Source organism: Streptomyces chumphonensis, from assembly GCF_014779715.1.
Taxonomy (GTDB): domain Bacteria; phylum Actinomycetota; class Actinomycetes; order Streptomycetales; family Streptomycetaceae; genus Streptomyces; species Streptomyces chumphonensis.
This window is the reverse complement of sequence record NZ_JACXYU010000002.1, coordinates 398,470-566,031: the sequence shown is the minus strand read 5'-3', so window position 1 is coordinate 566,031 and position 167,562 is coordinate 398,470. Positions and strand designations below refer to the sequence as shown.

Sequence of the window (167,562 nt, the reverse complement as noted above, 5' to 3'; positions counted from 1 at the left end):
GCCATCTTCATCACGCCCGCGACCCCGGCCGCCGCCTGGGCGTGCCCGATGTTGGACTTCAACGAGCCCAGCCACAGCGGACGTTCGGTGGGACGCTCCTGCCCGTAGGTGGCCAGCAGCGCCTGCGCCTCGATCGGGTCGCCCAGTCGGGTGCCCGTGCCGTGCGCCTCCACCGCGTCCACGCCGTCGGGGGTGAGGTCCGCGTCGGCCAACGCCGCCCTGACGACCTTCTGCTGGGCGAGCCCGTTCGGTGCGGTGAGCCCGTTGCTCGCCCCGTCCTGATTGACGGCCGAGCCGCGTACGACCGCCAGGACCCGTCGTCCGGCCCGCCGGGCGTCGGACAACCGCTCCAGCACCAGGACGCCCACGCCCTCGGCCCAGGCCGTCCCGTCGGCGGCTGCGGCGAACGCCTTGCACCGACCGTCGGGGGCCAGCCCGCGCTGTCGGCTGAACTCCACGAACATGCCGGGTTCGGCCATGACCGTGGCCCCGCCCGCCAACGCCATCGTGCACTCTCCGGCGCGCAGCGAACGCACGGCCTGGTGCAGGGCGACCAGGGAGGACGAGCAGGCGGTGTCCACGGTGAGCGCAGGGCCCTCCAGCCCGAGGACGTACGCCAGACGCCCGGACAGGACGCCGGCCGTCGTCCCTGTCAGGACGTGCCCCTGCACCGATGCGTCGGCCTCGTGCAACCGGGCGCCGTATTCCTGGCTCATCGCACCGACGAAGACGCCGCCGGTGCTGCCGTGCAGCGCCGTGGGATCGATGCCCGCGTGCTCCAGCGCCTCCCAGGACGTCTCCAGCAGCATGCGCTGCTGGGGGTCCATGGCCAGCGCCTCGCGCGGGCTGATGCCGAAGAACGCCGCGTCGAACAGCCCCGCGTCGTGCAGGAAACCTCCTTGCCGCACGTAGGTCGTGCCGGGACGGTCGGGGTCGGCGTCGTAGAGCCCGTCGAGGTCCCAGCCGCGGTTCTCGGGGAAGTCGGTGACGGCGTCAGTGCCTTCGGTGATCAGCCGCCACAGCGCGGCGGGTGTGTCCACGCCGCCGGGGAGACGGCAGGCCATGCCCACGATGGCGACGGGGTCGTCCGCGCCGGGGGACGGGGAGGGCGCGGCCGCCCGGGACGGTGCGGCTCCGGGGCCTGTGGCCTCGGCCCCGTGCACGTCCCGGCCCAGCCGCGCGCAGAGATGGTCGACCAGCGCGCCGACGGTGGGACGTTCGAACAGCAGGGTGACGGGCAGCGACAGCCCGGTGGCCTCGACGAGCCTGTTGCGCAGGGCGATCCCGGTGACCGAGTCGAAGCCGAGGTCGCGGAAGGAGACGCGGGCGCGACCGAGTTCGCCGTGGTCCGCGCCGCCGCGCAGCGTGACGATCAGCGAGCGCACCAACTGCTCGACCCAGGGGCGCTGCTGAGCTTCGGGCAGCGCGGTGAACCGGGTCCGGAAGTCCGTCTCCCCGGTGGCTCCGTTCTCTCGTTCCCCACCGTCTCCGCCGTCGCCTCCGGCCTCACGTGCCGGGTCGAGGGCCGCGGGATCGGGCAGGAACGCCAGGTCGGGCGGCGCTGCGTCGTCGTGCTCCGGGAAGAGCGCGGCCCAGCGGGCGTCACACCCGGCGACGTACAGTTCCGCGAGCCCGGTCAGCAGGTTGACGGCTCCGTCCTGTCCACGCCGCAGGGTCGGGACGACCCGTCCGAGGGCGCCCTTCGGGGAGTCCGCCGCGAGGGCGTCGAGGGTCTGCTGCACTCCGTCGAGGACCACCGGATGCGGGCTGACCTCCAGGAACACGCGGTGCTCCGCGCCCGGCAGGGCCCGCACCGCGTCCGTGAGGCGGATCTCGGAGACGATGTTGCGGTGCCAGTGGGCGCCGTCGAGTCCGGCGGTGTCGAAGGGGCCCCCGACCAGGGAGGAGTGGAACGGGACGGTTGTCGTGCGTGCGGTGACCGAGGCGGTTCGGCGCAGCAGGGGGCCCGGGTCCACCGCGAGGTCGGGGGCGTGCGCCGCCAGGCCGTTGCCGAGTGTGCGGGCTCGCACGCCCGCCGCCCCGAGTGCCCCGACGAGTTCCGCCACGGCCGCGCGTTCCCCGCTGAACAGCACGGACGCCGGCCCGTTGGCCCCTGCGAAGTGCACCCGCCCGCGTCGGTGGGCCGCGCGCAGCCACGGCTCCAACTCGGACCGCGACAGGAGGGCCGAGGCGAGGTCCCCCTCGCCCGGGGCGTCGGCCTGCATCCGGCTCCACGCGGTCACGACGGACGCGGCGTCCTCCAGGCTCAGCGCCCCCGCGACCTGCGCGGCGGTGATCTCACCGAGGCTGGCCCCGATGACGGCCGCGGGTTCCACGCCGCACGCGCGCCAGAGTGCGGACAGGGCCACCGTGACGGCGAACAGCACGGGTTGCACGACGTCGACCGACTCCAGCGGCGGCGCCCCCGGGGCCCCGCGCAGCACGTCGAACAACGACCACGTGACGTGCGGCTCCAGGGCCTCGGCGCACTCGGTCAGACGCGCCCGGAACACCTCGGAGGCGGCCAGCAGGTCCAGCGTCATCCCGGCCCACTGGGAGCCCTGACCGGGGAAGACGTGGACCGCACGGCGGTGGTGCACGGCCTTCCCGACCCGGGCGGCGCCGGTGGGGGAGCGGAACAGCAGCGGGGCGAACCCGCCCTCGGCGAGGGCCCGCAGCCCCTGGATCGCCTCCGTACGGTCGGCCACCAGCAGCACGGCACGATGCGGGTCGCTCGTCGCGCCGGGCGCGACGGCGAGTGCCCGCCCCACCTCGGCGGGCCGGACGTCGGGGTCGGCCTCGAAGTGGACGAGGAGGGCCCGGGCCCGGGCGATCAGGGCGGGCTCGGTGCGCGCCGACACCACCAGCGGCACGAGCGGCGCGTCGAGGACGGGCGGTGCGACGGTGCGGGCGGGCTGGTCGATGGCGGTGTCCGGGCCCGGTGCGGGGCGCGGCGTTGTCTGCGACACGGCTACTCGGCTTTCTCGTCGACCGGTTGACCGGGTGCGTCGTCCGGTTCCCGTCGATCCGGGCGCGGTGGACACGGGTGTGGGTGGACACGGGTGTTCTCGCGGAGGTGCGGCAACGGGCTTCTCGCGGCACGGCCCGGTGACGTCCGTCGACCTGCTGGGCCGCTCACCGGAGGGCCTGGGGCCCGTTCGGTCGGCCGGGTCGGTCGGTCACCGGCGTCCGCCTTCGTGGTCCACACGGCGGGTGGTGCGCGGACCGGGCACGTTGGCGTGTGCCGCGCTCTCAGCGGTGTGGACTTGCGGTGCCGTTCATGATCGTTTCCCCCGGATGACGTGTGGTCTCGTCGGCAGTGCGAGGCCGTGCGAGGGGCCTCGCGTCAAGCGCGACGGGGCGCCGCGGCGCACCAGCGGCGGCCGACGTGCGTGCTGCGCGTCCGCTCGGGTGTGCGACCCCCGTCTTCTTGATCCGTACCCTGCCACGGACCTCTTGGCGGCACCATGGGCCCATCTTGAATGCCTGGTGGGAGCCCCGTGGCGGGGCTGACGCCGACGGGCGGGCGATGACGGGGGGACGTCGCGGGGCTGCTGGTTTCGGCCACGCAGCCACCCGCGACCCACCCGCCGCCCGTCCGTCTCCCGGCGCGCGGCGAGTGGCGGGTGGCGCGGGCGGTCGGGCTCAGCCGGCGGCCGGCTCTCCGCAGAGGATGCGGCCGAACAGTCCCTGGAGTTCCCCACCGGGGTCGATGCCGTAGTCCTCGGCGAGGGTTCGGCGTGTGCGGTGGTAGGCGTCGATGGCTTCGGCCCGGCGGCCCGAACGGTAGAGCGCCTTCATCAGGAGCAGGCTGAACCGCTCATGGGTGGGAAAGCGGGCGCTGAGCTCCGCCAGGTCGGCCGTCGGCACCGAGACGTCGCTCTCCGAGGCCAGTTCGGCCTCCCACAGGCTCTCCAGGGCGACCAGCCGCAACTCCTCGTAGCGGGCGGCGGCGTGGGCACCGGGCGTGTAGTCGCTCACCTCCGGGTGCGCACCGCCGCGCCACAGGGCCAGGGCCTCCCGTAAGGTCCGGCTCGCCTCCTGGTGACGTCCTGCCGTCGACAGCGCGCGGCCCTCGTGCAGGAGTCGCTCGAAGCGGACGGCGTCCAGGCTCTCGGGGTCCCCGGCGAGCACGTAGCCGCCCTGCTCCCGGCGCAACAGGTGGTGCCGCTGCCGGGGCGGGCCGTGCGGTTCCAGGACACGGCGGAGATGGGAGACGTAGCTGTGCAGATTCGCCGCCGTACGGGCGGGGGCCTTTCCCGGCCATACGGCTTCGGTGAGCTGTTCCGTGGTGACGGGTTGCCCCGGAGTAAGAAGGAGTGTCGAGAGGACGGCTCTCTGCCGCGCCGACCCCAGAGGGACCGGACGGTCGTTCAGATACACATCCAGAGGGCCGAGAACATGGAAAGTCACTGCGTTGCCGACGATGACGGTCACACCTCCGGAGCTGCGGCGAAGGACGGTTGCGCGAGTGTTCAGGGGTACCCGGACGGGCACGTGTTCCATGAATTGCGATGGCCCAAGAAAGCCTCGCCACAGCGTACTTGGGCCTTCCTTGAAGACAAGCCCCATTGATCTAGGGATACTGCGGCAATACGTCACCCCGGTATCCTTCGTGTGACATTCCCCGGTGGCCGACATGCCTGTCCCGCATTACACATACACGCCACGTGGGCTTCATCACAGATCGGTTACTGCGGCGGCCACGCCGCGCTTGTCGGCGTGCTGTCCTCGGCGTCAGTCCGGTTGCGGCGGGGCATTCGCTGTTGTCGCGGCCGGCACCTCCGAGGCGGCTCGGTCGACGTGGGCCCGGTCGCGGGCCCCCGCTCACCGGACGACGGCGTATGCCTGGCCCCCGCGCGGACTGGCCGCGGCGACCACGCCGCCACCACCGTCCACGCCCGTCGCGCACACCTTGCCGAGGGTCTGCGCCGGGACCTCGCGAAGCTCGTGGCCGCGACGACCCAGCTCCTCCAGCACCGCCGGATCGAAGCCCCGCTCGGCCACCAGAGTGAGCGGCCGTGACTGACGTGGCGTGAACGAGGTGGGGACGTGGTCGGTGTGGAACGTGGTCGCCTCCGTGGCCTGCTGCGGCGGCATGCCGAAGTCGACGTGGTTGAGGAAGAAGTGCAGCGTCCACTGGTCCTGCTGGTCCCCGCCCGGGGTGCCGAAGGCGAGGTGGGGGCGCCCCTCCTTGAGGACGAGGGTGGGGCTCAGCGTGGTGCGCGGGCGTTTGCCGGGCGCGAGGGAGTTGGGATGTCCCTCGACCAGCCAGGCCATCTGTCCGCGCGTGCCGAGGGGGAACCCGAGGCCCGGCACCACGGGGGAGCTCTTGAGCCAGCCGCCGCTGGGCGTCGAGACGACCATGTTGCCCTCCCGGTCGGTGGCGGTGACACAGGTGGTGTCCCCCTTGGCCGCGGTCCGCAGCAGCACGGTGGGTATGCCGTTGCCCAGTTGGGCGAGCCAGTCCGGATCGGTGGGTGCTCCTGAGGGGGTGTCGAGGCACGTCGGGACGTGCGGGGTGCGGCCGTCGGGTGAGCCCGGACGCAGCACTCCGGACGCGGCGGGGGCGATGAGCTCGCGGCGCTTCGCCGCGTAGTCGCGGTCGAGCAGGGCGGCCAGCGGCACGTCGGCGTGGACCGGGTCGCCGTACCAGGCCTCCCGGTCGGCGTAGGCGAGCTTCGCCGACTCGACGACGGTGTGCAGGTGGTCGGCACTGCCGTGCGCCATGGCCGTCAGGTCGAAGCCCTCCAGGAGCGCCAGTTGCTGGAGGAAGACCGGGCCCTGCGACCATGGTCCGGGCTTGTGGACCAGGTGGCCGCGGTAGTCGAACGAGGCGGGCGTTTCCACGGGTGGCCGCCACGAGGCCAGATCCTCTCCGGTGAGCAGGCCGCCGTGCCTTCGGCCCGTGGCGTCGACGGCTGAGCCGGTGGCCATGTACCGGTCCACGGCCTCGGCGACGAATCCCTGGTAGAAGGCCGCCCGTGCGGCCTCGGCCTGGGCCTCGCGGTCGGCCCCGGCCGCTCGGGCCTCGGCCAGGATGCGTCGGAACGTTCGTGCCAGGGCGGGGTTGCGCATCCGGGACCCGGCCGCCGGTGCGGTGCCGTGGTCGAGGTAGGTGCGGCCGGACTCGGTCCACTCGTCCCGGAACAGCGGAGCCATCACGCTGATCATCTCGGCGGCCTTGGGCAGCAGCGGATACCCGTCCTCGGCGTACCCGATGGCGGGCAGCAGCACGTCCTCGACCCGCAGGCGCCCACGGTCACGCAGGAGCCGCATCCACGCGCCGAACGCGCCCGGCACGCACGCCGCCAACAGGCCCGAGCCGGGGACGGCGTCCAGCCCTCGTTGCCGGAAGGCGTGGGCGGTGGCCGCCGCGGGCATCGGACCCTGCCCGCAGACGACCTCCACCCTGCCGCTCGCCGCGTGGTGGATCAGGATCGGGGCGTCCCCGCCGGGGCCGTTGAGGTGGGGTTCCACGACCTGGATGACGAGGGCGGCGGCCGTCGCGGCGTCGAAGGCGTTGCCGCCGCGGTCGAGCATCGCCATTCCCGTCGCCGAGGCGAGCCAGTGGGTGGAGGAGACGGCGCCGTGGGTGCCGTGCAGTTCGGGGCGGAGCGGCACAGGGGTTCCTTCCCTGGAGAGTCACCGGACGGTGTGCGGGGCGGTGATCCGGCCGTGGGCGACCGCCGTCACACGGCCTGTCACGGCGGCTTGCGCAGGGGAGCCGTTCGACACCGTGAGCGTGCACGTCAGCAGGGCCGGCCGGCCGGCTTCGGCGCCCTGGCGGAGCGTGTAGGTGTGGCTGCCCTCCGCATTGGGCAGTCGGTCGGTCCCGGCCAGCCACAGTCCGAGGGCGGCGGCCACCGGTGCGCACGCCGGGTCCTCGGCGATGCCGAAGCCGGGTGCGAAGAGCCGGGTGCGGGCGGTGCGCCGGGAGCCGTCCCAGTGCAGGAGGCACAGCGCGGGGAGTGCGGCGGCGGCCATCCGGGCCGGGTCCGGCTCCGCCCGGAGGAGAGCCGCCTCCCGTACCGGCAGGAAGGCGAAGGGGGTTCCGAAGCCTTCGGCGCGGGGTTTCCCACCGGACGCGTCCCCAGCGGCGAGACCGACCGCCGCGAGCAGCGGTGCCGGGTCGAGGTCGGCACCCGGAGCCGGCCCGGTGAGGGTGAGCGTCGCACGGTCGGCCTGTGCGGTCAGTACGTGCCGGGCCGGCCCGCATTCCTGGACCACCCGCCCGGCCGGGACGGCACCGACCCGTACCAGCGTCGCCGCCGTGCCGACACAGGAGTGGCCTCCCCCGGAGGATTCCGCGGTGGGGGTGAACACCCGGACCCGGTAGGTGGCGTCCGGTGCCGTGGCCGGCAGCACGAACGCCGTCTCCACGGCGCCCAGCTCCGCGGCGATCGCGCCCATGGACGCGGTGGACAGGCCGTCGGCATCCGGGACGACCGCCAGGGTGCTGCCGGCGAAGGGGCGGTCGGTGAACATGTCGACCACCTCGTAGGGGATCACGCGGCACCTCCGGGTGCGAGCACGGTGTGGGCGATGTCCTCCAGCACCTCGATGCGGCCCTGGTAGGGGAAGCCGTCGCGTGGCCAGTGGAGGACGACGTCGGTGAAGCCGGCGGCCTCGAACAGTCCGCAGGCGTCCCGGTAGGCGGAGACGGAGTCGGAGACGTCGCGGATCATCGCCCCGGTCACCACCAGGCGACGCACCGTGGAGGGGTCGCGTCCGACGGCGGCGCACGCCTCCTCCATCGCGCGCACCTGGCCCGCCAGGTGGGGGAGGGCCCTGTCGTAGCGCTCGGGTTCACCCCAGCCGGGCCGCCCGGCCGTCACCCAGATGTCGGCGTACCGGGCCGCCAGGCGCATGCCGCGTGGGCCGGTGGCGGCGACGGCGAACGGCACCCGCGGCCGCTGCACGCTGCCGGGGACGGTACGCGCGTCGACGGCCGTGAAGTACCTGCCCGCGTAGTCCGTCACCGGCGACCGCAGCAGCCGGTCGGTCAGCTCGACGAACTCCTCGAATCGCTCGGCCCGCCGGGCGGGCGAGAGCGGCTTCGAGCCCAGCACCTCCTCGTCGTGGCCGCCCGATCCGGCGCCCAGCCCGCAGACGAGCCGGCCGCCCGAGATGTCGTCGAGCGCCGTCAGCTCCTTGGCGAACGTCACCGGATGCCGGAAGGCCGGGCTGGCCACCAGGGTGCCCAGCCGGATGCGCGACGTGGCCGTCGCCGCCGCCGTGAGCGTGGGCACCGTGCCGAACCACGGCTTGTCGCGCAGGGTGCGCCACATGAGGTGGTCGTAGGTCCACGCGTGGTCGAATCCGAAGGTCTCCGCCCGCGCCCACAGTTCCCGGGCCCGCGCCCATCGGTGCTCGGGCAGCAGGACCACGCCGTGTCGCAGCCCGCTCACCGGGCCGACGCCCGTGCGCGGTCGAGGGGCAGCCCGGCGGACAGGCGGGCGATCCGGAAGAGGGACTCGGTCAGGTCCTCCTCACACGCGAGGACGTCCGGTTGCCGCAGTTCCTTCGGGACCTCGTCGTTGCCCGCGGCGGGGTAGAGGCCGTTCGCGATCAGGTCCAGCACGACGGCCTTCTGCCTGCGCAGGAGCTGTGAGGCGACCTCGGACGACGAGACCGGGGCGCGCAGGGTCAGGAAGTAGCAGTCGAAGACGGCGCCCCACATCCGCGGCTGGACGGTGTCCCGGTCGGCGATGGACCGCTGGAGGAGGGAGCGCCCTCCGGTGACGAGCTTGGAGGCCACGCCGAGGTGGATGCGGCTGCTGAGGCGCACCTCCCGCACCAGCGCGTCGACCTGCGAAGCCGCGACGGGCGGCACCTTCCGCCCGCGGAAGAGGCTGCGCACGGCCGGGTAGTCGGGGGCCCACGTGCCGCTGAAGGTGCTGTGCAGGCGGTACATGCTCGGCCGGATGGTGCCGTTGTAGACGGCGCGATCACAGGAGCCGGTGTAGAGCAGCATTCCGCAGTACCCGCGGACGTGCTGGGTGATCTCCGCCGACAGCTCCTCCCGGTCGCCCTCTCCCGCGGAGAGCCGGGCCAGCGCGTCGGCGAGCAGCCGCCAGATGACGAAGGAGATCTGGTGCCCGGTGATCCAGCGGAACCAGAACAACCGCTCCAGTGTGAACCCGGCGGCGGGCCGGGGGCCGTCGAGTCCCTCCTGGGCGCGGGCGCGCAGGTCCCGGCACACCTGCCGCACGTCGGCGTGCCGAACGCATCCGTTCGGGGCGTACGGCTCCCCGGGGTGCGGGAGGGTCAGCGGCTCCAGGCCGTAGGGGTAGTCGCTGAAGTCCCAGCCTCCGGTGCCGGGCAGGGCGAGGGCCGCCGCGGAACCGGGGGTCACGAGGCGCCCACCGGGAGGTGGGTGAACTCGAACTCCAGGCCGTTGACGTCGAGGCAGTAGAAGCTCTCCACTCCGTCGTCGTCCATGACGATTTCGGTGGGCGGGTCCGGCACGGAGAACGCGTACCTGCCGGAACGAGCCAGTTCCCACCAGTGCTCGCGCTGACGGCGCAGGGCCTTCGGAGAATCGACGGCCATGCAGACGTGCTGGAACTGCGTCTCGTGCGGGCGGGGCCGGCCTTTACCCGAGGCCGTGCTTTCGAAAAGATGGAAGCGGGTTTCTCCGCAGGCCAGTTCGGCCATGCGCACGATGCCCGGCAGGCGGCTCACCGTCAGGTCGGAGAAACGGTCCGTCGCCCAGGTGCGCCGGCAGCCGAGGAAGTCGCGGTACCAGGTGGTGCAGTTGTCGAGGTCGGTCGTCTGCACCGCGATGTGGTGAAGGTACGTGTGGGGGAGAGGAGGAACCGGCGGAACCGGCTGGGCCTTCATGATTCTCCTTCGGCGGTCCGGTGGGTGCGGCCGTGGTGAGGACCGTTCCGGTCAGAGCTGTTCCAGTTCGAAGATCACCTCTCCGACCGCGAGATCGATCGTGTGCTTGCGGCGCAGGAGCCAGCCGCCTTCCTCGAAGACGGACTCCCAGTCCGCGACCGTGGGAATAAAGGTGCCCATGAGGTCGTGCGCGACCTCGAATCCCAGAGTGAACACCGGCAGTTCGTCGTCCGGAATGCCCACCGTGCGGGTGGCGTCACCGAGGAGGAAACGTCGGGTCTCCGGAAACAGCTCGCGCAGCCGTTGCAGCGTGGCCACGCAGCTCTGCCGCGGCCAGAAGTCGTGGCCCATCATGAAGGAGGTGAGGAGTTCCACGCCCAGGAACTCCTCACGGGCTTCCATCGCGAGCACGTCCGCTTCCACGAAGAGGACACGGTCCGCCAGTTCGGCCGCGGCGGCCGCGTCGGCGGCCGACGTCAGGGCGGGGCGGGCGATGTCGACGCCCACTCCCCGCGCCGTGGGAAAGCGGCGAAGAAGTTGCAGCACGCGTTCGCCGCTACCGCACCCCAGGTCCGCGACGGCGGTGACCTCGAAGTCCAGACCGTCGACCGCCTTGCGGAACCAGGGGTCGTAGCAGAAGGTGCTGATCTCCCGGCAGGCGTACGCGATGGCCGCGCTGTCCCGTCGTCGGAAGTCCCCCACCCTGTTCTCGGCGACCAGGACCTCCGGCATCCGGCGGAACAGGTCGGCGCTCCCCCGGGAGAGCCAGTGGAAGAAGGAACGGGCTCGGTAGACCTCGGCGAAATGGGCGGCAGGAACGATCTTCACGTCGTCACGTTCCACTATGCCGACGGCGGCCAACGCCCGGAAGAGAGCGAGTGCCGCCGTGGGGTCGAGATGTCTTTCGGATGCGAACTTGTTGACGTCGAGAACGCCGTGGCCGGATAACTCGTCCAACGCGCCGATCTCCCACGCCGCACTCACCGCCGAGGCGGCCACTGACGCATTGAAGATACGGGCCACCGCCGATTCGGCGTCACCGGTAGTCATACCGATTTCCCCCAGAGTTTTGAGTCGCGCAGGTCCACGATCCAACAGGATCTTGAGAGCCGTTGATCGTTTCTCGGTGTTGCCCGGCCAGTACGCGGTCCTCTCGTGAACCGGGCCGGTTGCGCATGATCTTCGAGCGGGGGCTCGGGCCCGTTTGTCCCGGGGCGCGGGAAGCCCGCCACGGTGCAATGCTCCCCCATCCCGGGTCGCCACGACAAGCGTTGCTCGCGACAACGACCGCGGGGTTGACGAAGATGCCAGGAGCAATGCATCGTAGTCAACTGTCACGCGTAGGAGTTTAGACGGGGGACTGTGAACGGACAGGGCCTGACCAGCCCCTTCCGGCAGTGACTCAGCCGACGTTCCCGCCTCCCGCCAGGTTTCCGCTTCAGGCCGATGAATTCCGTGCACCTCTTGGGCGAGGAACATCAAGTGGAATGGGATGATCCTGTACCGGAGAAATCCGGGTTGGGCACACAGCATCAGCGAACACGGCATGTGCAGCGCGACGCGGGCCCGGTCCGCTCCCACACGGAGTGGGACCCGCTTGAGGAAGTCATCGTCGGCATCGTCGATGGTGCGAGTTTCCCGACCTGGCACTTCTCCATGGAACCCGTTCTTCCGGTCGGACGGCGCGAGGCGTTCCGTCGGCACGCCGGCCGCCCGTTCCCGCGGGAACTGATCCGGGCCGCCCGAGCGGAACTGGAGGAGTTCGCCCGGATACTCGAAAGGGAGGGCGTCACCGTGCGCCGTCCGGAGCGGATGCCCCAGCGCCGCCCCTACTCCACCGGTGAGTGGGCCAGCACCGGCATGTACGCGGCCATGCCGCGGGACGCGCTGCTCGTGGTGGGCGACGAGATCATCGAGTGCCCCATGGCCTGGCGGTCCAGGTACCAGGAGTCACTCGCCTACCGCCCTCTGCTCAAGGAGTACTTCCACGGCGGCGCGAGGTGGAGCGCCGGGCCCAAGCCCGAGCTGCGCGACGAGCTCTACGACCACGAGTGGACCGAGCCGGGCGACGACGAGCCGACGCGCCTGGTCGTCACCGAGTTCGAACCCACCTTCGACGCGGCGGACTTCATCCGCTGCGGCCGGGACATCATCGCGCAGCGGAGCAACGTCACCAACACCTTCGGCATCGAGTGGCTGCGCCGCCACCTCGGCGACCGCTACCGCGTCCACGTCATGGAGTTCGACGACGCGCACCCCATGCACATCGACGCGACCCTGATGCCGCTGGCCCCCGGCAAGCTGCTCGTCCACCCGGAGCGAGTGCGGCGCGTACCGGACCTCTTCCGGGGCTGGGACGTCCTGCGCGCGCCGGCCCCGGTGATCCCCGACAGCCACCCGCTCTATCTGACGAGCAAGTGGATCAACATGAACCTCCTCATGCTGGACGAGCAGCGCGTGGTGGTGGAACGTCAGGACGAGCCGATGATCACCGCGCTCAAGAACTGGGGCTTCACGCCCATCCCCTGCGACTTCCGCCACTTCAACAGCTTCGGGGGCTCCTTCCACTGCGCCACGCTGGACGTCCGTCGCCGGGGCGGCCTCCACTCCTACCTGGGGTGAGGCGCGTCGTGCCGACCCGGAGGAACCCGAGCAGCCGCCGCGGAACACCGGGCCGTCAGCCTCGGCGCCGAGCGGCCGACCACACTCCGGCAGGAGAACACTCCGACGCCTGATCCGAAGGAGTTTCCGTGACCAATCCGTTCGACGACCCCGAGGGGCGGTTCCTCGTACTGCGCAACGAGGAGGGCCAGCACTCCCTGTGGCCGGCCTTCGCCACCGTGCCGACGGGGTGGCTGGTGGTGCACGGTGAGGACGACCGGGACACGTGCCTGCGCTACGTGGAGGAGCACTGGACCGACATGCGGCCCGCCCGGCTGATCGCCGCCGAGTCCTGAACCACCCGTGACCGGGGCGGACCGAACGCCCGCCCCGGCGGCCCACGGCCCGTACAGCGGTGACCGCCGCCGTGCGGAAGCCGCACCGGCCCCCGCACCGTCGCGGCCGTCGACCATGGCCGCCGACGCCGCCTGATTTGGGGTGTGAGATGTCAGAACGCCGTCCCGAGCCCGTCGGCCTGATGCCCGGCCAGCGGGGCCTGTGGTACGCCCACCGGTTCGATCCGGACAGCCCGATCCTCAACGTGGGCGAGTACCTGGACATCGCAGGCCCGCTCGACATCGCGCTGTTCGACGAGGCGCTGCGGCGGACCGTCCAGGAGGCGCAGGCGCTACGGCTGCGCTTCTCGGAGGACGACGGAGCGCTGACCGCGGCCGTCGATCCGTCTCTCCGGCACACCCCGCACCACATCGACCTCCGGGACCGGGAGGATCCGGGGGGCGCGGCCCTGGAGTGGATGCGGGCCGACCTCCGCAGACCGCGCGACCCGCTGACCGACCCGCTCGCCCGCTACGCCCTCTTCCGGGTGGACGACGACCGCTACCACTGGTACCAGGGGGGCCATCACCTCGTCAGCGACGGCTTCAGCCTCTTCCTCGTCGCGGGCCGCGTCGCGGACCTCTACACGCGGCTCGTCGAGGGCGTCGACGACCTCGGCAGCCCGTTCGAGCCGATCCAGGTCCTCCTGGACGCCGACGCCGCCTACCGCGGTTCGGCCGCGCTCCGAGCGGACCGCGAGCACTGGCGGAGCGTGCTCGCCGACCGTCCCGCGGGGGTCAGCCTCAGTGGACGGCCGCCGCGCGGGCCGGCCCGGGACGTCCGTCGGCACCTGCGGAATCTGCCGCCCGGTCACGCCGACCGGCTCCGTACGGCCGCGACCGCCCTGGGCTCCAGGCTGGCCGGGCTCGTCGTGGCGGCGACGGCACTGGGCGTGAGCCGCGCCACCGGGGAGACGGACGTGCTGCTCGGGATCGCCGTACCGGGGCGTGCGCCCGGCGCGGAGCGGCGGGTGCCCGGCATGACGGCCAACGTCGTGCCGCTGCGCGTCGCCGTGGACCCGGGCAGGTCGGTGGGGAGCCTGGTGGAGCAGTGCGCGCTGCGCGTCCAGGAGGCCGTGCGCCACCAGCGCTACCGGTACGAGGACCTGCTGCACGACGCCGGGCTGCGGCCCGGCGAGTCCCCGTGGTCGGTCTCCGTCAACGTCATGCCGTTCGACTACCGCATCAGCTTCGCCGGGGCGTCCGCCACCGCCCGCAACCTGTCGGCCGGCCCGTTCCAGGACCTGTCCGTCGCCGTGTGGGACATCTCCCACGACCGCAGCATCCAGTTCGCGGTCGACGCGGACCCCGAACTGTACGACGAGCAGCTGCACGCGTCCTGCGCGTCGCTGCTGCACGAGGCGATGGAATGGGTCACCGGCGCGTCGCCCGACACCCCCGTCGGGCGCGCCGACCTGCTGACCGGCGGCGTCCGGGCCCGCGTTCCGCGCACCCGGAACGAGCCGGCGTCACCCGTTGCGGAGACCACGCTGCCCCCGCTGCCCGCAGTCGGCGCGGCGTGCGATCCGGATGCCCCCGCGGTGGTCGTTCGCGACGCCCAGCTGTCCTACGGCGAGGTGGCGGCGCGGGTGAACCGGCTGGCCCGGTCCCTGATCAGCCGAGGCGCCGGGCCGGGCGGACGCGTGGCCCTGCTGCTCCCCCGGTCCGCACCGACCGTGGTGGCCGTCCTCGCGGTGCTCAAGTCCGGAGCCGCCTACCTGCCGATCGACCCGGCGCACCCCGACGACGGCGTCACCTACCTGCTGCGCGACACCCGGCCCGTGCTGGCCGTCACCACGGCCGAGTTCGCCGGGCGGCTGGCGGCCGCCTGGCCCGAGGGGTCCCTGCTCACCCTGGACGACCCGGCGGTCGCGGCCGAGGCGGCCGAGCGATCGGACGCGGAGGTGACCGACGCGGACCGGCTGTCGCCCCTGCTGCCCACCCACCCGGCGTACGTCCTGCACACGTCGGGGTCGACGGGACGCCCCAAGGGCGTCGTCGTCGAACACCGCGCCGTCGCCGCCTTCGTGCGTCACACCGTCCCCGCCTACGGCCTGGTCCCGCACGACCGGGTGCTGGCCGCCGCCTCGCTCACCTTCGACGCCTCCGTGCTCGAACTGCTCGTCACCCTGGCCGCCGGGGCGGCGGTGGTGCTGGCGGACGACGACGAACGCATCGACACGGAGGCGCTCCAGCGCCTCCTGGCGCGTCACCGGGTGACGGTGGCGCACCTGGCCCCCACGACCCTGCGCGCCCTGCGGCCCGAGGAACTGCCGGACCTGCGCCTGGTGACGGCCGGCGGTGACACGCTCGCGGGTGACCTCGTCCACCGCTGCGCCGCCGCGGGCATCCCGCTGCACAACGCCTACGGCCCGACCGAGACCACGGTCGAGGTGACCCGGAAGGTGTGCCTGCCCGGGCAGGCGGGAGAAGCACCACCGATCGGCCGCCCGGTGCCGGGCACCAGGACGTACGTGCTGGACCGCGCGCTGCGGCTGCTGCCCGTCGGAGCGGTCGGTGAACTCTACGTCGCCGGCGCCGCGCTGGCGCGCGGCTACCTCGGTCGCCCCGGTCAGACGGCCGCACGGTTCGTCGCGGACCCCTTCGGCCCACCGGGGGCGCGGATGTACCGGACGGGAGACCTGGCCCGCTGGACACCGGAAGGCGACCTGCTGTTCGTCGGACGGGCGGACAGCCAGGTCAAGGTGCGCGGCGTCCGCATCGAACCGGGCGAGGTGCAGGCGGCGCTGGCGCGCTGCGACGGCGTCGGGCAGGCTCTGGTGCGCGTGTGTGACGACGACCGTGGTGAGCGCCACCTGGCCGCGTACGTCGTTCCCCCGCCCGGCGCGACCGTCGACCCGGCGGCGGTACGCCGGCAGGCTGCGGAGTTCCTGCCGGCGCACCTCGTGCCCGCCGCCGTGGTCCCCCTGGAGTCGCTGCCCGTCACGGCGGAGGGCAAGGTCGACGTACGGGCCGAGCTGCCGAAGCCGTCGTTCGCTCCGGCCGGCGGGGGGAGGTCACCCGCCACCCCCGTCGAGGAGAGGCTGTGCGCCGTCTTCGCGGACGTGCTCGGCCTGTCCCACGTGGGCGTGGACGACAGCTTCTTCGCCCTGGGCGGTCACTCCCTGGCGGCCACCCGGCTGCTCAACCGCATCCGTGCCGTGCTCGGCCGGGAACTCGGCATCCGCGCGGTCTACGAAGCGCCGACCGTCGCCGAACTGGCGAAGTCGCTCGACGGGACGGGGCGGGCCCGCGTCGAACCGGCCACCCCGGCGGTGCGGCCCGACCGGATTCCGCTGTCGTACGCCCAGACGCGGCTGTGGTTCCTGCGGCAGCTCCAGGGCCCGGGCGCCACCTACAACCACCCGGTCGCCCTGCACCTGACGGGACGTCTGGACATCGCGGCGCTGCGGGCGGCGCTCACGGACGTGCTCGACCGGCACGAGGCGCTACGCACGGTCTTCCCCACCGTCGACGGGGAGCCGTACCAGCAGGTGCTCCCCGTCGACTCCGTGGCGCCGGCGCTGCGGGCACGACCCGTCGCGGCCGGGGAACTGGCCGACGTGCTGGCGCGCGCGGCCGTCGAGCCCTTCGACCTGGTGTCGGACATCCCGCTGCGCGCCCGCTTGTTCACGACCGGGGCGGACGAGCACGTGCTGCTGCTGGTGCTCCACCACATCGCGGGCGACGCCTGGTCCGAACAGCTGCTGCTGCGCGACCTGTCCACCGCGTACGCCGCACGGCATGCCGGCAAGGCTCCGCGGTGGGAGCCGTTGCCGCTGCAGTACGCCGACTTCACCCTGTGGCAGCGAGCCACGCTGGGCCGACGGGACGACCCGGACAGCCCCCTGGCGACCCAGCTCGACCGCTGGCGGAACGTCCTCGACGGCCTGCCGCAGGCCACCCCGTTGCCGACGGACCGGCCACGCCCGGGCACACCCTCCTACCGGGGCGGGACGGTGCCCCTGTACGTGCCGGAAGAACTGCGCCAGGCGCTGAACAAGCTCGCCCACGCACACGGCGCGAGTACCTTCATGGTGCTCCAGGCGGCTCTGGCCGTGCTGCTCTCCCGGCTCGGCGCGGGGGACGACGTACCCGTCGGCGCGCCGGTGGCCGGACGCACCGACGACGCGCTGGAGGATCTGGTCGGCTTCTTCGCCAACACCCTCGTCCTGCGTACCGACCTCTCCGGCGACCCCCCGTTCACCGAACTCCTCGGCCGGGTGCGGGAGAACTGCCTGCACGCCTACGCGCACCAGGACGTGCCGTTCGAGCTGCTGGTGGACGAACTCGCACCCGGCCGTTCCCTGGCCTGGCACCCGCTCTTCCAGGTGGTGCTGGCGCTGCGGAACACCCGCGCGGGTGAGCTGACCCTGCCGGACGTCGAGGTCCGCGCGGAGTTGGTGGAGACGCACACCTCCCCGTTCGACCTGGCCTTCGAGTTCGACGACCGGGACCGGGCCGACCGCGGTGCCGCGGGGCTCAGCGGGACGGTGCAGTACAACGCCGACCTGTTCGACCACGCCACCGTCGAGCGCCTGGCGGGTCGTCTGCTGCGGCTGCTGGACGGCGTGGCGCACGACCCCGCCCTGCCGGTGAGCCGGTACGAGCTGTGGGCCGCCGGCGAACGCGACCGTGTCGTCCGGCACTGGAACGACACCCGCCGCCCCGTCCCCGACGCGTCGCTGCCCGACCTGTTCGAGGCCCGTGCGGCGGAGACGCCGCAGCACCCCGCCGTGACCGCCCCCGACGGCACGCTGTCCTACGCCGAGCTGAACCGCAGGGCGAACCGGTTGGCCCGGCTGCTGACGGCGCGTGGTGTCGGCCCGGAGTCGGTGGTGGCCCTGGCGGTCCCGCGCTCGGTCGACCTGCCCGTCGCGCTGTGGGCGACGCTCAAGGCCGGCGCCGCCTACCTGCCACTGGACCCGCGGTACCCGGCCGAGCGGATCACCTTCCTCCTCGACGACGTGCGCCCGGCCGTCGTGGTGAGCACCGTCGCGACGGCTGCGGGGCTGCCGCCGGGAGGCCCCGAGCGCCTCCTCCTGGACGAGCCGGCCGTGGCCGCCGCGCTGGCCGCGCAGCCGGAGGGGAACCTGTCCGACGAGGAGCGCACCGCGCCGCTGGTCCGGGACAGCCCGGTGTACGTGATCCACACCTCGGGCTCCACCGGCACGCCCAAAGGCGTGGTGATGACGGCCGGGCCGCTGGTCAACCTGGTGCTGTGGCACGCCGAGTGGCTCGCCGCCGGAGACACCGGGCCCCGACGCGGCGCCGTCGCCCAGTTCTCCGCGATCAGCTTCGACGTCTCCGCCTGGGAGATCATCGAGACCCTGACCTCCGGCAAGACCCTGGCGGTGCCCGATGACGCGGTACGGCGGGACGCGGCGGCGTTCGTCCGCTGGCTCGACGAGCACCGGGTGGAGGAGGTGTGCGCGCCGAACGTGATGGTGGAGGCGATCTGCGAGGCAGCCCTGGAGCAGCGGCTGGACCTGCCCGCGCTCCGGGACCTCAGCCAGGGCGGTGAGGTGCTGCGGCTGACGCCCCGGGTGCGGGAGTTCGTCGCGGCCCGGCCGGGTCGGCGCCTGCACAACCTCTACGGCCCCACCGAGACCCACCTCGTCACCACGTTCACCCTTCCCGCGGCGCTGGAGCGGTGGCGGTCCGTCACCGCGCCGGTCGGCGGACCCATCGCCAACGCCCGGATGTACGTCCTGGACCGGCGGCTGCGACCCGTACCGCCCGGGGTGACCGGGGAGTTGTACATCGCCGGGGACGTCCTGGCCCGCGGCTACTGGGACCGGCCGGGACTGACCGCCCAGCGATTCGTCGCCGACCCGTTCGACGGGGCGGGAGCGCGCATGTACCGCACCGGCGACCTGGTGACGTGGACCCGTGACGGTCAGCTCTCCTACGTGGGCCGTACCGATGCCCAGGTCAAGGTGCGTGGCTTCCGGATCGAGCCGGCCGAGGTCGAGTCGGTGCTCGGCCGGCTCGACGACGTGGCCCAGGTGGCCGTCGCGGTACGGGAGGACGCCACCGGCGGGAAGCGGCTGGCCGCCTACGTCGTCCCGGCACGTGGCGCCCGTACCGACGGGGCCGCGCTGCGGGCCCACGCCGCCCGGGTACTGCCGGACTTCATGGTGCCGTCCGCCGTGGTGCTCGTGGACGCCCTGCCGCTGACCGTGAGCGGCAAGGTGCACCACAGTCGGCTCCCGGCGCCCGACTTCTCCCGGTCGGCCTCCGGGCGAGAACCCCGGACGGAACGTGAGAAGGCCCTCTGCGGGCTCTTCGCCGAGGTGCTGGGTCTCGACCGGGTCGGCACCGACGACTCCTTCTTCGACCTCGGCGGCCATTCCCTGCTGGCGACCCGCTTGGCGGGCCGCGTCCGGGCGGTCCTGGCCGTGGAGATGGAGGTGCGCACCCTGTTCGAGGCCCCGACGGTCGCGGGACTGGCGGAGCGACTGGAGAAGGCGCCGCGCTCGCGGCGGGCCGCGCTGCACCGCATGCCCCGACCGGACGGTCCCCGGTGACCGGCCCACCGAGCCCGCCCGCACCTCCACACGCCCTGACCACTCCAGGGAGAACCCGTGATCCCCTTGTCGTTCGCACAGTCCCGCGTCTGGTTCCTCAACCAGCTGGACGGCGGCGCCGGATACCGCATCCCGCTGGCGTACCGGCTGCACGGGGAACTGGACCACCGCGCGCTCCGCGAGGCGATCGCCGACGTGGTGGAGCGCCACGAGAGCCTCCGTACCGTCTTTCCCGAGGCCGACGGCCGACCCCACCAGGTCGTGCTCGACGCGGACTCCGCCCGGCCGCCGCTGCCGGTCGTCGTGTGCGGCGAGGCGGAGCTCGGCGGGGTGCTGCGTACGGCGGCCGGCCACGTCTTCGACCTCACCACGGAGATCCCCCTGCGCGCGCACCTCTTCCGGCTGGGCGAACGGGAGCACGTGCTGCTCGTCGTGTTGCACCACATCGCGGCGGACGGCTGGTCGCTCACCCCCCTGCTGGACGGGCTGGCTGCCGCCTACACGGCCCGCCGAGCGGGCCGCGCGCCGCACTGGGACCCGTTGCCGGTGCAGTACGCCGACTACACGCTGTGGCAGAACGAGCTCCTGGCGGCGGAGGACGACCCGAGAAGTCTGGTCGGCGAACAACTCGCCTACTGGCGGCGTCAGCTGGACGGACTTCCGGACTGCCTGGCCCTTCCCGCCGACCGGCCCCGGCCCCCGGTGGCCTCCCATCGGGGCGGCACGGCACCGGTCTCGCTCGGTCCGGACACCCACCGCCGCCTGCTGACTCTGGCGCGGCAGGAGAAGGCGAGCCTGTTCATGGCCCTCCAGACCGGTGTGGTCGCCCTGCTCACCCGGCTGGGCGCGGGCACCGACATCCCCGTCGGCTCGGCGATCGCCGGACGGACCGACGAGGCGCTGGACGGCCTCATCGGCATGTTCGTCAACACGTTGGTGCTCCGCACCGACGCCGGTGGCGATCCGACCTTCCGCGAACTCCTCGGGCGCGTCCGCGAAGTGGACCTGGACGCCTACGCCCACCAGGACCTGCCGTTCGAGCGGCTCGTGGACGTGCTGCGTCCCGAGCGGTCCGCCGCCCGGAACCCGCTGTTCCAGGTGATGCTCGTACTGGAGGACGCGACCGAGCGGACCCCGCGGCTGCCCGGTCTGACCGCCGTCGAGGAACCGGTGGACGGCGGCAGTGCCAAGTTCGACCTGGCCCTGCACCTGAGGGGGCGGGCGCCGAACGCGGGAACCGCCCCCGCCGGCCTGGACGGCAACCTGGACTACGCCCTCGACCTGTTCGACCCGCCGACCGCCGTCGCCCTCGTCACGTGGTGGACCCGGCTGCTGGAGGCGGCGGCAGCCGACCCCGACGTGCGGATCAGCCGCCTTCCCCTCCTCACGTCCGGCGAGCGGGCGCGGCTGCTCGCGAGCGGTACCGGCGCCCCGGTGCCCTCGGGCGAGGGCGCCGCCACGTTGCCCGGCCTCTTCGAGGAGCAGGCCGCCCGCACTCCCGACGCGCCCGCCGTGGTGGAGGGCGGTACGGCTGTCGGCTACCGGGAGCTGAACCGGCGGACGAATCGCCTGGCCCGTGCGCTGGCCGGGCGGGGCGTCGGGCCGGAGGACCTGGTCGCCATCGTGTTGCCGCGGTCGACGGACGCCCTCGCCGCGATGCTCGGGGTGCTCAAGGCCGGCGCCGCCTACGTCCCGGTGGACACCGAGCTGCCGCCCGCACGGATCGCCCTGATGCTGGAGGAGGCCGCGCCCCGCCTGCTGATAGGGGACGCCGGACTCGCCGGACGGATCGGCGTGGCGGACGTGCCCCTGCTCACCGTGGCCGATCTCCACCGGCTCAGCGCCCCGGGCCCGACCGCCCCGGACGCGGCCGAGGACGACCCGGCCGCCGTGGACCTGACCGACGCCGACCGCGTCCGGCCGCTGCTCCCCGACCACCCCGCCTACGTGATCCACACCTCCGGCTCCACCGGGCGCCCCAAGGGAGTCGTCGTGGAGCACGCTGCGCTCGGCGCCTACCTGCGCCGGGGCCGAGCCGTCTACCCGGGCGTGTCGGGCCTCAGTCTCGTCCACTCGTCGATCTCCTTCGACCTGACCGTCTCCGCCGTGTACCTCCCGCTCGTCAGCGGTGGCTGCCTGCACCTCACCGACCTGACCGCGACGGACCACAGCGGGACGCCCCGGCCCGCGCTGCTGCAGATCACTCCCAGCCACCTGGAACTGCTGGAGTCGCTGCCGCACGACCTTTCCCCCACCGAGGGCCTGCTCGTCGGCGGGGAGCCTCTGCGGGGCCGGACCGTGGAGCGCTGGCGCCTGCGGCATCCGGACGCGGTGATCCGCAACATCTACGGACCGACCGAGACGACCGTCAGCTGCGCGGAGTTCGCGCTCCCCCTCGGGGCACCGGTCCCCGACGGCCCGGTACCGATCGGCGGGCCGTGTCCCGGCGCCCGGTTGTACGTGCTGGACGGGGTGCTCGGCCTCGTTCCGCAGGGTGTGGTGGGCGAGCTGTACGTCGCGGGTACCGGTGTCGCCCGCGGATACCTGCGGCAGCCGGGCCTGACCGCGGAACGCTTCCTGGCGGACCCGTACGGGCCGCCCGGGTCCCGCATGTACCGGACGGGGGACCTGGTGCGCCGGCTGCCGAGGGGAGGGCTGGAGTTCGTCGGGCGGGCGGACGGGCAGGTCAAGATCAGGGGGCACCGGATCGAACTCGGCGAGGTGGAGTCCGCGTTGCTGGGCCACCGGCAGGTCGCGGCGAGTGCGGCGGTGGTGCACGAGCCCGCCCCCGGCGACCGCCGGATCGTCGGCTACGTCGTCCCCGGGGAGGGCTTGCCCGAGGAGCTGGACCTGGCCGACGTGCGCACGTCCGTCGCCCGACGTCTGCCGGCGGCGATGGTGCCGTCGGCCGTCCTGGCGGTCGGCAGACTGCCGCTCACCACGAACGGCAAACTCGACCGGGCCGCACTGCCGCTGCCGGAGTCCAGCGCCCGGCCTCCTGGGCGACGGGCTCCGCGCACTCCCGCCGAGACGGCGCTGTGCGGCGTCTTCGCCGAGGTGCTGGGGGTGCGGGAGGTCGGCGCCGAGGACAACTTCTTCGAACTGGGCGGCCACTCCCTCCTGGTGCCCCGCCTGATCCGCTCGGCCCGGCAGGCGGTCGGCATCGACGTCTCGACGCAGCAGGTCTTCCTGGAGCCGACGGTGGCCGGACTGCTCCGGGAACAGCCCAGTGCGCGCGGCCCACTCGACCCGCTGGTGCGGCTGCGCGCCGGCGGCGACGGCAGCCCTCTGTGGTGCCTCCACCCCGGGAGCGGGCTGGGGTGGAGCTACACCGGACTGCTCCCGCACGTGCCGGCGGAGCATCCGGTGTACGCCGTCCAGGCCCGCGGTCTCGACGGCCGGGGCCGGCTCGCGACGAGCTTCGGCGCGCTGGTGTCCGACTACTGCTCCCTCATCACCGCCGAACAACCCCAGGGGCCGTACCTGCTGACCGGCTGGTCCTTCGGCGGCACCGCCGCACACGCCGTCGCCGCACGGCTGCGCGACTCGGGCCACCGCGTCGCCCTGCTGGCAGCCATCGACGCGTGGCCGGCCGGCGGTCCGCAGGAGGCCACCTCCGGACCACCGGACGTCCGCGCCGTGGCCTTCGACGGCGGGGACGCACCCGCCGGGCTGGAGGGGGAGCTGATCGACGTGCTCCTGGCCGTCACGGAGAACACCGTGCGTCTGCTCGACGAACCCGACGTGGACACACCGGTGTTCGACGGTTCGCTGCTGCTCTTCGAGGCCACGCCCGACGGCCGGGGCGCCGGAGCGGCGAAGCTGTGGCGTCCCTACGTCACCGGCGGGATCCGGACCGTCCCGGTGGCCGGTGAGCACCTGCGCCTGATGCGACCCGAGGGGCTCGCCGTGATCGGCCCCGCCCTGCGGGACGCCCTGAGCTCCCCGACCCGCGAGCCCGCCGGGTGAGGACCGAGGACTCCGGCGACCCGGCCTCGGCGGAGCGCCGCCGCGGGTGAGCGCGGGGGGCGTGCCGCTGCCACGGTCCCGAAGACGCCGCCGCACCCCTGCCCGACCGGACAGGGCGCAGGTCGAGCGAGGCGCGGCGGCGTGCCTGGCGGGGGTCAGATGTCGCGGAAGATCTCGATCTGGGCGCCGACGGAGTTGAGGCGGGTGGCGAGGTCCTCGTAGCCGCGGTTGATGACGTAGACGTTGCGCAGCACGGACGTGCCCTCGGCGGCCATCATGGCGAGCAGGACGACCACGGCGGGGCGCAGGGCGGGCGGGCACATCATCTCGGAGGCGCGCCAGCGGGTGGGGCCCTCGACGAGGACCCGGTGCGGGTCGAGGAGTTGGAGGCGCCCGCCGAGGCGGTTGAGGTCGGTGAGGTAGATGGCCCGGTTGTCGTAGACCCAGTCGTGGATGAGGGTCGAGCCGTGCGCGCTGGCCGCGATGGCGGCGAAGAACGGCACGTTGTCGATGTTGAGGCCGGGGAACGGCATGGGGTGGATCTTGTCGATGGGCGCCTCCAGTTTCGAGGGCCGCACGGTGAGGTCGACCAGGCGGGTGCGGCCGTTGTCGGCGGCGTACTCCGCGCTGCGATCGTGGTCCAGGCCCATCTCCTCCAGGACGGCCAGTTCGATGTCCAGGAACTCGGCGGGCACCCGGCGCACCGTCAGCTCCGAGCCGGTGACGACGGCGGCCGTCAGCAGGCTCATGGCCTCGACCGGGTCCTCGGAGGGGGAGTAGTCGACGTCGACGTCGATGTGCGGGACACCGTGGACGGTCAGCGTGGTCGTGCCGACGCCCTCGACGGTGACGCCGAGCAGTTCCAGGAAGAAGCACAGGTCCTGGACCATGTAGTTGGACGAGGCGTTGCGGATGACGGTGGTCCCGTCGTGCCGGGCCGCCGCGAGCAGGGCGTTCTCCGTGACGGTGTCGCCGCGTTCGGTCAGGGTGATGGGACGTCCCGGGGTGACGGAGCGGTCCACGACGGCGTGGTAGACGCCGTCGGTGGCCGTCACGGAGAGGCCGAAGCGGCGCAGCGCCTGCATGTGGGGTTCCACGGACCGGGTGCCGAGGTCGCAGCCGCCCGCGTAGGGGATGCGGAAGCGGTCCATGCGGTGCAGCAGCGGGCCGAGGAACATGATGATCGACCGGGTGCGGCGGCCGGCCTCCTGGTCCATGGCGTCCAGGTCCAGCTCGGCCGGGGGGACGATCTCCAGGTCGAGGCCGTCGTTGATCCAGCGGGTGCGGACGCCGACGGAGTTCAGCACCTCCAGGAGGCGGAAGACCTCCTCGATGCGGGCGACGCGGCGCAGCACCGTGCGGCCGGAGTTCAGCAGGGAGGCGCACAGCAGCGCCACGCAGGCGTTCTTGCTGGTCTTGACGTCGATCGCGCCGGAGAGCCGGCGTCCGCCGACGACGCGCAGGTGCATCGGACCCGAGTAGCCCAACGATACGATCTCGCTGTCCAGGGCCTCACCGATGCGGGCGATCATATCAAGGCTGATGTTCTGGTGTCCGCGTTCGATGCGGTTGACCGCGCTCTGGCTGGTGCCGAGCGCCTGCCCCAGGTTCGCCTGTGACCAGCCGCGATGCTGACGTGCGTCCCTGATGAGCTGTCCGATCCGGACGAGGTAGTCATCGGTCATGTGACCGAGGCTAACTCATATATGAGATACCCGCGCGTCGGGGAGGGAGGGCGGAGAGGGGGTACCCGGCGGGGACCGGTTCAACCGGACGCCCGGGGGTGCCGGAGTCGGGCCGGGTCGGGCATGACCCGGCGACCGGCGATGTACTAGAGTTATCTCGACATCGAGATATCTGACCGGGGACGCGCCGCCGTCCGTCCACCGCCAATAACTTAGGCAACCCTAACTTAGGGGAGCCTCAGCGATCGGGCAAGCACCCGGGGGCGGGAGCATGGCGGTGATACCACGCGAATTCATGCACTGAAGGAGACTGTCGTGTCGGCGAACACCTTCGACGCTCGCAGCACGCTGCAGGTGGGCGACGAGTCGTACGAGATCTTCCGGCTGGACAAGGTCGAGGGCGCGGCACGCCTCCCTTACAGCCTGAAGGTGCTGCTGGAGAACCTGCTCCGCACCGAGGACGGCGCCAACATCACCGCCGACCACATCCGGGCGGTGGGCGGCTGGGACTCCCAGGCGCAGCCGAGCCAGGAGATCCAGTTCACCCCGGCCCGCGTCATCATGCAGGACTTCACCGGCGTGCCCTGCGTGGTCGACCTCGCCACCATGCGCGAGGCCGTGCGGGAGCTGGGCGGCGACCCGGCGCGCATCAACCCGCTGGCGCCGGCCGAGCTGGTCATCGACCACTCCGTCATCGCCGACAAGTTCGGCACCCCCGACTCCTTCGTGCAGAACGTGGAGCTGGAGTACGGCCGCAACAAGGAGCGCTACCAGTTCCTGCGCTGGGGCCAGACCGCCTTCGACGAGTTCAAGGTCGTCCCGCCCGGCACCGGCATCGTCCACCAGGTGAACATCGAGCACCTGGCCCGCACGGTCATGGTGCGGAACGGCCAGGCCTACCCCGACACCCTCGTCGGCACCGACTCCCACACCACCATGGTCAACGGCCTCGGCGTGCTCGGCTGGGGCGTCGGCGGCATCGAGGCCGAGGCCGCGATGCTCGGCCAGCCGGTGTCGATGCTCATCCCGCGCGTCGTCGGCTTCAAGCTCACCGGCGAGCTGCCCACCGGCACCACCGCCACCGACCTGGTGCTGACGATCACCGAGATGCTGCGTGAGCACGGCGTCGTCGGCAAGTTCGTCGAGTTCTACGGCGAGGGCGTCAGCTCCATCCCGCTCGCCAACCGCGCCACCATCGGCAACATGTCGCCCGAGTTCGGCTCGACGGCCGCGATGTTCCCGATCGACGCCGAGACGATCAACTACCTGCGCCTGACCGGCCGCGACGACCAGCAGCTCGCGCTGGTCGAGGCGTACGCCAAGGAGCAGGGCCTGTGGCTGGACCCGGCCGCCGAGCCGGACTTCTCCGAGAAGCTGGAGCTCAACCTCGCCACCGTCGTGCCGTCCATCGCGGGCCCCAAGCGTCCGCAGGACCGCATCGCGCTGTCCAACGCCAAGGAGCAGTTCCGCGCCGACCTCCCGAAGTACGCGGGTGAGGGCGCCGGCACCGCCTCCGCGCCGAAGTCGCCGGTGGACGAGGCCAGCGACGAGTCGTTCCCGGCCAGCGACGCCCCGGCGTACGCCAGCGGGGAGAACGGCAACGGCAAGCCGCAGCACACCGCCGCCGGAGGCGCCCAGGGCCGTCTCAGCAACCCGGTGCAGGTCACCGGCGAGGACGGCGTCGTCTACGAGCTGGACCACGGCGCCGTCACCGTCGCGGCCATCACCTCCTGCACCAACACCTCCAACCCGTCCGTCATGGTCGGCGCGGCGCTGCTGGCGAAGAAGGCCGTCGAACGCGGCCTGACCCGCAAGCCGTGGGTAAAGACGACGCTGGCGCCCGGCTCCAAGGTCGTCATGGACTACTACGACCGCGCGGGCCTGACCCCGTACCTCGACAAGATGGGCTTCAACCTCGTCGGGTACGGCTGCACGACCTGCATCGGCAACTCGGGCCCGCTGCCCGACGAGGTCTCGCAGGCGGTCAACGACAACGACCTCGCCGTCGTGTCCGTCCTCTCCGGCAACCGGAACTTCGAGGGCCGCATCAACCCCGACGTCAAGATGAACTACCTGGCCTCGCCCCCGCTGGTCGTGGCCTACGCCATCGCCGGCTCGATGGACATCGACATCACCACCGAGCCGCTGACCACGGACGCCGAGGGCAAGCCGGTCTTCCTCAAGGACATCTGGCCCACCGAGGCCGAGGTCGAGGAGGTCGTCGCCTCCGCGATCGGCCAGGAGATGTTCGGCCGCAGCTACGCCGACGTCTTCGCCGGTGACGCCCAGTGGCAGTCGCTGCCCATTCCCACGGGCAACACCTTCGAGTGGGACGCCGAGTCCACCTACGTCCGCAAGCCCCCGTACTTCGAGGGCATGGGGATGGACCCGGAGCCCGTCACCGACATCTCCGGCGCGCGGGTGCTCGCCAAGCTGGGCGACTCGGTCACCACCGACCACATCTCGCCGGCCGGCGCCATCAAGGCCGACACCCCGGCGGGCCAGTACCTCACCGAGCACGGTGTGCAGCGCCGTGACTTCAACAGCTACGGCTCGCGCCGGGGCAACCACGAGGTCATGATCCGCGGCACGTTCGCCAACATCCGGCTGCGCAACCAGATCGCGCCGGGCACCGAGGGCGGCTACACCCGCGACTTCACCCAGGGCGGTTCCGCGTCCGAGGCCCCGGTGTCGTTCATCTACGACGCCAGCCAGAACTACCAGTCGGCCGGCATCCCGCTCGTCGTGCTGGCGGGCAAGGAGTACGGTTCCGGCTCCTCCCGGGACTGGGCGGCCAAGGGCACCGCGCTGCTCGGCGTCCGCGCCGTGATCGCCGAGTCCTACGAGCGCATCCACCGCTCGAACCTCATCGGCATGGGCGTCCTCCCGCTCCAGTTCCCGGAGGGGAGCAGCGCCGAATCCCTCGGGCTGACCGGTGAGGAGACGTTCGCGATCTCCGGTATCACCGCCCTCAACGACGGCGGCATCCCCGAGACGGTGAAGGTGGCCACCGACGCCGGTGTCGAGTTCGACGCGAAGGTCCGCATCGACACCCCGGGCGAGGCCGACTACTACCGCAACGGCGGCATCATGCAGTACGTGCTGCGCGAACTCGTTCGGTAGTTGCGCTGAGGTGAACGAGCGCCCCGCCCCGGCACCTCGCGCAGCGGGCGGGGCGCTCGCGCGCGACGGGCGGAAGACGTGCCCGCGAGCATGACCCCACGCGATCTGTTCGCAGAGCGGAGCTGCGCATCCTACGACGAAGAACCCCGCACCTGGTACAGGTGCGGGGTTCTTCCGTCCTTGAGGCCCATCCCCACGTACGGGGAACGTCTTCGCTCAGCGCGCGATGCAGTGAGAACCCGACAGTTTCCATGGGACGGGACAACACGAGCTGTGGGTGCGCATCTTGCCGCGCCCGTTTCCGGACATACAACGCTGTGAACGCGTCACGTTTCGTCCTGTAGCCATGAAGGTGAGGGGACGAACGGAGTAGTTGGGCCTCGTTGCTGCAGAGCCGCAGAGATGAGGGTGATCTTGGACGTTCTTCAGCCTGCACGACGAGCACATGCCCAGCCGCGTACCCAGCCTCCACTTCACTGTCTCCATCAACGGCACGTGGAACGTGGACGACAGCTCCCCGATCCACAGTACGTGCTTCGCCGGATGCGGTTCAGCGGCCTTGACGGGCTCGGCCTCGGTCACATTGACGCCGGTCATCAACGCATCTTCTTTGATCAGAAGTTACACCGATCGTTCTCCAGTCCCGACAGTGGGTGAGGGAGGTCTGCTCGGGCACTTCGGCTGTTGTCCGGTTCTTCCGGGCGCTGATGCCCCGTCGCCTTCACGAGGGTTCCTGTGCGGGTGGCGGTGTGCTGTCGAGCAGGGAGAGGTCTTGCGGTGTCAGGGTCAGCTTCGCCGCCGAGATGTTGGACCGCATGTAGACCAGGCGTGTGGTGCCGGGGATGGGGATGACGTGATCGCCCTGGGCGAGCAGCCAGGCGAGGGCGACCTGGGACTCGGTGGCGTCGTGCCGCTTGGCGACCTCGCGTAACGGGGTGAGTATCCGATGGTTCCCGGCGCGGGCGGCGGAGGTGAACCAGGGGTGACGGGTACGGAGGTCTCCGGGTGCGAAAGAGGTGTCCGGGGTGATCGTGCCGGTGAGGAATCCTCGCCCCAAGGGTGAGAAGGGTACGAACAGGGCGCCGTTGCGAGCGCACCAGTCCACGACGTCCTCTCCGTGCCGCCGGCCGCCGAGGGGTGCTCGGGACCAGAGCGAGAGTTCGGACTGGATGGCAGCGACGGGGTGGATGCGATGCGCGCGCTCGGCATCCCGGACGTGCACGTCGGAGAGGCCGAGGTGACGGATCATTCCGTCCTTCACCATCGAGGCGAGCGCACCCCAGCTCTCCTCCAGCGGGACGGCAGGGTCGACGCGGTGCAGATAGCAGAGATCCACGCTGCCGCTCCGCAGCCGGCGCAGGCTTGCCTCCACCGCCGCACGGAGGTGCGTCGGCCTGCCATCGCAGTGCCACGTCAAAGTGGCCAGGTCGTCCACCACCATGCCGACCTTGGTCGCGATGAGGACCTCGGAGCGACGGTGGCCGAGGGCCTGCCCGATCAGCTGCTCGTTGTGGCCTTGTCCGTAGACGTCGGCGGTGTCCAGGAGGCCGACGCCGAGGTCCACGGCCGCGTTCAGCAGGGAGGCCCAGGCTTGGTCGTCGAGGTCCGGCCGGGCGTACATCCAGGGGCTGAGCCCGGCACAGCCCAGACCCACGGCTCCGATCCTTCGCCCGTCCGGCCGGAAGAGCCTGGTCTCCAGGGTATGACTGCTTCGTGCCTGCTCCGCCAAGGTGATAAAGCCCCCCATGTCGTTCCGAAGCGAACTGGATCACTCTACGGACCGGAGGGGAACGCCCGAAAGCTCTTCCCCGCCAATTCACAGATCCTGGGGAGCCGTCGCGGAGCGTTACCCAGATGTTCGATTGCGAGGGACTGAGCGACTCTGTCGGGGATCTTGAGTGTGACCTCATGTGCCTTGTCGCCACGAGCATTCCCAGCTCAGGCCGTGGGTGTTGAGGTATTGCTGGAAGGTCGTCGGGGAGCGGGAGCGGGAGCGGGAGCGGTGGGGGTGTCGCGTTGTGTGTGAGGCGAGGCGTTCGATGTTGATGGCGATGCCGGTCAGGATGTGCTGTACGTGTGTGTTGCGGTGGCCGTGGTAGCGGCTGCGTCGGGCCTGGTGTCCGCCGGTGAACTCGCAGATGGTGCCTTCGACGCCGGATCGGGTGGCGTAGAGCCGTTTCCGCTGGGTGTCTTGCTGGTCTGTGCGGTTCCGTGCCTGGAGCTCGTGGAGGGTCGGGGGAGGAAGTTCACGGTGCGGGCGGCGGTGCCGCGGGTGCAGGCAGACCGGTCGGAACACGGGTTGCACTGGTGTGGGCGGAACCGGGCGACGGTGTAGGGAGCCATGGCCGGTGGTTCGATCCAGATGTGGCTGGTTTTGCCGTTGGGGCAGGTGACCTGGCGCTGGTCGAAGTCGATGGTGACGTCGTCCCGGGTGAAGCCGGACTGTTCCTTGCTCTGCCATGCTCCGCCGGCCTTGACCGGGCCGACGAGTTCGATCTCGTGGTCGCGGAGGGAGCGGTGCGGCAGCGCGACGGAGAGGTAGCCGCCGTCGAGCAGGTGCTGCCGGGGCAGCAGCCGGCGGTGGCGGGTGTGGATGCGGGGCAGGGCCTCGGTCTCCCGGGTCGGCTTGGTGGTGGCGATGTCCGTGATCGGGAGGTTCAGTAGGAACTGAAGGACGCAGACTGTGGCGAGTTGCGCCGGCGAGAGTCCGGGGCGGCCGTCGCGCGGGTACCAGGAGGCGAAGTCCCCCTCGTCCCAGAGCCCGTCGAGGTGATCACGTACCCACATCGCCGTGGTGCCACGGGGGTTGCCGGCCCGCGCCATCCGGGCCGTGAGCTCGGGAACTGCCGCACCGGACCGGGGACGAACAGACACTGATCACCTCAGGAGGAGGGAACCACGCAGGACCGTCCGGAGGGTTCCAACCGCAGACAACCCCTGTCCCGAGAACTCCAACATCCCTGGCAGAGTCGTCGACGTTCAGCCGACCGCGTAGCGGAAGCATGTCTCAGTACGTGCTGTCGCGCGGAGGTCTCGACCGGACAAAGAAGTCGCCGAACCTTGTTCCCGATCTTGCCCTCGCGACGGCGAGTGGACTATACCTGTCGGCACCCGGACCGCCGAGGTGCTCCTCGCGGCCCGGCCCGGTAGCACGACCCGAGCTTCAACCGATCTGCGGTGTAGGGCATTTCGCCGGTAGCGCCTCGAACGTCCGGTACACCGCCTGAGTCCTGGAGAAGGCGAGGACTTGAGCATGGGACCTGCCGACGTCGACCGCAGAAACCTCATCAAACGCGCCACCGCCCTCGGTCTGCTCGCCGCCCCCGCGATGGGCGCGCTCACGTCCTGCGCCTCCGGCGGCGGTGGGGGCAACGAGAAGATATCGGGGGGCGAGAAGACGGACCAGAACCCGCTCGGCGTGAACGAGAAGGCCGGGCTGGAGGTCGTGATCTTCAACGGCGGCTACGGCGAGCAGTACGCCAAGGACGCGCACAAGATCTACGAGGGCCGCTACGGCTCCGTCAAGCACGACGCCACGCAGAAGATCCGCACCACGCTGCAGCCCCGCATCATCAAGGGCAACCCGCCGGACGTCATCAACAACTCCGGTGCCGAGGCGATGGACATCGCCTCGCTCATCGCGGAGGAGCAGGCCGAACCGCTCGACGCCCTGCTCGACGCACCCACCCTGGACGACCCGGACACCAAGATCCGGGACGTGCTGGTGCCGGGCACGATCACCAAGGGCCAGTTCGGCGGTGAGGAGATGTACCAGCTCAACTACTCCTTCACGGTCTACGGCACCTGGTACTCCCAGACCGCCCTGGACCGGCTGGAGGTGGAGTACCCGAAGACCTGGGACCAGATGCTCGCCGTCTGCGCCAAGGCGAAGAAGGAGGGCATCGCCGGCTGGACGTACGCGGGCAAGCACCCCTACTACTTCGCCTTCACGATGTACCCGTTCATCGCCAAGATCGGCGGTCCGGACGTCCTGAAGGCCATCGACAACCTCGAACCGGGCGCCTGGAAGCACGACGCCGTCCGCAAGGCGTTCGACGCCTACTACGAGCTGTACGCCAAGGGCTACATCCTCGAGGGCACACCCGGCATCGACCACACCCAGTCCCAGACGCAGTGGAACAAGGGGAAGGCCCTGTTCATACCCAACGGTTCGTGGGTGGAGAACGAGGCCAAGAAGACGACCCCGGCGGACTTCGAGATGAGGGTCGCCCCGCCCACCTCCCTGGACTCCTCCGACGCCATGCCGTTCGAGACGGTGTGGGCGGAGGCCAGCGAGCCGTTCATGGTGCCGTCCCGGGCCAAGAACGTGCCGGGCGGGATGGAGTGGCTGCGCATCATGCTCGGCAAGGAGTCCACCGCCAACTTCACCCAGCTCGTCTCCGCCCTCACCTGTGTGAAGGGCGCCGCCGACGGTCTGGACCTCCAGTCCGGCCTGGCCTCGGCGAGCGAGGTGCTGAAGGCGGCGGGGGAGAACGTCGTGGCGCCCCGTATCCACGACTGGTACCTGGAACTGCACAAGGACAAGATCGGCGGCACGATCGCCGCCATGATGGCCGGGGACATCAAGCCCGCCGAGGCCGTCACGCGCTGTCAGCGCTTCGCCGACGAGACGGCGAAGGACGACAGCGTCCGCAAGTACGAGCGCTGAGCGGCGGTGCCGCCCGCCCGCGGGCGGGCGGCACCGCCCGCCCAGCCGTTGGCAGTAGTCGCGACACGCCGGTCACCGGCGCGGTGAGGAAAGCGGGAGGCCCATGGCGACCGGCGCGCAGGTTACGGCGGGCCCGGCCGGGTCCGGGACTCCGGACGGGCCGGAGCCCCCGGAGCGGACGTCCGCCGCGCGGCGGCTGCGTCCCGCCGAGATTCCGCTCTTCGTCCTGGCGTTCCTGCTACCGCCCCGGCTCACCCCGTCCCGGGTGAAGCACGACCGGCGGTACCGCACGCTCGACAAGTACCGGTTCGTCTGCGGCTTCCTCGCGCTGCCCCTGGCGATCTACGCCGTCTTCGTGGTGTCGCCGTTCGTCCAGGCGTTCTACTACTCGCTGACGGACTGGACGGGCTACAGCGCGGACTTCACGTTCGTGGGCCTGGAGAACTACGAGCGGCTGCTGGACGACTCCGACTTCTGGGCCTCGCTGACCAACAGCCTGACCTTCCTCGTCCTCGCGCCCGCGCTGACGCTCGGCCTCGGCCTGTTCTTCGCCTTCATGCTGCGGGCGGGCGGGCGACGGGCCCGTGGCGAGGCGATCTCGGGCGTGCGGGGCGCGAAGTTCTACACGATCGTGTACTTCTTCCCGCAGGTCATCTCGGTGGCGATCATCGGGGTCGTCTGGGCCGCGGTCTACGACCCGATCACCGGACCACTGAACGAGGCCTTCCGCGCGGTGGGGCTCGACGGGCTGGCGCAGAACTGGCTGGCGGACCCCGACCTCGCCCTGTGGTCGGTGCTCTTCGTCCTGTGCTGGAGCTTCATCGGCTTCTACGTGGTGCTCTTCTCGGCCGCGATGGGCTCGGTGCCCAAGGACATCTACGAGGCGGCCCTGCTGGACGGTGCCGGGCGCACGGTCACCTTCTTCCGCGTGACGCTCCCCCTGATCGGGGACAGCGTGCGGACGGGCTGGATCTACATGGGCATCCAGGCCCTGGACGCCTTCGCCATCGTGCACATCATGACGATCAACAAGGGCGGGCCCGGCAACTCCACGCTGGTCACGCCGGTGTACCTGTACAAGAAGGCGTTCGAGTCCGCGCAGGCGGGCTACGCCACCGCCATCGGTGTCGTCCTCCTGCTGGTCACCATGGCCTTCGCGGCGATCATGATGCTGGTCGGCCGGCGTGAGCGCATCGAGTACTGAGACGAGCGGGGAGACGGACCGATGAGCGCCATCCGCACCGACCAGCCCACCGGGGACGCCGGGGCCGACCTCGACGAACGCCCGACGCACGGCCCCGACCGACCGGCCGGGGGCGGCGCGAAGGACGGCGCGGCCCTGAACGTCTTCTCCGGCGCCTTCCTCGTGCTGTGGTCGGTCATGGCCGCCGGCCCGCTGCTGTGGGTCATGGTCAACTCGCTGCGCGAGTCGGGGAAGATCCAGGGGCAGCCCTTCGGCTGGCCCACGGACCTCAGCTTCGAGAACTTCGCGAACGCCTGGTCGGACGCCAACATCGGGCAGTACGCCCTGAACTCGGTGATCGTGCTGGCCGGTTCGCTGCCCGGCACCATGCTGCTCGGTTCCATGGCCGCCTACGTCATCGCGCGCTTCGGCTTCTTCGGCAGCCGGGCGGTGTACCTGCTGTTCGCGGGCGGCATGATGTTCCCGATCATCCTCGCCGTCGTGCCGCTGTTCTTCGTGATGGACACCATGGGCCTGCTGGACACCAAGCTGGGTCTGGTGCTCGTCTACATCGCCTACTCGCTGCCGTTCACGACGTTCTTCATGACCGCCTTCTTCCGGACGCTGCCGGGCAGTGTCGCCGAGGCGGCCACGATCGACGGTGCCTCGCACAGCCGCACGTTCTTCCAGATCATGCTGCCCATGGCCCGCCCGGGCCTCATCAGCATCGGGATCTTCAACTTCCTGGGGCAGTGGAACCAGTTCTTCCTGCCGCTGGCACTGAACTCCGAGAGCCGGGACGAGGCGCTGCTCACCCAGGGGCTGGCCGAGCTCTCCGTGAGCCAGGGCTACGAGGGGGACTGGGGTGCCCTCTTCGCCGGGCTGACCATCGCGATGCTGCCCATTTTGGTCGTGTACATGGTCTTCCAGCGGCAGGTCCAGGAAGGGCTGACGGCGGGAGCCGTCAAGTAGGCCCGGCCCTACCCCGGGGTCCGCACCCGGAGGGGGTGCGTCCGTACATCGACCCGTCTGCCCCTTCGGTCCCCGGAGAACCACGGCTCCCGGTCCGTCACGTCCACCACATCTGAGCGCGTGCCCCGCTCAAGGGGTTGACGGAAACCTCCCCACACGGTCCCCTTAGGGTTCATATGTTGGAAGCGGACCGTGTCGCGACGGGCGGGAGTGGGTCAGTAGTGGAGACACCGGGGTCGCAGTCCTCGCTGCACCGGGCCAACCTGGAGCGGGTGATCCGCGCCGTCCGCACGGCGGGGTCGCTGACCCAGGCGGAGATCGCCCGGACCACGGGTCTGTCGGCCGCCACCGTGTCCAACATCGTCCGGGAGCTCAAGGAGGGCGGGACCGTCGACGTGACGCCGACCTCGGCGGGCGGCCGCAGGGCGCGCAGCGTCTCCCTCTCGGGGGACGCCGGAATCGTCGTCGGCGTCGACTTCGGCCACTCCCACCTGCGGGTGGCCATCGGCAACCTCGCGCACAAGGTCCTGGCCGAGGAGTCCGAGCCGATCGACGTGGACGCCTCCGCGTCGCAGGGCCTGGACCACGCCGAGGCGCTGGTCACGCGCTTGCTGGCCGGGCTCGGCATCCGGGCGGAGAAGATCGTCGGGGTGGGGCTCGGCGTCCCCGGGCCCATCGACGTGGAGACCGGCGTCCTCGGCTCGACGGCCATCCTGCCCGGCTGGTCGGGCACCAACCCGCGCGACGACCTCGCCGCACGCCTGGGCGTGGCCGTGCACGTGGACAACGACGCGAACCTCGGCGCCCTGGGCGAGCTGGTCTGGGGCACCGGGCGCGGCGTCGCCGACCTGGCGTACATCAAGGTGGCCAGCGGTGTCGGCGCGGGTCTGGTCATCGGCGGACGCGTCTACCGCGGCCCCGGCGGCACCGCCGGGGAGATCGGCCACATCACCCTGGACGAGTCGGGGCCGGTGTGCCGCTGCGGCAACCGCGGCTGCCTGGAGACGTTCACGGCGGCCCGCTACGTGCTCCCGCTGCTCACACCGGGCCACGGGCCGGACCTGACCATGCCGCGCGTCGTGGAGCTGGCCCGGGAGGGCGACCCGGGCTGTCGGCGGGTGGTCTCGGACATCGGGCGGCACATCGGCAGCGGCGTCGCGAACCTCACGAACCTGCTCAACCCCAGCCGGGTGATCCTCGGGGGCGATCTCGCCGACGCCGGTGACCTGGTGCTCGACCCCATCCGCGAGTCCGTGTCGCGCTACGCCATCCCGAGCGCCGCCAGCCGGCTCTCGGTGGTGCCCGGTTCGCTCGGCGGCCGGGCCGAGGTGCTGGGCGCGCTGGCGCTCGTGCTGAACGAGATGGGCGACGCGCCCCTCCTCCAGCCGGCGACGGACACCCTCCCGGTGGGTGTCTGACGCCCTTTCGGCCTGTTCCCGGCGCCTTTTCGGGCGCCGTTCGCGTTCAGGTTGTTCACGCACGCCATCGTTGCGTTCTCTTTATTGCTTAACTTCTTGACGGCATCCCGGCCCGACGGTTGACTTCGGCGCACCTCGGCCGCACCGCCGCGGCCTCGTCAGGGAGGTAGTCACCCATGAGCGCAACACTGCGTCGTGCCGCAGTCGTTCTGGCCGCGTCCGCCATGGCCCTCTCGCTCGCCGCGTGCGGCAGCGCCAAGGAGGCGGACGGCGACGACACGCCCGACGACAAGAACGGCGACAGGAACGACGGTCCGCTCTCCATCGGCCTGCTGCTGCCGGAGGACCAGACCGCGCGCTACGAGAAGTTCGACCGGCCGCTGATCGAGGCGAAGATCAAGCAGCTCTGCTCCGACTGCACGATCACCTACAACAACGCCAAGCAGAACTCCTCCGCCCAGCAGCAGCAGATGAACTCGCTCATCACCAAGGGCGTGGACGTCATCATCCTGGACGCCGTGGACTCCAAGTCCATCGCCGGATCGGTCGAGAAGGCGGACGAGGCCGGTATCCCCGTCGTCGCCTACGACCGGCTGGCCGAGGGCCCGATCGACGCCTACACCTCCTTCGACAACGAGGAGGTGGGCCGCGTGCAGGGGAAGGCGCTGCTCGAAGCGCTCGGCGACGACGCCCGGGACGGGCAGATCGTCATGATGAACGGCTCGCCGACCGACCCCAACGCCGCGATGTTCAAGAAGGGCGCCCTCTCCGTGCTGGAGGGCGAGGTGACCATCGGCAAGTCCTACGACACCACCGAGTGGAAGCCGAGCGAGGCCAACAAGAACATGAACGGCGCCATCGCGGCGCTGGGCGAGGACGACATCGTCGGGGTCTACTCGGCGAACGACGGCATGGCCGGCGGCATCATCACCGCGCTCGAACAGGCGGGCTTCGACGAACTGCCCCCCGTCACCGGTCAGGACGCGGAACTGGCCGGAGTGCAGCGCATCATCGCCGGCACCCAGTACATGAGCGTCTACAAGCCCTACCGCCCCGAGGCGGACGCGGCGGCCGAGATGGCCATCGCGCTGGCCCGCGGCGAGGACGTCCCGGCCGAGGCCACGATCGACAGCCCGACCACCGAGGGCGTGCCCGCGACGCTCGTCAAGCCCGTCGCGCTGACCGTGGAGAACGTCGAGGAGACCGTCCTGAAGGACAACCTCTACACCCTTGAGGAGATCTGCACGCCCAAGTTCCGCGCGGCGTGCGAGCAGGCCGGACTGATGTGACGCCCGGCGCCCGGGACGCCGCTCCCGGGCGCCCTCTGGTCCGGCAGGGCCCCTCAGTCCGCCCCCTCGCAAGGAGTTGTCCTATGTCCACTACGCCGGTACTGGCGCTGCGCGGCGTCTCCAAACGCTTCGGTGCCGTCCAGGCGCTCACCGACGTCGACCTGGAGGTGCACGCGGGTGAGGTCGTCGCCCTCGTCGGCGACAACGGCGCCGGGAAGTCCACCCTGGTCAAGGCCATCGCCGGGGTCGGCCCGGCCGACGCGGGGGAGCTCCTGTGGCAGGGCGTCCCCGCCCGGGTCGGCCGTCCGCACGACGCGCAGGACCTGGGGATCGCCACCGTCTACCAGGACCTCGCGCTCTGCGACAACCTCGACGTCGTCGGCAACCTCTTCCTCGGCCGTGAGCTGAAACGTTCCGGCGTACTGGACGAGGTGGAGATGGAACGCCGCAGCCGCGAACTGCTCGCCACCCTGTCCATCCGCATCCCCAGCGTCCGCATCCCGGTCGCCTCGCTCTCCGGCGGCCAGCGGCAGACCGTCGCCATCGCCCGCTCCATGCTCGGCGAGCCCCGCCTGGTCATCCTGGACGAACCCACCGCGGCCCTCGGCGTCGAGCAGACCGCCCAGGTCCTCGACCTGGTGGAGCGGCTGCGGGAACGCGGTCTGGCCGTCGTCCTCATCAGCCACAACATGGCCGACGTCAAAGCCGTGGCGGACCAGGTGGCCGTCCTCCGGCTCGGCCGCAACAACGGCGTCTTCGACGTGGCGACCACCTCGCAGGAGGAGGTCATCGCCGCCATCACCGGCGCCACCGACAACGCCGTGACCCGACGCCGGGCGCGCAGCACGGAGCCGAAGACGGAGGCACCGCAGTGACCACCGACCTTTCCAGGACCCCCGGGGACGCCCCGGACGCCTCCTCCGGGCCGACGCCCCCCGCCACCCCGCCGCCCGCGACCGACCCCCGGCTGCTCGTCCGCTCCGACGGTCTGGCCGGCTACTGGAGCGACTTCCTGCGCCGGATGCGCAGCGGCGAACTCGGCTCGGTGCCCGTCGTCCTCGGACTGGCCGTCATCTGGGTCGTGTTCTGGCTGCTGGAACCCAGCTTCCTGTCCGCGCAGAACGTCAGCAACCTCTCCGTCTACATCGTCGGCACCGGGCTCATCGCGGTGGGCATCGTCTTCGTGCTGCTGCTCGGCGAGATCGACCTGTCGGTCGGCTCGGTCAGCGGACTGGCCGGAGCGGTCTTCGCCGTGCTGGCCGTCAACGAGGGCATCACCGAGTGGCTCGCGCTCCTCGTGGCCCTGCTCACCGGAGCGCTCGCCGGCGCCGTGCACGGCTTCTTCTTCGCCCGCGTCGGTGTCCCGGCCTTCGTGGTCACCCTGGCGGGCCTGCTGTTCTGGAACGGCCTCATGCTCCAGGTCCTCTCCAGCGACGGCACCGTCAACCTGGACAAGGACGGGCTCGTCGGCTCCATGACGAGCCACTTCTTCACCGACGTCGCCGCCGCCTACGGTCTGGCGCTCCTCGCCGTCCTCGGCTACTTCGCCGCCCAGTGGAGCGAGCACCGCCGCCGCGTCGGCGTCGGCGTCCCCGCCCGGCCGCTGAGCGAGATCGCCGTGCGCACCGGTGCCCTCGCCCTCGCGGCGTTCCTGCTGGCCTACACCCTGAACCAGTACAAGGGCCTCCCGCTGGCCCTGGTGATCTTCCTCGCCGTCCTCGTGGTGTTCGACTTCGTGGTCCGCCGCACGACGTGGGGCCGGCGGGTCTTCGCGCTGGGCGGGAACACCGAGGCGGCGCGGCGGGCGGGCATCAACGTGACCGCCGTGCGGATCTCGGTGTTCTCCCTCGCCGGCACCATGGCGGCCTTCGGCGGGCTGCTCATCGCCTCCCGCATCGCCGCGGCCGACCAGGGCGCGGGCTCCGGCGTGCTGCTGATGGAGGCCATCGCCGCCGCCGTCATCGGCGGCACCAGCCTCTTCGGCGGACGCGGCACGGTGTGGTCGGCGCTGCTGGGCATGCTGGTCATCGGTTCGATCTCCAACGGACTCGCGCTGCTGGGCAGCCCCTCCCACCTCCAGTACATGATCACCGGAGGGGTGCTGCTGGCGGCCGTCGTGATCGACTCGGTCTCCCGGCGCACCCAGCGGTCGGCCGGGCGCACGTAGGCGCGCCCCACCGTCGTCCCCCGGGTGGAGCAGGCGGGCGGGCCCCCTCGGGGCCCGCCCGCGTCCGTGTGTCGGGTGCCCCACCCCACCGCGCCGGGCGGCCACCGGGTGGCGAAGACTAGACTCGGGCAGATCGGTGTTCAGGCGTAGACGCCCGAAAGCAAGGAGGCTCAGTGCCAAAGGTGCCGCGTGAACCGCGACGACCCGGTGCGGCAGGGAGCACGCCCCCGACCAGTGGACCGCTGCTGCCCAGCATCTCGGGACCGCGTGACCTGGACGGACTGACCCCGGAGCAGCTCGACGCGCTCGCCGCGGAGATCCGTACGTTCCTCGTCGAGGCGGTGGCCAGGACCGGCGGCCACCTCGGCCCGAACCTCGGTGTGGTGGAGCTGACGATCGCCCTGCACCGCGTGTTCGACTCGCCCCGCGACAGAGTGCTCTTCGACACCGGACACCAGTCCTACGTGCACAAGCTGCTCACCGGCCGCCAGGACTTCTCCCGGCTGCGGGCCAGGGGCGGACTGTCCGGTTACCCCTCGCAGGCCGAGTCGCCGCACGACGTCATCGAGAACAGCCACGCCTCCACGGTGCTCGGCTGGGCCGACGGCATCGCCAAGGCGAACGAGCTGCGGGGCACCGGGGCCCACGTCGCGGCGGTCATCGGCGACGGCGCCCTCACCGGCGGCATGGCCTGGGAGGCGCTGAACAACATCGCCGCCGCGAACGACCGCCCGCTGGTCATCGTCGTCAACGACAACGAGCGCTCCTACGCCCCCACCATCGGCGGCCTCGCCAGCCACCTGGCGACCCTGCGCACGACGGACGGATACGAGCGCTTCCTCGCCCGGGGCAAGGAGATGCTGAACCGCACCCCCGTCGTCGGCAAGCCGCTCTACGGCACGCTGCACGGGGCCAAGAAGGGCCTGAAAGACGTCATCGCGCCGCAGGGCCTCTTCGAGGACCTGGGGCTGAAGTACATCGGCCCGATCGACGGGCACGACGTCGCGGCCGTCGAGACGGCCCTGTGGAAGGCCAAGCGCTTCGGCGGCCCGGTCATCGTCCACTGCCTGACCGAGAAGGGCCGCGGCTACCAGCCCGCCCGGCTGGACGAGGCCGACCAGTTCCACGCCGTCGGCGTCATCCACCCGGACACCGGTCTGCCCGTCTCCGCCTCCGGCGCCGACTGGACCTCCGTCTTCGCCGAGGAGATGGTCCGGCTCGGCCGCGAGCGGAAGGACGTCGTCGCCATCACCGCGGCGATGATGCGTCCCACCGGGCTGCACCGCTTCGCCGAGGAGTTCCCCGATCGGGTGTTCGACGTCGGCATCGCCGAGCAGCACGGTGCCGTCTCAGCGGCCGGACTCGCCCACGGCGGGCTGCACCCCGTCTTCGCGGTCTACGCGACCTTCCTCAACCGCGCCTTCGACCAGGTCCTCATGGACGTCGCCCTGCACCGCCTCGGGGTCACCTTCGTCCTGGACCGGGCCGGCGTCACCGGGACCGACGGAGCCTCCCACAACGGCATGTGGGACCTGTCGATCCTCCAGGTCGTGCCCGGGCTGCGGATCGCGGCGCCGCGCGACGCCGAGCAGTTGCGGGCGCAGCTGCGCGAGGCCGTCGAGGTCACGGACGCGCCGACCGTCGTGCGCTACTCCAAGGGCGCCGTGGGCCCCGCCGTCCCGGCGGTCGGCACGGTCGGTGGGACGGACGTGCTGCGGGAGGCCGACGCGGAGCGTCCGGACGTCCTGCTCGTCTCCGTCGGAGCGCTCGCCCCGATGTGCCTGGAGATCGCCGAACTCCTCGACCGCCAGGGCATCTCGACCACCGTCGTCGACCCGCGCTGGGTCAAGCCCGTGGATCCGGCGCTGCCGTCGCTCGCCGAACGGCACCGCGTCGTCGTCACCGTGGAGGACAACTCCCGTGCGGGCGGGGTCGGTTCGGCCGTCGCCCAGGCGCTGCGGGACGCCGGGGTCGACGTCCCGCTGCGGGACTTCGGCATCCCGCCGCGCTTCCTCGACCACGCCTCCCGCAAGGAGGTGCTGGCCGAGATCGGGCTGACCGCGCCCGACATCGCCCGGCAGGTCACCGGACTCGTCGCCCGGCTCGACGGGCGCTACGAGGACGACGAGCCCGCCGCCGCCCGCGAACGCGAGACGGCGCGGGACTGACCCGGGGGCGACCGCGCCCACAACGTCCGGCCCCGCACACCGCTTTCGGGCGGCCGTGCGGGGCCGGATAGGTTGGGGCGCATGCCCACCGCCCAGCCGCCGGGCCCGTCCCGCACCGCCCGTACCGCCGACGCCCCGGCCCCCGTACGGGCACCCCGCCCCCGGCGGCCCGACCACTACGCGTCCCCCGCCGCCGTGCGGGAGGCCTCCCGCACGGTCGGCACGGCCCTCCCGCGTCGCCCGGCGACCGTCGCCCCGCCGCGCACGCCGCCCCGTACACTGCCGCGCTACTGGCTTCGGCTGCTCCCCGCCCTGCTGGTGCTGACGGTCGCGACCCGACTGCCGTCCTTCCAGCGCCCGGTGTGGAACCCGGACGAGGGATTCCTCGCCACCCAGGCACGGATGCTCGCGGCCGGCGGCACCCTGTACGACGACGTCGTGGACCGCAAGCCGCCGTTGCTGCCCTGGCTCTACCGGGGCGCCTTCGCCCTCTTCGGTGACGACTCGCTGTGGCCGCTGCGGGCCCTGGCCGTGCTCGCCGTGCTGGCCACGGCGACGTTCGCCGCGGCCCTGGCGCACCGGCGTTGGGGGCCGCGCGCGGGCGCGGTGGCCGGCGTGCTGTGCGTCCTCGGCTCGGTGGGCCTGAACCCGGAGGACGCCCAGGCGGCCACCTTCGAGGTCTTCATGCTGCCGTTCACCGCCGCCGCCGTGTGGGCCGCCGACCGCCGCCGCTGGGCCGTGGCGGGGCTCGCCGTCGCGGGCGCCCTGCTCGTCAAGCAGACCGGCGGTGCCGTCCTCCTGCCCGTCCTGTACCTGGCGTGGGTGCGCACGGCCCCGGGGCCCGGCGGTGGCCGACGGCCCGCCCTGCTGCGCACCCTGGCCGCCTTCGCCGCGCCGCTGCTGGCCGTCGCCCTGGCCAACGACGTGTCACGCACCCTGTTCTGGACGGTCACGGGCTCCGGTTCCTACGCCAGCTTCACCGGCTCCGAACTGCACGTGCTCTCCCGGGGGCTGGCCAACACGGCGCTCTTCGCCGCCGGGGCGGGCGGCCTGCTGCTGCCGCTCGCCGTCGTGCTGCGGCGCGGGCTGCCCCACCGCCGCGTCCTCACCACCGACCTGTGGCTCTGGCTCGGCGTCTCGGCGCTGGCCGTCCTCACCGGCTTCCACTTCTTCGGCCACTACTACCTGCAACTCGTCCCGCCGCTGGCCGTCCTGGCCGCCGGGGCGCTGACCCTGCTCACCGCCGACTGGCTCCGGCTGACCGCCGTCGTCTCGGCGGTGCTGTGCACGGTCTTCGTGGCCTGGGGCAGCCACGCCGGGCAGGCCGACCTCGACCACGCGCGACGGGTGGCCGACGCGGTCCGCGACAACACGCGGGCCGAGGACACGGTCTTCGTCTGGGGCATGCACCCCGAGACGTACTGGCTCGCCGACCGCAGGCCCGCGTCCCGGTACCTGACGGCGGGGCTGCTCACCAACTACAGCGGCGGACGCGACGGACCGCGCGTGGGGGAGGAGTACGGGATGCACCGATCCTGGCCCACGCTGATGGCCGAACTGGTCGCGGACCCGCCGCGGCTGATCGTCGACGACTCGCGCGGCAAGCCGTACCGCCCCGCGCGCATGCCCCGCCTGCAGCGGCTGCTGGACAGCCGGTACGTCCTGGTCGGCGAGGTGGACGGCGCGCTGTTCTACGCCCGCGAGCCGACCCGGTAGTCCCGGCGGGCCGACCGTGGCCGCGGTCGGCCCGCCCGGCCCCGTCTCACAGCCCGCGCGGTCCCACGGTGGCGGCTCCCTCGGCCGCGACGCGGGCGCGCAGTTCCCGGTCGGCGGTCACCACGACGACGTCGCGCCCCCGGCCCTCGGCCGCGACGAGCGAGACGATCGCGTCGTCACCGCTGCCGGACGCCGCGAGCACCCGGACCCCGGCCACCGGCTCGACGCCCCGGGCAGCGCCCTCCACCACGAGCACCAGCTCCAGCGGCGTGTCCACCCCCGCGACGCGCCCCTGCGCCACCGCTGCGGCGAGCCGGTCGCGCAGCCGCCGGGCCGCGCCCGGGCGGTCGCGCCACCAGCCGTCGGGCACCGAGCCCACGACGTTGGCGGCGTCGACCACCACCAGCGGAGTCAGCGTGCCGCTCCGGGATGGTTCAGGCACCAGCCCTCCCAGGCCGAGGCGACCATGTCGCGGACGTCGTGCCGGGCCGTCCAGCCCAGCACCTCCGCCGCGCGGTCGGCCGAGGCGACGACACGCGGCGGGTCGCCCGGCCGCCGTGCGGTCACCTCGGGGGCGAGGGCGTACCCCGTCACCTCGGCGATCAGGTCGATCATCTCCCGCACCGACGCCCCCTGGCCCCGGCCGATGTTGACGGTCAGGTCGTGCCCCGCCTTGGTCTCCCCGGCCTCAAGCGCGCGTGCCGCCGCGAGGTGCGCCTCGGCGAGGTCCGCGACGTGGATGTAGTCCCGCACGCACGTGCCGTCGGGGGTCGGGTAGTCGTCGCCGAAGATCAGCGGCGCCTTCCCCTCGGTGAGCTTCTCGAAGGCCATCGGCACGAGGTTGAAGACGCCGGTGTCGGCCAGCTCCGGGGCGGCCGCGCCGGCCACGTTGAAGTAGCGCAGACAGGCCGTGCGCATCCCGTGCGCGGCGCCGGTGGCCCGGACCAGCCACTCACCGGCGAGCTTCGTCTCGCCGTAGGGGCTCATGGGCGCGCCCGGGGTCTCCTCGGTCACCAGGGCCACGTCCGGCATGCCGTAGACGGCGGCCGAGGAGGAGAACACGAACTGCCGCACCCCGCCCGCCACAGCCGCCTCCAGCAGCACCTGGAGTCCGTGCACGTTCTCGTGGTAGTAGCGCAGCGGCATCGCGACGGATTCGCCGACCTGCTTCTTCGCGGCGAGGTGTACGACTCCGGTCACGGCGTGTTCGGCGATCGTGCGGTCCAGCAGCTCGCGGTCCAGGGTGGAGCCGACCACCAGGGGGACGCGCTCCGGCACCCGCTCCCGGACCCCGGTCGACAGGTCGTCCAGGACGACGACCCGCTCGCCCGCCTCGGTCATGGCCCGGACGACGTGGGCGCCGATGTACCCGGCGCCGCCGGTGATGAGATAGGTCATCCCGGCATTCTAGGCGCCGGGAGATCGGTCCGGACGGGCCCGGGTGTGGTGTCCGGGGGACCCGTCAACGCGACGGCGCCCGTCCGCGCCGAACGCGGACGGGCGCCGTCATGCGGCCGTGCGAGCCGTGGGGGTTACCGCGGGACGCTCGCCACGCCGGGGGCGTGGAAGGCGGCACCGCGCACGCGCTCGCTGACGCCGGCCCGGTCCAGGTACGGCGTGATGCCGCCCAGGTGGAAGGGCCATCCGGCGCCGGTGATCAGGCACAGGTCGACGTCCTGGGCCTCGGCCACCACGCCCTCCTTGAGCATGAGGTCGATCTCCTCGGCGATGGCGGCCAGGGCCCGCTCGCGCACCTGCTCCTCGCTGAGGACGGTGTCGCCGGTCTCGAACAGCGCCGCCACCTCGGGGTCGAGGTCGGTGGTGCCCGGCTGGTAGAGGCCGCGCTTGCCCGCCTCGACGACCCGGCCCAGGTTCTCCGAGACGCCGAAGCGCTCCGGGAACGCCTCGTGCAGCGTGCCGGCGACGTGGTGGGCCACGGCGGGGCCGACGAGCTCCAGCAGCACGATCGGCGACATCGGCAGGCCCAGCGGGGCGAGCGCCCGGTCGGCGACCTCCACCGGCGTGCCCTCGTCGATCGCGCCGAGCACCGAGCCCATGAAGCGGGTCAGGATGCGGTTGACGACGAACGCGGGCGCGTCCTTGACCAGCACCGCCGTCTTCTTGAGCTGCTTGGCCACGGCGAACGCGGTGGCCAGCGAGGCGTCGTCGGTCTGCTCGGCCCGCACGATCTCCAGCAGCGGGAGGACGGCGACCGGGTTGAAGAAGTGGAAGCCGACCACGCGCTCGGGGTGCTTGAGCTGCGAGGCCATCTCCGTGACCGACAGGGAGGAGGTGTTCGTGGCCAGGATCGCGTGGGCGGGCACGACGGCCTCGACCTCGGCGAAGACCTTCTGCTTGACGCCCATCTCCTCGAACACGGCCTCGATGACGAAGTCCGCGTCGCTGAAGGCGGCGGCCTTGTCCAGCGAGCCGGTGACCAGCGCCTTGAGACGGTTGGCCTTGTCCTGGCCCACGCGGCCCTTGAGGAGGAGCTTGTCGATCTCCTCGTGGACGTAGCCGACGCCCTTGTCCACGCGCTCCTGGTCGATGTCGGTCAGGACGACCGGCACCTCCAGGCGGCGGGCGAAGAGCAGCGCGAGCTGCGAGGCCATCAGACCGGCCCCGACGACGCCGACCTTCGTGACCGGGCGGGCCAGCGACTTGTCGGGGGCGCCGGCCGGGCGCTTGGCGCGCTTCTGCACCAGGTTGAACGCGTAGATCCCGCTGCGCAGTTCGCCGCCCATGATCAGGTCCGCCAGGGCGGCGTCCTCGGCGTCGAAACCGGCCTGGAGGTCGCCGTCCTTGGCCGCGGCGATGATGTCCAGCGCCCGGTAGGCGGCCGGGGCCGCGCCGTGCACCTTGGCGTCGGCGAACGCGCGCCCGGCGGCGACGGCCTGGTCCCACGCCTCGCCGCGGTCGATCTCGGGCCGCTCGACGGCCAGCTGACCGGAGAGCACGGCCGCCGTCCAGTGCAGCGACTGCTCCAGGAAGTCGGCGCCCTCGAAGAGGGCGTCCGCGATCCCCAGCTCGTGCACCTGGGCGCCGCGCAGCTGCTTGTTCTGGTTCATCGAGTTCTCGATGACGACCTTCACGGCGCGCTCGGGGCCGATCAGGTTCGGCAGCAGCACGCAGCCGCCCCAGCCGGGGACCAGGCCGAGGAAGACCTCGGGCAGCGAGAACGCCGGGACGGCCTGGGAGACGGTGCGGTAGGTGCAGTGCAGCCCCACCTCCACACCGCCGCCCATCGCGGCGCCGTTGTAGTAGGCGAACGTCGGCACGGCCAGGTGGGACAGCCGCTTGAAGACGTCGTGGCCGCCCTTGCCGATGGCCTCGGCGTCCGAGCGCTCCTTCAGCACCTCGACGCCCTTGAGGTCGGCGCCGACGGCGAAGATGAACGGCTTGCCGGTCAGGCCGACGCCGACGATGTCGCCCGCGGCGGCCTCCGCCTCGACCTGGTCGATCGCGGCGTCCAGCTCGCCGAGGGACTGCGGGCCGAACGTGGTCGGCTTGGTGTGGTCGAAGCCGTTGTCGAGCGTGATGAGCGCGAACCGGCCCACGCCGCCGGGAAGGTCGAGGTGGCGCACGTGCGCCTGGGTCACGACCTCGTCGGGGAAGACGTCGGCCGCGCCCTTGAGCAGCTCCTGCGTGGTGGTCACTTGCCAGCCCCTTCGAAGTGCGGGTTCTCCCAGATCACGGTGCCGCCCATGCCGAAGCCGACGCACATCGTCGTCAGGCCGTAGCGGACGTGCGGCTGCTCCTCGAACTGGCGGGCCAGCTGCGTCATCAGCCGGACGCCGGAGGAGGCCAGCGGGTGGCCGAAGGCGATCGCGCCGCCGTACTGGTTGACGCGCGGGTCGTCGTCGGCGATGCCGAAGTGGTCGAGGAAGGCGAGGACCTGCACGGCGAACGCCTCGTTGACCTCGAACAGGCCGATGTCACCGATGGACAGCCCCGCCTGGGCGAGCGCCTTCTCGGTGGACGGCACCGGGCCGACGCCCATGACCTCGGGCTCCACACCGGCGAAGGAGTAGGAGACCAGGCGCATCTTGACCGGGAGCTCCAGCTCGCGGGCGACGTCCTCGGCGGCCAGCAGCGAGGCGGTGGCGCCGTCGTTGAGGCCGGCGGCGTTACCGGGGGTCACCCGGCCGTGCGCCCGGAACGGCGTCTTGAGACCGGCCAGGCTCTCCAGGGTGGTGCCCGGGCGCATCGGCTCGTCGGCGGTGGCCAGGCCCCAGCCCGTCTCACCGGCCTCGGGGTTGGTGCGGCGCACCGAGACGGGCACCAGGTCCGACTGGATCCGGCCGTTGGCGTACGCCTTGGCGGCCTTCTCCTGGCTGGCGACGGCGTAGGCGTCGGCGCGGGCCTTGGTCAGGTGCGGGAAGCGGTCGTGCAGGTTCTCCGCCGTCATGCCCATGAACATCGCCGACTGGTCGACGAGCTTCTCGGAGACGAAGCGCGGGTTCGGGTCCACGCCCTCGCCCATCGGGTGGCGGCCCATGTGCTCGACGCCACCGGCGACGACGACGTCGTACGCGCCGAAGGCGATCGACCCGGCGGTGGTGGTGACGGCGGTCATCGCGCCGGCGCACATCCGGTCGATGGAGTAGCCGGGCACGGTCTGCGGGAGGCCCGCCAGGATGCCGGCGGTGCGGCCCAGCGTCAGGCCCTGGTCGCCGATCTGGGTGGTCGCGGCGAGGGCCACCTCGTCGATGCGCTCCGGCGGCAGGTCCGGGTTGCGGCGCAGCAGCTCACGGATGCACTTGACGACGAGGTCGTCGGCGCGCGTCTCGTGGTAGATGCCCTTCGGTCCCGCCTTGCCGAACGGGGTGCGGACGCCGTCGACGAAGACGACGTCCCTTGCGGTACGAGGCACGTTGGCTCTCCTCCTGCAGGGTGCGGCCGGGGTTGTCCGGGGTCCTACCCCGGAGGGGGTGCCGCCGCCGCGCGGCGCGCTCCCGCCTCCATGCTACTAGCCGGTAACCGCCAGGCAAGGGGGTGCCCTCCTCGGCCGTTGCGGTTCCGGTCACATTGTGGGCCCCGGCCCTCCCCGCCGGGGGGAAGCCTGGGCGCCCGCCCAGGGGACGGTCGCCGCGCGCGGGCCCTTGGGGCGGCCGGGGCCGGTCAGTCGGCCGAGGCGGTCAGCGCGGCGGTCAGGAGCGGCAGGGTCTGCTCGATCTGCCACTCCCGCGCGCCGTGCGAGCGCAGCACCTCGGCGACCGCGTCCGGCCCGTGGTCGGTCGGCGGCTCCCAGCACAGCCGGCGCACGGTGTCGGGCGTGATGAGGTTCTCCTGCGGAAGGGAGAGCCGCTCCGCGTGGGCCGTCACGGCGGCACGGGCCGCCGCGAGCCGGGCGGCGGCGGCCGGATCCTTGTCCGCCCAGGCGCGCGGAGGCGGCGGCCCGCCCGGTGCCTGGCCCGGCTGGGGCAGCGCGGAGTCGGGCAGGGCCCGGGCCCGGTCGACGGCGTTCTGCCAGTGCTGGAGCTGCTTGCGGCCGGTCCGGTTGCCGAATCCGGACAGCTTGGCGAGGGCGTCCACGCTCTCCGGCACCGCCAGGGCGGCCTCGACGATGGCCGCGTCGGACAGCACCTTGCCGGGGGAGACGTCGCGGCGCTGAGCGACCCGGTCCCGCGTCTGCCACAGCTCGCGGACGACGGCGAGCTGTCTGCGCCGCCGCACCTTGTGCATGCCGGACGTCCGCCGCCAGGGGTCCTTGCGGGGCGGTGGCGGGGGAGCGGCGGCGATGGCCGCGAACTCCTCCCGGGCCCACTCCAGCTTGCCCTGCCGCTCCAGCTCCTTCTCCAGGGCGTACCGCAGCTCGACGAGGAGTTCCACGTCGAGTGCCGCGTAGCGCAGCCACGGCTCGGGCAGCGGGCGGGTCGACCAGTCGACGGCGGAGTGGCCCTTCTCCAGCGTGTAGCCGAGGACGTTCTCGACCATGGCGCCCAGACCCACTCGGGGGAAGCCCGCGAGCCGGCCGGCCAGCTCGGTGTCGAAGAGGGTGCCGGGCACCATGCCTATGTCCCGCAGGCACGGCAGGTCCTGGGTGGCGGCGTGCAGCACCCACTCGGCGCCGTCCAGTCCGGCGGCCAGTGCCGACAGGTCGGGGCAGGCGACCGGGTCCACCAGCGCGGTGCCGGAGCCCGCCCGCCGCAGCTGGACGAGGTAGGCGCGCTGCCCGTAGCGGTAGCCCGAGGCCCGCTCGGCGTCGACGGCCACGGGTCCGGTGCCCGCCGCGAAGGCGGCGACGACGGCCGCGAGCCCGTCCTCGTCCGCGATGACCGGCGGGATGCCGTCCCCGGGTTCCAGCAGCGGCACGGGGGCCGGTGCGGAGTCCTGGGACGGGGGCTGAGCTGCGCCGCCTGCTGCGGTCTCCTGTGCGTCGGTCACCCGACAAGGGTATCCGTGGCTCCCGGTGGAGCACCCGGTGACCGTGAGCGCACGCTCCCGGGCCCCCGGCGGAAACGTTCCGCCGGGGGCCCGGGAGCGGTGCGTGGGCCGGTGGTCCGGGGCGCTCAGTGGATGATGCCGGTGCGCAGGGCGACCGCCACCATCCCGGCCCGGTCACCCGTGCCGAGCTTGCGGGCGATGCGGGCGAGGTGACTCTTGACGGTGAGTGCCGAGAGGCCCATCGAGACGCCGATGGCCTTGTTCGACTGGCCCTCCGCGACGAGCCGCAGGACCTCGACCTCGCGGCCGGACAGCTCGCGCTGCCCGCCGGGGTGGCCGGGCGCGCCGTGCGGACGCCGGTGGAGGCGCGCGGCGGCGGCACCGATGGCGGCGGCGCCGGGACGGGTGGTCATGCCCATGCTGTTGCGGGTGCCGGTGACGACGTAGCCCTTCACACCGCCGGCCAGGGCGTTGCGCACGGCGCCGATGTCGTCGGCCGCCGACAGCGCCAGCCCGTTGGGCCAGCCCGCCGCGCGGGTCTCGGACAGGAGCGTCAGGCCGGAGCCGTCCGGCAGGTGGACCTCGGCGACGCAGATGTCGCGCGGGTTGCTGACGCGCGGGCGGGCCTCGGCGACGGACGAGGCCTCGATGACGTCGCGGACGCCGAGCGCCCACAGGTGACGGGTGACGGTGGAGCGGACACGGGGATCTGCCACGACGACCATGGCCGTGGGCTTGTTGGGGCGGTAGGCGACCAGGCTGGTGGGGTGGTCGAGGAGAACAGACACCGAGCCTCCTGGGGAGTGGAGTGTGACGGCAGCCGACTGAAACGCCGAGTCGGAGGATGTCCCTGGGGAAGGGTCACGAAGTGCTTCGGCAGCCGGGTCGGTGTCCTTTAGGGGAAGATCACGAACGAGTGAGGACAAATCTGTCAATTCGGACAGGGTGTCGAGCGGCTGACGCCTCCTCGGCAGCGTGTGGCGCGCCGACGGCCCACCGCACGGGCGGGTTCGGGGCCCACCGGGCGGCGGGCGCCACGGCGACCACGGCGGCTGAAGCGGCTACAGCGGGCGCGGACCCCGGCGCTGGGGGAGCGGCACGATGCCGGGGCCGCCCGAGGGGTCGGCCCCCTCGCCGCCCTCCGGAGCCTCCGGGGGCAGCCCCGCGCACTGGCACAACAGGTCGCACCAGGCGCCCAGGTGGGCCGCCACGTCCGGAAGTCCCAAGGGGGCCAGCGGTGTCCAGGACGCGCGCAGTTCGATCTCCGCCTCGGGGGGACGTCCGCCGAGCTGGCCGAAGAACCAGGAACCGGCCCGGGTCACCGTGCCGCCCGGCCGGCGCACCACGACCCCCCGGGAGTCGAGCGCCCCCGTCAGCCACGACCACGTCACCTCCGGCAGCAGCGGGTCGCCGGCCATCTCCGGCTCCAGCTCGGCCCGGGCCAGCGTCACGACGCGGAACGTGCCCTCCCAGCCCTCCTGGCCGCGCGGGTCGTGCAGCAGGACGAACCGCCCGTCCGCCAGTTCCTCGTCGTCCACGCTCACCGACGCCCCGAGCGCGTGCGCGTACGGGGCGAGCCGCCGGGGCGCTGGCAGCGGATCCAGTCGCACGGCCCGCCTCGGACGGGCCCCCGTCAGGGCCGCCACCGCCTGCCGGAACGCGGCCGGGACCGCCGCGTCGGCCTCCCCCGGGGGGCCGGAGGAGCCGGGTTCGTTCCGGGTGCCGTCCCCGCCCTGCTCCGAGCCCTCCGCCTGCTGTCCTCGCGCCGCTGCCATGGGCCGAAGATTAGGCGCCGCGTGACCGGGAGGCGGGGAGGAACACCCGGCGGTTCCCGGCCAAGTCGGACGCCGCGGACGACCCGTGCGAGACTTCCCGTGTGAGTTCCGCTGACCGCCCCCAGGGCCCGCCGACCCAGACGTATGACTCCGCGTTCCTCAAGGCATGCCGCCGGGAGCCCGTACCGCACACCCCCGTGTGGTTCATGCGGCAGGCGGGCCGCTCGCTGCCGGAGTACCGCCGGCTGCGCGAGGGCATCGCCATGCTCGACTCGTGCATGCGGCCCGACCTCGTCACGGAGATCACCCTCCAGCCCGTCCGGCGCCACGGTGTCGACGCCGCCATCTTCTTCAGCGACATCGTGGTGCCGCTGAAGGCGATCGGGATCGACCTGGACATCAAGCCCGGCGTCGGCCCGGTCGTCGCCCAGCCCGTGCGCACCCGCGCCGACCTGGAGCGGCTGCGGCCGCTGGAGCCGGCCGACGTCTCCTACGTCACCGAGGCCGTCGGCATGCTGACCGCCGAGCTGGGCGGCACGCCCCTCATCGGTTTCGCGGGCGCCCCCTTCACCCTCGCCAGCTACCTGGTCGAAGGCGGACCGTCGCGCAACCACGAACACACCAAGGCGCTCATGTACGGCGACCCCGAGCTGTGGGCGGATCTCCTGGACCGGCTCGCGGAGATCACCGCCTCCTTCCTGCGGGTGCAGATCGAGGCGGGCGCGAGTGCCGTGCAGCTCTTCGACTCCTGGGTGGGGGCCCTCGCCCCGGCCGACTACCGCAGCCGCGTCATGCCGGCCTCCGTCAAGGTCTTCGAGGCGACCGCCGGGTACGGCGTGCCGCGCATCCACTTCGGCGTCGGCACCGGCGAACTGCTGGAGCTGATGGGCGAGGCGGGCGCGGACGTGGTCGGCGCCGACTGGCGGGTGCCGCTCGACGAGGCGGCGCGGCGCGTCGGGCCGGGCAGGGCGATCCAGGGCAACCTCGACCCGGCGGTGCTGTTCGCTCCGCGCGAGGCCGTCGAGACCCAGGCCCGCTCCGTGCTCGACGCCGCCCGCGACCTGCCCGGCCACGTCTTCAACCTGGGGCACGGCGTCCTCCCGCAGACCGACCCGGACGCCCTGACCCGCCTCGTCGCCTACGTGCACGAGCAGACCGCGCGCTGAGGGGACGTCAGGCGGCATGCGCATCCTCGTCATCGGCGGCGGCATCTCCGGCCTCGTGGCCGCCCACCGGCTGCTGGAGGTGGGCGGCGGCACCGAGGTGACCGTCCTGGAGGCGTCCGCGCGGCTCGGCGGAAAACTGCGCGGTGGGGAGATCGCCGGCGTCGCGGTCGACCTGGGCGCGGAGTCCATGCTCGCCCGTCGGCCCGAGGCGGTGGAGCTGGCGCGAGCCGTGGGCCTCGGCCCGAGGCTGGAGCCCCCGGCGGTCGCCGGCGGCGCGATCTGGACGCGCGGTGCGGTGCGGCCCATGCCCGGGGGGCACCTCATGGGCGTGCCCGGCGACCCCGCCGTCCTCGGCGACGTCCTCTCGCCCGACGGCCTGGCCCGCGTCGCCGAGGACGCCGACCTGCCGCGCACCCCGCTCGGGGAGGACGTCACGGTCGGCGGCTACGTCGCCGAGCGGCTGGGCCGGGAGGTCGTGGACCGGCTGGTGGAGCCGCTGCTGGGCGGGGTCTACGCGGGCGACGCGTACCGGATCTCCCTGCGCGCGGCGCTGCCGCAGCTGTTCGAGGCGGCCCGCCGCGAACGCTCCCTGCTGGCCGCCGTCCGGTCCGTGCAGGCCCGCGCGGCGGCGCCGGCGCCCGGTCCCGTCTTCATGGGCGTCTCCGGCGGCGTCGGCCGGCTGCCGGGCGCCGTCGCGGACGCGGTGCGCGCGGCCGGTGGCCGGATCTCGACGGGCGTGACCGCGCGGGACCTGCGCCGCACCCCCGACGGCTGGGCCGTCGCCACCGACGCGGGGGTGCACCACGCCGACGCGGTGGTCCTCGCCCTGCCCGGCCCGGCCGCCGCGCGGCTGCTGCGCCACGAGGCGCCGGACGCGGCGGACGCGCTCGCGGGCGTCGGCTACGCGTCGATGGCCCTGTGCACGCTCGCCTTCCGGCGGGCGGACCTCGGCAGCGCGCTCCCCGGGGGCAGCGGCTTCCTCGTGCCGCCGGTGGACGGCCGCACGATCAAGGCGTCCACGTTCTCCGCCAACAAGTGGGGGTGGGTCGCGGCGCAGGATCCGGAGCTGTTCGTCCTGCGCACCTCCGTGGGGCGCTTCGGCGAGGAGGCCGTCCTCGAACGCGACGACGACGCGCTGGTGGCCGCCTCCCTCGCCGACCTGCGCGACGCCGTGGGGCTGACGGCCGCTCCGGTCGCCTCCCGCGTGACCCGCTGGCCCGCCGGGCTGCCGCAGTACGCCCTCGGTCACCGGGGCCTGGTGGCCCGCGTCCGCGCGGCCGTCGCGCGGATGCCGGGTCTGGAGGTGTGCGGCGCCCTCTACGACGGCGTCGGCATCCCCGCGTGCGTCGCCTCGGCGTCCGCGGCGGCCGAGGCGACCCTGGCGTGGGCCGCCGCGGCACGGGGGCGAGAATGAGGGCATGACCAACGCACCGCACAAGGCCCCGAACGCGGGCAAGAAGGCCAAGGACCTCAACGAGGTCATCCGCTACACCCTGTGGTCCGTCTTCCGGCTGAAGGACGTGCTCCCGGAGGACCGCACCGGCTACGCGGCCGAGGTCGAGGAGCTGTTCGACCAGCTCGCCGCGGAGGACGTCACGGTGCGCGGCACCTACGACGTCTCCGGGCTGCGCGCGGACGCCGACGTCATGGTCTGGTGGCACGCCGAGACCGCCGACGCCCTCCAGGACGCCTACAACCGCTTCCGCCGCACGAAGCTCGGCCGGGCGCTGGACCCCGTGTGGTCGAACATGGCCCTGCACCGCCCGGCGGAGTTCAACCGTTCCCACATCCCGGCGTTCCTGGCCGACGAGACGCCGCGCGACTACGTCAGCGTGTACCCGTTCGTCCGCTCCTACGAGTGGTACCTGCTGCCGGACGAGGACCGCCGCCGGATGCTCGCCGACCACGGCAAGATGGCGCGCGGGTACCCGGACGTGCGGGCCAACACCGTCGCGTCGTTCTCGCTGGGCGACTACGAGTGGCTGCTGGCCTTCGAGGCCGACGAACTCCACCGCATCGTGGACCTCATGCGCCACCTGCGCGCCTCCGAGGCCCGGCTGCACGTCCGCGAGGAGGTCCCCTTCTTCACCGGCCGCCGCAAGGCGGTCGCCGAGCTGGTGGCCGGTCTGGCCTGACGCTCAGCCCCGCGCGGCGCCCAGCAGCTCGGAGACCCGGACGAAGCGGTAGCCGCGCTCGCGCAGCTCCGGAACGATGCGGCGCACCGCCTCGGCGGTGGCGGGCGCCGCGCTGCGGGTGCAGTGCAGGACGACGACCGAGCCCGGCCGCACGTCCGACAGCACCTGCCGGACGACGGCGTCGGCGTCCTCGGTGAACGGGTCGCCGCCGACGACGTCCCACTGCACGGCCGTCACGCCCGCCGGGGCGACGGCCCGCAGGGCGGCGTCGTCGTAGCAGCCGCCGGGGAAGCGGAAGTAGGGCACCGGCCGGTCCACCCCGGCCGCGCGCAGGGCGTCGAAGCCCGCGCGCACGTCGGCGAGCTGGCGCCGTGCGTCGAGCGCGGGCAGGCCGTGGCAGGGCTCGGTGAAGGCGTGGTGGGAGAAGGAGTGGTTGCCGACCTCGAACAGCGGGTCGCGCCCGAGCGCCGCCGTCTGGCTCGGGTAGGTGCGGGCCCACATGCCGGTGACGAAGAACGTGGCCGGGACCCGCTGCGCGCGCAGGAGCCGGACGAGGGCCGGGTTGTCGAACCGCTCGCCGGCGGCCGCGCGGTCCGCCTGCCCGGCGGTCATGTCGGCGTCGAAGGTGAGCGCGACCGGCTTCGTGCGGGGCGGCGTGCCCGCAGTGCCCCGTGTCGCCTCCGCCTCGGGGGTGCGCGGCCCGTGGCGGAAGACGGGGGTGCGGCCGTCGGGGGTGAGCGGCAGGGTGGCCGGCCGGTCCGCCCGGACGGGTGCCTCGGCCGCCGCGCGCTCGGGGAGGTCGCCGCGCTCCGGGTCGGACGCGGGGGCGGCGCCGGTCCCGCAGGCCGCCGTCGCGGCCAGGGCCAGCAGGAGCGCCGGGCAGCGGGTCAGGGTACGGAACGTGATCACATGACGACGCTATTGCGATGATCGTACTTTCGCGTGCTCCGTGCCCCCGACCGGGTCACCCGTCCGCGGCGAGGCGCTGCCCGTCGCGGGCCAGGGCGGTGAGGCGGGATATCGCGCGGAAGTACTTCTTCCGGTACCCCCCGTTCAGCATCTCCTCGCTGAACAGCGCGTCGAACGGCCGACCGGAGGCGATCACCGGCACCTCGCGGTCGTACAGCCGGTCGGCGAGGACCACCAGGCGCAGCGCCGTCGCCTGGTCGGCGACCGGCGTCACGCCCGTCAGGCACACCGCGGTCAGGCCGTCGCACAGGGCGCCGTAGCGGCTGGGGTGGACCTGCGCCAGGTGGTCCAGGAGCGCCGGGAACGCGTCCAGACCGGCCCCCGGCGTGCGGTAGGCCACCCGGGTGACCTCGTCGTCGCCGCAGGGCCGGGGCGCCTCGGGCAGGCCCCGGTGGCGGTAGTCCTCACCGTCGATCCGCTGGGCACGGAAGTGGGCCGACAGCCCCTGGATCTCGCGCAGGAAGTCGGCCGCCGCGAAGCGTCCCTCACCGAGCCTTCCGGGCAGGGTGTTGGACGTGGCGGCGAGCGCCACCCCCTCCTCGACGAGCCGCGCGAGCAGGGAGGAGACGAGCACGGTGTCACCCGGGTCGTCCAGCTCGAACTCGTCGATGCACAGCAGCCGGTGCTCGGAGAGCGTCGCGACGGTCTGCCGGAAGCCGAGCGCCCCCACGAGGTTCGTCAGTTCCACGAAGGTGCCGAACGCCTTGCGCTCGGCCGGAGCCGGGGTCGCGTGCCACAGCGAGGCCAGCAGGTGCGTCTTGCCGACGCCGTACCCCCCGTCGAGGTACACCCCGCGCGGGCCCGCGGCCTGCGCGCGCCTCGGGCGGCGGAACCACCGTCCCACGCCGCCGCGCCCGCCGCCCGAAGCCGTCGAGCCGCCGAGGGAGCGGGCGAAGCCGCTCAGCACCTCGACGGCCTCGGCCTGGCTCGGCCGGGCCGGGTCGGGGAGGTAGGTCTCGAAGCGCACCGCGTCGAACCGGGGCGGCGGGACGAGCTCGGCGACGAGCCGGTCGGCCGGGACGTGCGGATGCCGTTCGCTGAGCGCGGCGGGCGTCTCGTCGGCCGCCCCGGAGGCCGTGCCCGTGGGCGGCCCCGGGCGCTCCGGGGTCTTGGGCTGCGGAGTCGTGGCGGAGGAGGAGGCGGAGGTCGGCACGTCTGCCACTGTACGGCGCACGGGCCCCTCCCTCGCACGACAGTGGCCCGTGCCACACTGCGGTCATGCGACGCCTGTTCCCCTTGTCCCCCGATGCCGCCGCACGCCCGGACGTCACCGGCGACCGCGAGTGGAGCCTTGAGGAGCTCGCCGACGCCTACGCCTACCCGGCGGCCGACGCGTTCCCGCCGCACGGGCCCGAGGCCGTCGGCCGGAGCTGGCTGCGCGGCAACATGGTGGCCTCGCTGGACGGGGCGGCACACCACGACGGCCGGTCGCAGCCCCTGTCCAACGCCGCCGACATGCGGATCTTCGGCGTGCTGCGCGGGCTCGCGGACGCCGTCGTGGTCGGGGCCGAGACGGTGCGCACGGAGGGCTACCGCCCGGCGAAGGCCCGCGCGGCGTTCGCCGGGCGCCGCGCGGCGGCGGGGCAGGCGCCGGCGCCCGCCGTCGCGGTGCTCAGCGCGGGCCTGGAGCTGGACCTCACGGCGCCGCTGTTCGCCTCCCCGGTGACCCCCACGCTGGTGGTGACGGGGGCCGGGGCGCCCGCCGAACGGGTCGAGGCCGCGCGGCACGCCGGTGCGCGCGTGGTGTTCGCGGGGGAGGGTCTGGGCGCCGACCCGGCCCGCGTGCCGGCGGCGCTGGCCGGGGAGGGGCACCGCAGGCTGCTGACCGAGGGCGGCCCCCGGGTGCTCGGCGCGTTCGCCACGGCGGGCGTTCTGGACGAGCTGTGCCTGACGGTAGCGCCCCGGATCACGGCGGGCGACGCCCCGCGGATCATGAAGGGCGCCGCCTTCCCCGTCCCCGTGGAGTTCGCCCTGGAGTCCGTGCTGGAGGAGGCGGGCTTCCTGTTCACGCGTTACCGTCGGCAGTGACGGCGAAAGCGGAATTCAGCGTTCCGCTTTGCGTTCGCCGGGCAGACTCTCCCCAGCGCAGGAACATTGGCTGTACGGGCCCCGCGGGGCCAGTGGAGAAGAAGGGCGCCCGCCGTGTTCACGACCGTACTCATGATCGAGAAGCCGCTGGTGCCGACGGACGTGGAGCTCGTCACCACCCTGCACGGTGAGGAGGAGGTCTCCTTCGTCGTCCTCATGCAGCCGCGCGGGCGGCAGGACCGCCTGCTGCGGGCCCTGGACGACGTCGCGCTCGGCGAACTGGAACAGGCCGTGCACGAGGCCGACGAACCGGAGGACGGCGACGCCGCGCAGCCCGCCCGGCTCGCCCTCGAACACTCCCTCAGATCGCTGCGCGAGACCGGCGCCGGGGCCGAGGGCCGACTCATCGACAAGCACCCGCTCGACGCCCTGAAATCCGTCGTCGCGCGGTCCAACGCCGACGAGGTCATCGTGCTCACCGCACCCCACCTGGTGGAGGAGTTCTTCCACCGGGACTGGGCCTCCCGGGCCCGCCACCAGGTCGGCGTACCGGTGCTCAGGCTGTTCGCGCACGCGGAGTGACACCCGGACGGCTCGCGGACGTCACTCCGCGAGCCGTCCGTCGGTCATGTGCAGCACCCGGTCCGCGCGGCCGAGCACACCGAGGTCGTGCGTCACCAGGACGGTCGCGGTGCCGTGCGTCCGGGTCACCTCCCGCAGCAGCTCCGCCACCCGCGCCCCGCGCTCGTGGTCCAGTGCCGAGGTCGGCTCGTCGACCAGCAGCACCTGCGGCGTGCCGAACAGCGCCCTGGCGATGTTCACCCGCTGCCGTTCACCCCCGGAGAGCCGGTGCGGCCTGCGCCGCCGCCGGGAGGCGTCCAGGCCGACCGACTCCAGCAGCTCCTCCGCCCGGCGCCGCTCGGTCGCCCGCCGCAGCGCCCGGCGTCCGCCCCGCAGATGGGCCGTCACCAGCAACTGCTCCACGGACGTCAGCGAGGGCAGCAGGTTCGGCTGCTGGAAGACGATGCCGACGGCCCTGCGCCGCAGCGCCGTGCGGGCCGCCGCCCGCAGCACGCCGACGTCCTGCCCGGCGAGGCGGACCGTCCCGGCGTCCGGGCGCAGCAGTGTCGCGGCCACCGCCAGCAGCGAGGACTTCCCCGAGCCGGACGGCCCGGCCACCGCGACGAGCTCACCGGCCGCGACCCGGAGGCCGACGTCGTCCAGCGCGGTGAGCCGCCGGTCCCCGTCGGGGTAGGTCAGCCGCACACGGTCCAGGGCGAGGGGGATCCTGCGGTCGGTCATCGGCCGGCTCCCAGCGCGGTCAGCGGGTCGACGGAGGTGATGCGGCGGACGGCGAGCCCGGCCCCGGCCAGGCCGAGCACGACCATGGCGGCCACCGGTGGCCCGGCCGTCCGCACGTCCAGCACGAAGGGCACCCCGCGCACCGCGACCAGCCCGCCCGCCAGCGCCAGCCCCGCGCCGAGCAGGGTGCCGCCCAGCAGGAGCACGAGGGCCTGGGCCAGGGCGTCCCGCACGAGGTAGCCGCTGCTCGCCCCCACGGCCTTGAGCACCGCGATCTCCGGTCGGCGCTGCACCGTCCAGACCGTGAAGAACGCCCCCGTCACCAGCGCGGCCACCACGAACAGGCAGCCCTGGACGAGCCGGAGGCTGCCCTGCTCGGCGGCGTGGCTCGCGATCCCCTCCACGGCGTCGCCGGTCGGCACGGTGGCCGTCGCGAGCCGGGCGTCGACCGCGGGGACGTCGGCGCCGGAGGCCAGGGTCAGGGCGAGCACCGTCGGCCGTTCGTGGCCGCTCACCGTGTGCCAGGTCGGCAGGTCCGTCCAGACGGTGGGAGCGTGGGCGTGGGCGCGGTCCTCGGTGACGCCGGAGACCGTCAGCCCCCGCGTGCCGAGCCGCACCCGATCGCCCACGGTCAGCCCGTACGTCCCGGCGACCGCCGCACTGACCGCCGCCTCACCCCGGCCCGGCGCCGTCCCCTCGGTCAGGCGGGGGAGCAGGGCCGGCGGGCCGCCGAAGAGGCTCACCGAACCCGCGCCGGCCCGGACCGTCAGCCGGGTCATCGCCACGCCCAGCGGCTCGGCCGCGCGGACCCCGTCCGCCGCCGTCCAGCCCCGCACCTGCTCGGCGGAGACCGTGCTGTCGGAGAACGACACCTCCGGTTCGGCGCCGCCCGGCGCCCCGAAGGCGATCCGGTCGGCCGGCAGCCCGGCGACGGCCGAGGAGGAGTCCCGGGCCAGCCCCTCGGTGAGGCCGTGCAGGAACACCACCAACGTGGCGAGCAGCGTGACCACGACACCCATCAGGGCGAACCGCCCACGGGCGAAGCGGAGGTCACGGAGGGCGACGAACACGGCGGGACTCCTGGCGGATCGGGGGACGAGGGTGACCTGCGGCGGCCGCTCCAGCCTCGCGGGGGCCGTCCCCGCGCACATCGCCGACGCGGAGGGGCCCGTCGTCCTCCGTGCGGCGCACCCCGGAATCCACCGAACGGTTGATGGCGGCCCCGGCCCGCCGCCTCCGCCGCCGCCCGTACCCTCGGCGGGGTGAGCCCCGCCCCCTGCGCCCCGTCCCCTCCCGCTGCCCCCGCCGTCCCGGGCCCGTCCGTGGAGCGGCTGCTGAGCGCCGCGCTGCACGGCACCTTCGCGGTGCTCCTCGTCGTCGCGCTCGCCGCCTCACCGGCCTGGCTCCTGCCGCCGGGCGCGCTGCTGGGGGCGGTGTACGCCGCCGGGGTGCTGGACGTCCGCCGGTCCCCGTCCCGGCGGCGTGCGCGGTACTGGCTCGGCGCCGTCACCGCGCTGTGGCTCTGCCTGCTGGCCGTCGAGGCGGACGTCAGCTACCTCGCGTTCCCGCTCTTCTTCCTCCAGCTGCACCTGCTCCCCGCCCGCCGGGCGCTGCCCGCCGTCGCCCTCACCACGGGCGCGGTGATCGCCGCACAGGCGGCCGGCACCGGCGGGCTGACGGCGGCGAAGGTCGTCGGGCCACTGGCCGGGGCCGCCGTCGCCGTGCTCACCGCCTACGGCTACGCCGCCCTGCACCGCGAGAGCCGGGAGCGGCAGCGGCTCATCGACGACCTCGTCCGCACCCGGGGCGAGCTGGCGGCCACCCAGCGCGAGGCGGGGCGCCTGGCCGAGCGCCAGCGCCTCGCCCGGGAGATCCACGACACCCTCGCCCAGGGCCTGTCCAGCATCGTCCTCCTCAGCCGTGCCGCGCACGGCGCGCTCCCCGACGGCGCCTCCGCCACCGCCCGGGACCACATCCGCGAAGCGGAGCGCACCGCCGCCGACAACCTCGCCGAGGCCCGGCGCTTCGTGCACGCCCTCACCCCGCCGGCCCTCACCGACGCGCCCCTGCCCGAGGCGCTGCGCCGCCTGACCGCCGCGCCGCTGGGCTCCGGCGCCCGGACCGAGGTCGCCTTCCGGGTGGAGGGCGAACCCTGTCCGCTGCCGGTGGAGGCCGAGGTGGCGCTGCTGCGGCTCACGCAGGAGGCACTGGCCAACGTCGCCCGGCACGCCCACGCCCCGCACGCCGCCGTCACCCTCGTCTTCCACGCGGGCGAGGTCACGCTGGACGTCTTCGACGACGGCGCCGGGTTCGCCCCCGGTGCCCCGGCCGGCGGCTTCGGGCTGCACGGCATGCGGGAGCGGATCGCGGAGCTGGGCGGGACGCTGTCGGTGGAGTCCGCTCCCGGCGAGGGCACCGCCGTGGCCGCGACCCTGCCGCTGCGCGCCCCCGTGGCGGTGCCGTGAACGCCCAGCCGGTGCGGGTGCTGCTCGTGGACGACCATCCCGTGGTGCGGCGCGGACTGCGGGCCATCATCGAGGAGCTGCCCGGCGTGGCGGTCGTCGGGGAGGCGGGGGACGGCGTCGCCGCCCTGGCCTTCCTCGACGCCGCCGCCGACGCCGTGGAGGCCGCCGCCGACGGCACCCCGCCGGGCAGGGCACGGCCCGACGTCGTCCTGATGGACCTCCAGATGGGCGGCGGCATGCACGGCGTGGACGCCACCCGGGCCATCGCCGCGCGCCCCACCCCGCCCGCCGTGCTCATCCTCACCACCTACAGCACGGACGCCGACATCCTCGCCGCCGTCGAGGCCGGGGCCACGGGGTACCTCCTGAAGGACGCACCGCCCGAGGAGCTGGCCGCCGCCGTCCGGGCGGCGGCCCGGGGCGAGACGGTCCTCGCCCCGACCGTCGCCGCCCGGCTGCTGGGGCGGGTGCGTGCCGGGCGTCCCGCGCTCTCGCCCCGCGAGAGCGAGATCCTCCGGCTCCTCGCCGAGGGGCTGGCCAACCGGCAGATCTCCCGGCGGCTGTTCATCAGCGAGGCGACCGTCAAGACGCACCTGGTGCACATCTACGACAAGCTGGACGTCGACAGCCGTACGGCCGCCGTCGCGGCGGGACTGGCGGCCGGGCTCATCAGGCCCGCCTGACCGGAGCCGCCCCGGTGGGGTGCGAGAATCGGTGCACGGCGCCGGGGTCCCGGGGCGCCGGCACGACGCAACCGAGGGAGACCCGCACATGGCACCGGCTGTCCCGTCCGGCATGGACAGGCCGCACTTCATCGGCATCGGCGGAGCCGGCATGTCGGGCATCGCCAAGATCCTCGCCCTGCGCGGGGCCCGGGTGGCGGGGAGCGACGCGAAGGAGTCGGCGACCGTCGCCGCCCTGCGCGACCTGGGCGTCACCGTGCACGTCGGCCACGCGGCCGAGCACCTCGCCGCCGACGCCACGTCCGTCGTCGTCTCCTCGGCCATCCGCGCGGACAACCCCGAGCTCGCCGCCGCGGCCGCGCACGGCATCCCCGTCGTGCACCGGTCGGACGCCCTGGCCGGGCTCATGACGGACCACCGCACGATCGCCGTCGCCGGGACGCACGGCAAGACCACGACGACGTCCATGCTCGCCGTCGGCCTCGGCGCCCTGGGGCTCGACCCGTCCTACGCCATCGGCGGCGACCTGGCGGGCCCGTGCAGCAACGCCCACCACGGCACGGGCGGGATCTTCGTCGCCGAGGCCGACGAGAGCGACCGCAGCTTCCACGCCTACCGCCCCGACGTCGCGATCATCCTCAACGTCGAGCTCGACCACCACGCCAACTACGGCTCCATGGAGGACATCCACGTCTCCTTCGAGACGTTCGCCGGGCGGATCCGCCCCGGCGGCACCCTGGTGGTCTCCGCCGACCACCCCGGGGCGCGCGAGCTGACCGCCCGGGTGCGGGGCCTCGCGGACGTCACCGTCGCCACCTACGGCGAGTCGCCGGACGCCGACGTGCGCGTCCTGGACGTCACCGCGCGCGGCCTGACCAGCGAGGTCACCGTGCTCCTCGGCGGCGAGCGGCTCACCTTCGCCGTCTCCGTGCCGGGACGGCACTACGCGCACAACGCCGTGGCCGCGCTCGCCGCCGGCGTCGCGGCCGGGGTGCCCGCCGCCGCGCTGGCCGACGCCCTGGCCGCCTACACGGGCGTGGGCCGCCGCCTCCAGCGCATCGGCGAGGCCGGGGGCGTGCAGGTCATCGACTCCTACGCGCACCACCCCAGCGAGATGGTCGCCGACCTGGAGGCGATGCGGGCCGCCGTGCCCGAGGGCCGGGTCCTGGTCGTCTTCCAGCCGCACCTGTTCAGCCGCACCAAGGAGCTGGGCGCGGAGATGGGCGCCGCGCTGGCCCTCGCCGACGCCTCGATCGTGCTGGACGTCTACCCCGCGCGGGAGGACCCGATCCCCGGCGTGACCAGCGCGCTCATCACGGACGCCGCCCGCGCGCACGCCGCCGACGTCACGGCCGCGCCCGCGCGCGAGGCGGTGCCGGAGGCCGTCGCGGGGACGGCCAAGCCGGGGGACCTCGTCCTGACCATGGGCGCCGGGGACGTGACGGAACTGGCGCCGCTGATCCTGGCCCGACTGGAGAACGGAGGGGACCACTGATGGCGTACGAGATCGAGAAGCCGGACGAGCAGTGGCGCGCCGAGCTGACCGACGAGGAGTACCGCGTGCTGCGCCAGGCCGGGACCGAGCCGGCCTTCCGGGGCGAGTACACCGACACCGACACCGAGGGCGTCTACGCCTGCCGGGCCTGCGGGGCCGAGCTGTTCCGCTCCGACACCAAGTTCGCCTCGCACTGCGGCTGGCCGTCCTTCTACGACCCGGCGCACACCGCCGCCGTGGAACTGGTCGAGGACCACTCCTTCGGCATGTCCCGCACCGAGGTCCGCTGCGCCCGCTGCGGCTCCCACCTCGGGCACGTCTTCTCGGGCGAGGGCTATCCCACCCCGACGGACCAGCGCTACTGCATCAATTCCGTCTCCCTGCGGCTGGAGCCGAAGGAGAGCTGAGGAGAGCCGCGCCCGGTCCGCCCCCGACGTCGGCCGGGCCGGGGTGGCCCCCGGCCCGGCGCCGGTCGCCTTGACGGCCCCCGCGCCCCGGCCAAGAATTCGAGGCGTGACCGAGCATCCAGCGCGTTCCGTCGCCACCGTGCCCACCGCGACGTACCGCGTGCAGCTCCAGCCGGACCACCCCTTCGCCGCCGCCGCGCGCGACGTGCCCGCGATCGCCGCCCTCGGCGTCTCCCACCTGCACCTCTCGCCGGTGCTGGAGTCCGTGCCGGGCTCCACCCACGGCTACGACGTCACCGACCACACGCGGGTGCGGGCGGAGCTGGGCGGGGAGGCCGGGCTGCGGGCCCTGTCCCGGACCGCGCGGGAGCACGGACTCGGCCTCGTCGTGGACATCGTGCCCAACCACATGTCCGTCCCGGCGCCCGTCAGCCTCAACGGACCGCTGTGGTCCGTGCTGGCCGACGGTCCGGCGTCCCCGTACGCGCACTGGTTCGACATCGACTGGGAGGCCGGTGACGGCCGGGTGCTCCTGCCCGTCCTGGGCGGCCGGCTCAACGAGGAGCTGGACGCCCTGCGGGTGGCCGACGGCGTGCTGACGTACGCCGAGCACCGCTTCCCCGTGCGCCCCGGCACCGAGACGCTGCCGCTGCCGGACCTGCTCGACGCCCAGCACTACCGGCTCGGCTGGTGGCGCCTGGCCCGGACCGACCTCAACTACCGGCGCTTCTTCTCCGTCTCGGAGCTCATCGGCGTCCGGGTGGAGGACCCGGAGGTCTTCGAGGCGACGCACGAACGGATCCTGGCCCTGCTGGAGGAGGGCGTCGTCCACGGGCTGCGCGTCGACCACCCCGACGGGTTGGCCGACCCCGGCGGGTACCTGCGGCGGTTGCACCGGCGCACGGGCGGGGCCTGGACCGTCGTGGAGAAGATCCTCGGACCCGACGAACGGCTGCCGCGCGGCTGGCCGGTCGCGGGCACGACCGGCTACGACGCCCTGCGCCGCCTGGACGCCGTCTTCGTGGACCCCGAGGGCGCCGCCCGGCTGACCGACCTGTACCGGGAGGTCACCCGGGTGGCCGACGACGCGGGCGGCGACTGGGCGGCCACCGTGCACCGGGCCGCCCGGGAGGTCGTCGGCCACGAGTTGGACGCCGAGGTGCGGCGGCTCGTGCGGGCCACCCGCCGGGCCCTGGCCCGGGCGGACGGTCAGCGCCGCGGCGACCACGCCGACTGGGCGCTCACCCGGGCGCTGCGCGAACTCCTCGTCCGGTTGCCCGTCTACCGGCTCTATTGGCCGCCGGACGACGACCCCGACCTGACGGACGCGTTCCTGACCGACCTCGTCGCCGGCGCGCGGGCGGCCTTCCCCGTCCCGGAGGAGGCCGACACCGTCGACCTCGTCGGCCGGCTCGTGCTCGGGGACCGGGAGCTGTTCGCCCGGTTCGCGCAGGTCTCCGGCGCGCTGCGGGCGAAGTCCGTGGAGGACACGGCGTTCTACCGCTACCTCCCGCTGCTCTCCGCCGCCGAGGTGGGCGGCGACCCCGGCCGACCGGCCCTCCCCCCGGCCGACTTCCACGCCTACTGCGCCCGCCTGCAACGGGACTGGCCGGAGACCGGCACGGCCCTGTCCACCCACGACACCAAGCGCAGCGCCGACGTGCGGGCCGCCCTCGCCTCCCTCAGCGAGGACCCGGCCGGGTGGGGTGCCCTGCTGCGGCAGGTCATGGAGGCCACGGCCCGCAGCGGCGGCGTCGCCCTGGACCCGCACACCGCCTGGCTCGTCTGGCAGACGGCACACGGCCTCGGCGTCCCGGACCGGGAGCGGCTGGCCGGGGCCCTGCTCAAGTCCGTCCGGGAGGCGGGCCTGCACACCACCTGGACCGAACCGGACGCCGTCTACGAGGAGCGGGTCGAGCGGTACCTCGACGCCGGCCCGTGCGGCGTCGGCCGCGCGCCGCTGGCGGCGTTCGCGGAGGCGACCGGCCCGCAGGCGCGGGCCAACGTCCTCGGCATGGCGCTGGCGCACCTGACCATGCCCGGCGTCCCGGACCTCTACCAGGGCACGGAACGCGTCTACCGCGTCCTCGTCGACCCGGACAACCGCCGCCCGGTGGCCCTCGACGCGCCCGGGGAGACCGCGGGGGAGAGACCGGGGGAGGCACCGGCGGAGGAGAAGGAGCGGCTCACCCGGGCCGCGCTGCGGCTGCGCCGCGACCACCCGCAGTGGTTCGGCGCCGAGGCGCGCTACACGCCGCTGGCCGCCGAGGGGCCGGCCGCCGAGCACTGCCTGGCGTTCGGCAGGGGGCCGGGCGGACAGAGCCCCGCCGTCGTCACCGTCGTCTCGCGGCTGACCCGCCGCCTGGCCGACGCGGGCGGCTGGCGCGGCACCGCCCTGCCGCTGCCGCCGGGGCGGTGGCGGAACCTGCTCGGGCCGGACCCCCGACCCGTCGACGGCCGCGCCGACCTCGGCGCTCTGCTGGCCGACCTCCCCGTGGCGCTGCTCCTGCGGGAGTGACGGCGGGTCCGGCCGCGCCGCCCGGACGGCTCAGGGCGCCGTCAGCCGGAACCCGACCTGGCCGAAGCGCACCCGGTCGCCCGGACGTACGGCGACGGCACCGGTGACGCGGCGGCCGTTGACCCAGGTGCCGTTGAAGGAACCGAGGTCCCGCAGCGTCCACCCGGCACCGGTGTGCCGTAGCTGCGCGTGCGTCCGGGAGACGGTGTGGTCGCCGAGGCGCAGCACCGAGCCGGGGGCCCGGCCGATCGAGAGCGGATAGGGCCCGGGGCCCGGCAGCAGCAGTTCGGGCAGCCGTTCGTCCCGCCAGGCGCGGCGCACGCGCCCGGGGAAGCCCGACACCGCGCCCAGGGCCCGCTCCAGCGCGCTGGGCCGCCGCTGACGTGTCCCCAGATCGTGCAGGACGGCGTGGAGTTCGCCCGGGTGCCGGGCGTGCAGCACCAGCTCCATCCGGCGTTCGAACGTGCGGTGGGAGACGCGTCCGTCGGCCGCGCCCTCCCGAAGGACGCCGAGCGCGTGGTCCCGCTCCGCGTCGGTCACGCGCGGGGGCTGAGCCGCGAACTCGTGCGTCGTCATAGCGGTTGATTGTCCGACGGGCGCCCGGCGGCTGTCCAGGCGCGGCCGGGGACCGTGGACGAACGGTGACGGGGTGTCCCGTGGCGCCGGAGCCGCCGTACCCCGACGATGGTGCCCATGCTGTTCGAGGTATGGGCACCTGACGCCGCACGGGTCCGACTCCGCACCGGGGCGCCCGCCCCGGACCCCGCGGGCCGCGCCGTCCCCGGGGCGGGGGAGCACGGCGGAACCGACCGGCCGATGGAGCCGGACCCCGCCCGCCCCGGCTGGTGGCGGGTCTCGGCCCCGGCGGGCCCGGGCACCCGCTACGGCTTCGTGCTCGACGACGGCCCGGTCCGTCCCGACCCCCGCTCCCGCCGCCAGCCCGACGGCCCCGAGGGCCTGAGCGCCGTCGTCGGCGACGAGGGCGGCCCGCGCGCCCCCTGGCCGGGCCGGGGCCTGGCCGGTGCGGTGCTCTACGAGCTGCACCTGGGCACCTTCACCCGCGCGGGGACGTTCGACGCCGCCGCCGGACACCTGGCCCACCTGGCCGACCTGGGGGTGACGCACGTCCAGCTCATGCCACTGTGCCCGTTCCCCGGCCGGCACGGCTGGGGCTACGACGGCGTGGCGCCCTGGGCCGTGCACGAGCCCTACGGCGGGCCCGCCGGACTGCGCCGGTTCGTGGCCGCGGCCCACGCCCACGGGCTGGGCGTCGTGCTCGACGTCGTCCACAACCACCTCGGCCCGTCCGGCAACCACCTGCCCGCCTTCGGCCCGTACTTCACCGACCGCCACCACACCCCGTGGGGCGCGGCCGTCAACCTCGACGCCCCCGGTTCCGACGAGGTCCGGGACTACTTCGTCGGCAGCGCGCTCGCCTTCCTGCGCGCGTACGACCTGGACGGCCTGCGGCTCGACGCCGTCCACGCCCTCGCCGACACCCGTGCCGAGCACTTCCTGGCCCGGCTCTCGGCCGCCGTGGACGCCCTCGCCGCCGAGCTCCGGCGGCCGCTGTTCCTCATCGCCGAGTCCGACCGCAACGACCCCGCCACCACCGCACCGCGCGAGCGCGGCGGGCTCGGGCTGCACGCCCAGTGGAACGACGACTTCCACCACGCCCTGCACACCGCCCTCACCGGCGAGGCGCAGGGCTACTACGCCGACTTCGCCCGCGACCCCCTGGCCGCCCTGGCGAAGACCCTCACCGGCGGCTTCTTCCACGACGGCACCTACTCCGCCTTCCGGGGCCGGGGGCACGGCCGCCGGCTGGACGCCGCCACGCCCGCCCACCGCCTCGTCGGCTACGCCCAGACCCACGACCAGATCGGCAACCGGGCGCTCGGCGACCGGCTCGCCGCCAGGCTCGGCCCCGAGCGCTCCGCCTGCGCCGCCGCGCTCGTCCTGTGCGGCCCCTTCACCCCGATGCTGTTCATGGGGGAGGAGTGGGGCGCCCGCACCCCGTGGCAGTACTTCACCGATCACCCGGACCCGCAGCTGGCCGCAGCGGTCCGCACCGGGCGGCGTCGCGAGTTCGCCGCGCACGGCTGGGCCGAGGCGGACATCCCCGACCCGCAGGACCCGGCCACCCGCGAACGCTCCTGCCTGGACTGGGACGAGCCCCGCCGCCCGGACCACGCCTGGCTGCTGGAGTGGCACCGCCGGCTGATCGCCGTCCGTCGCGAGCATCTCGACCCGGCCCTGCGGCTGGGGGACGTGAGCGTGCGGACGGGGTCGACGGCCGAGGGGGCGCGCTGGCTGACGGTCCGGCACAGCACCCTGCTCGTGGCCGTCAACCTCGGCGACGCCCCGGCCGACGTCCCCGAACTCGCCGAGGGGGAGCGGCTGGCGACGACGCACCGCTGCGCGGGGACGCGGCTGCCCGCGCACGCGGCGGTCGTCCTCAAGGTCTGACGCGACGGGAGGTCCGGCGCCCCCGAGCGGGCCGCGGGCCGGCTCAGGCCGGCCGCTGCAGCACCACGAGGCTCCGGTCGGTGACCGTCACCACGTCGCCGCCCGGGACGTCGGGCCCCACCCACGGCGGGTGGCCCTCCTCCCGCGCCGTGTCCACGACCGTGCGCCACTGCTTGCCGTGGTCGGCCGGCACGGTGAAGTCCAGCTTCTCGTCGTGCGCGTTGAACATGAGGATGAACGAGTCGTCGTGGATCGGCTCGCCGCGCGGACCGGGCTCGGAGATCGCGTGGCCGTTGAGGAAGACGGTCAGCGCCCGGGCGTGCGCCTCCTGCCAGTCCTGCAGCGTCATCTCCTCGCCCTCGGGGGTGAACCAGGCGATGTCGGAGAGCTCGTCGTGCGTGCCCTCGACCGGGCGGCCGTGGAAGAAGCGCCGGCGCCGGAAGACCGGGTGGTCCCGCCGCAGCCACACCATCGCCCGGACGAACTCGCACATCGGATGCTCCTCGCCGGGCGCCGGCCAGTGCACCCAGGCCAGCTCGCTGTCCTGGCAGTACGCGTTGTTGTTCCCGCGCTGGGTGCGTGCGAACTCGTCACCGTGACTGAGCATGGGCACGCCCTGGGACAGCATGAGCGTCGCGGCGAAGTTGCGCATCTGCCGGCGCCGCAGCGCCAGCACGCCGGGTTCCCGCGTGTCACCCTCCGCGCCGCAGTTCCACGACCGGTTGTGGCCCTCGCCGTCCCGGTTGTTCTCGCCGTTGGCGTCGTTGTGCTTCTCGTTGTAGGACACCAGGTCGTGCAGGGTGAACCCGTCGTGGCAGGAGACGAAGTTGATCGACGCCAGCGGGCGCCGCCCGTCGTCCTGGTAGAGGTCCGAGGAGCCGGTCAGCCGGGAGCCGAACTCCGCGAGCGTGCGCGGCTCGCCGCGCCACAGGTCCCGCACGGTGTCCCGGTACATGCCGTTCCACTCGGTCCACAGCGGCGGGAAGTTGCCGACCTGGTAGCCGCCCTCGCCGACGTCCCAGGGCTCGGCGATGAGCTTGACCTGGCTCACCACCGGGTCCTGCTGCACCAGGTCGAAGAAGGACGACAGCCGGTCCACCTCGTGGAACTGCCGGGCCAGGGTGGCCGCGAGATCGAAGCGGAACCCGTCGACGTGCATCTCGGTGACCCAGTAGCGCAGCGAGTCCATGATGAGCTGGAGCACGTGCGGGCTGCGCATCAGCAGGGAGTTGCCGGTTCCGGTGGTGTCCGTGTAGTAGCGCGGGTCGTCCGCGAGCCGGTAGTACGAGGCGTTGTCCAGGCCCCGGAAGGACAGGGTCGGGCCCAGGTGGTTCCCCTCGGCCGTGTGGTTGTAGACGACGTCGAGGATGACCTCGATCCCCGCCGTGTGCAGGGCCCGCACCATCTGCTTGAACTCCAGCACCTGCTGGCCCCGGTCGCCCCAGGAGGCGTAGGTGTTGTGGGGCGCGAAGAACCCGATGGTGTTGTAGCCCCAGTAGTTCGCGAGTCCGGCGTCCGCGAGCCGGTGGTCGGTCACGAACTGGTGCACCGGCATCAGCTCCAGCGCCGTGACGCCCAGCCGCGTGAGGTGCTCGATGATCGCCGGGTGGCCCAGCGCCGCGTACGTACCGCGCAGCTCCTCGGGGAGGTCGGGGTGGAGCATGGTGAGGCCCTTGACGTGGGCCTCGTAGATGACCGTGCGGTGGTACTCCGTGCGCGGCAGCCGGTCGTCGCCCCAGTCGAAGTACGGGTTCACCACGACGGACGCCATCGTGTGCGGCGCCGAGTCCAGGTCGTTGCGCCGCTCGGGCTGGCCGAAGTGGTAGCCGTACACCGCCTCGTCCCAGTCGATGCGGCCGCTCATGGCCTTGGCGTACGGGTCCAGCAGGAGCTTCGCGCTGTTGCAGCGCTGCCCGCGCTCCGGCTCGTAGGGTCCGTGCACCCGGAACCCGTACCGCTGGCCCGGCATGACGCCCGGCAGGTACGCGTGCCGCACGAAGGCGTCCGACTCGCGCAGTTCGACGGCCGTCTCCGAGCCGTCGTCGTGCAGCAGGCACAGCTCGACGCGGTCGGCCGCCTCCGAGAACACGGCGAAGTTGGTCCCCGCGCCGTCGTACGTGGCGCCCAGCGGATACGCCTGCCCCGGCCAGATCTGCATGGGCCCTCTTTTCCCTTGTCCGTCTGCGTCTTCCGTCGCGGCCGGCGCGGTGGTCCGTCGCACCCTCGCGTACCGACTGTTGATGCTGCCCGGCCCGGCACGTGGTGAACACCGCGTGCACGAGCTGTTACGCAAGCGACTATCTTCCCCTGGCAGGGTCAAGAGGCAAAGGAAGTCGAGGGGGACAGTGCTGCCGCGTCCCGGACGCCGCAGTAGGCTCCCTTGATCGAACCAACGGGGGCTGGAAGGCGGTGCACAGGTGAGTTCGGGAGGGCTTGAACTCCCACCGGGCGGCAACGGTCCAGGCGACGGCGCCGCCGACCCCCCCGACGCGCGATCCGGGACCGTCTCGCTGGCCCAGCCGGTCGAGATCGGGACCGGCCTGGCCTGGGACGCGGACACCTGGGCCGAGGTCCACACCCGGGCCCAGCGGGCCGGTCGCGCCTACGTGTGGCTGAATCTCGTGGAGCAGCGGCTGCGCGCCGTCGTCGGCGCCGTCCTGCGCCCCGTCTACGAGCCGGTGCACGGGGAGGAGTGGGTCGTCGCGGCCGCCGGACCGGCCGGGCAGGAGTGGGTCCAGCGGGCGGTCGCCGTCCGCGAGGTGAGTCGGCGCAAGGGTTACGTGCTCGACCCGGCCGACGACAACCTGCTCTCCTTCCTCACCCTCCCCCAGCTACGGGAGCTGATGGTCCAGCACTGGCCCTGCTACGAGCCCTACTTCGAGGAGCGGCGCGGGCTGGAGCTGGCCCTGGACGAGCTGGAGGTCGCGCGCAGCGCCGTGTCCCGCAACCGGGCGCTGTCCCCGGCCGTGCTCGCGCAGGCCGAGCGCACCTCCCAGCGGCTGCTGGCGATGCTGGGCTCCGGCGGTGGGCCGTACGGGGGACGCCTGCCGGTGGACGCGGTGGAGGACCTGGTGGGCGACCGCTTCGCCGACGTCGTCGGGGTGCACCCCGACCGCGTCCGGCTCCAGCGCAGCCTTCCGGCGGAGGACCTCTTCGGCGGGGCCCGCCGTATCGACGCCGTCGGCATCGGGCTGAACCTGCTGGTGCAGAACTACTCCGGGCGCCGGTTGGCCCGGCTGGCCGACACCGGCTGCCGTATCCGGCTCCTCTTCCTCAACCCGGCCAGCAGTGCCGTCCGCCGCCGGGAACGGGAGCTCGGTCTCAAGCGCGGCGAGCTCAGCCGGGCCGTGGAGACGAACATCCTGCACATGCGCCGGGTGCGTTCCAAGGTGCGCGACGCGAACGCCTTCCGGATCCACGTCTTCGACGAGACGCCGCGCTTCACCGCCTATCTGGTCGACGGGGACGGCCCCGACGGCCTGGCCGTCGTCCAGCCCTACCTGCGCCGGGCCCGGGGCATGGAGTCCCCCGTCCTCGTCCTGCGCGGTGGCGGCCGCACCCTCGTGCAGGACCGGCCCCCGGGCGCCCTGGACGACGGTCTGTTCTCGACCTACCGGGAGGAGTTCGAGTCCGTCTGGACCGACGCCCGCCCGGTGTCCTGAACCCGGCGCGGGAGCGGCCGCACGTCTCGTCGGCCGGGGCGGGGGCCCGACGGGGGCGAGGGATCGGTCACCGGGTGGCGGTAGCGCTGGGAGCGCTCTCGGCGGGCTGTGCGGTGGTGACGTCCTCGGGGCCGTAGGAGGCCATCACGCGTTCGAACTCCCGGGTCGCCAGCAGCAGCCGGTACACGAGGGCGAGTTCGAACATGAGCAGGAGAACTCCGGCACCGATGGTGACGCCCACGATGGCCCCGGTCAGCGGGCCGATGATGAAGACGGCCATCTGGAACTCGATACCGCTGATCAAATGGGTGCGAATCCTGTGGTCGACCAGGAAGTCCCGGAACCGCACGTACCCGGGGAATCGGGTGAAGAACAACCGAGGAGTGGAGATTCGGGGTGCGGAGGCCCCGGAGGTCCCCGAGGTCACCGAGGTCAGCGCCGTGGCGTCGGCCTCCGGTTCGGGGCGACGTAGTTCGGTCGAGCCGTTCGACGCGTCCTCGCCGCCGGTGAGTGCTGCCGCGTCCGCCCGGAGCAGGAGCTTCCTCCGCATCCCCTGGCGCACCTTACGGATCTCGAGTGCGTCCAGATACCGGAGCATGTCCAGGAAGACGACCGCCAGGGCGAGCCAGATGTAGGCCGTCTCCCCCGTGCTGCGGAACTGTCCCCCCATCAGGGCTATGGCGCACACCAGGACCCTGACGCGGTCGAAGATGTAGTCCAGCCACGCGCCGAACTCCGACCCCCGCCCGGTGAGGCGGGCGAGTTTTCCGTCCATGCAGTCGAGAATGAAGCTGCAGTGATAAACGAGGGCTCCGGCCGCGAGCCACTGCCAGTCGCCCTGCGCGAAGCACGCCGCTGCGAGAAGTCCGAGGATCAGGGATCCCCAGGTGATCTGGTTGGGCGACAGGCGGGTCCATTTGGCCGTCCACCGTACCAGTGGGGTGGCGACCGGATCGACGAGAAGGACGGTCCACCACGCGTCCCGCTGTTTTTCCGTACGGCGGCGCACTTCAGCGAGCGGGGGTATATCCATTCCCGACGGAACCCTTCGGTGTGGTCCCCGGCATCCACCGAGGAGGCTCATGACTGCGGTGCCCGGGTGGCCAGGCCACGAGGGCACCGTCGGAGGCGGGTGCTGTGTCCGCACAGCACCCGCAAGCACGTAGGATTGTACCCAGCTTGTCCCTCGACTGACGGACGGGTGAACAAGGTGGGAACGACGCCGAGTCGACTCAATCACCGACCCGTGGTCCGAGTCACACCGGAACACGTGATTCCTCTTCTGTGGCCGCTCATTGTCGGCCCGACGGGGCGTCACGGGGGGCGGGAAAAGCGTACGTGCGCGCACGGGCAACGGACCCCCAAGGAAACGATTGCGTAACGGAGGCACGATGTCAGTGAACGCGGACCCCGCGCCGGTCATCTCTATCGTGGTGCCCGCCTACAACGCGGCGGGGACCCTGGGCAGGGCGCTGGATTCCCTGGCCGTTCAGACCTGTGCGGGGCTGGAGGTCATCGTCGTCGACGACGCGTCGACCGATGCCACGCTCGCGGTGGCCCGTACGTACGAGGAGCGCCTTCCGGGCCTTCGTGTGATCGCGCGGACGACGAACAGCGGCGGCGTGGGCGAGCCGCGCAACGACGGCATCCGCGCGGCGACCGGGGACTACGTCATGTTCCTCGACGCCGACGACGAGTTGACGGTCAAGGCCTGCGAGGTGCTGCTCGACACCGCGCGCAGCACCGGTGCCGACATCTCCGCCGGGCGAGCGCAGCGCGTCAATCTCGCGAGGGGGACCACGCAGAACTGGCAGGCCGAGCTGTACGGAGCGGACCGCTCGGTGCGGTGGGCCCGGGAGTGGCCGGAGCTGATCAACGACCCGATCGCCGCCGCCAAGCTCTTCCGTCGTTCCTTCCTCACCGAGAACGAGATCTTCTTCCCTGAGGGAATCTTCTACGAGGACACGTTCTTCTCCGCCAAGGCGTACGCGCTGGCCGCTGGGATATCCGTAAGCTCGGAAGCCGTTTACCGGTGGTTCTGGGAGGACGCGCCCGAAGGTGCCGGATCGATCACCAACCGACGGCAGGAGGTCCGCAGCATCGCGGACCGGATCGCCGCGCACCGTCTGGCGGATTCCTTCTTGGTCGAGCACGGCGCCCGGGAACTCAAGACACAGAAGGACGTCAAATTCCTGACGCACGACGTGCGCCTGTACATGAAGGAACTGCGAACCGGGGACTCGGATTTCCGTGAGAAGTTCCTCACCATGGTTTCGGAATATCTCGCAGAAATCACGGAAGAAGCCTATGCCCTCTGCGGTCCGCTGGATCGTGTGCGCGCCTTCTATCTGCGTCACGGACTCGCTGCCGAGGCCTTGACCGTCTCCGACTTCGAGCAGCGGCGCAGTGTCGTCTCCACGGACATCGTCCAGTGCGAAGAACGGGTCTATTGGTCCGAGCGGCATCTTTCCCTGCCCGATGCCGAGCGCTTCCTGGATGTCACGGAACTGGGGCTTCAGCACGAGACGTTCCGGGCGGCCAAACTGTTCAACGAGGTGACGGAGCTCGAGGTCTTCGGAGATGAGCTTCGCTTCTCCGGCCGCATCCTGAACCAGTTCCGACGCTTCACTCCGGAAAAGCGTCCCGATCTCGACCTCGTGATCAGGGCGAAGGATTCCGGGGCCGGGACGGATCTCGACCTCCAGGACGTACGGCTGGTCGGAGACCACCTGACCTACACCGGCTCGGTGCCGCTCACCGCGGTGCTCGAGCGGCTCGCCGGCCAGGGGACCGTGCACGTCCTCGTACGGGTCACCTGGTCCCACAAGCGTCACATGACGGCTCTCTGCGTGCGCGGCCGGGATCTCACCGCGCTGGGCGGGCTCTTGGCAGGGACCGAACTGGAGGCCTACGAGACGGCCAGCGGCAACCTGGCCTTCCGGCCCACCGAGGCGAAGGCGCCCACGAGCGCCGGTGAGGCGGTTCCCGACCCCGGCCAGTGGCACTGGTACGAGGAGTTGCCGCTGCCCGCGCCCCGGACCCCGGCGGAACCGGTGCTCGCCTCGGTCGTGGTCGACGCCACGGAGACCGCCGAGCGACTGGATCACGCACTCCACTCCCTCCTGTGCCAACCCGAGTTCCCGCAACTGGACGTCCTGGTCGTCACGGATCCGGACGCGCCGAGGCCGAGGAGGGCCGAGGAGATCGCCGCGGCCCACGGCCAGATCACGTTCGTCGACGCGGGCACGTCGGCGACGGCGGTGGCGGCTCGCGTCCGAGGGCCCTACGTCACGTTCCTGGACGGCTCCGGGATTCTCGCCGAGAACGCCGTGGGCCGGCTGCTCGACGCGGCCACGCGAACCGGCTCCGACGTCGTGATCGGCCGCGGCCGGGACGCGGTCGTGCTGCGCGGGGCGGACCGTCTGCACGGAACGTGTTTCGGCTCGGGGGACCGGGAGTTCCCCGGCGTCGCCGACGCGCCGGACCTGGTCTTCTCCGAGTCCCCCGCCGGGAAGCTGTTCCGGACGGAACTGCTCGCGCGTGCGGAGTGGTTCCCGCACGGTGGGCGCCCGTCCGACCGGCTCCGGTGGGTTCTGAGGACACTCCTGCGCGCGGGCCGCACCGCTCTCGTCGACGACTTCGTCCACGGCGTCCCGGAAGCGGCACGGTCCTCCCTCCCGGTGGCCGACCGGCTGTCCCTGACGCTGGAGGTGCTGCGACTCGGCCTCGCCCTGCAGGACGAGTACGCGCACGCCGAGCCCGCCGAGGTGCAGGTGGTGCGGCGCTACGTCGCCGGCTGCTTCGACGAGTACCTCTCGAGCCTGCCGAAGATGCTCACCGCCGAGAAGCTCGCGGAGCTGTTCCCCGAGGTGCGGGAGCTGTACCGGTCGATACCCGAGGAGGTGATCCTGGACGTCGCCGCCCCCCGTCGGACACGCCTGCCCCATCACGCCGTCAAGTCCGGCAACGTCGAACTGTTCTGCGACGTGTCCAGTCCTCCGCCGTACCTCCCCGAGTTGGTGGTGGAGGGCGACATCCTGCACCGCACGGTGCGGGGTGATCGCGAGCCGTCCACGGTGCTCCGGGTCGGCGCCCGCGCGGCGAAGGCCGAGTCGCTGCGCGTCGTGGACGGCACCATCCGGGTCGAGGGTTTCCTGACACTCGGCGGAGTGGACCTGAGCGAGCCGCTCACCAACGCCGTCCAGCTGGTGTTCCGCACCGACCGGGGCGCCGAACACGCGGTTGCGCTGCGACAGGTCTACCGGCGGGACCGATGGCACGTCAGACGGCAGCGGGACCTGTACGCCGGTTGGCGAGCCGATCTCGCGGCCGAGGACCTCGCGGCCCTGCACGGCGGATCCCACAGCCTGTTCGTCCGTATCCACGGCGGCGGGACCGTGGACGTCCCGGTCACGGCCCGCCCGGCGCTGCACCGATTCAAGGGCGTCCTCCACGCCCTGGGCCATCGGTGCGCGACCACGGTGCGCGGCGACGGCACGGTGGGGCTGCGCGTCGCCCGGTCCCGGTCGGCCCTGGCGGTCGCGCACGCCGCTCGGCGGGTGGGCCGGGAAGCCGCCGCGATCGCCACCCGCACGTCGGGCTGGCGTCTCCGGGCCCTGCACTGGCTGGCCCGCCCGGTGCTGTCCCGCCGTGACATCTGGCTCGTGGGTGAGCGCCACGACACCGCGCAGGACAACGGCTACCACTTCTTCCGCTGGGTGCGCGAGAACCGTCCCCGGCGGAACGTCTACTACGTGATCGAGTCCGCCTCCGCCGACCACGCCAAGGTACGCCCCTTCGGCAACGTGATCGCTCGTGGTTCGCTGAAGCACCGTCTCTACCTGCTCAGCGCGACGCGACTCGTCTCCCCCTACGACGCGGAGGCCTATCTCACGCCGCCGGGCCGCAGCAAGCTCGGGTACCTGCGGGACTTCGGTGATCTCCTCGACTACCGCAGGGTCTTCCTGCAGCACGGCGTGACCTACAACGACGTGTCGCAGTCCGCGCACCGCCAGTCCACCAGCGTCGACCTGTTCGTGACGGTGTCCGAGGACGAGGCGGAGTACGTCCGTCAGGAGATGGGATACCGGCCCCGGGAGGTGCGGAACCTGGGCTTTCCCCGCTTCGACAGCCTGCGCTCCGAGGAGTCGGTGCCGACGGTGCTGCTCATGCCCACCTGGCGGCGTGACATCGTGGTCCCCTCGTACCGCCGCAGCCTCCGGCCGAAGGTCCAGTTCACGGCCTCGCAGTACTTCCGCTTCTACAGCCGGCTCCTGGCGGACGAGCGGCTGCGCGCGGCCCTGGAGCACTCGGGGGTGCGGTTGGAGTTCTTCCCGCACTACGAGATCCGACCCTACCTGCGCCATTTCGAGGTGGACCATCCCTCCATCACCGTGGCCGACCAGGCGGAACGCGGTGTCCAGGAGGCCATGAAGCAGTGCTCCCTGCTGGTGACCGACTACTCCTCCGTCTTCTTCGACGTCGCCTACATGAACAAGCCCCTGGTCTACGTGCCCTTCGACGAGGACGAGTTCTACGGGCGGCACTACCGGCGCGGATACTTCGATCTGTCCCGGGACGGGTTCGGACCCGTCTGCAGAACCGTCGACGCGGCGGTGGAGGAGATCATCGCGGCCATCGACCGGAAGTTCCGTGTCGAGTCCCCGTACGCGGAGCGCGTCGACGCGTTCTTCGGCCGGCGTGACACGAACAACTCGGCACGGGTCTTCGCGGCGATCGACGAACTCGATCGGTAGGACGACCGCCTGCCCGCTCCGCACACGGCACGCCCCGCACCCGGCGTCGACCCCGCGCGGTCGACGCCGGGCGCACCCGGGGCGGTGAAACGGCGCGACTCGGGCCGCCTCATCGGCACGTATTACGCTCGGGGATGCCGGGGAGCCTTCGATCCGCGTGCACGTTCCCCGTCCGAGCCCCACGGAATGGTGTGAAGGATGCCTCGACTGACGCTCGTCGTTCCTGCGTACAACGTTCAGAGCTACCTCAGAGAGTGCCTGGACTCCGTGCTCGGGCAGGACTTCGGAGACTTCGAGGTCGTCGCGGTCGACGACTGCTCGCCGGACCGGTCGGGGGCCCTGCTCGACGAGTACGCCCGGCGGGACGAGCGGGTGCGGGTCCTGCACCTCGAACAGAACGTCGGCCTGGGCCGGGCGCGCAACGCGGGCCTGGCCCGGGCCACGGGCGACTACGTCCTGTTCCTCGACAGTGACGACACGCTCACGCCCGGGGCCCTGGGGGCGATCGCCGAGCGGCTCGACGCCACCGGCGACCCGGAGATCCTCGTCTACGACTACGCCCGCACCTTCTGGAACGGAAGCGAGCGGCGCAACCTCCTGCGGGCCTACCTCGTGCAGGAGGGACCGGAGGTCTTCTCCCTCCGCGAGCGCCCGCGGCTGCTCGACCTGCTGCAGATCGTCTGGAACAAGGCATACCGCCGGGACTTCATCGAGAAGCACGGTTTCGAGTTCCCGGCCGGGTACTACGAGGACGCCCCCTGGACGTTCTGCTCGCTCATATCCGCGCAGCGCATAGCCGTGCTCGACCGGGTGTGCCTGCGTTACCGCCAGCGCCGCGCGGGCGGCAACATCCTGCGCACGGTCAGCCGCAGGCACTTCGACGTCTTCGACCAGTACGACCGGGTCTTCGCCCACCTCGACGCCCACCCCGAGCTGGAGCGCTGGCGCCCGGAGATGTTCCGCAAGATGGCCGACCACTACCTCACGGTGCTGGACAAGCCGGACCGGCTGCCGCCGGACGCGCGGGCCGAGTTCTACCGGCGGGCCGCCGCCGACTACCGCAGACGCCTCCCGGCCGGGTTCGTCCGGCCGCCCGGTACGCAGGGGCGCAAGTACGCCTTCCTCGCCCTCGGCTCCTACCCCGCACTGGCGGGCGTCAAGGTCGCCAACAAGGTGCGCCGCACGGTGCGCACCCAGGGCAGACGCCAGGCCGGCCGGGCCAGGGACGCCGCCGTGCGGCTCTTCTACCAGGCCCAGCTGCGCCTGCCGCTGGACCAGGACCTGGCGCTCTTCTCCGCCTACTGGAGCCGTTCCTACGCGTGCAACCCGGCGGCGATCGACGCGGCCGTCGCCCGGCTCGCCCCGCACATCCGCCGGGTGTGGGTGGTGAAGGACCCGGCGGCGCCCGTGCCGCCGGGCGTCGAGGTCGTCCGGCCGGGCTCCAGGGAGTACTGGGCCGCCCTGGCGCGGGCCCGGTACACGGTCAACAACGTGAACTTCGCCGACGAGATGGTCAAGCGCGAGGGGTCCGTCCACCTCCAGACGCACCACGGCACGCCGCTCAAGACGATGGGCCTGGACCAGCAGCGCTTCCCCGCCTCGACGCACATGGACTTCGCCGACCTGCTGCGGCGCTGCGACCGCTGGGACTACAGCCTGTCCGCCAACCGCTTCTCGACGGAGATCTGGGAGCGCGTCTACCCCTGCGGGTACACCTCGCTGGAGACCGGCTACCCGCGCAACGACGCGCTGGTCAACGCGACGGCGGCGGACGTCCGCGCCGCCCGGGAGGCGCTCGGCGTCGCCGACGGACGCAAGGTGTTCCTCTACGCGCCCACCCACCGCGAGCACCACGCCGAGTTCACGCCGCGCCTGGACGTCGCCGCCCTCGCCGAGGAGCTGGGCCCGGACGTCACGCTCCTGGTGCGCGGACACTACTTCTACGCCCCCTCGCCGGAACTGGCCCGGCTGACGGCCGGCGGCCGGGTGCGCGACGTCTCCGCGCACCCCCGGATCGAGGAGCTGTACCTGGCGGCTGACGCCCTCATCACCGACTACTCCTCGGCCATGTTCGACTACGCCAACCTCGACCGTCCCCTGGTGGTCTTCGCCGACGACTGGCAGATCTACCGGGAGGTGCGGGGCACCTACTTCGACCTGCTGCGGGAGCCCCCCGGAGCCGTCGCCACATCCCAGGAGGAGCTGACCGGCCTGCTGCTCTCCGGAGCCTGGGACACCGAGGAGACCACCGCGCTGCGGGCCGCGTTCCGGGAGCGGTTCTGCGAGTTCGACGACGGCCGGGCCGCCGAGCGGGTGGTGCGCCGGGTCTTCCTCGGCGCGTCGCCCGACGCCGTGCCCGTGGTCCCGCTGCGGGAGCGGCGTGCGGTGCCGTCCCCGCCGGAGGCGCTGGCCGCCGGGCGCGGCTGAGGCCCCGAGGCCGGACGCGCGCCACCGCGCGCCCGGCCGGTCCTCACACGCCCCCGCGGGCCCGCAGCGCGGCGGCCTCCTTGTCGGGCGACAGCCCCGTGGTCGCCCGGGGATGCGGGCGGGTGGCACCGAGCGCCGCCCAGGTGTCCGCGACGGTCGCGGCGAGGGGACGGCAGCGCAGTCCGGCGGCCCGGGCCCGACCGGCGTCCGCGCGGTGCAGGGCGCCGTGCAGCTCGCCCGGCGGCGTCCACACGGGCAGCTCCGACCACGGCTCGATCCCGGCCGCCGCGACCGTCTCCGGGTCCGTCCAGCACAGCTCGGCGTCCGCGCCGGTGACGTCGACGCAGGCGTCCAGCAGCTCGCCCATGGTCGCCGCGCCGGAGCGGCCGACCGTGTCGTAGGGGCCGGAGAGGCCCGCCACGGCGCCGTCCAGCGCGAACGCCGCCAGGTCGCGGGCGTCGACGTACTGCAGGGGCAGCTCGCGGGGGCCCGGCGCCAGCACGGGTCCGCCCCGGGCGACGCGGCGCAGCCACCACGGCAGCCGTCCGACGTCCTCGTGCGGGCCGAGGATCAGCCCCGCCCGCAGCAGGAGGGCCCGGTCCCCGAAGGCGGCCAGGGCCGCGAGCTCCCCGCCGCGCTTGTTGGCTCCGTAGTCGCCGTCCTCGGCGTCCGGGGAACCGGGCACCAGCGGGGCCGTCTCGTCCGCGCCCGCCGCGACGGGCCAGCGGTACACGGACCGGCTGGAGACGTAGACGTAGCGTCCGGCGGAGGCGGACAGCGGCGCGGCGGCGTCCCGGACGGCGCGCGGCGCGGCCGTCCAGGTGTCCACCACGACGTCCCACACGCCGTCGGCGAGGGCGGCCGGACCGTCGGGGTCGGTGCGGTCGCCGAGAAGGGAGCGGGTGCCGGTCGGCGCGGGCGAGGTGCCCCGGTTGAAGAGCGTCACGTCCCAGCCGCGCGCCACCCCCTCCTCGGCCACCGCGCGTCCCACGAAGTGGGTGCCACCCAGAATCAGAAGTCTCATGGCGTCACTCTGCTCCCACCGGAACCGGGCGGGAACCGTGGATCACCGACAGCGGAATCCGCTTCCGGCGAAGCCCGCGCCGCCCTAAGCCGCCGCCGGCATGGCGGACCGGAGGCATGCCTGCCGGAAGCGGGTGAGCAGCAGCCGCGCCAGCTCGGGGGCGTCGCCGAGGACGGGCGCCAGGACGTCGGCCCCCGCCTCGGCCGCACCGGCGGCGATGCGGTCGGGCAGGAAGCCGGGCGCGACGACGTAGGGGGCGACCGCCACCCGGCGGACGCCGTCGGCGCGCAGGGCGCGGACGACGTCCGCCGTGCGGGGCGGTGATGCGGAGGCGAACGCAGGCCGCACGGCGCACCAACCGGTGGTACGCCGCCACTCCCGCGCGGTTTCTGCGATCACTGCGATCGCCTCCGGGTCCGAGGAGCCCGCCGCCGCCAGCACGATCCCGGTCGACCCGGCGTCGGCGGGGTCCACCCCCGCCTGCCGCAGGCGGCGTTCCAGCGCGGCCGTGAGCAGGGGATGCGGGCCGAGCACGTCGGCCCGGGTGACGCGGAGCCGGGGCAGCCGGGCCTCCGTCTCGCGCAACACGGCGGGGATGTCGCTCTTGGCGTGGAAGGCCCGGGTCAGCAGCAGCGGCAGGGCGACGACGTCCCGCACGCCCTCGGCGTCGAGGCGGCGCAGCACCTGCGGCACCGAGGGGGCGTTGAAGTCGAGGTGCCCCGCCTCGACGCGGAGGTCGGGGCGCAGCGCGCGGACCCGCCGGCACAGCGCGGCGACGGTCGCGGCGTGCCGCGGGTCGCGGGAGCCGTGGGCGACGACCAGCAGGGCGGGCCGGTGAGACATGGGAGGGTCCGTTCCGTCAGCGGCCGGTGAGGCCGCGGTTGTGCAGGACGCGCCGTTCGAGCGGGGAGAACAGCAGCGACTCGACGCTGACGCCGACGGCGAGGATGAGCGCCACGGCCGCCAGGACCGCGCTCATGGACTCCGCCGCGTTCCCCTCGGCCAGCATCCGTCCGATGCCGGGAAGCGGCGTCGCCGTGATCAGCTCGGCCGTCATCAGCGCCCGCCAGCCGAACGTCCAGCCCTGCCGCAGCGCGGCGATGAGCCCGGGCAGCGCGGCGGGGAGCAGGATGTGCAGGGCGCCGCTCGGGCCGCGCGCTCCCATGGAGCGTCCGGCGCGCAGCAGGAGCGGCGGCACCTGGTCGATCCCGGCGGCCACTCCGACGGCGATGGACGGGACGGCACCGAGCAGCACGACGGCGTACACCGCGCCCTCCGAGGGGCCGAGCCCGATGACGGCGACCGGCACCAGGGCCGCCGCCGGCAGCGACTGGAGGGCCGCGAGCACCGGCCCGAGCACCGTGCGCAGTGCGGCGATCCGGGTGAGCAGCACGCCGAGCGGGACGCCGAGGACGGCGGAGGCGGTGAAACCGACGAGGCAGCGCAGGACGCTGTGCCCGAGCGAGGGCAGCAGCGTGCCGTCCGCCAGGGCGTCGCCCAGCTCCCCGGCGACGGCCGCGGGGGAGGGCAGCCGCTCCGACCAGCCGAGTACGTGGGCGAGCTGCCACAGCGCCAGCACCGCCACGACGGCGAGCAGCGGCGGGGCGGTCTTGGCCAGGACGCGGCGGGAGGTCTCGGCGGCGGGCTGGCTCTCCAGGGCGTCGAGCCCGGAGGCCATCTCCACCGCGTCGTCCGCCTCGGGGCCCCGGCCGCGCCCGGAGGCGGGGGTGCCCACGGCGTCAGTGACGGGCATGGCGCACGATCTCCTGGTGCAGGTGGCCGGTGATCTCCCGGGCGAGCGAGGTGACGCCGGAGTCCTCGATGCGCCGGGGGTAGGGCAGGTCGACGTCCCACTCGCGGGCGACGCGTCCGGGGCGGGAGGACAGCAGGACGACGCGCTGGCCCAGCCGGACGGCCTCCCGCACGTTGTGCGTGACGAACAGGACCGTCAGCTTCCGCTCCTGCCAGACCCGGCTCAGCTCGTCGTGCAGCAGGTCGCGGGTGATGGCGTCCAGCGCGGCGAACGGCTCGTCCATGAGCAGCACCTCGCTGCCCTGCGCGAGCGAGCGGGCCAGCGCGACACGCTGCCGCATCCCGCCGGAGAGCTGGTGCACCCGCTTGCCGTACGCGTCCGGGAGCCGCACGAGGTCCAGCAGCTCGGCGGCCTGCTCCCGCCGCCGCGCCTTGGGCACCCCGGCCAGTTTCAGCGCCAGTTCGACGTTGCGGCCCGCGCTCAGCCACGGGAACAGCGCGTGGTCCTGGAACATCAGCGCGGGACGCCCGAAGGGCACCTGGGCGGTGCCGGACGTGGGCTGGTCGAGCCCGGCGACCAGGTTCAGCAGGGTCGACTTGCCGCACCCCGAGGCACCGAGCAGGCACACGAACTCGCCCGGCGCGGCCTGGAGCTGGATGTCGTCGAGCACGAGCTGCTGCGCGCCCCGGCGGCCGAACGCCTTCGAGACGTGGTCCAGCCGTACCGCGTAGGGGGCGGGGGAGTCCGCCGAGGGAGCCGTGGCGGGGGCCGTGGCCGGGGTGGCGAGGTGCGTGGGCACGTGGGGTGTCCTCTCGTCTTCGCCACCCGGGCGGGCGGCGCTACGGCAGGTGAGATCGGACGTACGGAGGTGGTGCGGGCGGAGCGGGCGTCACCGGCGGCATCGCCCCATGCCGCCCTGGCCGCTGCCGAGGGGGCCGCTGCCGACGCGGACACCGCGCCGGTCGAACGTCGCGTACGCGGCCCGTCCCGCCGGGCCCACCGGGACACCGTTCATGTCAGAAGTCCCAGCCCTCGTCGTCGACCGCGGCCCGGCGGCCGTCGGCGGCGTTCGCGGCGGCCTCGGCGAAGGCGTCACCGGCCATGCCGGCGGTCAGCGTCGAGCCGTCGGCGGGGTCGATCAGCAGGAACGATCCCGTGCGCCGGGAGTCGGCGTAGGGGTCGACGGCCAGCGGTTCGGCGGTGCGCAGGACGACCCGGCCGATGTCGTTGGCGGTCAGCTCCCCGGGCTCCGGGTGCTGGGAGAGGTCGTCCAGCGTGAGCCGGGAGGGGATCTGCTTGACGATGGCCTTGACCGTGCGGGTCGTGTGCTTGAGCAGCACGCGCCGCCCCACGGTGAGCGGGCTGTCGTGCAGGTGGCACACGGTGGCGGTGAGGTCCTGGCTCGGGCTGACGCTCGCGTCCGTCGGGGCGATGAGATCGCCCCGGGAGATGTCGAGGTCGTCGCTGAGCCGCAGCGTCACCGACTGGGGCGCCCAGGCGACGTCCACGGCCGTGCCGAGCGCGTCGATGCCCTCGATCGTCGACGTCCGGCCCGAGGGCAGGACGGTGACGGCCTGGCCCACCCGCAGCACGCCGGAGGCGATCTGCCCCGCGTAGCCCCGGTAGTCCGGCGCCTCGGGCGTCTGCGGCCGGATCACGTACTGGACGGGGAAGCGGGCCACGTCGTCGGAGGGGTCGTGGGCGACGGGGACCGTCTCCAGGTGCTCCAGCACGGTCGGCCCGGCGTACCAGTCCATGTGCGCCGAGGGCGTCACCACGTTGTCGCCCACCAGCGCGGAGATGGGTACGGCGGTGATCTCCGGGACGCCGAGGGAGGCCGCGTACCGGGTGAACTCCTCGGCGATGGCGGCGAAGACGGACTCCTCGTAGCCGACGAGGTCCATCTTGTTCACCGCGAGCACCACGTGCGGGACGCGCAGCAGCGCGGCCACGGCGGCGTGCCGCCGGGTCTGCTCGACGACGCCGTTGCGCGCGTCGACCAGCACGACCGCCAGCTCCGCCGTCGAGGCGCCGGTGACCATGTTGCGGGTGTACTGCACGTGCCCGGGGGTGTCGGCCAGGATGAACCGGCGCCGGGGCGTGGCGAAGTAGCGGTAAGCGACGTCGATGGTGATGCCCTGCTCGCGCTCGGCGCGCAGGCCGTCCGTCAGCAGCGCCAGGTCGGGCGCCTCCTGGCCCCGGCTGCGGGAGGCCAGCTCGACGGCCTCCAACTGGTCGGCCAGCACCGACTTGGAGTCGTGCAGGAGCCGCCCGACGAGGGTGGACTTGCCGTCGTCCACGCTCCCGGCGGTGGCGAAGCGCAGCAGCGAGGTGGCGGACGTCCCCTCGACGTCGGCGGCCGGCGTCGTGCTCGTCTGGCTCATCAGAAGTACCCCTCGCGCTTGCGGTCTTCCATCGCGGCCTCGGACAGCTTGTCGTCGGCCCGGGTCGCACCCCGTTCGGTCAGCCGGGAGGCGGCGATCTCGGCGATGACCTTCTCGATCGTGTCGGCGTCGGAGTCGACGGCGCCGGTGCAGGACATGTCGCCGACCGTGCGGTAGCGCACCCGCCGGCGCTCGACGGCCTCGCCCTCCCGGGGCCCGCCCCACTCGCCCGGAGCCAGCCACATGCCGCTGCGCGCGAAGACCTCGCGCTCGTGGGCGTAGTAGATCTGCGGGAGTTCGATCTTCTCCCGCGCGATGTACTGCCACACGTCCAGCTCGGTCCAGTTCGAGAGCGGGAAGACGCGCACGTGCTCGCCCGGCGCGTGCCGCCCGTTGTAGAGCTGCCACAGCTCGGGACGCTGGCGGCGGGGGTTCCAGCCGCCGAACTCGTCGCGCAGCGAGAAGACGCGCTCCTTGGCGCGGGCCTTCTCCTCGTCCCGGCGCCCGCCGCCGAACACGGCGTCGAACCGGTGGTCCTCGATGGCCCGCAGCAGCGGCACCGTCTGGAGCGGGTTGCGCGTGCCGTCCGGACGCTCGCGCAGCTCGCCGCGGTCGATGAACTCCTGCACGGAGGCGACGTGCAGCCGCAGCCCGTGCTCGGCGACCGTCCGGTCGCGGTACTCGATGACCTCGGGGAAGTTGTGCCCGGTGTCCACGTGCAGCAGGGCGAAGGGCACGGGGGCCGGCGCGAACGCCTTCAGCGCCAGGTGCAGCATCACGATGGAGTCCTTGCCGCCGGAGAAGAGGATCACCGGCCGCTCGAACTCGCCCGCGACCTCGCGGAAGATGTGCACCGCCTCGGACTCCAGCGCGTCCAGGTGGCTCAGCGCGTACGGGCTGTCGGCGGGCTCGCCGGTCGCGGTCGCCGTCGTCATGCCAGTCCCCTCTCGGTCAGCAGCGTGTGCACGGCCGCGGCCGACTCGGCGACGCCCTGCTCGTGCGCCGCGATGCGCAGGTCCGGGTCGGCCGGAGCCTCGTACGGGTCGTCCACACCGGTCAGCCCGGAGATCTCCCCGGCCGCCTGCCGGGCGTAGAGCCCCTTGACGTCGCGCTCGGAGCACACCTCGACGGGCGTGGCCACGTGCACCTCGACGTACGGCGTGCCCGCCCGCTCGTGGCGCTTGCGCACCGCCTCGCGGCTGTCCGCGTACGGCGCGATCACGGGCACGAGCACGGTGACGCCGTGCGACGCGAGCAGCTCGGCGACGAAGCCGATCCGCTGCACGTTGGTGTGGCGGTCCTCCCGGGAGAAGCCGAGTCCGGCGGAGAGGAACTCCCTGATCTCGTCGCCGTCCAGCACCTCGGTCCGCCGGCCGGCCTCGGCCAGCCGGGCGGCGAGCGCGTGCGCGATCGTCGTCTTGCCCGCGCTCGGCAGCCCGGTCAGCCAGACCGTGCCGCCCCCGCGTCCTGCCTCAGTCATCCTCTGCGCTCCCTGCGCTTCCCGCGTCTGGTCACTCATCAGCCGTGCAGCCCGCACTCGGTCTTGCCGGAACCCGCCCAGCGCCCGGCACGGGCGTCCTCGCCCGGCGCCACGCGGCGGGTGCAGGGGGCGCAGCCGATGGACGGATAGCCGTCCCACAGCAGCGGGTTGGTCAGCACGCCGTGCTCGGCGACGTAGGCGTCCACGTCCTCCTGCGTCCAGCGCGCGATGGGGGAGACCTTCACCTTCTCCCGCTTCTCGTCCCAGCCCACGACGGGCGTGCCCGCCCGGGTGGGGGACTCCTCGCGGCGCAGCCCGGTCGCCCACGCGTCGTAGCCGGTGAGGCCCTCGCGCAGCGGTGCGACCTTGCGCAGCGCGCAGCACCGGTCGGGGTCGCGGTCGTGGAGCTTCGGGCCGTACTGCGCGTCCTGTTCGGCCACGGTCTGCCGGGGGGTGAGGGTGATGACGTTGACGTCCATCACCGCCTCGACGGCGTCCCGGGTCCCGATGGTCTCGGGGAAGTGGTAGCCGGTGTCCAGGAAGACGACGTCCACACCGGGGAAGACCCGGGAGGCCAGGTGCGCGACCACGGCGTCCTCCATGGAGGAGGTCACGCAGAAGCGCTTCTCGAAGGTCTCGGCGGCCCAGCGCAGGATGTCGGTCGCCGAGGCGTCCTCCAGCTCCCGCCCGGCCTCCTCGGCCAGCTCCCGCAGGTCGGTCGCGGTTCTCATGCGGTTCCCCCCTCGTGGTCGTCGGTCGTCCCGGGTCGCCGCGCGTCCCGCGCGAAGCCCCGGGAGAGCAGGCCGAGGAAGGACAGCCGGAAGGCCCGGTTGCAGGCGCCGCACTCCCAGGCGCCGTGCCCCTCCTCGGACGGCCGCAGGTCCTCGTCCCCGCAGTAGGGGCAGTAGAACGGGGCGGCCCGCTCGCTCATTTCAGTGACCCCTCGTCAGCCCGGGTCACCCACTGGGAGAACCGCTCGCCCTCGGTGCGTTGTTCCTCGAACGCCCGCAGAACCCGTTCCACGTAGTCGGCGAGGCCGTCGGCCGTCACCTTCAGCCCGCGCACCTTGCGGCCGAAGCCGGGGTCCAGTCCCAGCGAGCCGCCCAGGTGCACCTGGTAGCCCTCGACCTGGTTGCCCTCGTCGTCCAGGACGAGCTGCCCCTTGAGGCCGATGTCCGCGACCTGGATGCGGGCGCAGGAGTTGGGGCAGCCGTTGATGTTGATGGTGATCGGCTCGGCGAAGCCGGGCAGCCGCCGCTCCATCTCCTCGATGAGGCTCTGGCCCCGGCCCTTGGTCTCCACGATGGCGAGCTTGCAGAACTCGATGCCGGTGCAGGCCATGGTGCCGCGCCGGAAGGAGGAGGGGCGCGTGGTGAGGTCGAGCGCGGCCAGCTCGTCGGTGAGCGCCCGCACCTGCTCCTCGGGCACGTCGAGGATGATCATCTTCTGCTCGACCGTGGTGCGCACCCGCGCGGAGCCGTGTGCCTCGGCGAGGTCGGCGATCTTGGTCAGTGTCGCGCCGTCCACCCGGCCCACGCGCGGGGCGAAGCCGACGTAGAAGCGGCCGTCCTTCTGCCGGTGCACGCCGACGTGGTCGCGCCAGCGCTCGACGGGGGCGTCCGGCGCCGGGCCGTCGGCCAGCTTGCGGCCGAGGTACTCGTCCTCCAGCACCCGGCGGAACTTCTCCGGGCCCCAGTCGGCCACGAGGAACTTGATGCGGGCCCGGTTGCGCAGCCGCCGGTAGCCGTAGTCCCGGAAGATCGAGACGACGCCCTCGAAGACGTCGGCGACCTCCTCCAGGGGTGTCCAGGCGCCGAGTCGCACGCCGATCTTCGGGTTCGTGGACAGGCCGCCGCCCACCCACACGTCGAAGCCCGGGCCGAGCTCCGGGTGGTGCACGCCGACGAAGGCGATGTCGTTGATCTCGTGGGCCACGTCCAGCACCGGCGAGCCGGAGATCGCGGACTTGAACTTGCGCGGGAGGTTGGAGTAGGCGGGATTGCCCACGACGCGGCGGTGCACCTCGTCGACGGCGGGGGTGCCGTCGATGATCTCGTCGGCCGCGATGCCCGCGACGGGCGAGCCGAGGATGACGCGCGGGGTGTCGCCGCAGGCCTCGGTCGTGGACAGTCCCACGCCTTCCAGGCGACGCCAGATCTCCGGCATGTCCTCGATGCGGATCCAGTGGTACTGGATGTTCTGCCGGTCGGTGATGTCGGCGGTCCCGCGCGCGAACTCCTGCGAGATCTCGCCGATGACGCGCAGCTGCTCGGTGGTCAGCCGGCCGCCGTCGACGCGGACGCGGAGCATGAAGTACTCGTCGTCCAGCTCCTCCGGCTCCAGCACGGCCGTCTTGCCGCCGTCGATGCCGGGCCTGCGCTGCGTGTAGAGGCCCCACCAGCGCATCCGGCCCCGGAGGTCGGCGCCGTCGATGGACGCGAAGCCGCGGTGGGCGTAGATCGTCTCAATGCGTGTCCGCACATTGAGACCGTCATCGTCCTTCTTGGTCTGCTCGTTGGCGTTGAGGGGGGTGAAGTGTCCCTTGGCCCACTGGCCTTCGCCACGGTGGCGGCCGGTCCTGCGGCGCGTCGGGGCGGTGGCTTGCTCGGGCGTGTCGGCCATGGTGGCAGGTCCTTCGGGCTGACGGGTGGATGGCGGGAGGGGGCGGCCGTGCGCGTGCGGGCACGCGGGCCGGGGCACACGGCGGTGCGGTCCGCGCTGGGTGGCTCCCGGCCACGGGGCCGGGAGGCGAAGTCAGGGGGTGGCACCCGCCCGCGACAGCGGGGGCGGCGTGCGGTGCGGCGGGGCGTGCGGCGTTCGTGGTGCTGTGACTGTCAGCCCGCCGGACAGATCGCGCTGGACATGCGGCAAAGGTCGACGTGACGCCGACTCACCAAGAAGATTCCAGCTCTGGACATGGGAGGAAGACTCGCACGCGCGCTTGGACGGAGTCCACCGTTATCCATGATGTGGACAAGACCGTCTCGCGGTGCGGGATACTGTGGGGTGCGTCACAGGCGGGCCGCGCCGGGCCGCGCCGGGCCGCGCCGGGTCAGTCGGACGGCCACACCGAGGGGGCGTGGGCCTCCGGCTCGTTCTCCGTCCGGGTGTCGAAGAGGCGGAATCCCCGGCGCCGGTAGTTGGTCAGCGCGTGCGGGGAGTCCTTGCTGCAGGTGTGCACCCACACCCGGCGCGTGGGCTCCCGGCCGGACCACCGCTGCGCGAGGTCCCAGGCCCGCGCCGTGCCCTCGAAGAGCAGCCGACCGCCGATGCCGCGCCCGCGGAAGCCCGGCAGCAGACCGAAGTAGCTGATCTCCACGACGCCCTCGGGCTGGGCGTCCAGTTCGATGTACCCGGCCGGCGTCCCGTGGTCCCAGGCCACCCATGTCTCGGTGCCGGGCCGCTCCAGGAAGCCCTTCCAGCGTGCGCGGCCCCACGGCAGCCGGTCGGTCCAGGCGTGGTCGGTGCCCACGGAGGTGTAGAGGAAGCGGCTGAACTCCGGACTCGGCACCTCGGCCCGGACGATCCGGATGCCGGACCCCGTGTCCGATCCGTGGACACCGGCGGCGGGTGGACGGAGATCGTCGGCCGAGGTCTGTTCCAGCGACCACGTCGTCACGGTGATCTCGCCCGTGGGTCCCTGCGTGGTGCTGTCCGTGGCGCTGTCCATCCGGGCATCCCATCACACCGTGCTCGGCCGTCCGGCTCCCGCCCCGCCCCGGGCGGGACGGTGGGCCGGCAGGATGGAGCCGCCGTACCGGCCCGTCCCCGTCCCCCGGCCGAAAGGGGAAGCCGTTGGCCCCGTCACCCCGCCCGTGCCCGCCGCCCCCGGCGAGCCCCACCGGGCGACCCGCCGGACCCGGTCGCCCGCGGCGGGACGCGCCCGTCGCGGTGCTCGGCGAGTGCGTGGCCGACGCCTTCACCACCCCGGCCGGCCCCGGCGCCCTGGACCTGCACGTGCTCCCCGGGGGAGGCCCGGCCAACACCGCCGCCGCGCTCGCCCGGCTCGGCACGCCCACCCGCTTCCTCGGCCGGCTCTCCGACGACGTCTTCGGCCGTCTCTTCCGCTCCCGGCTGACGGCCGCCGGCGTCGACCTCGGGGCCGTCGTCGAGGCCGCCGAGCCCAGCACCCTCGCCGTGGCCGACGTCGACGCCGGCGGCGGCGCCGCGTACTCCTTCCACGCCACCGGCACCGCCGACTGGCAGTGGACGGACGCCGAACTGGAACGGGCCGCGCGTGCCCCGGCGGCCTGCCTGCACACCGGCTCCCTCGCCCTCGTGCGCGATCCCGGCGGACCGGCCGTCGAACGGCTCCTCGCGGCCGTCCGGCCCCGGGCCACCGTCTCGCTGGACCCCAACGTGCGACCCCTCCTCGTCGACCCCGCGCGCTACCGCGCACGCCTGGCCCGGTGGTGCGCGGCGGCCGACGTCCTGCGGTGCTCCGAGGAGGACCTGGACCACCTGCTGCCGGACGCCGGGCCCGAGCGGGCGGCCGACACCTGGCACACGTCGGGCGTGCGGCTCGTCGTCGTCACCCTCGGCGCACGCGGCGTCTTCGCCTCGCTCGACGGCCACCGGCTGCACGTTCCGACGCCTCCGGTCGCCGTCGTCGACACGGTCGGGGCCGGGGACGCCTTCACCGCCGGCCTGCTGCACGGGCTGCACCGGGCCGGCGAGCTGGGCGGACGCCTCGACGGGCTCGGCCCCGACGTCCTGCACGACGCGCTGACCACAGGAGTTCGGCTCTCGGCGGCCGTCTGCGCCGTGCGCGGTGCCGATCCGCCCCGCGAGACCCCCCGCTGAGCCGGGCCCCCGCGCTCCCGGCGGAGGCCGGCGGCCGGGCCCGTCCCACGTCACCGGTGCGCGTCCCGGACCGGAAGCCGGATACGTTGGGTGCGTGCGAGCAGCCGAACCGTCCCCCAGGCGCCGCTCCGCCGGGCGCGTGAGCATGAGCGGTCTCTACCGCAACATCCCGAAGAAGCGACTCTCGTGGCTGCTGCTGAAGGACACGGTCAACTCCTGCATGGAGTACCGCATCCTCGGCCTCGCCGCCGAGGCCGCGTTCTTCACGCTGCTCTCCCTGCCGCCCCTGCTGCTCGGCCTCCTCGGACTGCTCGGCTACCTGGACGCGTGGATCGGCACGGACACCATCGACAGCGTCCGCACCAACATCCTCGACGCCTCCGCCACCGTCCTCTCCGACCGCGGTGTCAACGAGATCGCCGCACCCCTCATCGACGACGTCATCGAGGGCGGTCGGCCCGACATCGTCTCCTTCGGCTTCGCGCTCGCCCTGTGGTCGGGCTCGCGCGCGGTGAACGTCTTCATCGACACGATCACGGTCATGTACGGGCTCGACGGGCACCGGGGCATCGTGAAGACCAGGCTGCTGGCCTTCCTGCTCTTCCTCGTCGCGCTGCTGATCGGAGCCGTCGCGCTGCCGCTCATGGTGATCGGCCCCGACGCCGTGATCAGCTGGGTGCCGCAGGCGGAGTGGGTCGTCCAGATCTTCTACTGGCCCACCGTCCTGCTGCTCTCCGTCGCGTTCCTCACCACGCTCTTCCACGTCTCCGTCCCCGTCCGCTCGCCGTGGCGCGAGGACATCCCGGGGGCCCTGGTCGCGCTGCTCATGTGGGTGGGCGGCTCGTTCCTGCTGCGCCTGTACCTGACTGCCACCGTGGAGGGGCCGACGATCTACGGGTCGCTGGCCGCACCCGTCGCCGTGCTGCTGTGGATCTTCGTCTCGGCGTTCGCCGTCCTGGTCGGCGCCGCCGTCAACGCGGCGATCGACCGGGTGTGGCCGTCGGTCGCCACGGCCGCGGCGCGGCGCGCCCGTGACCGGCAGCGGGAGCGGGAGGCGGCGGTGCTGGTCGCCGCCGCCGAGGCCCGCCGCCACGGGGGCGGGACCGCCGCCGGGGCGGACCCGGGGTCCGGGGCGGCCGACGACGAGGAGGAGGACGACGGCTCCGGCCCCGAGCCCCCCGAGTACCCCGAACGCTGGGCACGCTTCCTGCCGCCGGAGGACCTCCGCTCGCGGCTCAAGGGGCCCCGCCACTGACGCACGGCCCCACCCGGCCGGTCCCCGCACTCCGGGTCGCCCGCACGCCGCACAGGGGTCGTGCAACCGGTCGAACGGTGACACAGTGAAGGAGTTCGCCTTCCGGTCTGGGGTGCGGCATGAACACGCAGCGAACGGTTCCCGGGGCCACCGGGCCGGGCGGGTGGCCCGCCGACCCGCGCACCACGCTCGCCCTCAACCGCATGGGCACCTTCGACCTGGACCTCGACCGCGACGTCATGCACCTGGACGAGGGCGCGCTCGCCGTCTTCGACCTGCGCCGCGACGAGTACGACGGCCGACCGGCGGGCCTCGGCGGCCGGGTGCCGCCGTCGGAGTCCGCCCGGATGGACGCGCTGGTCTCCCGGGCCATCGAGGACGGGCGCCCCCGCTACGGCCTGTACTTCCGCGTCCGCTGCCGCGACGGCACCCTGCGCTGGACGCACACCCTGGGCCACATCCTCCGCGACCCCGCCGGCCGGGCCCACCGCCTCGTCGGCGTCGTGCGGGACGCCACGGACGAACTGTCGGGCGAGGCCGGCCCCGGCGCTCCCGGCACCGAACGCCACCGAGAGTCCGGCGTCGTGGAGGAGACGACCGCCGCCCTCGCCCACGCGCGGTCCGTGCGCGACGTCATCGACGTCCTGGAGAGCGCCCGCGGCATGGGGCGACTCGGCGCCGTCAGCCTCCTGATGGGGCTGGTCGAGGGCAACCACATCCGCCAGATCGCCGAAGGCCGCACGGCGAGCCTCGTGCCCGAGCTGGAGTACACCCGCATCGACGCGGACTTCCCCATGAGCGAGGTCGTCCGCACGATGACGCCGCGCTTCTTCGTCTCCCGGCAGGAGTTCGCCGCCCGCTACCCCCGGCTGTGGCCCCACATCGCGCCGCTGCACGCCACCGCCGCCGCGTACCTGCCGCTGATCGCCCAGGGGCGGGCGATCGGCGCCGTCGGGCTCCTCTTCCGTGACAAGCACACCTTCCCGCCCCACGAGGAGACCCTGCTCACCGCGCTCACCAGCACGATCGCGCAGAGTCTGCAACGGGCGATGCTGTACGAGCAGGAGATGGAGCTGGCCGAGAGCCTCCAGCGCTTCATGCTGCCCCACACCATCCCCGCGGTGCCGGGGCTGCGCACCGAGGTCAGCTACCGGCCGGCCCGCCGGGGGCGGGACATCGGCGGGGACTGGTACGACGTCATCCCCCTGCCCGGGGGCCGGGTCGCGGCGGTCATCGGCGACGTGCAGGGCCACGACACGCACGCCGCCGCCGTCATGGGCCAGCTGCGCATCGTGCTGCGCGCCTACGCGGCCGAGGGCCACACCGCCTCGACGGTGCTGGCCCGCGCGTCCGCGTTCCTGCACGACCTGGACACCGACCGCTTCGCGACCTGCCTGTACGCCGAGGCCGACCCCTCCACCGGCTGGCTGCGCCTGGTCCGCGCCGGGCACCTGGACCCACTGCTGCGGGGGTCGGACGGCCGGTGCCGGGTGCTGCCGGTGGCCGGTGCCCTGCCCCTGGGACTGCCCCACCTGGGCGCACCGGACTTCCCGGTGACCTCCGTGGAGCTGGCGGTCGGGGAGACGCTCGTGATGTTCACCGACGGCCTGGTCGAGCGGCCCGACGCCGACCTGGACGACGGCGTGCGCGCCCTCGTCGACGCCGTCGGGCGCGGCCCGGACGACCTGCGCAAGCTCGCCGACTGGCTCTGCGAGCTGCCCAACGCGCGGGCGGGCGTCGACGACCTGGCCCTCGTCCTGCTGCGGCGCGACGCCTCGCCCGTCCCGCAGCTCGGCCGTCGTCTCCACCACCACGTCGCACCGGGGGACCTGCGGGCCGTCGCCGGGGTGCGGCAGATGGCCAGGGCGGCCGTGCGCTCCTGGAACGCCGACGCCTGCGCCGACGCCCTGGAGCTGGTCACCCACGAACTGACGGTCAACGCCCTGCGGCACACCGGCGGCGGCGCGGTCGTCACCTTCCGGCTCCTGGACGGCGCCGACCGCCGGGTCCGCGTCGAGGTCGAGGACACCTCCACCGAGGCCCCCGAACTCGGTCGCGACGAGGACATCGGCCTGACGGGGCGCGGGATGCTGCTCGTCGACCGGCTCGCCGACGTGTGGGGCGTGGAGCCGCGCGGCACCGGGAAGTCCGTGTGGTGCGAGTTCGTCGCACCGACCCGCTACGGCGCCCCCGCATAGCCCCCGCCCCGCCCCACGTCGCCCCCTCGCCGAAACGGGGGGCCTCTGGCGTCGCGGAGGCGGGGCGCCGTAGCATCGACGCATGCGCCGACGACATTGACCCTCGCCCGCCTCCGTTCCCTCCCTCCGCCGCAGGCTGTACGCCTACGCGGGGCTGGAGGACCTCGTCCTGCTCTACCCCGTCTACGCGGTGCTCTTCGCCGACACGGGGCTCGACGCGGCCGAGATCTCCTCGCTGTTCGTCATCTGGTCGCTCGCCGGGTTCGTGCTGGAGGTCCCCTCCGGTGTCCTGGCCGACCTGCTGCCGCGCCGGACGCTGCTGGTCCTCGCGCCACTGCTGAACGGCGCCGGGTTCGCGCTGTGGACCGTCGCGCCCTCCTATCCCGCGTTCGCGGCGGGTTTCGTTCTGTGGGGTGCCGGGGAGGCGCTGCGGTCCGGCACCTACCAGGCGCTGGCCTGGACGGAGCTGGACCGCCTCGGCGCGGCGGACGGATATGAGCGGCTCGTCGGGCGCGGCCGGGCGCTGGGGCTCACCGCCCAGCTGCTCGCCGCCGCCCTGGCCGGGCCGGTCCTGGCCGCGGGCGGCTACCGCGCCCTGGGACTGGCCAGTACGGCGGCGCTTGTGCTGTGTGCCTGCGTCGCCCTCACCCTTCCCGACTCCCGCGCCCCCGCGCCGGATGAGGGGGAGGAGGAACCGGGCTTCCGCGCGGTCCTGCGCGGCGGCCTGCGGGAACTGCGCCGCACCCCCGGTGCGCGCCGGGCGGCGCTCTTCTGGGCGGTCGTCACGGGCGTCACGGCGCTGGACGAGTACGTACCGCTCCTGGCCGACGCGGTCGCCCCGGGGCCGGCGGCGCTGCCGCTGCTGGTCGGCCTCGTCACGGCCGGAGCGGCGGTGGGCGGCTGGCTGGCCGGCCGGGGGCCCCGTCGGGCGGGCGGGGTCCTGGCGGCGGGCGCCGCCTGCCTCGCCGGAGGTGCGCTCAGCGGCCACCCGGCCGGGCTCGTCCCGGTGGCCGTCGCCTACGGCGTCTTCGAGTGGACCATGGCGCGGGCCGACGCCCGGCTCCAGGCCGCCGTCTCCGACCGGTCCCGGGCGACGGTCACCTCGCTCGCCGGTTTCGGCTCCGAGGTCGTCGCGGTCCTCGTCTTCGCCGGGTACGCCCTCGGTTCGCAGGTCGCCGGAACCGGCCTCCTCTTCGCCGCCGGTGCCGTGCCCTACCTGCTGATGTCCCTGTCCGATTTCCGCGAGTGGCGACGCCGCGGGCGTCGCACACTGAAGGAGTGATGGACGACGAGAGCAGGTACGAAGCGGTCCGCGGCCGGGACGCGCGGTTCGACGGTGTGTTCTTCACGGCGGTCCGTACGACCGGCATCTACTGCCGCCCGAGCTGCCCGGCGGTCACCCCGAAACGGCAGAACGTCACCTTCCACCCCTCGGCCGCCGCCGCCCAGGCCGCCGGGTACCGGGCCTGCCGCCGGTGCCGCCCCGACACGGTGCCCGGCTCGGCCGAGTGGAACGTCCGGGCCGACGCCGTGGGCCGGGCGATGCGCATGATCGCCGACGGTGTGGTGGACCGCGAGGGGGTCGGCGGGTTGGCCGGGCGCCTCGGCTACAGCGCCCGGCAGCTCCAGCGCCAGCTGACCGGGGAGCTCGGGGCCGGTCCGATCGCGCTCGCCCGCGCCCAGCGCGCGCACACCGCGCGGACGCTGCTGCAGACCACGGGCCTGCCGGTCACCGAGATCGCCTTCGCCGCCGGGTTCGCCAGCGTCCGGCAGTTCAACGACACGCTCCGCGCCGTGTACGGCACCACCCCGACCGGCCTGCGCGGCGCGTCGGGCACTCCGCCCGAGGGCGACGGGGTGCCCCTGCGGCTCGCCCACCGGACCCCCTACGACGCGGCGGGCGTCTTCGACTTCCTCGGCCGCCGCGCGGTGCCGGGCGTGGAGGAGGTGACCGGCGAGCCGGGGGAGCGCCGCTACCGCCGCACCCTCGCCCTGCCGCACGCCCACGCCGTCGCCGAGGTCGGGGAGCGCGGCGGAGCGGGGTGGCTGCCCTGCCGGCTGCACCTGGCCGACCTGCGGGACCTGACCACCGCCGTCCAGCGCCTGCGGCGGCTGTTCGACCTGGACGCCGACCCCTGGGCCGTCACCGACCGGCTCGCCCGCGACCCGCTGCTGCGGCCGTCCGCCGCCGCCCGGCCGGGGCTGCGCTCGCCCGGCGCGGCCGACGGCGCCGAACTGGCCGCCCGCGCCGTGCTCGGGCAGCAGGTCACCGTCCGGGCCGCCCGGACCCTCACCGCCCGGCTCGTCGCCGCGTACGGCAAACCGCTGTCCGCCGCGGACGGCACGCTGACCCGCTTGTTCCCCGACGCCGCCACCCTGGCGGAGGCCGACCTCGCGGAACTCGGCATGCCCGCCGCCCGGCGGGCCGCGCTGCGCACGGTGATGACGGCCGTCGCCGACGGCTCGGTGCGGCTGGACCCCGGTGCGGACCGCGAGGAGACCCAGCGCGCCCTGCTCGCGCTGCGCGGCGTGGGTCCGTGGACGGCGTCCTACATCCGCATGCGGGCCCTCGGCGACCCCGACGTGCTCCTGACCGGTGACGCGGGGGTCCGGCACGGTCTGGCGCACCTCGGCGGCACGCCCGACCCGGCGGCCTGGCGGCCCTGGAGCTCCTACGCGGTCCACCACCTGTGGTCGGTCGCCGCGTCCGCCGTCGACGGGTGACTCCCGGGCCGTCCCGTCCCCCGTCACTCTCGGGAGTGACGCTCCGTCGGCATTCCCGTTGCGGCCGACGCCAGTTGGCGCGCCGCGCGGCCCTACGGGTGGGCGGCGGCGCGGCACGCGGCGACACTGTCACCATGACGCACGACTGGTGGACCCGGCTGTACGCGGACGACCAGCCCGACGCGGGGCGCACCGCGGCGGCCGACAGCCTGGACGACCGCTTCGAGGCGGCCGCCCGCGCCCTGGACCACGGCGGAGACGGCTTCCCCGGCCGGCGGGGGCCGACCGGGGGCGCCGGGCCCGCCGAATCCCCCGGGCGCGTCGACGACCGCCCGCCACCGCCCGGGCGCGAACCGTCGGCCTGGCCGGAGGCCGATCCGGCCCGCCTCGATCAGCTGGCGCCCGACACCGAGTTGGACGGCGCCGGCTACGGCGCGCTCACCGTGCGGACCGTCTCCGTACGCGGGGACTCCGCCCGGCTGCGGGGCCGCCCCCGCCACGACGCGCAGCTGACGGCGCGCTTCGGAGCGGGCGACGACGCGTTGCTGCTGCTCGCGGTCGCGGGCAGCCACCCGGGCGCGTCGTCGGGCCAGCGAGCCGCTCGGACGGCCTGCCACCGGATCGCCGAAGCGGTGGGCCGCAGTCACGCGGCTCTGCTGGACGACGTGCGGGCCGGTCGGCGCGGCGCGCTCAAGTCGGGCCTCGGCCGGCTGACCGGACGCGGCCTCGGCGCTCCCCGCCGCCCGGCCGACGACGCCGACGGGACGGCCGAGCGGGCCGCCTGGCTGCGGTGCCTGCTGCTGCCCGTCGACCCCCGCTGCCGGACCCGGCTGTTCTTCGGCGCGGGCCCCGGGGGCCTGTTCCGGTTGCGGGCCGGCGCGTGGGACGACATCGAGCCGGAGGCGGTCGCCGGGCCCGTCCCCGTGACGCCCGGCGGCACGCGACCCTCCGTCCCCCCGCTCGTGCCCCCGTTCCGCTTCCGTGCCGCCGTCGCCCGGCCGGGGGACACGCTCCTCCTGTGCGGCCCGGGGCTGTCCGAGCCGCTGCGCGGCGCGCCGGAGCTGGCCCGCGAACTCGCCGCCCGCTGGGCCGGGGACGCGCCCGGTCCGGCGGCGTTCCTCACGGACGTCCAGCTCCCCGTCGAGGGCCACGCCGACGACCGCACGGCCGCCGCCGTGTGGGAGTCCTGAGCGCGGGGCCGTCCGCGGCGCCCGCCGGGCGGCCACCGGACTCAGCCGAACTGCTTCTCGATCGCGGCGAGTTTCTCCTCCAGGGAGTCCAGCCGTCCGCCCGCCTGCCCGATGTCGCCGTTCTCCCCGGACGCGGGCTTCCGTCCCCGCTCGGCGGTCTCCTCCTCGGCGGCGGCGAGGGCCGCGCGGGCCCGCACGGGCTGCTCCACCTCGACGGCGACCTCGACGTCCTGCGGCACGGCGGCGCGTCCGGGCACCCAGCCGGGCCGCCGTCGGCTGAGCGCCTTCAGGCGGGCCCGCTCCAGCTTGGTCTGCTCACGCTGCCGGGCCCGTTCACGCTCCTTGGTCCGCCGCTCCTCCCGCACCTCGTCGACGGCCTCGTCCAGCGTGCGCACCCCCTCCAGCAGCATCAGCGACCAGGCGCGGAAGGTCTCGCGCGGTGCCCGAAGCCAGCGCACCACCCGGATCTGCGGCAACGGGCGCGGCACGAGGCCCTGTTCGCGCAGCGCGGCCCGCCGGGTCTGCTTGAGCGCCCGGTCGAAGAGGATGGCGGCCGAGATCGACATCCCGGCGAAGAAGTGCGGAGCGCCCGCGTGGTCGGCGCCGCGCGGGGCGTGGACCCAGTTGAACCAGGCGGCGGCCCCGGCGAAGATCCACACCAGGAGCCGGGAACCGACGGAGGCGTCCCCGTGGCTGGCCTCACGCACGGCGATGACGGCCGAGAACATCGCCGCCCCGTCCAGCCCGAAGGGGACGAGGTACTCCCAGCCGCCGTCGAGGTTCAGGTTCTGCCGGCCGAATCCGACGAGCCCGTGGAAGGACAGGGCCGCGGCCACTCCGGCGCAGCAGAAGAGCAGCAGGTAGGAGGCGGTCGCGTAGACGGTCTCCTTCCGGCGGCGTCGTTCCTCGCTGCGTTCCCAGGAGTCGTGCTGCGCGGCGTCCTCGGCGGACTTCCTGCCGCGCACCATCAGGACGACGGCCCCCAGCAGGCCGGCGAGCATGACGGCTCCCGCCACCGTCCACTGCAGTGATCCATCCGTGAGTTCCATACCGGTGCCCCTCGTCGGCCGTCGGCCGTGGACCCGGGGTCCGGGGAGCCGGGCCGCGGGTGCCGCTTTCTCGCGGTGCATCCTGACCCAGGGCGGGGGCGTGTAGGGGCGATTCCCGGCAAGTGCCCGCCAACGAGGTGCGGTGGGGCGTGCCACGACCCCACGCGTTCGAACACGTCAGGTGTCGGCGGTCAGGCGTGCGATGCGCTCGGCGTCCTTCGTGCGGGGGCAGGTGACGCAGGTCTCCTCGGGGCGGAGGGTGTAGTAGAGGCAGCAGCTCGCGCGGTCGCGCGTGGGGAGGCGGCTGCCGTCGGGGGCGGTCAGTTCGCGGAAGCCGGCGCCGCGCGGGAAGGGTGCCGTGGCGCCCGGCAGCAGCGCCTCGGCGGCCTCGATCGCCCGCCTCTCCTGCCCCAAGAGCCGGCCGACGTACCACAGGCCCTCGGTGATCTCGTCCGCCGCCGCGCCCCACAGCGCGCGCGGACCGCGCCGCATGTGCGGCCGGAAGCCCTCCAGGACCGGGCCCAGGTGTTCGGCGACGGCCGTTCGCACCTCGGCCCGCAGCGCCTCCTCGTGCGGGACGACCAGGGCGTCCCGGTGGTGCGCCGCCGGGTCGTCCGGAAGGCAGGCGAACGTGGTCGTGCGCAGGGCCAGGCGGCCGTGGGCGCGGTGGAACGCCACCGCGTCGGCCGGGAAGCGCGGCACCCGGCGCAGCAGGAACCACGGCACGGTGATCAGCAGGGTCGCGGGCCACGCGTAGCGGTGCAGCCCGAAGGAGGCGATGACGTCGGGCCGGGCGCTCACACCGTAGTCCCGGCGGATCTGCTCGTCGTCGCAGGCGAGGAACGCCTCCAGGGCGCCGCCGCCGTCGGCCAGCTCCGAGCTGGTCACCCAGCCCTCCCCCGTGGGGGGCGGGGCCCCGCCGGTGTCGGTGATCACCAGCCCGGGCAGGACTTCTTCGAGCCGCGCGTAGGCGGCGGCGAGCGGTGCCTCCGCTGCGGGGGCGGACGGCACTGGGGCGAGGCTGGTGGCGGCCATGCGCGAGGTCCCGATTCCACGATCACTGACAGGTAAGCCTTACCTTACCGGATCTTCGGGTGGTTTGATCTCCGGCACTCTCGGCCTAGGGTGCTCTTCGGACAGTTCGGCGGACAGGAGCGGACGGATGGCACGGACCCGGGCGGAGTCGTCGTCGGTGCCTCCCGCGACCCCCCGCCCGTCCGCGCGCCGCCCCGACCGGCCCCTCCCGGCACCCTCGCCCGGCGACGACGCCCCCGTCGTCCTGGACGCCCCCCGCCCCCGCGGTCCTCTCGACCCCGCCGGCCTCCTCGGCCCGTCCGGTGGCCCGTCCGAACCGGCGCCGGGCCCCTCGCGGGAGCGGGGGGCGCGTTTGGCCGGCCCCACGCCGCAGAGCGTGCGCGGGGAGCATGTACACGCGGTGCAGGGCCCGCCCCCGCCCCGGATGCCGCGCCGCCACTCCGTCCGGGCGCAGATCCTCAGCGCCCTGCGGGAGGCGCTGCTGGAGGGGGAGCTGGAGCCCGGCCGTGTCTACTCGGCTCCGGTACTCGCCGAACGCTTCGGCGTGTCGCCCACCCCGGTCCGGGAGGCCATGCAGCGGCTCGCCGCCGAAGGCGCGGTCGAGACCGTGCCGAACCGGGGCTTCCGGGTGGCCGAGCGCTCGTCGTCGGACCTCGCCGAACTCATCGAGATCCGGGCCCTGCTGGAGGTGCCGCCGCTGCTCGCGCTGGCCCGGTCCCTGCCCGCCGAGCGGTGGCGTCCGCTGCGTCCGCTGGCGCAGGCGACCGTCACCCACGCGGCCCGGGGTGAGCGAGGCGCCTACGCGGAGGCCGATCTGGCCTTCCACCGGGCGCTGCTGGAGCTCACCGGCAACCGGCACCTCGTGCGGGTGGCGGAGGACGTACGCCGCCGGTGCGTGCGCCCGCCGCGGTCCCCGAGTGCGGTGCTGGCCACGGCCCGGGAGCACGTCCTGCTCCTCGACGCGCTCACCGCCGGGGACCTCGTCGCCGCCGAACGCCTGCTCCGCGACCACGGCGTGCACTGAGCGCTCCGCACGGGTCCGCTGCCGGGCGCGCACGCCCTGGGCACGTCCCCCGGGCGACGGCCCGCCCGTGCCTCAGGCGGCGGCCAGCCGCTCCGCGAGCCATGTCGGGACGCCGCCCAGCAGCCGGAACAGGCGCTGTGCCTCGGCTCGCAGCCGGGTGGCCTCGGGCTCGGGCTGGACGTCGGCGAGGGCGGCCAGCGCCGGTGCCATCCCCACCAGGAAGCCGAGCTCCTCACGGAGCCGCAGTGACTCGGTGAAGCCGTGCCGCGCCTCGGTGAGGTCGCCGCCGCGCAGGGCCAGCCCGGCGAGATGGCGCCAGGTGAAGGAGCACAGCAGGGTGTCGCCGTGCGCGGTGGCCGCCGCGTGGGCCCGCCGGTACGCCGCCTTCGCCGCCTGCGGGGTGTCGCCGAGGTGTTCGGCGAGCAGCCCGCGCCGGAAGTCCAGGACCGCACGGCCGGGGGCGGTCGGCGGCAGCAGCGCCGCGGCCCGGCCCAGCGCGGAGCGGGCCTCGTCCGCCCGGTCGCGCACGCCCAGGACGGTGGCCGCGTAGGCGAGGTGGCCGCGCTCGCAGGCGGCGGCGCCGCGCAGGGCGTCGCCCTGGGCCAGCGCCTCGGCGGTCCGTACCGCCTCCTCCGCCTCGGCCCAGCCGGCGGTGGTGAACATGCACCGCTCGACGAGCAGTCCGGCCCTCCGGACGGCGGCGCCCGCGTCGGTCGCCGCGTCGGCCGCGAGCAGCGCCGCGGCGTCGTCCCAGCAACCGCGGGACCGCAGCCGCCACACGGCGCGGTCCAGCGGGTCCTCACCCTGTTCCCGGTGTACCGAACCTGACATGGCGGAGTCCGCCACAGTGCCCTCCCCAAGCGCGTCATCGAGCCGGATGGTGCCGGTGAGCCCGGACGAACCCCTCTGGGCCCGGGTGATCGCATCACAGCACGGAAGCGGCACGGAGCCAAGAGGCCGGTGTGAATTCTTTCACAATCTTGAACCGATGGGAGCGGCGTGCAGCGGGCGTCGACGCCCCCTCGCGACGCCCGAACCGTAACCGTGGGTTAAGACCCTCGTGCGGTCGCCGTCGGTGCGGGGATCTGGTGTTTCGCGGAGACGGCGTGGCAGGATACGGGCCTGGAACTCGCCTTAACTGAGCGTGAGTCGGGCGGAGCGGGAAAGGCGGTGAGCATGGCCGCAGCCGGGGAGGTGCCGCAGGGCGCCGTCGGAGGCACGTTGGCGGAGCGCCTCGGCTACCTGTTCGCGAACATGCATCCGTCGGGCTCTCCCTACACCAACGCCCATGTGGCGGAGGTCGTCAGCGGTCATCCCGAGGAGTACGGCGGCGTCCGGCTGACCGAGCAGTACCTGTCGATGCTGCGCAACGGCCGGCGCGCGAACCCCAGCCCCGACGTCCTGCGGGCGCTGGCGAAGTTCTTCGGGGTGCCCGGCGGCTACCTGCTGGGGGACCTCTCCGCGACGCAGGCGGAACGGGTCGAGGAGGAGGTCCGGTTCCTCGTCGCCATGCGGGACCGGCGCGTCCGGGCGATCGCGCTGCGTTCGGTCGGGTTGCCGCCCGAGGTGCAGGACAGCCTGACCACGATTATCGGCCAGTTTCGGCAGCAGATGAATTTGCCCGTGGAACCTCCGGAATCCGACGAACGCCCTGCGTGCGGCGGTTCGGAGCCTGCGGGGTGAGGCGGGGCGGGCGGTCCCCCCAGGACACGGTGGCCCGGCACGGGGGTCCGGGCCGCCTGTGACAAGGGCGGCGCCGAGCGGCAGGCCGGTTCGGCGCCGCCCTCCTTCTCGGTGATCACCGCGGGTGCGTGCGGGAGGTCGCCGGTCCGAACCTGAAGCCGTGGCTTGATATCGCCTGCGGTGCCGCGTCCCCGCAGGGGGTGAACGGCTTTGTGCTGCGCGACCGTTGGCCGATGCGGTAGAAAGGTCCTGTGCCCGTCCGGTGTGCATCCCCCGTCGCACCGGGCGGGCCTTCTCGTGTTCCGGTGCGGCATGTTCCGATGCCGCGTGTTCCGGTGTCGTGCGTTCCGAGGCCGTGTGCTTCCGCTCGGCGCTCATCCGGACCCCCGCCGCCCTGAGTCCGACGCGCGCCGAGGACCCCTCAGCGTCCGACGGTGTCCCGTTCGGCCCGGTCCCCCGCGTGCAGCAGGACCAGGCGGCCGCCTTCGTCGAGGGGGGTGGGCGTGTGCAGCACTCCCGCCGCCCTCCCGTCGGCGGCGTCGAAGAGCAGGATCTCCCCGTGCCCGCCCCGGCTGACGGCCACCCGGTCGCCGCCCGGGGAAGCGGCGACGGCGCGGCGCTGCACACCGTCCCACGGCGTGCCGCCACGGCGCGGCGCCCCGTCCATGGCCGGCAGGGGAATCCGGGCGGAGACCGAGGGGGGCCCGTCCCCGCGCGCCAGCAGCAGGAGTTCGTCGCCGTCCGGGTGGATACGGGTGAAGGCCGCGTGGTCCCGGGCGAGGGCCATACGGAAGACGAGCCCCGGGCCGAGGTCGGCGCGCGCGGTCAGCCCCGTGTCGAGGTCGTGGCACCAGGCGGTGTTCGTCCACTCCGGCCAGCGGGCCGGGTCGGCCGGCCCGCCGCGCAGGCAGGACCACAGCAGCCGGTGCGGCGCGTCCAGTCGCAGGAACCAGCCCCGTCCCGGGCCGCCCCAGGACAGCGGGTCCTCGGCGACGAGGGTGCCGTCGTCGAGCCGGGCGCGGTGGACCCCCTCCCCGGTGGCCGTGAACACCCGGTCCGAGGCGGGGTCGTAGGCGTCGCCGTGCCCGTCGTCCGGCAGCGGGAGCGTGGCGTCCGGCCGGACGCGGGGGCAGCCGGGGCCCGCCGCGAGCAGCCGGGAGTGGCGGAGGAGGGCGAAGCCGCCCGGTGCCCGCTGCCGCAGGACGAGGTGCGGGGCCGGGCCGCCCGTCAGGGTCACCCCGGGCTCGTCCACGCGGACGCGGGTGCGGCACGCGCGGCCGGTGGCCAGGTCGACGGCGGTGAGTAGGTCGCTCCAGGGTTCATCGGCGTGGCCGAGTCCGGTGGTGACGGCCAGGCGGCGGCCCGAGGGGTCGGCCGCGAGGTGCTCGGCGGGCGTGGCCACGGGTATCGCCGCGCTCTCCAGTGCCCCGCCGCCCGCCGCGGCGAACGGGTCGAGGACGAGGAGGGCGCCGGCGAGGTCGTCGACGCACGCCACCCGGTCACCCGGCAGTCGCAGGAAGCCCGCGTGCTCGCTGACGTGCCGGCCCTCCACGGCGGCGACCTCCCGGTGGGACGCGCCGGCTGAGAGGTCCAACAGGCTGATGCGCCCGGCGACATGGTCGGCGACGAGCAGCAGGGTCTCGGGGGTGGGCACGGGCGTCCTCCGGTGGTCGAGTGCGGCATGAGGGTGTCTGGAAATGATTATCATGTGTATCCTGCGCTGCGCGGAGTGCCCCGACGGCACGGGGCCGTGCCCGCACGCACCCCTCACTCCCCGTGCGGGCGTCCGGCCCCCGGGCGCCCCCGAGAAGACCAACGGCACCAGCAGAACGGACGACGCCTCATGTCGCGCTCATCGATCCGCACCGGCCGACGGAGGCTGATAGCCGCCGCCGTCACCCTCACCGCACTCCTCGCCGGGTGCGGCGGCTCCACCGGCACCTCGACCGGTGACGAAGACCGCACGGACTCCGCGAACGGCGACCGCGCCACCACGGACGTCACCGTCGAACCCATCGAGGCGGCCCGCGAGATCACCGACCACCGGGGCGTCACGGTCGCCACCGACGCCCCGCCCCGCCGCGTCGTCTGCCTCGTGGCCCTGTGCGACGACATGCTCGTCGAACTCGGCATGGAGCCCGTCGCCACGAACAGCGCGCTGCTCGCGCACCCCGACCTCCTCGGTGAGCGGCGGGCCGCCGAGATCCCCGTCGTCCCCGGGGGTTTCCTCGCCCCCGAGGTGGAGGCGATCCTCTCCCACGAACCCGACCTCGTGATCGGGCTGGAGGACACCCACGGCAAGCTCGCCCCCGCGCTGGAGGGCGCCACGACGTTCTGGCCCGTGCAGCCGGAGAAGTGGCAGGACAGCGTCGGCTACCTGCGCGACCTCGCCGCCCTCACCGGCCGCACCGAGCAGGGCGAGAAGGCCGAGGGGGCCTTCCGCGCCGCCCTCGCCGAGGCCGAGGCCGAACCCAGTGAGCACACGGCCCTCATCATCTACGGCAGCGACGAGAACTTCGGTGTGGCCACCCCCGGGACCGACGTGGCCGCCGGGCTCCTCCCGAAGCTCGCCGACTACCCCTTCGCCTCCCGGGGCGTGGAGGGGAGCTACAGCCTGGAGGAGATCCTCGCCAAGGACGTCGACGTGCTGTTCGTCGAGACGATGTCCTTCGGCGACGACAGCGGCAAGCTCTCCGAGAAGCTCGCCGACAACCCCCTGTGGGGGCAGATCCCGGCCGTGCGCGACGGCGACGTGCACGAGGTCGACCCGGAGGTGTGGGCCAAGGGCCGCGGCACCCGCTCCCTCGGCATCGTCCTGGACGAGGCGACGGCCGCGCTGCGGTGACCGGCCGCCGCCACGCCCTCGTCCTGGCCGCGCTGCTGCTCGCCGCCGCGCTCGCCGCGCTCTGCCTGGGCACCCCCGTCGTCGCTCCGGCCGGGCTGCCCGCAGCGCTGCGCGGCGTGCTGCCCGGTGGCGAGCACGGCGGCCTGACCGGCGTCGTCGTCGGCGAGCTCCGGCTGCCGCGGCTGGTGCTGGCGCTGGTCGCCGGGGCCTGCCTGGGCGCCGCCGGACTCGTTCTCCAGGAGGCGCTGCGCAACCAGTTGGCCGTGCCGGAGATGCTCGGCGTCTCCTCCGGTGCCGCGCTCGGCGTCGCCGCGCCGCTCGTGCTGGCCGTCTCGCTGCCCGCCGTCGTAGAGCCGCTGCTCGCGCTCGGCGGCGCGGCGCTCGGCGGCGTCCTCACCCTGCTGGCCGCCGGCTTCGGCCGGAGCCCGTCCGCCGTCCTGCTCACCGGCGCGGCCGTCTCCGCCGCGCTCCAGGCGGCGCTGCTGGTCCTCATGGTGATGGCCGACCAGCTCGACCTCCAGCTCATCTACCGCTACCTCCTCGGCTCCCTCTCGGCCCGCACCTGGGACGACGTCACCGGTCTGTGGCCGTGGCTGCTCGCGGCCCTGCCCGCGCTGGTCCTGTGCGCGCCCGTCCTGTCCGTCCTGCGGCTCGGGGACGAGGACGCCGAGGCCCTGGGGGTGCGGGTGCGCCGGGCCCGGCTGGCCGCGCTGGCCGTCTCCGTCGTGCTGATCGCCCCGGTGGTCGCCGTCTGCGGGCCGGTCGCGTGGGTCGGCTTCCTGGCCCCCCAACTGGCCCGGCGGCTGCGGCCGCACGCGGGGCCCGTGCACTGGCTGCCCTGGTCGGCGGGGTGGGGGGCCTGCGTCGTGGCGCTCGCCGACGTGCCGGCCCGCCTCGCGCTGGCCCCCGTCGAGACGCCGGTCGGGGCCTGGACGGCGCTGCTCGGGGTGCCCGTCGGCGTCGCCCTGCTCCGCGCCGGGGCCCGGCGACGGGCGGTGGCGGCGTGAGGGCCCGGACGACCCCCGTGGCGTCGCTCGCCCGACGCGTGCGGTCCCGCGCCGCCCGGCGGTTGGGCGCGCTCGGCGCCCTGGCCGTGCTGGTGGCCGTCGCCGACCTGCTGGCCGGTCGGTCGCTGGACCCCGGCGCGGTGCTGGAGGTGCTGAGAGGCGGGGGCGACCCGACCGCGCGGCACGTCGTGCTCCACCTGCGCCTGCCCCGCCTGCTCGTGGCGCTCGGCGCGGGAGCCGCGCTGGGGCTGGCCGGCCTGGTGCTCCAGTCGGCGCTGCGCAATCCGCTGGCCGGGCCGGAGGTCACCGGCGTCACGCCGGGCGCGGTGCTCGGGGCGGTGACCGCGACCGGGCTCGGCTTCGCGGGCTGGGAGTCGCCGGCCGCCGTCTGCGCCGCCGCGACCGTCGGCGGGTTCACCGGCGCGGGGCTGCTGTGGCTGCTGGCCGGGCGGGACCGGGGCGACCCGGCGGGCACCGCCGTGCACGGCGTCCTCGTCTCGGCGGTCCTCGGCGGCCTCACCGCGATGGTCCTGCTCGTCGCACCGGGCGAGTTGGGCAGCGTGGTGCAGTGGCTCGTCGGCAGCACCGAGGGCCGGGTGTGGGCGCACTGGCACCTGCTGTGGCCCTGGCTGCTGGTCTGGGCGGCGGCCGTGTGGCTGCTGGCGGGCCCCCTGACGCTGCTGCGGCTCGGCGACGAACCGGCCGCCGCCGCCGGGCTCGCCACCGGACGGGCGCGGGCGCTCGCCCTGCTGTGCGCCGTCGCGCTGACGGCGGGGGCCGTCTCGTCCGTCGGCGCGCTCGGCTTCGTCGGCCTGCTGGTGCCGCACCTGGCCGTCGCGCTCTTCGGGGCCGACCTGCGGTACGCCCTGCCCGGCGCCGCGCTGACCGGTGCCGTCGTGGTGTGCGGGGCCGACGCGCTGGCCCAGGTGCTCTCCCGGCACCTGGCCGGGTGGCTGGACGCCGACCGGCTGACGCTGCCCGTCGGCGCGCTCACCACCTGCCTCGGGGCCGGGCTGCTGCTCGTGGTGGTGCGCCGCGCCCCGGACCGTACGTTCTGACGCCGTCTTCGAGGAAGTGGACGATGGACCTGACCGAACCGCCCGGCATCAGCGTGGAGGGGGCCGACTTCGGCTACCCGGGGCGTCCCGTGCTCCGCGACGTCGACCTGCGCGTGCCGCCGGGCGAACTGACCGCGCTCGTCGGACTCAACGGCTGCGGCAAGTCCACCCTGCTGCGGCTCGTCGCGGGCCTGCTCAGACCCGACCGGGGCCGCGTGCTGCTCGGCGGCGACGACCTGGCGCGCCTGGGCCGTCGGGCCGCCGCCCGCCGGGTGGCCCTGCTCCACCAGTCCGCGCCCGCCGTACCGGGGATGACGGTGCGGCAGTTGGTGCGCCAGGGCCGGTACGCGCAGCGCGGCCCGCTCGGGATGCTGCGGGACGGGGAGGACGCCGCCGTGCGCCGGGCGCTGGCCGACACCGGCGTCGCCTCCTGGGCCGACCGTCCGGTGGACGCGCTCTCCGGCGGCGAGCGGCAACGCGTCCGGCTCGCCATGGCGCTCGCCCAGGACACCCGCGTCCTCCTGCTGGACGAGCCCACGACGTACCTGGACCTGCGCCACCAGCTGGAGGTCCTCCAGACGGTGGTGCGGCTGCGGGCCGAGCGGGGGATGACGGTGGTGATGGTGCTGCACGACCTGGGCCACGCCGCCCGGTTCGCCGAGCGCGTCGTGGCGCTGCGGGACGGCCGGATCGTCGCGGACGGGGCGCCGAAGGAGGTCGTCACGCCCGCCTTCCTGGCCGAGGTGCTCGACGTGGCGGGACGCGTGGGGGAGGACCCGCACGGCGGGTGGCCGGTGTGTTACCCGGATCACCCTCTCACGGCTAGCACATGACAATCATTTTCACGTAATCTCTTCCTGCGTCACCCGATCGGGTGACCTCAACCGCCCCGATTCCAGGAGGAATTCATGGAGCAGGAGAAGGTCTTCGCCCCCATCGCCGACCCGGGCCAGCTCGCCCACGCCTCGGCCAGCCACTCCAACGCGCTCGTCGAGAACCCCTTCGACGACAACGAGGAGTAAGACCCCGTCCGGCGGGCCCGGCCTCCGGGCCGGGCCCGCCCCCGACCGCACCCGAGGAGCACCCTCATGACCCGCAGCCGGCTCGCCCCCGGAGTGGAGGTCGTCGCCGTGCCCGGCGGTGGGCCGGCCCTGCGCACCGCCGACGGCGAGTTCCTGCGCATCAGCACCGGTCAGGCGGACCCGGACCACCTGCTGGCCCGCCTGACCGGCCGTGCCGCCTCCGCCTCCGACGCTGACGCGCTCGACCGCCTCGTCGCCGCCTTCGCCGACGCCGGGTACCTCACCGAGGCCGGGGACGAGCATGGCCACGAGCCGCCGCCGTGGCCCCGACACCACCGCGACGTACAGCTGTTGGGCGCCCCCGCGCTCACCGGCCCGCTCGCCGCCTGCCTCGCCGCCGCCGGTGCCGCGCCCCGCACCGTCCCACCCGCCGAAGTCGGCGCCGGCCGCCCCGCCGCCGTCGTCTGGTGCCTCGACGGGCCCGTCCCGCCCGGCCTGTGGGACGAGGCCGACCAGCTGCCCGACCGGGGCACGGCGTGGCTGCGCTGCCACCGGGAGGGCCACCAACTGTGGATCGAGCCGCCGGCCTGCGGTCCGGGTGACGTCTCCGCCGCCCACGTGCGGTCGCGCCGGCTGGCCGCCACCCCGGCCCACCGCGAACTCGCCGCCTACTGGGCCGGCCACCGCACGGCCGGGGCACCCGTCACCCTCGGCCCGGCGGCGGCCGCCTTCGTCGCCGCCCTGCTCGCCGCCGACCTGACCCACTGGGCCACCGACGCCGCCCCACGGCCCGGCGCCCTGCCCGTCACCCGTCGGCTGCGCCGCGTCGACCTGCGGGATCTGACGGTGACCCAGCACGCCGTCCTGCCCGTGCCGCCGGTCGCCCCGCCCGTCAGGCCCCGTCGGTGACCGCACCTGTGCACACCGAGCACCTGCCGGCCGCCGACGGCACCCCGCTCGCGACCGGCCTGTGCCTGCCCGCCGGGCCCGGACCCCACCCGACCGTCCTGATCCGCACGCCCTACGACCGGCGGCTCCACCACGCCGAACTGGCGGCCTGGGCCCGGCGCGGCTTCGCCGCCCTGGCCCAGGACGTGCGGGGACGCCACGGTTCGGCGGGGGAGTGGCGGCCCTACCACCACGAGCGCGCCGACGGGGCCGCTGCCCTGCGCTGGGTGCGCGCCCGCCCCTGGAGCGACGGCCGCGTCGTCGCCGCCGGGGCCTCCTACGCCGCGTACTGCGCACTGGCCCCGGCGCTCGACGCCACGCAGGACGCCGCGCCCGAGGCCCGGCCCGACGCCGTCATCGCCGCCGTTCCGGCCCTCGGCGCCGCCGACACCGCCCGGGAACCGACCGGCCCCGAACGACTGTGGTCCCGGGCCGGCTGGTGGGCCGCGCACGGCGACCGGCCGGACAGCGAGCCGGACGCCCTCGCCCTGGCGCTGGCACAGGACCCGCACCTGCTGCACCACCTGCCGCTCACCGACCTGCCGCGGCGTCTCGGCCGCCCGCTGCCGTCCTGGCCACAGCTGTGGCGCGGCCGGGAACGCGGACGGATCGTCCGGGCCGCCGCGCGGGCGACCGTGCCGCTGCTCGCCGTCGGCGGCACCCACGACCCCTTCCGAGCCGACACGCTGGCGCTGTGGGAGGAGTGGCGGGGCGCGCCCGCCCGGCTCCTGCTCGGCCCCTGGGCGCACGGCCTGACCGCTGCCCCGGGGCCCGACGCCGACCCGGCGCACCGGGTCGCCCTCGGTCCGCTGTACGCACGCTGGGCCCGGCTCGCCCTCGACGGCGGGCTGGCACCGCGGCCGCGCGGCGCGCTCGCGCTCGGCGGCGCCCCCCTGTGGCTCCCGGCCACCGGGTCCGCGGCCCGGCACCGGCCGCGCCCGCTCGTGTGGCGCTTCGGCCGGCCGGGTGGGCTCCGCGTCCTGAGCGGCGGCCGCTTCACGGCGGATCCGCGCGATCCCGTGCGCTCCGACGACCTGACCGTGCCGCGCCGTCCGGACGACGCGCCGGACCGCTGCGTGCTGCTCGCCGCACCGCTGGCCCGCCCCCTGGACCTGCTGGGCGAGGCGGCCGTCCGGCTGCGCGTCACCGCCGACGCGCCGACCGCCGACTGGGTCGCCCGGCTCATCGCTCTGGCGCCGTCCGGGCGCGCCGTCCACCTGGCCACCGGAGTCACCCGCCGCCACGACCCGCCCGGCCGCCCCGCCGACGTCACCGTGCCGCTCGGGCACCTGGCCCGGCGGCTCCCGCCCGGCACCCGGCTGCGGCTGGAGATCGCCGGACACCACTTCCCCGCCCACGCCCGCAACCCGCACACCGGACAGGACCCGGTGACGGCCACCGAGCTGCGCCCCTCCCGGCGCGCCGTGACCACCGCGGCCGGTGCGCTGGAGCTGCCCGCCGTCCGCCCGTGCCGCTTCACCGACGCGGTCGACCCCGTTCAGGAGATCTGCCGATGACCACTCCGCCCGCCCTGCCCCTCGACGCCCTCGTGGACCCGGTGTGCGGCCTCGTGCGGTCCGTGGAGCCGGTCGCCCACCCCACCGGCGCGCCACCCCGCTACGTCGCCATGACCGCCGAGGTCGCCGACGCCCGGCGGCTCGGCGCCTGGCCCGCCGACCGCGTCTCGCTGGGCACCACCTTCGACGATCCCGAGGGGGCCCGCATCGCCGCCGTCGCCGAGGCCGTCGAGCGGTACTGCGGCAACCGCGTCCCGCCGCCCGGCCACCCCGACGCGCCCCTGTCCGCGACCCCCGCCGAACTCGTGGCCGCAGGCCTGCGCCACCTCGGCCCCGCCCACCTGCCGTGCTACGCCCCCTGGCAGTACGCCCGGCCGGACTTCCCCTACCGGCCCCTGGACGCGGACACCCCCGCCCTGTGGGCCCGGGGCCAGGAGCACCTGCCGGACGGCGGCACCGCCGAATGCCGGATACCGGTCTCCCTCACGTACCTCAACTGGCGCCAGGGCGAGCTGCGTTCCCACCCGCGCACGCACCACCTCAACTACGCGGGCATCGCCACCGGGCAGGGCCTGACGGACGCCGTCGAGCGCGGCCTGCTGGAGGTCGTGGAGCGCGACGCGCTGGAGCTGTGGTGGCACCTCGACGGCCCCACGCGCGGCATCGACCCGGACAGCGTGCCGGGCCTCACGGACGAACTGACCGGTTCCGGACTGCGGTTGTGGCTGACGGAGATGCCCTCCGAGTTCGCGCCCTGCGTCGCCGCACTCGTCCACGACCCCGAACGCGGCGTGTACGCCGCCGGGTTCGCCTGCCGCGAGGACCCGGCCGAAGCCGCCCGCAAGGCCGTCCTGGAGGCCGTGCACACCTGGGTGTTCACCCAGGGCCTCACCGCACCGGACGGCTGGGTCTTCCGCGCCGTGGACGCCGGACTGCTCGCCCGGGGGCTCTACCTCGACCACCGGGCCGACGCCCGCTACCTGGACTCCTGCGGGACCGACTTCGCGGCCGTCCGCGACCTCGGGGCGCACGTCCAGGTGTGGCTGGACCCGCGCATGGCCGCCGAGGCACGCCGCTTCACCGACCCCGCGCTCGGCGTCGTCCCCGTCGACGCGATCGAGCCCGGCGGCCGGGAACGGCTCTGGGGCGCCCTGCACGCGGGCGGACACCGCGTCGTCACGGCCGACCTCACCACCGAGGACGTCGCCGAGACCCCGCTGCGCGTCGCCCGCGTCCTCGTCTCCGGGCTGGTGCCCAACGCCCCCGCCGCCTTCGCCTACCTGGGCTGCGCGCGGTTCGCCGAGGCCGCCGTGGCCCGGGGCTGGCGGACGTCCGCCCCACACGCACCGGAGGACTTCAGCCTCGCCCCGCCGCCGCACATGTGAGCCCGCCGCCATGACCCGTCCCCCGTGTGACGTCCCCACCGGTGCCGACCCGGGCGCCGACGCCGACCTGCCCGCCGTCCTCGCCCGGGCGCGCGGCGCCGAGACCCCCGGCCCGGACACACCGCCGGGCCCGCCCGTGCCCGCCTGGCCCGGCCCCGCGCGCCCGGTGCCCGCCGCCCGCCCCGGCGAGGTGGACCTCGGCCCCCTGCTGCGGCTCTCCCTCGCCGCCCGGGACGCGGGCGGACGACTGCGCCCCGCCTCCTCCGCCGGGGGACTGCACCCGGTCGACGTCCGCCTGACGGTGGGCACCGCGGCGCCCCTGCCACCCGGCCGCTACGGCTACGACCCGCTGGCCGACCGCGTCCACCGGCTCGGTGCCGCACCCGGCCCGGTACCGCCCGGGGTCCGGGCCGAGCTCAGCGTGACGCTCGCCCGGACGCGGTCCCACTACGGCCACCGCGCCTGGCCGCTCGCGCTGCTGGACACCGGTCACGCCGTGGCCGCCCTGTGGCTCGCCGCCGGGGCGCTCGGCGCCCCCGCCCCCGCCCTGGACCTCGACGGAGCGAGAGCCGAACCGCTCGCCACGGTCCACCTGCCGCCGCCCGGGAGCGGACCGGCCGCCGCCCATCCCCGCCCGGCACCCGAGTCCGGGCGGCTGCTCGCCCGGCGCAGCGCGCCGCCGCCGCTCACCGGCGCGCCGGACGCCGCCGCGCTGGCCGCCGTCCTGGCCGTCGCCGAGACGGCGGGGGCCGGCGTCCTCGGCTGGTGCGCCGCCCTGGGCGGGAGCGCACCCGGGCTGTTCGCCCTCGACCCCGGCGGGGGGCTGCGCCGCCTGGCCTCCGGCGAGGCCCGCCCGACGCTGGCCGCCTGGGCGGCCGGACAGGGCTGGATCGCCCGGAGCGGCGCCGTCCTCCTCGGCTACGGCTGCCCGGACGACGCCGACGCGGCCCACATCCGCCGCGCCCACCTGTGCGCGGGCCACGCCGTCGGGCTCGCCCAGGCCGTCGCCGACCGCCACGACCTGGGTGCCCGCCCGGTGGGCGCCTGGCAGCGCGCCGACCTCGGGGCCGCCCTGGGCGAGCCGCCCGGCCGCGACTGGGTCGTGCACGGGCTCGCCCTCGGAGCCGACGGCCCGCCCCCCGCCCCCGACGCCTCCGGGGCCCGTGCCGCTCCCGGGCCGACCGGAACCCCACCACCGCAGGAGCCGCACCCATGCTGATCCACCCCGAGCTGCGGGCCGCCGCGCGCACCGCGCCGCGCCCCCTGCTCGCCGCCACCGCACTGCTCGGCGCCGTCGCCCTCACCCACCTGGCCCAGGCCGGGCTGCTCGCGCTCGCCCTGGCCGCCGTCGCCCGGGGCGAGACCGGCCCGCTTCCATGGCTGCTGGGCTCCGTCGCCCTCGTCGTCGTGCTGCGCTCCTGGCTCGGCTGGCGGCAGCGACGCACCGCCGCCCGTGCCGGGGCGCTCGTCCGCGTCCGGTTGCGGGACGCCCTCGTGGACCGGCTCGGCGAGCTCGGTCCGGCCCACCTCGAGGGCGCGCGCGCCGGGGCGGTGCGCACCACGCTGGTCGACGGGGTCGAGGGCGTGGACGCCTACGTCTCCCGCTACCTGCCGCAGCTCCTGATCACCTGCGCCACCCCGCCGCTGCTGCTGGCCGCCGTCGGACTGATCCGGCCCGCCGTGCTGCTCGCCCTCCTCCCGGCGCTGCTGCTCGCCCTGCTCGGGCCGCGCGCCTGGGACCGGCTGCTCGCCCGGCGCGGCGGCGAACACTGGGACACCTACGAGGAGTTGGGCGCGGACTACCTGGAGGCGCTGCAGGGCATGCCGACCCTGCGCGCCGCCGGGGCCGTCGGCCGGACCCGCGCGCGGCTGGAGCGCCGCTCGGCGGCCCTGCACCGGGCCACGGTCGCCAAGCTGCGCGTGTCGCTGGTGGACACCGGACTCACCGACCTGGCCGTCCAGGGCGGCACGGTCGCCGCCGCGTTGCTGGCCTGCTGGTCGGCGGCGACCGGCGCCACGACCGCCACCGGCACCTACCTGCTGCTGCTCCTGATCTCCGAGTGCTTCCGGCCCGTGCGCGACCTGGCGCGCGAGTGGCACGCCGGCTACCTGGGCGCCTCGGCCGCCGACGGCATCGCCGCCCTGCGCACCGCACGCCCCCGCACCTCCGACGGGGGCACGCGGGACGCCCGCTGGGCGCGGCCGCCCGCCGTCCGCTTCGAGCACGTGGGCTTCCGCTACCCCGGCGCGCTCCGCCCGGCCCTGCACGACGTCACCTTCACCGCCCGGGCCGGGCGTACGACGGCCGTCGTGGGGCCGTCGGGCGCGGGCAAGTCGACGCTGCTCGCCCTGCTGCTGCGGCAGCACGCACCGGACCAGGGGCGCGTCCTGCTCGACGGAACGGACGTCGGGCGGTACACGCTCGCGGCGCTGCGCCGGGGCGTCGCGGTCGTCTCCCAGGACACCTACCTCTTCCACGCCACCGTGGCCGACAACCTCCGCCTCGCCGCCCCGGACGCGGACGACGCGGCGCTGCGGGCCGCCGCCCGCACCGCGGGCATCCACGACGAGATCGCCGCGCTGCCCGACGGGTACGCCACCGTGGTCGGGGAGCGCGGCGCCAACCTCTCCGGCGGCCAGCGGCAGCGCCTCGCCCTGGCCCGCGCCCTGCTCGCGGACGCGCCCGTCCTCGTCCTGGACGAGGCCACCAGCGCCGTCGACGAGCGCCGCGAGGCCCACGTCCTGCGCGAGCTGGCGGACGCAGCCCGGGGCCGCACCTGCCTGGTCATCGCCCACCGGCTCGCCTCCGTGCGGCACGCCGACCACATCGTCGTCCTGGCCGGGGGCCGCGTGGAGGCGACCGGTGACCACACCACCCTGCTGGCCGAGTCCCCGGTCTACGCCGGGCTCGTCGCCGCCGGGCACACCGAGGGGAACGGACTCGCCGCATGACCGCCACCGAGGCCCCGCACCCCGGCCCGCGTCCCGGTGCGCTACGCGCGCTGCTGCCCGCCCTGCGCCCGCACCGCGCCATGGCCGTGCGCACCACCCTCGCCGCCCTCCTCGAACACGCCGCCCTGGCCGCGCTGGTGACGCTCGCCGCCCACACCGTCGGCGCGGCCCTGCTCGACCGCGAGCCACCCGGCCCCGGCACGGTCGCGGCCCTCGTCGGCCTCGTCGCCGTGCGGGCCCTGGCCACCTGGCGGGAGATGGACCTCTCCCACGACCTGGCCTACCGGGTGCTCGCCGCCCTGCGGGTCCGCGTCTTCGACGGGCTCGCCCGCAGCGCCCCGGCCCGCATCGCCGGGCGCCGCAGCGGTGACCTGGCGGCGACCGCCATGGCGGACGTGGAGGCCCTGGAGTTCTTCTACGCCCACACCACCGCCCAGCTGCTCGCCTCCGGAGCGGTCCTCGGCGCCGGAGGCACCGCCCTGGCGTTCGTCGAACCGTCACTGCTGGCCGCCGTCCTCCCGGCCGCCGCGCTGCTGCTCGTGTCGGCCCTGCTGGAGGGCCGCGCCCGGGCCGCCCGGGGCGCCCGCACCCGGGCCGCGGCGGCCCGGCTCTCGGCCGACACCGTCGACACCGTCGACGGGCTGCCCGAACTGCTCGCCTTCGGCGCCCTGCGCCGGCGCCGTGCCCTGCTCGCCGAGCGGGGCGCCGAGCTGGGCCGGGCCCAGCGCGCCGAGGCCGGGTGGGAGGCCGCCGCCTCGGCGCTGCGGGAGGCCGTCGTGGTCGGCGCCGTGCTCGCCGTGGTCGCGGTCACGGCGCAGGCCGTGACCGACGGACGGCTGGCGGGTCCCTGGGCCCCGGCCGCCCTCGCCCTGGCCCTCGCGGTGCTGGCCCCGGTGGCGGAGTCCGCGCAGGCCCTGGCCCGTGCCGCCGCCCTGCGCCCGGCCGCCGCCCGGGTGCGGGCCGCCGTCCACGCGCCGGCGCCCGCCCCGCCCCCCGCCGCGCCGGTGCCCCTGCCGCCCGGTCCGCTGGCCCTGCGGCTGAGCGGGGTGCGGTTCGGCTACGGCGGGCCGCCGGTGCTGGACGGGCTCGACCTCACGGTGCCGCCCGGCCGGACGCTCGCCCTGGTGGGCGTCTCGGGTGCGGGCAAGTCCACCTGCGCCCATCTGCTGGCCCGCTTCTGGGACCCCGAGGCCGGGAGCGTCGCGCTCGTGCCGGAGCGGGGAGCGGCGGTGGACCTGCGGTCGCTGACCGACGCCGACCTGCGGCGCGCGGTCGCCGTCGTGGGCCAGGACGCCCCCCTCTTCCACGGCACCCTTGCCGACAACCTCCGGCTCGCCGCTCCGGAGGCGAGTGACGCCGAGGTCGCGCGCGTCGCCGCCCTGTGCGGCGTGGACGAGATCGCCGCCGGGCTGCCGGACGGTCTGGCCGGGCGGGTCGGGGAGCGGGGGACGACCCTGTCGGGCGGTCAGCGGGCCCGCGTCGCCCTGGCCCGCGCGCTGCTCGTGCGGCCCCGGGTGCTCGTGCTGGACGAGTCCACGGCCCAGCTCGACACCGCGAGCGAGGCCCGGCTGGCCGAGGCGCTGGCCCCGGACGCGGCCGCACGGGTGACGGTGGTCATCGCCCACCGGCCCGCGACCATCCGGCGGGCCGACCGCGTCGCCGTGCTCTCCGGCGGCCGGGTCACCGAGACGGGCACCTGGCGCGAGCTGACGCGGCGGCCGGGGGAGCTGACCCGCATCCTGGACCGCCGCCCCTGACCGGCGCCGACCGGGCCGGGCGCGGGCGGCCGCGCGTCAGCTGATGCGCAGGGCCAGGAAGAAGTCGAGCTTGTCCTCCAGCCGCGACAGGTCCCGGCCGGTGAGCTGCTCGATCCGGCCGATCCGGTAGCGGAGGGTGTTCACGTGCAGGTGGAGCCGCGAGGCGCAGCGGGTCCAGGAGCCGTCCGACTCCAGGAACGCCTCCAGCGTGTCGATCAGTTCCGCGCGGTGCCGCCGGTCGTAGTCGCGCAGCGGGTCCAACAGCCGTGCGGTGAAGGCGCGCCGGACGTCGTCGGGGACGAAGGGCAGCAGGAGGACGTGGGAGGCGAGCTCCTCGTGCCCGGCGGCGCAGACCCGTCCGGGGCGGGCGGCCGCCACCCGGCGTGCGTGCCGGGCCTCCTCCAGCGCGCCGCGCAGGCCCTCGGCGGAGGTCACGGCCGCGCTGACCCCGAGGGTGAGCCGCCCGTCGTCGGCCAGGCCGCGCTCCAGCGGCTCGCGGACCGAGGCCAGCATGGCGTGGGCGTGCAGCCCGGGCGAGCCCGCGCCGGGGTCCGGGGCGCGCTCCCCGGCCGCCCCGCCGGAGGACGGGTCGTCGGTGGAGAGCGGAACGAGGGCCACCGCCTCCTCGCCCGTGTGGGCGACGGCGATCCGGTCGGCCGGGTCGGGACCGGGGACGCCCGGGTCCACGAGCGCCTCCTCCAGCAGCGACTGGGCCACCGGGCCGCCGGGAATCCCCGCGCCGGACCACTCCACCGAGGCCACCACGACCTGCCAGCGCGGCGCCGTGCCGAGACCGGGCAGCAGGACGGGGGCCGCCACCCGCAGCCGCGCGGCGATCTCACCGGGCGGCGCGCCGCCCTGGACCAGCTCCAGCACGTCCTGGGCGAGGCGGCGCCGGACGGTGCGGGCCGCGTCGCGCCGGTCCCGTTCGACCGCGATGAGCTGGGTGACGCCCTGGAGCAGGTCCAGCCGCTGCCCCGGCCAGTCGCCGGCGTCGGCCTCCACGGCGAGCAGCCAGTCCGAGAGCACGGTCGCGCGCAGGTCCCGGCCGTCGCTGCGGACGGGGAAGAGCGAGTACGTCGTCCCCTCGAAGGAGGTGCGGTAGGGGCCGCGGCGCCCGCCGCGCAGCGCCGCGAGGTGTTCCCCCGCGAGCTGGGCGCGGACGGCGGCGGGGAGTTCGGGGGTCTGCGAACCGGGCCCGGCGCCCGCGATCTGCCGCCCCGTGGGCGTCAGCACCCAGGCGCGCAGGTCGAGGTCGGAGCCGAGCAGGTCGAGCACGACATCGGGCCCCGCGCCGCCGGGGCCGGGCGTCATGAGGCGTCGGTGTCTTTCGACGACCGCGGCCAGGTCCCCGGCGCGTTCCCCGGAGACCTGGCGCACCACGTGTTCGGTGATGGTCGCGAACGCGACGTCCTCGTCGACCGCGAACAGCGGCAGCCGGTGCCGGGCGCAGGCGGCCACCAGGTCGTCCGGAACCTGACCCATCTCCGCCTCGCCCGCCGCGAGTCCGGCCACGCCGGCGGCGGCGAGGATCCGCACGAAGCCGTCCGAGTCGTCGGCGTCACGGCGCCACGCCAGCCCCGTGAGCACCAGTTCTCCGCCGGAGAGGTACCGACTGGGGTCGCGGAGGTCCGTCGTCATGACGCCGCGCACCTGACGGTCGAGCTCCTGCTCGCCACCGAGGAGGCGCAACCCGAGCGAAGCCGTCTCCAGCAGTGCACGCAGCCGCATGTCGTCGCTCACCGTTCCGTCGTGTGTTGCTTCTGTGATCGGACGAGCCCGGCCTCACGGAGAGGTACCCGTCATTCGTTCGAATCTACAAGACCGGACGGGTCACCGGCTAATCGCTTCATGCCTTCGGTGACTGCACCGGCGCGATTCGACGCCTGTCTACTGGGTCACACCTGATGAACGACAGATGAACGCTCACGGGGCAAGGGCGCCTCTTTGGCCAGGCCCCCCTCACCTCATGTAGTCGCGATCCGAGAAGACCGAGAAGAGAGTTTTCATGGACTTCCTGCGCCCCGCCGGCTGGGAGGAGGCGCTCGCCGCGAAGGCCGAGCACCCCACGGCCGTGCCCATCGCGGGCGGCACCGACGTGATGGTCGAACTCAACTTCGACCACCGTCGACCCGAGTACCTGCTGGACCTGAACCGCGTCACCGAACTCCACGAGTGGGAGGTCGGAGAGGAGAACGTCCGCCTGGGCGCCTCGGTTCCCTACAGCCGGATCATCGACCACCTGCGGACCGAGCTGCCCGGGCTGGCGCTCGCCGGTCACACCGTCGGCTCGCCGCAGATCCGCAACCGCGGCAGCGTCGGCGGCAACCTGGGCGCCGCCTCCCCGGCCGGCGACTCCCACCCCGCGCTGCTGTCGGCGGGCACCGAGGTGGAGGTCGAGTCCGTCCGCGGCACCCGCTTCATCCCGGTGGAGGAGTTCTTCACCGGCGTGAAGCGCAACGCGCTGGCCGCCGACGAACTCATCAAGACCGTCCACATCAAGAAGGCCACCGGGCCGCAGCAGTTCTCCAAGGTCGGCACCCGCAACGCCATGGTCATCGCCGTGTGCGCCTTCGGCATCGCACTCCACCCGGAGACGCGCACCGTGAGGACCGGCATCGGTTCCGCCGCCCCCACGCCGCTGCGCGCCACCGCCGCCGAGGAGTTCCTCAGCGCGGCCCTGACCGACGGCGGCTTCTGGGAGAGCGGCAAGACCATCACGCCCTCCATCGCCCGCCAGTTCGCCGAACTGGCCTCCGGCGCCTGCAACCCGATCGACGACGTGCGCGGCAGTGCCCGGTACCGCCGCCACGCCGTCGGGATCATGGCCCGCCGCACCCTGGGCTGGACCTGGGACGCGTACCGCACCGGGGGCCTCGGCACCCGCACCACCGAAGGAGGCGCACCGTGCGCGTGAACTTCCGAGTCAACGGCCGGCCGCACGAGGCCGACGACGTCTGGGAGGGCGAGAGCCTCCTGTACGTACTGCGCGAGCGCATGGGCCTGCCCGGTTCCAAGAACGCCTGCGAGCAGGGCGAGTGCGGTTCGTGCACCGTCAGGCTGGACGGCGTGCCCGTCTGCGCCTGCCTGGTCGCGGCCGGCCAGGTCGAGGGCCGCGAGGTCGTCACCGTCGAGGGCCTGGCAAACTTCGCCAAGGACCGCGCGGCCGGCTGCGCCGGCGGAGCGTGCGGGGGCACCGACCTCAACGCCGCCCGGCAGTGGGAGGCGGACCCCGAGCGGGCCGAGCGCGCGGACGACGGCGCCGTGAGCGGTGCGGGCGCCGAACTGTCCACCGTGCAGCAGGCGTTCATCGACGCCGGAGCCGTCCAGTGCGGCTTCTGCACGCCGGGCCTGCTCGTCGCGGCCGACGAGCTGATCGAGCGCAACCCGCAGCCGAGCGACGCGGACATCCGCGAAGCGCTCTCCGGCAACCTGTGCCGCTGCACCGGCTACGAGAAGATCCTCGACGCCGTCCGCCTCGCCGCGGCGCGCGAGGAGTCCCAGACCGCTGGAACGGGGGCCTGACGATGGGCGGAGTGACCCGCACCCCGACGAACCTCACCCAGGGCAGCGCCACCAAGGGCGGCATCGGCGAGTCCACGCTGCGCCCCGACGGCACGCTGAAGGTGACCGGCGAGTTCGCCTACTCCTCGGACATGTGGCACGAGGACATGCTGTGGGGCTACACGCTCCGCAGCCCGCACGCCCACGCCGAGATCCGCTCGATCGACACCTCGGCCGCCCTGGCCCAGGCCGGCGTCCACGCCGTCCTGACCTACGACGACCTGCCCACCGAGGTGAAGAACTACGGCCTGGAGATCCAGGACACCCCCGTCCTGGCCCACGGCCGCGTCCGGCACCACGGGGAGCCGGTGGCGATCGTCGCCGCCGACCACCCCGAGACCGCCCGCCGGGCCGCCGAGAAGATCCGGGTCGACTACGCGCCGCTGCCCGTCGTCCACGACGAGGCCACCGCGACCGCCGAGGACGCGCCGCTGCTGCACCCCGGCCGCGACGACCACCACGCGGGGCACGTCCCGCACCCGAACGTCGTCCACCGCCAGCCCATCGTGCGCGGTGACGTCGAGGCGGCGCGGGCCCGGGCGGACGTGATCGTCAGCGGCGAGTACGAGGTCGGCATGCAGGACCAGGCCTTCCTCGGCCCGGAGTCCGGCCTGGCCGTCCCCGCCGAGGACGGCGGCGTCGACCTGTACGTCGCCACCCAGTGGCTGCACTCGGACCTGCGCCAGATCGCCCCGGTCCTCGGTCTGCCCGAGGAGAAGGTCCGCATGACGCTCTCCGGCGTCGGCGGTGCCTTCGGCGGCCGCGAGGACCTGTCGATGCAGATCCACGGCTGCCTGCTGGCGCTGCGCACCGGCAAGCCCGTCAAGATCGTCTACAACCGGTTCGAGTCGTTCTTCGGCCATGTGCACCGCCACCCGGCGAAGCTCTGGTACGAGCACGGCGCGACCCGCGACGGCAGGATCACGCACATGAAGTGCCGGATCGTGCTGGACGGCGGCGCCTACGCCTCGGCCTCCCCGGCCGTCGTCGGCAACGCCTCCTCGCTGTCGGTCGGCCCGTACGTGATCGACGACGTCGAGATCGAGGCCGTCGCGCTCTACACCAACAACCCGCCCTGCGGCGCGATGCGCGGCTTCGGCGCGGTCCAGGCGTGCTTCGCCTACGAGAGCCAGATGGACAAGCTCGCCGCCGAGCTGGGCATGGACGCGGTCGAGCTGCGCCGGCTCAACGCCATGAGCCAGGGCACGATCATGCCCACCGGGCAGGAGGTCGACTCCCCGGCGCCCGTCGCCGAGCTGCTGCGCCGCGTCAAGGCGCTGCCGCTCCCGCCGGAGAAGCAGTGGGAGAGCGGCGATACGGCCGGGACCAGCGTCGACGTCCGCGCCCTGCCCGGCGGGCTGTCCAACACCACGCACGGCGAGGGCGTCGTGCGGGGCGTCGGCTACGCGGTGGGGATCAAGAACGTCGGCTTCTCCGAGGGGTTCGACGACTACTCGACCGCCCGCGTCCGGCTCTCCGTCGTCGGCGGCGAGCCGGTCGCCATGGTGCACACCGCGATGGCGGAGGTCGGCCAGGGCGGCGTCACCGTGCACGCGCAGATCGCCCGCACCGAGCTGGGTGTCACGCACGTGACGATCCACCCGGCCGACACCCGGGTCGGTTCCGCCGGCTCCACCTCGGCCTCGCGGCAGACCTACGTCACCGGCGGGGCCGTCAAGCACACCTGCGAGGCCGTCCGCGAGAAGGTGCTGGAGCTCGGCCGCGCCAAGCTGGGCACCTACCACCCGGCCTGGGCGACCGCCGAGCTCCTGCTGGAGGGCGGCAAGGTCGTCACCGACGGCGGCGAGGTGCTGGCCGGCATCGCGGACGTCCTGGAGGACGAGGTCGTCGACATCGAACTGGAGTGGCGCCACCGGCCCACCGAGGCGTTCGACCTGCGCACCGGCCAGGGCCAGGGCCACGTGCAGTACTCCTTCGCCGCGCACCGCGCGGTGGTGGAGGTCGACACCGAGCTGGGCCTGGTCAAGGTCATCGAGCTGGCCTGCGCCCAGGACGTCGGCAAGGCGCTCAACCCGCAGTCGGTCGTCGGCCAGATCCAGGGCGGCACCACGCAGGGCCTGGGCCTGGCCGTCATGGAGGAGATCGTCGTGGACACCGACGGGAAGGTCCGCAACCCCTCCTTCACCGACTACCTCATCCCGACCATCCTGGACACCCCCACCATCCCGGTGGACGTCCTGGAGCTGGCCGACCCCAACGCGCCCTACGGGCTGCGCGGGATGGGCGAGGCCCCCACGCTGTCCTCCACCCCCGCGGTGGTGTCGGCGATCCGTGCGGCCACCGGTCTGGCGCTGCGGCGGGTACCCGTCCGCCCCGAGCACCTCACCGGTACCTGACGGAACCTGGAAGTGAGGCGCCGGGCGGATCTCCGCACCACCCCGCCCGGCGCCGCCCGCTCAGAAAGCCCCCCACGGCAAATGCGCACCACACTCGTTCGTCTCGGGCCGTCCCCCGCGTCGTGCATCCCAAATCCCGGCCGGCGTAAGGAGCCGGCGGGTGCCCCTGTGAACCTTGGGAGTTGGCACACATGGCACAGTCGTCGATAGAGCCGAGGACCGCGGCGGAAGACGCGGGCTCCGGCTCTCGCCCGCCCGCGGGAAGAGGCTGGCTCGACCGGTACTTTCACATCACCTCACGCGGCTCCACCACGGGCCGGGAGGTGCGTGGCGGCATCACCACCTTCATGGCGATGGCGTACATCCTCCTGCTCAACCCGTTGCTGCTGAGCGTCCCCGACGTCAACGGCGACACCCTGAACCCGGCGGCGGTCGTCACCGCGACGGCGTTCGCGGCGGGTCTGTCGACCCTCCTGATGGGCATCATCGGCAAGGTGCCCCTCGCCCTGGCCGCCGGGCTGAGCGTCTCCGGCGTCCTGGCGACCCAGGTCGTCCCGGGCATGACGTGGCCGCAGGCCATGGGCATGTGCGTGATCTACGGTGTCGTGATCATGCTCCTGGTGATCACCGGTCTCCGGGAAAAGATCATGAACGCGATTCCGATGGGGCTCAAGCACGCCATCACCATCGGCATCGGCATGTTCGTCGCGATGATCGGCCTGGAGAAGGCCGGGTTCGTCGGCCGGGGCGGTGAGGGCGGCCCGCCGATCACCCTGGGCGTCGAGGGCGCGCTCGCCGGCTGGCCGGTGTTCGCCTTCTGCCTCACCGTGCTCGCGATCTTCATGCTGATGGCGCGCAACGTGCCCGGCGCCATCCTCATCGGCATCGGCGTCGGCACCGTCTTCGCCCTCGTCGTCACCGCCGTCTTCGACCTCGGCGACGAGGAGTGGGGCCTGGCCACCCCGGCCTTCCCCGACACCTTCGTCTCCAGCCCCGACTTCAGCCTCTTCGGCCAGGTCGAGTTCGGCGGCTTCGCCGAGCTGGGCGCCGCGACCGTCACGACGGTCGTCTTCACTCTGGTGCTCGCCGCCTTCTTCGACGCGATGGCCACCATCATCGCGGTCGGCCAGGAGGCCAAGCTCGCCGACGAGAAGGGCCGCATGCCGGGTCTGAACAAGGCGCTGCTCGTCGACGGCGCCGGCGGTGCCATCGGCGGCTCGGTCAGCGCCTCGGGCCAGACGGTCTTCATCGAGTCCGCCTCGGGCGTCGGTGAGGGAGCGCGCACGGGCCTGTCGGCCACGGTGACCGGACTGATCTTCGGCCTGATGCTGCTGTTCACGCCGCTCGCCGAGATCGTGCCCGGGCAGGTCGCCGCGGCGGCGCTGGTCGTCATCGGCGCGATGATGATGCAGAACGCCCGCCACGTGGACTGGAAGGACCGCGCGGTCGCCGTTCCGGTCTTCCTCACCGTGATCCTCATGCCGTTCACCTTCTCGATCGTCAACGGCGTCGGCGCGGGCATCATCGCGTACTGCGCGATCAAGCTCGCCCAGGGCAAGTGGCGCGAGCCGGGGCTGTTCATGTGGATCCTCGCGGCCGTGTTCGTCTACAACTTCGCGTTCGTGGGGCACTGACGGCACCGAGCGGCCCGCCCGGCACCGCGCCCCCACCCCCGACCTGGACAAGGAGACCGCCATGCTGGACATCGCCGATGAGCTGAACCGGTGGTGCGAGCAGGGACGTGACTTCGCCGTCGCCACCGTCGTGGCCACGCACGGCAGCGCCCCGCGCCGGCCGGGTGCGGCCATGGCGGTGGCCGCCGACGGGAGCGTCGTCGGCTCCGTGTCCGGCGGTTGTGTGGAGGGCGCGGTCTACGAGCTGTGCCGGGCGGCGATGGAGACGGGTACGCCCGTCACCGAGCGCTTCGGCTACAGCGACGAGGACGCCTTCGCCGTGGGCCTGACCTGCGGCGGTGTGATCGACGTCCTCGTCACCCCGGTACCGGCGGCGGCCGGTGCGGACGGCGGCGTGGATGAGCCCGCCGCCCGCCCGGCCGTCGCCGCCGCGGTGGCCGCCGCCTCCCGCCGGGAGGCGGCGGCGCTCGTCCGGGTCGTCGCGGGTCCCGCCGGGCTCCTCGGCCGCACCCTGTACGTCGCGCCCGACGGCTCCCGTCTGGGCGTCCTGGACGGGGCCGGCGGCCCCGCCGGGCCGACGGCTCTGGAACGCACCGCCGTGGCCGAGGCCGTCGGGCACCTGGCCTCGGGCCGGACCGCCACCGTGGAGCTGGGCGCCGACGGCAGCCGCTGCGGCGAGCCGGTGACCCTGCTGGTCGAGACCAGCGTCCCGCCGCCGCGCATGCTCGTCTTCGGCGCCATCGACTTCGCCTCCGCCCTGGTGCGGATCGGCCGGTTCCTCGGCTATCACGTGACGGTGTGCGACGCGCGCCCGGTCTTCGCCACCGCCCGGCGCTTCCCGGAGGCCCACGAGGTCGTCGTCGACTGGCCGCACCGCTATCTGGAGAGCCAGCGACTCGACGGCCGCGCGGTGCTGTGCGTGCTGACGCACGACGCGAAGTTCGACGTGCCCCTGCTGGAGCGGGCCCTGCGGCTGCCGGTCGCCTACGTGGGGGCGATGGGCTCGCGGCGGACCCACGAGTCCCGGCTGGCCAAGCTGCGCGAGGCGGGGGTGGGCGAACGGGAACTGGCCCGGCTCCGCTCGCCGATCGGGCTGGACCTCGGCGGCCGGACGCCGGAGGAGACCGCCCTGTCGATCGCGGCCGAGATCGTCGCGGACCGCAACGGCGGCTCGGGCGTCCCCCTCACCGGCGGCGGCGTCCCCATCCACCACGACCCCCGCACGGCGCGGCTGGGCTCGGTCGCCTGACGTTTGTACGCGGCACCTTTCTTCCCGCCTGCATTGGTATGGACATGTCCAAAACTGGTCTCTACCGTCAGAGTTGGTCTGGACCAACTCAGGCAACCCCCACGTCAGGCAGGAGCGCAGCCATGCGCACGATCACCTCCCTCGCGGCGGCCCTAGGGCTGGCCGCCGTGACCGTTCTCACCTCCGCGGGCCCGGCCACCGCGCACGGATACACCACGTCGCCGCTCAGCCGTCAGCTGCACTGTGCCCAGGGCACCGTGAGCGGCTGCGGGGCCATCCGCTGGGAGCCGCAGAGCGTCGAGGGGCTCAAGGGCTTCCCCGGACGCGGGCCCTCCGACGGCACCATCTGCGCCGGCGGCAACGCCCGGTTCGCCGAACTCGACGACCCCCGCGGCGGGGCCTGGCCGGCCACGCGGCTCAGCGGCGGTCAGCAGTACACGTTCACCTGGCGCAACACCGCGCCGCACCGCACCACCAAGTACGAGTACTTCATCACCCGGGACGGCTACGACCCCACCCGGCCGCTCACCCGCGGCGACCTGGAGGCGCAGCCCTTCCTCACCGTGAACCTCGGCGGCCGGCAGCCGGCCACCGTCGAGAGCCACACCGGGCGCATCCCCGCCGGCAAGACGGGCACGCACCTGATCCTGGCCGTCTGGACCGTCCACGACACGGCGAACGCCTTCTACGCCTGTTCCGACGTCAGGTTCTGACCGGCGGGTGCCGGGCGGCGTCAGCCGAGGCTGGCCGCCCGGTCGCCCGTGTCCACCGGGGCCGTCGACGCGTCACCGGCCTCGGCCGCGCGGCGCACCTGGTCGGCGGTGAGGGCGTACCCCGTGTCCGGGTCGGTCACCGACCGGGCGAAGACGACGCCGTAGACCCGGCCGTCCGGGGTGAGCAGCGGCCCTCCGGAGTTGCCGGGACGGACCGTGCCCCGCAGCGGATGGATCTCCCGCGTGACCATGCCCGCGTTGTAGATGTCCTGCCCCCGGGCGGTGACCTCGCCCGCCACGGTCGCGGCCTGGAGGTCCAGCCCGCCGTTCTCCGGGTAGCCCGCGACGACGGCCGGGTCGCCCCGGGAGACCTCGGAGGTGAACTCCAGCGGCGTCGCCTCCAGCTCGGGCACCCGCAGCACCGCGACGTCGATGTCCGGGTCGAAGTGCACGACGGTCGCCGACAGGGCGGGGCCCACCCCGCCCACCCGGACGGTCGGCCGGTCCACCCCGGCCACGACGTGGGCGTTCGTCATCACCCGGCGGTCCGCGTAGACGAAGCCGCTGCCCTCCTGGCCCTGCCGCCGACCGTCGACGAGCGCGACGCCCTCCACCTTGACGCTGCCGCGCTGGGCGGCGACGGTGGCCGCCTCGGTGACCTCGTCCCCCGTCGGCTCGGGTACGCCGGTGACCGGCTCGCTCTCGAAGGGGTTGAAGACCCGGGGGAAGCCGGCCGTGGTGAGGGCGTTCGTGGCCCGGCTGAACCAGGTGGGCGCGGCCTCCGGCATCCGGTCCTGCACGGCGCCCAGCACCGTCGAGCCCCGGACGGCCCCGCTCACCTCCGGCGAGGGGGAGGTGACCAGGACGCTCGCCGCGACCCAGCCGACGAGCAGCACCGCCACCGCGTTCGCCAGAGCGCCCCCGACGCCGTCGAGCCAGCGCACGGGCGCCCACCGCAGCGCGCCGCGCAGCTCCCAGCCCAGCCGTGCGGCGAGCGCGTGCCCGGCGCCCGCGGGCAGCAGGACGGTGAGGACGGCCGTGACCGTCGCCGCGCCGCTGCCCCGCTCGACGAAGCCCAGGGTGAACGGCAGCAGCCACACCCCCACCACCGCCCCGCCGACGAAGCCGGCCAGTGACACCAGGGCCGCCACCAACCCGCGCTGGTACCCGCTGGCGGCGAAGGCGACCGCGGCCAGCAGCAGCACGACGTCTATCAGGTTCACGACCGTTCCTCCTTCCCGGGCCGCCCCCGTCGGCCGGTGCGCCGGCCACTGGTCGGGTAGAACGTCCCGGCCCCCGCGTCGGGTTCCCGCCCCTCACCCGCCGGCCGCCGCCGGGGCCCCACCGGCGGCCGGGACGGGCGCCCGCGCCTCAGCGGATCTGGACGTCGGCGAGCACGGCGCGGTGGTCGGTCCCCGGCAGGTCGAGGAACTCCGCGCCGACCGGCGTCAGCCGCTCGCTCACCAGGACGTGGTCGATCTGCGTGCCGAGCAGCGGAGTGGTCGCCGCCGGCCACGACGGCGTCCGGGAATGACCGACGGACCGGGCGCTGTCGCGCAGCCCGGTGTCCAGCACGGCCCGGAAGGCGGCGTGGTCCTGGGAGGCGTTGAAGTCCCCGGCGACGATCGTGCGCATCCTCGACCGGCGCTCGGCGGCGCGGCGGACCGTGTCGAGGTCGCGCGCCCACGCGTCCATCGAACCGAGGCGCGGCGGCATGGGGTGGACGACCTGGACGCGCACCGGCACCCCGGCCACGTCCGCCACGGCGCTCGGCATGGAGAGCTGCCCGGGCAGGTGCCCGACGTCGCTGAGCGGATACACGCTGAGCAGCGCGGAGCCCTCGGCCGGCTCGCTGCCCCGGACGACGCGGTAGGGGTAGGCGTCCTTCAGTCGCGGGGTGTCCAGTGCCTCGGCGCAGCGCCGGTCGCACTCCTGGACCGAGACCAGGTGGGGGCGCTCGCGGCGCAGGACGTCCAGCAGCGCCCCCGTGGCACCGCCGAACTCCAGGTTGGCGCTCAGCACCCGCACCTGTGCCAGCGGCGGCCGGGCGGGGGTGGTCACCTGCGGGCCGTAGGGCTGGAGGAACCACGCGGTGCTCCCCAGCACGGCCAGCGACCAGCCGGCCAGCAGCGGCCGCCGCGCCGCCACGGCGACGGTCAGCGCCAGCCAGCCGGGCACCAGGAACCAGGGCAGGAACGCCAGCAGCTGGGGGAGGGGCATCGGCCCGTCCACGTCCAGCGCCCGCGCCACGAGCGCGGCACTGGGCGGGAGCAGCAGCGTCCCGCCCAGCACCGTGAGCCGGTGGAGGCGCCGCCGCCCCGGCCCGGGGCCCGAGGGGGGTACGGAGCGGACGACGGGCCCGCGCTGCGGCTTCGGCACCCGCGTGGCGTTTGTCTGCTGGTCGTACTCTTGCGTCTGCACGTATCAGATCGTGCACCATGAGCGACGCGGAGTCGTGGAACCCGGCCCCGTGCCACGTCCGCTACCCCCGTCGGCATCCGCGTCGTTCGGGTGATCCGCCGACGGCTCGCGCGGCCCGCGGCGCACCCCTCCCGCCGGGACGTCGGCACAGACCGAGGGGCCCGGCTCGCGGCGAGCCCGGGCCCCTCGGCCTGCTGTCCCCGACCGTCAGGTGAGCGGGGAGATCGCGGTGGGCGCGTGGCCCGGCTCGGTGGCGAGCTCCTCGAACTCGTTCACCTTGTCGATGTCGTTGCCGCTCATCGCGATGTTGGTGACGCGCTCCAGGATGGCCTCGACGACGACCGGCACCCGGTACTCGGCGGCGAGCTTCTTGGCCTGCTCCAGCGCGGCGCCCAGCTCGGCCGGGTCGGTCACCCGGATGGCCTTGCAGCCGAGGCCCTCGGCGACCTTCACGTGGTCCACGCCGTAGACGCCGAGCTCGGGCGAGTTGATGTTCTCGAACTCCAGGTTGACCTGGAAGTCGATCTCGAACATCCGCTGCGCCTGGCGGATCAGGCCGAGGTAGGAGTTGTTGACCAGCACGTGGACGTAGGGGATCCGGTGCTGCGCCCCGACCGCCAGCTCCTCGATCATGAACTGGAAGTCGTAGTCGCCCGAGAGCGCGACGACGGGGGCGTCCGGGTCGGCGGTGGCGACGCCGAGGGCGGCCGGCACGGTCCAGCCCAGCGGGCCCGCCTGGCCGCAGTTGATCCAGTGCCGCGGCTTGTAGACGTGCAGCATCTGCGCACCGGCGATCTGCGACAGGCCGATGGTGGTGACGTAGCGGGTGTCCGGCCCGAAGGCGCGGTTCATCTCCTCGTACACCCGCTGCGGCTTCATCGGGATGTCGTCGAAGTGCGTACGGCGCTGGAGGGTGGCCTTCCGCTCCTGTGCGGACGCCGCCCAGGTGTCGCGGTCCGGCAGCTTCCCGGCGGCCTTCAGCTCCCTGGCGACCTCCACGAACAGCTCCAGCGCGGCCCCCGCGTCCGAGACGATGCCGTAGTCGGGGGCGAAGACGCGGCCGATCTGCGTCGGCTCGATGTCGATGTGCACGAAGGTGCGGCCCTCGGTGTAGACGTCCAGGCCGCCGGTGTGCCGGTTGGCCCACCGGTTGCCGATGCCGAGGACGAAGTCCGACTCCAGGAACGTCGCGTTGCCGTAGCGGTGGGAGGTCTGGAGTCCGACCATGCCCGCGTTGAGCCGGTGGTCGTCGGGGAGGGTTCCCCAGCCCATCAGCGTCGGGATCACGGGGACGCCCGTCAGCTCGGCGAACTCGACCAGGAGGTCGGAGGCGTCGGCGTTGATGATGCCGCCGCCCGCCACGATCAGCGGCCGCTCGGACGCGTTCAGCATGCCGAGGGCCTTCTCGACCTGCTTGCGGGTCGCGGCCGGGCGGTGCACCGGAAGCGGCTCGTAGGTCTCCGGGTCGAACTCGATCTCGGCGAGCTGCACGTCCAGCGGCAGGTCGATGAGGACCGGGCCGGGGCGTCCGGACCGCATCAGGTGGAAGGCCTGCTGGAACGCGCCGGGGACCTGCGCGGGCTCCAGGACCGTCATCGCCATCTTGGTCACCGGCTTGGCGATGGACTGGATGTCGACGGCCTGGAAGTCCTCCTTGTGCAGCCGGGCCGTGGGCGCCTGGCCGGTGATGCACAGGATCGGGATGGAGTCCCCGATCGCGGAGTACAGGCCGGTGATCATGTCCGTGCCCGCAGGGCCCGACGTGCCGATGCACACGCCGATGTTGCCGGGCTTCGCCCGGGTGTAGCCCTCGGCCATGTGCGAGGCGCCCTCGACGTGCCGGGCGAGCTTGTGCTCGATGCCCCCGCCGGCGCGCAGCGCGGCGTAGAGCGGGTTGATCGCCGCGCCGGGGACACCGAAGGCGGTGTCGATGCCTTCACGCTTGAGGATTTCGACGGCCGCGCGGGCGGCGGTCATACGAGGCATGGATGCTCCTGAGTCGACCGTGCGTGGCTTTTCCGTAATACGGAATTCACGTTCTGCGATATGGAAACAAGGTACGGCGGGCGTCAACAAACCGTCAACCCTTGTCCGGTGTCCGGGCCGTACGGAAGGGGGGACCGCACGGGGGACGCACCCGCGCCGGGGCGCGACGGCGTGCGGCAGGGCGCGGGACGCGCGGAAGGGAGGGGGTGGGTCGCGGTGGATCGGGTGAGGCCCGCTTCGGGGGCGTCCGGAGCGGGCGTCAGGCCCCGGTGGCGACCAGCCGCTCGGCCGCCTGGCCGGCGGGCTGCGGCGTACCCGTGAGGTCCAGGGTGAACAGGGGGAGCGCGATCTGCTCGGCCCGCGCGTACGATTCCTGTTCGTATCCGGCGAGGGCGAAGCAGACCGGCACGGCGGAGATGTGCAGCGCCGTCAGCCACACCGTCTCCACGGCGCGTACGCCCACCGGGGACGTCGTGGGGTCGACCCGGGCGACGACGCCGCGTCCGCGCAGGTCGATACCGGACGCCGGGGGCCCGTGGGTCGCGAGCACGTCGGCGAAGCCGAGCCAGCGCAGGTAGTGCGCCGAGGCGAGGGCGGCGTCCCGCGCCGTGCGGATGGTGACGGGGGTGAACGGTGGCCGGTCGGCCGGCGGGCCCCCGACCGGCCCGCCGGCCGTTCCCGGCCCGGTCCCCGTGCGGTCCACCGGAAGGGCGAGCAACGCGCCGCAGGGGCAGCACAGTTCGGGTTGCGGCCAGTCCTGGGAACGCCCGCAGGCGCCACAGGGCACGGCCACCCAGGAGCCGGCCCAGGTGCGTCGCCTGACGCGCAGGGGCACCCCGTCCCGCGCCAGGGGGAGGGCCACCGGGGCGCCGCACGGACAGGGGTAGGTGGGTGGCGACCAGCGGTGCTCACGTCGGCACACGGGACACCGCACCGAGCTGTTCGCGCTCACGTCCGCCATGCGCTCCATGGTCCCCGAAACGCCCGGGCCCCGCAGGCGAACGCGCGGCCCGGCGGGGGAGTTGTACGCCCGAGGGTGCGAGGCTGGGCGCGACAGGACGTTCGCACCCCCGGGCGGGTCTGTGTCGTGCTCGGTCCGCTGACGCGCACCGGCGAGATGTCCCATACCGCCGGCCACCCCTCGTCCACGGGCCGGCGGCATGGGACGGCGCTCGGGCCGACCTCCCAATCAGCCTTCGCGCAGCTCGCGCACGGCTTCCTCGACGCGCTTGCCGTAGTCCGGGTCGGCGGCGTGGAAGTGGGCGAGGTTCTTCTCGACGACGTCGTCGCGGGTCACCTGTGCCAGGCCGCCGGCGATGTTCGCGACGAGACGCTTCTTCTCCTCCTGGGACATCAGCCGGTACAGCTCGCCGGCCTGGAAGAAGTCGTCGTCCTTGGAGTGCTGCGGCGCCTCGTGGGTGCCGGTGTGGCCGGAGACCGCGAAGGGCGCGGCGAGGGCCTGACCGGTCTCCACGGGCCCGCCGTAGGAGTTGGGCTCGTAGTTCTTGGCGTCGCGGCCCTGCGCGTTGAGGGCCATGAGACCGTCCCGGCCGTAGTTGTCGGCCGTCGTCGCCTTCGGGGCGTTGACCGGCAGCTGGGTGTGGTTGACGCCCAGCCGGTAGCGGTGCGCGTCCGCGTAGGCGAAGAGGCGGCCCTGGAGCATCTTGTCCGGGGAGGGACCGATGCCGGGCACGAAGTTGTTCGGCGAGAACGCGGCCTGCTCGACCTCGGCGAAGACGTTGTCGGGGTTGCGGTCCAGGACCAGGCGGCCCACCCGCCGGAGCGGGTAGTCGGCGTGCGGCCACACCTTGGTGAGGTCGAACGGGTTGAACCGGTAGTCCCCGGCCTCGGCGGCCGGCATGACCTGCACGTACACCGTCCACGACGGGTGCACGCCGCGCTCGATCGCCTGCAGCAGGTCGGTCTGGTGGCTGTTCGCGTCCCGACCGGCGGTCTCGGCACCCTGCTCGCTGCTCAGGCAGCGGATGCCCTGGTTCGTCTTGAAGTGGTACTTGACGAAGAAGGCCTCGCCCTCGGCGTTGGTCCACTGGTAGGTGTGGGAGCCGTAGCCGTTCATGTGGCGGTAGGAGGCGGGGATGCCGCGATCGCCCATGAGCCAGGTGACCTGGTGGGTGGCCTCGGGGGCGTGGGCCCAGAAGTCCCAGACGTTGTCCGGCTCCTGCTTGCCGGTGAAGGGGTCGCGCTTCTGCGAGTGGATGAAGTCGGGGAACTTCAGCGGGTCCTTGATGAAGAAGACCGGGGTGTTGTTGCCGACGAGGTCGTAGTTGCCCTCCTCGGTGTAGAACTTCACCGCGAAGCCGCGCGGGTCGCGCACCGCGTCGGCGCCGCCGAGGCTGTCGGCCACGGTCGAGAAGCGCACGAACACCTCGGTGCGCCGGCCGACGGTGCCGAGGAAGGCGGCCCGGGTGAAGCCGGTGACGTCGTCGGTCACCTCGAAGTGGCCGTAGGCCCCCGAACCGCGGGCGTGCACGACACGCTCCGGGATGCGCTCGCGGTTGAACCGGGCGAGCTTCTCCAGCAGGTGCTGGTCCTGGAGGAGCAGCGGTCCGCCGACGCCGGCGGTGGCGGAGTTCTGGTTGTCGGCGACGGGGGCGCCGGACTCGGTCGTCAGCGTGGGCTTGGACATCGTGACCTTCCGTAACGAAGCGCGGAAGGGGACTTCCGCGGAAGTGGAGCGTAAGGACGGCTACGGCAGCACGTCAACAGTTTGTTGAATATCCGGGTGGCGGCGCCTGGGCGCGACAGGACAGGTTGTCAGCGCCGCCACCCGGAGTCGGGGGAGCGTCAGGCGACCTGGTCGCCGGAGAGACGCTCGACGGCGCGCAGCAGCGCCGAGTGGTCCAGGCCGCCGTCGCCCTGGGCGCGGAGCGAGGCCACCAGCTGGGCGACGACCGCGCCGACCGGCAGGGCGGCGCCCACGCTGCGGGCCGCGTCCGTCACGATGCCCATGTCCTTGTGGTGCAGGTCGATGCGGAAGCCCGGCGCGAAGTCCCGGTTCTTGAAGTTGTCCTTCTTGCGCGTCAGCACGGTCGAGCCGGCCAGCCCGCCGTTGAGCACCTCCAGTGCGGCGTTCAGGTCCACGCCGGACTTCTCCAGGAAGACCACGGCCTCGGCACACGCCTGGATGTTGACCGCCACGATGAGCTGGTTGGCGGCCTTCACCGTCTGACCGGCGCCGTGCGGGCCGCAGAGGATGATCGTCTTGCCCAGGGCCTCCAGGATCGGCTTCGCGGCCTCGAAGTCGGCCTGCTCGCCACCGACCATGATCGACAGGACGGCCTCGACGGCACCCGCCTCGCCGCCGGAGACCGGGGCGTCGAGGACCTTGAGGCCCTTGTCCGCCTTGGCCGCGGCCTCGGCCACCGCGATGGAGGTCTGCGGGGTGATCGAGGACATGTCGATGATCGTGGCGCCCTGCTTGGCGTGGGCGATCACGCCGTCGTCACCGAGGACGACGGCCTTCACGTGCGGGTCGGCCGGGACCATGGTGATCACCACGTCGGCGTCGGCCACGGCCTCGGCGATCGAGGACGCGGCGGTGCCGCCGTTCGCCGCGAGCCGGTCCAGCTTCTCCTGCTCCAGAGTGAAGCCGGTGACGGAGTAGCCGGCCTTGATCAGGTTCTCGGCCATGGGGGAGCCCATGATGCCCAGGCCGACCCAGGCGATCTTCGGAAGGTTGCTGCTCATGGTGTTCGGTGCCTTTCGGTGCCGTGAGGGGAGGCGTGTGGGGCGGGGACGGTGTCCCGGCTCAGCCCGCCGGGGCGGGGCGCAGCGGTGCGGGCAGCCACGCGAAGGTGCTGCCGCTGGGCGCGTCGCCCGGCTTGTACTCCAGGCCGACCCAGCCGTCGTAACCGGCCTTCTTCAGGCGGTCCAGCAGGTCGGTGAAGTCCAGGTCGCCGGTGCCGGGGGCGCCGCGGCCGGGGTTGTCCGCGATCTGCACGTGCCCGGTGACGGCGGTGTACTTCTCGATGACCTCGGTGAGGTCCTCGCCGTTCATCGACAGGTGGTAGAGGTCCATGAGGAACCGCGCGTTGTCCAGTCCCGTCGCGGCGTTGACCTTCTCCACGACCTCGACCGCGGCCGGGGCGCTGACCAGCGGGTACCGGGGCGACTCGGGCCCGTTCAGCGCCTCGACGAGCAGTACGGCGCCGACGCGGTCGGCGGCGCGGGCGGCGATCGCCAGGTTCTCCAGCGCCAGTTCGTCCTGGACGGCCGGGTCGACGCCGTCCACCCGGTTGCCGTAGAGGGCGTTGAGGGCCGTGCAGCCGACGGAGGCCGCGAAGTCGGCCGCCACGTCGACGTTGGCCCGGAACCGCTCCGACTCCTCGCCGGGCACCGAGAGGGCGCCGCGGTCGGGTCCGGGGAGCTGCCCGGCGTAGAAGTTCAGCCCGGTCAGCCGCACTCCGGCGTCCTCCAGGGCCTCGCGCAGCGCGTCCAGCTCGGCCTGCTCCGGGGTCGGCGTGTCGATCCACGGCCACCACAGCTCCACCGCGGTGAAGCCCGCGGCGGCGGCCGCGGCCGGCCGCTCCAGCAGCGGGAGCTCGGTGAAGAGGATCGAGAGGTTCACTGTGAAGCGTGTGTCCGTGTAGCCCATGAGGGGTGACCCGCTCCTTCCGTATTGCGGAAGTTAGTTTCTATCTGATGGAAGATTGCAAGCAGTGTGGTGCCGCTGTCAAGGGGGTGGTCCGAAATGTGCCGATGGCGGCCCCGCGGCGTCGCGGTACGTTGAGCCGGTGCGATTGAAAGTGGAATTCACGACAGAGCCGTTCGACCTGGACGAGGCTCCGGAGCACGCGGTGGTGGCGCGGGAGGTCGTGCAGCGCGGCGGTCTGGACGCCGTCGACGTCGGCCCCTTCGGCAACACGGCCGAAGGGGCCGCGGACGAGGTGCTCGCCGTGGTGGACGAGATGCTGCGCCGAACCCTCGCCGCCGGGGCGACCCGCGTCTCCCTGCAGGTGAACGTGGTCGGATCCGACGACCAGGAGCCGGGTGACGCATGACTGGTTCGGGCGAACATCCCTTCACCTCGGCGGTCAAGCCGCTGGTCGACGCGCTGGGCGGCGAGATCATCGCCGTGCCGGACGCCACGGAGGCGGACGTCGTCCTGGCCTGGGAGGGCGAGGACGTCCTCGCCGTCCGCCTGCCCCACCTGTCGGAGTCGCTGGACCACATCCTGGCGGGGCTGGAGCGGGCGCAGGGCAGGCCGCTCGCCGAGCTGGACCGCAAGTCCAAGCAGCGTGTCGTGCGGCTGCTGGAGTCGCGCGGGGCGTTCTCCGTGCGGCACGGCGTCGAGACGGTCGCGACCGCGCTGGGCGTCAGCCGCTTCACCGTCTACAACTACCTGAACAGGGAGAACCCCAAGGGGCGCGGCTGATCCGTGCCCCGCCGACCGGGCGCCGGGCAGCCGCTTCCGAGCGGCCGCCCGGCGCCCGGCGTGTACGGGGCGGGGTCCGAGGGGCGGGCCGGGCTTGCTTCCGCACCCACCCCGCCGGACACTCGCGGTACGGCGCCCGCGCCGCGCCGCCCGAGGCCGGGGCGCCGGGAGGCCGCAGGGTCCGGGGTGCGGTGGAGGCCCGTTCGGGCCCGCGGGTGGAGGCTCCGCGAAAAAGTTCAACAAAGTGTTGACGGGGCGTTCCCCGGCGGCTTAGCTATTGCGCAGCCCACCCGCACTCAGCCCAGAGAGGCTCCCGTGACTTCGAGTACGGCACCGGGGCTGACCCGGTTCAACACCGCCGAGGAGGGCGAGGCCCGCGCGGCGCTCCACGAGGTCTGCGCCTCCACGGCCTGGGCCGACAAGCTGCTCGGCCGGCGTCCGTACGCCGACGCGGCCGCCCTGTTCACCGCGAGTGACGCCGCCATGGCCGAGCTCGGCGAGGCCGACCTCGCCGAGGCGATGGCGGGCCACCCGCCCATCGGCCGCCCGAAGCCCGGGGACCCGACCTCCTCGCGTGAACAGCGCGGGATGTCCGGCGCCTCCGAGGAGCTCAAGGCGGAGATGCTCGAACTCAACCTGGCCTACCAGGAGAAGTTCGGGCACGTCTTCCTGATCTGCGCCACCGGCCTGTCCGGTGACCAGATGCGCGACGCGCTGCGCGACCGGATCGACAACACGCCGGAACGGGAGCGGGAGAACGTCCGCACCGAACTGGTGAAGATCAACCGCATCCGGCTGACCCGCCTCGCACAAGGAGCCTGACCATGAGCACCACGACGACCGCCTCGGTGTCCACCCACATCCTGGACACCAGCGTGGGCCGGCCGGCCGGCGGCGTCGCCGTCCGGCTGTCCGTCCGCGCCGGAGCCGACGGCGCGTGGGCCGCGCACGGCGTCTCCACGACCGACGACGACGGGCGCTGCAAGGACCTTCCGGCCCTGCCGGAGGGCACGACCCACGTACGGCTCCTCTTCGAGGTCGAGCCGTACTTCTCGACCAAGCAAGCCGAGGAACAGCAGGACGCCCCCCGCGTAAGGGACAGCGGTGTCTTCTTTCCCGAGGTGGCGATCGTCTTCGCCGTCGCCCCGGGCGAGCACTACCACGTACCGCTGCTGCTCAACCCGTTCGGCTACTCCGTGTACCGAGGGAGCTGACACCCGCAATGACTGCTACTTCCCGCCCGGCCCGCCCTGTGATGCTCGGCCAGAACCAGTACGGCAAAGCGGAGAACCGCGTCGTCAAGATCACCCGGGACGGCGACACCCACCACATCAAGGACCTGAACGTCTCCGTCGCCCTCTCCGGCGACATGGACGACGTCCACTACTCCGGCTCCAACGCCCACGTGCTGCCGACGGACACCACCAAGAACACGGTGTTCGCCTTCGCCAAGGAGTACGGCATCGAGTCGGCCGAGCAGTTCGGCATCCACCTCGCCCGGCACTTCGTGGAGTCCCAGCCGGCCATCCGGCGGGCGCGCATCCGGATCGAGGAGTACGCCTGGGACCGCATCCAGACCTCCGACTCGGGCAACCGCTTCATCGGCGCGGACGAGGTGCGCCACTCCTTCGTGCGCAACGGCCAGGAGACCCGCACCGCGCAGGTCACCTACGACGGCGAGGACTTCCAGGTCTTCTCCGGCCTGAAGGACCTCACCGTCATGAACTCCACCAACTCGGAGTTCTGGGGGTACGTGAAGGACCGGTACACCACCCTCAAGGAGGCGTACGACCGCATCCTCGCCACCCAGGTGGCGGGCGTGTGGCGGCACAACTGGACCGGCGACGACCAGCGGATGCCGAACTGGGAGCGCAGCTACGCCCAGGTCAAGCGCCACATGCTCGACGCGTTCGTCGAGACCTACAGCCTCTCGCTGCAGCAGACGCTCTACCAGATGGGCGCGCGCGTCATCAACAGCCGCGGTGAGGTGGACGAGATCCGCTTCTCGCTCCCGAACAAGCACCACTTCCTGGTGGACCTGGAGCCGTTCGGCCTCAAGAACGACCATGAGGTCTACTACGCGGCGGATCGTCCCTACGGCCTCATCGAGGCCACCATTCTGCGGGACGGAGCCGAGCCGCAGATCCCGGTCGACATGACCAACCTGTAAGCAGCCCGTAGGGGCGCCGCCCGGCAGGGCGGCCGCCCGGGCCCCCCGACGCAGCGCCGGCGTCGACGATTCCCGGGGGAGAGCGGGGGCATCTGCGCGACACAGCACCACCTCCGGGCCCGGTCGGCACCCCGCTCGACCCCCGGGCCCGGACCTCCTCCACGGAAACACGAGGTACATCCCATGGCTGGTACAGCACCCGAGCGCATCGTCATCGAGAACTGCGCCGTCGCCACCGTGGACGCGCACGACACCGAGTACGCCGCCGGGCACGTCGTCGTCGCCGGCAACGTCATCGAGTCGGTGGGCGCCGGCGCCGCCCCCGAGGGCCTGGCGAACGTGGTGCGGCGCGTCGACGGCACCGGGCACCTGGCCACCCCCGGGCTGGTCAACACCCACCACCACTTCTACCAGTGGATCACCCGCGGGCTCGCGCAGGACTCCAACCTCTTCAACTGGCTCGTGGCCCTGTACCCGACCTGGGCGCGCATCGACGAGGAGATGGTCTACGCGGCCGCCCAGGGCTCCCTGGCCATGATGGCCCGGGGCGGAGTCACCACCGCCATGGACCACCACTACGTCTTCCCGCGCGGCACCGGCGACCTGCTCGGCGCGGAGATCCGCGCCGCCCGGGAGACGGGCGTGCGCTTCACCGCCGCCCGGGGGTCGATGGACCGCGGTGCCTCGGACGGCGGCCTGCCGCCGGACTTCGCCGTCGAGACGCTCGACGGCATCCTGGAGGCCACCGAGGCGGCCATCGACACGCACCACGACGCCTCCTTCGGCTCGATGCTGCACATCGCCGTCGCGCCCTGCTCACCCTTCTCCGTCTCCACCGAGCTGATGCGCGAAGGCGCGAAGCTCGCCCGGCGCAAGGGCGTGCGGCTGCACACCCACGGCTCGGAGACGGTCGAGGAGGAGAAGTTCTGCCACGAGCTGTTCGGTATGGGCCCGACCGACTACTTCGAGTCCACCGGCTGGCTCGGCGACGACGTGTGGATGGCGCACTGCGTCCACATGAACGACTCCGACATCGCCGCCTTCGCCCGCACCGGCACCGGCGTCGCCCACTGCCCGTCCTCCAACGCCCGGCTGGCCGCCGGCATCGCCCGCGTCCCGGACATGCTGGCCGCCGGCGTGCCCGTCGGCCTCGGGGTGGACGGCACCGCGTCCAACGAGTCCGGCGAGCTGCACACCGAGCTGCGCAACGCGCTCCTCATCAACCGTCTCGGCGGCCACCGGGAGAACGCGCTCAACGCCCGCCAGGCCCTGCGCCTGGGCACCTTCGGTGGCGCGCAGGTCCTCGGCCGCACCGCCGAGATCGGCTCCCTGGAGGCGGGCAAGCTGGCCGACCTCGTCCTGTGGAAGCTGGACGGCATCGGCCACGCCTCCATCGCCGACCCGGTCGCCGCCCTCGTGCTCGGGGCCGCCGCACCGATCACGCTCTCCCTCGTGAACGGCCGCGCCGTCGTCGAGGACGGCCGGCTCACCACCGTCGACGAGGACGCCGTGGCCCGCAGCACCCGGGCCGAGGCGCAGCGCCTGGCCCGGATCGCGGCCGACGCGTCCTGACGGACATCCGAAGACTCCGGCCGGGAGGGACGGCTCCCGGCCGGTGGTTCAGGATCCGAGCGGGGTCCTGAACGAACGGCCGGGGCGGGGCGCGCATTACGGTACGCGCCCCGCCCCGGTACCCCCGCCCACGTCCCGTTCCGCCACCTCCCACACCTGAGCACCACACCTATCACCTCCCTGACACCCTCGTGCCGCCCCCCAGCGGCGCAGTAACCGACAGGAGGACCGAGTGTCCGCTAGGCCCGGTACCCGGAACGACGACGCAAGCCCCGAGCAGGACGGCGACCAGGCGAAGGGGGGAAAGCACCCCGTCGACGAGCTCCTGCCACCCCTGAAGATGGTCACCAGCGGGCTCCAGCACGTCGCCGCCATGTACGCGGGCGTGGTGGCGGTCCCCCTCGTCATCGGCGCGGCGGCGGGGCTCGGCCCCGGCGACACGACGCTGCTGATGGCCGCCAGCCTCTTCACCGCCGGGATCGCCACGCTCCTCCAGACGCTGGGGGTCTGGCGCATCGGCGCCCGGCTCCCCTTCGTCAACGGCGTCTCCTTCGGCGGGGTCGCCGCCATGACCGCCATCATCGCCGCCGAGGGCGGCGCGTCCGGACTGCCCGTCATATTCGGCGCGGTCATCGTCGCCGGACTGCTCGCCTTCGCGGTCAGCGGCTGGTTCTGCAAACTGGTGCGGTTCTTCCCACCCGTGGTCACCGGCTCCGTCATCACCCTGATCGGCCTGTCCCTGATGCCGGTCGCCTTCGGCTGGATCGCCGACGGCGAGACGGGCGCCGACGGCGCCCCGGCGTCCCACATCGGCCTCGCCGCCGTGGCGCTCGTCATCACGCTGGCCGTGCGCCGCTACGCCCGGGGGTTCCTGCAGTCCATCGCCATCCTCATCGGCCTGGTGGCGGGCACCCTCGTCGCGGTCCCGCTCGGCATGGCCGACTTCTCCGGCCTGGGGGAGGCCGACCTCGTCGGGTTCCCGACCCCGTTCCACTTCGGCGCGCCGCAGTTCTCCGTCCCGGCGATCGTCTCGATGTGCGTCGTGATGCTGGTGATCATGACGGAGTCGACGGCCGACATGATCGCCCTCGGCCGGATCGTGGACAAGCCGGTGGACGAGAAGGTCATCGCCGCCGGCCTGCGCGCGGACGCCCTGGGCAGCGCCGTCGCCCCCGTCTTCAACGGCTTCGCGGCCAGCGCCTTCGCCCAGAACGTGGGCCTGGTGGCCATGTCCAGGGTGCGCAGCCGGTTCGTCGTGGCCGTCGGCGGCGGCATCCTGGTCCTGCTGGGCCTGTGCCCGGTGGCCGCCGCCCTCGTCTCGGCGGTACCGCTGCCGGTGCTCGGCGGTGTGGGCGTCGTCCTCTTCGGGACGATCGCGGTGAGCGGCGTCCAGACCCTCGTGCAGGCGGGCCTCGAACACGGTGAGAACGCCCTCATCGTCGCCGTCACGCTCGGCGTCGGCCTGGCCCCGGAGATGGCCCACGGCTTCTACGGGCAGTTCCCGGACAGCGCCACCATCATCCTCGACTCGGGCATCAGCACGGGCTGCATCCTCGCCGTCCTGCTGAACCTGGTCTTCAACCACCTCAGGTCCCGCCAGGACGGTGCGACGCCGACCCCACCGGTCGGCGCGCCCACGGAACCGGGAGTGACCGCCCCGGCCGCGGCCCATCTCCACTGAGCCGCACGCCCGGGTGGGCGGGGCGCCCCCGGCCCCGCCCACCCGGCGCCACCACCGGGGCTCGGTCTCAGCGCCGTTCGGGAGCCTTGGCGGTGACCAGAAGAGCGGCGAGCAGGCCCGCGAGCAGCATCGTGCCGGCCGTGCTCCACAGGACGACGGAGTAGCCGTCCAGGACGGCGCTGTCCAACGGCGTGTCCTCCACTCCGTGCGGGAGGGCGTCCTCCTCCGCCGTGGTGAGGTTCGGCAGCACGTGCCATCCACCGGCCAGCCGCGCGGTGACGTCCGACGGGAGAACGGCGCCGAACAGCGGCAAGGCGGCGGCTGCGCCCGCCTGCTGCACGGCGAGGACCGTTGCCGCCGTACCGCCCACGTCGTGCGGGGCGGCGCCCTCGGTGCCGTGCACCGCGACGGCGAGGAGCGGCACGATGGCCACTCCGGTGCCGAGGCCGACGAGGAGGGTGCCGGGCAGTGCCTCGGTGACAGGGGTGCGGTGGGGGTCGAGACCGGTCAGCACGGCCAGGCCGACCGCCGTGACGACCAGGCCGGGCACGATCAGCGCCCGGGGCGGCAGCACGTGGTGGAGCCGCGCGGAGACCTGGGTGGAGACGATCAGGACCACGCCGGTCGTGAGCACCAGGGCCGGTCCGATCTCGCCCCCGTCATAGCCGTGGCCGCTCCCCAGGTATCGGTGCAGGAGCTCGAGCACGCTGTACAGGGCCAGTCCGGTCAGGGCCAGGACGAGGAGTGCGCCGAAGCGGTTGCGGTCCTTGAGGAGGGACCAGGGGATCAGCGCGTGAGCCGCCTTGCTCTGCCAGCGGGCGAAGGCCAGGAGCAGGGCGGCCCCGCCCGTGAGGAGCGCCAGGACCGGGGGATCGGTCCAGCCGCGTGGCACGGACTGGCCGAACCCGTGGAGGAGGACCACCAGCCCGCCCGTTCCGAGCAGCACGCCCGGTACGTCCACGCGGACGGGTCTGCGGACCCAGGAGTCGCGCACCAGGCCCCACGTGGCGATCATGATCACCAGGGCGGGCGGGACACCGGCGTACAGCGCCCCGCGCCAGTTCAGGGTGGCTACCAGCCACTGGTGTGCGTACAGCGAGAGCACCAGGCCGCCGACGGTGGCGGCGGCGTAGACCCCGAAGGCCCTGCCGCGTTCCCTCGGGTCGGTGAAGTAGAGCGAGACCAGCGCCAGCGCTGCGGACGACAGCAGCGCGGCGGACCCGCCCAGCGCGGCGTTGGCCCAGGCCAGCTCGGCGGGGCCGGTGGCCAGCCCGCCGAACCAGGAGGCCGCCGCTACTCCGGCACCACCGAACAACAGCAAGCGTCTGCGGCCGAGGAGGTCGGCCAGGTGCCCGCCGGACAGGAGGAGCAGGGCGAACGCCAGCCCGTAGGCCGTCATGAGGGTGGGCACGTAGTCCTGGCGGAAGCCCAGATCATCCGCGATGACGGGAAGCGCCCTGTTCAGCGCTGTCGTACCGATCAGCGTCACCCACTGCGCCAGTACGGCCGCCCCCAGGGCGAACCAGCGCCAGAAGGGCGGGCCGAGGGCGTCGTCCGGTACGGGGGGCGTCACCGGTGCCGGGGACGCTGGTGCCCTGAGGGCGAACCAGCGCCAGAACGGCGGGTCGGGGACGCGGGCCGGGCTCGGCGGTGTCCCCGGTCCCGGAGTGGCCGGGGCTGTCGGCGTGTACGCGGGGGATCGTGTGGGGGCCGCACGGGGCTGGACCCGGGGGTCCGGCCGCGCGGCCGGTGTGCCCGGGTCGAAGTCCAGCAACCGCCCCGCGTGGCGGGCGAGTCGGGCGAGCACCGGGCCGGGCAGCCACTCCTCGACCTCATCCACCGCCGTGCGGGCGGCCACGTCGGCGGGCGTGGGACGCCGGTCGGGGTCCTTGTGCAGGCAGGCGCGGACGAGCTCGACGAACGCGTCCGGTACGCCGGTGAGGTCCGCCTCTTCCTCCGCGACCCGGAAGAGGTGCGCGTTCAGTCCGGTCTCGGTGGCGCCGAAGAGGAGGCGGCCCGTCGAGGCGTAGACGAGGAGGGCGCCCAGGCAGAACACGTCGCTGGCCGGGGTGAGGCCGATACCGCGCACCTGCTCCGGCGACATGAAGCCGGGCGAGCCGATCAGCATCCCGGTACGGGTGTGCAGGCTGTCCCCGCCGACAGCGTCCATGGCGCGCGCGATGCCGAAGTCGATGACACGCGGCCCGTCGACCGTCACCATCACGTTCGACGGCTTCAGGTCGCGGTGGATCAGACCGGCGCCGTGCACGGATCGCAGCGCGACGGCGAGGCGGTTGGCGAGGACGCGGACCGAGTGCTCGGGCAGCGGTCCGAACTCCGTGGCGACCACCGTGGCCAGATCCGGACCGGGGACGTACTGGGTCGCCACCCACGGCACCTGAGCCTCGGTGTCCGCGTCGAGCACGTCCGCCGTCCAGGGGCCGCCCACCCGGCGGGCGGCCGCCACCTCGCGGGCGAAACGCCGGCGGAACTCCGGGTGATGGGCGTGTTCGGCCCGCACCACCTTCACGGCGACCGTGCGCCCGGTCTCCGAGCGTCCGAGGTACACCTGGCCCATGCCCCCCGCGCCCAGGCGGGCCACCAGGCGGTACGGACCTACGCGCCATGGGTCCGTGGTCGTCAACTGGTCCACCCTGTGAGGATAGTTGGGCGATCCGACCGGGTGGATACCAGCAGCGTCACGGTCTCGTACGGTGATACCCGTACGAGGAGGCCGCTACGCGCCGCAGTGGCGGAGGTAGTGGCGGGTGCGGCGGGCGATGGGCAGCGGCCGGTCGGGCGGGCAGGGGTACATGTCCTGCTCGACGATGGCGAACAGGTCCACGTCCAGCTTCCCCGCCGCCGCCAGGACCGGCTCCAGCGCCGGTTCGCCGCGCGGGGGTTCGCACATGACGCCCTGTCGCACGGCCGGGCCGAAGGGCGTGCCGTCCCGCACGACGTCGGCCAGCACGGCCGGGTCGACCTGCTTGAGGTGCAGGTAGCCGATGCGCTCCCCGTACGTCTCGATGAGCCGCACGCTGTCCCCACCGCAGTACGCGTAGTGGCCGGTGTCCAGGCACAGGTTCACCAGCGAGGAGTCCGTCGCGTCGAGGAAGCGGGTGACGTGCTCCTCGGTGGCGATGTGGGTGTCGGCGTGCGGGTGGACGACGACGTCGAGGCCGTACTCCTCCCGCACCCGCCGCGCCAGCCGCTCCGTGCCGGCCGTCAGGTCCCGGAACCGCTCGGGTGCCAGGTGCGGCGGTTCGATCGGCTCGCCCGTCCGGTCGTCCCGCCAGAACGCCGGGATGACGACCAGGTGCCCGGCGCCCATGGCGCGGGTCAGTTCGGCGACGCGCGAGACGTGCGCCCAGGTCTCGTCCCACACCCCGGGGCCCCGGTGCAGCGCGGTGAAGACCGTCCCGGCGGACACCTTCAGCCCGCGGCGCCCGGTCTCCTCGGCGAGCCGTGCGGCGTCGGTGGGCAGGTAGCCGTAGGGCCCCAGCTCGATCCAGTCGTACCCCGCCTCGGCCACCTCGTCGAGGAAGCGCTCCCAGGGCACCTGCCGCTCGTCGTCGGGGAACCACACACCCCACGAGTCGGGTGCCGAGCCGATCCGCAGCCGGTTCGGGGCGGGCACGCTCGCGGTGTTCGTCGGCATCGGACTCCTCCGTAGTGCCCCGGCCCGGCCGGGGCGGCGGGCCCCGCGGCGCGGGGCGTGGGCGCGGGACCGCCGCGGGCGGCCCCTCCTCCCGGCTACCCGGAATCGGCCGTGCTCAGTGCGGAGCCGGAGGAAACGGTGGCAGGTTCCGTGAGGGGGCCGCAGCCGTGGGTACGGATGCCCCGACAAGGCGAAAGCCGCCGACCGACCTGCTGAAAGGGTGCGCCCATGACACCGCCGCCGGACGTGATCACGATGGGCCGCATCGGAGTGGACCTCTACCCCCTCCAGACCGGCGTCCCCCTCGCCCGGGTCGAGACCTTCGGGAAGTTCCTCGGTGGCTCCGCGACGAACGTGGCCGTCGCGGCGGCCCGGCTGGGCCGCTCCGCCGCCGTCATCACCCGCACCGGCGACGACCCCTTCGGTGCCTACTGCCACGAGGCGCTGCGGGACTTCGGCGTGGACGACCGCTGGGTCACCTCCGTCCCCGGCCTGCCGACCCCCGTCACCTTCTGCGAGATCTTCCCGCCCGACGACTTCCCCCTCTACTTCTACCGGTGGCCCAAGGCCCCCGACCTGGAGATCCGACCCGGCGAGCTGGACCTGGACGCCGTCACGGCCGCCCGCGTCTTCTGGATGACCGGAACCGGCCTGTGCGCGGAGCCCAGCCGTGCCGCCACCCTGCACGCCCTCACCGCCCGCGCCCGCCGCGGCCCCACCGTCTTCGACCTGGACTGGCGGCCCGTGTTCTGGCCGGGCGAGGGCCGGGCCGCGGCGGAGGCCGCCCGCGCGTCCTACCGCGAGGCCCTCGCCCTGGCCACCGTCGCCGTCGGCAACGTGGCCGAGTGCGAGGTGGCCACCGGGCGCGACGACCCGGCCGACTGCGCCCGCGCCCTGCTCGACGCGGGCGTCGAACTGGCCGTCGTCAAACGAGGGCCGGACGGCGTGCTCGCCGTGCACCGCGACGGCACGACCTCCGAGGTCCCCCCGCACCCCGTCGAGATCGTCAACGGCCTCGGCGCGGGTGACGCGTTCGGCGGCGCGCTGTGCCACGGCCTGCTCGCCGGGTGGGACCTGGAACGCGTCCTGCGGTACGCCAACGCGGCGGGCGCCCTGGTGGCGTCGCGCCTGGCCTGCTCCTCGGCGATGCCGGCGCCGGAGGAGGTCGACGCCCTGCTGACCGGCTGAATCCCGGCGCCGGCCCCGCAGCCCCGCGGCGATCCGCGCCACCCGGCGGCGCCGCGTCGACCGCACACCTCGCCCCACCGTGACGAAACGGGGAAGCTGAACCACCATGAGCGACACCGGACCCCACCTGACCGCCGGCCGCACCGCCCACGGCCCGTACGCGCTCGACATCGACCCGGGCACGGCGGGCTGGAGCCACAGCGCCCTGCGGATCGTCGAGCTCGCCCCCGGCGCGACGCACACGTTCGCCACCGGCGACAGCGAGTGGATCGTGCTGCCGCTGTCCGGCGGCTGCACCGTCCGCGTCGACGGACGGGACTTCGAGCTGACCGGGCGCACCGGGGTCTTCGCCGGAGTCACCGACTTCGCCTACGTGCCCCGGGACGCCGAGGCGACGGTCACGAGCCGGGACGGCGGACGGTTCGCCCTCCCCGGCGCCCGCTGCACACACCGCCTCCCGGCCCGCTACGGACCGGCCGCGGGCGTTCCCGTCGAGCTGCGCGGCGCGGGCCGGTGCTCGCGGCAGGTGCACAACTTCGCCGCCGCCGACGTCTTCGAGGCCGACCGGCTCATCGCCGTCGAGGTGCTCACCCCGGGCGGCAACTGGTCCTCCTACCCGCCGCACAAACACGACGAGCACCGTCCCGGGCAGGAATCGCGGCTGGAGGAGATCTACTACTTCGAGATCGCCCCGCACGCCGGTGCCGACGGCTTCGCCTACCAGCGGGTCTCGCCCTCCGCCGACGGCGGCACCGACGTCCTCGCCGAGGTCCGCACCGGGGACGCCGTGCTGATCCCCGACGGCTGGCACGGCCCCTCCATCGCCGCACCCGGCCACGCCCTGTACTACCTCAACGTCATGGCGGGCCCGGACGCCGAACGCGCCTGGCTCATCCGCGACCACCCCGACCACGCCTGGATCAGGGACACCTGGCGCGACGCCGACGTCGACGCGCGGCTCCCCTTCCCCCAGGAGCCCTCACCCCCGCAGGAGCCCCGATGACCACGACCCGCCGGCTCACCGTCGCCCAGGCGCTGGTGCGCTTCCTCGCCGCCCAGTACACCGAGCGCGACGGCGGGCGGCAGCGTCTGATCAACGCCGTGTGGGGCGTCTTCGGCCACGGCAACGTCGCCGGGATCGGCCAGGCGCTCGTCGAGTACCGGGACGCCATGCCCTTCCTCCAGGGCCGCAACGAACAGGCCATGGTCCACGCGGCCGTCGGCTACGCGCGCCACAGCGACCGGCTGCGCGCCCACGCCGTGACGACGTCCATCGGCCCCGGCGCCACCAACCTCGTCACCGGTGCGGCGCTCGCCACCGTCAACCGGCTGCCCGTCCTGCTGCTGCCCGGCGACACCTTCGCCACCCGCGTCGCCGACCCGGTGCTCCAGCAACTCGAGGTGCCCCACGCGGGCGACGTGTCCGTCAACGACACCCTGCGGCCCGTCTCCCGCTACTTCGACCGGGTGACGCGGCCCGAGGCGCTGATCCCCGCCGCCCTCCAGGCCGTGCGGGTGCTCACCGACCCGGCCGAGACCGGCGCCGTCACCCTCGCGCTGCCGCAGGACGTCCAGGCCGAGGCGTTCGACTGGCCGCGGGAGTTCTTCACCGACCGGGTGTGGCCCGTCCGACGGCCGCGCCCGGAACCGGCGGCGCTCGCCGAGGCGGCGTCGGCCCTGCGCGGCGCCCGGCGGCCGCTGCTCGTCGCGGGCGGCGGCGTCCACCACAGCGGGGCCCAGACGGCGCTGGCGGCCATCGCGGACGCCACCGGCGTCCCCGTCGCCGCCACCCAGGCCGGCAAGGGCGCGCTGCGCCACGACCACCCGGCCGACGTCGGCGGCATCGGCCACACCGGCACCGCGACGGCCGACGACCTCGCCCGCACCGCGGACGTCGTCCTGGGCGTCGGCACCCGCTGGACGGACTTCACCACCGCCTCCCGGACCCTCTTCGCCCACCCCGGCGTCCGCTTCGTCAACCTCAACATCACTCCGGTGGACGCCCACAAGCTCGCCGCCACCGCCCTCGTGGCCGACGCCCGGGAAGGGCTCGACGCCCTGCGGCGCGCCCTGGCGGGGCACCGCGTCACCCCCGCGTACGCCGCCGAGTACCGGGCGGGGAGGCAACGCTGGGAGCAGCGGGTGGACGCCGCCCTCGCGGCGCCGGAGCCCTCGGCCCGCCCCACCCAGGCCCAGGTCATCGGCGCGCTCGACGCCGTCGTCGGCGACGAGGACGTCGTCGTGGCCGCCGCCGGGTCGCTCCCCGGCGACCTGCACAGGCTCTGGCGGGCCCGGGCACCGCGCCAGTACCACCTGGAGTACGGCTACTCCTGCATGGGATACGAGATCCCCGGCGCGCTCGGCGTCAAGCTGGCCGCGCCCGACGCGCCGGTGTGGGCCCTCGTGGGGGACGGGTCGTACCTGATGATGCCCGGCGAACTCGTCACCGCCGTGCAGGAGGGCCTGAACATCAACGTGCTGCTCGTGCAGAACCACGGCTACGCCTCCATCGGCGGCCTCTCGGAGGCCACCGGGGCCGAACGCTTCGGCACCGACTACCGCTTCCGCGCCGAGGACGGCGGCTACACCGGTGAACCGCTGCCCGTGGACCTGGCCGCCAACGCCGCCTCCCTCGGCCTGGACGTCCTGCGCGCCGCGACCGTGGCCGAGCTGCGCGACGCGCTCGCCGCCGCCCGCGCCTCCCCGCGCCCCACCTGCGTGTACGTGGAGACCGATCCGCGTGCCTCCGTACCGGAGGCCCAGGCGTGGTGGGACGTTCCGGTCGCCGCCACCGCGACCCGCGCGGCGGCCGTCACGGCCCGCGAGGCGTACCAGCGGCAGGCCGCCGCCCGCCGCCACCACCTGTGACCCGTCCCGACCCGTCCGCCCCCACACCCGAAAGGCCGCCCATGAAGACCCTCGGCCACTGGATCGGCAACCGGTCCGTCCCCGGCGCCTCCGGCCGCTTCGCCCCCGTCCACGACCCGGCCACCGGTGCCCGCACCGCGCGCGTCCCCCTCGCGGACGTCGCCGAGGTGGACGCCGCCGTCGCCGCCGCCCGCACGGCCCACCGCACCTGGGGCACCACCTCGCTCGCCCGGCGCACGGCCGTCCTCTTCCGCTACCGCGCCCTGCTGGAAGCCCACCGGGAGGAGCTGGCGGCCCTCATCACCGCCGAGCACGGCAAGGTCCGCGCCGACGCGCTCGGCGAGGTCGCGCGGGGCCTGGAGATCCTCGAACTCGCCTGCGGCATCGGTGAGAAGCTCAAGGGCGAGCTGTCGACCGAGGTCTCCACCGGCGTGGATGTCGCGGCACTCCGGCAGCCCCTCGGCGTCGTCGCGGGCATCACGCCCTTCAACTTCCCCGCCATGGTGCCGATGTGGATGTTCCCGATCGCCGTCGCCTGCGGCAACACCTTCGTGCTGAAGCCGAGCGAGAAGGACCCCTCGGCCGCGTTCCGGCTCGCCGAGCTGGCCGCCGAGGCCGGTCTGCCCGACGGCGTGCTGAACGTCCTGGGCGGCGACCGCGCGGCCGTGGAGCGGCTGCTGGAGCACCCGGACGTGGCCGCCGTGTCCTTCGTCGGCTCGACGCCCGTCGCCCGGCACGTGCACCGGACGGCCGTCGCCCACGGCAAGCGGGTGCAGGCACTCGGCGGCGCCAAGAACCACATGGTCGTGCTGCCCGACGCCGACCTCGACCTCGCCGCCGACAGCGCGGTGAGCGCCGCCTACGGCTCGGCGGGGGAGCGGTGCATGGCGGTCTCCGTCGTCGTGGCCGTGGGGGAGAGCGGCGACGAGCTGGTCCAGCGGATCGCCGACCGCACCGCGCGGCTGCGCGTCGGCCCCGGCGACGACCCGGCCTCGCAGATGGGCCCGCTCATCACCCGCGAACACCGCGACACGGTCGCCTCCTACGTGACCTCCGCCCGCGCGCAGGGGGCCGAGGTCGTCCTCGACGGCACCGCCACGCGCGTCGAGGGCCACGAGGACGGCTACTTCCTCGGCGCCAGCCTGCTGGACCGGGTGCCGCTGGACGCCGACGCCTACCGCGACGAGATCTTCGGCCCGGTGCTGTGCGTCGTGCGGGCCGCGAGCTACGACGAGGCCGTCGGGATCGTCAACGCCTCCCCGTGGGGCAACGGTGCGGCCGTCTTCACCCGGGACGGGGGCGCCGCCCGCCGGTTCCAGCTGGAGGTGGAGGCCGGGATGGTCGGCGTGAACGTGCCCATCCCGGTGCCCGTCGGCCACCACTCCTTCGGCGGCTGGAAGGACTCCCTCTTCGGCGACCTGCACGTCTACGGCAACGACGGCGTCGCCTTCTACACGCGCGGCAAGGTCGTCACGACCCGCTGGCCCGACCCCGCCGACGCCGGCATCGACCTCGGCTTCCCCCGCACCGACCGCTAGCCGTCCCCGTCCGGGACGCACACGACCGGCTGGCGCTGCACCAGGTTGTTCGCGAACCCCCCGCGGTTCCACGGCTGCCGCAGCGGCTGGGTGTTCCCGGCGGCGTCGGTCGCGCGGGCGCTCAGCACGTGACGGCCCGGGGCGGCCGTCCACGTCGCCCGCCACCGGCGCCACGCCCAGCGGCCGGACCCGTCGGCGGGCGCGGGGTCCAGCTCCGCCGGCGTCCAGGTGGCGCCGTCGTCTGTGCTGATCTTGACGGCGGTCACCGGGGCGCGGCCGGACCACGCACGGCCCTCCAGGGTGATCCGCCCAGGCCGGACGACGCGCGTGCGGGACATGAAGTCCGGGAAGCCCGGCGGGACGAGCAGGGCGCGGGGAGCGATGCGGGTGACCGGCTCACCCGCATCGTCCGCGTCCTGCCGCAACCGGTAGGCGACCTGCTGCTGGAACCCGGTGAAGGGCTCGTCGACGACCGTCACCTCCCGCAGCCACTTCACGTGGGCCATGCCGTACCAGCCCGGCACGACGAGCCGCAGCGGGCGGCCGTGCTGCGGGGGCAGTGGGGAGCCGTTCATCGCGTAGGCGACCAGGACGCCGGCGTCCTGGTCCAGCGCGACGTCCAGGGGCAGGCTGCGCCGGTAGTCCTGCTCGACCCCGCGCTCCACCCCGTGGTCGGCACCCGTGAAGACCACCTCGACGCCGCTGTCCGCGACGCCCGCGTCGGCGAGCAGGGTACGCAGTTCCACGCCCGTCCAGTCGGCCGTGCCGACGGCCTCCAGGAGCCAGGGCTGGCTGACCGGACGGGGCGTCAGGAGGGCACGGCCGTTCCCGGCGCACTCCATCGTCACCCGCCGGGTGACGGCCGGACGCGCCCGCAGGTCGTTGAGGCCGACGGTGAGCGGGTGCCGCACACGTCCCCCGACCCGCACCTCCCAGGTCTCACCGTCCGTCCACGGGATGTCGTAGTGGGTGAGCACGTAGTGCAGCCCCGGCGGCGTCACGTCGTACCGCAGGGCCTCCAGTGGCAGACCGTGGTTGCGGGCCGCCAGGGCGAGTTCCTCGTGGCTCACACCCTCGTGCGGCTCGGCCAGCCAGGCGGGCGGGCTGATGTCGGCGAGACGTTGCCCCATGGGAACCAGTGTGGTCCCGCCCGCGCTCGCACACCACCGGGGACGACGGGGCGGCCGGGAGTTGACAGGGTCCGTCAGGCTGTCAAGGCTGGCGGGCATGCGCATCGGACTCATCGGCACGGGACGGATCGGGACCTTCCACGCACGCACCCTGCGGGGCCTGCCGGAGGTGGCGGAGCTCCTGCTCGCCGACGCCGACCCCGCCCGCGCCGCGACGGTCGCCGAGGCGGTCGGCGACGCCACCGCCCTCCCGTCCCCGGACGCGTTGCTGGCCGCCGCGCCGGACGCGGTCGTGATCGCCTCGGCGACGGCCTCCCACGCCGAGCTGATCGGCGCCGCCGCCCGCGCCGGGCTGCCCACGTTCTGCGAGAAGCCCGTCGCGGCGGACCTCCCCGGCACGGTGGAGGTGCTGGAGGAGGTCGAGCGGGCGGGCACCGTGTTGCAGATCGGCTTCATGCGCCGCTTCGACGCCGGATACGCGGCGGCCCGGGAGGCGGTGCGGACGGGTCGGCTGGGGCGGCTCCACACCGTGCGGACCGTCACCTCCGACCCGGCCCCGCCCCCGCCCGGCTACCTGCCGCTGTCCGGCGGCCTCTTCCGCGACTGCCTGGTGCACGACGTCGACGCCCTGCGTTGGGTGACGGGCCGTGAGGTCGCCTCCGTGTACGCCCTCGGTTCGGACGGCGGGCCGCCGATGTTCCGGGAGGCCGACGACGTCGCGACGGCGGCCGTCCTGCTCACGCTGGACGACGGCACGCTTGTCACCTCGACCGCCACCCGGCTGAACGGCGCCGGGTACGACGTCCGCATGGAACTGGCCGGTGAGCGCGAGCAGATCGCGGTCGGTCTGGACCCCCGCACGCCCCTCACCTCCGTCGAGCCCACCGCAGAACCGGGCGGCGGCGTGGCCTGGGACGGCTTCCTGACCCGCTTCGCCCCCGCCTACGAGGCCGAGTTGGCGGCGTTCGTCGCCCTCGCCCGGGGTGAGCGGGCCAACCCGTGCGACGGCCGCGAGGCCCTGGCGGCGCTGCGGGTGGCCGAGGCGTGCGAGGTGTCCCGCCGGGAGGGCCGGGCGGTCCGGCCGGCCTGAGGCGCCAGGACCTCAGGCCGGTGCTCCGTCAGGGCAGCAGCTCGTACGCCGGGAGGGTGAGGAAGTCGGCGTAGTCGGCGTCCAGGGAGACCCGCAGCAGCAGGTCGTGGGCCTCCTGCCAGCGTCCTTCGGCGAACGCCTCCTCGCCCAGCTCGGTGCGGAGCGCCTCCAGTTCCCGCGCGGCGATCGCGCGCACCAGCTCGGCCGTGACCCGCTGCCCGTCCTCGAGGACCACGCCGGCGTCCACCCACTGCCAGATCTGCGAGCGGGAGATCTCGGCGGTCGCCGCGTCCTCCATCAGGCCGAAGATGGCCACCGCACCGAGGCCGCGCAGCCACGCCTCGATGTAACGGATGCCGACCCGGACGGCGTCCACCAGGCCCTGGTGCGTGGGGCGGGCGTCGAGCGAGTCGACGGCGATGAGGTCGCCCGCGCCGACCCGGACGTCCTCGCGCAGCCGGTCCTTCTGGTGCGGGCGCTCGCCGAGCACCGCGTCGAACGACGCCCGTGCGACGGGGACCAGGTCCGGGTGGGCGACCCAGGAGCCGTCGAAGCCGTCGGCGGCCTCGCGGTCCTTGTCGTTCCGCACCTTGCTCAGGGCCCGCTCGTTCGCCTCGGGATCGCGGCGGTCGGGGATGAACGCCGCCATGCCGCCGATGGCGTGCGCACCGCGCTTGTGGCAGGTCCGCACGAGCAGCTCGGTGTAGGCGCGCATGAAGGGCGCCGTCATCGTCACGGCGTTGCGGTCCGGCAGGACGAACCTCTCCCCGCCGTCGCGGAAGTTCTTCACGATGGAGAACAGGTAGTCCCAGCGGCCCGCGTTCAGCCCGGAGGCGTGGTCGCGCAGTTCGTAGAGGATCTCCTCCATCTCGTACGCCGCCGTGATCGTCTCGATGAGGACCGTGGCGCGGACCGTGCCCTGCGGGATGCCGAGGCGGTCCTGGGCGAACACGAAGACGTCGTTCCACAGCCGGGCCTCGTGGTGCGACTCGGTCTTCGGCAGGTAGAAGTACGGGCCCTTCCCCAGGTCCAGCAGCCGCTGGGCGTTGTGGAAGAAGTACAGCCCGAAGTCGACCAGGGCGCCGGGCACGGCGCGCCCGCGCACCTGGAGGTGGCGCTCGTCCAGGTGCCAGCCGCGCGGCCGCATCACGACGGTGGCCAGCTCCTCGGTGGGCCGCAGGGCGTAGCTCTTGCCGCGCGCGTCGGTGAAGTCGATGCGCCGCTCGTAGGCGTCGATCAGGTTGGCCTGGCCGTCGACGACGTTGGCCCAGGTGGGTGCCGAGGCGTCCTCGAAGTCGGCGAGCCAGACCTTCGCGCCCGAGTTGAGCGCGTTGATGGTCATCTTCCGGTCGGTCGGACCGGTGATCTCGACCCTGCGGTCCTCCAGCGCGGCGGGGGCCGGGGCGACCCGCCAGTCGCCGTCGCGGATGTGCGCGGTCTCCGGCAGGAAGTCCAGGGTGCTCGTCCGGGCGATCTCCGCCCGCCGCTCCGCCCGGCGGGCCAGCAGCTCGTCACGACGTGCGGTGAACCGCTCGTGCAGCTCGGCGACGAACGCCAGGGCCGCCTCGGTCAGCACCTCGTCCTGCCGGGCGGGGGCCCGGTCGGGGTCGACATCGACGATGGCCAGCGGTGACGGCGCTGGTGCGGACATGTGCGCTCACTCCTCTTGGGTCTCCGAACGACCCTCCCACGCCGCCCCCTCGACGGTCGGGGGCCGGTGCCTGGGACGCCGGACTTCCGTGCTCGTGGTACGCGTGCGCGGCACGGGGTGCCACGCACCTTCGAAACTGGAGACTAGTTTCCTCATAGTGGAACTTCAATAGTTTGTTGACATCAAGATGGACGACGTCGAGAAGGACGAGTTCGAGATACCTCCACCACCCCGCACCCGCACCCGGACTCCCTCGCCGCGTCACGGTGGTGGACCCTCCCACCGGGGGAGGGTCCACCATGAACGCGTGCGGAACGAACTTCTCTCCATCGGGCGCTTCGCCCGGCTCTGCCGGCTCAGCGTCAAGCAGCTACGGAACTACGACGAGACGGGCCTGCTGGCTCCGGCCCACGTCGACACGGGCTCCGGCTACCGCTACTACACGGCCGGACAGGCGCGGGACGCCCTGACCATCGCCCTGCTCCGCGAGATGGACCTCCCCCTCGCCGTGATCGCGCGGGTGCTGGCCGCCGGCCCCGCCCACAGGGCGCGGCTGCTGGGCGCCGAGCGGGACGCGCTCGCCGAGCGGATCGGCCGGGACCGGGCACGGCTGGGCATGCTGGAGCGGCTCGCTGAGGACGGCCTGCCCGGCTACGAGGTGACGGTCGACGAGGAGCCGGAGCGGCGGCTGGCCGTGGTGCGGGCGTCCGGAACCCCGGGGGAGCTGAGCGGGCGGATCGGCGCGTGCGTCGCCCGGCTGCTGCCCGCGCTCGGCCGGGCGGGCGTCGCCGGGGAGCCGCCGCTGTGGGGGCTGTACGCGCTGGACGTCCGGGAGCGCGTGGAGGTCGCCGTCGGAGCACCCATCCCGCCGGGCGGTCGGACACCGGATCTGGAGTGCCTGACCCTGCCCGGCGGCCCGGTCGTCGAGACCGTGCACACCGGGCCCTACGAACAGCTGCCCCTGGCCTACAACGCCCTCTTCGCCACCGTCCACGAGCGCGGCCTGCGCCCCGCGGCGCCCGTCCGGGAGGTCTATCTCGCCGGGCCCGGCCAGGCACCGCCGGAAGACCTGACGACCCGGTTGATCATCCCCCTCCAGGAGCGTGCGGCATGACCAGAGTGCAGGGCATCGAGGCCCGCGACACCCGGCACTGCGAGACGACGGCGCTGGGCGTGCTGCTGCGGCACCGGGGGATCGAGCTGTCCGAGCCGATGCTCTTCGGGCTCGGCGCCGGCCTGTCCTTCGTCTACTGGGACAGCAAGAGCATGGGGTTCCCCTTCCTCGGAGGCCGGGTCAAGCCCTTCGAACTCACCAGGAACCTGGCCGCCACGCTGAACCTGGACCTCCGGGTGAAGGAGACCGCTTCCCCGCGCCGCGCGTGGGAGAACGTGGCGGCCCCCATCGACGCCGGCCACCCCGTCGGACTCCAGCTGGACAGCCACTACCTCGACTACTTCGGTTCGGACGTGCACTTCGGTGGCCATATCGTCGCGATGTACGGCTATGACGACCACGTGGCCTATCTGGTCGACACCGCCCCGGACCACGGAGCGGTCACGAGCCGACTGGAGAGCCTCGCGCGGGCGAGGGCCGCCCGCGGCCCCATGACGGCCAGGCACCGCTCCTTCACCCTCGACGTGCCACCGGACACGCCGTCCCCCCGGGCTCGGATCGCCTCCGCCATCGTGGCCTGCGCCGAAGCCTTCCTGAACCCGCCCATCGCCAACCTCGGCCACCGGGGCATCGGGAAGGCCGCGGCCTCGGTGCGCACCTGGCTGGACCGCACCGAGGCCCCGCATCTGGACCTGCCGGGCACCGCCTTCCTGATGGAGCGGGCAGGAACCGGCGGCGCCCTCTTCCGCAACCTCTACCGCGACTTCCTCGCCGAGAGCACCGAGACGCTCAACAGCCGTCGGCTGCGCACCGGCCACACGCTGTACGCGGAGGCCGCCACCCTGTGGACGGCCGTCGCGGAGCTGATCGAGCGGGCGGGCGCGTCGGCCGACGCCCGCTGCCTCGAACGGGCGGGCGACCTCCTCGTCGACCTGGCCCGCATCGAGCACGAGGCCATGCGGGCCCTGAGCGGCCTGGACGCCACGACCGGGACCTGACAGCCCGGACCCGTGCCCGCCGCCCCGTCCCGGAGCCGTCACTCCAGGCGGGAGAGGTCCGCCGGGGTGTCGATGTCCGCCGGGTCGGCCAGGTCGCCGCACTCCACCAGGGTGAGCGCGGCGGCATGGGCCCGCAGGTAGCCGCGGGCCCCCTGGTCGCCGGAGGCGGTGTCCGCCACTGCGGCCCAGTGGTCGCGGCCCAGGAGGACGGGGTGCCCGCGCCCACCGCCGTACGCCGCGGCGGCCAGCGTGCCGGGGCCCCGGAAGGCCGCCGCCACCCGCGCGACGGCCGCCGCGCCGATGCCCGGCTGGTCCACGAGCGACACCACGGCGCCCCGGGCCTCCGGGGCCAGCGCCCGCAGGCCGAGCCGCAGGGACGAGCCCATGCCGTCCTCCCAGGCCGGGTTGTCCAGCAGCACGCAGTCCTCCAGCCGGGCCTCCTCCCGCACCCGCTCCCGCGCGGCGCCCAGCACCACGTACACCGTGCCGCAGCCCGCGTCCCGCAGGACGCCTACGGCGTGCTCCACCAGGGGACGCCCCCGGTGCGGCAGGAGCGCCTTCGCGCGCCCGCCGAGCCGCCGTCCGCCCCCGGCCGCCAGCAGCAGTCCGGCGAGCCCTTCCGGTCCCGTCCGCTCGTCCATGCACCTGACCCTACGGAGCGCCTGCCCCGGCCGCCGAGGCGACGCCCGCACGATGGGGCTTATGACGGCCACGACCCGCCCCGCGCCACCCCTGACCGCCAACCCCGCCGACCCCCGCTTCTGGCAGCGGCCGCAACGCGAGCAGCGGGCGGCCTTCGCCCGGCTGCGCGCCCTGGACGCCCCCGCGTACTGCACCGACCCGACCTCCGGCCGGGGCTTCTACGCGCTGGTCCGGCACGCCGACGTCGTCGAGGCCAGCCGCAGGCCGCAGGTCTTCACCAGCGCGGCGGGCGTCACCACGCCCGAGCCCGCGCGCTGGGTGCGGGCCCTCTTCGGCGACTCCATGGTCAACCTGGACGACCCCCAGCACGCCCGGCTGCGCCGGACCGTCGCCCGTGCCTTCACACCCCGCGTGCTGGCGGACGCCGAGGCGGACATCCGGGCCCTCTCCACCCGCATCGTCGACGACATGGTCGCCGAGCGGCCGGACGACTTCGTGACGGCCGTCGCCTCCCGGCTGCCGTTCGAGGTGATCTGCAACATGATGGGGATCCCCGAACGCCACCGACCGGAGATCCTGGACCGCGTCAACCACGCCTCGGAGCACATCGGCGTCGCGCGCACCCGGCTGCGGGTGCCGGGCAGGGGCCTGCGCGCGCTGGCCCGGATGCAGCGCATGATCGCCGTCCTGGCCCGCGACCGGCGCCGCCGTCCGGCCGACGACCTCGTCTCCGCGCTCGTCCACGCCGACGTCGACGGACAGGCGCTCACCACCCGGCAACTCGGCGCCTTCTTCTCGCTGCTGATGGTCGCCGGGGTGGAGACGACCCGCAACGCCATCGCGCACGGTCTGGCCCTCCTGACCGACCACCCCGACCAGCGCGCCCTGCTGGCCGCCGACTTCGACGCGCACGCCGAGGGCGCCGTCAACGAGATCGTGCGGCACGCGACGCCGATCATCCAGTTCCGCCGCACCGTCGCGGAACCCTACGCCCTGGGCGGACGCACCTTCCGGCCCGGCGACAAGGCGGTCCTCTTCTTCGCCTCCGCCAACCGGGACGAGGCGGTCTTCGCCGACCCGGACGCCTTCGACGTCACGCGCACGCCCAATCCCCACCTCGGGTACGGCGGCGGCGGCCCGCACTACTGCCTGGGCGCCCACCTGGCCAAGCGTGAGATGACGGCGCTCTTCCGGGAACTCCTCACCCGCACCCCGGACATCCGCGCCACCGCGCCCCCGGTGCTCGCGGCGTCGAACTTCGACAACCGGGTGCGCTCGCTGCCCTTCGCCTTCGACTGAGGTCACCGCCGCGCCGGGCCCGACCCGGCGGTGAGCTCTTGCGCGGGCGCGGCGGGCTGCGTAGACACAAGGGCGGGGACGACCGAGCGGCGGGAGGTCGCGGTGACGGAACGGGCGGTCAGCGAGGCGGCGGCGACGTTCGACGCCATCGGTGCGGAGTACGAACGGGCCTTCGGTCATCTCCCGGAGCTCCGGGCGGCGGTGGAGTGGCTGACCGGGCGGCTGCCGGCGGGCGCCCGGGTGCTGGACGTCGGCAGCGGGACCGGACGCCCCGTGGCCGAGGCGCTGGTGCGCGCCGGGCACGAGGTCACGGGCATCGACGTCTCGGCGGCGATGGTCGAACTCGCCCGCGCCCGGGTGCCCGGCGCCCGCTTCGAGCGGCGGGACGTCCGCGACCACGACGCGGAGCCCGGAGCCTACGACGCCGTGTGCGCCTTCTTCCCGTTCCTCCAGATGCCCCGGCCGGACATCGACGCGACGCTCTCCCGCATCGCCGGCTGGCTCACCCCGGGCGGACACCTCGTCACCTCGACGGTGCCCGCCGACGTGGAGGGCCTGGACATCGTCTGGATGGGTCGGCCGGTGCGCGTCACCAGCTACGCGGCGGACGACTTCCTCCTGCGGCTGAGCCGGGCCGGACTGGAGGTCGTCCACCACGCCGTGACCTCCTTCGTGCCCGTGGGCGTCGGCGCGGAACCGGAGGACCACCTCTTCTGCTACGCCCGCCGCCCCACCGCCTGACGGGGTCCGTTTGGAGGCCGCGCACCGCGACGGGGGAGCGCGACCCCGTCGACGCGGGCTGTGCCCACGTCATCTGCCGTGCCCTGCCGCACTGTCGGCGTCCGCTGTGGTGAGGGGCACAGGCGCGGGGCTGGCACGGCCGCCCACGGGTCTGGGATGCTGCTGTCCTCCAAGCGACGGCGGAACGAGGAAGCCGGTGAGATTCCGGCACGGTACCGCCACTGTGTAGGGGGAGCGACTCCGCCGAAGCCACCGCCCGCTCGGGTGGGAAGGCCGGGGAAGCGTCGATCCCGAGTCAGGAGACTCACGCCGTCGCACCTCGACGTTCCGGGGCGGATTTCCCCGAGAGAGGACGGTGGCACCCCGTGTGCCCGCGTACCCGTGTGATCCCTGACCTCGGCGCTGCTGCTCCGGAACGGCCGCCTTCGCCGTCCGCCCGCCCCCGGCCCTCGGACCACTGAGCCCGGCGACGTCCGAACCCCTCCCGAGCGCGACCGTGACCCGTCGGTCGTGCCCTCCCCGCGCGCCGCCCGGCCCTGTGGCGCGCCCTGACGCATGCCAGGAGCACCCTCAGTGTCCCGACAGAACGCCCTCCACCGTCGCCGTGCCCTCGCCGCCACGGCCCTCTTCGGCGCCATGAGCCTCACGCTCGGGGCCTGCGGGAGTGGCGGCACCGCATCCGAGTCCTCCGCCTCCGGCGCCGAGGACGGCGGCTGCATCACCGCATTCGACCCGGACAAGGACTACTTCCCCGACAAGTCCAACGTGGAGCACGCGAAGAACTTCACGCTGCGGTACGAGAAGAGCTACCAGGTCCTCACCGTCGAGGAGCCCTACCCCAAGGGCGACCCCGAGTCGTACGTCCTGGTCAAGTGCGGTGCGCCGAAGCCGGAACTGACCGGTGACCTCGCCGAGGCCCAGCAGATCACCACCCCGGTCAAGAGCCTGTACTCCGCCTCGACCACCCACCTGCCCCTGCTCACCGAGACGGACACCCTCGATGTGCTCACCGGGGTGGCGAACGGCGCGTTCGTGAGTTCGCCGGAGGTCCGCGAACGGGTGGAGTCGGGCCGCGTCGCCGAGTACGCCAAGGACAACTCGCTCGACGCCGAGCAGGTCATCGGAGCACAGCCGGACGTGCTGATGACGCAGGGCACGGACGATCCGCAGTACCCGAAGCTGCGGCAGGCGGGCATCGCGGTCGTCGCGAACGCCGAGTGGCTGGAGCCCAGCCCGCTCGGCCGCGCCGAGTGGGTCAAGGCGATGGCCGCGCTGACCGGGGCCGAGGAACGCGCGGCCGAGGTGTTCGACACCATCGAGAGCGACTACGACAAGGTCGCGGCGAAGGCCGCCTCGGCGGGGGACCCGGTGCGGGTCCTCCTCGGGTCGATGTACCAGGGCACCTGGAGCATGGCAGCCGGGCAGAGCTACGTCGGCCGGCTGATCAAGGACGCGGGGGGTACCTACCCGTGGGCGGGCGACACGGGGACCGGAAACCTTCAGCTGGCCTTCGAGGCCGTCTACGCCAAGGGCGGCGACGCCCGCGTCTGGCTGGTCGGCGAGCAGTGGAAGTCGACGGCCGAAGCGACGGAGGCCGACCGGCGCTACGGCGAGCTGGAGGCCGTGAAGAGCGGAGAGGTCTGGACGAACACCAAAGCCCAGGGCCCGGGCGGCGGCAACGACTTCTACGAGCGCGGTGTGCTGAGGCCCGACCTGGTCCTCGCGGACCTGTTCGCCATCCTGCATCCCGATCAGGCCGAGGGGCACACGTTCACCTTCTACGCCGAGGTGCCCGGGGCGTGAGGGCGCCGATCGCCGCACCGCCGGAGCCGGTACCGGCGGTTCCGGTCCCGGCGGCACCGGAACCGCCCGACCCCGTCGGGCCCGGCCGCCGCCGGTTCGCGGTGTTCTGCGTGCTCGCCGTGGGAACGGCGGTGCTCTTCGTGCTGACGATCGCGGTCGGCTCGTACCACGTTCCGATCGACGAGGTGCTGCGGGTCCTGTCCGGCGGCACGCCCTCCGATCCCCGGTGGGCCGTGATCGTCGAGGAGGTGCGGCTCCCCCGGGCGTTGACGGCCGCGGCGGTGGGCGCGGCGCTGGCCGTGGCCGGTGTCCAGATGCAGACGCTGTTCGGCAACGCGTTGGCCGACCCGTTCTCCCTCGGGGTGAGTTCGGGGGCCAGCATGGGCGTGGCGGCCGTGGTGGTCTCCACGGGGGGTGTCGCGGGGAGCTTCACCGGCGGGCTCGCGGGCCTGGGAAGGGTCGGCGTGATCCTGGCCGCCTCCCTCGGTGCGGGATGCGTCCTCGCGCTGGTGCTGCTGCTGTCGCGCTGGGTGCGGTCGGCGGTCACCCTGCTGGTGATCGGCGTGATGATCGGATCGGCGGCCACGGCGGTCGTCAGCGTGATGCTGGTCTACGCCCGCCCCGAGCGCGCCCAGCAGTTCGTGATCTGGGGTCTGGGCAGCTTCAGCGCCACGACCTGGCCCGATCTCGCGGTGATGCTCCCGGTGATCGGCGCGGGCCTCGTGGCGGCCCTGCTCACCGCCAAACGGCTGAACGCCCTGCTTCTCGGGGAGGACTACGCCCGCACCATGGGCCTGAACGTCCGACGCAGCCGCGACCTGGCCCTGTTGGGGACCTCCCTGCTGGCCGGTGCCGCGACCGCCTTCTGCGGCCCCGTCGCCTTCCTCGGCCTGGCCGTCCCGCACCTGACCCGCGTCGCCCTGGGCACCTCCGACCACCGTGCCCTGGTCCCCGCCTCCATGCTCGCCGGAGCGTTCCTCGCGCTGGCCTGTGCGCTGCTGAGCCAACCGCCCGGGACGGACGCCGTGCTGCCGCTGAACGCGATCACCTCGCTGTTCGGGGCGCCGGTCGTCATCACCTTCCTCATCCGCAGCCGTCGCGGCCTGCAAGGGGTCACCTCATGACCGACTCGACCATCGCCCCCCGCCCCGTCCCCCACCGGCCGGGGAAGCCGTCCCCGTCCCCCGGAGGACTCGCCGCCGCCGGCCTCACCGTCGGCTACCGGACGCGCTCCGCCTGGGGCCGCGGTGCACGGCACCCCGTCCTGGCGGACCTCGACCTCACCGCCCGGGCCGGTGAACTGACGGTGCTGCTGGGACCCAACGGCACCGGCAAGTCCACCCTGCTGCGCACCCTGTGCGGGCTCCTCCCCCCTCTTGCCGGAGACGTGCGCGTCGCGGGCCGGGACGTCGCCGAGGAGACACCCGCGGTGCTCGCCCGGCGGCTCGCCGTCGTCCTCACCGACCGCGTCGACGCCGGCCTGCTCTCCGCGCGGGAACTGGTCGGCCTGGGCCGTCACCCGCACACCGGCTTCACCGGCCGGTTGACGGCGGAGGACCACCGTGTCGTCCAGTGGGCTCTTGAGGCCGTGGGCGCCGCAGCGCTCGCCCACCGGCCGGCCGCCGAGCTGTCCGACGGTGAGCGGCAGCGGGTCCTCACCGCAAGGGCGCTCGCCCAGGAGCCCGACGTCGTGCTGCTGGACGAGCCGACGGCCTTCCTCGACGTGCCCTCCCGGGTCGCGCTCACCGTGCTGCTGCGCGACCTCGCCCGGGAACAGGGCCTCACCGTCGTCGTGAGCACCCACGACCTGGAGCTGGCCCTGCGGGTCGCCGACGCCGTCTGGCTGGTCGACCGCACGTCCCGGGTCCACACGGGTGCCCCCGAGGACCTGATCGTCAGCGGAGCCGTGGCCGCGGCCTTCGACGCCGAGCACCTGGCCTTCGACCCGCTCTCGGGGAGCTTCGGACTGCGCCGCGCGGCCCGCGCCACGGTCACCGTGGAATCCCCACCGCACCTGGGCCCCCTCCTGGAGCGCGCCCTCGCGCGCGAGGGCCTCACCGCCCTGCCCGGCCCGGCGGGTGAGGAGCCTCGGATCAGCGCCGACGAGCACGGCGATCTGACCCTGCGAGGCGACGGCGCGGCGCGCACCACCCGATCCTTCCACGAACTGACCCGGACGGTACGTACATGGTGAACCCGGCACGGACGACGCTGGACCAGGTCGCCGCCATCGGCCCGTACTTCGCCGTGAAGTGCGGTGAACAACCCGACGGCAGCCGGGGGTTCCGGCCGCTGACCGCGCTGTACACCGACGAGGACGCGCTGACGGCGTACGTCCGCGCGGTGGGTCGGCGCATCGGCACCGACCACCGCCGCGTGGCCGCCTCCACACTGCACCTGGGTACGGCATCGCGGCTCTGGTCGATCGCCCTCGGCTCAGCCGTCCTCACCGGCCGGGCCCCCGACCTGGACCCCGACCGGCTGTGGTGGCGCGCGCCCCCGTCCGGCCCGGCCGAACTGTGGCTCCCCGCCCCGCGCGAGCTGCCCCAGGAGACCGCCACCGCCCTGCACGACACCGTCGCCGTGCGCAACCTGCGCCCTTTCGCCGACGCCGTCCACCGCGTGTGCGGGGTCTCCCCGCAGATCCTGCGGGGCAACGCCGCATCGGCCCTCGTGGGCGCCCTGCGGGTGCTCCTCGCCCGCGCGCCGCAGTCCGGCCAGCGGGCCGTGCCCCTGGTCCGCGCTCTCCTCGGCCGTGAGCCGCTCACCGGCGCCGGCGTCCTCGACGTCGACCGCGACGAGGGGACCGTCGCCTTCCGCCGCCGCAGCTGCTGTCTCTACTACCGGGTGCCCGGCGCGGGCATCTGCGGCGACTGTGTTCTCCACACCAAGGAGCGATCCGCATGAGCGACCTGGAACCGGCCGTCGTGACGACCGAGAGCGGTGGCACCCAGCATGTCTGGGCCCTGCCGACGGACGAGGCCACCCTCCTCGACCTGATCACCACGGTCTTCACCGACCACTGGCGGCAGATCAACTTCGGGCCCATCATCGAAGGCGCCGCCTGGGAGGTCGGCGCCCCGTGCGCCCCGCGGGCCATCACCATGAACGACGGCTACGCCACCGTCGACTTCGGCGCCTGGCACTTCCACCTGTGCATCGGTGAACACACCGCCTCCGGCCCCGAACTCGGGCGCATCCGCCGCTGTTCACGCGCCGAGCTCTACCGGAGCATCGGCTCCGACGGCGCTCCCGTCAGCTGGGGACTGCGTCTGTTCAACGGTCGCGACGAGCAGACGATGACCGTCCTGCTGCCGAACCCGTTCCTGACGGACCGCCAAGACATCCGGGAATCGCCCGACTTCGGGCGCCTCACCGCCTGGGACGCGTTGCGCGCCCGCTTCCTGTCCCTCCCGCCCGATCCGCTCGACCGCACGGGCCGGGGTTTCGCGCACGCCGGCTGAACGCGTCCGTCGCCCCCGGCCCGGCGCACCGGACCGGGGGCGCCCCCTTCAGGAGGAGTGGGTGCGGAGGGCGGAGCGCACGGCCCGAGCGGCGTCCACCAGGTTCTCCAGGGAGGCTCGGACCTCGGGCCAGCCCCGGGTCTTCAGACCGCAGTCGGGGTTGACCCA

The 167,562-nt window shown here is 73.9% G+C and carries 128 protein-coding genes, 2 pseudogenes and 1 riboswitch (1 of these 131 only partly in view); of the genes and pseudogenes, 74 read left to right on the top strand and 56 right to left on the bottom strand.

Annotated elements, in window-relative coordinates:
• The 8 genes from IF129_RS26905 to IF129_RS07655 form a co-directional block, all read right to left on the bottom strand.
• Nucleotides 1-2,969, bottom strand: a 2,969-nt coding sequence (locus IF129_RS26905) for a beta-ketoacyl synthase N-terminal-like domain-containing protein (RefSeq protein ID WP_318153611.1), incomplete at its 3' end; no start/stop codon positions are given.
• Between the two features lie 676 nt (nt 2,970-3,645).
• Nucleotides 3,646-4,383 (bottom strand): AfsR/SARP family transcriptional regulator, encoded by a 738-nt coding sequence (locus tag IF129_RS07685; RefSeq protein ID WP_191208718.1) that lies wholly within the window; start codon nt 4,381-4,383, stop codon nt 3,646-3,648.
• A 444-nt stretch (nt 4,384-4,827) separates the two neighbouring features.
• Nucleotides 4,828-6,624: a gamma-glutamyltransferase family protein gene (locus tag IF129_RS07680; protein ID WP_191208717.1), complete on the bottom strand. Its 1,797-nt coding sequence runs from the start codon at nt 6,622-6,624 to the stop codon at nt 4,828-4,830.
• 21 nt (nt 6,625-6,645) lie between these two features.
• A complete protein-coding gene (locus tag IF129_RS07675; RefSeq protein ID WP_191208716.1) occupies nt 6,646-7,512 on the bottom strand; it encodes a PhzF family phenazine biosynthesis protein in 867 nt (288 codons plus the stop codon).
• The gene (locus IF129_RS07670; protein WP_318153610.1) at nt 7,509-8,411 is read right to left on the bottom strand and encodes an LLM class flavin-dependent oxidoreductase; all 903 of its coding nucleotides are present in this window, start codon (nt 8,409-8,411) and stop codon (nt 7,509-7,511) included. The genes IF129_RS07675 and IF129_RS07670 overlap by 4 nt, the downstream gene beginning before the upstream one ends.
• Nucleotides 8,408-9,358, bottom strand: coding sequence for a hypothetical protein (locus tag IF129_RS07665; protein ID WP_191208715.1), 951 nt, complete (start codon nt 9,356-9,358; stop codon nt 8,408-8,410). Before IF129_RS07665 ends, IF129_RS07670 begins: the two co-directional genes overlap by 4 nt.
• On the bottom strand, nt 9,355-9,846 hold the full coding sequence (locus IF129_RS07660) for a VOC family protein (protein ID WP_191208714.1): 492 nt from the start codon (nt 9,844-9,846) through the stop codon (nt 9,355-9,357). Before IF129_RS07660 ends, IF129_RS07665 begins: the two co-directional genes overlap by 4 nt.
• Nucleotides 9,847-9,897: 51 nt before the next feature.
• Nucleotides 9,898-10,803, bottom strand: a complete 906-nt coding sequence (locus IF129_RS07655; protein ID WP_224754495.1) for a methyltransferase domain-containing protein — start codon at nt 10,801-10,803, stop codon at nt 9,898-9,900.
• Between the two features lie 699 nt (nt 10,804-11,502).
• Between IF129_RS07655 and IF129_RS07650 the strand changes: the two genes are divergently transcribed.
• The 4 genes from IF129_RS07650 (at nt 11,503) to IF129_RS07635 (ending at nt 23,341) form a co-directional block, all read left to right on the top strand.
• A complete protein-coding gene (locus tag IF129_RS07650) occupies nt 11,503-12,468 on the top strand; it encodes an amidinotransferase (protein ID WP_224754494.1) in 966 nt (321 codons plus the stop codon).
• A gap of 128 nt (nt 12,469-12,596) precedes the next feature.
• Entirely contained in the window at nt 12,597-12,803 is a 207-nt protein-coding gene (locus IF129_RS07645; RefSeq protein ID WP_191208712.1) for an MbtH family protein, read from the top strand.
• A gap of 149 nt (nt 12,804-12,952) precedes the next feature.
• Nucleotides 12,953-19,372, top strand: coding sequence for a non-ribosomal peptide synthetase (locus IF129_RS07640; protein ID WP_191208711.1), 6,420 nt, complete (start codon nt 12,953-12,955; stop codon nt 19,370-19,372).
• Nucleotides 19,373-19,429: 57 nt separating this feature from the next.
• Nucleotides 19,430-23,341 carry a non-ribosomal peptide synthetase gene (locus IF129_RS07635; RefSeq protein ID WP_191208710.1) on the top strand — a complete coding sequence of 1,304 codons (3,912 nt, stop codon included), beginning with the start codon at nt 19,430-19,432 and terminating at the stop codon, nt 23,339-23,341.
• 155 nt (nt 23,342-23,496) lie between these two features.
• On the opposite strand, the gene IF129_RS07630 is transcribed toward IF129_RS07635, so the two are convergent.
• Nucleotides 23,497-25,026, bottom strand: coding sequence for a UDP-N-acetylglucosamine 1-carboxyvinyltransferase (locus IF129_RS07630; protein WP_191208709.1), 1,530 nt, complete (start codon nt 25,024-25,026; stop codon nt 23,497-23,499).
• 315 nt (nt 25,027-25,341) lie between these two features.
• Between IF129_RS07630 and IF129_RS07625 the strand changes: the two genes are divergently transcribed.
• On the top strand, nt 25,342-28,149 hold the full coding sequence (locus IF129_RS07625; protein WP_191208708.1) for an aconitate hydratase: 2,808 nt from the start codon (nt 25,342-25,344) through the stop codon (nt 28,147-28,149).
• 721 nt (nt 28,150-28,870) lie between these two features.
• Here the strand turns inward: IF129_RS07625 and IF129_RS07620 are convergent.
• Nucleotides 28,871-29,803: an aldo/keto reductase gene (locus tag IF129_RS07620; RefSeq protein ID WP_318153608.1), complete on the bottom strand. Its 933-nt coding sequence runs from the start codon at nt 29,801-29,803 to the stop codon at nt 28,871-28,873.
• Between the two features lie 252 nt (nt 29,804-30,055).
• Nucleotides 30,056-30,492: pseudogene (locus tag IF129_RS27065) on the bottom strand (transposase).
• A 910-nt stretch (nt 30,493-31,402) separates the two neighbouring features.
• Between IF129_RS27065 and ngcE the strand changes: the two are divergent.
• From ngcE to IF129_RS07570, 9 genes are all read left to right on the top strand, one after another.
• A complete protein-coding gene (gene ngcE / locus IF129_RS07610) occupies nt 31,403-32,818 on the top strand; it encodes an N-acetylglucosamine/diacetylchitobiose ABC transporter substrate-binding protein (protein WP_191208706.1) in 1,416 nt (471 codons plus the stop codon).
• A 103-nt stretch (nt 32,819-32,921) separates the two neighbouring features.
• Nucleotides 32,922-34,022 carry a carbohydrate ABC transporter permease gene (locus tag IF129_RS07605; protein WP_191208705.1) on the top strand — a complete coding sequence of 367 codons (1,101 nt, stop codon included), beginning with the start codon at nt 32,922-32,924 and terminating at the stop codon, nt 34,020-34,022.
• A 21-nt stretch (nt 34,023-34,043) separates the two neighbouring features.
• A complete protein-coding gene (locus IF129_RS07600; protein ID WP_191208704.1) occupies nt 34,044-34,973 on the top strand; it encodes a carbohydrate ABC transporter permease in 930 nt (309 codons plus the stop codon).
• A 221-nt stretch (nt 34,974-35,194) separates the two neighbouring features.
• Entirely contained in the window at nt 35,195-36,391 is a 1,197-nt protein-coding gene (locus IF129_RS07595; protein ID WP_191208703.1) for an ROK family transcriptional regulator, read from the top strand.
• A 176-nt stretch (nt 36,392-36,567) separates the two neighbouring features.
• Complete coding sequence (locus IF129_RS07590; RefSeq protein WP_191208702.1) at nt 36,568-37,680, top strand: ABC transporter substrate-binding protein; 1,113 nt, start codon at nt 36,568-36,570, stop codon at nt 37,678-37,680.
• Nucleotides 37,681-37,763: 83 nt separating this feature from the next.
• A complete protein-coding gene (locus IF129_RS07585) occupies nt 37,764-38,555 on the top strand; it encodes an ATP-binding cassette domain-containing protein (protein ID WP_191208701.1) in 792 nt (263 codons plus the stop codon).
• Nucleotides 38,552-39,847 carry a sugar ABC transporter permease gene (locus IF129_RS07580; RefSeq protein WP_318153607.1) on the top strand — a complete coding sequence of 432 codons (1,296 nt, stop codon included), beginning with the start codon at nt 38,552-38,554 and terminating at the stop codon, nt 39,845-39,847. The genes IF129_RS07585 and IF129_RS07580 overlap by 4 nt, the downstream gene beginning before the upstream one ends.
• 182 nt (nt 39,848-40,029) lie before the next feature.
• Nucleotides 40,030-42,015: a 1-deoxy-D-xylulose-5-phosphate synthase gene (dxs, locus tag IF129_RS07575; RefSeq protein ID WP_381480753.1), complete on the top strand. Its 1,986-nt coding sequence runs from the start codon at nt 40,030-40,032 to the stop codon at nt 42,013-42,015.
• An 81-nt stretch (nt 42,016-42,096) separates the two neighbouring features.
• Nucleotides 42,097-43,731, top strand: coding sequence for an ArnT family glycosyltransferase (locus tag IF129_RS07570; RefSeq protein ID WP_191208700.1), 1,635 nt, complete (start codon nt 42,097-42,099; stop codon nt 43,729-43,731).
• Between the two features lie 46 nt (nt 43,732-43,777).
• Here IF129_RS07570 and IF129_RS07565 read toward each other — a convergent pair whose 3' ends face one another.
• The 7 genes from IF129_RS07565 to IF129_RS07535 form a co-directional block, all read right to left on the bottom strand.
• A complete protein-coding gene (locus tag IF129_RS07565; RefSeq protein ID WP_381480715.1) occupies nt 43,778-44,173 on the bottom strand; it encodes an NYN domain-containing protein in 396 nt (131 codons plus the stop codon).
• Entirely contained in the window at nt 44,143-45,129 is a 987-nt protein-coding gene (galE, locus tag IF129_RS07560; RefSeq protein WP_191208699.1) for a UDP-glucose 4-epimerase GalE, read from the bottom strand. The genes IF129_RS07565 and galE overlap by 31 nt, the downstream gene beginning before the upstream one ends.
• A gap of 134 nt (nt 45,130-45,263) precedes the next feature.
• Entirely contained in the window at nt 45,264-47,387 is a 2,124-nt protein-coding gene (locus IF129_RS07555) for a 3-hydroxyacyl-CoA dehydrogenase NAD-binding domain-containing protein (RefSeq protein WP_191208698.1), read from the bottom strand.
• The gene (locus IF129_RS07550) at nt 47,384-48,604 is read right to left on the bottom strand and encodes a thiolase family protein (protein WP_191208697.1); all 1,221 of its coding nucleotides are present in this window, start codon (nt 48,602-48,604) and stop codon (nt 47,384-47,386) included. The genes IF129_RS07555 and IF129_RS07550 overlap by 4 nt, the downstream gene beginning before the upstream one ends.
• 248 nt (nt 48,605-48,852) lie before the next feature.
• Nucleotides 48,853-50,118: an HRDC domain-containing protein gene (locus tag IF129_RS07545; protein WP_191208696.1), complete on the bottom strand. Its 1,266-nt coding sequence runs from the start codon at nt 50,116-50,118 to the stop codon at nt 48,853-48,855.
• A gap of 125 nt (nt 50,119-50,243) precedes the next feature.
• Complete coding sequence (locus IF129_RS07540) at nt 50,244-50,906, bottom strand: helix-turn-helix transcriptional regulator (RefSeq protein ID WP_191208695.1); 663 nt, start codon at nt 50,904-50,906, stop codon at nt 50,244-50,246.
• 273 nt (nt 50,907-51,179) lie between these two features.
• Entirely contained in the window at nt 51,180-51,893 is a 714-nt protein-coding gene (locus IF129_RS07535) for a DUF3000 domain-containing protein (RefSeq protein WP_191208694.1), read from the bottom strand.
• 101 nt (nt 51,894-51,994) lie between these two features.
• On the opposite strand from IF129_RS07535, the gene hemE reads away from it, so the two are divergent.
• The 3 genes from hemE to hemQ are packed head-to-tail and all read left to right on the top strand — an operon-like array spanning nt 51,995 to nt 55,194.
• On the top strand, nt 51,995-53,059 hold the full coding sequence (gene hemE, locus IF129_RS07530) for a uroporphyrinogen decarboxylase (RefSeq protein WP_191208693.1): 1,065 nt from the start codon (nt 51,995-51,997) through the stop codon (nt 53,057-53,059).
• A gap of 16 nt (nt 53,060-53,075) precedes the next feature.
• Nucleotides 53,076-54,473: a protoporphyrinogen oxidase gene (gene hemG, locus IF129_RS07525; RefSeq protein WP_191208692.1), complete on the top strand. Its 1,398-nt coding sequence runs from the start codon at nt 53,076-53,078 to the stop codon at nt 54,471-54,473.
• A 4-nt stretch (nt 54,474-54,477) separates the two neighbouring features.
• Nucleotides 54,478-55,194: a hydrogen peroxide-dependent heme synthase gene (gene hemQ / locus IF129_RS07520; protein ID WP_191208691.1), complete on the top strand. Its 717-nt coding sequence runs from the start codon at nt 54,478-54,480 to the stop codon at nt 55,192-55,194.
• Between the two features lie 3 nt (nt 55,195-55,197).
• Here the strand turns inward: hemQ and IF129_RS07515 are convergent, their stop codons facing one another.
• Entirely contained in the window at nt 55,198-56,103 is a 906-nt protein-coding gene (locus IF129_RS07515) for a polysaccharide deacetylase family protein (RefSeq protein ID WP_191208690.1), read from the bottom strand.
• A gap of 55 nt (nt 56,104-56,158) precedes the next feature.
• Entirely contained in the window at nt 56,159-57,316 is a 1,158-nt protein-coding gene (zapE, locus tag IF129_RS07510; RefSeq protein ID WP_191208689.1) for a cell division protein ZapE, read from the bottom strand.
• A gap of 65 nt (nt 57,317-57,381) precedes the next feature.
• On the opposite strand from zapE, the gene IF129_RS07505 reads away from it, so the two are divergent.
• Nucleotides 57,382-58,191: a dihydrofolate reductase family protein gene (locus IF129_RS07505; protein ID WP_191208688.1), complete on the top strand. Its 810-nt coding sequence runs from the start codon at nt 57,382-57,384 to the stop codon at nt 58,189-58,191.
• A 114-nt stretch (nt 58,192-58,305) separates the two neighbouring features.
• Nucleotides 58,306-58,773: an indole-3-glycerol phosphate synthase gene (locus IF129_RS07500; protein WP_191208687.1), complete on the top strand. Its 468-nt coding sequence runs from the start codon at nt 58,306-58,308 to the stop codon at nt 58,771-58,773.
• Nucleotides 58,774-58,794: 21 nt separating this feature from the next.
• On the opposite strand, the gene IF129_RS07495 is transcribed toward IF129_RS07500, so the two are convergent.
• Together IF129_RS07495 and IF129_RS07490 are read right to left on the bottom strand one after the other, a co-directional pair.
• Nucleotides 58,795-59,478 carry an ABC transporter ATP-binding protein gene (locus IF129_RS07495; RefSeq protein WP_381480750.1) on the bottom strand — a complete coding sequence of 228 codons (684 nt, stop codon included), beginning with the start codon at nt 59,476-59,478 and terminating at the stop codon, nt 58,795-58,797.
• Between the two features lie 11 nt (nt 59,479-59,489).
• The gene (locus IF129_RS07490) at nt 59,490-60,563 is read right to left on the bottom strand and encodes an ABC transporter permease (protein ID WP_191208685.1); all 1,074 of its coding nucleotides are present in this window, start codon (nt 60,561-60,563) and stop codon (nt 59,490-59,492) included.
• Between the two features lie 192 nt (nt 60,564-60,755).
• Between IF129_RS07490 and IF129_RS07485 the strand changes: the two genes are divergently transcribed.
• From IF129_RS07485 to treY, 5 genes are all read left to right on the top strand, one after another.
• Nucleotides 60,756-61,958, top strand: a complete 1,203-nt coding sequence (locus IF129_RS07485) for a sensor histidine kinase (protein ID WP_191208684.1) — start codon at nt 60,756-60,758, stop codon at nt 61,956-61,958.
• Nucleotides 61,955-62,641: a response regulator gene (locus IF129_RS07480; protein ID WP_191208683.1), complete on the top strand. Its 687-nt coding sequence runs from the start codon at nt 61,955-61,957 to the stop codon at nt 62,639-62,641. Before IF129_RS07485 ends, IF129_RS07480 begins: the two co-directional genes overlap by 4 nt.
• Nucleotides 62,642-62,729: 88 nt before the next feature.
• Nucleotides 62,730-64,136 (top strand): UDP-N-acetylmuramate--L-alanine ligase, encoded by a 1,407-nt coding sequence (gene murC, locus IF129_RS07475; RefSeq protein WP_191208682.1) that lies wholly within the window; start codon nt 62,730-62,732, stop codon nt 64,134-64,136.
• Nucleotides 64,136-64,543 carry a peptide-methionine (R)-S-oxide reductase MsrB gene (msrB, locus tag IF129_RS07470; protein ID WP_191208681.1) on the top strand — a complete coding sequence of 136 codons (408 nt, stop codon included), beginning with the start codon at nt 64,136-64,138 and terminating at the stop codon, nt 64,541-64,543. The genes murC and msrB overlap by 1 nt, the downstream gene beginning before the upstream one ends.
• 106 nt (nt 64,544-64,649) lie before the next feature.
• The gene (gene treY, locus IF129_RS07465; protein ID WP_191208680.1) at nt 64,650-67,061 is read left to right on the top strand and encodes a malto-oligosyltrehalose synthase; all 2,412 of its coding nucleotides are present in this window, start codon (nt 64,650-64,652) and stop codon (nt 67,059-67,061) included.
• Nucleotides 67,062-67,091: 30 nt separating this feature from the next.
• Here treY and IF129_RS07460 read toward each other — a convergent pair whose 3' ends face one another.
• Nucleotides 67,092-67,637, bottom strand: coding sequence for a DUF1707 and FHA domain-containing protein (locus IF129_RS07460; RefSeq protein WP_191208679.1), 546 nt, complete (start codon nt 67,635-67,637; stop codon nt 67,092-67,094).
• Nucleotides 67,638-67,754: 117 nt separating this feature from the next.
• On the opposite strand from IF129_RS07460, the gene treZ reads away from it, so the two are divergent.
• On the top strand, nt 67,755-69,530 hold the full coding sequence (gene treZ / locus IF129_RS07455; RefSeq protein WP_191208678.1) for a malto-oligosyltrehalose trehalohydrolase: 1,776 nt from the start codon (nt 67,755-67,757) through the stop codon (nt 69,528-69,530).
• Nucleotides 69,531-69,573: 43 nt separating this feature from the next.
• Here the strand turns inward: treZ and glgX are convergent, their stop codons facing one another.
• Nucleotides 69,574-71,688, bottom strand: coding sequence for a glycogen debranching protein GlgX (gene glgX / locus IF129_RS07450; protein ID WP_191208677.1), 2,115 nt, complete (start codon nt 71,686-71,688; stop codon nt 69,574-69,576).
• Between the two features lie 259 nt (nt 71,689-71,947).
• Between glgX and IF129_RS07445 the strand changes: the two genes are divergently transcribed.
• Nucleotides 71,948-73,192 (top strand): SAV2148 family HEPN domain-containing protein, encoded by a 1,245-nt coding sequence (locus tag IF129_RS07445; protein ID WP_191208676.1) that lies wholly within the window; start codon nt 71,948-71,950, stop codon nt 73,190-73,192.
• 67 nt (nt 73,193-73,259) lie between these two features.
• Here the strand turns inward: IF129_RS07445 and IF129_RS07440 are convergent, their stop codons facing one another.
• A complete protein-coding gene (locus tag IF129_RS07440) occupies nt 73,260-74,225 on the bottom strand; it encodes a CDP-alcohol phosphatidyltransferase family protein (RefSeq protein WP_224754493.1) in 966 nt (321 codons plus the stop codon).
• A gap of 358 nt (nt 74,226-74,583) precedes the next feature.
• Here IF129_RS07440 and IF129_RS07435 point away from each other — a divergent pair, with 358 nt between their 5' ends.
• Together IF129_RS07435 and IF129_RS07430 are read left to right on the top strand one after the other, a co-directional pair.
• The gene (locus IF129_RS07435; protein ID WP_191208675.1) at nt 74,584-78,948 is read left to right on the top strand and encodes a bifunctional glycosyltransferase/CDP-glycerol:glycerophosphate glycerophosphotransferase; all 4,365 of its coding nucleotides are present in this window, start codon (nt 74,584-74,586) and stop codon (nt 78,946-78,948) included.
• Nucleotides 78,949-79,146: 198 nt separating this feature from the next.
• The gene (locus IF129_RS07430) at nt 79,147-81,375 is read left to right on the top strand and encodes a bifunctional glycosyltransferase/CDP-glycerol:glycerophosphate glycerophosphotransferase (RefSeq protein WP_191208674.1); all 2,229 of its coding nucleotides are present in this window, start codon (nt 79,147-79,149) and stop codon (nt 81,373-81,375) included.
• Between the two features lie 43 nt (nt 81,376-81,418).
• Here the strand turns inward: IF129_RS07430 and IF129_RS07425 are convergent, their stop codons facing one another.
• From IF129_RS07425 to IF129_RS07370, 13 genes and pseudogenes are all read right to left on the bottom strand, one after another.
• The gene (locus IF129_RS07425; protein WP_191208673.1) at nt 81,419-82,399 is read right to left on the bottom strand and encodes an NAD-dependent epimerase/dehydratase family protein; all 981 of its coding nucleotides are present in this window, start codon (nt 82,397-82,399) and stop codon (nt 81,419-81,421) included.
• A gap of 84 nt (nt 82,400-82,483) precedes the next feature.
• Nucleotides 82,484-83,242, bottom strand: coding sequence for a sirohydrochlorin chelatase (locus tag IF129_RS07420; RefSeq protein ID WP_191208672.1), 759 nt, complete (start codon nt 83,240-83,242; stop codon nt 82,484-82,486).
• A gap of 16 nt (nt 83,243-83,258) precedes the next feature.
• Nucleotides 83,259-84,152: an ABC transporter permease gene (locus IF129_RS07415; protein ID WP_191208671.1), complete on the bottom strand. Its 894-nt coding sequence runs from the start codon at nt 84,150-84,152 to the stop codon at nt 83,259-83,261.
• A complete protein-coding gene (locus IF129_RS07410) occupies nt 84,139-84,951 on the bottom strand; it encodes an ABC transporter ATP-binding protein (RefSeq protein ID WP_191208670.1) in 813 nt (270 codons plus the stop codon). The genes IF129_RS07415 and IF129_RS07410 overlap by 14 nt, the downstream gene beginning before the upstream one ends.
• Before the next feature lie 90 nt (nt 84,952-85,041).
• Complete coding sequence (locus tag IF129_RS07405; RefSeq protein ID WP_191208669.1) at nt 85,042-85,167, bottom strand: hypothetical protein; 126 nt, start codon at nt 85,165-85,167, stop codon at nt 85,042-85,044.
• Between the two features lies 1 nt (nt 85,168).
• Nucleotides 85,169-86,536: a sulfate adenylyltransferase subunit 1 gene (locus IF129_RS07400; protein ID WP_191208668.1), complete on the bottom strand. Its 1,368-nt coding sequence runs from the start codon at nt 86,534-86,536 to the stop codon at nt 85,169-85,171.
• Nucleotides 86,536-87,471 carry a sulfate adenylyltransferase subunit CysD gene (cysD, locus tag IF129_RS07395; protein ID WP_191208667.1) on the bottom strand — a complete coding sequence of 312 codons (936 nt, stop codon included), beginning with the start codon at nt 87,469-87,471 and terminating at the stop codon, nt 86,536-86,538. The genes IF129_RS07400 and cysD overlap by 1 nt, the downstream gene beginning before the upstream one ends.
• Nucleotides 87,468-88,055, bottom strand: coding sequence for an adenylyl-sulfate kinase (gene cysC / locus IF129_RS07390; RefSeq protein ID WP_263576202.1), 588 nt, complete (start codon nt 88,053-88,055; stop codon nt 87,468-87,470). Before cysC ends, cysD begins: the two co-directional genes overlap by 4 nt.
• Nucleotides 88,055-88,747 (bottom strand): phosphoadenylyl-sulfate reductase, encoded by a 693-nt coding sequence (locus tag IF129_RS07385; RefSeq protein WP_191208665.1) that lies wholly within the window; start codon nt 88,745-88,747, stop codon nt 88,055-88,057. Before IF129_RS07385 ends, cysC begins: the two co-directional genes overlap by 1 nt.
• On the bottom strand, nt 88,744-88,947 hold the full coding sequence (locus IF129_RS07380) for a hypothetical protein (RefSeq protein WP_191208664.1): 204 nt from the start codon (nt 88,945-88,947) through the stop codon (nt 88,744-88,746). Before IF129_RS07380 ends, IF129_RS07385 begins: the two co-directional genes overlap by 4 nt.
• The gene (locus tag IF129_RS07375) at nt 88,944-90,638 is read right to left on the bottom strand and encodes a nitrite/sulfite reductase (protein WP_191208663.1); all 1,695 of its coding nucleotides are present in this window, start codon (nt 90,636-90,638) and stop codon (nt 88,944-88,946) included. Before IF129_RS07375 ends, IF129_RS07380 begins: the two co-directional genes overlap by 4 nt.
• A gap of 212 nt (nt 90,639-90,850) precedes the next feature.
• A pseudogene (locus IF129_RS26900) lies at nt 90,851-90,922 on the bottom strand (putative leader peptide); the annotation flags it as partial.
• A 146-nt stretch (nt 90,923-91,068) separates the two neighbouring features.
• Entirely contained in the window at nt 91,069-91,686 is a 618-nt protein-coding gene (locus tag IF129_RS07370; protein WP_191208662.1) for a GNAT family N-acetyltransferase, read from the bottom strand.
• Between the two features lie 221 nt (nt 91,687-91,907).
• Between IF129_RS07370 and IF129_RS07365 the strand changes: the two genes are divergently transcribed.
• The 6 genes from IF129_RS07365 (at nt 91,908) to IF129_RS07340 (ending at nt 100,186) form a co-directional block, all read left to right on the top strand.
• Nucleotides 91,908-92,819 (top strand): carbohydrate kinase family protein, encoded by a 912-nt coding sequence (locus tag IF129_RS07365; protein WP_318153617.1) that lies wholly within the window; start codon nt 91,908-91,910, stop codon nt 92,817-92,819.
• Nucleotides 92,820-92,964: 145 nt separating this feature from the next.
• Nucleotides 92,965-94,074, top strand: coding sequence for a YihY/virulence factor BrkB family protein (locus IF129_RS07360; RefSeq protein ID WP_191208660.1), 1,110 nt, complete (start codon nt 92,965-92,967; stop codon nt 94,072-94,074).
• A gap of 119 nt (nt 94,075-94,193) precedes the next feature.
• Nucleotides 94,194-96,272: a SpoIIE family protein phosphatase gene (locus IF129_RS07355; RefSeq protein ID WP_191208659.1), complete on the top strand. Its 2,079-nt coding sequence runs from the start codon at nt 94,194-94,196 to the stop codon at nt 96,270-96,272.
• A 136-nt stretch (nt 96,273-96,408) separates the two neighbouring features.
• Complete coding sequence (locus IF129_RS07350) at nt 96,409-97,554, top strand: MFS transporter (RefSeq protein WP_191208761.1); 1,146 nt, start codon at nt 96,409-96,411, stop codon at nt 97,552-97,554.
• On the top strand, nt 97,554-98,996 hold the full coding sequence (locus tag IF129_RS07345; RefSeq protein ID WP_224754492.1) for an AlkA N-terminal domain-containing protein: 1,443 nt from the start codon (nt 97,554-97,556) through the stop codon (nt 98,994-98,996). Before IF129_RS07350 ends, IF129_RS07345 begins: the two co-directional genes overlap by 1 nt.
• Before the next feature lie 134 nt (nt 98,997-99,130).
• Nucleotides 99,131-100,186 carry a protein phosphatase 2C domain-containing protein gene (locus IF129_RS07340; RefSeq protein WP_191208657.1) on the top strand — a complete coding sequence of 352 codons (1,056 nt, stop codon included), beginning with the start codon at nt 99,131-99,133 and terminating at the stop codon, nt 100,184-100,186.
• A 41-nt stretch (nt 100,187-100,227) separates the two neighbouring features.
• Here IF129_RS07340 and IF129_RS07335 read toward each other — a convergent pair whose 3' ends face one another.
• Together IF129_RS07335 and IF129_RS07330 are read right to left on the bottom strand one after the other, a co-directional pair.
• A complete protein-coding gene (locus tag IF129_RS07335) occupies nt 100,228-101,235 on the bottom strand; it encodes a DUF2637 domain-containing protein (protein ID WP_191208656.1) in 1,008 nt (335 codons plus the stop codon).
• A gap of 177 nt (nt 101,236-101,412) precedes the next feature.
• Entirely contained in the window at nt 101,413-102,270 is an 858-nt protein-coding gene (locus IF129_RS07330) for a (2Fe-2S)-binding protein (protein ID WP_191208655.1), read from the bottom strand.
• Nucleotides 102,271-102,622: 352 nt separating this feature from the next.
• Between IF129_RS07330 and IF129_RS07325 the strand changes: the two genes are divergently transcribed.
• Complete coding sequence (locus IF129_RS07325; protein ID WP_224754491.1) at nt 102,623-103,294, top strand: GntR family transcriptional regulator; 672 nt, start codon at nt 102,623-102,625, stop codon at nt 103,292-103,294.
• A 72-nt stretch (nt 103,295-103,366) separates the two neighbouring features.
• On the opposite strand, the gene IF129_RS07320 is transcribed toward IF129_RS07325, so the two are convergent.
• Entirely contained in the window at nt 103,367-104,125 is a 759-nt protein-coding gene (locus IF129_RS07320; RefSeq protein ID WP_191208653.1) for a hypothetical protein, read from the bottom strand.
• 345 nt (nt 104,126-104,470) lie between these two features.
• Between IF129_RS07320 and IF129_RS07315 the strand changes: the two genes are divergently transcribed.
• Nucleotides 104,471-104,977, top strand: coding sequence for a helix-turn-helix domain-containing protein (locus tag IF129_RS07315; RefSeq protein ID WP_191208652.1), 507 nt, complete (start codon nt 104,471-104,473; stop codon nt 104,975-104,977).
• Nucleotides 104,978-105,398: 421 nt separating this feature from the next.
• Here IF129_RS07315 and IF129_RS07310 read toward each other — a convergent pair whose 3' ends face one another.
• Nucleotides 105,399-106,631 (bottom strand): hypothetical protein, encoded by a 1,233-nt coding sequence (locus IF129_RS07310; RefSeq protein WP_191208651.1) that lies wholly within the window; start codon nt 106,629-106,631, stop codon nt 105,399-105,401.
• A 189-nt stretch (nt 106,632-106,820) separates the two neighbouring features.
• On the opposite strand from IF129_RS07310, the gene IF129_RS07305 reads away from it, so the two are divergent.
• The 11 genes from IF129_RS07305 to IF129_RS07260 all read left to right on the top strand — a co-directional run bounded on the left by IF129_RS07305 (nt 106,821) and on the right by IF129_RS07260 (nt 119,468).
• The gene (locus IF129_RS07305; RefSeq protein WP_191208650.1) at nt 106,821-107,822 is read left to right on the top strand and encodes an ABC transporter substrate-binding protein; all 1,002 of its coding nucleotides are present in this window, start codon (nt 106,821-106,823) and stop codon (nt 107,820-107,822) included.
• Nucleotides 107,819-108,829 (top strand): FecCD family ABC transporter permease, encoded by a 1,011-nt coding sequence (locus IF129_RS07300; protein WP_318153606.1) that lies wholly within the window; start codon nt 107,819-107,821, stop codon nt 108,827-108,829. Before IF129_RS07305 ends, IF129_RS07300 begins: the two co-directional genes overlap by 4 nt.
• A 38-nt stretch (nt 108,830-108,867) precedes the next feature.
• A complete protein-coding gene (locus IF129_RS07295; protein WP_318153616.1) occupies nt 108,868-109,887 on the top strand; it encodes a FecCD family ABC transporter permease in 1,020 nt (339 codons plus the stop codon).
• A gap of 23 nt (nt 109,888-109,910) precedes the next feature.
• Nucleotides 109,911-110,720 carry an ABC transporter ATP-binding protein gene (locus IF129_RS07290; protein ID WP_191208649.1) on the top strand — a complete coding sequence of 270 codons (810 nt, stop codon included), beginning with the start codon at nt 109,911-109,913 and terminating at the stop codon, nt 110,718-110,720.
• A 75-nt stretch (nt 110,721-110,795) separates the two neighbouring features.
• On the top strand, nt 110,796-110,909 hold the full coding sequence (gene amiA, locus IF129_RS26685; RefSeq protein ID WP_257573115.1) for a streptamidine family RiPP: 114 nt from the start codon (nt 110,796-110,798) through the stop codon (nt 110,907-110,909).
• Between the two features lie 66 nt (nt 110,910-110,975).
• Nucleotides 110,976-111,818, top strand: a complete 843-nt coding sequence (locus IF129_RS07285; protein ID WP_191208648.1) for a hypothetical protein — start codon at nt 110,976-110,978, stop codon at nt 111,816-111,818.
• Nucleotides 111,815-113,374, top strand: a complete 1,560-nt coding sequence (locus IF129_RS07280) for a CocE/NonD family hydrolase (RefSeq protein WP_318153605.1) — start codon at nt 111,815-111,817, stop codon at nt 113,372-113,374. The genes IF129_RS07285 and IF129_RS07280 overlap by 4 nt, the downstream gene beginning before the upstream one ends.
• On the top strand, nt 113,371-114,759 hold the full coding sequence (locus IF129_RS07275; protein ID WP_191208647.1) for a YcaO-like family protein: 1,389 nt from the start codon (nt 113,371-113,373) through the stop codon (nt 114,757-114,759). The genes IF129_RS07280 and IF129_RS07275 overlap by 4 nt, the downstream gene beginning before the upstream one ends.
• Nucleotides 114,760-114,769: 10 nt before the next feature.
• Nucleotides 114,770-115,978 carry a nitroreductase family protein gene (locus IF129_RS07270; protein ID WP_191208646.1) on the top strand — a complete coding sequence of 403 codons (1,209 nt, stop codon included), beginning with the start codon at nt 114,770-114,772 and terminating at the stop codon, nt 115,976-115,978.
• On the top strand, nt 115,972-117,711 hold the full coding sequence (locus IF129_RS07265) for an ABC transporter ATP-binding protein/permease (protein ID WP_191208645.1): 1,740 nt from the start codon (nt 115,972-115,974) through the stop codon (nt 117,709-117,711). Before IF129_RS07270 ends, IF129_RS07265 begins: the two co-directional genes overlap by 7 nt.
• Nucleotides 117,708-119,468 carry an ABC transporter ATP-binding protein gene (locus tag IF129_RS07260; protein ID WP_191208644.1) on the top strand — a complete coding sequence of 587 codons (1,761 nt, stop codon included), beginning with the start codon at nt 117,708-117,710 and terminating at the stop codon, nt 119,466-119,468. The genes IF129_RS07265 and IF129_RS07260 overlap by 4 nt, the downstream gene beginning before the upstream one ends.
• 36 nt (nt 119,469-119,504) lie before the next feature.
• Here the strand turns inward: IF129_RS07260 and IF129_RS07255 are convergent, their stop codons facing one another.
• Nucleotides 119,505-121,199: a PucR family transcriptional regulator gene (locus tag IF129_RS07255; RefSeq protein WP_191208757.1), complete on the bottom strand. Its 1,695-nt coding sequence runs from the start codon at nt 121,197-121,199 to the stop codon at nt 119,505-119,507.
• A 277-nt stretch (nt 121,200-121,476) separates the two neighbouring features.
• Here IF129_RS07255 and IF129_RS07250 point away from each other — a divergent pair, with 277 nt between their 5' ends.
• The 6 genes from IF129_RS07250 to IF129_RS07225 all read left to right on the top strand — a co-directional run bounded on the left by IF129_RS07250 (nt 121,477) and on the right by IF129_RS07225 (nt 128,985).
• Nucleotides 121,477-122,385 carry an FAD binding domain-containing protein gene (locus IF129_RS07250; RefSeq protein ID WP_191208643.1) on the top strand — a complete coding sequence of 303 codons (909 nt, stop codon included), beginning with the start codon at nt 121,477-121,479 and terminating at the stop codon, nt 122,383-122,385.
• The gene (locus IF129_RS07245; protein ID WP_191208642.1) at nt 122,376-122,993 is read left to right on the top strand and encodes a (2Fe-2S)-binding protein; all 618 of its coding nucleotides are present in this window, start codon (nt 122,376-122,378) and stop codon (nt 122,991-122,993) included. The genes IF129_RS07250 and IF129_RS07245 overlap by 10 nt, the downstream gene beginning before the upstream one ends.
• Nucleotides 122,994-122,995: 2 nt before the next feature.
• Nucleotides 122,996-125,389 (top strand): xanthine dehydrogenase subunit D, encoded by a 2,394-nt coding sequence (gene pucD / locus IF129_RS07240; protein ID WP_191208641.1) that lies wholly within the window; start codon nt 122,996-122,998, stop codon nt 125,387-125,389.
• A 191-nt stretch (nt 125,390-125,580) separates the two neighbouring features.
• Nucleotides 125,581-127,023 carry an NCS2 family permease gene (locus IF129_RS07235; RefSeq protein ID WP_191208640.1) on the top strand — a complete coding sequence of 481 codons (1,443 nt, stop codon included), beginning with the start codon at nt 125,581-125,583 and terminating at the stop codon, nt 127,021-127,023.
• 61 nt (nt 127,024-127,084) lie between these two features.
• Entirely contained in the window at nt 127,085-128,272 is a 1,188-nt protein-coding gene (locus tag IF129_RS07230; protein ID WP_191208639.1) for an XdhC family protein, read from the top strand.
• A gap of 122 nt (nt 128,273-128,394) precedes the next feature.
• Complete coding sequence (locus tag IF129_RS07225; protein ID WP_191208638.1) at nt 128,395-128,985, top strand: lytic polysaccharide monooxygenase auxiliary activity family 9 protein; 591 nt, start codon at nt 128,395-128,397, stop codon at nt 128,983-128,985.
• Between the two features lie 20 nt (nt 128,986-129,005).
• Here the strand turns inward: IF129_RS07225 and IF129_RS07220 are convergent, their stop codons facing one another.
• From IF129_RS07220 to IF129_RS07190, 7 genes are all read right to left on the bottom strand, one after another.
• Nucleotides 129,006-130,208 carry a MarP family serine protease gene (locus IF129_RS07220; RefSeq protein ID WP_191208637.1) on the bottom strand — a complete coding sequence of 401 codons (1,203 nt, stop codon included), beginning with the start codon at nt 130,206-130,208 and terminating at the stop codon, nt 129,006-129,008.
• A gap of 148 nt (nt 130,209-130,356) precedes the next feature.
• Entirely contained in the window at nt 130,357-131,406 is a 1,050-nt protein-coding gene (locus IF129_RS07215; RefSeq protein WP_318153604.1) for an endonuclease/exonuclease/phosphatase family protein, read from the bottom strand.
• Between the two features lie 207 nt (nt 131,407-131,613).
• Nucleotides 131,614-133,392 carry a glyoxylate carboligase gene (gene gcl, locus IF129_RS07210; RefSeq protein WP_191208636.1) on the bottom strand — a complete coding sequence of 593 codons (1,779 nt, stop codon included), beginning with the start codon at nt 133,390-133,392 and terminating at the stop codon, nt 131,614-131,616.
• 259 nt (nt 133,393-133,651) lie between these two features.
• A complete protein-coding gene (locus IF129_RS07205) occupies nt 133,652-134,353 on the bottom strand; it encodes a hypothetical protein (protein ID WP_191208635.1) in 702 nt (233 codons plus the stop codon).
• 228 nt (nt 134,354-134,581) lie between these two features.
• On the bottom strand, nt 134,582-136,039 hold the full coding sequence (locus IF129_RS07200; RefSeq protein WP_191208634.1) for a catalase: 1,458 nt from the start codon (nt 136,037-136,039) through the stop codon (nt 134,582-134,584).
• Between the two features lie 158 nt (nt 136,040-136,197).
• A complete protein-coding gene (locus IF129_RS07195) occupies nt 136,198-137,100 on the bottom strand; it encodes a 2-hydroxy-3-oxopropionate reductase (RefSeq protein WP_191208633.1) in 903 nt (300 codons plus the stop codon).
• A gap of 61 nt (nt 137,101-137,161) precedes the next feature.
• Nucleotides 137,162-138,007: a TIM barrel protein gene (locus IF129_RS07190; RefSeq protein WP_191208632.1), complete on the bottom strand. Its 846-nt coding sequence runs from the start codon at nt 138,005-138,007 to the stop codon at nt 137,162-137,164.
• Between the two features lie 139 nt (nt 138,008-138,146).
• On the opposite strand from IF129_RS07190, the gene IF129_RS07185 reads away from it, so the two are divergent.
• The 7 genes from IF129_RS07185 to IF129_RS07155 all read left to right on the top strand — a co-directional run bounded on the left by IF129_RS07185 (nt 138,147) and on the right by IF129_RS07155 (nt 144,210).
• Entirely contained in the window at nt 138,147-138,413 is a 267-nt protein-coding gene (locus tag IF129_RS07185) for a thiamine-binding protein (RefSeq protein ID WP_191208631.1), read from the top strand.
• Nucleotides 138,410-138,787 carry a helix-turn-helix domain-containing protein gene (locus tag IF129_RS07180; RefSeq protein ID WP_191208630.1) on the top strand — a complete coding sequence of 126 codons (378 nt, stop codon included), beginning with the start codon at nt 138,410-138,412 and terminating at the stop codon, nt 138,785-138,787. Before IF129_RS07185 ends, IF129_RS07180 begins: the two co-directional genes overlap by 4 nt.
• A 315-nt stretch (nt 138,788-139,102) precedes the next feature.
• Nucleotides 139,103-139,609 (top strand): 2-oxo-4-hydroxy-4-carboxy-5-ureidoimidazoline decarboxylase, encoded by a 507-nt coding sequence (gene uraD, locus IF129_RS07175; protein WP_191208629.1) that lies wholly within the window; start codon nt 139,103-139,105, stop codon nt 139,607-139,609.
• A gap of 2 nt (nt 139,610-139,611) precedes the next feature.
• Complete coding sequence (gene uraH, locus IF129_RS07170; protein WP_191208628.1) at nt 139,612-140,001, top strand: hydroxyisourate hydrolase; 390 nt, start codon at nt 139,612-139,614, stop codon at nt 139,999-140,001.
• Between the two features lie 8 nt (nt 140,002-140,009).
• Nucleotides 140,010-140,957, top strand: a complete 948-nt coding sequence (pucL, locus tag IF129_RS07165; protein WP_191208627.1) for a factor-independent urate hydroxylase — start codon at nt 140,010-140,012, stop codon at nt 140,955-140,957.
• A 183-nt stretch (nt 140,958-141,140) separates the two neighbouring features.
• A complete protein-coding gene (locus IF129_RS07160) occupies nt 141,141-142,529 on the top strand; it encodes an 8-oxoguanine deaminase (RefSeq protein ID WP_191208626.1) in 1,389 nt (462 codons plus the stop codon).
• A gap of 232 nt (nt 142,530-142,761) precedes the next feature.
• Entirely contained in the window at nt 142,762-144,210 is a 1,449-nt protein-coding gene (locus IF129_RS07155) for a nucleobase:cation symporter-2 family protein (RefSeq protein WP_318153603.1), read from the top strand.
• A gap of 67 nt (nt 144,211-144,277) precedes the next feature.
• Here IF129_RS07155 and IF129_RS07150 read toward each other — a convergent pair whose 3' ends face one another.
• Nucleotides 144,278-146,863 (bottom strand): MFS transporter, encoded by a 2,586-nt coding sequence (locus IF129_RS07150; RefSeq protein ID WP_191208625.1) that lies wholly within the window; start codon nt 146,861-146,863, stop codon nt 144,278-144,280.
• Between the two features lie 84 nt (nt 146,864-146,947).
• A complete protein-coding gene (locus tag IF129_RS07145) occupies nt 146,948-147,868 on the bottom strand; it encodes a sugar phosphate isomerase/epimerase family protein (RefSeq protein ID WP_191208624.1) in 921 nt (306 codons plus the stop codon).
• A 228-nt stretch (nt 147,869-148,096) separates the two neighbouring features.
• Between IF129_RS07145 and iolC the strand changes: the two genes are divergently transcribed.
• The 4 genes from iolC (at nt 148,097) to IF129_RS07125 (ending at nt 153,462) form a co-directional block, all read left to right on the top strand.
• Nucleotides 148,097-149,056 carry a 5-dehydro-2-deoxygluconokinase gene (gene iolC / locus IF129_RS07140; protein ID WP_191208623.1) on the top strand — a complete coding sequence of 320 codons (960 nt, stop codon included), beginning with the start codon at nt 148,097-148,099 and terminating at the stop codon, nt 149,054-149,056.
• A 106-nt stretch (nt 149,057-149,162) separates the two neighbouring features.
• Nucleotides 149,163-150,059, top strand: a complete 897-nt coding sequence (gene iolB, locus IF129_RS07135) for a 5-deoxy-glucuronate isomerase (RefSeq protein WP_191208622.1) — start codon at nt 149,163-149,165, stop codon at nt 150,057-150,059.
• The gene (iolD, locus tag IF129_RS07130) at nt 150,056-151,924 is read left to right on the top strand and encodes a 3D-(3,5/4)-trihydroxycyclohexane-1,2-dione acylhydrolase (decyclizing) (protein WP_191208621.1); all 1,869 of its coding nucleotides are present in this window, start codon (nt 150,056-150,058) and stop codon (nt 151,922-151,924) included. Before iolB ends, iolD begins: the two co-directional genes overlap by 4 nt.
• Nucleotides 151,925-151,965: 41 nt before the next feature.
• Nucleotides 151,966-153,462 (top strand): CoA-acylating methylmalonate-semialdehyde dehydrogenase, encoded by a 1,497-nt coding sequence (locus IF129_RS07125; RefSeq protein WP_191208620.1) that lies wholly within the window; start codon nt 151,966-151,968, stop codon nt 153,460-153,462.
• Here IF129_RS07125 and IF129_RS07120 read toward each other — a convergent pair.
• Complete coding sequence (locus IF129_RS07120) at nt 153,459-154,592, bottom strand: sulfite oxidase (RefSeq protein ID WP_191208619.1); 1,134 nt, start codon at nt 154,590-154,592, stop codon at nt 153,459-153,461. The genes IF129_RS07125 and IF129_RS07120 overlap by 4 nt on opposite strands.
• A gap of 97 nt (nt 154,593-154,689) precedes the next feature.
• On the opposite strand from IF129_RS07120, the gene IF129_RS07115 reads away from it, so the two are divergent.
• Nucleotides 154,690-155,682, top strand: coding sequence for a Gfo/Idh/MocA family protein (locus IF129_RS07115; RefSeq protein WP_191208618.1), 993 nt, complete (start codon nt 154,690-154,692; stop codon nt 155,680-155,682).
• A gap of 28 nt (nt 155,683-155,710) precedes the next feature.
• Here the strand turns inward: IF129_RS07115 and aceB are convergent, their stop codons facing one another.
• The gene (aceB, locus tag IF129_RS07110; protein WP_191208617.1) at nt 155,711-157,333 is read right to left on the bottom strand and encodes a malate synthase A; all 1,623 of its coding nucleotides are present in this window, start codon (nt 157,331-157,333) and stop codon (nt 155,711-155,713) included.
• Nucleotides 157,334-157,640: 307 nt separating this feature from the next.
• Between aceB and IF129_RS07105 the strand changes: the two genes are divergently transcribed.
• Together IF129_RS07105 and IF129_RS07100 are read left to right on the top strand one after the other, a co-directional pair.
• A complete protein-coding gene (locus IF129_RS07105; protein WP_191208616.1) occupies nt 157,641-158,447 on the top strand; it encodes a MerR family transcriptional regulator in 807 nt (268 codons plus the stop codon).
• Nucleotides 158,444-159,445, top strand: a complete 1,002-nt coding sequence (locus IF129_RS07100) for a BtrH N-terminal domain-containing protein (protein WP_191208615.1) — start codon at nt 158,444-158,446, stop codon at nt 159,443-159,445. The genes IF129_RS07105 and IF129_RS07100 overlap by 4 nt, the downstream gene beginning before the upstream one ends.
• A 38-nt stretch (nt 159,446-159,483) precedes the next feature.
• On the opposite strand, the gene IF129_RS07095 is transcribed toward IF129_RS07100, so the two are convergent.
• Complete coding sequence (locus IF129_RS07095; protein ID WP_191208614.1) at nt 159,484-160,086, bottom strand: nucleotidyltransferase family protein; 603 nt, start codon at nt 160,084-160,086, stop codon at nt 159,484-159,486.
• Nucleotides 160,087-160,147: 61 nt separating this feature from the next.
• On the opposite strand from IF129_RS07095, the gene IF129_RS07090 reads away from it, so the two are divergent.
• The 7 genes from IF129_RS07090 to IF129_RS07060 all read left to right on the top strand — a co-directional run bounded on the left by IF129_RS07090 (nt 160,148) and on the right by IF129_RS07060 (nt 167,394).
• Nucleotides 160,148-161,386, top strand: coding sequence for a cytochrome P450 (locus tag IF129_RS07090; RefSeq protein ID WP_224754488.1), 1,239 nt, complete (start codon nt 160,148-160,150; stop codon nt 161,384-161,386).
• A gap of 102 nt (nt 161,387-161,488) precedes the next feature.
• A complete protein-coding gene (locus IF129_RS07085; RefSeq protein ID WP_191208612.1) occupies nt 161,489-162,127 on the top strand; it encodes a class I SAM-dependent methyltransferase in 639 nt (212 codons plus the stop codon).
• A 142-nt stretch (nt 162,128-162,269) separates the two neighbouring features.
• Nucleotides 162,270-162,453: riboswitch (cobalamin riboswitch) on the top strand.
• A 247-nt stretch (nt 162,454-162,700) separates the two neighbouring features.
• Nucleotides 162,701-163,930 (top strand): ABC transporter substrate-binding protein, encoded by a 1,230-nt coding sequence (locus tag IF129_RS07080; RefSeq protein WP_318153601.1) that lies wholly within the window; start codon nt 162,701-162,703, stop codon nt 163,928-163,930.
• Nucleotides 163,927-165,054: an iron ABC transporter permease gene (locus IF129_RS07075; RefSeq protein WP_318153600.1), complete on the top strand. Its 1,128-nt coding sequence runs from the start codon at nt 163,927-163,929 to the stop codon at nt 165,052-165,054. The genes IF129_RS07080 and IF129_RS07075 overlap by 4 nt, the downstream gene beginning before the upstream one ends.
• Nucleotides 165,051-166,124: an ABC transporter ATP-binding protein gene (locus tag IF129_RS07070; RefSeq protein ID WP_191208610.1), complete on the top strand. Its 1,074-nt coding sequence runs from the start codon at nt 165,051-165,053 to the stop codon at nt 166,122-166,124. Before IF129_RS07075 ends, IF129_RS07070 begins: the two co-directional genes overlap by 4 nt.
• Entirely contained in the window at nt 166,118-166,837 is a 720-nt protein-coding gene (locus IF129_RS07065; RefSeq protein ID WP_191208609.1) for a (2Fe-2S)-binding protein, read from the top strand. Before IF129_RS07070 ends, IF129_RS07065 begins: the two co-directional genes overlap by 7 nt.
• On the top strand, nt 166,834-167,394 hold the full coding sequence (locus IF129_RS07060) for a DUF7676 family protein (protein ID WP_191208608.1): 561 nt from the start codon (nt 166,834-166,836) through the stop codon (nt 167,392-167,394). Before IF129_RS07065 ends, IF129_RS07060 begins: the two co-directional genes overlap by 4 nt.
• A 48-nt stretch (nt 167,395-167,442) precedes the next feature.
• On the opposite strand, the gene metE is transcribed toward IF129_RS07060, so the two are convergent.
• A protein-coding gene (metE, locus tag IF129_RS07055; protein ID WP_191208607.1) for a 5-methyltetrahydropteroyltriglutamate--homocysteine S-methyltransferase crosses the window boundary here: on the bottom strand, nt 167,443-167,562 show its end. The gene runs 2,205 nt beyond the window's last position; the window shows 120 of its 2,325 coding nt (coding positions 2,206-2,325); its start codon lies beyond the right edge, outside the window; its stop codon occupies nt 167,443-167,445.

Coding starts and splice junctions, on each gene's coding strand:
- IF129_RS07660 (WP_191208714.1), bottom strand. CDS start 9,846: ATGAAGGCCCAGCCGGTTCCGCCGGTTCCTCCTCTCCCCCACACGTAC.
- IF129_RS07650 (WP_224754494.1), top strand. CDS start 11,503: ATGGAACCCGTTCTTCCGGTCGGACGGCGCGAGGCGTTCCGTCGGCAC.
- IF129_RS07640 (WP_191208711.1), top strand. CDS start 12,953: ATGTCAGAACGCCGTCCCGAGCCCGTCGGCCTGATGCCCGGCCAGCGG.
- IF129_RS07630 (WP_191208709.1), bottom strand. CDS start 25,026: ATGACCGATGACTACCTCGTCCGGATCGGACAGCTCATCAGGGACGCA.
- ngcE (WP_191208706.1), top strand. CDS start 31,403: ATGGGACCTGCCGACGTCGACCGCAGAAACCTCATCAAACGCGCCACC.
- IF129_RS07605 (WP_191208705.1), top strand. CDS start 32,922: ATGGCGACCGGCGCGCAGGTTACGGCGGGCCCGGCCGGGTCCGGGACT.
- IF129_RS07600 (WP_191208704.1), top strand. CDS start 34,044: ATGAGCGCCATCCGCACCGACCAGCCCACCGGGGACGCCGGGGCCGAC.
- IF129_RS07590 (WP_191208702.1), top strand. CDS start 36,568: ATGAGCGCAACACTGCGTCGTGCCGCAGTCGTTCTGGCCGCGTCCGCC.
- IF129_RS07585 (WP_191208701.1), top strand. CDS start 37,764: ATGTCCACTACGCCGGTACTGGCGCTGCGCGGCGTCTCCAAACGCTTC.
- IF129_RS07570 (WP_191208700.1), top strand. CDS start 42,097: ATGCCCACCGCCCAGCCGCCGGGCCCGTCCCGCACCGCCCGTACCGCC.
- galE (WP_191208699.1), bottom strand. CDS start 45,129: ATGACCTATCTCATCACCGGCGGCGCCGGGTACATCGGCGCCCACGTC.
- IF129_RS07535 (WP_191208694.1), bottom strand. CDS start 51,893: ATGGCAGCGGCGCGAGGACAGCAGGCGGAGGGCTCGGAGCAGGGCGGG.
- hemG (WP_191208692.1), top strand. CDS start 53,076: ATGCGCATCCTCGTCATCGGCGGCGGCATCTCCGGCCTCGTGGCCGCC.
- hemQ (WP_191208691.1), top strand. CDS start 54,478: ATGACCAACGCACCGCACAAGGCCCCGAACGCGGGCAAGAAGGCCAAG.
- IF129_RS07505 (WP_191208688.1), top strand. CDS start 57,382: ATGCGACGCCTGTTCCCCTTGTCCCCCGATGCCGCCGCACGCCCGGAC.
- murC (WP_191208682.1), top strand. CDS start 62,730: ATGGCACCGGCTGTCCCGTCCGGCATGGACAGGCCGCACTTCATCGGC.
- msrB (WP_191208681.1), top strand. CDS start 64,136: ATGGCGTACGAGATCGAGAAGCCGGACGAGCAGTGGCGCGCCGAGCTG.
- IF129_RS07460 (WP_191208679.1), bottom strand. CDS start 67,637: ATGACGACGCACGAGTTCGCGGCTCAGCCCCCGCGCGTGACCGACGCG.
- treZ (WP_191208678.1), top strand. CDS start 67,755: ATGCTGTTCGAGGTATGGGCACCTGACGCCGCACGGGTCCGACTCCGC.
- glgX (WP_191208677.1), bottom strand. CDS start 71,688: ATGCAGATCTGGCCGGGGCAGGCGTATCCGCTGGGCGCCACGTACGAC.
- IF129_RS07440 (WP_224754493.1), bottom strand. CDS start 74,225: ATGGATATACCCCCGCTCGCTGAAGTGCGCCGCCGTACGGAAAAACAG.
- IF129_RS07435 (WP_191208675.1), top strand. CDS start 74,584: ATGTCAGTGAACGCGGACCCCGCGCCGGTCATCTCTATCGTGGTGCCC.
- IF129_RS07430 (WP_191208674.1), top strand. CDS start 79,147: ATGCCTCGACTGACGCTCGTCGTTCCTGCGTACAACGTTCAGAGCTAC.
- IF129_RS07425 (WP_191208673.1), bottom strand. CDS start 82,399: ATGAGACTTCTGATTCTGGGTGGCACCCACTTCGTGGGACGCGCGGTG.
- IF129_RS07420 (WP_191208672.1), bottom strand. CDS start 83,242: ATGTCTCACCGGCCCGCCCTGCTGGTCGTCGCCCACGGCTCCCGCGAC.
- IF129_RS07415 (WP_191208671.1), bottom strand. CDS start 84,152: ATGCCCGTCACTGACGCCGTGGGCACCCCCGCCTCCGGGCGCGGCCGG.
- IF129_RS07405 (WP_191208669.1), bottom strand. CDS start 85,167: ATGAACGGTGTCCCGGTGGGCCCGGCGGGACGGGCCGCGTACGCGACG.
- IF129_RS07400 (WP_191208668.1), bottom strand. CDS start 86,536: ATGAGCCAGACGAGCACGACGCCGGCCGCCGACGTCGAGGGGACGTCC.
- cysD (WP_191208667.1), bottom strand. CDS start 87,471: ATGACGACGGCGACCGCGACCGGCGAGCCCGCCGACAGCCCGTACGCG.
- cysC (WP_263576202.1), bottom strand. CDS start 88,055: ATGAGTGACCAGACGCGGGAAGCGCAGGGAGCGCAGAGGATGACTGAG.
- IF129_RS07385 (WP_191208665.1), bottom strand. CDS start 88,747: ATGAGAACCGCGACCGACCTGCGGGAGCTGGCCGAGGAGGCCGGGCGG.
- IF129_RS07380 (WP_191208664.1), bottom strand. CDS start 88,947: ATGAGCGAGCGGGCCGCCCCGTTCTACTGCCCCTACTGCGGGGACGAG.
- IF129_RS07375 (WP_191208663.1), bottom strand. CDS start 90,638: ATGGCCGACACGCCCGAGCAAGCCACCGCCCCGACGCGCCGCAGGACC.
- IF129_RS07370 (WP_191208662.1), bottom strand. CDS start 91,686: ATGGACAGCGCCACGGACAGCACCACGCAGGGACCCACGGGCGAGATC.
- IF129_RS07360 (WP_191208660.1), top strand. CDS start 92,965: ATGAGCGGTCTCTACCGCAACATCCCGAAGAAGCGACTCTCGTGGCTG.
- IF129_RS07355 (WP_191208659.1), top strand. CDS start 94,194: ATGAACACGCAGCGAACGGTTCCCGGGGCCACCGGGCCGGGCGGGTGG.
- IF129_RS07345 (WP_224754492.1), top strand. CDS start 97,554: ATGGACGACGAGAGCAGGTACGAAGCGGTCCGCGGCCGGGACGCGCGG.
- IF129_RS07340 (WP_191208657.1), top strand. CDS start 99,131: ATGACGCACGACTGGTGGACCCGGCTGTACGCGGACGACCAGCCCGAC.
- IF129_RS07335 (WP_191208656.1), bottom strand. CDS start 101,235: ATGGAACTCACGGATGGATCACTGCAGTGGACGGTGGCGGGAGCCGTC.
- IF129_RS07330 (WP_191208655.1), bottom strand. CDS start 102,270: ATGGCCGCCACCAGCCTCGCCCCAGTGCCGTCCGCCCCCGCAGCGGAG.
- IF129_RS07320 (WP_191208653.1), bottom strand. CDS start 104,125: ATGTCAGGTTCGGTACACCGGGAACAGGGTGAGGACCCGCTGGACCGC.
- IF129_RS07315 (WP_191208652.1), top strand. CDS start 104,471: ATGGCCGCAGCCGGGGAGGTGCCGCAGGGCGCCGTCGGAGGCACGTTG.
- IF129_RS07305 (WP_191208650.1), top strand. CDS start 106,821: ATGTCGCGCTCATCGATCCGCACCGGCCGACGGAGGCTGATAGCCGCC.
- IF129_RS07290 (WP_191208649.1), top strand. CDS start 109,911: ATGGACCTGACCGAACCGCCCGGCATCAGCGTGGAGGGGGCCGACTTC.
- amiA (WP_257573115.1), top strand. CDS start 110,796: ATGGAGCAGGAGAAGGTCTTCGCCCCCATCGCCGACCCGGGCCAGCTC.
- IF129_RS07285 (WP_191208648.1), top strand. CDS start 110,976: ATGACCCGCAGCCGGCTCGCCCCCGGAGTGGAGGTCGTCGCCGTGCCC.
- IF129_RS07275 (WP_191208647.1), top strand. CDS start 113,371: ATGACCACTCCGCCCGCCCTGCCCCTCGACGCCCTCGTGGACCCGGTG.
- IF129_RS07270 (WP_191208646.1), top strand. CDS start 114,770: ATGACCCGTCCCCCGTGTGACGTCCCCACCGGTGCCGACCCGGGCGCC.
- IF129_RS07265 (WP_191208645.1), top strand. CDS start 115,972: ATGCTGATCCACCCCGAGCTGCGGGCCGCCGCGCGCACCGCGCCGCGC.
- IF129_RS07260 (WP_191208644.1), top strand. CDS start 117,708: ATGACCGCCACCGAGGCCCCGCACCCCGGCCCGCGTCCCGGTGCGCTA.
- IF129_RS07255 (WP_191208757.1), bottom strand. CDS start 121,199: ATGCGGCTGCGTGCACTGCTGGAGACGGCTTCGCTCGGGTTGCGCCTC.
- IF129_RS07250 (WP_191208643.1), top strand. CDS start 121,477: ATGGACTTCCTGCGCCCCGCCGGCTGGGAGGAGGCGCTCGCCGCGAAG.
- pucD (WP_191208641.1), top strand. CDS start 122,996: ATGGGCGGAGTGACCCGCACCCCGACGAACCTCACCCAGGGCAGCGCC.
- IF129_RS07235 (WP_191208640.1), top strand. CDS start 125,581: ATGGCACAGTCGTCGATAGAGCCGAGGACCGCGGCGGAAGACGCGGGC.
- IF129_RS07230 (WP_191208639.1), top strand. CDS start 127,085: ATGCTGGACATCGCCGATGAGCTGAACCGGTGGTGCGAGCAGGGACGT.
- IF129_RS07225 (WP_191208638.1), top strand. CDS start 128,395: ATGCGCACGATCACCTCCCTCGCGGCGGCCCTAGGGCTGGCCGCCGTG.
- gcl (WP_191208636.1), bottom strand. CDS start 133,392: ATGCCTCGTATGACCGCCGCCCGCGCGGCCGTCGAAATCCTCAAGCGT.
- IF129_RS07205 (WP_191208635.1), bottom strand. CDS start 134,353: ATGGCGGACGTGAGCGCGAACAGCTCGGTGCGGTGTCCCGTGTGCCGA.
- IF129_RS07200 (WP_191208634.1), bottom strand. CDS start 136,039: ATGTCCAAGCCCACGCTGACGACCGAGTCCGGCGCCCCCGTCGCCGAC.
- IF129_RS07195 (WP_191208633.1), bottom strand. CDS start 137,100: ATGAGCAGCAACCTTCCGAAGATCGCCTGGGTCGGCCTGGGCATCATG.
- IF129_RS07190 (WP_191208632.1), bottom strand. CDS start 138,007: ATGGGCTACACGGACACACGCTTCACAGTGAACCTCTCGATCCTCTTC.
- IF129_RS07180 (WP_191208630.1), top strand. CDS start 138,410: ATGACTGGTTCGGGCGAACATCCCTTCACCTCGGCGGTCAAGCCGCTG.
- uraH (WP_191208628.1), top strand. CDS start 139,612: ATGAGCACCACGACGACCGCCTCGGTGTCCACCCACATCCTGGACACC.
- pucL (WP_191208627.1), top strand. CDS start 140,010: ATGACTGCTACTTCCCGCCCGGCCCGCCCTGTGATGCTCGGCCAGAAC.
- IF129_RS07160 (WP_191208626.1), top strand. CDS start 141,141: ATGGCTGGTACAGCACCCGAGCGCATCGTCATCGAGAACTGCGCCGTC.
- IF129_RS07145 (WP_191208624.1), bottom strand. CDS start 147,868: ATGCCGACGAACACCGCGAGCGTGCCCGCCCCGAACCGGCTGCGGATC.
- iolC (WP_191208623.1), top strand. CDS start 148,097: ATGACACCGCCGCCGGACGTGATCACGATGGGCCGCATCGGAGTGGAC.
- iolB (WP_191208622.1), top strand. CDS start 149,163: ATGAGCGACACCGGACCCCACCTGACCGCCGGCCGCACCGCCCACGGC.
- iolD (WP_191208621.1), top strand. CDS start 150,056: ATGACCACGACCCGCCGGCTCACCGTCGCCCAGGCGCTGGTGCGCTTC.
- IF129_RS07125 (WP_191208620.1), top strand. CDS start 151,966: ATGAAGACCCTCGGCCACTGGATCGGCAACCGGTCCGTCCCCGGCGCC.
- IF129_RS07120 (WP_191208619.1), bottom strand. CDS start 154,592: ATGGGGCAACGTCTCGCCGACATCAGCCCGCCCGCCTGGCTGGCCGAG.
- IF129_RS07115 (WP_191208618.1), top strand. CDS start 154,690: ATGCGCATCGGACTCATCGGCACGGGACGGATCGGGACCTTCCACGCA.
- aceB (WP_191208617.1), bottom strand. CDS start 157,333: ATGTCCGCACCAGCGCCGTCACCGCTGGCCATCGTCGATGTCGACCCC.
- IF129_RS07100 (WP_191208615.1), top strand. CDS start 158,444: ATGACCAGAGTGCAGGGCATCGAGGCCCGCGACACCCGGCACTGCGAG.
- IF129_RS07095 (WP_191208614.1), bottom strand. CDS start 160,086: ATGGACGAGCGGACGGGACCGGAAGGGCTCGCCGGACTGCTGCTGGCG.
- IF129_RS07090 (WP_224754488.1), top strand. CDS start 160,148: ATGACGGCCACGACCCGCCCCGCGCCACCCCTGACCGCCAACCCCGCC.
- IF129_RS07070 (WP_191208610.1), top strand. CDS start 165,051: ATGACCGACTCGACCATCGCCCCCCGCCCCGTCCCCCACCGGCCGGGG.
- IF129_RS07065 (WP_191208609.1), top strand. CDS start 166,118: ATGGTGAACCCGGCACGGACGACGCTGGACCAGGTCGCCGCCATCGGC.
- IF129_RS07060 (WP_191208608.1), top strand. CDS start 166,834: ATGAGCGACCTGGAACCGGCCGTCGTGACGACCGAGAGCGGTGGCACC.